Source organism: Pseudoalteromonas sp. T1lg21, assembly GCF_002964625.1.
GTDB lineage: Bacteria > Pseudomonadota > Gammaproteobacteria > Enterobacterales > Alteromonadaceae > Pseudoalteromonas > Pseudoalteromonas gelatinilytica.
Genome location: NZ_PQBX01000006.1, coordinates 1 through 204,434, shown reverse-complemented (window position 1 = coordinate 204,434; position 204,434 = coordinate 1). Strand labels below are relative to the sequence as shown.

Below are 204,434 nucleotides of genomic sequence, written 5' to 3'. Positions count from 1 at the left end.
ACTTCCCCCCACAAAAAAGCAGCCATAAGGCTGCTTTGAAGGGAAATCACATTTTAATGATGGGCATTAAATGTGGTTATTACACTTAAAGTGCTTTCCATACATCCGCGACACCTGGCTCGTCTCCTTGAGTCCACCATTTCGCTTCGTATTTATTACCTTGGTGAGTGACTTGGTCACCACCGTTATAGATACCCGCAGCTTGCCACACAACATCACCATTACCATCGGTTGGTTGTGAAGTTGCTTCCCATGGGCCACCTAAATCAGGGCGCTCACCTTGTGTCCACCACTTAGCTGTGTACTCTACGCCGTTATAAATCACCGTATCACCACCAACATAAGTCGCCGCTGCATCCCATGTGGTTTCACCATCTGGCGGAGTTGTTGTACCAGAATCTGTCACGGTGACATTAAAGCTCACTGCTGTTGCAGTTTGACCATCGCTTACTGAAACCGACACAACATAACTTGTATCTGCATCAACGCTGCCCGCTTGTAAACTCACATCAGCACCAGAGCCTACTAACGTTAAGCCTGCTGGCACTGTCCAGCTGTATGAAAGCGCATCGCCATCAGCATCAGATGCCGAAACCGCTACAGCCACACTCGCGTCTTCTGTCACTGTTTTATCAGCAATTGCCGTAACGACTGGTGCTTGGTTCTCGCCTGTCGTTGGTGCTACTACATTCACTGTAACGTTACGGCTTACAATTGCCTCGCCATCGCTCACACTGACAGTAACCGTGTATTGCGTATCAGCACTCACTGATGGCGCTGTGATAACAAGGGTATTTGAATTTTCGCCGCTTACTGTTAATGCGCTGTCAGCTGTCCAGCTAAAGCTTAGTGGATCGTTATCTGCGTCAGTTGCCGATGCACTAACAGATACACTTTCGCCAGAGTTTACAGATACTGTGCTTGATACAGAAAGTACGGGCGCTCTATTGCTAGGCTCAGTGACTGTGCCGCCAAGTGCCTCGTGCATGGCATTAAGAATATCGCCATTATCAGCATCAATTTCCCATGCAAATAGGCCACCTAGGTTATATTGATTAACATAAGCACCTTTTGCCAAAACTGAACGACGGTTATCGTATGTAATTAATTTACCGTTGCTACGATTCCATACATAAGCAGCTTCGGCTTGTTCGTCATAACCTGTTTCAAACCCATTGATGCCATTTTCAGCAGCGCCCAACATGTAAGTTTTGATGCCTTTATAATCAATAACACCGTCTTCCCATACGCCTTGCGCTGTAGTGCCTTTAAGTTTGCCATTACCAGGGGCTGTCATTGGGTTATCAGCGATAGTCGCGTTTTCTGGATAAACCCCTTCCCAGCCACGGCCATACATAGCAGTACCCACCACGATTTTCTTCGATGGTACGTTTTGCGCGAGTAGAGTTTGCACTGCATTATCAGTTGTATAAGCAGGGCCTTTATATGGAACGCCTTCTTCATCAACACCTGTGCCATCACACTGACCAACACGGAAATGCGATGAACAATAAAGCGCAGCCTGATGGCCTGTTACATTGCTCCATGCACCATAATAGTCGTAGCTCATTAAGAAAATGTAATCCATATATTGTTGAGCTTGTGAGTAGTCGACATCTTCAATTTTGTCGTAACCTGCACCAATCGCTGATGTTAACTCATACTCACGACCTGTCTCGGCTTCAAGCTTATCAAGCATCGCGCGCAGCTCTTGCATCAGCGCTACGTATGCTGGGCCGTCAGCAACTGGGTCGCCTAAGTTTGGATTAGCCCCCTGACCACCCGGGTATTCCCAGTCAATATCAACACCATCGTAGAACTTCCACGTTCTTAAAAACTCTTCCATTGATGCCACAAACGTGTCGCGGTTTGCTTTATCGGTAAAGTAAGCAAATGGGTCTGATAAAGTCCAACCACCCACTGATGGTAAGATTTTCAGATCAGGAAAACGCTGCTTTAACGCCATTAACTGCGAATACGTACCACGAATTGGGTCATTACTATCAACACCTGGTAGCGCTTTTTGAATCGCTGCCCATGGGTCGTGGATCACAACTTCAAAATCTTGCGAGCCTGCACACGCCGTATTTAGCGCGTTTTTAGGACCGCCTGTTAATGAGTCATTAGGTCCACAAATTGGAATAAATCCATATAAAATATGACTGAGGTTTTGCGCTGGAATATTAGTGACATCATAGTCACGGCCATAAATACCCCATTCTACAAAGTAGGCACCGGTTACAAGGCCATCTTTAGTGCCAATATCTTGGTTATTTGGATCATAATCCATCGGCAATGGCGCTAAGTGACCGCCATCTGTATCGGCAATAACAATTGGCTTACCTTCACTGCGCGCACAGGTGGTACCGCCTTCACATAGTTCTACATATAATGTGTGACGACCTGCTTTATCATACGGGAAGCTAATAACACCACTTTTAGTGCCTGCTGCCAGCGAGCCTTCATTAACCAACATATCATCGAAGTACACTTTATAGCTGTCGCCGCCGTCACCACTCCATGCGTTCCATTCAATGCTGATAGTGACTTCATCAACGCGGTTCACCAAGCTCTTGTATGAGCCTGTACCTTCAAGATCGACCTCAACAAATGAGTACTCTTGTGGTTCCCAAATAATGGTCGGTGTTGATGGTGCCGCATTCGCTGCACTTGCAAAGAGTGCAACACCAATGGCTGCGCTTAATTGTTTTATATTCATGATTCTCTCTTATCTGTTTTTATATAGCGTTACGCTGTTATTGATAAAGTTTGAACTACAAAACTTTAGATTTCTGTCCATACTTGGCTGGCACCCGGTACATCTCCTTGGGTCCACCACTGCGCTCGATAGCGCTGTCCTTGATAGGTTACTTCGTCGCCGCCTTGATAGGCTTTGCCGCTGTTCCACTCGATTGATGCACTGCCAGATTCAAGCTGCCATGCATCACTACTGTCTGGTTGTGCGCCTTGGTTCCACCATTTCGCGCTGTAAACGCCGCCGTTGAAACTCACTTTATCGCCCGTGTTGTATTGGCTTGTGCTATTCCAAGCAGGCACGCTCGGATCAACAGGGTCAGGGTCGACAACAGTGCTATTAAGCACAGTCACGGTAAAACTTACTTGGCTTGTGAGCTCGCCATCTGACACCGATACACTTACGGTGTAACTTGTATCAGCATCTACAGCGGGGGCGTTTAGCGTGATGTTGGCATCGCTACCCGTAAAACTCAGTGGTGCAGGTACATCCCAGCTATAAGTTAAGTTGCTTTGTTGATCATCAAAGGCGTGCAGGTGTATCGCGGTGCTGCTCTCTTCTTCGACTTGAAGGTCATCTGGTTGATGAATTATCGGCGCGGTATTGTCAGGTGCAGCTTGTACGCTTAGTGCAAAGCTGTAGTTTGCATTCGTTGTAAAGACCTGATTAGTCATTAAATCTGTAGCATCAAAGGCAATATCTCCAGCGCTATTTTGCACGCCAATATTAACTAAGTGCGCGTAATTAAGGTTTAACAGCGCTGCAAATTCAGCCTGCCAATTAGCTTGATTATCAGTTGTGATCTGCATTTGTTGAGTAAGTAACTCTTGACCATTTTCATCAAATAACCGAGCTGACACACTACCGCCAACCTCGCCGTTTTGCCCTTGACGAACAAAGTAGCTGATTGCTGTCCAATCGCTTGGCTCTGTCGGGGTCGCATCGTTGACGATATTAATATCGCTACAGTTGTAGAAGCCTTCGCCACCGGCATCATCTCGTTGCCAGCGCGTGTATAAAATGGCATCGCCACTGCGTCCTTGTGGAATCGACACGCTCATTTCATAGTAACGGTCATTGTTAGCATCAATGCTAAAATCAAGATTGCCGTACTCTTCAACAAGCTCTAGGTCATCCCACGTAAGCACTTGAGTCGCACTATCAAAGCCCGGTTTTGTTAAATAAAACTGCCAAAAACTCGGGTTATGCGGCGTACTCGCCAAAAAGCGCACTAAAATATCGCCATTTGCATTAGGAATAACCTCACTGCGTTGCCAATGCGCTGAAGGTAAATCCATACCGCGTTTTTCTGGGTCGCCTGCGGCACATAATCGGCCATCAGGTACACTTTGTTTTACTGCTTCAAGGTCAGTGTAGTTAACCGTATTTGCCGAGTATTCAATGTCTTGCACAAACTGCACATGTCCTGCTTCAACAAATGCTGCGCGGCAAGCAAGGTTAGGGATCCCTGTACCATCAGCAGGCCACCAGTACCCGCCATCGGCATTACAAAATGCTTGGCGTGCCTTCGGGCTTTCTAAGAATCCGTGGGCATTCACATGGCTTGATGCACAGGCAAGCAGCATGCTGGTTGCCACTGCCGATAAAGACAATGCCTTTGATTTCATTACTTTCATTGTTGTTCTCGCTGTAGAAATGCGGAGCAAAGTCCTTGCTCCGCTTAGTTGGTTAAAGCGTGCAACTCACCGTCCAGTCAGCAGATGTGCCTGGCTCTGTGCTCGTCCACCACTTTGCTTCGTAAATCACGTTGTTGTGATTCATTAGGTCGCCGCCAACAGCATGGCTTGGATTACCAGCCCAATCAGTTTGCGGCCAATTTGGATACACAGGGATGCTTGCTACATCAACACCATTACAGCTTCCCTCGCCACCCGTATCACCACCGGTGTCACCGCCAGTATCACCACTGCCAGCAGTGCCATCTGGTAGCATTGGGTATTCGTATTTGAAGGCGTAGGTTTTGCCATTTTTCTCAATCGTGAAGTTAGTTGGCCCCGTAATTGGCATGTAGTACATAACTTGTGCCTCAACGGTTTCACCTGTGTTAAATGACTTTTCGATACCGCCCCACTCATTCACTAAGGTGATTGAAAAACGATGGAACTCATTTTCAAAGCCGCCGATATTATCGCCAGCTGCATTCGAGCCATTCGCTTCAACAGCCATGCCGAGCTTTTCTTGTGCATTCCAATTTGATTTGAAAATTGCAGAGGTAGAAACAGGCACATCAAAGCTGATTTTCGCGCCGCTTAAGTCGATATCTGAGTTATTCGTGAATGCGAATGTAGGTGAAATTGGGTAGTTATCATCACCAATTGGGAAGTCTTTCACTGTAAAGCTTACGTCAACCGCTTCGCTTGGCAGGGTAAAATCGACATTGCCTTGATGAGTGTTGTAAGCCACACCACTTTGGTTAAATTTATCGTAAGCAAGTGTGGTTAAGCTTGAGCCCATGAAGTACTCACCTTTCGCTGAGTCATAATCATAGTCACCAGCAAGCTCCCAGAACATGATGCCACCAAGGCCATTGTTGATAACATAATCAACTTTGGTTGCCATTGATTGCTCATCTTCAATTGATAAGAATACCTTTTTCTCTGCATTCCAAAGCCATGGAGCAACTGCTACATCATCGTAAAAACGTGTATAAGTACCCGTTAACACATCATCTGCATCGGTTTCTGGCGTTAGACCATAGATTTCAAGGTAAGAAGGGTTAATGCCGTTTTCGAGATTTTTCGCATGCCATAGTGGGTTCGAACCTGCTGGCATTTCTTCACCCACATCGTTCTTATCGTGCCATAAGTTATCTATGCCAAGTGCACCATTACCGCATTGGTTTTTCTCACCAACCCCAGTCCCTTTCGCACATTTTGATTGATCTGGCAGCGCTGCTTGGCCCCATAAACCATTAGTACCACCCGATACATCTTTAAAGCCACGGGTGTAATATGGAATACCAATATTGATTCGACCCGCAGAAACCGCGCCGCGGAAATAACGCACAGCCCAATCCGTATTTAAGTAACCAATTCCTTCAAACTCAGCGGTGGTATAAACGCCCCATTGCGCTAATTCAGAATCAAGACCGGTATCAAACAAGGCTGCGTTGTGGCCTACATGTGAATTCCATGCACCATGTAAGTCATAAGACATAATGTTAACGTAATCGAGATACTTCACGCTTTGGAATGTTTCCATGCCACGTAATAAGTAACCTGAAGAGGGTGAAGCAATCGTTAACAAATAATGCTTACCAGCCTTTTCACCTGCAATATCAAGTTCTTCACGTAGTTTTTGCATCAATACACGATACGAGGCATTAAGACCTGCGCGACGTGCATTAGAGATAGGAAAATCATCAGGGTGGCCTGAGTCATTCATTGACGATGGGTATTCGTAATCAATATCGACACCATCAAAACCGTAAGTTTCAATAAATTCAACGGCGCTTTTCGCAAAAGCATCAATCCCCGCTTGGTTTACTGAGCCATCAGCATTGGTTGTCATCGTGTAGAAACCACCGCTGTTTACGCGAGTACCGTCTTCACCAAAATAACCACCGGTTTCAGCCCAGCCACCTACAGAAATTAAGGTTTTTACATCTGGGTGTTGTTTTTTGAATTTATTGAGTAAGTTAAAGTGACCTGTGTAACTAAAGCTTGGATCCATTTCAGCGCCTGTTACGCCCGGCCAAGTCATGTTTGTCGCTGGGTTGCCAGCAGCATTTGGATCACCAATCGAGACCTTGTTATTGCCATCAACATGCGCAAAGGCATAGTTAATATGGGTGATCTTGTCCCAAGGAATATCATTCACTAAGTAGCTTGGCTGACCATTGGCACCATTTCGCCAACTCGTAAAATAACCAATAACGCGGCGAGGATGATCAGCGCCCATTTTCTCGCGGCCATTTGTATCATACACGCTACAGTATGGGGTATTCACACCCGGTGTTTGGTATAAGCCTTGCGGTTTACAATCACTACCAGATTCTGTTGCTTCAACAACATTCACAACTTTGCTTTGTGTATCCGTCGCGCCTTCGTTATCGGTCACCGTTAAGGTAAATGAAAATTGCCCAAGTGCTGGAGCCTGCCACGTGTAACTTGAAGAAGCAGCACTTGCTTGATGTACTTCGGTGCTGTTTTCAGTTAACGATAACGCAGTCACTTGGCCATCGCTATCAGTGCCAGAAAGCGCAAACACCACACTGTCACCCACCGTAACTTGTGATGGCAGCGAGCTAAATTCAATGCTTGCCACTGGCGCTTGGTTAACCGGCTCAACGTCATCAGACACACTCACTGAATGTGCAACCGCTGTAGAGGTTAGCCCTAAATCATCCGTTGCGACCGCGCTTATCACATGGTTGCCTTGCGTTGCTTGCCAGCTCGCTGAATAAGGTGCGCTTGTCACTACACTCAGCGATGTACCATCAACAAAAAACTCTACACTTGCCACGCTACCATCAGGATCAGCAGCGACCGCATTTATGACAACGCTGTCACTAGTGGTAAATAAAGAACCCTCTGCGGGTGTTAAGCTGCTAATTTGAGGTGCTTGATTCTCATTGACAACGCTGTCACAAACACCCAATAAACGCCACTCTTGATCGACACCAGAAGTCTCCACAGGGTTGGTTTGCGTCCACCACTTCGCTTCATAAGCGCTACCTTGTGCCTGAACCTGATCACCACCAACATGAGTTTGCCCTTGTTGCCACACTTCTAAGTTGCTGCAATCAATCGCAGCCTGTGCTGTAAAGCCGTATAAACCTAGTGACAGCGCACTCAGTTTAAAGGCATTTTTTATTAATTTATGCGAGCTCATTCGCTCCCTCCGCCCAAAGTTTTAATAACATTTATTTTACAAACCCAACTTTAAAGTAACACAAAGCGCTATTACGTCAAGCTTGCATTTACCTATAAAGGGTAAAATAAACACACTTTTTGATGTTTGTTTCACTCAAAAACACTAAAAAAGAATTAATTATTTTTATCAAAAAGCAAAAACGAGAGTGATTCTACCGAGTAAAAATGAACATAAAATTAACAATATTTTAACCACGCAAAGCGCGGCGCTTCTGGTCTGTATAAAAAACAGCAGCAATTGTATGAGGGTAGACGATAATAATTATCGTATCGATTATGGGTATATAACGAATAAATTAGTTTTCAGGTAAAAATTTCTATAAAAATTGAGTGAAAATTATTCTTAACACGAATTTTAGTCATAAAAAAAGCAAACACTCAGTGTTTGCTTTTCACAAAAATCCTATTTGATCACAACTTAATTAAGCAGCGATTAAATAGGACTCTCGTCCTCCATGTTTTGCCTTACGTTGATATGCACCTTTACCTTTTTTAGGCTTCTCTACTTTTGCTGTGAACAGCTTAGATGTCACCATTGCGGCGTACACATTATCGTTAATGACACCGCGACCAGTATCAACTTGGCCTTGTGTGCGTTGTTTCTTTTTGCTCATTTTTTGCTCCTATTAAACGTGTTGCGAGTATATACCTAGCCTAGCGCTACGCAAGCGATTTTTAATAAAAAAACGATGATTTTTTACCCCTTATTTTGTCTTACTCGCTTTGACTAAACACCATGCCTTGTTGTCATTTTACTGACTAAATTCGTATTTTGATTGCATTCACTACCTAACTGCTGGCAAAACTAGCGAAAACAACCATAGTTAATTAAAAACAAACAGGATTACGATGACTGACTTTCTCTTAATCGCCTATATATTCCTCATTGCAGGCATTATCGCCGTGCCTATTGCCAGCAAATTTGGACTTGGCTCTGTGCTTGGCTACTTACTCGCAGGTATTGTTATTGGGCCGACACTGACATTTTTAAATGTTGATGTGATTGCTATCCAGCATTTTGCTGAGTTTGGTGTGGTAATGATGCTGTTTATTGTTGGCTTAGAACTTGAACCCAAAGCGCTTTGGTCAATGCGAAAACAGCTTATTGGCCTTGGTGGCGGACAGGTGGTTTTATCAGCTGCCGCGTTTACTGGGATTGGTTTAGCATTTGGTCATGCTTGGCAATCCGCACTCACAATAGGCTTAATTTTATCGCTTTCATCGACCGCGATTGTACTGCAAACGCTTTCAGAGCGCGGGCTATTAAAATCAGATGGTGGCCAAGCCTCATTTAGCGTATTACTCACTCAAGACATAGCCGTTATTCCTATGCTTGCGTTTATTCCCTTGCTTGCTTTACCTGAATTAGCACCCGCCATTGCAGATACAGCCCATGCAAGCGAAAACGGTCATGGTGGTTTGAGTTTGGTAGCAAACCTTGAGAGCTGGCAAGCAGCGCTAGTTACTTTAGGTATGATTGCGCTCGTCGTTTTTGGCGGTAACTACTTAACCGCCCCCATTTTTAGATTTGTCGCACAAGCACGGCTTCGTGAGCTCTTCACCGCAACTGCTTTATTCTTCGTGATTGGCATCGCTCTAATGATGTCATTAGTTGGCTTATCACCCGCGCTTGGCACCTTTTTAGCGGGTGTTGTGCTTGCAAATTCACCTTATAAACATGAGCTCGAAAGTAATATTGATCCCTTCAAAGGACTATTACTAGGATTATTCTTTATCACCGTTGGCGCGAGTATCAACTTTCAATTACTCGCAGATAACCTTGCTACCATCGTGCTATTAACCGGCGCACTGATTGTAACTAAAACAGTTGTGCTGTTAATTTTAGGTCGTATTTTTGGCCTTAGAGGCGCCTCACTCTGGTTGCTAGCACTGGGGCTGGCACAAGCTGGTGAGTTTGGTTTTGTACTACTTGCTTACAGTGTGTCTAATAATGTTTTAGCTGCTGCCGTTGCCGACCAACTATTACTGGTTGTGACCTTATCAATGCTGCTTTCGCCGGGGCTATTTATTCTCTATCAACGTGTGATAGCACCACGCTTTATTTGTGAGCAAGCCAAACGAGATGAAGAAGAGTTCCCTGATGATAGCCATGTGATCATCGCAGGCTCAGGCAGAATGGGTGGACTTGTTGACCGTATTTTACAAGCTGGCGGCTATAAAACCACCGTGATTGATTACAACTACAAACAACTTGAGGCCCTTGAGCGTGTTGGTATTCGTAACTTTTTTGGTGATGCCACTCGACCAGATCTACTCAGTGCTGCAGGCATTGAAGATGCAAAATTGCTGGTTGTTGCGCTTGATGATGCCGAACAAATCACTAAATTAGTTCGCTATGCGATGCAAAATTACCCGCATTTACATGTGGTTGCCCGCGCTGTAGACCGCCATCATGTATACGATTTATGGGCCTACGGTTGTCGAGATATTATTCGCGAAACTTACGACAGCACCATGCGTATGGGCCGTTCAGCCTTTGAAGCACTTGGTATTGAGCGAGAAAAAGCCCAAGAGATGGTCGATATTTTCAGTGAGTTTGATAAAGAAATGCTACGAGAAGCTGCCGATGTCTACGAAATCGGCGTGCCATTCGAAGAAAACCATGCCTATATCGAACGTATCACCAAATTATTCGATGAAAAAGAACCCGAAATAAAACAACAAATGCGCGAGATATGCGAGCGAGTTAAAAGTAACTAGGGGCGAGATACGAGGTTCTAGGTGCTAGGTGCTAGGTGCTAGGTTCTAGGTTCTAGGTTCTAGGTTCTAGGTTCTAGGTTCTAGGTTCTAGGTTCTAGGTTCTAGGTTCTAGGTTCGAGAATAAACGCGATATAAAATCGCTGCTACGAATTTGATGTCGTTTGTAGGAATGGCTTCAGCCATGAGCTCTTAAACACCACACAAATGTAAAACTAGTAGACGTAGGCGTGAAATTTATTTCGCGCGCCATGCAAGCATAACGCCTACGTAGCTAGGTTCGAGAGAAACGCGATATAAAATCGCTGCTACAGGCTCGTATCTCGCACCTCGAAACTCGCAAACTTTCCCCTTGCAACTTTACTCTCGTAACTTACCGAAATATAAAGGTATTAAATAATGTAATAAGGAGTATTACAGTATGGAAACGCTTAATAAAAAGGAAAAGCTGCTATCTATTTTGTTCGGATTGGCAGCAATTATTAATTTAACTGTCGGTATTTATTCGCTTATATTACAAGATCTAGACTGGATCGAATTCATTAGTTGTCTAGCAATTTCACTTATAATTTTAGCGGGTAGCTTAAACCCAAAGCTATTCTTTAAACCGGTAAAAAAATTATTTTCACCAAACTTCACTTTAGAGCCAATAATTAATTCAACTATCTATTTCACAATTATAGTTGCAGGTTGGATTTTGTTATTTGGGAGCATTCTACTAGACAGATTTTGGAGTGTTTAAATGAAGGTGGATATCCTAATACAAGATGCGAGGTGCGAGATACGAGAGTAAACGCGATATAAATTTGATGCGTTTGTAGGAATGGCTTCAGCCATGAACTCTCAAACACCACACAAATGTAAAACTACTCGACGTAGGCGTGAAATTTATTTCGCGCGCCATGCAAGCATAACGCCTACATGGCTAGGTTCGAGAGAAACGCGATATAAAATCGCTGCTACAGACTCGTGTCTCGTATCTCGAAACTCGCTAACTTTCCCCTTTCAACTCTCTAATTAAAGACAGCTGTCATTAATTAGAGCGACAAATGTCGGACACTACAATTAAGCAAAAAAATAGCGCCGTTAGGCGCTATTTAAGTTTCATATCAACTTAGGAATTAAAAACTAAAACTTAGTTTTGCGTAGTAGGTCATACCATCAAAACCATAAGGTAGTGCTCGAACAGGGTATTTGAATGCTTTATTCGTAATAAAATCAAGCGCTTCATCTTCGCCTAGCTCGTCTGGCGTTACATCAAAGATATTATCAATACCCGCCGATAGCATGAGTTCATCGGTTAGCTGATAGCCCACGTTAACATCCACTAATACCGCAGACTCTACCGTGCTTGTGTCTTTAAACTCACCGGTAGGTGATAACTCATCAGGCAAGCCAATGTGGTCATTACCAAAGTACTTAACGTCTGTTTCACCATAGTAGTTAAAGCGTAGCATGCTGTTGAAATCGCCACGATCGTATTCAAACGTTAGTGTTGCACGCTCACCTGGTTGACCGTCTGTTAAGAAACTACGCTGTAAGTCATCAAGGGCGATTGACTCAGGAATCCCCTCAGGTGCATTTACATCATCAATTTCAGTTTCGTTAATGTTACCCGCAAAGGTTGCTGAGAAATTACCTTCGTACAAATCAGTGCGGTACGAAGCAATAATATCAACCCCTTTGGTGGTTGAATCAACTGAGTTTGAGAAGTAGTTAGCTTGCTGTGCCCCTGTTGCATTAAGCGCAGCCACGGCCTCAGCACTAAATGCCACATCGTCCGCCGACATTAAGCTGCCAAGGGTAATTCTGTCTTTGATAGCAACATGATAAAAATCAACGGTTAGTGATAAATCGCTGGTTACGTTATAAACAAAACCTGCACTTAAGTTTTCTGAGCTTTCAAGGCCAAGGCTATCAACGCCAAGTGCTGATGGGAAATCAGAGCCGGCTGTTGCTGTGAATGATTGCAATAACACGCCACCAGCACCTAAGTTGGTGGTGTAAGCTGTATAGGCACTTTGTTGCAGTGATGGTGCTCTAAAGCCAGAAGAAATAGCACCACGCACGGCAAAGTCATCGGTAACTTCATAGCGAGTTGCGAGCTTACCAATGATGTCATCACCAGCATCAGAGAAGTCTTCATAACGAAGCGCTGTGCTTACTTGCCATGCGTCCGTGATCAGCGTTTCGGCATTTACATAAAATGCATAGCTGTGACGGCTCTCTTTGTTTGACGCTTCAGGGCGTAAACCGTTATAAGCTTGGAAACCGCACTCAGCAAATACGCTGCTGTCGTTTACCGCAGGGTATGAGCTATCTGAATTAGCTAAACCACACGCATAAGAAGCTTCTTCGCCCGGCACGATTTCATAATTTTCTTTACGGTATTCAGCCCCCACAGATACGTATAATGGCTCGCTGCGACCAATATCAACAATACCATTAAGGTCTGCATTAACGGTTGTTTGATCAAATCTAAAGCCACCTGAGTATCCGCCTGTAGGGCCTGCATTGGCAGCAATATCAGCATCGCTTGCATCTGGGTTGTTCGCTACATATTCAGCAGCATACGACGCATTTAGGGTGTTTTTTGACGTAAAGTCATAGCTATTTTCACCATATACGGCAGATACGTCATAGCTCCAATCTGGATTTAACTCTCCGCGCAAACCAAGTGTAAACGAAATATCTTCGGCTTCGTTATCGATACGAGGTAAAAAGCCATCGCCATATACTTGCACCACGTTCTTCGCTGCTTGGTCAAAGTTACGGTAAAAACCATTACCTAGCGCAGTACGGTTTGAGTATCCGCCAAATGAGTAAAGTTCGGTCTCACCAAATGGTAACGCCATGTTATAGAACACAGAGGTAAATTCGCTATCAGCATTACCCTGTCCCCAACGAACTTCGTCAGACAGCGTACCAGCGGGTACATCAACTGAGCCACCAGTATCACGTTGTGCGCGGTTGGTGCCATCAGCATCACGATATTCTAAAGAAAAGTTAATGAAGCCGCCTTCATCACCTAAATCAAAGCCACGGTTTAAACCCATTGAAATAGTGTCACCATCGCCTTCACCAGTGCTACCTGCTTGCACATAGCCCGTTGTAACACCGGTTGAATCGTTTAACGATAAGTTGATAACACCGGCTATCGCATCAGAACCATATTGCGCAGCAGCACCATCACGAAGTACTTCAACGCCTTTTAAAGCGGTAAGCGGAATCGCGTTCATATCGGTACCTGCAGCTCCGGCACCTACAGTACCATTTAAGCCAAAAATAGATTGGTTATGACGGCGTTTACCATTGATAAGTACTAATGTTTGGTCTGGCTGTAAACCACGAAGAGTCGCAGGTCTAAATAAGTCAGAGCCATCTGACACTTGCGTACGAGAAAAGTTAAATGAAGGAGCCGTCGCTTGCAGACTTTGGCCCAGTTCAGTGAAACCACCTTTGTTTAAGTCGTCAGCATCAATCAAATCAACCGGCGATGTTGATTCGGTAGCCGTACGATTGGCAACTCGTGAGCCTAATACTGAGATTTGTTCGATGTTTTTATCTGCTTTAGCAGCAGATGCTTGCTCTGCTGCCTGCACTGAAGTCGCAGAAACAGCCACACTAACCGCAACGGCCAGCATACTTAAAGAATGTGTTGTCATGTGTATCCTGTTGATATTCAGGCTTTCCTTAAAACAAAAAGACGCCCCTTTTGGAGAAATTAAGAAAAGCACTAAGCACGTGTTGTTGATTTTAGAAATCACGATTTTTGAAAGTTAACTCAAGCCTGCGAGTTAACTCTTGCAAAACATCCTATCAACAAATACACAAAATGAAAGAAAAATCAGGTACGACTTAGGTATAAATTTTTCCATTTGTAGTATTAATGGAATTTTTACGGTTGGAATTATTCGTTTTTCAGTAGAAACAAGCAAATTAATGCAACTATCAGCTTATCTCTACTGAGGAGGAAAATGTTTACTGATCTTGCTCAAGCATCGCCAGCTTTTCATCTTCAAGCATTAACGCCATAGTGGCAATCTCAGATAAGCTCTCGTCTAGCGCATTAAAGAAGGTGACAAACCCTTCGCCTAGTTTTTCTGGTTCAGGATGATTTGCCAGCGCCTGATCCCACATTGCAAACGTGGTTAGTAAATCGAGTGTTGCTTCAAAATTATCAATAAACAACTGACCATCTTCGCTTTCGTTTTCTTGCTGATCATCAGCCTTGAGTAAAAATTGTAAATCGCTGTGCCAAATATCTTGGTTCACGATATACGCCGCAATGTAACCGCTACAAAAGTCTTGCAATGCTTGACTTGGCTCATTGCTGTTAACTTCATTTGGGTATAATTCGGCTAAGATTTTCTTTTGTTCAACTTGTGCTTCGGTTACGTTATCGAGCAGTTCAATCATTGCATCGCGCGGCTCTGATTCAGTCATTAAGGTGTTGAATACCGCTTCATCATTATCGGCTATATAATTTGCTAACTCTGACTCACCAAAAAACTCTGAGCAGGCTAACAAACCAGACATATAGCCAATCACTTGATCTAAACTAACTTGATTAGTTTCGCTTTGACTAGCGAGGTAATTTTTAAATACATCCGAACTTTGTTGGTTAAGCATATTGAGCCTTTACATGTTGTTTTGGTAAGGGTGTATTTCCTACACTAGCGAATTCACAAATTTTTGCAACAACTGAAATGCTGTCAGCTAGTTACAGTTTTTCTGACCTGACTTTGTACCGGGAACACGCAGCTAATTCGTGTGCCCATTCCTTCTGTACTTTGAATATCAATCCGACCTTGGTGCTCATGCACTATGGCATACACCATGGTCATGCCCATACCGGTGCCTTCTCCCACGGGTTTAGTGGTGTAAAAGGGATCGTATATTTTTGCAATGGTTTCTTCTGACATACCGGCGCCATTGTCTTCAACATCGATATAAATATGCTGTTCAAGCTCATACACAGCAACGGATATTTCAGCTTTTGCGCTTAAATTATCACAAGCTTGTTTGGCATTAATTAAGATATTAACGATTACTTGGCTTATGGCGGGTAAGTTACACCAACTTTGTGATATCGGGCTGTATTGGGTATGTAAATGGCAATTACGAAGTTGATTGGCAAGTAGTTTAACGGCGCTTTTTACTGCCTCGGTCATATCGGCAAATTGCTTGTCGTGACTTTTAGGCCGCGAAAAATCCAGTAAATTAGCCACAATTTTGCTTATCCTTTGCAGCCCTTGCGACGTGTCGCTTATTAATTCAGGTAAATCATCAGCCACAAAGCGAAACGAGTGCACTTTATTAAGCTCTGTTAGCTCCCTACAAAACGCAGCCTTATCGGTATCACTACAGGCAAATTCATCACATACAGCAAGTAATTCGCTAAAGTAATTACAGTAGGTTTTTAAACAATCCACATTACTGATGCTATAAGCAAGCGGGTTATTTATTTCATGGGCAACCCCAGCGCAAAGTGTGCCTAACGTGGCCATTTTTTCGGCTTGAATGAACATAGCTTGATGATGCTCTAAGTCAGCAATTTTTTGTTCAAGCTCACTGTTTAATGCCACTAGAATACGGCTTTTATCAGCGAGCAATTGTTCAGCTTCTTCTCTGGCCGCTTTTTCTAACAAATAGGCTTGCTTAAAGTCATCCATTTTCGTCTCAAACATTGTTTGTCTCTTTTAAAACCTAGCACAAGGCTTGATTTAAGGCTATGTTATTGATTAACGATGATTCACTCTAAAACGGTATGGCAGAACAAGTTAGCAAACAACATATTCAGGTTTTATGCATCGATGATGACGAAATCGTGCTGCGCACATTGTTACGCTTATTAGCAGCAAACAACATCACGGCAAAAGCCTGCTCAGATCCACTCGAAGGGCTAAAAGTTTTGGCCACTTTTAGCTTCGATGTGATCATTTGCGACATGCGAATGCCAAACATGGATGGCGCCGACTTCTTTGCGCAAGCACTTAATATTGACCCAGAACCACACCGAATTTTGCTAACCGGTTACTCAGATATCGACAACACCATCGCTGCGGTCAATAAAGGTAAAATTCATGCCTATATTCAAAAGCCTTGGCAGAACGAGTTGCTGCTGCGCAACATTAGTGATGGCATAGAAAAAACCTCATTAAAGCGCCAAAACAAGCAGTTAGAGCAAAAAATAAAAGCGCAAAACAGCCAGTTAAAAGAGCTAAACAACAACCTTGAGCAAATGGTAGAAAAGCGCACTCTACAAATTCGAAAAGTGCTCAAACAACTTGAAGAAGTCAACGAGCGTGAAAAACACGAACACCGTGCCACGTTCGAAATTTTATATAACTTTATTAATGCCAACCCTTACCTGGATGGTATGCAAGCGCAAAACATCGCCGCTACCAGCAAGCAGATTGCAGAACAACTTGGCTTAGACAAACAACATATCGATATGGCTGAAATGGCAGGTTACCTTGCACAAATTGGCTTGCTCGCCATGGAGCCTGAGCTGTATAAAAAACCAACCAGGGAACTCACAGAAAATCAAAAAAAGATTTTTTACACCCACCCAAGTACCGCTCAGCTGATGCTCATGCCAGCGACCCATTTACATGATGTCTCTGAGGCTATTTATTACCAATTTGAACACTACAATGGCTCAGGCACGCCGAAGGGCTTAAAGGGCAAAGAAATACCAATTACGGCGATGATTTTAGCGGTAGCCCGCGATTTCTGGCAGGCAATTGCGCACATCACAGTGCAAGATAACAGCCGTTACGAAAGCGCACTTGATCAGCTACGGCTATACAGCGGCACTCACTATCACCCAAAAATTTTAGACGTATTAGATAGCATTAAAATAAGCTGTGCTAGCGATCAAAAAGTCGGCACCATGAAAATTATCTCGGCTCAAGATCTTAAAAACGGCATGGTACTTGGACATGCACTAAGAAGCTACGACGGTATTTTGTTATTACCTAAAGGACATGTATTTGGCGCAAAATCAATTGCAAAACTGCAGCAGCTTGAAGCAAGAAAACCGAATCCTTTCAGGATCATGATCAAAAATTAGCGAATAAAGTGATCACATAATCAGCTTACTTCGTTACAATGTGATTTATATTACGATTACTTCATATAGGAGCACTCAGTGTCGCGATTTTCCGCCATTACCGATAAGCCGCATGACGGCCGATTCAACAAAAAAACGGGCATTTTACTGACTAACTTAGGGAGCCCTGACGCCCCTACTACCGCGGCACTTAGAACTTATTTACGCGAGTTTTTATCAGACCCTCGAATTGTCGAGATCCCACGTTTTATTTGGATGATCATCCTTTATTGCTTTGTACTTACGTTACGCCCAAAACGCTCAGCAGCACTTTATAAAAGCATCTGGACTGAAAACGGCTCTCCACTTACGCATATTACCCGAGAGCAAAGCAAAAAATTGGCAGCCCTTCTAAAAGACAAAGGACACCATGACACTGAAGTGGTTATGGCCATGCGCTACGGTAATCCTTCGATTGAAGCAGGCCTTGAAGAGCTGCGCGAAAAAGGCATCACTCGCGTGATTGTGCTGCCAATGTACCCGCAATATTCAAGCACCACGATTGGTTCAACGTTCGATGCGGTATCGAATGTTCTTCGTAAGTGGCGCTGGGTGCCAGAGCTGCACTTTATTAATGGCTATCACGACAACCCGACATACATTGATGCCCTAGCTGCTAGCATTAGCGAAGATCTAAATGCCCATGGCATGCCGCAAAAGTTGGTGTTTTCGTACCATGGTACACCCAAATTGTTTTTAGATAACGGCGATCCATACTATTGTTTTTGTATGCAAACCACCCGTTTAGTGGCAGAGAAACTTGGCTTTGAGAAAGACTTTGCTGTAACAACCTTCCAAAGCCGTTTTGGTAAAGCTGAGTGGTTGAAGCCATACACAGATGCGACCCTTGAAAGCTACCCTGCTGAAGGAATTAAAGACGTTGCAATTCTAAGCCCTGCATTTAGTGCCGACTGTTTAGAAACGTTAGAAGAACTCGAAGGCGAAAACCGCGAAAACTTTGAACATGCTGGCGGTGAAAAGTACCGTTACATTCCTGCATTGAATACCCGCGATGACCATATCAATGCGATGTTTGAAGTGATAAAACCATTACTTAAATAACGAAAGGCCCTAGTTAGGGCCTTTTTTAATATTGAAGCGTGTCATTAATCCTTACGTGTCATAACCAAAGTCACCGTGCCAGCAACAATCCCCCAAAACGCAGAACCGACCGAGAATAAGGTTAGGTTAGAGGCTGTGACCAAAAAGGTCACGATCGCAGCTTCGGTATAATACGCCTCAGTTAATGCTTGTTGTAAGCTACTCGCAATGGTGGCGAAGAGTGCAATGCCTGCCAACGCCAAAATCAATGCCTGTGGCAAGCTTGCAACCAAGCCAACTAGCGTTGCCGCGAGGAGTGCCATAATAATGTAAAACACGCCACCAGCAATGCTTACCCAATAACGTTTGTTTGGATCTTTATCAGCCTCAGGGCTCATACAAATGGCAGCGGTGATAGCCGCTAGGTTAATGGCATAGCCACCAAAAGGCGCAATAAACACATTTAGTAGCCCGGTTACATTTAGCGCTGCAGACACCGGAGCTTTGTATTGGTGCGCTTTTAAAACAGCAATACCCGGTAAGTTTTGCGACGTCATGGTGACAATAAACAGCGGCAAACCAACACTTATCATGGCGTTTAAGTCAAACTCAGGCGCAATGTAAGCAAACTCGCTCATTTTCCACTGCCAGCTAGAGGTATCAATCTGCCCAGTCACACCAGCCATTAAAAAGCCCGCAACAACCACTGCAAGCATAGCAAAGCGAGGAAAATAGCGCTTTCCACATAAATAAACAGCCACCATTAAACCAATGACTAAAGGTAGCTCACTCATAAAGTTGAACACATCAATACCAAAATTCACCAGCACGCCTGCAAGCATGGCACAAGCCAATTGGCTTGGGATCTTGTTCATCATTTTTTCGAACACGCCGGTAATACCAGACAAAAACACCAGCGCCGCAGAGAATATAAACGCGCCAACAGCTTGGTTTAAGCTATACCCTTGGGCACTTGAAATAAGCAGTGCCGCTCCAGTTGTTGACCACGCGATAAGAATGGGAACTTTGTAATAATAAGACAACGCAATTGAGCTAACGCCCATCGCAAGACCAAGCATTAACACCCAGCTGGCAACTAAATCAGGTGTGCCACCTAACACCATAACAACCTGATAAATAAGCGCGATTGAACTAGTAAAGCCAATAATAACGGCCACTAACCCCGCAGTTGCTCGACTGATGAGCTGACTCATGTACACACACTCCTTGGCAATTAAAAATCTACCATATCCTATGATTTGCCAGATGGCACTGTACACTTTTGTAGTATTTTAAGATTTATTTACTATACAGATGACACAAAAAAGGCGAGTTATAAACACGCCTTTGTAAAGTTTAAACAGCCTCTAAACAAGGCTCCTCGGCCACTTCTGGCTTATCAAAAATGCCTAAACGAATGCGAATGAAGTGTAAAATTTCTTTAGCGACATCAATACCCAACGCACCTTCTAAGCCTTCAAAGCCTGGGCTTGAGTTTGCTTCACAAATTTTAAAGTGCTGCTCATCAAACAATAAATCAATGCCAGCCACATCAAGGTTAAGTACGTTTGCAGTTTGGGTTGCAAGCCATTCGATTTCTGGCGTGATAGGAAATGACTTACCTGTGCCACCTGCACTGACGTTGGCTTTAAAGTTTTTACCCTGTGAGTTACGCTCCATACATGCAACAGCACGGCCACCGATAGTAAGTACTCGCAAATCACGTCCATGACTCGACTTAACAAACTGCTGTAAAATGATGTTTGCTTGTGGGTTTGCCGCCTCTATCAGCTGCATTAAGTCATCAAACTCTTCTTTTGATTTTGATAAGAACACGCCACTGCCCTGCGAGCCCGATAACGTTTTAATAACCACAGGAAAGCCAATCTGCTTTTCAACCAAATCAATATTCACCGGAAACTTAACCAACATGGTATTCGGCGTTGGTAAATTACATTCAGCTAGAATTTGCTGTGCAAACAGTTTGTCTTTCACTGTTTCGATTGATTGCGAGCTATTAACACAGTAAACGCCTAAACGCTCAAGGTGGCGAATAATCGCCAGCGCAAAATAGGTTGTACTTGCACCCATGCGAGGAATAACAAAGTCTGGTAGCTCAACAGATTGGCCATCAATTAAAATACTTTTACCGTCTTCACGGGTAATAGTGAGATCAAATTGATCAGGCGAATAAACTTGTAAATCTATGCCCTCTTCTTTGGCTGCAGCAAGTAAGCGCTCAACTTCATAGGTTTCTTGCTTTAACAAGCCTTGGCTATCTTTATAAATGATCCACCCGCGCATAGTCGGTACCTCTAGTCTTGGAGTTTCGGTGACAAAAAAACGCGGATTATGCTCAGCATTCAGAGCTGAGTAAAACAAATTAATTTTATCGTGACGATGACAAAAACCACTACTTAGAGATTAACTATTGACCGAGTTGTTAACTTGAGGTAAAAAATAACAATGAGTTAACATAAAACCCCGTAAGAGAAACGTGTGAACAGGACGCTTGCATTAATCTTCATTCTGCCACTTACAGCATTTGCACTGAATGAATGGCACATTCAAAGTGATGGTTTTAAAACAAAACCCAGCACACAGCAGTTTGTTGCCTCTTACAAAGCAGAAGCCGACCAAATAGCCCCACAACCCATTGTGAACTTAACTGCGCCGCTTAATCAGTTATCTAACCGCGCCCACGATTATCTATATAAACAAGGTCGATTGCCTGACCAATTAGCAAACACCGCATTCAGCGAATTTGATTTAGACACCCTAAAAACCCTACAACCCGGCGATCACTTTATTTTAGTAATTGATGAATATCTCAGTTACACCGTCGAAATTAGTAACATTATCGAAGCCAGTAATGGCGATAGAAGTGTATTTGGCAAGGTCAATGATCATGCTAAAGCAGGCCATCAAGCCGTGATGACCCTCACAGAAAACACCCTACAAGGCCAATTTGACGCCGGTAAGCAAAGCTACAAGTTTCAAAGCCATGGTGAGTACGGGTGGGTAACGAAGTTGTAGGTGAGGAGGTACGAGTTGCTAGTTTCTAGGGGAAAGGGGAAAGTTAGCGAGTTATAGGATACAAGGGTAAAGTTACGAGTTTCGAGATGCGAGGTGCGAGTCTGTAGCAGATTTTATATCGCGTTTGATTGATTGGTTTATCTTTCAAAATAAAAAGGTTTACATGGATTATGTTGGGTATCGCTCCGCTCGACCCAACCTACCCTAAAAATGTGCAGTTCAAATGCAGAGAAAAGCACACGACCTAATCAACCCCACTGATCGACTGACATCTAATATCTGACCTCTAACGACTAAAAGCCAGCGATTTTACATCGCGTCCTAGCACCTAGAACCTAGTGCCTAGCGCCTTTCCCCTTTCTAACTTTCCCCTTCCCCTCACTAACTCACACCTACTCCTCAACCGCTGGCCATAAACTTGCGCCGTCGCTGTCAATTGGGCTTAAAATCTCAAGGCCTAGAATTTTGGCGATCAGCGGGTACACATCTAAATTACTAACTTCGTCTAAACGGAGGCCTTGTTTAAAGGCGGGGCCGGTGGCGATAAAGGTTGCAGCCATATCTTCGCTATAAGCGTAACCGTGAGTGCCTAAATAACCGGCCATTTTGCTGTCGGTAAACACCCGAGGGGCGTCGGTTTGTAAAATAATATCGCCAACGCGTGGGCCTTTATCGTAGTGATAATCACGCTTTTGCTGCTCGCTTAGCACGATATAACGACCATCAGCAGCATTAGCGAGCTTTTTACTGAATCCGCTGATGTCTGCTTTGCTATCTGGTTTTGCATAATATAAAACCCGAGGACCGGTGTTTTGCACCATGAAGTTTTCATCTTGCGGCAAGCTATCAATTTTAATGCTAAGGCTTGGATCAACAGAAGCCATACCGTGATCAGACACAATCACTAAGTTAATGTTTTCATCAAGCGCTTTTAAACGGCTCGATAAATCAGCCATTAAACTATCGAGCTTTTGCACTGCGTCATACGTCTCTTTGGCATCAGGGCCAAACTCGTGCCCCATGCTATCAACCAGCGAAAAGTAGCTAACCACTAAACGCGGGCGCTGCGCTTTTGGTAAGCTCAACCACTGAATAATTTGATCAACACGCTTTTGGTAGTCGCTGTGTTTTGAATAATGATAAAAGTAATCAGGCAGCATGCCATTAAAGCGCGCATCTGATTCAGGCCAAAAATAAGTGGCGGCTTTTAAGCCTTGCATTTGTGCAAGGTTCCAAAGCGGAATGCCATTCACCCAAGTGCTATCGTCTTTCCCTTTACCCATTTTGTAACAGTCGTTGCGCTCAGTATCGCAAAAGCGGTTCTCGACAATGCCATGATTAACTGGCAATAACCCGGTAATAATCGACAAATGATTCGGGAAGGTTTTGGTCGGATAAACAGGGCGCATTTTACTTGCTCTCACGCCCTGTTCACTGATTGCTTTTAAGTGTTTTGCATGGTGTTTTTCAATGTAATCCCAGCGAAATCCATCTATCGAAATAAGCACGACCGATTGCTCTTGCTCCGCTTTTACAAGAGAGCTGAATGCTAATAAACCCGCTAAAACTAATTGCCAAATACGCATGCGAAACCCTTTTTAGTTCAATTTGTTAATTTGCTCAGAAACTTTATCAAACTGTTTTGAAAATTTTGTGATCATGCTTTCTAGCTTTTTCACACTACGTTTTAAACGTGAGCCGTTTATTTGGCTATAAATAAAGCCCCAAACGCCCGTAACCACACTTAACACAATAAACACAGCAACGGGTAGGCCATCTAAGTGCTCAACCACTTGCGGGTAATTATTGAGTAAATCAATGCCAGCATCTGGCACAAGTGTATTTACTAATGGGTAAAAATCTTGAGCATCAAAGTACCACGCTAGCCCTACTGACGTTAGGCCAAGCAATACCATACGGTTAAAACCATGCACCATACCAAAGTTTCTGACAGAAGAGTTGTTGTACTTAATGTCTTTACTCACATTAACCGCATACTCACGGTAATACTCAGAATAGCGCTTTGTATCGACACTGCTGAAGGCGTAATACACCCAATCACCAATATCGACAGAGCCTAGTAAATCTTCACCCGCTTTAAAAATAAACGGCTCACCCGATGCGGTTTCGAGCATGATTTCACCTTTTAAAGTGGTGCTACGATTACGATAAACCTCAACGCGCTCTTTTACATCGCTACCAACATACATGCCACCTCGATAGGTGGTTGTGGTTTCTGTGGTGGTCACGGTTTGGCGGGTTTCATTAGCATGTGCGCTTTGCTCTTTTTCTAATACTTTGCCAAGCACTGCACGGTGATGAATAGTGCCTTTTTCGTTACGTGCCCAAACATTTTTATGCACATAATCGTTTTCATAAGCAAGGCTATACTCATCCATAATGGCATGCTCAAGCTGAGCAATACTGGTTGGTTTTGTTATGCTTGGCTCTAACGCTTTTTGAATGCTAATGGCTTGCTCATCATCTTTTGCAAGTGATTGTTCTTTTTCAGCAATCGCTTCAACGTGTTGCTTAGCGCCACAGCAATAACAATGCGCAGCATCTTGGCTAATACGCTGCTGGCAAGAGATACAAATAACATCTGACTTACTCGGCGTTCTTGCCAGCATGTTATAACCCAATTGATTTAGGGTGGTCGATAGCATCACATCTGTTGCTGCTAAAATCGCATCATACTTTGCTTCTTGTTTGGCTTTAGCTTTTTTATGGTAGTTGTGCTCTGCCATAAATACCCCTATTGCCACAGGCAATGACGCAAGTAGCGCAGGCAAAAACTCAAGCTTTGCAGCAAACAACATGATTAAGAATGTAATAACACTTAGCACCAGCCACAGTATGGTTCCGCCAGTGTAGTTTCGGCTAATGGTTTTGTCCCAGCTGCGATATTGTTGGTCAGCAAAATGCACAATCACAACTGGCATAAAGCGGTCATTTTTAACTACCCGCCTAGCATTGCCATCAGCAATGCGATAATTAAGCGTTAACGGTGTTTCTTGAAATGCGGTGATCACATTACCCTTTTGTAGGTTCGCAATCACATCTTTTTCTGCATCAACACTAAATTCATGAATAATGCCGTCTTTGTCTTCAACTTCTAACCACCAATAACCATATAGCATGTTGTCGTTATTGGTTTTATAGCGGCGCTTATAGTAATACATTGATTTCACAACGCCTGTGATCGTACTCGCTTGTGGCGCATAGTTTTTTACATCAACCAGCAAGTCAGGGCTGAGTTCTTCAACCGTGTGCATTTGTCTTTTTTGCTCAAGAGCTTCTCCACAATCACAACAGTGAAGATCGGTGGCATACACCGTAGTTTGGCAATGTTGCATTTTCATTCCTTGCTTAATTAATTGCTTAAATCAATGGTTAATGTTTGTTCGCCAGCATCTACTTGGTGCCAACGTCGATACGTTTTATACCCAGGCGCCGACACTTGAATATCATAAGCGCCAGTTTTTAATGTCATGCCGGGGCGATATTTAGGGCCGATATTCATAATGCGAATAGTGGCGTTCGCCGGGTTTGTAGTAATGGTAAGTTTAGTTTTTTGCTCAACCAGATATTGTCTACGCTGTTGTTGCTCTTCAGTTAAGTTGGCATCGCCGTGGCGCAAAATATCAACCTTAGCTAAAGCATGGCTCATAGGGCTAAAGTTCTCGTAAATATGCAGTTTCTCTTCAAACTTTAAACCAAGAGGATGCAGTAAAGGCTGGGCATGCAAAGTCCAACGAATCGCATAACTAAACACCGGATTGCTCGACTCATCGACCTTGTCTAAAAAGTAGTTAACAGGGCTTTGGTCGTTTTCGGTAAAGGTGTTATGCACAAACATTACTGGCACTATCAAAATCAGCGCTGGCATAATCAGCTTTTGCAAAACAGATACAGCAGTGGTTGGTTGCTTTTCTTGCTTAGGTTTAATCAATTGCCATAGTTTTAACGGCAGCTTGCTAAAGGTTAAGCAAATCAAAAACAGTGACAACGACATCGAAATAGGCGGAATAATCACCGAACGCAATGCTTGTTTACCGTATTCGGCATACTCGCCACCATCAGCAAATTTACCTTCTGAGCTATTGAGCATGGCAAGGTATTTGTCGGTGCGTTTTGCAATGTTTGGATCAAGCACCTTGTCCTTAAAGTTCTTTTTGTTCCAATCGGCGCGTATGTTTTTTACGTATAAGTCGCCCATTCTATCGGCAATTTTTGCTTGAATTTGCGGGTGTAACTGAAACGCAACCCAGCTTAAATTTGGCTCTAAACTCATGCCGCGCTTGCGCATTTCGCTTTGCCATTGCGCATTTGCTTCGTTGGTTACCTTTGTTGCTACAGCATTGGCAAATGCTTGGCGTTGATCCACATTCCAGTTGCTATCAAGCTCTAGCCCTTTGCTCGCAAAATGTGCTCTAAGCTTCTTTTGCGTTGTTTCGTGAGCACGAAACGCCATTAAGTTTTCGATTGTAAATGGGTAGCCCGTTTCACTCACAAACATCTTATGAAAGTTTGGATGTTGTAAAAAACGCAGCTGATAGTGATCAGGGTCATCGGTGTATTTGTAGCGCTTATCTTTAAAGCCGCCATCGCCACCGGTTGCTAAACTAGCAGCTTGTAGTGCGGTATAAACACCACCAGTGAGCACCCCCATCAAAATCGTGCCAGCAGCATTTTCAGCAACCGAAACATCTTCTTCAATAAGCCAGTAATCAGGCTCAATGTAGCCAATACCCGCTTTTAAAATAGTGCTTCGGTAGTCTGCTGCTTCGCGTTCATAACAACGATTGCGACGGTCTTTTTCACTGCTTTTGTCATAACGCTCACGGCATTTGGCAATGCTGTGGTGGTAATCATAAATCTTCGGGCCATACTTTTGTGCGCGCGCTGACGCTTTTGCAATATGGGCTTTTTGCGCTTGTTGGTATTTGCTCCAGCCACTATTGATCTCTTGTTCAACTTGCTGCCAATAACCTTGCTCGCGCTCACCGATACTTGCCAAAGTGCTGTTGTACTTTTTACTGCCATCAGCATAAGCTTTGTATTTAACCACCAGCTCATCATATAACTGGCTGTAGTTTTTATAATGTTTATCAAAATCTTGATACGCTTTTTTCTGTACAAACGCAGCAATAATCTTTCGCTTATCTTGCTCTAGGTTGTCTGAAAGGGCGGCATCGCTATACAGTAAACCACCAAACAGCGCCAAAAAGGTCAGGTTTTCTGAGCTATGTAATTGCTCAGTGTTGTAATCAAGATCATTCACTTTAATTGAGTTAATCGCCAGTGCATCTCTAAGTGCTGCACTGTAGGTAGCAAACTGGCGCTGCTCTGCGGTTGAAGGCTCAATTAAAGTTTTTTCAATGGCATACTTTTGACCAAAAAACACCACCGGCCAAACTAAGCACAATAAAGCGATAAACGAGATAATGCCACGGCCTACTTTGGCAACCATGGCTTTAGGTAAAAAGTCAGCTAACAGCAGTGCAACACCTACTCCAGATACAGCTCGGCCATAAATTTCGAGGTGTTCAAGGTCTTCAGCAGAAGGCGTTCCTAAACCGACTAAAGAGACTAACTGGGCATTAAAAATTGCCTCGGGTATTAAATATAAAGTAGCTAAAACAAGTAGCAAACAGCGCCACCAAAACGGCTTTATTAAATCAGTCATAGTCTTGTTCTTATTGTTTTTTACGCAGTTCTAGTTCAACAGCAGGATCTGTTTCTAGGCTAAAATCTTCATCGGCTTGGCGAGTCCCTATTTCTAAATTAGGTGCTGAAGGAGCCGATGTTACTTTGGGAATATAAGTCTGTGCTTGGGTTGACTTAAGTGTGCCGCCCACCGCTGGATAAAGCTGGTTCCCTTTATAAGCATACAGCTCATCTAGGCGTTCTAAATCAAGGTCTGCGGGCATGCTGGCAATTAACTTAGCGTCTGCTTCATCGCTAAAAAACGGCTGCATTTTTGGTAATTCGAATACAGAACAAAAGCCATAAACGGTGTCATCCATGATCACAGAATCAGGGCGAAGTGAACGTGACTGCGCTAATAAGCTGCGCTCATGGTAGTCGTGGCCGTTAATAGAATAAGTGGCAATCATAATACCGCGCGCTTTAGCGACTGGTTTTAAGCGTGCTGCACTTTGCTTGTAATGACGAATATCAAGCACATAACCAAAATTACGTTTGAGCTGCTTGGCTAATTTATCGAGCTTAACTGGGCTGTCGTAACGTTTTTCACGATGATGGCGATTACCTAGTGCTTGTAGGCTCTCAAGTTCTTCTTTGTTACGCTCGTAAATGGGGTCGCTACCGGCACCACGCTTAAGATCGCTTGCTAACTTATTCATCGAGGCTTTTGCCGGTGATTGAATAAATGCCAAGTAAATATCCGGATTAATGTCACGCATACGGGTCAGATTGCGCATTTCTAAACTGCTAAAAAAGTAGTTACCGCCGCCAACAAATTCATATGCTAAGTAATCAAGCATTTTTAAATCATTTACTGAGGCATTTGATTTTATTTCTATATTCAATTTTTGATGGGGTTTGCGATAGCGCGCAAACGTGGCAGCAAGCTCTCTGAATGAAGGTGGCATATCATCGGTAAGTAACCCGGTATCTTGGTTACGATGACGTAAATAACCCCACTCTTTTTTATAGCTCATCGACTCAATTTTGCGGCGCTGGTTATCAACGGTGCCAGTTTCTCGACCAGTACGGGCATCATGATGCACAACCCACACATCGTCACGGGTAATTCGCACATCAATTTCAACAACATCAAAGTTGTTGTCGATGGCATCTATCACCGCGTTAAGTGAGTTTTCGGCATAGCGAATTGAGCCGCGGTGGCTTTGCAAATTAAAGTTACTGCATTGCCTTGTCGAAAGGTAATTAATATTGCCGAGTTGGCTTTCATAAAAACCTCTTGCACGCAGTGCATCCTGTTTGGCCTTAATGGCATTTTTTTCGGCCACCATTAAGGTGTTTTCAGCGCTTGGCTCAGGGGTACTTTTACAAGCAGTTAAACCAATACAACACAGAAGAATACTGGCTAGTAGCCGTGGTTTTTGAGACAAAATTTGCATCATTGCTATACAGCCAAAAGGCTTTCCTTTCTAATTCAAGATAATGAAGAAGTGCGTAAAACTGAATAATATATGAATAAAGGTCTCGATTTAAAGTAATAACTTTAATAAAAATGAATATTTTAATTTAAGATACAAGCTGTTAGATTAAATTTAATAACTAGCAATGTTTTGCTAACAACATGCAAAAACCCGATTTTTACCGCTTTGTGGGAATGAAAAATGATCGATTTTGGTAAAAAAATTACGCCAGCGCGCGAAATGCGCTCTACCAATAATTTACACACTGCGCTTGAAAGTGATCGGGGACGCATTATTAACAGTGCTGCAATTCGCCGTTTGCAACAAAAAACCCAAGTTTTTCCGCTTGAACGCAATGCCGCAGTGCGATCAAGACTTACCCACTCTCTTGAAGTACAACAAGTGGGCCGGTTTATTGTGCAAACCATTTTTAATAAGCTCAGTGATGCAAAGCAAAAAGAATATGGCTTGGCAGGGCTTGAGCGACCGCTAGAGAGCCTAGTAGAAATGGCGTGCCTAATGCACGATATCGGCAACCCTCCATTTGGTCATTTTGGCGAGGCAGCCATCAACCAATGGTTTGAAAAACACTTAGACGCACTAACCCCTGAGCGCTGTAAAGGCATTGGTATTAGTGTGATCTTTAAACACCTTGCCCAAGATATAAAAAGCTTTGAAGGTAATGCCCAAGGTATTCGCATAATTCATTCATTACTTTCTCTAAACTTAACCTACAGCCAAAGTGCCGGAATTTTAAAATATACGCGCCCAGCCAGCATGGCGAAAAAAGACAGCCCGCAAGATAAAAACTACTTAATGAAAAAAGTGGGCTACTACTTCAGCGAAAAACCCTTTGTAGAAGCACTGCAAACTGAACTCGAAATTGAACAATACTGCCGCCACCCAGCAAGCTACATAATGGAAGCCGCTGATGATATTTCGTATTGTTTGGCCGATATAGAAGATGCGGTAGAAAAAGGCATAATTAGTGTTGAGTCACTATGTGAAAAGCTAAAAGAGCAATACACCCGCACACTCACAAACCTAACAATTGACGATACAAAACACAGCGACTTTGCCGAAAAAGCTATTGATTATGCGTTAAGTAAGGCTCAAGAGCAGCCTTACAATTTTAACAGCGAATTTTTTATCTACCTACGCGTGACCTTGCTACACCCGTTAGTAAGCTACGCAGCAGAGCGCTTTATCAGCAATATAGAAGCCATTTACCACGGTGATTTTAATCAGGCTTTATTAGAAGATCGAAGTCACCTGCACGCCGTTACGCTCACCTTAAAACAAGTGGCGTTAAAGCATGTATTTTGCCACAAAGAAGTAGAGCGTTTAGAGCTACAAGGTTATCGAATTATTAGTGGTTTACTTGATTGCTACAAGCCTTTGCTTGCCCTTGATGCTGATGCATTTAAACGCGTTTTAAAAGGCGATCAAAACTACTTAATTGAAACTCGTCTTGTTAAAAAACTTTCGAATAAACATTTGAATAGCTATCAAAAAGCCATTGATGCCCTAAAAGCCGAACCGGATCATTTTGCCGCCTACGAGTTCTATTATCGCTGCCGATTAATTCAAGATTACATAAGCGGAATGACCGACCAATTTGCTTACGACGAGTACCGCGCACTGATGGTAATAGACTAACCGCGATGAATACGCTTAATTTGTTAACCAAATGTGGATAAATTACCCGTCTCAGCTTAGAATTAATTAACTGTTGGGTCATCGATTAAACCTTACTGGTCTGGAACATATGCCAATTATAAAAACAACTTTTCTCTTATTACTCCTAAGCTTAAGCTTTACGAGTAAAGCGCAGTACAACGAAGCCATGTGTATTTTGTTAAAGCAGCAAATGCACGAGTATCGCTTTAACACCAGCAATAAAAATTATCGCTCAGCTGCCAGAAACTATGAGAAAAACTGCAAAAATCCAACGCCGGTAAATAATGCCGCTGCTTTTGAAAAACTAGAACAACAAACACAAGAAACAGCACCAGTAAATTCAGCCACTGCGGCTAATCCTGCTGTGCACTCTGGCGCAATTCCAGCAGAGCCAGAAGAAGTTATTGCACCTGTTGCTGAGCAAACGTCTGAACTTATCGAACAACCAATGCCGCAAATGGAGCCGGAAGTTCAGCAGCCAGAGCAAACTGAGATGCCTGGGAAAGTTGACAGAATTACGATTTCAGATGCACCAAAACCTCAGGCTGAACCGGCTTCAAGCCCTGCAGTTCAAGAGCAAGTTGTTGAGGTTGAAACCCAAAGTGCTGACGCTGAAATAGCTGTGGCTGAAAAACCAGCAGACCCAGCACCACAAGCAGAACCAGCACCGAAATCTTTGCCAACACCAGCACCTATTCCAGATCCTATACCAGAACCTATTCCGGCAAATAATGATGGCTCTTCAAGTTCATTACTCATGCCAAGCTTAATTGTGTTGTTGGTATTACTTGTTGCAGGCTTAGTGATTGTGCGTATTCGCCAAAGCAAAAAAGCTGACGCAAATTCAGAACTTGAACAAAGTTTATTACAAGCAAAAGCCCTTAAAGCTGCAGCAGAAGCGCAAGCTGCCGCAGAAAAAGAAGCTGATGAACTCAAAGCAGCAACAGCAGCAGTGCTTGCCGAAGAACAAGAGCACCCACATGAAGACAGCTACCCACTCGCCGATGAGACATTTACTGCAACCGAAACAGATAATAATGACGAGCTTTCTGAGCTTATGCATTTTAGTGCTCAGCGTGACAAAGAAGAGCAAGAATCTGAGAGTTCATCTGAACAAGCAGATGAAGAATTTGCTAACGCCCATCAATTTAATGATCTAGAACTTGGTTACGACGAAAAAAATACAATTGACGCTGATGACGACTTCTTAGATGAGCAACGCGGCCTTGAGCAAGAGCTCAAACTAGCAAGCCTTGCTTCATCCTATAGCATCAACGAAGACGCGGAGCCACAAGCCGAAGAGGTTGAGCTAGACGAACCTGAATTAGAAGAACCGAGTTATACCGCTTCTTCATCGTTTGGTTTTGATGAATACACAACGAAAGAGCTCGTTGCTGACGATGAGCCACCAATGACAGAGCCTGAGCCATTTGAGGCTGCTGAAATCGATGAGCTGGAGCAGCCAGAAATTGAAGAGCCAAGCTTTACGAGTTCATCATCATTCGGCTTTGATGAATACGCAACAAAAGAGCCAATCGCTGACGATGAGCCAGTGTTAGCTGAAATCGAAGAACTTGAAAAGCCGGAAATTGATGAGCTGGAGCAGCCAGAAATTGAAGAACCAAGCTTTATGAGTTCGTCATCATTCGGCTTTGATGAATACGCAACTAAAGAGCCTATTGCTGACGATGAGCCTGTTTTAGCTGAAATCGAAGAACTTGAAAAGCCTGAAATCGATGAGCTTGATAAACCTGACATAGATAAACTTGAGAAGCCTGAAATTGAAGAGCTAAGCTTCACGAGTTCGTCATCATTCGGCTTTGATGAATACACAACAAAAGAGCCTATTACTGAGGATGAACCGTATAAAGATGAAGTGCCTGAATATGACTTATCGTCATTGATGAGTGATGATTTATCGTTTGCTGATCATTTCGCTGAAGATAAACAAACAGTCACTGCTCCAAACCCAGCAGAAGAACACGACGACATTAACGATGATGATTTAGCTAAAGCCTTACAAGCACTAGAACAAGAACTACAAGATGAACCAGCTTCCATTAATGTAGAAGAGCCGTCACAGCCAGCGGTAGAAACTGTTGATTTGTCTGACGAACTGAGAAACGACGATAAGCTTGAAGAGATTGATAGCGACGCTGATAAAGAGTCTGAGCAACAAGATGATAAGCCGCATAATCCATTTGCGAACTTATCGCTTGATCCAAGCTGGGATCCAAACTCTGACGAAAAGCCTGTGATAGAAAGCAAAACCAAACAGCCAAAATCACAAGCCTTGATTGACGCAGAAGAGCGCGCCAAACAGTTTAAAACGGATGAGTGATTAAGTTACGAGGTACGAGGTACGAGTTTCGAGGGGAAAGGTGCGAGATTCGAGGTGCGAGTTTGTAGCAGCGATTTTACATCGCGTCCCAGCACTCAAGTCCCAGCGCCTAATGTTTCCCCCGTAGGACTGGCTTTAGCCGGGAATGGTTTGAGTAAGGTACGAGAAACGAGGTGCGAGTCTGTTGCAGCGATTTTACATCGCGTCCTAGAACCTAAACCCAGCGCCTGTGTTTCCCCGTAGGACTGGCTTTAGCCGGGAATGGTTTGAGTTAGCGAGTTACAAGGGTAAAGAAACGAGGTGCGAGTCTGTAGCAGCGATTTTACATCGCGTCCTAACGCCTAGCGCCCAAAACCTAGAGCCTAGCCCCTAATGTCTTCACCGTAGGCGTGAAACTTGTTTCGCGCGTCTGAATGAAAAGGTTTATATGGATTATGTTGGGTATCGCTCCGCTCGACCCAACCTACCCTAAAACGAGCAGTTCAAATGCAGAGAAGAACGCACGATCTAACCAACCCCACAGTTCGACTGATATCTAACATCTGACCTCTAACGACTAAAGCAGCGATTTTACATCGCGCCCTAGCGCCTAGAGCCTAGCGCCTAATACCCAGCACCTAGCTCCTTTCTAACTTCCCCCTCGCATCTCGTACCTCGAAACTCGCTAACTAAACACTCACTTAACCACTGGCCGTGGGCGCATTAACCAATGGAAAATAAATATCAAACCAAAAAACACCGACACGGCTAAAACACACAACACAATAATGTTGGTTGGTAAAAACGAATCGGTGCTGTAGCTGTAGCGCTTTAATTCTTGCTCGGCGGTTAACTTAGCTCGTTCGGCTTTGCTAGGTAAAACAAACTCATGAAACGAGTCTGTTGGTTTTGCTTCAGTTCGGGCAAGTTGCGCACTTTTTTGCTGCCATAACATATCAAATTGCTGAAACTGAACTTGCTTATTTTCAAGGCACGATTCAAGGTTTTGCAGCTGCAATGAACGAGCTGTACAACGTGGCGGCATCACATAAAAGCGGTCCCATGCAGCTTGTTTGCTGATGTAGGCTTGCTCTGTTAATGGCTTTGCCAAGCTGTTTTCGAGCTCTGCAATGTCAGGGTTATACAACGACGATTTAAGCTCAGCAATTTGCTCTTCACTAAAACAGGTTTCGGATATACGCGCCGACAAGCTTTGAATGCGCTGTTTATAGGCTTCAATTTTGTCGAGAAGATTGGTTTTACGCAGGGCTATTTGTAGCTCGATACGTTCGGCTTGCATGCTTTGACATGCTTCTGAAGGAGCACTTTGCTGCGCCCAAGCAAAAGCGGGCAACAACAAGGCTGTTGTCATTAAAATCCGTTTAATCATTAATTTACGTCACTGTAAAAGTTAGGGGTACAGATTAGCAGTTTCTAGTAAAACTGCAACAAATCTGCGCCAAATTCACTAAAAAGGCTGATCTATCATTACCCAAAAATTGGCCCCTTCTTTTGAATTAGCAAGCTCTGTTCGAACGACTAATCCCGACATCATAGCTCTTAACGAAACACCATAGTCATAATGGTAGTCTTGCCATAATGTACCCAAGGTTAAATGAGGCGACACACGACCCGCTTCTACAAAGCCAACTAACTGAAACCAATCCAGCTTCAAAAACTTTAACCAATTTACATCTGCTATTGGGTTATATTTAAGGGTATAGCGATATTCGAATGCCCCATAAATAGCGGCTTTGTCATGAAACCGATAAAAGTCATAACCCCGTAAACGCTTAAATCCTCCTAATGTAGCGCCTTCGTTATACGGTGCAGCATCAGAGATAAACTTAGTGCCATCAAGAGTGTGATTTACTTGCCAGCTGGGTGAATAAGCAGCCCAAAAATTAAATGCTAAAATACGCTGATGAGCAAACTCACTTGCCCCTAAAGAAATAAACTTACTGCCATTAAACTGCCACAAATCCCAATCATAAATATCGTCACTCCCTGGCATTGATTGGCTATAGGCAAGATACTGCCTGCTTCCGTAACTTGGGTTAGTTGCAAAATCGGTGTTGTCATAGAGCAGGCCAAATTCCATTGCTGAAATACTGCCATCTTGTGTACCCTCATTAAATTCAAAGCTTTGCGAGCGTCTAAAATAGCGTGCAGTTGCAACCATTACACCCGATTCCAACGGGTTCCACTGTGCCCCACCCGATGGTTCAGAAACCAACAAGCCGTTTTTTAGTTGGTAACGCACCATACCTGTTTGCGATGTTGCGCCAAACGGTAAAGCGTATTCGATGCGAGCATCAAACCAATTAGAGCTACCATCGGCTTCTAAATAAACCTCGTTTGAAGAGTCATTACTACCGGGGAACACGGCGTTGTCAGCAATGGGCACTTTATGGCCTCCGGTATAAGCGCGCTGATCAGGAAAATATGCAGCCATGCCACTGGCACTAAAATACCAGCGTTCTGAATCTAACACCTTATAGTTAAACAGGCCTGCCCACGCGCCTTCGCTCACATCACCTTTAAATGCAGTGGCGCCAACGGTCATTTGTGGTTGATGGTAACCTTTGATCATGCCACCCACACCAAAGTTAAGCCCCATGGTATCGGTGCTAAATAAGTAGGGAAGCACTAAAGACTCGTGCTTTTTATTCGCGCTCTCAACACGCTCAATACTTGCTTTTACACGGGAAATATCAGCATTGGCCGTTAGGCTTGCAGCCACACAAACGCCACAAAAAATAACTTTAAAGTTAAGCATTACTAGCTCCTTTAGTAAGCGACTTAAATAAGCATAGCTGGTGCTTAAAAACTTTAAAATGATTTAACGCAAATGTTACTGATGAAGTTGATAAAATTGCTGATCATCTAAAGCAAACTGAGCAAGCAACCAATCTTTAAACAGCTGCACTTTTTGCCATTTAAAATGTTCGGGCGGCGCAGCAAGGTAGTACTTATATTGGCAGTGATACTCATAGTTTGGATAAATCTCTAGCTGACCAAGTTGCAGTTGAGTTTCGATTAACCGCCGCCTTACCATTGCAATACCTTGCCCTGCTAACGTGGCTTGAATAACCAGTGCAGCGTTATCAATTTCAAGTGCGGGGAGCGCATCTGGGCTTACAGCTAATTGCTGAGCCAAAGTTAACCAACCGCGCTCTGCGTCTGGGCACACATCTTTAATTAGTTTTTGTGCCAGAATCTGCGGTTTAAGGGGTTTATTAACATCAATGGCACCGGGTTTATAAGCCAAAAATAGGCTGTCGTCGCTGATAAGCTCACTGTGCAAACCTGGGTAGTTTCCTTGACCAAACCGAATGCCTAAATCAACTTGCCCCGCTGAAAAGTCGGCAAGTTGATCGCTTGGTTCAATACGCACTTTGATATTGGGGTATTTGTTTTGAAAGTCGCTAATACGGCCCAGTAACCAGCCACTGGCGAACGAAGGCAGCACAGTTAAGTTTAACGTATTCGGGTGGCTATCTTGGCTAACAGCCTGCACACCTGCTTGTAAATGACTAAATCCCTTAAGTACATGGGGTAACAGCTGTTCGCCTTGGCGAGTCAGCTCAACATAACGGGTATGACGAGTAAACAAGCTGCAATCAAGCTGTTGTTCTAACAAGCGAATTTGTTGGCTAACCGCAGCTTGGCTAACAAACAACTGCTCTGCCGCAAGCTTAAAACTACCTAACTCTGCCGCGTGCTTAAAATACCAAAGGCTTTTTAATGGAGGTAACTGCATACGCTTTAATGGTTAATAAAAACTTAAGCATAGGCAATTTTTAATCGTTTGTCAGTAGTGGTGACACGAGTAATACTCATACTGCCAACCGCGACAAGACAAGGACAAACACCATGAAATACTTACTTATTTTATTACTTATAGTTGCCACAAGCTTTAGTTATGCCAACCAACCAGTAATTACTCAGCTTGATACCGATGAAGGCTACCCTTATAAAAACTTAATTAAAAAAGTAGAGCGAGTAGAAATTCGCTATGTAGAAAACAGCCATTCGGTGACCTGCAAAGTCAATGTGCAAACACTGCACAACCAATACATGGGCAAAGAACAAACAGTCTCAGCCAAGCTATTTGCAAAACGCCCAATGGCCGCGTGTTTAACCCGCGAAAAAGCTAAGCAAATCCTGCATATGCTGTAACCATTTCAACCTCGTGAAACTAGGCTACGAATAGCAGTACTTCCCCAGTAGCCTAGTTTTTTTTAGCTGGCGGCTGATCGCTCTTTTATGTTTCATTCGGCACTAAAGTACCTCCTACAATACCTCCTACAAGATTGTTATTGCACAGAAGAACGCTCGACCTTAACAACCCAACAGTTCGACTGACACCTAGTGCCTAGAGCCTAGCTCCTTTCCCCTCGTATCTCGCTAACTTTTTCAACACACCTCCACCTTCTCTACCTCAACCGGCTCTGCCAAGGCATTTTCATAAAACGCGAACACAGCTTTGGTATAAGGCTGAGCATAATGCTCATCAAGGGCGGCTTGCGATGCGAACTGCTCAACTAAAAATAAACAACGCTGCTCTTTGCTTGCAAACAACTCAAAACGATTACAACCAGGCTCTGCACGAGTGACTGCTAATATGCTCTGTAAACGCCCTTTACAGTCGTCAAATAATGCCGCCTTTGGGGTAATTTTTGCCACGATATTAATCATACTGACTCCTTACTAAATAACTTTAAAACCAATGCCCTAATTGGCGGGGCAACCGTAAAAGCCACCACAAACGCAGCAGGCCATGCATTGGCAAATGCCTTCATCCAACTTAGAAAAAATGTATCGCTCAGCCCTAAGTTGACATAAGTGACCCATGCCGAAAGTAAAAACGACATTAAAAACGAAAATGCCGCAGTAAAAGTAAAATGAATTTTCATATGTCCTCCTTGGCGTTACTATATTTGCACTGGCCAAGTGGCAACAGTCACGAAAATGCAAACTAAGATTGAGGGAGTCGTATGCTGGATGATCTGCATTTATTTATTGAAATAGCGCGCCGTAAAAGCATGAGCCAAACAGCAAAAGATTTAGGACTGAATCTATCGACCCTATCAAGGCGTATTCAGGCGTTAGAAGAAAAACTCGCTGAGCCATTACTGCAACGCACAGCCCGAGGTATTGTGTTAACCGCCAAAGGTGAATCACTGTATAACGAGTTAGGCGAGCAAGTGCTTGCTCTTAACAGCCAGCTTGAGCAACTAAATGACTCACCCGCCGCAAAAGAGTTTTACCTGTTGTGCCCACAAAACATCATTGCAGGCCCACTGATGGGGGCCGTTAATCAATTTGCGATGGCAAACCCTACGCTAAACCTCCACATTTACCCAAGTAATGCCAACAGCCAACTAAGCCAAAAACGTTTTGACTTAGCCATTCGCATCGGCGAACAACAAGATTCAAGTTATTTTCAAAAGCGCTTAGGCATGATTGCTATAAAACTAATTACAAAGAAAGATGCCCCAACATCAAGGCTGATACTGCCCTATTCAGAGTCACAACTCCCCAGCGGTTTGCTAAACAAATTAAAAACCGAGTATGAACATATAAGCTTTTGTTTTGATATTACAATCGCCAGAAAAATGGTTGAAGCAGGCTATGGCGTTGGCTTGCTACCCATGAGCGAAATTTGCTGTATAGACGACACCAGCGACTTTAGTTATATCGACTCCCCCCACAGTATTCCCGCAAGGCCAATTTACGCCCTCTGGCCACATTCACGCACACCATCAGCGAATGCCCAGTTGTTGTTAGAACAACTCCAAACCAGTATTGCAAACTCACCGAGTTTACAAGGAGAAGTGTTAAGGCTGTAGTTGCGAGTTGCGAGTTGCGAGTTGCGAGATGCGAGATGCGAGATGCGAGATGCGAGATGCGAGATGCGAGGCATTGTAGTTCGGGCTTTAGCCCGTCAAATAACTCAATCTTTAAACCAACGATAAAGGCCAAACACAAACAACATGGCCGCAATGCCAGCCAAGGCTAATTGCCAAATTTTAAGGTCATTCAACTTTGTTAATTGCGGAGCAACACTCTCATTTAAAGGAGTTGAAGCTTGTTTAACGGGTGCTTCGATTATCGAATTCTTTATCACGGCTTGGCTTGTAGTTTTATTTGCATTAATTTCTGTAATGGTTGGCTTTACTGTAATAACAATATCTTTATAGTCTGCTTTAGCTTTACCGCTCCAAGCCGATTCAAATAGCGCCTTTTGCTCAGCTTTATTTTCGCTACACCATACAAAATCAGCTTGCTCCATATCTTTCGCTCTACAACGATCAGGTAATTGATAAAATTGTCCCCAAGCATGGCGCTTTTTATCATCATTATATGAATTTGAATACACCGTAGAATTATGTACTTTGGTGTTTAAAAGTCCGGTAGGGTTCGAGCGATACGTATAATTACCGCCATTACCAGACCTTCTTTTTGGGTGTTTGCAGTGTCTCGCCAGCAGCGTAAAAAGCTCATCTAAACGTTGATTCCAACGTTCACCTTCCCTAGCCGTATAGCTACGATTCATTCTTTTACGAATGCTCTCGCGCTCAGCCTCAATGTTTTCGCAGCGGCTTTTTGAATATTGCTCTTCAGCAACCGTGTTGAAACTCGCTAGCAAAGTAGCGAGAAATAAAATCCATTTATTCATAACATTACATCTGTGTAATTTTGTAGGCGACATTGTACCAAATTTAGGGTAAGGAAAAAGTGGCCTTTTAACTATTTATTTAGTTATATCGCGTTGGTGATGGCAACCAAAGAGATGAGATTTATGCAGCAGATTGGTGTAAGCCGTTTGTCAGTATAATAAATTAAAACGGCTTAACTATGATGAGCTTATAAATGGCAGCCAACCAATAAACATAACTGAGAATTAATAAGCTCTATGCTAATCTAAATTTGGCATAGAAGTTATTTGGCGCTAGCTTATTTTAATAAATTCATCTTTCTAAACAGAGTTACAAGCCTTCAAAGCTTTTAATCTTATTCTTGTATAAGGATCTAATTTAGAAAAATTAATGCCATTATTTAAAAGCTCTAGCAATAATGCATATTTTCTCTCCGACTCTTCATCATCATATATTCTCCAGTAAATAGAGCTTTGTCTAAACAGAACATTTAACTTTTCCAAGTCATTCTTTGAGTAAAAGTGAAGCCATATAGCCTCATGTGCTTCTTTGAACATCACTTTCATTCTCTGACCGAAGCTATAAGAGTAAGCTTCAGATAACAAAATACCTTCAGACGACTTAAAGTCAATGGCCCCTTCTAAAAGAATAACTTTCTTAACAATTGCACGATATATATTATATCGATCTTTACTGCATCCATGCGAACTTATGACTCGATTTAGATACTTTAACTTCATTTTACTATCTTTAGTTTTGTAATAGATATCTAAGGCAACATTATTAGATACACCGATATTACCAGCATCTCTATTTTTCATTTCTGCTTTTTTTAAATCCGAAACCTTTGAACTACTTGATTCAATAATGAGTTGTGCCTGCTCATATTTGGGTTGCCCCTTAGAAGACAAATATTGGACTTCCCTCGCAAATTTTTCAGCCTCAACAATTTTTCTCTTTTTATTATAAATAAAAGCAATATTTAAATATAATGACAACCTATCAACTCTTTTAAGAACCGAGACTTTATCTTTTATAGAAGAATATATTAGTAATGCTTCATCAGGCCTAGATAACATTCTCAATGCCACAATCTCATTTTTAAAAAGGGTAATCATTTCTACACTGGAAACATTTCCATAATCATTAGTTATATTTTTTATTTCTCTAAAAAATGACAAATACTGTTTAAATCTATCCTCCTTCATCAATAAAGCACCAAAGGATAGGCAAAGTTTTAAACTTTCATTTAATAAACTTGAGTTATTAGAATTAGCAGAAATCTTAGTAATGAAACTGCAACATACTTAAGACTAAGTGCAAACTTACTAGATAAACCTAACAACTTTTTGTTTTGTGGGGATAACGATATGGATCCAAACTTCCAGTCAGAACCAAAATGAGAATCAGCTATGATCTTTAAAAATTTCTCGATCTCACGCTCTGTCATTTTCGTGAATAAATATTCCCGAACTAACTCTTTAACTTCGTGAATTTTATCTTCACTGGCACTTTTACTTTTTATCTCTATACTTGTGCCAATAGCACTTTTTTTAATCAACCCGAGTTTATCTAGTTCTTTTAGATGTGAAATTTTAAAGTTATAACCTTGACCCATTTTCTTTAAGTTTGAATAAACATCACCATATTTTAGTAAGCAAAGATTTTTAAGTAATGTATAGGCTCTTTGGCTATGTGAATCTTTTAAAGCCGCTAAACCTTCAACTCTTCTAATTATTTCTTTTGGTATATTATCTTCACTACACTCTATTATTTCAGCTGGTTTTGAATTATTCCTTATAACCTCTTCTATATTTCCATAATCTAAATCTTCAATTAGTTTTTTTAAGTATTGTGGAACACCTAAAGATAATTCCACTAATGAATCCTGTTCATCTTCTGAAATTGAATCACCTAAAAAGAAGTTAATATATTTAATGCAATCAAACTCTTCTAACCGACCAAGTTTAAAAAATTTAATAAAATTTTCGCCGATTACTACATCGCTACATACTATAATATTTGTAAACGGATTGTAGTCCATCATGGCTTGGGTTATGTCAATTACTTTCTTTATAACATAATCATTTTTCGATGAAAAATTATCTAATACAACAACATTTTTCCCTTTTGGAAGTTTTGTAATAAACTGTTGAACTTCAACACCAAAATTATCTTTGAATGTATCTAGGAAATCATCTACAGAATCCACACTTGATAGGTCTACTTTATAAAAGTTTATATCGTGTTCATTTTCTTTATTAAATGATGAAAATATAAACTCATCCTTTGAAACCCCCCAATCAGAAACTAAATTAATAATCCTATTTTTATCAATATATTCTTTTAGAAGCTCTCTTTCTGTAGTTCTTATTACATAATTTACAGGATCAACATTAACATACCACTTACTTAAACCATTATTAATGTTATCTTTAATAATTTCTACTTCATGATTTTCTATCTCGTTGTCAACTTCTAACCCATTCTTGCTTTCTAAAGTTTCGTTTAGTTTTGAGTTAAACTTTTTTAAGAAAGTATGACCATCTATTCCGCTGTATGCCCGAAACCTTCCTCTTGTGATAACAGGATTTATAATTTCTATCAATTTTTTATATTTCGAATTTATTGTAGTTTGGCAGTTTTCAAAGAATGCCCATATTATATTTAGATCTACATCGTCGTCTTCTGCGACTTCTTTTAAAGCATTAATAAAAACATCTTCCCAGCCCCCATAGCCAATAACGAAGAGAGTTTTATTTCTTAATATTTTTTTTAATGAGTTTATTAATTGTACTCTTTTAAAGTTCAACTGATTATATGTATGCAATGTATCTGACTCAAGCCAATGCCCATGAATATGGACTATTTTGAGTCTATCATCTATTTGCTTTTCAAGAGAACCATCATTATGAAAAACCAACAATGATGGCTCTTCATTAATTCTACCAAGTGCTACTCTTAATAATGGATCAAAATTAGTAGTTATTACTGGACCTGAAAACTTACTATTTAATTTTAAAATACTTGCTAAACTTTCAATAGCTGGAGGTATTTCCCAATTTAAAAAATCTTTCTCACATTCCCTTAGTATAGATTTACTTTTATAATCAGAAACTTCACCTTTGTACGCATTCAAAACGGCCTGTTTAATTATCTCATTCGGAATAACAGGATCTGTATATTGATGCAAAAACTCAAATGAACTTTGATATTTTTCTATATCATTAAAACCTTCAATTAAACATGTCTCTTTATATTTATCAAACAAATCAGGGTATTCTTTTTTTACAAAACTTTCTATTAAAGAAACTATCCCACTAACATTTTCCACCCCAACCGTTCCACTAGAACATTTATACGTAGATAAAGGAGAGCCATAAAGAACTGCCACATCCTTCTTTGAATATAATAAAGCCTCAGCCAACCCATCATCATATATGCTTAACATAAACCACCATGCTATTTCCAATATCTTATTTTAAGTATTTTAGCCTTACCTTAATAAAGCAATTTAAATGTTTCTCAAAAAACATAGCGAAATATTAAAAAAACCTATCCGTATAATCCTATTCCCCGTGATCACACCTGAAACTAAGTTAATGATGAGTAATTTACAGCATGGATGCTGTACAAAGCGTAGCTTGGCCATGGATGGCCTATCTACGCTGGTTACGTTCACATCATTAACGTAAGTTGAAGATCAAGTGTGATCCTCGGGTGCGCCGAGAGAGTCCAGAGAGAGGTCGGCGGCAGCCTCTCTTTGTTGCCATCGCCAACGCGATAAAACCTCAAATAGAGGTTTTTAATCCCTTAAAAATCCTGCACGCAAACTCTAGGTCTGTACGTTAAACTTCACTATCTACACGTTATAACTTGGCTTACTTTCCGCCACTAAACCAAGCTCATTATTTTGCTGTTGATAAACAGCACTTTCTGCAAACTCAAAACTATTGATGCCTACCCACAATTTGGCGCTGTTTGCCTGTGCAACCTGATATGCCCAGTCGCTCACTGAGCGAGACTTTTCAGCATCACAATTAAAATAATCGCTTAACTCATTTGTTATATGCTGATTATGAACAACTAGGTTTTGCTCTTGCCAACGCTCGCGGTGCTCTTGCGCGGCTAAAAAGTCACGTTTACTGTTATTGCATTTACTATGAGCTGCCACAAAGTTGTGGCCGAGATCATTGGCGTAACGCGTAAACGGAATAAAGTGATCAACCTCAGTTTTGCTGTTTAATGCCTTTTGACAATAAAAACAGTGACCACGTTGTAGTTCTATTAATACAGGTTTTGCTTTATTGAGTGCATTGCGATCAAAGCCAAATAAAAAGTCATGAAGTTGGCTCTGTGGGCCGATTAGCGCTTGGTTGTATTTAATGCTTTGAATTTTTTGTAGCCATGCATTTTTAGCTAAATAGACAACTAAATCGTAAAAGCGCCTAAAGCAACTAGCAATACCTGCATTTAAGGTGATGTATTGCAGCCCTTTAACATGAGGGTATAAGAAGCACTCTTCCTTGCCATTTAGCTTTTGTAATAACCATAGCGGTCCATCTTTAATGGTTTGTAACGTTGTTCTGCGTATGTTTTTCCAATCACTGCACTTTTTTAATTGGCTAACTGAATTAATGTTATTTAATTTTGCATCGTGCAGTGTGGTGATTATTTTGGCTTGTTTTTTGGAGTTGGTATTTTGTAAAAGTAGCTGGTCTCTATTATTACCAATGGCACCAAATGGAGATGCTTGATGCCAATACAACGTAATAAACTTTTCGACTAATTCGTCAAAAGTTATTTGTAATTGCGAATTCGGATCTAATTGCTGTTTCTCAATACTTATATCAGCTAACGCATGCAACAGGGCAAACTTATAAGTGGCACTGAAGTCCCCATCCACCAACATGCGTTGAATATATGCGATAAAGTCGAGCTGTAGTTGCATAGCCATATCCAAACTATACCTTTACTACAGACTTTGATAAAACGCTGAGGGCTTCTTTTAAGCGCATAAACTAAATCCTATTACTGCGGCTTAAAATGAATAAACCGCTCCATGGTTATTTCTTGATACTAAATGACGAGCCGTTAAGCCAGCATTAAGTTTAGGAACAATCTAGCATGAATAACCATGAAAAATATAGGTTTTTTCGATGATTGAAATAATAACTCTAATTTATCGAAGAGGATTTTAATGCAGAAATGCACTGCAACGGGTTACAATCAATTTTCAAGTTTTGTTTTATAAGACTAAAGAACTATCTAAAACTTTAACTCTTTTTATGATAACCAAGTGTTATTGAGCTTTTAAGGATATCAAGCTCTATGCAAATACCTAATATTGAATTTCATCTCCCGATTAGGCGGTTACTGGAAGCAGTAGCCACTTCCAACGTGGAGATAAAATATGAAAAAATCGCGCTCACTAAGGCGTCATCATTACGCTAGATTAAAAAATAAAGTTGTAAACCAAACTTACTTTGGTCATAGCAAAAACGATTGGCGTTGTGCACTTAAAAACAAAATTGGTTTTTATGCTAACACTGCAAAGTGCATTTCTTCGGCACTTAGCTCAAACCCAAGAAACAATAAATGGAATTCAAAAAAACATCAATTAACGCTGCAAGAACGCAGAAGTGAACTTGATACAAAAGAGTTTAATTACTAAAGCTAAAAGGTCGGCAATTGCCGACCTTTTTTGTTATTTGCGCTAGAGTTAAGCAGCCAAGCTACTTCATCGTTCTTCTGTGCAAAATGGCGTTTAGCCATGTTTCTGTGGCGCGCTCAGGGCGTTGGTCGGCGCTTTGCCATGACTTGAGGATAAATAGGTCGGTGCCTTTGATAATGCTTTCAAGGGCTTGTTCGTTTAGGTCGGTAAATTCGCGACCGTTGTGTTCGCGCTCGCCGTCGCCGTATTTAAACGATACATACACGATGCCTTGTGGCTTTAATGCGCGGGCAAGGTTATTGAATGCGTCGGTTAAGTCGTTTTTTGCTACGTGAATAAGGCTTGCGCAGCACCAAATGCCGTCGTATTTGGCAACGTCGTTTAGCTCTAGAAAGTTGCTTACTGCTACGTCTTGGTTTAAGTATTCTGACGCCAGCTTTGCCATAACTGGGCTGATATCGAATGCATCTACGCTATAACCACGCTCTTTAAAGATGAAAGCGTCGCGGCCAGAGCCACAACCGGCATCGAGTAAAGCGCCTTTTTTTGGGATCAGCGGTAAGAATTCGTCGTAAAGTTCATTGAGGTCTACATCGAGTGTGGCATCTACAAATGCTTGCGCATTTTGGTTGTAGTATTCGACGGTTTTGGATGCCATTTTACTTCCTTTATAGGGGCAAGATTGCTTGGCGCTAAAATACCATTAAAGCTAGGTAACGCAAAGGATGAAATGTGATTTTAGATGCTAAAAATCAACGGCTTTAGAGTAGGTATTAGAAGTTAGTTGGAGGGGGATTGGAGGGAGTAGTTACGAGGTGCGAGGGACGAGATGCGAGATGCGAAGGACGAGATGCGAGATTATATACTTTTAACTCAACAACATTGCACAATTGGCAATTTGCTAGCACTATTATGTATTAAGAAGACTTTAGTCTGAGGTAAGCATGAACGACAAGCAAACTCATTGCCAGCCAACAGGTTGCAAACAGTGTGAAGACCATTTGGCACTAGGCTTTGATTTTACAATGGCTTTTCAGCCAATCATTGATTGCACCGATAAACACATTTTTGGCTATGAGGCTTTGGTTAGAGGGCCTAATAACGAGTCGGCTTATTCTGTTATCTCACAAGTGAACGATGAGAACCGCTATACCTTCGACCAGCTTTGTCGTATTAAAGCTATTTCGCTTGCCGCTGAGCTGAAGCTTGATTCTGTGCTTAGTATCAATTTTTTACCTAATGCAATTTACAAGCCTGAGCGCTGTATTAAAACAACCCTTGAAGCTGCAAAGCAATATGGTTTTCCGGTAGAGCAGATTATGTTTGAGTTTACCGAGGTAGAACAGGTTGAAGACAGTACGCACATCAAACGTGTGATCGAATATTACCAATCACTCGGATTTATTACCGCAACCGACGACTTTGGCTCTGGGTATTCGGGATTAAATTTATTGGCTGATTTTCAGAGCAATATAATCAAGCTCGATATGGAGCTGATACGCGATATTCATTTAAATAAAGCCCGCCAAATCATAGTGAATCATTGCATTGCTATGTTTGAAGAGCTCAACATCACCGCCCTTGCCGAAGGCATTGAAACAGTTGAAGAGTATCAATGGTTACGCCAAGCCGGCGTAAGTTTAATGCAAGGGTATTTCTTCGCCCGCCCAGGGTTTGAGAGCCTGCCAGAGGTTGATTTTAGTAAGTTGGGGTAAGTACGAGTAACGAGAATCGAGTTGCGACAAAACAAGAGCTTTCAGCTGTAAGCCCTCAGACGCATGAAGACATTAGGTGCTAGGTGCTAGGTTCTGGGTTCTAGGACGCGATGTAAAATCGCTGCTACTTGTTCGGCGTTAAAACGCCCCCTACATCTCGCATCTCGTATCTCGTATCTCGCATCTCGTTCCTTTCCCCTTTACTCTTTCCCCTTGTAACTCGCTAACTTAAGACACTTCCTTGCTAAAGCCAGTCCTACACGGGAAACATTAGGTGCTAGGCTCTTGGACGCGATGTAAAATCGCTGCTACTTGTTCGGCGTTAAAACGCCTCCTACATCTCGCATCTCGCATCTCGCATCTCGCATCTCGCATCTCGTAACTTTACTCTTTCCCCTCGAAACTCATAACTCGCAACTTTCCCCACTTTTAGTACCGTTTTTGTGAAAAATAACAACTTATTCGTTGATGTAGTTACAATTTATCTGTAACTTGTGTCGCCCATTTCGCTACGCACGACTATAATATTAAGCGAAATCAACATTTTCATACTAAATACTAGGGATACACAATGAAAAAACTTCCTATTGCATTGGCTCTATGTGCTGCTTTTGTGTCTGCAAACACAATGGCAGAGGTTCGCATAAATGGCTTTGCTTCTATTGTTGGCGGTAAAGCCCTTGACGACGACGCAACCCTTTACGGTTACGATGACGATATTTCGTTTAAAAACGAAAGTATGTTCGCATTACAGCTTTCTGCAGATTTACAAGAAAAGCTAAGCGCTACGGCACAAATTGTGGCGCGTGGTAGTGATGATTTTGATGCTGAGTTTGAATGGGCTTATTTAACTTATGAGTTCAGTGATGAGCTACAAGTGAGTGCTGGTAAAATGCGCGTGCCTTTTTACCGTTATTCAGACTTCTTAGACGTTGGTTACACTTACCGTTGGGTTCGTCCACCGCAATCTGTTTATAACCTCCCGTTTTCAACGTATGAAGGCCTAAGCCTGTTACATAACACGCAATTAGGTGATTGGGATTCAACCGTTCAAGTTATTTACGGTAGCTTCGATGGCAACATTGCTGTGGTATCGGTTAATGGCGATACAGAGCTTAATGATATTGCTGGTATCAACTGGACGATGAGCTATGACTGGTTCAGCGCTCGTGCTGCGTACTTTGTAGCTGATACAACAATTGCAATTGAAAACGACACCGATGCAGGTGTTGCACTTAATGGTCTTGAGCAAACTCTTCGCGCTGCGGGATTTGTTGATCAAGCAGATGATATTGCTGTAAACGAAGATGACGGTTCTTTCTTCGCAGTGGGCTTTTCAATTGATTACAACGACATTCTATTTGATGCTGAATACACTGAGTTCGAAGTAGAAAACAGTGCTCTTGCTAAACAAACTCAATACTACACGTCTGTTGGTTACCGTATGGATGAGTGGATTGTGCACTTAACTTACGAAAATAACGACGACAAACACGATAGCAACCGCTACAACGCGCTACCTGCAGTACCAGCTTTAAACGCAGGTATTAATCAGGTGCTTGAAGGCGTTAGAGCAAAGAGCAACGTGTATACCATTGGTACGCGTTATGACTTCCACCCATCAGCTGCATTGAAAGTAGATTTCAGCCGCTTTAAAGATGACATTTCAGATACAGAAACCGACGTTGTTGCTGTTGCTGTTGATTTAGTTTTTTAATTGGAGTTCATAATGAAAAAATTATTAATCGCTACAGCAATGACTCTTTGCTCGCACGCTGCATTTGCTGATGTTGCTGTGATTGTGAACCCTGCAAATGGCAATGCTATTGATGAAGGGACAATCAAAAAGATTTACCTTGGTAAGGCCAAGTCGTTTGATGATGGCACAAAAGTAAACCCGGTAAACCAAGACGGCAACAGCGTAAGCGATGAGTTTAACGATAAGGTTGTTGGTAAGTCGAGCAGCCAGCTTAACGCTTATTGGTCGAAATTGGTATTTACTGGTAAAGGTACTCCGCCTGAGAAACTAGCAAACGATCAAGCTGTTATTGATTTTGTTGCAGCCAACGGCGACGCCATTGGTTATATCGATGCAGCAAAAGTAACTGATAAAGTTAAAGTAGTAGGTACTTTTTAAGTCATTACTACGGCTAATAAAAAACCAGGCAATGCCTGGTTTTTTTATGCGCTTAAATTACTCGACTTTAAATTTAGCTGTGGCGTCGAGTAACGAATCAGACAGGTAATGAAGGTTCTTCGCGACATCACGTACCGCCGACAATGAGTCCATTGTTTCTTCAAACGACATATGCATATTCGACACGTTATCAACCACCATACTGGCAACTGATGTTTGCTCTTCGGTAGCCGCGGCGATTTGCGAATTCATACCGTTAATTTCTAAAATCTGCTCAGAGATTTTATCAATCGACTGCCCTGTATTTTCTGCTGCTTCGGCATTGTTTGTGGCCATATCTCGGGCTGAGTTCATTGCATTTACCGCATGGCTTGCTGCGGTTGTCAACGTTGAAAGCAGCTCTCTGATTTCGTTGGTTGAGTGCGATGTTCTTGATGCAAGCTCACGTACTTCATCTGCTACAACCGCAAAGCCACGGCCTTGTTCACCTGCACGCGCAGCCTCAATAGCCGCGTTTAATGCCAGCAAATTGGTTTGCTCTGCAATCGAGGTAATGACGTTTAAGATCTGAGTCACATTTTTAGTGTCATTTGCCAGCTGGTTAATTGTTGATGCCGCTTGGTTTATTTCTTCACTTAATGTTTTTGACTCAGTAACAGAGCGCTGTATTTGCGTTCTGCTTTGCTCAACTTCGCGCTCAGCTGTTTGCGCAGCTTGCGATGCGTTTGCCGCTGAATGTGAAATATCAGCAACACTTTGACGCATTTCTTCCATCGACTGCTTAACGATTTCAGCATCGGATGTTTGTTTCGTTGTAGCACGCTCAGCACGTTCCATACCTTGCACAAGTCGCGTTGAGTTCTCCATTAATGGTTCACACACAGCTATTACCTCAAGTACCGAGCCTTTTAATAGCTGAATAAACGCATTGAAGTTAATTGATACCTGACCAATTTCGTCTTTAGCGTGTACTTCAAGTTGTGTGCTTAGTGAGCCTTTACCGTCGGCTAATAGACGTAAGTTATCTGCCGCAGCACTAGCTGATGAGCCAATTCCACGGGCAATCCAAATTGAGGTAACCACCAATAAAATAAGTGATACAACAGACACAATAAGCATTAAGTGTAGTGCGTTGTCTGAACGCGCTTTGGTTGCTTGTACAAGTTCAAAAAAGCGGTCGTCTGCGCGGGTTTGTGCACGTTTAAATCCCGCTAAAACAGCCTCGTATTGCTGTGTTTTTTGCTGTGCTTGCTGTTGAATTTTACTAAAGTCAGCGGTGCCGTCGATCATTGAGGTTGCAATACTCGACGAGGTTTGTGCATAAAGCTCTAATTGTTTTTTGGTATCGGCATGCACATAGCTGTCGTTGATACTGATGATATTTTGTAGATTTTCGTTAATTGTTTTATATGTTTGTGCAGCACTATCCACTAAGTCTGACTCACCAAATGTTACTGCTTGAGTGTATAACTCATCTAGTTTTTCGAGTAGCGCAACGTTTGCTGAAGTGAGTTTAACGACTTGATATGACGACTTTTCTAGCTCGTCGAGCGAGATCTTGTTGTCATTCATGGCTATAAAATTGGTTACTACTATGATCACGAATGCCGTTATGGCAATGCATGTTATGGCGTGTATTTTTTTTGTGATGCTCAAGTTATTGAATGAAATACTTGCAGACATTGAATCCACCTTTGCTGTCATATTACTTAGTATTATCGCCCGATTTCCCTAAAGTATTAACTATATTTATATATTTTCAGGTTTTTTTCTTATTTTGTGCCGTTTGTGGGAAGTCTAGTAGGAGGTACTTTAGTGCCGAATAGAATCAAACATAAATAAGAGCTTTCAGCTCTTAGACGCGCGAAACAAGTTTCACGCCTACGAATGAAACATAGGCGCTAGGACCTGGGTTCTGGGTTCTGGGTTCTGGGTTCTAGGCCCTAGGACGCGATGTAAAATCGCTGCTACAGACTCGCATCTCGCACCTTTCCCCTCGTAACTTGAAACTCGCTAACTTAAGACACTTCCCGGCTAAAGCCAGTCCTACGCGGGAAACATAGGCGCTAGGATCTAGGCGCTAGGACGCGATGTTAAATCGCTGCTACAGACTCGCATCTCGCACCTTTCCCCTCGTAACTTGAAACTCGCTAATTTAATACATTTCCCGGCTAAAGCCAGTCCTACGCGGGAAACATCAGGCGCTAGGTTCTGGGCGCTAGGACGCGATGTAAAATCGCTTACTCGCACCTTTCCCCTTTACTCTTTCTAACTCGCTAACTTTCCCCTTGAATCTTTCTCTTTTTTAATAGCGTTCTTTGGGGCTGATCTGTATAATCCGCGGCCTATTATTTACCCTATTGCTTGTTTATTTTCGCAGTTGCTGCGCCCATAACCCTGTCAGTATTTTTCTAGGAATAATTCGTTGATTTCAACCGCTAATATCACCATGCAGTTTGGTGCAGAGCCTCTGTTTGAGAACATTTCAGCTAAGTTTGGTAACGGTAACCGCTATGGTTTAATTGGCGCGAATGGCTGCGGCAAATCGACCTTTATGAAAATTCTAAGTGGTGCGCTTGTGCCAACGTCTGGCAATGTGTCGATTGCGCCGGGTTTAAAGCTAGGTACACTAAGCCAAGATCAGTTTGCGTTTGAGCAATACACTGTGGTTGATGCGGTGATCATGGGTGATGCAGAACTTTGGAAAGTTAAACAAGAGCGCGACCGTATCTACTCACTACCAGAAATGAGTGAAGAAGACGGCATGAAAGTCGCTGAGCTTGAAAGCATTTTTGCCGAAATGGATGGCTACACAGCAGAAAGCCGTGCGGAAGAAATTTTGATCCAAGCGGGTATTGAGCAAGAGTTTCATTACGGCTTAATGGCAAACGTTGCGCCGGGCTGGAAGCTTCGTGTGCTTTTAGCACAAGCGCTGTTTGCAAACCCTGATATTTTGCTGCTTGATGAGCCAACCAATAACCTTGATATTCACACCATTACTTGGCTAGCTAACGAGCTTAACCAGCGTAAGTGTACGATGATTATTATCTCTCACGACCGTCACTTCTTAAACTCGGTATGTACACACATGGCCGATATCGATTACGGTGAGCTACGAATTTACCCTGGTAACTACGAAAAGTGGATCGAAGCTTCAAGCTTGCAACGCGAACAGCTGCTTGCTGAAAACGCAAAGAAGAGCGCCGAAATTGACGAGCTACAAGAGTTCGTAAACCGCTTTGGTGCTAACGCATCAAAAGCAAAACTAGCGAGCTCTCGTGCTAAGCGCATGGATAAAATTAAGCTTGATGAAGTAAAAGCATCGAGCCGTATAAGCCCATCACTTCGTTTTGAGGAGGGCAAAAAGATGTATCGCCAAGCATTAGAGCTTACCAAGCTAGGTCATGGCTTTGAGGGTGAAACCCTGTTTAGCGGTGGTGACTTATTACTAGAAGCCGGCGCTAAGCTTGCGGTTATTGGTGAAAACGGTGTTGGTAAAACCACCCTATTACGCTGCCTAGTGAATGAATTACAAAGCAACGAAGGTGTGGTTAAGTGGTCTGAAAATGCCAGTATTGGTTATTGCCCGCAAGACAGCAGCAAAGAGTTTGATAACGACTTAACTCTATTTGATTGGATGTCGCAGTGGCGCACCGCTAAGCACAACGATTTAATGGTTCGTGCTATGTTAGGCCGTTTATTATTCACCGCAGATGACGCTAACAAAAAAGCACGTAACTGCTCGGGTGGTGAAAAGAACCGCCTATTGTTTGGTAAGCTCATGATGCAAGACATCAACGTGCTTATTATGGACGAGCCAACCAACCACATGGATATGGAAGCCATTGAAGCACTCAATAATGCATTAAAAGATTACCAAGGCACACTGATTTTTGTGAGCCACGACCGTGAGTTTGTATCGTCATTGGCGACTCGTATCATCGATATTAAAGATCAACAGCTTATCGATTTTCAGGGCACGTTTGACGAATATATGGACCATGTTGCGCAACAAGCGCAGTAACCCCTTCTTCGAAAAGGTGAGCAAGTTAGCTCACCTTTTTTGTTTACGTTCAGTTACATAATACCTTTGACTGACTTACCCAATTTAGGTAATTTGCATCTCTTTTACAAAGAAAAATAAACTTTAAAGGATGTAAATGAAAAAGCTTCTTAGCATATCGGCATTAACACTGGCATTAACAGCGTGTGGTGGCGGTTCATCAACAGACAAAAAACCAGATGTAAAAGTTGAGCAAAATACTGCGCCTACCCTCTCAGGCTCACTGGCCCTTTCTATTAAAGCGCTTGAATCAGCTAATTTAGTTGTTGATTTAAAAGATGAGCAAAACGACAGTGTGACAACAACGATTATTGATAAGCCAGAATGGCTGACTGTAACCACCAGCAGTAATCAAGTAACTTTTAGTGCTGAGCCAAGCCTATTCGACGTTGCTAACCACGCTTTTACTGTGGAAGTCTCTGATGGTAAAGCAAGTAACCAATATACCCTAACCGTTAATGTCGCTGAAAACCGTGCCGCATGGCAACCAATTGAGCTTAGCAACAGCGAAGTGATGGGGAATTGGCAGTCAAGCGATAGCAGCGTGCAGCTTTCGTTTGCCTCTGAAGACACCGGTGTGATTGCTCAAAACGGTGAGTTAAGCCGTTTTAGATGGTCAAATCCTGATGTTATTGCGTTAAATACCCAAGCAATTGATTGTTTGCATGAGTGTAATCAACAAGCCCTTCTTGAAATGGAAGTGTTAGCTAAGCGCAATGACGCTATTCGTGTTGAGCTTTTTAATGTATCAACCGATAAAGGCGAAGTAGTTACCCTTTATAAATCAAATACAGAGCTTAGCTCTGCGTATTATGTTGATATGGATGACAATACTTTTCACATGGTGAATCATGTAAACACCGAAGGTGAAGAAAGCTATTTTGAAGTATCGATAGCAAGCTATATTCCAACAGCTTCAGGCAGTACCACATCATTCCCTTATGCAGAGTTTTCGGCGACCTTAGAAGGTAAATCGTTAGCGATTAATGGCGACAAATTTATTACGAACAGCTATGCAAATCAGCTAAATAAAGAAGGCTACGAGGTGAATGTAGAGTTTGACCTTAACCTCGTTAATGCCGAAGTAGTTGCGCAGTTCGATGATTTTGCGGTTCTAAAACTGCAACATGTTCTTAGCTATCATGATGAAGCTGACGCTGCGAATATTGTTGAGTCAGAAGAGCTAACTGAAGCTATGAAAGTGCAAACATCGGTTGTTGCATTACAAAAACTGACACCGATTGCGGTTCCTGAGCTTAAAGTGGGTAAAACGTATACTGGCCGCTTAAATAATAAAAATTCAGATACAGGTGAAGGATTAACGCTTCGCTATTTACCATCATTTTTCACTATCACTGCCGCCGACACTGCAACGGTAACATTCAATACGCCAATAAGTACCGACTCGTTCAAGTGGCATTACAACTTAGACAATAATGGCGACACCGTTAAGGTAACCGGCAATGGCCTAGATACCAGCTTACAATTTTTCACTCAACCTGATGGTAAAACTCTCATGGTGCGCGAGCGAAATAAAGAAGAGCGTCAGGCTCGCTTAGGGTATGAATTTTTGGAAGTGATTGATGATTCAACCATCACTCTTGATGACTATAAGCATCTATTTAGCTACTTACGTCAAGACTACACCAGCGGCAACCTGAAAACATACTGGTTTATAAATGATGATGGTAAAGGCAGCTTCTATTATGCTGATCAATATGGCCTTGAAAACAGAGCTAACTTTACGCCAAATACCTATTGGCAATTTGAAGCTGATAATAGTATTAGTTTTGCAATGATGTCTCAGTGCCCAGGCGCAGTTGATTATGCTAGCTGTAAGGATGAAGTGTTAGGCGATGATGAAATTTTATATGCCTCTTTAATTAATTTTAAAATTATTCATAAAGAAGCAGATAAATTCATTTTCGACCGCCTGTTTTGGCAGCGTATCTATAACTACAGCGATAAAGAAGTTGAAGAAAACATATACCAAAACAGTTATTGGTTAGGGATTGAAAAGTAAAGGAGCTTGCAGCGGTCAGACTACGTGTAGCAGCGGGTTTATCCCGCGTCCTTGGCGAGGTTCTTGGCGCTGGGATTTAGGTTCTAGGCGCTAGGCTCTAGGATTTAGGTTCTAGGCGCTAGGTCCTAGGCTCTGGGCGCTGGGACGCGATGTAAAATCGCTGGTTTCTAGTCGTTAGAGGTCAGATGTTAGATGTCAGTCGAGCTGTGGGGTTGGTTAGTTCGAGAGTTTTTCGCAACAAAAATGCCTCTTATGCAACATTGTAGGAGGTACTTTAGTGCCGAATCGGACGTCGAAAAGAGCGGTTAGTCAGACGCGCGAAACAAGTTTCACGCCTACGTGTAGCAGCGGGTTTATCCCGCGTCCTTGGCGCTAGGCTTTAGGTTCTAGGCGCTAGGACGCGATGTAAAATCGCTGCTACCTCGTATCTCGTATCTCGTATTTCGCATCTCGTATTTCGCATCTCGTATTTCGTATCTCGTATTTCGTATCTCGTATTTCGCATCTCGTAACTTTCCCCTTTCCCCTCGTAACTTTCCCCTTTCCCCTCGTAACTTTCCCCTTTCCCCTTTCCCCTTTCCCCTTTCCCCTTTCCCCTTTCCCCTTGAAACTCGCTAACTTCTTTAAATAAAAAAGGCCACACAGTTTAACTGTGTGGCCTTTGTACTTAACGGAATTTTAAGTTAAATATCGAAACGGTCGGCGTTCATTACTTTCACCCATGCGTCGACAAAGTCTTTTACAAAACGTTCGTTGTTGTCGTCTTGTGCGTAAAACTCTGCGTATGAGCGTAGGATTGAGTTTGAACCAAACACTAAATCAACGCGTGTTGCTGTCCATTTAGTTGCACCTGTGCTGCGCTCAACAATATCGTAAAGACCATTGCTTGTTGGCTTCCATGTGTAAGCCATGTCAGTTAGGTTTACAAAAAAGTCTGTGCTAAGTGTGCCTACATTATCTGTAAACACGCCATGCTTAGAGCCGCCGTGGTTAGTGCCAAGTACACGCATACCACCAACAAGAGCGGTCATTTCTGGTGCTGTTAAGCCCATTAATTGCGTACGCTCTAGCATTAGCTCTTCTGCTGAAACCACGTAATCTTTCTTCAACCAGTTACGGAAACCATCGTGAATTGGCTCAAGTACGTCGAACGAGTCTGCATCTGTCATCTCGTCTGTGGCATCACCACGACCCGGCGCAAATGGTACGGTGACGTCAACACCCGCTGCTTTTGCAGCTTGTTCAACCGCAGCAGAGCCACCAAGTACAATTAAATCAGCGAAGCTTACTGGTTTGCTTAAACCCGCTTGTACTGATTCAAGTGCGCTTAATACTTTAGCTAAACGCTCAGGCTCGTTACCTTGCCAATCTTTTTGCGGTGCTAGGCGAATACGTGCACCATTTGCACCACCGCGATGGTCTGAACCACGGTAAGTACGGGCGCTGTCCCATGCTGTTGCAATTAAGTCTGCTTGACTTACACCACAGTTAAGTAGCTTGCTTTTAAGCTCGCTAATTTCGCTGTCTGATAAGGTGTAATCCACCGCTGGGATCGGATCTTGCCAGATCAGATCTTCGCTTGGTACATCGGCACCTAAATAACGTGATTTAGGGCCTAAGTCACGGTGCGTTAGTTTGAACCATGCACGTGCAAACACATCACTAAAGTATTCAAAATCATCGTTAAAACGTTCGATAATCTTACGATAGGTTGGGTCCATCTTCATCGCCATATCGGCGTCGGTCATAATAGGATTTAAACGAATTGATGGATCTTCTACATCAACTGGTTTGTCTTCTTCTTTAATATCGATTGGTTCCCACTGCCACGCACCTGCTGGGCTCTTCTTAAGTTCCCACTCGTAGTTAAGCAGTAAGTAGCAATAACCGTTATCCCATTTAGTTGGGTGAGTGGTCCACGCGCCTTCGATGCCTGATGTCATGGTATCGCGGCCAATACCGCGTGAGTTATGGTTGTTCCAGCCAAGGCCTTGCTCAAACACATCAGCCGCTTCTGGCTCAGGGCCAACGTTTTCTTCGCTACCATTACCATGGGTTTTACCCACAGTGTGGCCACCGACTGTAAGCGCTGCAGTTTCTTCGTCATCCATTGCCATACGGGCAAAGGTTTCGCGAACTTGTTCAGCCGTTTTAAGTGGATCAGGATTACCATTCACCCCTTCTGGGTTAACATAAATTAAGCCCATTTGTACCGCTGCTAATGGGTTTTCCATGGTGTCTGGTTTAGCTACATTTGTATAACGCTCATCACTAGGTGCTAACCACTCTTTTTCAGCGCCCCAGTAAACGTCTTTTTCTGGATGCCAAATATCTTCGCGGCCACCTGCAAAACCAAAAGTTTTTAAACCCATTGATTCGTATGCCATATTACCGGCTAAGATCATTAAATCAGCCCAAGAAAGTTTGTTACCGTATTTCTTTTTAATTGGCCAAAGTAAACGGCGTGCTTTATCTAAGTTAGCGTTATCTGGCCATGAGTTTAATGGCGCAAAGCGTTGATTACCCGTACCACCGCCACCGCGGCCATCTTCTAAACGGTATGAACCTGCTGAGTGCCACGCCATACGGATCATTAAACCACCGTAATGGCCCCAGTCAGCTGGCCACCATTCTTGGCTTTCGGTCATTAAGTTTTTTAAATCGGTTTTAACGGCTTCAAGGTCAAGAGATTTGAATGCTTCTGCATAATTAAAGTCTTTGCCGTAAGGATTCGTTTTGCTGTCGTGTTGATGAAGAATGTCGAAATTGAGTGCGTTTGGCCACCAGTCGGTATTTGATTGAGCGGTGACAGTGTTACTACCATGCATTACCGGGCACTGGCCCGTTTTTCCATTACTCATTATATGCTCCTCATAAGCTAAAAATATGACGAAACGCTAAAAAGTCGCTTTTATCCCTTTCGTCATAAAGAGAGATTTTCTAATAGTTATGAATAACTAATAGCAAATAAGTTCCTGTTGTTTAAAACTATAGGAGTTGTATATAAATAAAGCTAGATCTAGATCATGGTTTTAAATCGATTGCACCGATAGAAAAATCTGATTTGATTCATTTTGTAAAACCGTCCATTTTATAAGGGTATTTTTTAACAGCGAGTAGCCCTTATGAAAACTATTAATCCTGATGTTGCTAGACAACTAAGCATTAACTTTTTTATCGCCAATTTACCTATTTTGATGTTAACGGGGCTGGTAGTTGCTTCGCTTGTCGGGCTAACCTTTAGAAGCTCAGTATTGTTTTGGCTGGCGTTGTTAATCACACCTTTAAGCATTAATTATTTATATTCTAAAAAACGCATAAAACAGTTTTGCAAAGACAACAAATGCTCAGATATTTCTTGTCTTGCCAAGCAAACTGATTAATTTTTAATTTTATTACCCAGTCACCAGATTATTTAGCCTGCAACTTGTTTAAAAATTAATTAGTTATGCGAGTTTCATAGGTAGTTTGAAGGTGACAGTAACACCGTTATCGGGTTTACTATCGATGCTCACTTCACCTTGCAGCGCTTGCGTTGCAAGGTTATAAACGATCGACATACCCAACCCACTGCCGCCACTCCCTCGTTTGGTGGTAAAAAATGGCTCAAACACCTTGTACATCACATCTTCAGTCATGCCATGACCATTATCTTTGTAGGTGACAGTGTAGCTGTGATTGTCATTATCTATGCTCACAGCAATATCTATGCGGTTTTGCTCTCGGCCAATAAAGCCATGCACGCAGCTGTTATTAACTAAGTTTAGAATTATTTGGCTAAGCGCCCCTGGTACGGTGATCAACGAAAAGTCTTCGACGCAGTCGATGTTTACTTCGACACTATGGCTTCGCGTTAGCGGCATAAGACTGTGCAATATATTTTCAAGATAATCTTTAATATTGGTATCTAGTAAATTAAGCGATGACTGATCAACTGCGGTTTGCTTAAAGTCGCTAATCAGTTTTGCAGCCCGCTCAAGGTTGGTAAATGATATTTTGATGCACTCGTTTAAGTGATTCATACCTTCGAGTAAGGCCGTTTTTGTTAAGGTATTTGCCTCTATATGTTTGTTAAGGGCACTGAGTTTATCTTTTGCCGAACTATTCGCGGTTACTGCAATGCCAATAGGCGTGTTGACTTCATGTGCAATGCCCGCAACAAGATTACCCAGTGAAGCCATTTTCTCGGCTTCTATGAGTTTTTCTTGCATTGCGGTGAGTTCTGATAAGGTTTTTTCAAGTGTACGCGTACGTTCAGCTACACGTTGCTCTAGATGCTGATTGGCGCGCTCAAGTTCTGCATTGATACGTTCATTCTCTTGTGCAGACAGGGCTCTGCCATAAAGATCTGCCAATGCACCAATAAATGAACATTCATCTTCTGTCCAATGCCGCTTGCCACCAATATGCTCACAGCAAAAAATCCCGATCATTTTTCCTTTATAGCGAATTGGTGCATCAAGCATTGCACCGATATTAAGAGGGGTTAAATAACTTTCGCTAAATTCATAGGTGGCAGGGTCGGTATGAGCATCTACTGCGGTAATCGTACGTTGGGTGTCGAGCGCTTTGAAGTAGGCTGGGTATGCATCACGAGGGAGCACTAACATTTGAATTTCTTTGCCGTTTTCTCTATCAAGTAACAAACGACACTCAATCGCCGTGTTTTCGGCATTTAAAAGCCAAATCCCAGCTCGGCCAATTTCAAGGCCATCAAGAACAGCATTTAGAATTAAGCGTTCAGCTAATTCAACATTGCCACTATCAAGATCGGAAGAAATTGATACTCCATACAGCAGTTGGACTAGTTGTTGGCGCATACTCTCACCTTTTAGTTTTACGACTCCTTAAGTCTAGACGAACATTATGATTCTGACAGAACGAATATAAGTTTTTAAAAACTCATTTAGTATTAAGTAGTTGTTCAGATAAACAGGGGTATATTGTACCTAACTCCTGTTGATACCCCTTACGACTTTATGTTGTTTAAGCAGTTTGGCCAGCTCTCCCCCGAGCTGGTTTTTTTTTGCCTAGTCCACAGTGCTCACGCATGTTACAGTTACTCTAGAACTCACTAAAAATGAAAAGATCATGCGTTATACCTTAATTTTAATTACTTTTTTAATGAGCTTTAGCACGTTTGCAGCAGCTCAAAATGAACCTGAAAACCGCCCTGCACTGAATGAAGCAGAACAACAACAAGCACTCGATAAACTTCAAGAACCTATGTATAAGCCATTGTTAGAGCGTTATATTCTTGATGAATTAAAAGCAGTGCGCCAAGACCAACAGAAACTGCGTGAAGATGTGACCAAACAAGTTGCTCACACACAACTTGATACTGCCGACCGCGCATTAACTTATACAACCGACACCATTAATAATGTGTTTTTTATTATTACCATTACCGCTTCAATTTTAGTTCTAGTTGGCTGGAATTCGCTGCGTGATGTTAAAAACAAAGTAGAAGACATTGTTAATACACGCGTGAGTGCAATCACCAAAGAATACGAAGAGCGCTTAAAAGTACTAGAAGAAAAACTACGTGAGCGATCTGAAGAGATCTTAACGAATCAGAAAAAGATCTCAATTACGAATGAGGTTCACTCTTTATGGATGCGTGCCAATTTAGAAAGCGATGTTGCCAATAAGATTGAAATTTTCGATGAGATCTTAAAACGTAAGCCAGAAGATGTAGAAGCGATTGCCTATAAAGCCGATGCGTTACTTGAAAAGAATCAAACCACAGAAGCTATTGCACTTTGTAATCAAGCATTAGAAATCGATAGCGATTACGGCTATGCATACTGGCAACGTGCTTGTGCGTATGCATTACTGCACAAACACGCCGATGCTATGGCTGATATTCGCATGGCCCTTGAGTATTCTCCTAACTTGCGTAACGAGCTATTACACGAGAGCGCGTTTGCCAGCCTGCACGACAACGACAGCTTTAATTCGTTGTTAAACGAAACGGTTTAAACCCATGTAGCAGCGGGTTTATCCCGCGTCATAGGCGTTAGGATTTAGGTCCTAGGCACTAGGATTTAGGTTCTAGGCTCTAGGATTTAGGCTCTAGGTCCTAGAGCCTAGGACGCGATGTGAAATCGCTGACTTTTAGCCGTTAGAGGTCAGATATTAGATATCAGCCGAACTGCGGGGTTGGTTAGTTCGAGTGTTTTTCTCTGCAATGAAAACCTTGTTCGAGGCATTGTAGGAGGTACTTTAGTGCCGAATTGAACTTAGAAAAGAGTGGTCAGTCAGACGCGCGAAACAAGTTTCACGCCTACATGTAGCAGCGGGTTTATCCCGCGTAATAAGCGTTAGGCTCTGGGTTCTAGGTCCTAGGCGCTAGGACGCGATGTAAAATCGCTGCTACCTCATATCTCGCATCTCATATCTCGCATCTCGTTACTCGTACCTTTACTCTCGCTAACTTTACTCTCGCTAACTTTACTCTCGCTAACTTTACTCTCGCTAACTTTACTCTCGCTAACTTTACTCTCGCTAACTTTACTCTTGCTAACTTTACTCTCGCTAACTTTACTCTTGCTAACTTAATCCCCCTCTATTGCAAAAACACCAAATACCGCTAAACTAATCATTAAATACCTAATGATTATAAAAGCAATCAATATGCGTTCTGAACAGGCAGCAAAAATGGCACAAAAGCTGGGCGATTTGATACGCCAGCACCGAACACTTCATTATACGCAAAGTACATTTGCGAAAATGATTGGGGTATCACGTTCAACTGTACAAAAGTTGGAGCAAGGTGATGTTGTGAAAAGTGACATTCTTTTTGAAGCGCTGGTTGTACTAAACTTACAAGGAGCACTGCTTGACGAAATAAATGAATTAGCTGCAGACGTAGGTGGCTACAATACGCGCCAACGCAAACGAAATTCACCACAGGAAATTAATGATGACTTCTGAGTGCTATGTCTTTATAGATGGTTTAGAAGAAAAACCCGTTATTTGTGGTTACTTTAAATTAGATAATCAATCAGGTCGCGGTGAGTTCAACTATGGTAAGAGCTATTTAGCCCGAAGCGATGCCTTTGCTCTAGATCCAGTACATCTGCCATTAAAATCGGGGATTTTCAGTTACAGCGCAAACAGAGGTCTATTTGGCGTATTGAGTGATGCAGGAGCTGACTCGTGGGGGCGCAAGTTAATTCTTTCGCTTCATACTACAAAACCCAAAAACGAGTTAGAATTTTTATTAGCTGGGTCTGGGTATGGCGTAGGAGCTCTTGTTTTTAGTCTCTCGCGAAGTGCCTCAAAGCATAAAACTAACAAAAACACCTTGTCTGATTTAGCCTTGCTAGACCAAGCTAAAGATGACTTGCTGGCGAATAAAACAATTTCTGATGAAGCTAAGAAAGCATTTGAGTTTGGCCAAAGCATGGGGGGAGCTAGACCAAAGACCTCTATACAAATTGACAACAAACTCTACTTAGCAAAATTCAATCGCCAAGATGATTTATTCAATCTAGTCAGAGCTGAACATGCTGCAATGAAAATGGCGGAACAGCTTGGTATTCGAACGGCTCCTACCTTTATTCATAAAACACATACCGGTGATGTGCTACTTGTTGAGCGGTTTGATGTTAGTAATGGGTTACCAACACACCACTTTTTAAGTGCGAATAGCTTACTTCAAAAACCTAAAGTTGCTATGAGTGATCTTTCAAGTGACTACTCATATGGTCAATTAGCTGAATTTATAAGGCATCAAACAATGCAAAATGCAGGTGATGCTGAAGAGTTGTTTAAGCGAATGGTGTTCAATGCGTATATTGGTAATACAGATGATCACACTCGCAATCATGCATTCCTATATTCATTTTCACAAAAAAATTGGCGATTAAGTCCAGCTTATGACATCACTCCAATCAACAACTCAAAACAACATGGTCTTGGCTTTGGCGATGATGGTCGTTATGCAAGTAAAAGCAATTTTTTATCTCAGGCTAAGCGATTTGGATTAGCAAATTCTGCAGCAAAAAACATCATCAAAGAGATTGAAGAATATTGCAAAGATTGGCCGACTCACTTTAAACATTTTGCCGACGTTAGTGATGAAGATATCACTCGCTTAAAAGGTGTAATTCCTGAAATAAATGAAGAGTAATAGTGCGAAACAAGTTTCACGCCTACGTTTTATCCCGCGTCATAGGCGCTAGGGTTTAGGTTCTAGGCTCTAAGACGCGATGTAAAATCCCTGGCTTTTAGCCGTTAGAGGTCAGATATTAGATATCAGCCGAACTGCGGGGGTGGTTAGTTCGAGTGTTTATCTCTGCAATGAAAGCCTTGTTCGAGGCATTGTAGGAGGTACTTTAGTACCGAATTGAACGTAGAAAAACGCGGTCAGTCAGACGAGCGAAACAAGTTTCACGCCTACGTGTAGCAGCGGGTTTATCCCGCGTTATAGGCGCTAGGATTTAGGTTCTAGAACGCGATGTAAAATCGCTGCTACCTCGCATCTCGTTTCTCGCACCTTTCCCTTGTAACTCGCTAACTTTACTCTTGCTAACTTTACTCTTGCTAACTTTACTCTTGCTAACTTTACTCTTGCTAACTTGAACCCACTAACTTTCACCCATAAAAAAAGAGCAGCTAAGCTGCTCTTTTTTCTATCGGAAGAATAACACTTTGGTTATTTTGCCATTCTCTATTTTGTAGCTGGTGACGAACTCTGAGCGCTTGTCGACGACTTTTGGGTCTTGTGTACAAGTTTCAGAGAGTTCATGATCAATCACGATGTTGCCAAGTACGATGCGTTTAATTGGCGATGACTTAATGCACTTTAACTTTTTGAACATGATACCGTATCGTGCAATAAGCTTTTCTTTACCAGTGAACATAAGCTCATTCGGGAATGTATAAAACTCAACGTTTTCATCATACATCTTAATAAAAGCATCAATGTTGCGAGCGTTGTACGCAGCGATAACTTGTTCAATCACTGCCATTGATTCACGTGACTGGCGCGCTTTTTCTTGCTGCTTAGCTGTTAGTGCTTCTTTAGCTTGGTTGACGGCTTTTTCTGCTTCTGCGACTGCTTGCTGTTTTTCGGCAACTGTTTTTGGTTGCTCAGCAGGTGCTGGGGTTTGTGTACCGAGTACTTTACTGTCATCGACTTCTGCAACCGCTTTTAACGCTTCGGCAGTGGCTTTTTGTTCATCACTGCTTGTTGTGGTATCAGTCGTTGTTTTAGCTGCTTCTTCAGCTTTCGCTTTTTCTTCTGCTGTGGTTTTTTCAGCTTCCGCCGCTGATTTTTGCTCTGTTGCTGGCTTTTCTTCAATAAACTCTAAACTTGGTACGTCCTTCTTTTCAGCTTTTTGTTCATTGCTCGTTTGAGGCTCGGTTTGTTCGGTGGTTTCGTCACTTGCAATTGACTGCCAAGAGAATAATAAACTGATTGCAAAAAATAACGGTTTCATACTTTTCCTAAATGCATCATTCCTGATTTGAGGCGCTAAGGTAGCAAATTCTAGCTGTTTGGCATAGTTTTTTACCAATATTGCTCTACTGTGATCTGCCCAGGTTCGCGGCGTCTGTTGCGGCTAAAACCAAGCTCTAACAAAATAGCCGTGGTATCTTTTACCATTTGTGGGTTACCGCAAATCATAAATTGTGCGGTATCAGGTACAGTCGGGCGCCCAATTACATCAAATAAACGATGGTCTTTAATTACGTCTGTGATCCGGCCATTAAAACCGATTGTGGCTGACTCTCGGCTGACTACAGGCGAATAGTAAAGATTTGGGTACTGCTGCTGTAGCGCTTTAATGCGCTCCTGATAACTTAAGTCCTCATTAAGACGAACTCCATGCACTAAATGAACATGCTCAAACTTTTGCCACACTTCGCCCTGCTCTAATATTGATATAAAAGGCCCAAGCGCAGTGCCTGTACTCAGCATATAGAGCTGCTCACTGCTTGGCACTTCATCAAGGGTAAAAAAGCCAGTCGCGCGGCGCTCTATAGTCACTGAGTCACCCGGCTTTAATTGCGCAAGTTGTTGAGAAAGTTGCCCGTCTTTCACATTGATAAGATAAAACTCGAGATCGGGATTATTCGGCGCATTCACATAAGAATATGCACGTGCGACACGTTTATCACCCACTTGCATTGCAAGCTTTGTAAACTGTCCAGCCGTGAATGGTTCGACATCAGCATTAACGATTAAGCTAAATAATGACTCAGTCCACCATTTAATATCTTTAACCTTAGCTTCAACCCAATTAGACATACACATCCTCAATTGTTGTTCCTCTATTAAAGGTGGCAACAATTGCTTGAATTTTCAAGTTTTAAGGGTCGGATGCGAGATGCGAGATGCGAGATGCGGGCAGGATTTTACGCGAGGTAAATAAGTAGTCATAAAAAAAGCCGCATAAATGCGGCTTTGAGGTTAGTCTCACTTCACTTTGGGCGTGTTTCCAAATTTCAGTGAATACGTTACCAAGGAACTTATTTAAATTGATTCTAAAGCAATTTTAACCATTTCGTTAAAAGTGCTTTGGCGCTCTTCACTTGGTGTTGCTTCACCAGTGATTACGTGGTCACTCACTGTAAATAGTGCCATCGCTTTTGCGCCGTATTCAGCGGCTACGCCGTACATGCCAGCTGTTTCCATATCAACAGCAAGTACGCCTAGCTTGTCTAATTCTTGATAGAATGTGTTATCTGCTTGGTAGAATGTATCTGTTGTAAATACATTACCTACTTTCGCTTCAATGCCTAATTCTTTTGCTGCGTTTACGCCGTTAAGTAGTAAACCAAAATCAGCAATTGCGGCAAAGTCGTAACCACGTACGCGCGCACGGTTTACGTTTGAATCTGTGCTTGCACCTTGTGCAAAGATTACGTCACGGATTTTGATATCGCTACCAATACCGCCACAGGTACCAATACGAATTAGATTTTTAACGCCGTAACTAACGATCAATTCACGGGCATAAATTGACATTGATGGAATACCCATCCCAGAACCCATAATACTAACTGGCTTACCTTTGTAGGTACCGGTAAAACCATACATATTACGAACGCCTGTTACTTGTTTTGCGTCATCTAAAAAGTTTTCAGCAATGTATTGAGCGCGAAGCGGATCACCCGGCATTAATACCGTTTCTGCAAATTCGCCTACATTGGCGCTGATATGAGGAGTACTCATTATTGGTTTCCTTTTTTGTTCGCTAATAGCTTGTCGTTAAAGCTATCACCGTATTCAAGTGCAGGAAGATTAAACCACTGGGCAAGGGTTTGACCTATGTCTGCAAAACTAGCTCGTTCTCCAAGCGGGGTGTTTGTCATTCCCGGTTGGTATGCAAGTACTGGCACGTATTCACGTGTATGGTCAGTGCCTGCTGCTGTTGGATCACATCCGTGATCGGCCGTGATAATTAACACATCATCACTATTTAGCTGATTTAAGATGGTCGGTAGGTAATCATCAAACTCTTTTAATGCTTTAGCATAGCCAACTGCATTACGGCGATGACCGTACTTTTCATCAAAATCAACTAAGTTTGTAAAAATCAAACTATGGTCAGGTGCGCTTGCAATCACTTCTGAGGTTTTCTCAAGCAAGTTCATTAGCCCTGGCGCTTTGTGTTTTTGGGTGATGCCTTGGTGCGCATAGATATCGGCAATTTTACCAATACTGATCACTTCACCGCCGTCTTGCGATAATTTATCAAGCAAGGTTGGCGACGGTGGCAACACCGAATAGTCACGACGATTACCTGTACGGGCAAAATCGTCACGGCTCGAACCCAAAAATGGCCGCGCAATCACTCTTCCTATGTTCATTTCATCAAGCAGCGCCCGTGCGATTTCGCAAACCTGATAAAGTTTCTCCAGTCCAAATGATTCTTCGTGCGCGGCTATTTGAAACACGCTATCAACTGAGGTGTAGCAAATCGGCATGCCGGTTTGCATATGTTCTTCACCTAGCTGTTCTAAAATAGTAGTTCCTGAGGCATAACAGTTACCTAAAATGCCAGGAATCTCAGCGCGAGCAATTAGCTCGTCAACAAATTCTTGGGGAAAACACGGCTGTGTATTAGGGAAGTAACCCCAATCAAATAACACAGGTACACCGGCCATTTCCCAGTGCCCTGAAGGCGTGTCTTTACCACTTGATAACTCTTTAGCGTAACCCCATGCGCCAATAGGTGCTTGGCGGTCACTGACTAAACAAGGTTTTTTACCTGCGGCTTCGCATGCATCAGCTAAACCTAAACGGGTAAGATTAGGTAGCGATAAGTGCTCACCTGTTTCTTCTGCATAGGCTTTAAGTAAATGAGCAAAGGTATTTGCGCCTACATCACCAAACTGCTCTGCGTCAGGTGCTGCGCCAATTCCTAGGCTATCTGCCATTAAGATGAGTGCTCTTGCCATGGGTACCTCGTTATCAATATGTGAATACTTTATATGCTCTTCGAATTTTTGGTACAGGACATAAGTCCTGTTTCATAAAACAGAAACATTATAAATTTGCATCTCTAAGCGAAGCAAAAGAGATTAATCGTGTCTTTTTTGCTATTGTGATCTACCTAACAATGTTTCCTTCTGTGTGGGCGAGAACTTTAGTGACACGAACAATTATAGCTATTGCTGGCGCATCTGCGTCGGGCAAGTCTCTTTTTAGCAAGACGATTTATAACGAATTAGTCAATGAGCTTGAACCGGGCGCGATCGCAGTGATCGAAGAAGATGCTTATTACAAAGACCAGTCGCATTTGCCGTTTGACCATCGAACGCAAACCAATTACGACCATCCTGATGCTTTCGAGCATGAGCTTTTGCATGAGCACTTACTTCAATTGCGCGCTGGAAAATCAGTAGACGTACCAACTTATGACTATGCAATGCATACCCGTAGCGATGAAACGCGTCGAGTGGCACCTGCAAAAGTACTTATCGTTGAGGGTATTTTGCTATTGAGTGATCCGGCACTTCGAAAAGAATTTGATATTAAGGTGTTCATTGATACACCGTTAGATATCTGCCTTATGCGCCGTATGCAACGAGATATGGAGCAGCGTGGCAGAACATTACAGTCCGTTGTTGATCAATATCAAGCGACAGTGCGACCTATGTTTTATCAGTTTATTGAGCCATCAAAGCACAAAGCTGATCTCGTAGTCACACGCGGCGGTATGAATCGCGTTGCCATTGATATAATTAAAAGTAAAATAAAATATTTACTGCAACAATAACAACGGGAAATAGTCAGTATGACAACATTTATGAGCTTAGTAGGCATTGTTGTGCTACTAGGCATTGCTTTTGCGGCTTCAACGAACCGTAAAGCAATTAATTTAAGAACTGTGGGCATCGCCTTTTTACTTCAAGTGTTAATTGGTGGCTTTGTCTTGTTCTTTGAAGTGGGCAAAAACGTACTGGCAAGTATGTCTCGAGGAGTCTCATCAGTTATCGGTTATGCCAATGACGGGATTAGCTTCTTATTTGGCTCACTGGCATCGCAAGATACTTTAGGGTTTATTTTTGCGATACAAGTATTGCCCGTTATCGTGTTCTTCTCAGCACTCGTTGCTGTGTTGTATCACATCGGGGTAATGGATTGGATAATCAAGATTCTAGGCGGTGGCTTACAAAAGCTATTGAAAACCTCTCGCCCTGAATCGCTTTCTGCAACCGCCAATATTTTCGTTGGCCAAACAGAAGCACCATTGATTGTTAAACCATTTATCGCCAGCATGACTAAGTCAGAGCTATTTGCGGTAATGGTAGGTGGCCTTGCTACCGTAGCCGGTTCTGTTATGGCAGGTTACGTAACAATTGGTGTAGAGCTAAAATACTTAATTGCAGCCAGCTTTATGGCGGCACCAGGTGGTTTCTTAATGGCAAAAATGATTGTGCCAGAGACCGAAACACCAAAAGAAGATTTAGCTGATTTAGACGTACAAGAAGAAAAACCGGTTAACGTAATTGATGCAGCCGCATCAGGTGCCGCAAACGGTATGCAACTAGCACTGAACGTAGGTGCGATGTTACTGGCTTTCGTAGCACTTATTGCACTTCTAAATGGGTTATTAGGCGGTATTGGTGGTTGGTTTGATCACCCAACATTAACGCTACAAGAAATTTTAGGTTATGTATTCGCACCGGTTGCATGGTTGTTAGGTGTACCGTGGAGCGAGGCAGTAATCGCAGGCAGTTTTATAGGTCAGAAGGTAGTCGTTAACGAATTTGTTGCTTACCTCGACTTTATTAATTATCGCGATACGTTAAGTGCGCACACACAAGCGATTGTCACATTCGCGTTATGTGGGTTTGCTAACTTATCATCGATAGCAATTTTACTAGGTGGATTAGGCGGTATGGCGCCTAGTCGGCGAAAGGATATCGCACGCTTAGGGCTCAGAGCAGTGTTAGCAGGATCTATGGCTAACCTCATGAGTGCAGCAATTGCAGGTTTTTTCCTCTCGCTAGCTTAGAAACTTAATGAGATGAGCCGTAGTTGCAAAACAATAGGATAGGACTTTAAGGGGTTAAAGGTCTATCTGACTTGAACGATACTTCACCAAGGGCCGCAAGGCCCTTTTATCGTTTTATGTGCTAAGATTTAATTACTAAGTCCTTTTAAGTACATAAATGAACTATTTACGACTTTATTTACTAATCATTTTCTTTAGTTGGCCAGCACTGTGCACGCCGACTCTAACCGTTGTGACTGAACTGTCGCCACCCAATCAGACCTTAATCAATAACCAAGTTGCCGGTGAGAGCACCGAATTAGTAAAAGCGATTTTTGCCAAAGCTAATTTGAACGCGAATATAGAGCTCTACCCTTGGGCCCGTGCCTACAATATGGCACTGAAGAAACCGAACATTTTCATTTACAGTATGGCGAAAACCGCTGAGCGCGAGCAGCACTTTCATTGGATTGGTGAAGTGGCAACCTATCAAATGGGCTTTGTAAAATTAGCCACTCGCAGCGATATAAACATCACTACAAACGAGCAAGCTAAGCAATATAAGATTGCGGTTCAGCGTCATGACCTAGCGGCACAACGCTTAACTGAGCGTGGTTATACGCTGGTTTATACCTCTGATATCAATAAGTCGTATCAGTTGTTGATGTCGGGCAAGGTTGATTTAATTATTGATGATAAAAATTATATAGCGGCGATGGCTGAGCAGTTAGCACTGGATGAAGCTCGTTTCAGCTTTGCCCATGCAATCGACTTTTTAACCATGAAAGGCTATCTTGCCGCAAATATTAATACCGACCAACGTTACGTCGATGCTTTAAAAGCAGCGTTTAATGAGGTGGTCATGACACCAAGATACAATGCGGTGATGATGCTCGCACAGCGACCTTAATTCGCTTTGTATTGCTCAATATAAGTCTCTAATAACCCTTGCTTACTGAGCTTGTCATAACTTGCCTGTAATCGGCTTACAAGCTCTTCGGGTAAAGCCTTATTTAAGGCTAGAAAGTTACCTATCGTGCCATTTAGTGGCAACTCAACCAACTTAACCACTTCTCGCCCTTGGTGACCGTACTGCATTAATTGGTAATTAAACGACAGCTCCGAGCCAATAATGAGCTCTATTTTATTTTTGAAAAATAAATTAATGCACTCGTAATAGTGACTCACTTTGAGAAGATTTTTTTCACTGCGAAAACCAATACTCTCAACAAATTTTTCGTAAATACTGTCTCTTACCACGCACAGACTATGATCTTTCACTTGCGATAAATCGATGGGATTAATACGGTCATTTGATTGTAAGCGATAAAAGAAGTTACTTGATGAAGCCAGTGGACCAACCCAGTTAAACAGCGCTTCACGATCGGGTATACGAGCCGTAGAAACAAGACCTGATTGCGGCTTTTGCTGGGCTAAGTGATATGCCCGAGACCAAGGCAAGAGCTCGAATTGACATTCAATGTCTGCATCAACACACATCGCTTTGACAAACTCGAGGTTTATGCCCTCTAAGTGCCCTTTGTTCGAAAAATTATATGGCGGGAATTGCTCGGTGTAGATGATGACACTGTCTTTTGCCAGTACTACAGGTGCAAAGCTTAGGCACGCTAACAACAAATATTTTAAAATAATTAATACACTCTAATGACACAGCTGAATTAAATATAGAAATATTCATTAACTCAGTCAATTTTTAGGCATAAAAAAAGCAAGCCGTAGCTTGCTTCTTCTCAACTTTACTTTTCAGTAAAATTATAGCGGCTTGATGTTGTCCGCTTGAGGGCCTTTTTGACCTTGTGAAAGAGTGAACTCTACACGTTGGCCTTCAGCTAAGGTTTTGAAACCTTCAGATTGGATAGCGCTGAAGTGAGCGAAAACGTCTGGACCATTTTCTTGCTCGATGAAACCAAAACCTTTAGATTCGTTAAACCACTTAACTGTACCTGATACGATGTTAGACATAGTATTATTCCTGATATAAAAAATTAAACATGCCCTAGTGGGCGGGTGTAGCAAAAAATGAGATGGTACTTAAAAACTTCAGGACGGTACTACAAGTATTACTTATACAACAACGAAATAAAGATTTATTAATTACACGCTTTCTTTCTAGCTGGTGCCCACTATATAGAGTTAGTTTGATAAGTCAAACACTATCGACATTAAAATTCAAACTCTAAAGCCAAGCGAAAGCTATGATCTTTGCCTGATTGGCTAAGCTCACTAATAAAACCTGCTTCCCATTTTAACTGGCGTTTAGGGCTAAATCTGTGTAGCCCAATAAAGCCTGGACCAACCCCAAAAAAGTCCTCTCCCGCATAGATTTCTATCGATGGTTGAAAGGCCGAACGATAGCGATAACGGTATTGTAAGCGAAACTCGCTCTCCCACTCGTTTGCAATATCAGCGCCCCATTCATACACTAAAAATGCGTTCATAGTCAGGCTTGTACGGCCAAACTCTTTTTCCCATAAAAACCCAGTTGTTGCTTCGTATGCATCGATATTATGCTGTTTTTCAAGCTCAAATAACGCTCCCCAATCGGCCCATAAACGGCCTTGCTCAACTAGCTGCCAACGTAACTCAAGCTCATACGAAGATAAGCCAAAATCACCGTTATCATCTCGTTCGCCAACTAAGTAGCCCTCAAGACTCATGGTGTCGTTAATTGCGCCACCAAAGCCTCCTCGCTGCGCCAGTACATTACCGTTATCGGTTTGCCGAGACACTAAACGCCACTCAACCTCACGTTCAAACGGCATCACATAAGGGTGATATACTTTATCAACCACCATGCCATCTGCCTGCGCGACTTGGCTGACACTTGCTAACAACAAGCAACTTAAGCTAATTATTAAGAACCGCATACTGGCTCCTCTGTCTTTTTAATTTTTAAAACGCGCGCTAAGGCAATAAATACTACAGCAGCAATAACATACACCCAGAGCGCTGTTTTACTCGGCGTGGCTTCGTAGCCCACTAAGGCTTTTAATACGCGCCCAAGCTCTGAGTTTTCAACTAAAAACCCACGCCAATCTAAATAATTTGAGGTCACGTCAAGTAAGTCGACCTGGCTTGCTAAATCAAGAAATATCAATAACTTTGCTGTTGCATTAAAGGCAAGCAGCACGACTAAAGGCTGCACACCTGCACGTCTGACAATACTTTCCAGTAAAAAGAACAATAACACACCAAAACTAATACAAATGCCCACACCTAAACATGAACCGAGTATCAATGGCTCAGCGGTATCTTTACTGTGCCAAAAGCTGACCAAATAAATCATGTAATGGCTTAAATACAAGGTCATGGTTGCAATCAAGGCCAGTGCAGCCGCCATTTTTCGTTGCTGACAACTCATCAGTGCAGCGACAAAAATCATTATACACAGCAGCATTTGTATGAACTCTAAGCCTCGGTGATCAAATAACTGACTCACCCAAGCAGCGGCTTGTACAAATACTAAGCTCATCAGGGTACCAATAACGGCATAAATACTCAGCTGGCGCTGACTTAAAGGCACGATCAAACTCAAAAGCACAGCTAAAATAACCACAGGTAAAAGCTGATTAATGCTCATTAATAAACTAGTTATCAGCATCATTCACCTCCGTAGCCACGACAGTACCTCGCGCCGTATTAGGCGAAAATTCTCCAAAAAAGTCATAACGTCCAGGGCTGAGCGGTCCGATATAAATGACACTCGTACGACCAGGGTAGAGCACTTTTTCACGGTTTAAGTCAAAGCTATCGAACTCTTCTGGGGTGTCATCTTGGTTTTCGATAACTAATCGCAACTTTTTATTGGCAGGTACGTTTATTTCAGCGGGGTAAAACAAATGATCTTTTAAAATCAGCTTGTACTCTTTGGCATAGGCAAGCCAAGACGACATACATAGTAGCAGCATAGAAAGCGCTAAAATCCATTTATTCACTGACATCTCCTTGCTAAAAGAGACACTCACTCGCAAGCCACCAAGGTGACTATCTGCTAAAGCAATATCAGCGTTATAAATCGAGACTATGTGTTCAACAATGGCCATACCAAGCCCGGCTCCTTGTTCACCTGATGGATGTTTATCACCACCCACACGGTAAAAACGGTTAAAAATGCGCTGTTTTTGAGCTTCATCAATACCTGGGCCCGAGTCATCTATTTGCCAAATAAAACGATTATTTTCGGTTTTCAGCGTAATACAAATTTCTCCCACAGCTGGGGTATATTTTATGGCGTTACTCAGTAAATTGCCAAACAAAGTAACTAAGGTGAATTCGTCACCGGCAATGATAAAATCATCGCCATCAATGCTAATGGTATGCTCTTTTTCGTCAATACGATCATAAAGTTGTGCAACAACTTGTTGGCTAATTTCTAACACCGACACGGGGCTAAATTGCGCTTGCCATTGCTCTGGATAAGTACGCCCCAAAATCAGCATTTGCTCAACGATATTACTCAGTTTATCAACGCCTTTTTCCATCGCATCAAGCTCAACACTCTCAACACCTTGAGCCACTAAATTATGCACATTGATTTTTAAACTACTGAGCGGGGTACGCAGTTCGTGGGCCGCATCAGAAGCAAAAAAGCGCTCTCGTAAATAGGCACTTTCAACCCGTTTGAATAGATCGTTTAAGCGGCTAATTACGGGTTTTATTTCTTGCTCTGGGGTTTGCCAAGGGATTGCAGTAAAGTCATTTGCTTGACGATGTTTAAGTTGATTTGATAACCGAGTTAGTGGCGCAAGCCCTTGTTTTACAAACACACTAATAAGGAGAGCAAGGATAGGCACACTCCATAACAGCGGCGTCATGGCCGATAGAATCACGGTTTCGGTTAGCGCCACACGTTTACTCAAAGGCTCAGCAATAAGCACGCGCTTATTACCTTCGCTTAAGCGATACACTTTGACGCGTTGCCCAGCCAAGTTCTCAACACTAAACCCGGTTTGCCACTGACTTTGATTGCTAGAGTTATGCTGCAATGATTTTGAGCTTGAGGCCAAGCTGTCATCAACCCAAACTTGAAATAATAACTGCGGTAGATCACTCGTATAGGCCGGAGCTTCTTTATTGAGTGGCTGCTCGAGTAACACATGCGCCAGCGTTACCAGCTCGTTATCAAGCAGTGCTTCAGCCTGATTCATACTTTCACGGTAACCTTTAGTAAATGCCAAAAAGCAGGTTAAGATCACCATAGACAATATAAGTAGAGTCAGCCTCTTACGAATTGACACTAGCGTTTACCCACCACATAACCAATGCCGCGTAAGGTTTTAATAAACTCTTTTGGGAATTTTTTACGCAAGTGATGAATGTGCACTTCGATGGTATTTGACCCCACCTCTTCGCCCCATTCATAGAGTTTATTCTCTAACTGCTGCTTTGATTGCACGCGGCCTTGGTTTTCTAGCAAGGCTTTAAGGAGCATAAACTCTTTACGTGGCAAGTTTACTGGCTCACCTTGAAAACTCACGGTAAAAGCGGCGGTGTCCATTTCAACATCACCGACTTTTAAAGTGCTGGTCTGAGCTTGGGTCACACGCCTGCTGGCAACCCGAAGACGGGCAAATAACTCTGCGGGATCAAAAGGCTTTGCAAGGTAATCATCAGCACCTAAATCTAGCCCCATGACTTTATCATCAATACTGCCCCGAGCCGTTAAAATCACCACGGGCAGGTTTTTACGATGCTTTTTGATGTGTTTTAAAATGTCGATGCCATCACCGTCTGGTAGTCCTAAATCAAGGACTACCAGCTCAATTTCATCATTTTGCAGCCATTGCATCGCTGACTTAACGGTCGAACTATGTTCAACACTGTATCCTTGTTGACGTAAAGAACGACACAGGCCTTCTGCCACTAAATGGTCGTCTTCAACGAGCAATAAATGCATAGTTTATCTCTTTATTTTTTTCTCTACCTTAGCCAATAGTTTAGTAATTTCTTGTTGGCGGTAAAGATCTGCTTTTGGTCTATCAGGGCGCGCTGGCGCTTGCTGTGCAACCAATAAAAACTCTCTAGCTGATTTATACTTGCGCTCGTCATACAGGAATGACGCATATAAATAGTTGCTATCGATACCACGCGGGTTTAGCTCAAGCGCTTGCTTAAACAATTTTTTCGCTTCATCGTCATCACCAAAACCAATTGGCCAACCAGGTACTTTACCGTATAAGGTTGCAAGGCTCGTGTATGCTGAGCCATCAAGCGCTTTTGGATCTAGGCTTAGCGCTTTTTCAAATTGTGCTTTCGCATCTTTTGCAAGACCTAGCGCACCTAAACCCCCCTTTGCACCTGCATAGCTCGATAACACAATACCGTACCAAATATGGCTAGCTGCTTGCTGGTCGTTGGCTTTGGTAAACTCTGCGGTTTCGCTCGCTAACTTTTCGAATGCATCTAACTGCGCATCTTCAACTAATTCGTAATTCACCACTGCCCACTGTTTTTGCACCGAACTTAAATCGCTATTAAAGTCGGCTTTTGCAGGCGCAGCCATGATAACACCTAACATCATTAGGGCTTTAAAATTTAGTTTAGTCATAATCATTCACCTTAATCAATTTAGTTGGCAAAAAAACTTTTAATTTTAGGAAGTTGTTTTGCTATTGCGTTATCAACGAGTGATGGAAATGCACCGTTAATACGGGCAAATAATGTTTCTGGAAAACCAATAAAACGACGACGTTTTTTTGATTTAATTAAATCTATTAATGCATCAGCCACTTTTTCTGGCGGATCCATGGTGTTACCTAGTTCTTTGTTCATCGCGCGTACTTGCGGCGAATTAATCGCGGTATCGGTGGCACGAGGCGCTAAATACAATACTTTGACATCGCTATGGCTGAGCTCTCTGGCAAGGGCTTCGGTCATCCCTCTTAGGCCAAACTTGCTTGCGCAGTACAAGGTTTGATACGGATAACCAATGCTGCCAAACGATGAACCAATATTGACAATCGTGCCTTTATTGCGGGTCACTTGAGGTAAAAACAGCTGACACAATTTAATAGGCACATGCAGATTAATATTTAACAGGTGATCAATTTGCTGTTCGCTAATTTCACTAAACCCCTGCATTACATTAACGCCTGCGTTATTGATTAGTAACGTTGCCCCGCCAATTTGCTGAGCAAACTTAGCAAGATCGTCGCGAGATTCGCTGTTACTTAGGTCAGCCTGAAAATACTCAGCATCATTGCCACATTCCAATTGCAGTGCAGCAAGTTGCTTCACATTTCGACCAACAAGTAATAAACGCCAACCTTCTTTTGCAAGGCGAAGGGCAATAGCACGGCCAATCCCCCCTGTTGCACCGGTTAGCACACAAACTGGGCTACTCATGCGCTTTGCTCCAAGTCAGCCTCGCTAAAGAAAGGTTCTGAATCGAGGTCACGGAAAATATTGCCGTACAGTTTATAAAAACATTTTGCGGCGTGAATGATGGCTTGCTGGTCGTCCTCGTTATCAATTTTGTTCATAAGATTTTCGAAAAACTTCACATGTTCAATATCAAGTGCACCGTGCGAAGTAAGGTAGGTAAACGCCTTTTTAGGTAAACCTACAACCTCACGGATTTGCCCTGCTGCATTATCGGCTAATGCAATCGAAGTGCCTTCAAGCACATGAACCATGCCAAAGAATGCTAATGGGTTACCGCGATTAATTGCATCGTAGGCGTACGACACCATTAATTCGGTCGAAAACTGTGGACGAGAATGACGTACTAGCTCTTTATCAAAACCGCATGCTGCAATATCGTTTAGCACCCATTCTTGGTGGCCTAACTCTTCTTCGATATATTCTGCAACAGCTTCGCGCAGCCACTCTTGTTTATCGCTCAGCTTTGCACCGACTGCCATCAGCAGTGGTACTGTATGCTTAACATGGTGATAAGCTTGCGTTAAGAACGATGCATATTCACTTAGGCTTACTTCACCTTTAAAAACGCGGCCGATAATCGGCGCAGCTAAAAGGTAGTCACGTTCTTTCTGTGTTTCGGCTTGTAATGTATTGAAAAATTGACTCATGCTCGTCGCCTCTTGATAAAGTGCTGAAATCTCTGTAGCAAAAAATTGATTAATAACATCGCGTTTAGGGCGATTATTGCTGGTTAATAAACCTTGCGTGTGGCTCATAGGCTCTGCCATTCGATGCCATTTTCTGATCTGTGCGTATTCGGGTAGTTGCGCGTTTTGTGCCGTAATATGGGCAGCAAGTTCAGCGTCACTCATCGCTTGGTTTGCATAGATAAGCGCGGCTAAAAATGCCTGGCCTTCGCCAATCACCACAGCTTGTTGTACTTGGCTGTGGCTAAGCAATAACGATTCTGGCCACTCGGCACTGATATTGCGCCCAAAGCTGGTGATAAGCTGATTTTTCAAGCGGCCTTGTATAATCAAGCGACCTGCTTGCTCAGTAACGAGATCGCCGGTTGCATACCAATCGTCAGCATTTTGCGCTGCTTGACCTAAGTACCCCAAAAACAATGAGCCTTTGATATAAAGCTGGCCATTTTCAATTTTGTATTGAATGTGCTTTAGCACTCGCCCTGCGGTGTCAATGTCATCATCAGTCTGTGTATTTAGGCTCACCACCGATGAAGATTCAGATAAACCATAGCCTTGATAAACGGGTAAACCGAGCTCACGAGCTTGCTTAATAAGCGCTTGGCTTACAACCGCGCCACCTACAGCAATAAACTTTAAGCTTGTAGGTACTTGCCAGCCTTGCTTTGCAAAAGCCACTAAACAAGTCAGTAACTCAGGCACTAAAATAAGGGTATTTGGCTCAGTGCGTTCAATTGCTGCTATCAATTTGCGTGGTTCAAGTAACTGTGCACCAGAAAAGCCAAGTTCCGCTAAAGGCACTAAGTTAACTGTGCCACCTGCTAATAGCGGCGCATAAACACCCGCTAAATTCTCAAGTAAAACCGGTAGCGGCAGTAAACATAAATGGTTTGGTTTTTCTAAACCAATGCTTTGATAAAGTGATGTCGCTACCTGCATTTGACTCTCAAGCGATAAACACACCCCTTTAGGTGTGCCCGTTGAGCCCGACGTAAAGGTAATCTTTTGCGTGTTTGCAAAATAAGGTACAGACTGTGTATTACTCAATTGATAAACATATAAAGGGTAATGCTTACATACATCCACTAGCGCCACTAATTTTGCATGCTCACCTTCATAAGCGCGGTCACATACAAATAACCCTGCCCCACTGTTTTGCAAACCAAACGCAATTTGCTGGGCAGTAAAAAACGTTGGTAGTGGAATCGCCACTCTTTGAAGCTCGCTAAGCGCAGCTTCTAATACACACCAAGCGGGTGTGTTATCTAATTGGTAAGCAACACCTTGGGCATCAAATTCAGCCAAGGTAGGAAGCAAACGAGCCACTTGTTCTGTAAATTCTTGTTTAGTTAGTGAGCGCACACCTTCACTTTGATGGCAAACTATCAAGGTGTCGCTATCCTTATGCGGTAACTGTGTTAACCAGCTCATAACGCCTCCAAATAGACAGCCAATTCAAGGGATGACTGTAAACACTGCTGTTTGATATTGAATAAAACGGGGGTATTTAATACACGTTGATGTGCTTCGTTTAGGTCAACCACACAAATGGTTGGTTGATTATCGTAATAGCTCCCCCAGCTTGCTGGATCTTGTAGTGCTTGTGCATTGGCAACACCGATTTCTTTGCAATTTACACCCAGCATTTTTAATAGCGCTCTCACTTTACGGGTTGCACAAAACACTAAATATTTTGCCCCTGCTTGATAGAGTGCTTCGTTCATTAAAACAAAATGTGCCAAGGTGGCTTTTCGATGCGTTGAGCATAAATTACCTAGCTCAAAAATGTGCTCACGCTTGGCACCGACAAAGTGCTCAATAGACGCAGGGAGGTATTGTTCAATAAACAAAGGTTGTGATGCAGAGCGAAGACCTAACGTACATACTTCATCATCAACATTAAGCTCACACAGTAGCGGCATGAACTGCGAAATTTTCGCATCATAAGCTGCAGCAAAACCTTGCTTGATATTACTCTCGAGACGGTCACGGAATTGACCTCCTTCACGAGTGCAAACAAAGGCCGGCTCTTGAACTTGAGTTTGATGTGATTGTTGAACTGAAAGCATAATTGTTCGCTCCACTTAGGTTATGTGTAAAATTTATCGAGCGAAACTTAAATAAAACTTAAGAAAAATTAATTTTTATAAATATTTTTCAACCTCATGAAATTTAATGCTTTTATTTTATTAAAAACAAAAATGCCAGTCTGTTAGACTGGCATTTTAATGCTTAAATTAACGTTAAACTTAGATTACTTAACGATAGTCATCTCTTTAAGTAGGTTTTGAGCATTATCAACTTTATCCATCACCCACAACATGTATCGTGAATCAACGTGAATTGAGCGATTTAAGTTTTCATCATAATCCCAATCACCAATAATGCTTTCGTACACACCATCAAATAACAAACCAACGAGCTCAGCATTACCGTTTAATGTTGGAGAGCCTGAGTTACCACCTGTGGTATCTACGTTCGATAAGAAGTTAACCGGAACAGTATTCATACCGCCTGTGTAATCGCCATAAAGCTTTTGCTTAATTAACTGATTTTGCTTTTCTGGTGAGTTGAATGGTTCAACACCAGTATTTTTAGCAAGCAGGCCTTCTAACGATGTAAAGGGGGTTGCCACTAAGCCATCTTGCGGTGAATAGCCGCCTACCGTACCGTAAGTTACACGTAAGGTGCTATTAGCATCTGCATAAACAGGTTTATTAAGTGCCTTGTTATAAGCGATGATTGCTTCCATTAATGCAGGGCGAGCAGCTTGCTGTTTACCAGCAAGTTCTTTTTTCGCATCTTCAATATCTTTTGTGACTGCAAAGATTGCATGAGCATACTGAATGAATGGATCGCTACTTTGCTTTAACTGTGCAAGGTCAAGTTCTGTCATCCATAAACGTTTGCTTTCATCTGCAAGAACCGATTTAGCATACATATCATCAAGCAAGGCTTGCTGTTTTTGTTTATCAAAACCGTTTGTTAGGCCAAGTGCTTTATCAACCTCAGCAACGCGCTCATCGCTTGGTAAGGCTGCATACTGCTCAATAAAGTACAGTAAAATGGCTTTATCAACGGTTTCATCATAACGACGACTCATGCTTTCTAAACGTGATTTAATGCGTGGCATATCACGCTCTTGATAACCGCTTTCGCGCTCAGCGTCTGGCTTTTGTTTTTCATAAGCTAAACGATATAGCATGCGTGCCGATGACATCATTTGTGAACGGTGTACATACCCTAACATACGGTCGCGCTGGTTATGCTTTTGTGACTGTGTAACTAACGCCGTTAAATCAGCAAGTACTTGTCCGTATTTAGCTTTGCGGTTGCTATCTTGATTGATCCAAGCAGTAAGATCTCTTTCGAATTGTTGCTTACGGCTATACATTGACCCTTTATTGAAGCTCTCAATCATTGAGCCGTAGTTTTTAATGTAGTTGTTGTAACCCGCAATAGTGCTTTCATAAGCGATACGTGCCTCTGAACCATCCGGGGCATTTTCTTCAATTAACGAGACATATTTAGAGTTATATTTACGCGCTAATGGATAGGCTGTATTAAACACATAGTCAACTTCAGGCGAAATGCGGTAACGGTTTGTGCTGCCCGGATAACCGGTAACCATCACAAAATCGCCTTCTTGTACGCCTTTAGCACTTACTTTTAAAAACGCATCACTTTGGTACGGCACGTTGTCTTCTGAATATTCAGCTGGCTTGCCATCTTTGCCAACATACGCGCGATAGAACGAGAAATCACCTGTGTGGCGCGGCCACATCCAGTTGTCGATATCACCGCCGTATTTACCGACGCCCATCGCTGGGGCATAGGCTAAACGTACATCTTTTATTTCAAGCGATTTAATAAGGTAGTACTCAAGACCACCGTGGAAAGTATACACATTACAGCGATAGCTCTTGTCTTGCTCACACTCACTAACAAGTGCTTTTTCATTTGCTGCAATAGCATCAAAGCGTGCTTTTCCGGTTAGCTGTTCAGTCCCTTTATTTACTTTTGCTGTAACGTCGGTCACTTGCTCTGTTACATAAACGCGAGAACCTGGGGATGCAGGCACTTCTTCGCCCGTTGTTTTAGCTAAAAAGCCATTTTCTAAAATATTGTTCTCGGTCGTTGAGTTATATTGAATCGAACCATAGGCACAGTGATGGTTTGTTACAACTAAGCCTTTTGGTGAAACAAACGAAGCGGTACAGCCACCAAGGCTAATTACCGCATTCATCGGAAACTCAGTCAGTTTTGAAATTGACTCTACATCAATGCTCAAGCCTTTCGCTTTTAGGATAGATTCAAGTTCTGGTAACTGGTGAGGTTGCCACATGCCTTCGTCGGCAACAGCAACATTTGCTACAGCGAGACCCACTGCAGCAGCAATAAATTTAAATCGCATAGTCGTCCTTTATATTTGTTATGTTTATCTTTTTAGCGCTCGTATCATTGTCATTATGCTAGCCAATAGCAATAATTTGCGACCGCAAATGTCAAAGTTTGTAAACCACTTAAGGTTCATGAACCTAATATTTAGACTCATAAACGACCGCATTGTGGCCATGTAAGCTTTCTTGGTGCTCAACCTTAAATTGGTAATCAGCAATACCCGGCATGGTTTCGAAACACAGCTTTAATCGCCTTGCTGCATCTTCGCAAAACAGTAAGTTTTTTGCGTTAAGGGCAGCAAATGCTTGTTCATCTTCACGCTTCACGGCGGTTTGCACTGGGGTGCCAATGGCTTGCTCGCATACTGAGATAAAGCCGCTAATATCAGGTAGCTTTTCACTACTAAAAGTGACATTGACATACGCATAAGAGCGCTGGCTATGGGGAGTTGCAATTGAGCCCTGTTCACTTGCAAGCCAATTGAGTAAAGAGGCTTTATCTATATGCTGATCACTAAATTGCTTATTGACTGCCTCGCTCAAAAGCTGCCTCGATAATGCCGCTGAACATGGGCAGGTGCTACTGTAGGCAATATCGGCTTTTAAGTTAATGGTGAGTGATTGCTGCTTTGTAATCGTTAAAACGACAGGGTAAGCATTGTAACCTGCGTTGTCGCTAAGCAGCGCTGGTTTTAGCTGTGGTAAATCAAAATGCAGCACCAATTTTGCGCCTTTACTTAAGCCTTTTTGTGATCTTAAAACGGCCTCCATAAACTCACTAACACGTTGACTCGTTAAGCTTTGTTTAGCCAACTGCTGATTAAGTAATAAATAAAGACGTGACATATGAATGCCTTTTGCATCGCTATCAAGGCTAACGAACACATCAGCTTTGGTATTCAAGTGCACATCAACATGAGTTTGTGCAAGCTTCAAAGGCAATGCTATTTTTTCCATGCCGACCCATTTTAAAGGTGACTGAAAATCTACATTTGAGTGTGAGGTAATATCGGGTAATTGCATATCCACTTCTTTTAACGATTGAATGTTAAGGCCTTAGCGGCCTGTTTGTGCGGGGTCACTTGTTGCCCATCAAAGACACACTCACCATTTACAAAGGTATGTGTTATTCGGTGTGAAAAAGTGGTGCCATTGAAAGGAGTCCATTGGCATAAGTAATGTGTGTTTGTATGCTCAACGTGCTTTTCTGCATTTGGGTCAACCAGGACTAAATCAGCAAAATAACCTTCTCTGATAAACCCCCGCTCTTCGATAGCAAATCGCTTTGCCACGTTATGCGCTGTTTTTTCAACGACTTGCTCAAGGCTCAACGCACCACGTTTTACCTGCTCAAGTAACGACAGTAGTGCATGCTCGACTAATGGGAGCCCAGCAGGTGCAGCGCTGTATTGTTGCTGTTTTTCTTGCCAAGTATGAGGGGCATGATCGGTAGCAATAATATCAATGCGACCATCGCGTACTGCTGCGAGTAGCGCTTGGCGGTCTTGCTCTGATTTTATGGCAGGGTTACATTTAATTTGATTGCCATAGTTTGCGTAATCATCTTGGTTAAACCATAAATGATGCACGCAAGCTTCGGCAGTTATGTGCTTTTGCTCTATGGGTGCGTTACTAAATAGCTCTAGCTCTTTTGCTGTTGTAAGGTGTAAAACATGTAACTGTGAGCCATAGCGTTTTGCCAGCGATACGGCATACGATGATGATGCATAACACGCTAACTCATCGCGAATAAATGGGTGATGTTCGATACGTAACTCACCATAGCGCTTTGCTAAACGGCGCTGATTTTGTTGAATAACTTCGCCTTGCTCACAATGGGTGGCAATGAGTACTGGGCTTTCCCGAAAAATGGCCTCTAGAGCATGAGGGTGCTCAACCAGTAAATCGCCTGTTGATGCCCCCATAAACACTTTAACACCACATACACTTTTGGCATCAAGGGCTTTAATTTCATTGAGGTTGTCTGGGGTTGCGCCAAAATAAAACGCATAATTCGCAGCGCTCGTTTGCGCCGCTATCGCGTATTTATCTGCAAGTGCTTTTGCCGTGGTAGTCGATGGTGAAACATTGGGCATTTCCATAAAACTTGTAATGCCACCAGCCACTGCGGCGGCGGATTCACTGGCGATCGTACCTTTGTGGGTTAAACCTGGCTCTCTAAAATGTACTTGATCGTCGATCATGCCTGGTAATAGCAACAGGCCGCTTGCATCAATTACCTTATCATTGGCCTTAGCGCTGATATCTGCAGCAATTTCAGCGATTCGATCACCAACAATTCTTACATCATTTAATGCGCGCTGCCCTTCATTAACAACGCAGGCGTGTTTGATTATGATAGCCATATGACTCCTTGCTTATTCAGCAACATTTGCAACTTATCGTAAAAAAATGCACTCCATGGCAAGATTGATTGCAGACTAAATTGTTACAATATAACATACCATAAAGTTTTTATTTGGACACTGTTATGAGTCAAAAAGATCAATTGGGTCGGGCTATTTAAGCTGTAAAGTTATAAGTGGCTTTCCGATCTTAGAGAATTTTAACGGCTTATCGCAGCCAATAATCACCTTATCGCAACGTATGAGGTCAATTGTAATAAGACACAGTATGCTGGGCTCATTGATCACATGGTGATACCTGCCTCATATAAGTGCTTTTTTAGCATCTTTTTGTAATCCGTTTTAACCGCTATGCAAATCAAGAGCTTATAAAACGTATGTGCAAGGTTATATCGACACAATTTAATTTTAAAAATGACAAGAGAAAAACTATGAAACACCTAATCGCAACCGCGATCAGTTCTGCGCTGTTACTTACAGCCTGTTCAGAACCGCAAACAACAACATCAACGCCTAAATCAGAGCAATCAGCCCCTGTTGCTGCAAATGAGCAAGCTAACCCACTGTTTGTGAAAAGCGTATTACAATACGAGACGCCTGATTTCAGTGCGATTAAAGATGAACATTTCATGCCGGCATTTAATAAAGGCATGTCTGAGCAAATGGCTGAAGTGCAAGCTATTATCAACAATCCAGCAAAGCCTGATTTTGCCAATACGATTGTTGCGCTCGAGAAAAGTGGTGAGCTATTAACACGCACGCGCAGTATTTTTTATAACTTAGCGGGTACGGATTCAAATCCGGCACGTCGTGAATTACAAAAAGAGTTAGCACCAAAACTAGCGGCTCATAGCGACAACATTTTCTTAAATAAAGCACTTTTTGAGAAAGTAGCGGCTATTCACAGCGAAGCTGACAGCCTTGCCTTAACTGCTGAAGAAAAGCGTTTATTAGACGTTTACTACAAACGTTTTGTGCGTGCTGGTGCAAAATTAAGTGCAGAGCAAAAACAACAAATTCGTGATATCAATACAAAGCACTCGAGCTTAACAACTCAGTTCTCACAAAACTTATTAGCGCTGACTAAAACAAATGTTGTTTTAGTGGATGACAAAGCAGAGCTTGAGGGCTTACCTGCAGGTCAAATTGAGCAGCTTGCCAATGCCGCTGCAGAAGCTGGCCATCCAGGCAAATACCTAATTAAGATCACAAACACCACGCGTCAGCCTATTCTGGCAACACTGAAAAACCGCGATTTACGTGAAAAAGTATGGCGTGCATCGGCTGAGCGTGCATTATCGGGCGAAAATAGTAACCGTGATATCGTGGCAGAACTTGCTCACTTACGTGCTCAAAAAGCGAAACTATTAGGTTACGACAGCTGGGCTGATTTTGGTTTAGAGTCGCAAATGGCGAAAAAACCACAAGCTGTATTTGATATGTTTGCAAGCATGATCCCTGCATTAATGCAGAACGTAAACGCAGAAGCGGCGGCTATTCAAGCTAAGATTGATGAGTCAGGTGAGCAATTCAAATTACAGCCATGGGATTGGTTATTCTACGCAGAGCAAGTGCGTAAAGATAAATATAACCTTGATGAAAATGCAGTGAAAGAATATTTCGAGTTCAACCGTGTTCTTGAAGACGGCGTATTCTTCACCATGAACCGTTTATACGGCATCACCTTTAAACCACGTAACGATATTCCGGTTTACCACCCTGATGTCAAAGCCTATGAGTTGTTTGATGAAAATGGTAAAAGCTTAGCCATTTTCTTTGCTGACTACTTCGCTCGTGAAGGTAAGCGTGGCGGTGCATGGATGAGCTCATTCGTTAAACAATCTGGCCTTAAAGAACAAAAGCCAGTTGTCGTAAACGTTATGAACATTCAAAAAGGCGCGAATGGCGAACCTACGCTTATCAGCTATGATGAAGCAACAACGATTTTCCACGAGCTAGGTCATGGCTTACACGGCATGTTCTCAAACGTGAAGTACCCGACTCTATCTGGCACCTCAGTATCACGTGACTTCGTTGAGTTCCCATCAACTTTTGAAGAAGATTGGGCAATGTACCCTGAAGTTATCGCTAACTATGCAAAACACCATAAAACTGGCGAGCCAATTCCTGATGAGCTACTGAAAAAAGTAATTCAATCACGTAGCTTCAACCAAGGTTTTGATACTCTAGAATACGTTGCAGCTGCATTACTTGATATGGAGTGGCATTCACTTTCTGCTGATGCACCATTACAAGACATTGAAAAGTTTGAGCAACAAGCGCTTGCAAAACATGGTGTTGATGTACCATTTGTACCACCTCGCTATAAATCAGCCTTCTTCTCGCACTCAATGGGCGGCGGTTACTCAGCGGGTTACTATGCTTACATGTGGAGTGAAATCTTAGCGGCAGACGCCTTTGCATATGTTCAAGAGCAAGGTGGTTTAACCCGCGAAATGGGTGAAAAATACCGTAAAGAAATTTTAGAAGTGGGTAACTCACGTGACTTAATGGAATCGTTCAAAGCATTCCGAGGTCAAGAGCCAGACACGTCAGCGTTATTAAAACGCCGCGGCCTTAAAGCAACGGTTCAATAGCTTACCTTAAGCTTTAAGCTTTAAGTTCTGAGCTCTAAGCTGTAAGTCAGAAATGTGGGGTTATCGAGTGTTGATAACCCCACAACAATAGCAAAGGAGCTGTCAGCCTTCAGCTATCAGCCGTCAGACGCGCGAAACACGTTTCACGCGGCGCTAGGTACTAGGCTCTAGGACGCGATATAAAATCGCTGCTACCTCGCATCTCGCATCTCGTACCTCGCATCTCGCATCTCGTACCTCGCATCTCGAAACTCGCTAACTTAAGCCATTCCCGGCTAAAGCCAGTCCTACGCGGGAAACATCAGGCGCTAGGTACTAGGCTCTAGGACGCGATGTAAAATCGCTGCTACCTCCTATNCCCTTTCCCCTTTCCCCTTTCCCCTTTCCCCTTGCTAACTTTCCCTCGCTAACTTTCCCTCGCTAACTTAAAAACAAAAAAGCCCTTGCAGCGAGCTGCAAGGGCTTTGTTATCACTATTTAAAAGTCTTATTTACGTTTACGGCGACGGCCGATAAGCGCTAGTGGTGCAAGTAGTAGTGTTAAGAAACCAAAGCTACCGTTGCTAGATTTAGTTACTTTCTTCTCTTCTACTGGCTCAGCTTCGTTAGTTACGGCAACAGTGAACTGCTCTGATACAGAGTCTGTACCATCGCTTACTGTTACTTCAAATACTAACTCGTCATCGCTTGAGATAGCACCTGGCGTGAAGCCTAGAGTTGCAGTGTCAGCACCTGTAAGTGTTGCTGTTGTGCCGCTTAGTTGCGTCCAGGTGTAGCTTAGCATGTCATCACTGTTACGGTCTGACGCTGTTGCCGTTAATGTGCCTGAAGCAGACTCAGAAACAGACGCATCACCCGATACAGACACTAATGGAAGTGCGTTATCACATGCTAATGCATCACCTGCAATTACATTTGAGAAGATTGGTGATGTTACATTGCTAACAGTTACGTTATCAATCCACCAGCCGAACTCACGTACTGCACTATCTGATGACATACGGAAACGTAATTTTGCACGGTTACCGTTTAGTTCAGTACCGAAACGAATTGTTTCGTAGTTACCGTAAGCACCGCTGCCATCCACATTGTTACCTGTGAAAGTATCGCGATCTTGTAGTGCTTGCGCGTCGTTTTCGATTAACGGGCCATCGTAACCAACATCAAATGTACCGCCCATTTCAGTAACATCAACCCAGTTACCGCCGTTTACGCTGATCTCTACAACACCACCATCCCATTCGTTTTCGATTAGGTAGAAGTGCCAGAATGAAACTTCAAAGTCACCCGCAAAACCGATATCAAACTCTCTTGACTCAACTGCAACATCAGACTGGAAGTCATTGTTGTTTAGGTACATTGTTTGCTCGCCAAGACCAAAGCCAAAGCTGTTAAAGAAGTTGATATTACCGCCCGTTGCCATGCTTTGTGTGCCAACTGCTAAGTCGTCACCTGTCATTACGTTTTCTTTCCAATCACGTAATGATGCACCTGCTACTTCCATATCGTCAGCAGTTTGTGAGCTCACTGGTGCTTTATCTTCAAAGTCCATGTTCACAAGGTAAGATACTGTATCGCTTGTAGCTTCAACAATTTCATCATCTGCAGACAGCTCTGGGAATGACACTTCAATTTCAAGTGTATCAGCAGTGCCTGCATCATTTAGTGTAAACGTGATAGGCGCGCTTGTTTGCGAAGCATACGGATTTGTATCGTCGAATGTGATTAAACCATCATTTTCGAATGTTACATCGTGACCGCTAACAACTGTTAACTGTGCTTGTGTACCCGTTAGTACTTCACTACCGGTGTTCATGATGCTAACAGTTAATGTACCTGTTTCGCCTTTATCTAGCACGTTATCGTTTGAACAATAACCTAATTCAGCACCGTTGTAGTTTGCATTCATTGCCACATCTTTGAATGTGAAGCTAGCAAGTTTCATTTTGTCTGATTCAACAACGCCTGTTAAATCTTCACTGAAACGCTCTGGCGCTTTAGCACCTAAGCCCATACCACGCTTAGCGAATGCACCTAAGATTAGTTTGTAATCTTCAGGGTCAACTGCGTACGCTGCAGCTAAGATAGCATCACGTGCTTCAGTATATAGCGGAGCAACAGGAGTTAGCTTGTAACCAGCAACTAAGTAGTTAGCCATGCGGTTTTGCGCATCTTCAAAGCCGTGCTCGTTAATAAGTGCTACATAGCTTTCCCAAAGCATAGTTGCCCAAATTTCACCTGCTGCGTGTGGTGAAGCAACACTTGTTGGTGCAATACCTACATCAGCACCTGCATCTTCGGTAATATGACGGAAAGACAGCGGGTTTACTTCCATATTTGTTGAATATGGAACACGACGAATACCATAGTAGAAATCTTCTACGAAAGTACCGCTACCGTATGCTTTTTGGAACTTGTCGTTACCTGCGATGTTGATGTCATCAGCTTTAGCAATAAACATAAGAGAGTGGAAATCACCCCAACCTTCGCCCATCGCACGGCCTTGGAAGTTGATAAGACCTGATGAGTTACCCACTAAACGGTTACTGATATAGTGACCCCATTCGTGAGCAATAATACCGTTATCTAGCGTACCGTCTTTTAACGTTGCTTTATTGAACATGTTCACAGTTACAGTGTCGCCTGCAGCGATACCATCGTAAAGTGCGTGGCCGTCAGCATAGTTCAGACCCATGTTAGGAATGATAACTGCATCGTCTTCACCGCCCATTGGCGCTGGTTCATCTGTATCAGGGTTGTTGTTTACAACGATAGCACCAATTGCACCCGCTTCTTGAGCGTGTAGTACTTTTGCTGTGAAGTTACAAGAACCACGATCGACTAGCGCAATTTTGCCAGCCAGTTCTGCTGCATTTGTTGCAGGTTCACAACCGTCTGTTACGCTACCAGAATCAACGTTATTACCATCAACTAAACGAACAACTTCGCCTGCGATATCAGCAAATTGCATTTGACCAAAGCCAGATACTTTTGATGATTCAAGAAGACCAATCGTTGCGTCAGATGTAACAACCACACCGTAATCAACGCCAACTTTTGCGTCTTTTGAGTTGTATAGATACATTTGCATGCGAGGGCTTGCACCGTCAGCAGGCGTAGACATGTTTGCGTTGTTTAAACCACTATTATCTTGCGCTTGCGCTTCGATTGGGTCGCCTTCTACACCACCACGACCGTAGTTAGATACCTGCGCAACATTTGATGTTTCATCAAAACCATGGTCATAGAAGAAATCGTGTAAGAAGTTGTTCATATAGAACAAGTTTACGATTGCAGCTTTACGGTTATCGTAGCTGTTTGCTACTTGATCAACTTGGTAAGGATAATCGAATGTGAAATCTGATGTAGTTTCAGCAGTGAAGTCACCTTCTGTGTAACCTTGAGGTGCAATTACATCAGCATAAGCAAATACGTTGTTACCTGATGTTGTTGTTGCATCGTCTGCAAGCCACGGATCCATCGTGCTTAATTTTTTGTAGTAAGACAGGCTTACAAGTGGCGCATCTAGGATTTCAGTTTCATCAACTTGATCTGGGCCATCAGCTGGGATCACATCGCCGTGTGGACCTTCCCACGGGTAACCATCTTCGTCAGCCCATACACGGTAGTTAAAGTCTGCCGCGTGTGCTTTTAAGTCTTTCTTGAAATAAACTTTGCTATTTTGCGCGCCGATAACGTAGCTGAAGTAATCGCTTTCTAAGCTGTTTTTATCAGCAACTTCTACTTCAACATAGTATGCAGATTGCAGCTCGCCCGCTACTTCAAAGAACACTTTCTTAGCACGAGGCTGACCTAATACAACTTTGTCACCGTTTTGGTTAGACACAGTGTATTTAACATAGTCACCTTGTTCTGTTGACTTAGTTAGTGACACGTCGATATCAGCAAGTTCTTTAATTGCACGTTTAATGCTTTGCTCTGCACCTACAAATTCAGCAAGCGGTGCGAACGACTGCGTTGCATTTGAACTTGTGTTAGCAAAATAGCCAGAACCTGCAACTAGGTTATATTCTTTGTCCATGATCAGGTTGTATTCACGGTTGAATACTTCAATGTCATGTACTTTTTGCTTATATTTAGCTGTGATTGAACCAAGCTTTTGCTCAGATAAATCCGTTAATACTGCGTTTGAGACGCCTTTTTTAGCAGTGCTAACACCCGTTAAGGCATTTAAATAAAAATCTGCAGCATAGGCATTGCGTTGCTCAGGAAGCACCATCGCCATATCAGGTTTAGCTTGACCAACTGCATTCCATAAGAACGTAGCTTTACCTAACTGCTCATCGAAAATTGATTTGTGACCCGATACAGTTCTGCGCTCAGCTAATGCACGTTGCTGAGATACTTGAGGGTTGAATTGCACTTGAGAGCTAACGCTTGAGGCATTATAGAAGCGAGTTTGTTCACTAGCTTGCACTTGAGATGATGCCAAGATAGCCGTTACCATAGTAGCAACAGCTGTTACTTTGAATTGAGACATTCCTTACGTTCCCTATTGTTATATTTTTATTTTCGGTTAACAATCATAACCAAGTCCAATGTACCCAATACAGCAATTAAAAAATAGAATTAATTGTAAACAAAAGTAACAGACAAACAGGATTAAAATGAAGCAAACAATTAAGATACAAGCACTTACACTAGCATTGGTACTAGTATCAGGCTGTCAAAAAAATGAAATAAGCGAGCAAGATACAGTACAACAGCCAACAACCAGTTCACAAAAAGAACAAATTTCAATTAAAGATGTTAAAAAAGCAGTCGAAATCAACAAACAAAAATCGACGAATGCTTTTAGTAATAATGGTGAAAAAATTACCTTTGATGCACCTACTTTAACCAAAGGCACAGAAGTCTTTAATCACGCAATGCAAGAGCGCGGCATCGCCACTGGGGCAATTTACTTAACGCTAAAAGAAAACAGCTTACCAGTAGAGCTTAGCAGCCAATATACGCTGAAAAAAATGACCAACAAAAGCTATCGCTACCTTGCTGAAAAAGACACTGATTTATTAAAAGTACAAAACGCTTTTAAACAAAATACCAACGTCGATGTTGTTGAAATTAAAGTTGATTATTCACCGATAAAAGAGGTGATGTAGATTGGGTAGAGCGCAGCGAAACCCAACGTAAAGAAGCTGTCAGCCTGTAGCAGGAGCTGTCAGCCTTCAGCTATCAGCCGTCAGACGCGCGAAACAAGTTTCACGCCTACTTGTAGCAGCGGGTTTATCCCGCGTCTTCAGGTTCTGGGGGCTAGGCCCTAGGTTCTAGGACGCGATGTAAAATCGCTGCTACCTCGCTAACTTTACTCTCGCTAACTTTACTCTTTCCCCTTGTAACTCGCTAACTTACTACTCCACCACAAAATCAAAATAGGTGGCGGGGTATGCTTGCGGTTGGTAGGTAAAATGCCACCATTCCATTGAATAAGGGGCGAAACCGGCCTCTGTCATCAGGCTTTTAAGTTTATATCGATTGGCTTTTTGCTCTGCACTAATGCGCGGGTCGTCGGTGTTAGAAAGAGTGTCGAACATATCAAACGGTGAGCCCATATCGAGCTCTTTGCCTTTTGCATCAACTAACGTTAAATCAATCGTTGAGCCACGGCTGTGACCCGACTTAGCGGCGATGTAATCACCAAGCAGCTTGTCTTTGCCTAAGTTTGGATAAAACTCAGCTTTGGTGCGGGTATCTTCTAAATCGTTAACCCAACGCACAAAGTGATCAACGGCGCGCTGCGGGCGATAACAATCAAATATTTTTAAGCTCAAACCTTGGGTTTGCGCTGCTACTTGCACATTTTTAAGAGCCGCAGCAGCAGTGCTATGCAATAAACATTTAGGTGCGTTGTAACCATCAACTGGTTTGCCAACAAAGTTGTGATGACCAAAATAACGGATATCTAACACAGCATTCGGTAGCAAAGCACCTACATCCACAAATTCGCTACGTTTATCATCGCTTGGGTTGGCATAAGCAGTACTTGCACTCATAAGCGCAATACCTAACAAAGAAGTGGATTTAGTTAAACGAGCCAACAAAGTGAATGCCATTTTGATTTTCCATAAATAACTTAATAGCATCCACTATTGCACATTAAATAACTTATTCCAAGATTGAAGGCTCAGAAACTGGAGCAAGGTCTTGGCTGTATGTGGCATCGACAACTGAGCGGTTACGACCGGTTTTTTTAGCTTGATATAAAGCTTGGTCAGCAAGCTTAAATACTTCATCAATGCTTAATTGCTCAATTGGCCAGCCCGAAATACCAATTGATACATTAATGCAGCCAACCGGGTCAATGTAGCTTTCTGACACCCGCATACGCAAACGCTCAGCCAGCTGATACGCACGTTTTGCTTCCACTCTTGGCATAATCACAATGAATTCTTCACCACCAGTACGAGCAACCACATCACTATCACGAGTAACATCTAACAAAATTTTAGCTAACGACTGTAGAACCACATCACCAATGTCATGACCGAACTCGTCGTTAACCCGTTTAAAGTGATCGATGTCGATAGCCAATACAGCAAAAGGGCAACGTTGAGCTATCAAATGGCTAATTTGCATATCGAGGCTACGGCGATTATGCAGGCAAGTGAGGGGATCAGTTTGCGCTTCTTGGCGCAATAGCCCTATTTTACTTTGTAATAGCCCGACCCCTTTTAACATGGCTTTTCTGAGCTCATTACTTTCAAAGTACCATGAGCGAATTTGTGTCAGCTCAAGTGACGTTGAAGGGCGATCTAACGTATTTGCAGTTTCGGCTAACTGCCTTAAAGGCTGAGCAATTAAACGTGCTAACACCCAAATCAATATAAATGTGAGTACACCTATTGGGGCGGTTTTGATAAACACTTGCCACATTAAATTATCAAGCGGTGCAAGCGTGCTTTCTAGAGGGCGCTGAGTGACGACTCCCCATGGAGCAACTGTCATAGGAGCGTAGCCTGCAAGCATCTCAACGCCTTTGCTGTTGGTAACAAGCTGGGTGCCGGCGTTTCCTTTTAGTACTTCTTCAATTACTTGGTTATCAAACACTTGCTCACCAATACGGCTTTTATCTGGGTGATAGAGTAAGCGATGGTTTTCATCAACCACATACAGATAAGAGCCATCTTGATAATAATGAACTTGCAGCAATTCATTTAAAATACTGGCACGTTTTAAGTACAAAGTGCCGCCAATATAACCAATGAAGTTACTTTGTTTATCGAATAAAGGCTGCGATATAAAGATCAGTAAATTGCCCGCCATCGAGATATAAGGTTCGCTGATCATTGGAGTACGATACGACAAAGCGGCTTTAGTGCCAAAGCTATCTACTTTACGGTTTTGTAGCTTCAATGACTTTGGTGATACCCCTAAAATATCGCCCTGCGCATTAACAATAATGGTCGAATTAAAACTATTGGTTTGTAGCCTTAGGCGGTCTGCCTCAGAATTAATTAAGCCTTGATTATTAAAATCGTCTTCTAGAATTTTACCTACATAGGCAAGCTGTTGCTGAGCAGTCAGTAAAAAGTTATCGGTCGCCGACACCAACTTAGCGGCGTATGCTTTATGGTTATTTAGGGTTTTATCTATTAGTTGTTGCTTCTGAACTTGATAGCTCGAGTAATAACTATTTAGAAAGGTAATAAGCGTTGTAGAAAACGCTAACACTAAAATTAAGCGGCGTAGGTTTAAACCATGGCTAAGACTATTAAGCACGATATTTCTCACATACAGGCCCAAAGTCCATATCGGGTACATCTAATACCTTTATACTAGCAAGATGTTCTATGTACCTCTATAGAACTTTTGTCATAATTTGATTTAGCGCAAACAAATGAGTGCAATTACTCTAATTAATTAAAGTAACTCTGTTTAAAACTTCAGCTACCAAGCGCTCGTTGAATATGAACAACATCAAAGTCACTTACCAACAACCTTCGCGGTTTAACATATTGAATTTAATGAACTATAAACTTAAGACAGTTAAAAGAACGGCTAATACGTACGATTTATATTGTTCGAAAAGCAGCTTGCTTTGATGTAATAATTTATTACACTATAAAAACAAAATAACAATAAAGTTTTCCTATGCGTCACCACTGTGCTGAAATCATCAATAAACTCCCTTCACATCGCCTCATGGCGTTAGATGTAATGCGGGGCTTGACTATTACCGCCATGATATTAGTGAATAACCCAGGTAGTTGGGGAGCGATGTATTGGCCCTTGAAACATGCACAGTGGCATGGTTGGACGCCCACCGACTTAATTTTTCCGTTTTTTATTTTTATTGTCGGCATGTCTATCACGCTTTCAGTAAATAGCTTGCGTGCTAAAAGGGTCAGTGATCAGAAAATACTAAAAGCGGGGGTTATTCGCACCATTAAACTCATTGCCCTCGGTTGGTTTTTAGCCTTGTTTTATTACAACTTTCGAGACCCTTCTTTTAGCTGGCTTGATGACAAGTTATTGCAGTTGCGTGTGTTGGGCGTGCTGCAACGTATCGGTTTGGTGTATTTAGTTGCTCTGTGTTGTTATCTCTATTTATCGCCTAAGAAAATAGCCATTACTTGCATCGCTCTTTTATTATTTTATGGCGCCGCCATGCTTTATATTCCGTATACCTTGCCAAACGGCGAGGTAGTCAGTGGCTTATGGTTACATGGCAATAACTTAAGTGCCTTCATAGACAATGCCGTACTTGGTAGCCATCACCTGTATTATGCCAATGCTAAGCCACTGCCATTTGACCCTGAAGGGCTATTCTCAACACTGCCTGCCATTGCAAGTGCGCTTAGCGGCATGTTGACTGCGGTTTATTTAACTAAGCAACCCGACCTTAATAAACAAGCCCGTACACTTATCTTACTGGGCACATTTGCCGTTATTGCCAGCTATGCGATTGCACCAATAACGCCTATCAATAAAGCGTTATGGACGCCGAGCTATGTGCTACTAAGTTCAGGGCTTGCAGCGATTTTCTATGCTCTGTGCAGTGCTATTTTAGATATTTATAAGCTGCGTAGCTGGAGCGCTCCGTTTATTGTATTTGGTGCGAATGCGATATTATTTTTTATGTTTGCAGGCGTGTTTGCACGGCTACTAATTATGATCCCGCTTGGCGATAGCAGTTTAAAAGGCAGTATTTATGGCCTAATACAATTAGTGATCAGCAATGATCACCTCGCTTCTTTTAGCTTTTCACTGCTGTTTTTAGTGGTGTCTTATGGTGTGATGTACAGCTGCTACCGGAAAGGCATTTTTTGGAAAGTGTAGGCTTTGAAATAGATGAGCCAGTAACTGGCTCATCAAATTAGCAATTAAGCTCTGTTATATTGCATGGCTTTGTTTATCGAGCAGATACAAAATTGATTGATAACTAATGCCACTGTGTTCAGTTAAACCAATTTCGCAACTGCGGCTATTAGACACGCCGCGATTACAGTTTTTTGGTACTTGTTGTTTAAGGGTTTTTAACGCGTTGCTATTGAGTTCTGGTAAGTTAAAGCCCTTATCACCGGCAAAACCACAGCACTCAATATCAGCTGGAATAATCACCTCATTACTACATGCCTTGGCAAGTGATACTAGGCTTTGCTCTTTACCTAATCGCTTAGAACTACAAGTAACATGGAGCATCACAGGCTCATTCACGGGGCTTACCTGCAAATTAGGCAGTAAATGCAGAGCTGCAAAATCAGCACTTTCATAAATTTTGAGTGCCGTATTTTGCGCGGCATTAAGAGTAGTAAGTGCACAGGGGCTGGCATCAAAAACAATGGGGTATTGGCCATTATTTGAAAGCGCCTCGAGCTCGGTAAGTAACTGCTCACTTTTATTTTTAGACTCTTTATTAAAGCCTTTGCTAGCAAATGGCATACCGCAACAAAGTGAATCTGCCTGTTTAGGAAGTAGCACTTCATAGCCAGCTTTGGCAGCGAGTGAATAAATAACATCTAACAGTGGGCGCTTATCATCGGCAAGTTTATCAGCCGCAAAAATCCGGCTTGCGCAGCTTGGCATATACACCAACTTTTTCGCTTGTTGGGGTTGTTGAAGCTTTCTATTAATTGGTTGCTCAGCTCTTGGCCATGCCGAGTAATACAGTGGTGTACCAAGCAACTTATTAGCAGGTTTACTCAGGCTTCTTAGGTTACTGCTGCCGATTGCTTTTTCGAGCACCTGCATCACGGTTAAACCAAACCGTGCACCCGTAGCAACAACCGCAAAATGCTTGCTAGCAAAGCGTGATAATGACCGCGCAACCTTGCTTGATGAGGCTTGCTTTGCTCTGAGCGATTTTATAAATTCGCCCGTGTTAATCCCCACCGGGCATTTAAGACCGCAAAGACCCGTTGCCGCGCACGTATCAATTCCAAGGTATTTAAAGTCGGCCTCGATAACACTGAGCTTTTGATTTAACTTCTGTTTGCTTGCTACATCATCGGTTGTTAGCAATTGATTGTGTAGCTCTGTGCGGTGTCGCCATAAAGTAATACGCTGCCTCGGTGTTAAGCTAAGTCCTTTTGATGGGCAAACAACTTCGCAAAAGCCACATTCAATACAAGTATCGATAATATCATCACTTTTTGGCATGACTTTTAAATGCTGAGTGTGAGCATTTTTGTCGTGATTAATAATAACCCCAGGGTTAAGAATATTTTGTTTATCGAATAAAGCTTTAAGCGCAACCATCACCGCAAAGCCGTCGTCTCCCCATTCGGTGGCAACAAACGGCGCCATGTTACGCCCTGTACCATGCTCAGCTTTTAATGACCCTTTTAGTTCAACCGCCACTAAGTTCGCCACATCAGCCATAAATTGCTCGTATCGGCTTACTTGCTCTGGTGTATCAAAAGCTTGGGTGAATACAAAGTGTAAATTTCCGGCAAGGGCATGGCCAAAAATAATGGCTTCATCATAAGCATATTTAATAAATAATTGATGCAGCGCATTCACGCCCTCAGCTAATTTATCAAGAGCAAAGGCAACATCCTCAATTATCACAGTAGTGCCAGTTTCGCGCACTGCGCCAACCGCAGGAAACGTACCTTTACGGATATTCCAAAGTGCCGCATTACGGGCGCTGTCTGCTGAAAACTCAATCGCTGCCAGTTGACTTTGCTTAAACTCGGCAAGAAGTTGCTCAGTGCTCTTTGTGAGCGCATCGAGAGCCTGTGCATTTTCAGCTCTTAACTCAATTAGCAGTGCCGCTGATTGCTCAGGGTAGCTGGCCACTTCTTTTGGCATGATGGCATGCTCGGACACCGACATCAGAGCACGTTTATCTAGTAGCTCAACAGCAGCAACATCAAGCTCACTCAGCCTTTGTACCAACTCACACACCTTGCTGATATCGTCAAAAATAAAGAAACCTGTGTGTTTGTACTTATGCTCAACCACAGTGTGGTAGGTGATATCGGCGATAAAAGCTAACGTACCTTCAGAGCCAATAATGAGGTGCTTAATGATTTCGATTGGATCAGAAAAATCCAGCAGCGCGTTTAGACCATAGCCTGTGGTATTTTTTAAACGATATTTATGGGCGATGCGCTCACTCAAATCAGGGTTTTGCTTTATGCTATCAACTAGGCTCATTAGCTCATCAACCCAAGGGCTATGGCTTTGCAAAAAGGCATTACAGCTTTGGCTATCAGCCGTATTAAGCACTGTGCCATCGGCAAAAATGAGGGTCATATCTTTTACTGTGTGGTAGCTGTTTTGCGCCACTCCACAACACATGCCTGATGAATTATTTGCCGCCATCCCCGCTATTTTGCAGCTATTAATTGAAGCGGGATCTGGGCCAATCTTTTTACCAAACGGGGCTAATACTTGATTTACTCGAGCACCAATGATCGCCGGTTGTAAGCGTATTGCCTCAGCGTCATCAAGGATTTCAAACTTGCTCCAACTATCGCAAAGTAAAACCAATACAGAGTCGGTAATTGCTTGCCCAGATAAACTCGTTCCGGCGGCGCGAAATGTGATGGGTACCTGTTGCTCGTTGGCAGCAATGATCACTTGTCGTGCTTGATTTTGATTGCTCACTAATACAATTAACTCAGGGATTAATCGATAAAAGCTGGCGTCTGTTCCGTACGCATAACGGCGCGAGTAATCTTCTATTAATGCTGACTCTGGTAAAAAAGGTTTAATTTGCTGTTTAAATGCGTGTAATCGAGTTAAAGCCATCTCGCCCCCAGGCTTGTCATATTTACGCTGATGATTATGGAATATATTATTACTTTAAATTGTACTAAAAAGCGACCCATTAAATTGATAAATTATCAACTTGCCACGCTTTTCATAAGTATAAAGGTTTGGTTATCTAAGCCTATTAGCCCTATTTGGTGATCTAACTTAGCTTTTTGCAGTCGGACTCAAAAACCGCTAGGGTAGCAAAAAAATACTGTATTTATATTTAAAAACCCATTAATATCAAGAATAATTTATTCTAAAAACTAAATAAGCGTTTTGCTTTGGAGCTTGCTGTGTTAAATAAGTTTGCACTATCGTCACTGGTTATCGGATTAGGATGTTTCATGCCATTACAATCATCATTTGCTGAGTCTGCATTAACTTTAAAACAACAGTTAGGGCAAAAGCTCATGCTTGACCTACGTTATTACTGCGAGCAAGACCCAGGTGAGCAAAAATGCCGTAAACCGGTGACAGAGCTGCCGGCCGATTTGGCGAATATCATCACTAAACATAATATTGGTGGGGTGATTTTATTTGCAGAAAATATCGATACCGTGCCGCAAGTGATCAAACTTAATAATGACCTACAAAAAGCCGCTGCTAAGTCAGAGTTAGGCTTACCGCTGTTTATTTCGATAGACCAAGAAGGTGGCCGAGTTGCCCGTATTCCTCGTGATGTAGGTACGTCGTTTACCGGTAACATGTCGATTGGCGCGACCTATAAAGAACATGGTACCCACTTCGCAACTGAATCTGCACGCATCATTGCCGACGAGCTATTGGCACTGGGTGTTAATGTTAACTATGCACCCACGGTCGATGTAAACATGAACCCAGATAACCCAGTTATTAACGTGCGCTCTTACGGTGAAGATCCGCAATTGGTTGCAAAACTAGGTGGTGCCCAAGTGGCAGGGTTTGAAAACAACGGCGTTATTTCATCATTGAAGCACTTTCCGGGGCATGGTGATACGAACGTAGATAGCCACACTGGCCTGCCAAAAGTAATGCATGATAAAGAAACCATTTGGCAGCAAGATCTCCCCCCTTTTAAAGAAATTATTAAAAACCAACAACCGGGTATGATCATGACTGCACATATTCAATACCCTGCCCTAGACGACAGCACGTTTGTCAGTAAAGAAGGCAAAACCATGATCAAACCTGCAACGATGTCGCGCAAAATCATCACCGACTTATTACGTGATGAACTTGGTTATCAAGGTGTGGTGATCACAGATGCCCTCGATATGGCGGGGATCAGCCACTTTTTTGAACCAATCGAAGCGGTAGTAAATACCTTTGCAGCGGGTGTTGATATTGCCCTGATGCCAATCGAAATCAGAAGCCCTAAAGACTTAGCAGTACTTGAAGCCCTGATTGAGCGATTAGAGCAAGAAGTACAACGTGGCACGTTAAATGCCAACGAAATGAGTGCTTCTGCAACACGTATTTTAAAACTTAAAGAAAAGTTTAAACTTACCTCTTCACTTGATGACGAAGCAGCCATCAAAAAAGCGCAGCTTCTACTGGGTGATCAAAGCCATAGAAAAGTAGAAGCTGAATTAGCATTAGCTGCTATCACCGAAGTGAAAAACGAGAAAAACACCCTACCGCTTAGCATTAAATCGGGCAGCAAAGTGCATATTATTATGCCAGACACCCGCAAATGCTATGCTCTGCAGCAGGCGTTAATTGATAACACCGATAAGCTAATCAGCTTTAGCTGTACGAGTTTGCAAGGTTATGAGCCGCTTGCAACATTAAAAGAAATTAACGAAGCAGATATAATTATTGCCGCAAATGCGTCACCAAAACAAAGTGCTGTTGAAGTCGGCGGGATGGATGATTTAGCTGATAACCCTGAGTTTGCAATTGCTAAAGCAGATCAATCAGCGGCATTAGAGTCATTGTTAAAACAAGCAAAATTAGCCCATAAAAAGACCGTATTTGTCAGCTTACGAGCCCCTTACGATATTGCCCAATTTGGAAAATTTGGCGATGCTGTACTTGCCACCTATGCTTACAATATAGATGTAGATACAGATGAAAAGATTGCTGGCCCTGCTTTTACAGCGCTGGCAAACGTTTTACTAGGGAAAGCCCCTGCTAAAGGGCAGCTGCCCGTTACTATTAATGACCTGAACTGAGTGTTATTGTAGCAACAATGGGCAAGTGTTAATTTCAAGGAGAGTCACATGCAAAAAAATGCATCTTTAACCACTCCAGCGGCTATTCGTAAAATGGTACGCGAGGGTGACTACACTGGCAATACATCGGGCTTTGCACCGGGCTTTGTGCAAGCTAATTTAGTGATTTTACCTAAACAATACGCGTTTGATTTTTTGCAGTTTAGCCAAGCAAACCCGAAAGCTTGCCCAATCATTGCAACTAGCCGTATACCGGGCGTTACCGATATGCCAACTGTTGGTGAAGACATTGATATTCGTAGCGACTTACCCCGTTACCGCGTCTTTAAACATGGCCAAATGGTTGAAGAAGTGACCGATATTTCTAATCACTGGCGCGACGATTTAGTCACCTTTTTAATTGGTTGCTCGTTCTCATTTGAAGAAGCGCTGATTGCCGCTGGTCTTGAGATCCGAAACATCAGCGAGCAAAAAAATGTGCCTATGTATGTGACCAATATGGCTTGCCAAAGTGCAGGGATTTTTCACGCCAATATGGTTGTAAGCATGCGCCCAATGAAACCTGCCGATGCCATTCGCGCGATCCAAATTTGCAGCCGTTTTCCAAGTGTACATGGTGCGCCAGTGCATTTTGGCGACCCTGCAGCAATTGGCATTAAAGATATCAACAAACCTGAGTTTGGTGATGCGGTAACCATTAAAGAAGGCGAAGTACCAGTATTTTGGGCCTGTGGTGTTACTCCACAAGTTGCGATTGCCAACGCGGCACCTGATTTTTGTATCACGCATAGCCCAGGGCATATGCTGATCACCGATATTCCAAATAGTAAAATGGCAGCGTTATAAATGACGATGAAACTCAACTGTGACCTTGGCGAAAGCTTTGGCATGTGGAAAATGGGCTTAGACGAGCAAGTTATGCCACATATTGATATGGCAAATATTGCTTGTGGCTTTCATGCTGGCGATGCCGATGTGATGGCAAACACCCTAGCCCTCGCCAAGCAGCATAAAGTAATGGTTGGCGCGCACCCAAGTTACCCTGATAAGCAAGGCTTTGGTCGCCGCTCAATGGCTATGAGCGAAAAAGAGCTGACCAATTGCCTGCATTATCAAATTGCTGCAATTGATGGTATGGCTGCAGTACATGGTTTAACGCTTGAATACGTTAAGCCACATGGTGCATTGTATAACGATATGATGAGTGACGAGCAAACGCTGAATATCGTTATGCGTGCAGTTGCAAGTTATGCAAAGCCATTAAAATTAATGATTTTAGCTACCAACCAAGCAGCCAAACACAAAGTACAAGCAAACGATCTTCAACTAGAACTCATTTTAGAAGCATTTGCCGACCGTCAATACACAGACGAAGGTAAGCTTGTTGCACGTTCTTTAGCGGGCAGCGTACACGACAAAGCGGCACTAATGGCGCAAGTTAAACAGTTAGTTGCACATGGCACAGTCACTACACGAAGTGGTGAGCAGCTGGCACTTAATGCCGATAGCCTGTGTGTACATGGCGATAATGAAGCGGGTATTGCGCTCATTCAAGAGATCAAAGCACTATGTCAGCAAGCCTAAGCGACGCTGCGCTCAGCCAACAAATTGAAACCATGATGGTTGAACAAAACCCGCGTGGAATGCAGCATTTATACGCAAAACAACTTACGGGTACATATTTACGCGCAGCAAAACACCTTCATCAAGCACAAGGTACTGTGTTGATAGGTACGGGCTTTGCGGTTAACAATACTTTCGAAACCGACGGCCCAGTTGGTGCAATTGCACTTTACAAGGTACTCGAAAGACTTGATAAACAGCCCATTTTGGTTACTGGCAACCCCCTTTACAGTGCCTTGAAAAATGACTTTAACTGTTTTGAGCTGCCAATTAATAGCATTGATAATGCGCACTCTTTTAGCATTAAAGCCCTTGAGCAGCTAAAACCTGATTGTGTTTTATCAATAGAACGCCCGGGGCTTAACGAGCATCAGCGTTATTATAATATGCGCGGTATTGATATTTCGGAGCATTGCGGCTGCTTTGATTTTTTTGTAACAGAAGCACCTTGCCCCACCATAGCGATTGGTGATGGCGGTAACGAAATAGGCATGGGTAACCTTGCACAGCATATGCAAGCGCTAAACATCACTCCTTGTTTAACTCCTTGCGATGAGCTGTTACTCGCCGATGTATCTAACTGGGCAGCATACGGACTTATTGCCTTTTTAAGTCGCTGGCATAACAGCGATTTGCTGGCTGATATTGAGCCACTCAACATTTTGCATTACCTAAGTGAGCGCGGTAGTGTCGATGGCGTCACCCATAAAAATGAGCTCACCGAAGACGGCCTGCATGCAATACATGGTCAACAATTAATAACTCGGCTTCGCCAACTTGGCGGCTTTACGACAGAGAATGAGGTTTAACAATGGGCACGGTATACCTAAACGGTGAATACCTTGGCGCTGATGAAGCAAAGATTTCACCAATGGATCGCGGCTTCTTATTTGGCGATGGCATCTACGAAGTGATCCCATCATACCAAGGCAAAATGCTTGGCTTTGACGCACATATTGAACGTATGAATAACGGTTTAAACGAGCTTGAAATTAAGCTCGATTACAGTGCCGATACGTGGCGTAAAATCTGTAATGATTTATGCGAAAAAAACCAAGGTGATAACCTAGGGATATATTTACACGTGAGCCGCGGCGCTGATACTAAACGTGCCCACGGTTACCCAACTAATATTACCCCGACCGTATTTGCGTTTGCGTTTGAAATTCCAGCAGAGCCAAAAAGCGACATAGATAGCGCAACAACTTACACCGTATCGCTTGAACAAGACCGTCGCTGGCAACGTTGCCATATTAAATCAACGGCACTGCTTGGCAACGTTATCCATTACCAGCACGGTGCAGCAGCGGGTAACAAAGAAACCATTTTATTTAACCGCTTAGGAGAAATTACCGAAGCCAGTTCAAGTAATGTGTTTATTGTAAAAGAGGGTGTGATCAGCACGCCTCCACTTGATAACCAAATTTTACCGGGGATCACCCGCTGGTTAATCCTCAATATTCTTCACAGTTACAGTGACTTTAACGTGCAAGAACGCATTATTAGTAAAGAAGAATTACTTGATGCCGACGAAGTATGGATCACCAGCGCCACTAAAGAAGTTGGGCCAGTTGTAAAAGTAAATGGCAAGTTAGTTGGCGATGGCAAACCTGGTGCAGTATGGCAACAAGTACAAAGCTTGTTTACCAAGCATAAGTTTGATTACTAATTTAATTGCAGTTTAAAACAAACGCCTACTTAAAGTAGGCGTTTGTTTTCGCTGTTATTTAGTGCTTATTTTATCAAATGGCCAAGCCTGTAATAGGCCATCACTGGTTTCTGAATATAGCTGCTTACCATCGTACGCCACACTCAGAACCGACGTTCGCTGCCGCTGTTGTTTAGCTTCGTATTCTGCGATTAGTTCACCATCTGCAACGCGATATAAACGCATCTTCATTTTTGGTGAGCCCGTTAATAGCCATTTATCTTGATTAATAAATTGCGATGCAGTGAATTCAATAAAGTTAGAGTATGAGGCCACTTCTGATAGCTCTTTTTGATTGGCTAAATCAAAGAATACACGATCATCAACCGAATCAATTGCAAAGCCCAAGCTTGCTGTTTTATTTAAAGTAACGTGATTCACTCTGGTCGCTAAACGCTCTTCAAAACGAGTGCTGCCATCGCTCGTTGACCAAAGCTTTACGTACTTGTCGCTTGAACCAGTAAACGCCCACTGACCATCAGCCGATAACGCCACGCTATTAATATCTAAACGATGAATATCAAAACGCTTAGTATCGCCTGTGCGGGTATTTATTACCTCAGCCTTGCCGCTACGATAAGCAATAACCAACGTATCGCCTACGGCTGAAATAGCGATGTCTCTAGCGATTTCTTGCCCGGTAAGCCAAGTACCAATACTACGCCCAGTGCGAGTATCGTATAAAGTCACCGATAATCGATTTGAAATGAAAAAACGAGATTTGTTAGCGCTAAAGCCTGCAAGCTCAACATGTTCAGCGCCCTGCCCTGTTATACAATCGTATAGACGCGCTTTTAACTGATTATCCCAAACGCACACCTCAGATTGGGTTGCCACTAACGCGTGACTCGCATCTTCGGTTAGCGCCGTAGCACTTAGTAGCTCATTGCCATGGGCAAATTCACTACTAGCAGGGGCAGTAAACACCTCACCTCCACCACAGCCCACAAGGCTTAGTGCAAATACACAGCACAGAGGTTTAAACAGTTTCGACGTCATGATCATTCTCAATTTTTATAATTATTTTTGTATTGGAGCAGTGTAATGAAAATAAGCGGAAGTTGGTAGAGAATCTAGCTGTCAGCTTTCAGCCGTCGGCCATCAGGTTGAGATGCGAGGTGCGAGATGCGAGGAGAGAAGTAGGAGGTGCTTTAGCGCCGAATTTGCAAAAGGTGCGTACGAGTTAAAAAACTAGACGTGAAATTTATTTCGCGTGAAGCGCTGGCAGTTGCGCTATGCAGCGGCGCGCCATGCGAGCATGGCGCCTACTCAAAACGATTATTGGTCTGTTCTGCTCACGATTTCGTAGCCTTCAGCTTCATAATCATTGATGCATTTTTGAAATTTATTTTGAAGTTTTATTTCATCAAAAAAGCCTAGTGAGTATGCATCACACTTTACTTTCATATGTTCACTGTTTTCCAAAACCGCATTTAGTTTGAGCTCAGCAAAACCAAATTTATAGGCTAATTCTGTGAACTGTGAATACAGAACCAAAAGCAGTACAGCAAGAAGGGTAAGCGTTAGCGTATTTTTCATTTTTATTTCCTTTAAAAGTGTTGGTAAAAGACTGGAGCAATTATCGAACCAACAATATAACCTCATATAAATCAATACAATAAAGTATTCACGCAAAAGCATAGTTGATATTTCCACCAATAAATAGTGAAAAAGACAACTATTTCCTAAAATAAATACAACTTTGGAGTGATGAGTGTTTTTTAGGTGCGAGGGCCGAGATGCGAAGTACGAGATTCGAGGTGCGAAATGCGAGGGACGAGATACGAAGTACGAGATTCGAGGTGCGAAATGCGAGGAGCAAGGAACGAAGTGCGAGGAAGGAGGTGCTTTAGCGCCGAACAACAGCTGCCTCATCACTGCTTACGATAACCCCACAATTTTTGTAGGCGTGAAATTTATTTCGCGCGAAGAGCCGGTAGTTATGCGATGTTACTGGCATGCCATGTAAGCGTAGCGCAAAGTAAAGTTAAGAGTTACGCGGCATAAAGCTACATAAGCTAGACCCTGTTTCCGAGAGCCTAGCGCCTGTTAACTTTACTCTTTCTAACTTTCCCCTTGCTAACTTTCTTTACCCATGCGTAAAACAAAACACATTAAGTTTGTTACCGTCTAAGTCTCTAAAGTATCCCGCATAAAAGCCGGGCATTTCACGTGGACCGGGGGCGCCTTCGTCTGTGCCACCTAATTCTATGGCTTTTTTATAAAAGGCGTCTACTTGAGCTGGGGTTTCGACTGCCAGAGCAATCATGGTGCCGTTACCTACAGTGGCTTTTTCATCGTTATAAGGTTTGGTAACCGCAAAACCGGGCTTATCTTGGCCTGTGCTCCATGCGACAAAGCGGTCAGTTTCTAAAAAGCGCTCGGCGTTTAGAGTAGCGAACAATTCATCGTAATACTTTACTGCTTTAGCTAGGTTGTTAGTGCCTAACATGATGTAACCTATCATTGTGTGCTCCTTACGTTTAAAAGTGTCTGTACTCAACATAAAAGGGAAATGACCATCTGTCTATTGATTTCTCCATTCATCGCAATGGACTATATTTCTGATGGTTGTTACTTTATAACAGGTCAACACGCCCTAATTTCTGCTCACTAACAAGGAAATATAATGAAGTTTAAAACGTCTTTAGCACTGCTTGCAGCAGCCAGCTTTTACAGCCATGCAGGAGCTAGCAATACCTTTCAACTTGAAAATGTTTTTGATCTTGAATACGCCAACCAAATAGAAATGACAAAAAATGGCGATACAATTTACTTTGTGCGTAATCGCATGGATATCAAAAGCGACCGTAAAGTCAGTAATATTTGGTCAGTAAACCCAGATGGTAAAACCATGCTACCGCTAACGTCTGGCGTGCATATGGATTACTCTCCGGTGTTGTCACCCGATGAAACTCGTTTAGCGTTTATTTCTACCCGAGATGGTAGCAGCCAAATCTATGTAAAATGGTTAAAAACCGGTAACGTAGCAAAAATTAGTAACCTTACGCAAAGCCCTGGCGGATTAACTTGGACACCAGATGGCAAACAATTGGTGTTTAGCCAGTTTGTGCCAGCAAAATCAGCAAGCCCAGTGTCTTTACCGGGTAAGCCAGAAGGCGCTAAGTGGGCAGAGCCAGCTAAATATATTGACGATACCTATTATCGTGCCGATGGCGGTGGCTACTCTGAAAAAGGCTATCATCACTTTTTTATCATCAGTGCAACGGGCGGCAATGCACGTCAATTAAGCGCTGGTGATTTTGATCATGGTGGTGCTATTAGCTTTAACGAACAAGGCGATGCGTTTTATTTCTCGGCTAATCGTCATGAAGACAATGAATTACACCCAACTGAATCTGAAATCTATAAACTTAGCTTAGCGGATCGTTCAATTACCCAAATAACAGACCGTAAAGGCCCAGATTCACGCCCTAAAGTCTCGCCAAATGGTCGTTATCTGGCATACACAGGCTACGACGACAAAAAGACTAACTATGAAAATAACGACATTTATTTACTTGATTTGAAATCAGGAAAAACCTCAGTGCTCACTGCTGATTTAGACCGTAGTGTCGAAGATATAAAATGGGATGATAGTGGTAGCGGCCTTTATTTTAGCTACGATAGCGAAGGTAAAACACACCTAGCTTACCAGCCGCGTAGTGGTAAACATAAGGTAATTACCTCAGAGATTGGGAGCGTCGCCTTTGGTCGCCCATATTCAGGTGGTGACTTTGATGTGAGCGAAGATGGTGAAGTTGCATTCACACTTGCAGATACCCAGCGTCCAGCTGATGTAGCATTAATTAAACGTGGTAAAACGGCGCGTTTAACACAATTAAACGAAGATGCGCTGGGCGACAAAGAACTGGCTAAGGTTGAAGAAATTTGGGTTAAATCAAGCCACGACGGCTTGGCGATTCAAGGTTGGATTGCTTACCCGCCGGGCTTTGATAAAAACAAAAAGTACCCACTTGTTTTAGAAATCCACGGCGGTCCTGTTGCAAACTACGGCCCTCACTTTAGCCCTGAAGTTCAATTATACGCAGCTAAAGGGAATGTTGTGCTGTATATGAACCCACGCGGCAGTGACTCGTACGGCAAAGAATTTGCGCAAACAATTCATCATAACTACCCAAGTAATGACTTTGATGACTTAATGACAGGTGTTGATGCTGTCATCAATAAGGGCTTTATTGATGAGAGTAAGTTGTTTGTTACCGGCGGTTCAGGTGGCGGTGTTTTAACTGCATGGATTGTGGGTCATACAGACCGCTTTGCAGCCGCTGTTGTTGCTAAACCTGTCATCAATTGGATCAGCTTTGTACTAACTGCTGATTTCTATCCTTTCTTTGCTGACTATTGGTTCCCAGGTAAGCCATGGGACAATATTGAGCATTATATGAAGCGCTCTCCAATTAGCTATGTGGGCAATGTAAAAACACCCACTATGCTGTTAACCGGCGAATCAGACTATCGCACCCCAATTTCTGAAACCGAGCAATTTTACCAAGCGTTAAAGCTACAAGGTGTTGATACAGCGATGGTGCGTATTCCTAATGCCTCACATGGTATTACCGCTCGCCCATCAAACCTGATGACCAAAGTCGCCTATATTCAATGGTGGTTTGATAAGCATAGTAAGTAGTTGCGAGTTGCAAGTTAGCAAGTTAGCAAGTTAGCAAGTTAGCAAGTTAGCAAGTTAGCAAGTTAGCAAGTTAGCAAAGCATTGTAGGCGCGATTTTATATCGCGCCATATCCGAACCATAACGCGGGGTAAACCCGCTGCTACTTTCTAACTTTCCCCTTTCCAACTTTCCCCTTTCTAACTTTCCCCTTTCTAACTTTCCCCTCGCTAACTTTACTCTCGCTAACTCCTCCCCTGTAAACCCCCTTTACAGTCAAAATGTGAGTAACTCCTTACATACACTTTTCAAATATCGGACATTAATCCAAAAGCAGTTAGTAAAAAATCGGTTTATAGCCAAAATCAGTAACTTGAGTTAGTAAAAAATCGGTTTGTGCCGCTAAAAACCTAGCTTCAGTTAGTAAAATTTTGGTTTGTAAGGGTGTTGAGTTGGTAAAAAATCGGTTTATGGCTTGAGTGAGTTAATAAAAAATCGGTTTATAAATCGCTAGATTCTACAAAACAGCATTAAATTGCCGTTTATATGAGCCAATTTTAACCATTCTAGAGGCTGTAATCGGGCAATAAGCCCCAAATTAAGGCTTATAAGGCAGAGGTAGTTAAATCCTGATCTAAAATTCTTAGGCTGGTAAATGTGTGATCTGTATTTTTATAAAGCTAGTTAATGGCTGATCCAAGACTTGGTTAAAGAGTGATCCGAGATACGAGACGCGAGACGCGAGATGCGAGGTGCGAGATGCGAGGTGCGAGGTGCGAGATACAAGGTGCGAGATGCGAAATACGAGAAGTGAGATACGAGATACGAGGTAGCAGATTATACATCACGTCCTAGAATCTAGAGCCTAGCGCCTGATGACGCGGGGTAAACCCGCTGCTACAAATAGGTGTGAAACGAGTCTGATGGCTGACGGCTGAAAGCTGATGGCTACAAATGAAAAAGGGCCCGAAGGCCCCTAACAACATTATTGAATAGCTATAAAGGAATATTACATTTTACAACTTGGTTAGAACTGGTTCATGGTATTTGCTTCACCACCGGCTTTAAGCGCATTTTCACCAGAGAAGTACTCTTTATGAGTATCACCAATGTTTGAACCTGCTAGGTCTTGGTGTTTCACTGATGCTTGCTCACGGCGAATTTCTTGACGTTGTACGTCGCGAACATACGCTAGCATACCTAGGTCGCCGAAATAGCCTTCTGATAGAATATCAGTGCTTAGGGCCGCTGTATGGTAAGTTGGTAGCGTGATTAGGTGGTGGAAGATACCCGCTTCACGTGCACCATCTCTTTGGAAGTTTTGTACAAGTACGTCTGCTGCCGCTGCAAGCTCTGTGTCATCCATTTCTGGCGCCATTAATGCCTTATTGTCATCGATGCTTGGGTAAGCTGATAGGTCTTTACCTTGCTCTTGCCACTCAGCAAATACTTGCTGACGGAATTTAAGTGTCCAGTTGAAAGACGGTGAGTTGTTGTATACCAGCTTAGCATTGGGTACTTGCTCTTTAACGCGGTTAACAAGCTCAGCGATTTGTTTTACGTTTGGTTTTTCTGTTTCAATCCACAGTAAGTCTGCACCTGATTGTAAGCTAGTTACACAGTCTAGAACTACGCGGTCTTTCTCTGTGCCTTCACGGAACTGGTATAAACCATTATCTAAACGTGTTGGTTTGCACAGCTGACCATTCAGCTTCATTGCTGTGTCGCCTTCGTTTAAGTCATCCACACTGTTTACTGGTGTTGTTTCAAGGAACGACGTGTATTGGCTAGCAAGGTCGCCAGGTGTTTTAGATACAGGCACTTTTTGAGTAAGGCTTGCACCTAATGAGTCAGTACGAGCAACGATAATACCGTTATCAATGCCAAGCTCTAAGAATGCGTAACGAACAGCGTTAATTTTTGCTAGGAAATCTTCATGCGGTACAGTTACTTTACCAGCTTGGTGACCACATTGTTTTGCGTCAGATACTTGGTTCTCGATTTGGATAGCACATGCACCTGCTTCAATCATCTTTTTAGCCAGTAGGTAAGTTGCTTCTTCGTTACCGAAACCCGCATCGATATCAGCAATAATTGGCACAACATGGCTTTCGAAGTTATCGATTTTATTTAGTACTGCTTGAACATCACCGCCGTTTGCTTTCGCTTCGTCTAGGTCTTTGTAAAGGTGGTCAAGTTCACGTGCATCAGCTTGCTTTAAGAAAGTGTAGATTTCTTCGATTAGCGCTGGAACAGATGTTTTTTCATGCATACTTTGGTCAGGTAATGGACCAAACTCAGAGCGAAGTGCCGCAACCATCCAGCCACTTAGGTATACATAGCTGCGTTTGGTTGTTTTGTTATGACGTTTAATTGCCATCATCATTTGCTGTGCAGTGAAACCATGCCAACAACCTAATGATTGTGTGTATTGGCTGTGGTCAGCATCGTAAGCTGCCATGTCTGCACGCATAATGTCTGCAGTGTATTGAGCAATGTCTAGACCCGTACGAAAACGGTTTTGTAAGCGCATACGGCTTGCGTATTCTGGGTTGATTGACTGCCACGTTTTGCCTTGTGTTTGACATAAAGTAGCTAGGTTATCTGTTTCGCGTTGATATGTTGTCATAATAAAAATCCTTCGAACGGGTTATCTATTTTTTGTTAGTGAGAGTGGCTACTTGGCGTTTGCTTCGTAGCGCTTAATTCAACATTAGGCGGATTTTTTGGATTTAGTAAATTTATAGTTGTTATTGCCACTATATTTTTAGTGAATGGTAAATAGCCTGCTTATTAGCCTTTTTTACGATATGGTTGAACCATGAATGATCAAATTAAGCTCGTTTAAAGGACATTATTATGACCACTCTCTCACTTAACGGTTTAAGCGTTGATCAACAACTTGCACAGTTTGTTGAACAGCAACTTTTACCTGGAACAGGCATTAGCACAGACACCTTTTGGCAAGGTTTTGCTGATATCGTCAATGAACTAACGCCAATCAATCGTGCACTTTTAGAAAAACGCGAACAACTACAAGCTAAGATTGATGACTATCACAAGCAGCAGCCGGTATGGGATGCAACTAACTATCAAGCATTCCTTGAAGAGATTGGCTACCTCGTTCCTGAACCCGCTAGCTTCAGTATAGAAACAGAGCAAGTAGAGCCTGAAATCGCAAGCACTGCAGGGCCGCAGCTCGTGGTGCCAGTAAGCAATGCTCGCTTTGCCTTAAATGCAGCAAATGCTCGCTGGGGCTCACTGTATGATGCGCTATACGGCACAGACGTATTAAGCGATGATGACGGCGCTGAGAAAGGCTCGACGTACAACCCTGTGCGTGGCTTTAAAGTTATGGCTTATGCTCGCCAGTTCCTTGATAAAGCCCTGCCTTTAGCAAACGGCTCACACATTGAAAGCACTAGCTATGCAGTGGTTAATAATGAGCTTTTAATCACATTACGTGATAGTAGTCAGGTTCGCCTAGCAGACCCTGAACAACTGATTGGTTACCAAGGTGAAGCGCAAAATCCAAGCGCTATCTTATTGAAAAATAATGGTTTACATATTGAGCTGCAAATAGACCATCACCACCCAATAGGCCAAGCAGATAAAGCAGGTCTTAAAGATGTACTACTAGAAGCAGCTCTGACAACGATTATGGACTGCGAAGATTCCGTTGCTGCCGTTGATGCCGAAGACAAAGTAAACGTCTATCAAAACTGGCTTGGTTTAATGCAAGGAAACCTTGTAGAAGCATTTAACAAAGAAGGTAAAACCATTGAGCGTCGTTTAGCAGAAGATCGCCAATATCAAGGTGTAAATGGCGAAACAATCACACTAAAAGGCCGCAGCATGATGTTTGTGCGTAATGTTGGCCACTTAATGACTAACCCTGCAATCCAAGATAGTGAAGGCAATGACGTGTTTGAAGGCATTATGGACGCCATTATCACTAGCACCGCAGCACTTCATGACTTAAAAGGCACAGGCAGCCTTAAAAATTCAACGGCCAATAGCATTAATATTGTTAAGCCCAAAATGCATGGCCCTGAAGAAGTGGCATTCACTAATACCCTATTTACCCGCATTGAGCAGCTGCTAGGCTTGCCTGCAAACACCATTAAAATGGGTATTATGGATGAAGAACGCCGCACTTCAGCTAACTTAAAAGCCTGTATTTTCGAGGCTAAAAACCGTGTTGTATTCATCAATACCGGTTTCTTAGACCGTACTGGTGACGAAATTCATACTTCAATGCAAGCAGGTGTGGTATTGCCAAAAGGCGCTATTAAACTTGAGCCTTGGATCAGCGCATACGAAGACCGCAACGTTGATATTGGCTTAGCTACAGGCCTCAGTGGTAAAGCACAAATTGGTAAAGGTATGTGGCCAATGCCAGATAAAATGGCGTTAATGATGGAACAAAAAAGTGGTCATCCGAAAAGTGGGGCAAATACCGCGTGGGTGCCCTCTCCTACCGCTGCAACGCTGCATGCAATGCATTATCACGATATTGATGTATTTGCCTGTCAAAAAGCGCTTATGGACCGCAAAGAAGCAAGCCTTACCAGCTTACTCACTCCACCGCTTATGAAAGATGCCAGCAGCTTAAGCAAAGAAGATATTCAAGCCGAACTTGATAACAACGCACAGGGTATTTTGGGCTATGTTGTACGTTGGATTGACCAAGGTATTGGTTGCTCAAAAGTACCAGACATCAACCATGTTGGCTTAATGGAAGACCGCGCCACACTGCGTATTTCAAGCCAACACATGGCCAATTGGCTGTATCATGGCGTTTGCTCTGAAGAGCAAATTCAAAAAACCATGGCACGCATGGCGAAAGTTGTTGATGGACAAAATGAAGGTGATCCGGCTTACAAAAATATGGCTGATTCAGCCGAGACCTTAGCACAAAGTGTTGCTTATCAAGCTGCATTAGCCCTTGTATTAGAGGGAGTTAAACAACCTAGTGGCTATACTGAACCATTGTTGCATGCGTTCCGTATAAAGTATAAATCGCTTAATTAGCCACTCGGTTTGAACTCCCCTTCGAGTTTCATGTGTCGTTCATAGCAGCCTAAGGGCTGCTTTTTTTTGACTAATATCAATTGAACTCATAACGACAGTGAATACTCATCATTCACGGCATAATGAAAATCTATTAAAAAAGGGGCATTTGTTACCAAATGCCCCTTTTTACGTACTAATTTTTTAAAAATTAGTTTTTGACAATCGCATTGTGATAAACGTTTTGCACGTCATCACAGTCATCAAGCATAGAAATAAACTTTTCAAAGTTTGCGATATCATCAGGATCAGTGATGTCAGTATGAACTTGTGGAACAAACGTAATTTCGTCTACTTCAAAGTTAATACCTTCAAATGCTTCTTCAAGGGCTGTTTTTGCTTTGTAGTACTCAGTATGTGGAGCGAATACAGACACTTTGCCGTCTTCTACTTCTACATCTGTTACGTCTACATCAGCCATCATTAGCGCTTCAAGTACAACTTCGTCGTCATCACCGGCAAAGCCTAAAACAGCTAAGTGGTCGAACATATGCGCTACACAACCCGGTGTACCAATTTTTGAATCTGTTTTAGTGAACGGTAAACGTACATCTTTGATAGTACGGTTAGGGTTATCAGTTAAACAGTCAACAATAACCATACAGTTACCTGGGCCGTAGCCTTCGTAACGTGCTGGAGAATAATCTTCCCCTGCTCCACCGGCCGCTTTTTTAATCGCATTGTCGATTACGTGTGCTGGAACTTGATCTCTTTTCGCACGCTCAATAATACGCTTTAGCGCTTGGTTTACTTCTGGATCTGGTTCGCCATTTTTAGCAACAACGTAGATTTCTTTACCGTACTTAGAATTTACTTTAGTTTTTGCATTGGCTGTTTTAGCCATGGCGTTTTTGCGGACTTCAAATGCTCTGCCCATCTTATGCCTCTATGAATACATTTGATAATTGCCGATATTTTAGCAACTCATGACCGCTTGGGCTAGTACTAGGACATTTTGAAAAATAAAAAACTAACAATAAATCTCAGGAAAAATAAAAAACAAAGCTATTTAACATAACGCCTTATTTTCTTGAAAAGAGCCAACTAAAGTAGGCAGTTCTGAAAAATGGTGCAACACATAATCAGCTTGATTCGCATATTCAGGAATTTGATCTGGTGCATATAAGCAAGCTCGCATATTGGCATTATGCGCAGCCTGAATATCAAATAGGTAATCGCCGACATAAAGTAACTCTGATTGGTCAAGCTCCCATAATGTTGCAATTGCATTCAGGGCACTTGGATCAGGCTTAGCTGGCGCATCAGAGCGAGTCAGTACAGTTTCTATTGGTAAGGGGTTATTTTTTAATTTAATCGCCGCTGCACGGTCGTAGTTGCGAGTAACAATCGCCATCGGAATGTTATTTTCTTTCAGTCTGGTAATCGCCTCTGCAACGCCTGGCAATAAATGAGCGTGCTGTGCATCAATAAGCTCATGCTGATGAACGATATTCATCGCTTCTTCGCGCATGTAAGGCGAAGGTAACGAAGCAATATGCGCCAGTAAATCGCTCTCAAGAGGACAGCCGACCTGCGCTTTGATGAGTGAAAAGTCTAACTCCGATGAAACCAAAGTACCATCTAAGTCAAAGATTACGCCACGAATATTGTTGTCATGGATAGTCATATAAATCCCTGTATATGAGAATTGGGAAAATGTTGATGCCCATTAATAAGATAGTTTACGAAATGGGTTAATTAAAGGATCAAAGGATTAAAAAAGTGACTTTTTTAATCCTTTTGGATTGGTATTACTCTGGATTTACCGACTCAAATCTAGCTTCAAGCCAGGTATCATCTTGGCTAAAGGTCAGTGTTTTTACCTTACCTTTACCTTCAATATTAACCATATTCACTTGTGTTGGCCAAAGGTCACGTAGTGCTCCGTTGCTCATTCGAATGCCATGAATTCCCTCAGGGATCGTGACCTCTTGATAAACCCAAAAGAATTTACCATCAACTTGTGCACCGACTTCTTTCAACTCAAGAGGCTTGCCATCTAAAGTTTGCAAAGCAATATGTGACTCAACATAATCAGCAAAACGCTTTTGGTCTTCTTTATTACTTAAGATATCAGCGTTGCCGTCAAACAAATGGTCGACGGCGTGCTCTGTATCGTGTAAATAAAAACGATGCATCAGCTCTATGTTGTTGGTGCGTTTATTAAACAGCACCGTTGTCACAGATGCTTTTAACTGGTGCGCCATGGTTGGCGCACTCAGTAACAAAGCAAAAATAATCGCTGCAAAGCGCATTATTTTTGCTCCTGGGCATCTTTATCGTCGTCATTTTTCAGTTCAGTTTTAATATCTTGCATGATATCTCGGCTGACTTTCGCTTTACTCTTCTCACGTTTGTACACTTCGATACGCGATGGAATAATACGACGCGGGTAGTTGTTGTTTTCTACATCAACATCCGCTGTTTCCCAGCGTGGATCGACGGTTACAGACACCAAGTTTTTACCTTTTTCTGTAACAATTAGCTTTTGTACATGCTTGTGATTACGACGCCAGATTTCAGCAGGAATGTACTGCTCTTCTTTCGTGCCATCTTCATAAGTAAGCTCAAGTAAGATAGGCATGACTAAGCCACCTAAGTTTGAGAACTCAAGTACGTAGTAGTTTTTATCTTCTTTAATTGCACGCTCAAACGTTTTACGCTCCCAAGGCTCTAAACCTTTAAGGAATTTGTTATACGCGTTGCGCTCTTTATTAGTTACCGTAAAGCGGTCGTTTTCGTCATAGAAGTCAGTTACATCTGGGTTTTCTTCAACCCACAGTTTTTTACCTTCTTCTTTATTACGTTTTACGAATAACGGCATTGGCTTGTCAGCTTCGATATCACGTAAACGATTAAAGTCGATATCAGGGTTTTTAGTATCTAAACGCAGTTGGTAAACCTTGTCTAGCGAGATATCAACGTGATCTGTGGTGTAGAACCAACCACGCCAGAACCAATCTAGGTCAACACCTGACGCTTCTTCCATAGTACGGAAGAAATCTGCAGGAGTAGGGCGTTTATACTTCCAACGCTGTGCATATTCTTTGAATGCAAAGTCGAATAATTCACGGCCAAGGATCACTTCACGTAAAATGTTAAGTGCAGCAGCTGGCTTAGTATAAGCATTCGGACCTAAACGTAATACGCTGTCTGACTGTGTCATAACTGGCACTTGGTTTTCAGACTTCATGTAATCAACAACATCGCGAGGCTCAACACCCCAAGGAATTGTGTGGTCCCATTCACGACCAGCAACACCATCTAAGAAGCTGTTTAGACCTTCATCCATCCACGTCCATTGACGTTCATCAGAGTTAACCACCATAGGGAAGTAAATGTGACCTACTTCGTGGATAACAACGCCGATTAAGAAGCGTTTTTCTGCTTGAGAATAAGTTCGAGTACCATCGTCTTGTAGGTCAGTACGCGGACCATTGAAGGTGATCATTGGGTATTCCATACCACCTACAGGGCCATTTACAGACTGAGCCACAGGGTAAGGGTAGTCAAACGAGAAGCGCGAATACACTTGCATTGTATGAACAACAGCTTCGGTCGAATATTTCTTCCAAAGGTCGCCACCTTCTTTCGGGTAGAAAGACATCGCCATTACTAACGGCTGATCTTTACCACCTTGATGATAGCCTTTTGCATCCCACATAAATTTACGTGAAGACGCCCACGCAAAGTCACGTACGTTTTCAGCTTTAAAGTGCCATGTTTTTGTTTTGTCTGTGCCTTCTTTCTCGTTTTCTAACGCTTCTTCTTCAGTCACGATGAAAACAGGACGTTTAGCATCTTCAGCTTGCTCAAGGCGCTTACGCTGTGTGCTCGTCAAAACGCTGCTTGGGTTATCAAGTTTACCCGTTGCCGATACGATGTGGTCAGCAGGTACGGTTAACTCAACATCATAGTTACCAAATTCAAGCGTAAACTCACCACTGCCTAAGAAGGCTTTGTTCGTCCATGCTTCATAATCTGTGTATGCAGCAAGACGTGGGAACCACTGTGCTAATAAGAAGATATCGTTGCCATCTTCTTCAAAGTGTTCATAACCTGAACGTGCACCAACGGCATCTTCTTCAACAATGTTAAAGGCGAAGTCCATGCTGAACTCAACGTCTTTACCCGGTTTAAGTGGCTTGTTAAGGTCAATACGCATTAAGGTATCAACGACTGTAACTTTAAGCTCTTTTCCGTCTTCGTCTTTAACATTGGCGATTTGATAACCCAGCTCGTTGTCGGCCATGAATTGCTGACGACGTAACTGACCTAAGCTCAATTTAGTTTCTTTAGGCTGAGGGTCACCTTGCAATGTTTTACCATTGAAAGTAGATGTCATTTCAGCAATTGAGTCAGATTTAAAGATATTTTGGTCTAGTTGTAACCAAAGGTACTTTAACGTGTGCGGCGAGTTATTTTTGTATTCGATAGTTTGGCTTGCTGTTAAGCGGCGTTTCTTTTCATCAAGCTTTGCATCAATGTCGTAGTTTACTTGCTGTTGCCAGTAATGTTCAGCAGGCTCACCGGCTGCACTACGATATACGTTTGGAGTTGGAAGTGCTTCATCTAGCTGACGGAACTTGTCAACGAATGAGCCTTTAGTTTGCTCAACAGATGACGCCATGACAGCTGAAGATACTGCTAAAGGCAATACCAAAGCACTCAACTTAAGAACTGCTTTTTTCATTGTTAATCCTGTAATTAATTTGCCAGCGTACCATCGCAAACTGCTAACAAAGTTGCAATAAAATAACGATAAAGTGCGGGATTTTTCAGGTAGTATTCAGCACATCTAAGCGAGCCAATTTTTTTCAGTGAATTCGCCTTAAATAAAGTCCTGTAAAGGGGGTTTACAAAACACTGGTTAATTTTAGTTCAGCACTAATTCATCCCAAAGTATTACAGTTAATAAGTATAGACTCTGCTTAAATTCTAGTTAATGATGAAAGGGTGATTAGATGAAGTTTTATATTGTAAAAAAAGACTCTCGTTTAGCAGCCATTCCTGCTCAAGAATCAATTCTAAACGAGTACAAAGAACGCGGATTTGAATTTGTCGAGGTCATTGCAGCCTGCGATGAGTCAGATGCATTATCTCGTACATCTCCTGGTGTAAATGGGTCTAAAAAATGGCTAATTTACCCGACTACACTGGTAATTTTATCCTTAATTGCCATTATTTTTGCAATAAATTAAATTTTGCGACATTTGCTATTGAAATTTACTGCCATTTGTATTTAAAATCGCCCACTTTTTTGATTTTGGGGTCTGCGAAGCATGAATTTAAACCCCAAAATGTTTGGTAATCAGCATAGAATTCGGTGAGCGTATGGATTTCTATATCCTAAAAAAACAACAAGAACTAATTGCAATTCCAGCGGACGAACAAAATTGTAAACAGTACCTAGATTCAGGGTATTTTTATATCGACAAAGTAGCGGCATGTAATGAAACAAATGCCCTTAAGATTTTACAAGCTAAGCAAACGAAAGCGCTTAAAGTACCTATGATAATGGCATTGTTAGCTTTGCCAATGGTGGTTTTTGCTTGGTATAGCTTAAGTTAACAAACCAGGCTGGGCATCTTGGCTCAGCTTAGGTATATTGACGCTCTTAATAAATAATAAGAGCGTTTAATGAAAGTCCTTCATACATCTGATTGGCATTTAGGCCAACAATTCTACGAGCATTCCCGATTCGATGAGCATCAAGCATTTCTAGCTTGGTTAACCGATACGCTTGTGTCAGAGAAGATTGACTTACTACTGGTTGCGGGTGACATTTATCATACGGCAACACCTCCTGCCAGCGCAGAAAACCAACTCTACCAATTTATTAAAACCACTAAGCAGCATTGCCCTGACTTACACATAGTGATTATTGCTGGCAACCATGATTCAGCAAATCGTATTATGGCGGCAAAGCCTTTATTGGCTCAGTTTGATACCTATGTTGTTGGCCGCTTTGATAGCAATGCTCCTCATGAAGTGGTACTGCCAATCAGCACAAAAAACGGCGATGCGAATGTTGTTGCCATGCCATTTTTACGTAGCAGCGATTTAAGCAGCTATAACCGCCAACAAGAGCAACCGTTAAGTTACAACCAAGCCGTTGCCCTTGCTTACAAAGATGCATTACAAGCAGCAAACGAATTACCTAACGCGCCATTAATTGCTATGGGCCACCTGCATGCAAAAGGCGGAGACATCTCATCTGATTCTGAACGTAACTTAGTTATTGGTGGTGAAGATGCGATATCGGCAAGCATATTTACTGATCAACCTGATTATGTCGCGCTAGGGCATCTTCATAAGGCTCAAACCGTCGCGAAGAAAGAGACCATTCGCTACAGTGGCACGCCTATGCCGATGTCATTTTCTGAAAGACGCTATCAGCATCAAGTTGTGCTAGTCGAGCTTAGTGACTCAGGTACTTCTGTAAACCCCCTTTACATTCCTAGCTTTTGTAAAGTTATGTTGCTACCAGAAAAAGACTGCGTACCACTGAACGAACTCTGTGAGCTTATAAAACAGCTCGATTTAACGGATGAAGATTTAGCGCCATACCTGCGGGTTAAATTGAGCGCCCATGACACTGACACCACTTTTAGAGAGCAAATAGAACAAGCCCTTGAAGGTAAGCAGGTTAAGTTTTGTGGTATTGAAAGGGTGCGTCAGCAGAGCAGCCAGCAAGACGATGAACAAACCCTATTTGAAGATGTCTCGCAAATTGAAGCGCTAAACCCACACTCACTTTTAGAGCAAGCATTTGCAAACAATAAAGATATGGCAGGGCAGGCGGTGCCAAAAGAGCTAGAAGGTTTACTAAGCCAAGTGATCGATGAATTGAATGCAGAGGACCTACTATGAAAATTTTAGCGATTCGTGTTCATCAACTCGCCTCTATCTTAGACGCCGAAGTCGACTTTAGCGCTTCGCCTTTAAAAGAAGCAGGGCTGTTTGCCATTACGGGTGATACTGGCGCGGGTAAAAGCACATTACTCGATGCCATTTGCTTAGCGCTTTATAACAAAACAGCAAGATTACGCGGCGATACTGGCAATAAAATTGACTTTAACGGCGACAATATCAAACTCAATGACTCGCGTAATTTATTACGCCGCGGGGCAGGGCAGGGCTTTGCTGAAGTTGACTTCATTGGCCAAGATAAACAGCAGTACCGAGCAAGGTTAAGTTTTAGCCGAGCGCGTAATAAAGCCGATGGCAAATTACAGCCTGCGCAACATAGCCTGTACTCATTACCCGATGAAACCTTAATCGCCGATCGGAGTGCTGCAAGTAAAGAAATCGAGCGTATTATCGGTTTAAGCTTTGAACAGTTCTCACGCGCTGTGCTGCTTGCGCAACATGAATTTGCTGCGTTTTTAAAAGCAACTGGGGATGAGCGTGCGCAATTACTTGAGTGTTTAACAGGCACCGATAAATTTAGCCGTATTGGTCAGCGAATTTTTGAACGCCATCGTGAACAGCTGCAAGCATTAGAGCAGTTAAAGTTAAGTTTAAGTAACTATCAGGTTTTAAGTCCTGAACAGGTCGAAACGAAACAAACAGAACAAAAAGCGCTTGAGGCTAAACTTGCTGACTCACAAAAACAAATAAAACAATTTGAACAGTACCAAGCGTGGTACAAGCAAGCATCTCAGCAGCAGCAACAGCTGAACCAAGCTGAGCAAGCAAAGCAAGAGTTACAGCAGCAAATGCACGCGCTTGCTGAAAAAGCCACTGAAGCGAAACAAGCTCAGCAATGCCTAGAAATAAAAGATAACCGTGAACGCGTCACTACGATTACTGCTCAACATGGGCAACTTATCAAAAACCGTGAGCAGCTTTTAAACGTTGACCATAAAACACTAATCAAAGACGCTGAGCAAACGCTTGAAAAGCAAACCGCGCAACTAAACCAAGCAAAGCAAGCACAAAAAGACGCGCAACCTATTATTAACCAAGCCCGTGAGTTAGATAAGCAACTTGCCGTATTAAACCAGCAAGCAGCGGCGCAAAAAGTACAAGCTGATAAAGCGAAACACCATCATCAAGAGCTGACTAATACACTAAATAGCCATAAAGCCGAGCAGCAAAAACAGCTAGAGCAACAAGCGCAAATCAATGGCTATTTTGAAACACACGCACAATGGCAACCATTAGCGAAAGATTGGTCATTCTATAAAAGTGAGTTAAGCCGCTTTAGCCAGCAACAGCACACAATTAGCAAATCACAGCAAAACGTAAAGTCTCTTCAGCCTAAGATTGATGAGCAGCAAGCAGCTGCGCAGCAGTGTAAAACTCAATACCAAGCCCTTGAGCAAGAAATTAAGCGCCTAAATAAGCAAGATACTGCCTTTAAATCGAGTTTAAACACCCAATCAATGGCGGATATTGATGCGGGGCTTGAGGCGATTAAACACCTGATTGAAAAGCGCCAAGTATGGCAAACTAATCATCAGCAGTTAAAAAATTGGCAAACCCAGCTAAACACATTAAGCCAAACTGAGCAGCAACTACAAACAGCATTAAAAGATGCGCAGCAAGGGGCAGAGCAAGCACAGCAGCAGGTTTCGTTTTGTGAGCAAAACTTACAGCAAGTGCAGCTTAGAGCCAGTGAAGGGGTCAGCCAGTTACGCGCCACTTTAAAGGCAGGAGAGCCGTGTGCAGTATGTGGCTCAAAAGAGCACCCGTTTATGCATGAAGAAATGGTAAACGAGCAATTTAGTCAACTTATTAACGACTTTACCAACCAGTTAACTAACGCAAAACAGCACTTAAAAGCTCAGCAAGCATTACAGCAAGCTAAAAGTAATGAGCTGGCGGCATGCAGCCAACAGATAAGCTCGTTAACTGGGCAAATCTCAGAGCTAAGCGCGCAACAACAAAGCCTCAAAGAAACCATGGCAGCTAATCGTACTGAGCTAAATGATTTAACCGAAGATCAGTTAAACGAGCGTCAGCAACAGCTCAGCCAGCAAAAACAGCAATACTACAAAACCCTCGAGCAGCAACAGCAGCTGCAAAACACGCTTGCGGCTAAGCAAGCTGAGTATAATCAGCAAGGGCAAGCGCTACATAGCAAAGAGCAGCAGTTAAACGAATTACAACAACAGCTGAATAATCAGCAAACACGTTTAAACGAGCTCAATGATGAGCATCAGCAGCTTTATACGACACTGAATCAACAGTTCGCCAGTGCACCTTGGTGGCTGGCACTCAATACACAAAGCATTTCTTTAGAGAACATTGCAGAGCACGTTGAGGCTTATCAAGCTTCGCTGCAAACGGCGGATGAGCTTAAAACTAGCTTAAAAGCCATTGAGCAGCACCTTGCACATGTAACGCCGCAGCTTAACGAAGCACATGCCTCTTTAACTCAGTACAACGAGCAACTAAGCCAAACTGAAAACGAATTAACGCAGATACAATCAAAGCGCGAGGGCTTATTTAGTAACGCGGCGATATCGGTAGATGAGTTTATAGCAGAGCTTGAAAAGGCGATAGATTCAGCGCAGCAGGCACTGCAACTTGCCCAGACAAACCATAGTAATGCAGTGAAGGCGCGTGACGAACAAGCCATTCAAATCGCCAATTTTGACGAGCGTGAAAAAGAACTCACCGCAGAGCAAGCAGCACTTAATGAGCGCTTTAGTCTGTGGTTTAACGATTTTAAAGCGCAGCACCCAAGTTTGGATGAGCAAGCAGTTAGTCAGCTATTAACGATAAGCCACGCTGAAATTAAACAAACTCTGGCAGATTACCACACCAGCGAAAGTAGCTTAAAAGACGCAGAGGCGCTTTTAAAACAACGACAACAGGCATTGGCTCAGCACCAAAAAGAAAAGCCAGCTCTCGGTGAAGATGAGCTGCAATTACAGCTTAATCAAGCCACAGAGCAACAAGTACAAGCGAATAACGCATTATTGCAAGTTGCAACGGAGCTTAAAACCCATCAACAAAATAGCCAAGCGCTTGAAGATAAACAAAAGCAATTGGTTGATCAGCAAAAAAGCTATGAGCACTGGCATCTACTCAATAAGGTGCTCGGGGATGCCAGCGGTAAAACCATGCGTAACTTAGCGCAAACACAAACCTTAAAAATACTGCTACATTACGCGAATAGTCACTTACAAACCCTAAATAAACGCTACAAATTAACAGCAATAGGGCAAACGCTCGATATCGCAATTATCGATAAAGACATGGCCGATGAGCAGCGCTCTGTTAATACATTATCGGGCGGTGAGTCATTTTTAGTGTCGTTAGCACTGGCATTAGGGCTTGCCTCGTTGTCGTCGAATAAAGTACAAATAAACTCTTTGTTTATCGACGAAGGGTTTGGTACGTTGGACAGTGAAACGTTAAGCATCGCGATGGATGCTCTTGATTCTCTGCAAGCACAAGGCCGCAAAGTCGGGGTTATTTCTCACGTATCTGAAATGACCGAACGCGTTGCCACCCAAGTGCATGTAGCGAAAAAACCAGGTGGTTATTCGACCATCTCAGTTATTTAAAGGATTAGCATGCCAACTTTTAATCACGAAGAAGCAAGTCACTACGACGAACGTATTTTGCGCCTAGTTCCAGGTTATGAGCTATTACATCAAGCAACCGCAGCCCAATTAGCAACCACGCTGAGCGATGATGCGCGCATTTTAGTTGTTGGTGCCGGAACAGGTAAAGAAATCATCGAATTAGCGGCGCTAAAACCAAGCTGGCAATTTATTGCTCAAGATATTTCACAAGACATGCTCGATATTGCCGAGCAACAGTTTGGCCAGCATAACATCAGCGACCGCGTGACAGTGCACTGCGGTGATATCAACGACATCGACACTCAATGTGACGCTGCACTGTGTTTACTAGTAATGCACTTTGTTGAAGATAACGGCGATAAAAAAGCGCTGTTAAAAGCGATTCACAGCAAGCTTAAAAAATCGAGCAACTTATACATTGCCGATTTAATGCGCCCAGAAACCGCTTTTGAGCGCGAATCTCAACTACAGCTGTGTACGCAGTTAGGTTTAACCGAAATCGGCGTAGAACGCATGCGCCACAACCTTGAGCACGAGTTTTACCCATTAGACCGCATTCGTTTTTCAGAGTTAATGAATGAAACCCGCTTCAGCACCCCAAAACAGTATTTTAAAGTGCTTGGTTTTGCTGGGTATGTGATTGGGAGTTAGCTACGTTCTAGAGCTGTCAACTCGTAGGTTGGGTAGAGCGCAGCGAAACCCAACAAACTTAGGTAAAGTTAGCGAGCTACGAGGGGAAAGAGTAAAGTTAAAACACGTAGGCGTGAAATTTATTTCGCGCGATGGCTTGTAGGTTGGGTAGAGCGCAGCGAAACCCAACAAGTTAGCGAGTCTCAAGGGGAAAGAGTAAAGCTACAACACGTAGGCGTGAAATTTATTTCGCGCGATGGCTCTAACTTTACTCTTTGAATTTACAAACTTTATCTTGCCTTGATTCAAGCAACTCAATTCTGAATATGTACGTTTTAAGAAGTCGGTTGTATTAGGTGAGTTTCGAGTCAAGTTTATTTCGAGATAACGCAGCATAGCGGGCAGATTATGCTTGGCTAAAATGCGGAGAGAAGTGGCACTCCCCATATGTTACTGCCCCAACGAACCCGCAAGCGGTTTAAGTAGTTTGCTATATGACTATGCCTAAAGCTGCCTAGTTAAATAAAAAACTAGAAGTATTTCTAAGCCCATAAACACGACACTCATAATAATGTCAAAAACCTTCCATACTGCGCCACGCTTTGAATACTCAATGAAAACTCTTTGCTGATATGAAGACGATAGAAAATATAGCCAGCCACGGTAGACCCACTTAAAACTGCTCCCAATTTCAGAAATAAACTCTAACAATCAACAACTCCTGACACATAAACAGCAAAAGTAAAATTGGGAAACTATTCTTCATGACATATAACGCCGTATTAAGCGGCACAAAATCCTTGGCTAAAATTAGCGGTGAAGGAGCGCAAGCCAAGCGCTCGTACCCATTTCAAGCTTCTTGTTAGGCGCTACTTTGAAAACACACCTTTTAGTAACTTACCATCAGCTAGATCTATTGTGCATGTATAGCCTGCAAAATTATTTACGACAACCTGATTACCGTTTAGATCTATACTTGTGAAGTTAACATAAGCATCTGAACTCTGAGTTGTAGGGTTTTCTGCTACCCATAAAACAGAGCCATCTAGATTTATACATTGGAAATTTCGTGCTACGGAATTTTGAGAAAACTCCATGTAGTCGAAAATAACTAAAATGCTCTGGTCTAATTCCTTGGCTTCCAAAATTGAGTATGGCAATTCAATAATATTTCCATTTATCTCGATTCTATTTTTATTAACCTGCATCATAGAGTATGTCTACTCCCCCATAAAGGGAGAAGGTGCTGCGCTATAATTGCGAGGCAGCGCCGTGTTTTTGTCCGAGTGGCCGAAGGTAACGAATTCATACGTTTGTTATAAGTCACTTAATCCTGATCAGATTTCCATCATCAAACCCGACAGTAACAACAGGAACATGATTAAGAATGTTATCAGCGTTGTCAGCAATAATTTCAGAAATGGACTTTGAAACTAAATCTAATAAAGTTTCCCAACCAAGTTCACTTGTACCGGGTAGCTCAAGATACCTATATTCTGGTACATAATCTTCACTACATGCCCAATCATCATCTTCTGGATCGTATTCAAAAGAACCGATCAAATATGCTTGATAAACACTTCCAGCTTGAAACAATCCTATGTTTATTGCCTTAACCTCGGGACGATCACTTATATGCTTAATCCATGCTTCAATTTCAGACTTCACTGCGATTCCTATGTGACTTTAATAGCGCGCGCATCGCACATCTTTCTTCCGGTATCACGCTCATATATTTAATAATTCTATTATTAACAAATAACGTAATGCATTGCTAACTATAAATTTTTTATCGGTACTAAAGATATTCAGAAAGAAAAATGGCTCTACGCTGATTCTGATCATATTTGCAGGGTATATGGTTGGGAGTTAGCGAGCCATGAAGCATCGCGCGAAATAAATTTCACGCCTACGCGATGTAACTTTACTCTTTACTCTTGAAACTCATTAGCTAATGGTTTTGAGTCTGAGAGCTGACGGCTGATAGCTGACAACTCCCTTAACTCGCTAACTTTCCCCTTGAAACTCGCTAACTTCCGAGAGCCTAATACCCCGCGGCCTGACCGTCTTTACGGGTTTCAGATGCGCCGTAATAAACGCCGGTTTTCGGGTCTTTCAATATTGCTTGATAACCACCATATGGGCCAACCGCGTCTTGTAAGGTGTGGCCTTTTTTCATTAACTCGCGGCGGGTTTCCATTGAAAAACCTGACTCTAAGCTAACAAAACCACCGTCTTCCATGATCTCACCGGTTGGTTGCGATGAACCTGTGTGCAGAATACGCGGTGCATCACCGGCTTCTTGGAGATTCATGCCAAAATCAATCATATTGATCAGTATTTGAGCATGCATTTGTGGCTGTGTGGCACCGCCCATTACACCATAACTCATATATGGCTTGCCATCTTTGGTGACAAACGCAGGAATGATTGTATGAAATGGTCGTTTGCCTGGCTCATATTGGTTCATGTGGCCTTTTTTAAGCGCGAACATTTCGCCACGGTTTTGCAATACAAAACCTAATTTTGCTGGTGTCATACCTGAGCCCATGCCTCGGTAATTACTTTGAATAAGTGAAACCATGTTGCCGTCTTTATCGGCGGTCGTCATATAAATGGTATCGCCTTCTACTGGGCCTGCATGGTCGCGTTTTGCGGCTTTATTAGGGTCTATCAGTTTGCGTCTTTCATCAGCATATTGCTGCGAAATCAGTGTTTGTACGGGAATGGTGTTAAATGCTGGATCGGCGTAGTACTTAGCACGATCTGCAAACGCGAGCTTTTTCGCTTCAACAAAGGTATGTACGTATTCTGGGCTATCAAAGCCCATTGCTTTGATATCGTAACCTTCAAGAATATTGAGAATTTGCTGTGCAGCAATACCTTGCCCATTTGGTGGTAATTCCCAAAGCGTATACCCTCTATAATCGGCGCTCACAGGCTTAACCCATTCACTATGATGGGCAGCTAAATCTTCATAGGATAAGTAGCCGCCGTTTTCTTTCATGTAGCGAGCAATTTCTTTAGCAATATCGCCTTTGTAAAAGGCATCGCGGCCGCCTTTGGCAATTTTACGATAGGTGTTTGCAAGGGCAGGGTTCTTAAAGATTTCCCCTTTTTCTGGCATTGCCCCATCAGGCATATATACATCTTTGAAGCCTGGGTATTTACCACGAGCAGCCACACTTTTTTGCATATAATAGGCAATCAGTTCAGACACAGGGAAGCCATTTTCAGCGTAGTCGATTGCAGGTTGAAGTAAGGCTTTCATTGGTGTTTTGCCAAACTTTTTATGTAACTCAAACCAACCATCTACCGCACCAGGTACCGACACAGGCAAGGGCCCATAAGCAGGAATATAATCACCTTGCGCTTTTAAAGTATCAAAAGACAAGCTTTGTGGTGAACGGCCTGAAGCATTTAAACCGTAGAGTTGCTTACTTTTGTTATCCCAAACAATGGCAAATAAATCGCCACCAATTCCACACCCGGTCGGTTCAACCAAACCAAGTACTGCATTTGCCGCAATAGCAGCATCAATGGCATTACCACCGTCTTTTAATACTTGTAAGCCTACTTGCGTAGCTAACGGCTGTGATGTTGCAACCATCCCTGATTGTGCGATGACTTCAGAACGACTAGCAAAGTTATGGCCAGTGATGCGATCGTAAGCTTGAGTGGCGCCTGTTGTGCCTAAGCATACTGCTAGCACTAAGCTTTTAAAGAGTGGAGTTGGTTTCATATTTATTGCCCTTTTTATTTATCACTATAAAAAGCAATTAAAGATCAGGCAATGGCTTTGCGTTCGAGCGCGAAAAATCGCGATTGACTTCTAAAATAAGAAAAATAGCGGCTAACTTACCTAAAATCACTCCAATTTAATAAATTGCAGAACCATTTAAGCACTGCTGTGCAACTGTCGATGCTTCGCCGTGAGAGTGCCTATCCTCTTCTACAAACTGATCAACAAGAGGATCAATCAGGTTTTCTTGCTTTATGGTATCGAGGGCGTGTTGCAGCTTAGTGACCACCTCTGGCGATGTGTTTTTGTTAAGTGCCAAGTAATTACCCACTAAAGCAGGGTGCTTTAACTCAAATACAGGCGTTACTTGATCTGGGCTCATACCTACATTCATCAATTGTGATGACAGAGTGAGAGAGGAGCCAATAAGCAAATCATGCTTGCCTTGCTTAAACATTTTAAGCTCTTCGAACTTTTTTGAGTAAGTTAAAAATTGCTGGCCTTCAGTAAGGTTAAAATCAGCAAGAACGGTTTGATATACATCACCACGAGATACGCCAATGGTGTAGTTTTGCAACGACTGTGTACTCGTTACTTTAATGTCGTTGCGATTATTTAAACGGTATAAACATGAATGCCCAGATACCAAAGGACCAACCCAGTAAAATTGAGTTTCTCGCTTTGCGGTACGTGAAGTAGAGAAAATTCCTGCATTCGGTTGGGCGAGGGTTAGTGACATTGCACGCTTCCAAGGCAATACACTAAACGTACAGCTCAACTTGGCTCTTTCGCACAAAGATTCCATGATTTTGGTGTTAATACCGGTGAGCTGATTGTGCTCCACAAAGTTATAGGGAGGGAACACTTCAGTATACAAAGTCAATTGTTCAGCACTCGCCATTGCAGTGCTGGCAGTGAATAAACTTACTATTGTTAAATGCTTAAACATCGCTCTTAACTCCAGTTTTTAACAGGTTATTCTGGTTTAACAATTCGACTTAACTGTTTTTGCAGTGTATTTAAACAAAATGGTTTGATAATAAAGCCGTTCACTTTTGCTGTAATCATCTCATTGACTGTTTGCTTGCTGTCTTCGCAGGTCACCATTAGTACGGGTAAATCGCTTAGTTCAGGTGTTTCGCGAATATGATTAAGCAAACATTTGCCATCCATTTTCGGCATGTGCAAATCAGTGATAACGAGATCAAATTTATGTTTTTCTAGTAAATCAAACGCTTGAGCGCCATCTGTCGCCTCCGTTATATCCTTATATTCAAGCCTACGCAACATGTTTATCAACACGTGGCGCATAAGTGGCATATCGTCAACGACCAGTATTTTCATCTAGAGTACTATTAAGTTTTACAGTATTTAAAGCTTAGTTTGCTAACTCAATAACGCAATAAACCAGAAACTAAGAAAAAATATCGGCAACAAGCTGGCTAAGTCGTGCAATTTTAATATTGCTTAGCTGGCGGTAGTCAAAATAGGGGCAGACAATCACTTTATCTGATTTACTAATGGCAAATTCATCATCAAGCCAAGTTAATTGGCAATGCAAAAGCCCGTCATTTATAAGTTGTTTAGCATGAGTTCGCCCTGCAATTATATGTAACTGCTCTGGTTTGCCTAATATCGGTGGGCTAAACAGTAATGCGGTTTGGCTATGTGCTTGCAGCAGTTGATCATCGCGATAGCTCTGCCAGTCAGCTGCTTTTTTAGCGAAATCATAATATTCACTTGGTAGTGCAAACAGCACTTTGCCATACACGTTAAAAACTTTGCGCCAACCATTTCCACATGCTTGGTTTATTTCGTTTATCTGGCCGGGTTGCATTGCATGCAAATGGTCAAGCTGTTGCCAAGCAGGCATCGGCGGGCGCTTTTCAATATAAACAGCGACTTTAAACGCCTCATCACCAAACCCCTGTAGTGATGCACTATTAACGACATTCATGGCTTTTTAGCTAGGATCCGATCTAGGTTATTTGCAAAGTTTTGACGGTCAGCTTGGCTTAATGGCGGCGGGCCACCGGCCATTTCAACACCACTCGAACGCATTGTTTCCATAAAGTCGCGAACATTCAAACGGGAGCGAATATTTTCGGTTGTATATAATTCACCGCGAGGGTTAAGCGCTTGTGCGCCTTTTTCAATAACTTCAGCAGCTAGAGGAATATCACCAGTAATTACCAAATCATTCGGCTCGATACGTTTAACGATTTCGTTGTCAGCAATATCAAAACCCGAAGAAACTTGTAAACGGCTAATATACTTTGAAGGGGGTACTCGCATCGCATGGTTCGCCACTAATGTGGTAAACGTTTGCGTACGCTCAGCGGCACGAAACAATATTTCTTTAATAACGACGGGGCAGGCGTCTGCATCAACCCAAATCTTCATGCTGTTCTCAATCTTTAATTTTAGACATTAATAGTTTACCGTAATTGAACTAAATTAGTGCTATTAACGTATTAATTTGTTTAATTTTTAAAGGGAGTAAAAACGTGCAAACATCATTAAAGTTAATCGTGGTTTTATGTATCACAGCCTTTTTAACTGCGTGTACAGGCGTGCCAGACAACATCAAACCCGTCGATAATTTTGAGTTAAACAAATACACAGGGACTTGGTACGAAATTGCACGTTTAGATCATTCATTTGAACGCGGCCTTGAGGGCATTACCGCCGAATACTCAATTAACCCTGATGGCAGTGTAAAAGTTATCAATAAAGGTTACAGCGCTGAAGAGCAAGAATGGCAGCAAGCTGAAGGTAAAGCGAAGTTTGCAGAGCAACAAGACATAGGCCACTTAGAAGTCTCATTCTTTGGGCCATTCTATAGCTCATATGTAGTATTTGAATTAGATAAGCAAGACTATCAATACGCTTATATCACAGGTTATAACAAAGAGTATTTATGGTTTTTGTCGCGCACACCGACCGTGACAAAACAGCAAATGCAGGACTTTATAAACACAGCAAAAGAATATGGTTTTAAAACAGACGAGCTTATTTATGTTGACCATAGTCGCTTGTAAAGGGGCTTTACAACTGTCTTTAAACTATCACTAATGTGCAACACAACTGTAATGGATGCTAGGCAAACTTAGCGTCGTTAAATTGAAGCAACATGTGATCCCCCAATTTAATCCCCTGCTTGGGTAGGCATTGCCTACCCATTTTTTTTTTAAACAATTTGCTCCATTAAGCATTATTGCAAATTGGCATGAGATCAGTTTTTTACTAACTAAGCTAGAAAATCATCACCGAAAAGCCACACAATAGCAAAACAGACATAGTTAATACGCTAACATGCTTTACCCATGAAACAGTAAAACTGTATAAAATCATGAGCATAAGTACACTTAAAGCCATATAACCGCAAAACAGCAATGCGCCGTACCCAGCATCTGACAGCACGCAAAGCACTAAACTTAGTAAAATACTGATCCAGCCGCTTAATAAAAAGCTATTTCGCTGTTTTTCGGTTAATTTCTTTTTGAATACATCACGGAAATGATTGAATTTTGCAAGTGCAAAACAATTAAACCCTAAAAAGCAGAGACTAAATTGCAGTAACTCCATCATCCTTGTTGCTCCTTTAACAGCCTGTTTTTATTTAATTTAGTCTTATTTGTAGCGGTTTTATGGCTAGGTATTTTTTTGCTTTGTAGTAAAAACAGCAGCCCAGCACAAATAAACACACTATCAATACCGAATAAGGCCCACTGCTGAGTTAGTAAATACGTGATCCAATTACCATCTGTTGTCAGCGCATTTACCACAGGTACTATTAAGCAAGCAGCCGCGTTAAGCCAAGCACTATAGCGCCAGTGGCGTTTTTCTCGGCCGATCACAGCGATAACTAACATCGCCAGCCAAGCTAAGAAAAACACGAGTATTTCTTTATCGGCACGCCCAGCTAACTCTAAAGGTAATAAACGATTGGCAATGAAGAACGCTGCGGTTGCAAGGGGTAAGCCCATCAGTGTGGCTAAATTTAGTGTCTCAACGAGCTTAAGCCCAAAGCTTGGTTTTTGGCCTGCTTTGAGTCTCTCGCGTAAGCGCTTAGCCCACATCATGCAGCCTGTAGCTATCATGGCACAGCCTGCAACACCACAGAAGAAATACAACCAACGCAGTAAAGGCTCCGCTAAGCGACCGCTATGTAATGCTGTCATTGAGTCATAAAACTGCGCCGAAGCGCTCCAATCTTCGCCTGAACTCGCTTCAAGCTCACCTGTTACACCATTGAATAAGTAGCGTGGTCCGTTATCTACAACCTCTTTGCCGGTTGCCAAATAAACCACAATTTGTGAGGTCGCTGTATTGGCATTTCTTACAAACACATAGCTAATGTCAGCATTCGGTGACTTAGTATAAATCTGATCTAATACATCTTTGATTGCCACCATAGGGCGCTGCTCTTCACTAGGCTTGGCACGTTTGTTAATAGGCAATGCCTCATCAAACATTTGCCTTAAGCCATTTTCATATACGGTTTCGGCAGGGTAGGGGAACAGCATAAATATCAACGTGATAATTCCCGTATAGGTGATCATGATATGAAATGGTAATGCCAGCACCGACGAAACATTGTGTGCATCAAGCCAACTTCGGCTACCTTTGTTTGCTCTAAAGCTAAACATATCTTTAAAAATACGTTTGTGGATCACGATGCCAGTTATAAGCGCAACCAACATAAATAATGAAGCTAAACAAACAATTATCCGCGCAGTAAATACATCTATGTAATGTAAATCAAAGTGCAAACGATAGAAAAAATTCCCCCCCTTAGTATCCCGAGGCTCAGGCAATTGTTCTAAGGTATTAGGGTCTAGATACGTATAGTTGAAAGGCGCACGGCGCTGACCAGGCTGTTTAGGCTCAGCAAACCCATAGCTTAAAATAGGGTTACGCGGCTCAGGTATGTTTATTCGCCAAGATAATGAATTGGGTGCCTGTTGCTGTAATTGCGCAAACACATAATTAATTTGATCGGCTTGAGACTGAACCCGTTGCGCCTGATGCTGCACATGGTGTGTTTCGGGCTTGGCCCAAATAGTGATTTCATCTTTAAAAAAGCTGATGGTGCCAGCAAAAAATATTAAGAACAGTAACCAGCACACCAGTAGGCCAACCCAGGTATGAAGCCAAGTCATTGAGCGGAAAAAGCTCTCTTTCATAGCCATCCCTTAATCAATGAAAGGGCCAGTAATTGCCCACCAGTAGTTAGTAAAATAGTGATCCAAATGGTCTTTAAAGACTTAACGGCAAATACCCAAATAAACACACAACAGTAAAAAAATACCGATAGAGTCGTGGTTAACAGCACGCTGTCGAGTTTATTAAGTGGTAATAACACAGCGAGTAATGAAATAAGCACACTGGTAAAGGCGTAACCACCAATAATGGCCGCAACGAAACGCAAAAACACAGCAACACGATAAGATAGGCTCACAGAGCGCTTTTTAGCTGTATTTTTAGGGCGATTGGTTGTCACTGCATCTAATGATTGAGAATGCATGATAATCCCTTAAAAAATAACACGAGAAGAAAACCCCGTATTATATCGCCGACAAACGGAAAAGATAGTAGTTATCATTTGCATACACGTATTAAATAGTGAAACAGAACCAACTAGGTCGAACTGTTAGTAAAATAATGATCTGCTAGCTTTGTTTTGTGCAATATCATATGGTGTTAAGTAAATAAAAAGGGAGTTGTAATGAAAACAATAGGCTTAATCGGTGGCATGAGTTGGGAGTCTACACAAAGTTACTACCAGCTTTTAAATCAAGGTGTTAAAAACAAACTTGGGGGTCTGCACAGTGCCAAGATAGTACTCGTCAGTCTCGATTTTGCAGAAATAGCAGTGCTACAACAGCAACAAGATTGGCCACAGATGGCCGAGATACTCATTAAAGCCGCTAAGCAAGTTGAAGCTGCGGGCGCGGATTATTTATTAATTTGTACCAACACCATGCATAAACTAGCTAAGCAAGTACAAGATGCGGTTGCAATTCCTTTGTTACACATTGCAGATGCAGTTGGTGAAAACCTGATCCAACATAACTTCAAAAAAGTGGCTTTGTTGGGTACCCAGTTCACTATGGAACAAGACTTTTACAAGCAACGCCTAGCAGATAAATTCGCCATAGAGGTGTTAATTCCTGATGCTCAGGGGCGTGAAACAGTGCATCGAGTGATTTATGATGAACTATGTAAAGGCATCATCAGCCCAGAATCTAAAGCCGAGTATTTAACCATTATTGATAATCTAACTCAGCAAGGTGCTGAAGCCATTATTCTTGGTTGCACCGAAATAGCCTTGTTAGTTCAACAAGCAGATACATCGATTCCACTACTTGATAGTACAGCACTTCATTGCGCTATGGCGCTTGAGAATAGTTTAAATTAGGAGCACACCATGTCGAACCACCATAGCCTAAATTATGTTGAATTTGCTGCTAAAGATTTAGCCGCAACAAAAGCATTTTTTCATCAGGTTTTTAAATGGCAATTTACCGATTATGGCCCTGAATACACGGCCTTTAGCGCTGAATCAGCGGGCCTTGATGGCGGTTTTTATCAAGCCCCATTAACTAGCTTAACCAATAATGGCGGCGCGCTACTGGTGCTTTATTCAAATAATATTAAAGAGACACAAGCGCAGGTAGAAAAACACGGTGGCACAATTATTAAGCCTTTGTTTGATTTTCCTGGAGGCTGTCGTTTTCACTTCACAGAGCCAAGTGGTAACGAGTTAGCAGTTTGGTCAAAACAAGCATAGATCATATTTTTACTAACTCATGATTACTCAAACACTAATAGAACAAGTTAGTAAATGCGTGATCTGCGAGCCTCATTTAGCTCTTGGGGCGCGGCCCGTTATTCAATTTAATCCTCGAGCTCGTATTTTAATTGCCGGTCAAGCGCCAGGAATTAAAGTACATGAAAGTGGCAAACCTTTTAATGATGCAAGCGGGCAAAGGCTTCGCTCTTGGCTTGGTGTAACAAGCGATGAGTTTTACGATGAGCACAATTTTGCTATCTTGCCGATGGGTTTTTGTTACCCTGGCAAAGGAAAATCAGGTGATTTACCGCCAAGAAAAGAGTGCGCGATTGCATGGCGTGAAAAGCTCTTAGCGCAACTAAATAATATTGAGCTCACCATTATCTTAGGAAAGTATGCGCAGGCATATCATTTACCCGACACTAAGCAGCTGCCCTTAACTGAGTTAGTAAAATCGTGGCGTGAATATTGGCCAAATTACTTGCCACTGCCTCACCCAAGCCCTCGCAATAATATCTGGCTAAAGAAAAATCCGTGGTTTGAGCAACAAGTATTGCCTGAGCTTAGTAGTAAAATACGTGCAATTTTAGCAAGGTAAAAAATGGAAAATAACTTTTTTGCTGAAAATGGCTACTACCATGTAAAGGGCCTTTACACAGAGAGTGAGCTTAGCAAGGTAAGGCCAATTCTCGATAAATTTCATCATCACTGGTTGCAAGAAAACCAACCTTTTTACCAATCCAGAGGGATTAATAGCTCAGGTTTGACTGGCGCTGCATGTTTAAGTGTTGAGGAAAAGTTTGCTCTTTTTGAGTTTGTCAGCGCTAACACTCTATTGGAACAGGTTAAAGGTATTGTTGCTGATCCTCAGTTTATGAATACTCAACTATTCTTTAACCCTTACAACTCTAAACAAGCAAATTATTGGCATCGCGATATGCAGTATCACTTAGAGCTTGATGCGCAAAAGGCCGCTCTTAGCGGCCCTGAAGTATTACATTGCCGCGTTGCTTTTGAAGATGAACCGGGAATAGAACTAATACCGGGTAGTCATAAAAACTGGGATTCAGATGAAGAGTTAGCAGTTAGATTAGAACAACAGGGCGCTCGCAATAGTGACTCACTGACTCGCGGTAAAAGTGTGGCACTCAAAAAAGGTGACTTACTCATATTTTCGGCAAATATGATCCATCGGGGCTTGTACGGCATGAATCGTTTTGCCCTTGATATTCTTTACTTTGAACGTCACTCAAGCCTTAATGAGTTTGTACAAACTGGATTTTTACCAACTGCAGAACAAAAGCAGCAGCTAAACAACGCGATGGTATTTGAGTAAGCACAAAAAAAGCGGCTTCTTAGCCGCTTTCTTTATTTTATTGTGCTGTTACTGCAACATTGCGAACAATTCTTTTAACTGCGGCATATACTGCTTAACTAAGTTAACGTTACTTTCGCTAACATCTGCTGTTGCAGTACTTGCTTTAACACCTTCTAAAGCACCTGCCATTGAGCGAGTACCCGCATCAGATGATGATGCCGTAAGGCTTTGTAAACCACTCATTGCTTGATTTACACGTTGCTTGTTCTCTTCTGACATACCCGCTTTAAGGTTTTCTAAATACGCCATTGATACCTCTGAGCCAACAGTAACTAACTGCTCAGGTGTGAAACCATATTGCTTGGTCAGGGCTTCAAACTCTGTGTAAAGCTCGTGATCTTTAATGTGGCCTAATGCATCCATTACTGACGAACTGTCAACACCATCAGAACTACCTAGCATACCACCGAGATTTACAGTATCTAATTCAGACTGATTTTGTGACCAATTGACCACAGCAGGTAAGGCTTTTATATAACGCTGTAGCTGGCTTTCAGTAATATCTTCTGCGAAACTAGAAAAGCTCATCGCCAGTAGACTAATAGAAATAAGTAGTGCTTTCATCGTGATCTCCTTTCTTTCAAAATGGTTAGCAATTGGCTCACATGATAGAGCGATTATGTTTGGCCAATTACAAATGTTACAATACCTTTTTTACCACAGTTAACTGAACCTGATGTTAATTATTTCTAATACCGTCACAATTGATGAATGGGAGCTCGACTTTAGTGCGATCCGCTCGCAAGGTGCAGGCGGCCAAAACGTCAATAAAGTAGCCACTGCAATTCATCTTCGTTTTGATATTAAGCGCTCAAAACTACCTGACTTTTACAAACAGCGTTTACTTAATTTAAATGATTCTCGAATTACCAAAGAAGGCGTTATTGTCATTAAGTCGCAAAGTCATCGCACGCAAGAGATGAACAAAGAAGACGCGCTTAATCGTTTGAAAGAATTAATCGTTAATGCCACACAAGTACAAAAGGCGCGCAGAGCGACAAAACCAAGCAAAAGTTCTCAGAGAAAACGCATGGATAGCAAAACCAAAAGGGGACAAACAAAAGTATTAAGAAAAAATGTAAAATTCTAACTTTCACATCAGAAGATCGTGTCAAAAATAAGCAGAACTGTAAAGAAGTGTAACTTGTTAACAAAGTTAATTGATGGTTAATCCTACCGCGACTATAATAGTCATACAAACTCACCACTAATGAAGGAGCCGCGTATGGGCCAGAAATCACGCATTGTTGCCGCTGCAATGATAACGCTGTCAGCTTTGCCTATGTCGGGCTTTGCTGTAGATTCATGGCAAGCCGGAAACGCGTATCCGCAAGGTAGTGAAACCTGTTATAACGAAATTCTTTATAAAGCCAGATGGTGGGCAACTCCAGGTGAAGAACCTGGTAGTTCACAATGGGGCGCTTGGGTTGCAGATGTCGCCTCAAAAACCTGCGTACAGAGTGTTGTAAAAAAACAAGACGATTTACTTAAGTCTTTACCCACCATTTTCGAACCAAATAATAAAAAAGGGAGTCTGATTAACTCCCTTTTTTGTGCATTTTGATTTTTAATCAAACGTATGATGCCTTGTTATTTCAAAGCGATTTAAGATGTGATGCATTATATACACCGCACATAAGCTCAATAGTATCGCCACAGACACTGACGAAAAACGATACAGCGCGCTGTATACGAGATCTTGTCCCGGCCCTAATGACTGACCAAACAAAATACCAAATGTGGTGATAATACCAAAGCCTACACCCGGAATACCGCCACCAATTATGTGATAACGACTAAAGATAAAAGTCAAAATCCACAGAATTAACGCCGGAAATATCAAAATATCGGTGTGGTTATACAAAAATAACTGTGCCACTAACGCTAAGTTACACCCAATTAGGGTGCCTATTGCACGTTGCCACGCGGCCATACCAGCTGCTTTCCAGCACAACGAAAACAATATCAGTACCGAGGCTGCTTGAGCTGAAATTGAATCCTGTAAATCAAAGACCTGAAATACAACAAATGACAAGGTTGCTACGGTTGAACAAAGTAATACTTCGTGGCGCACACTTTCTTTTGCTTTTTCTGGCATTACCCGACCTTGGCGTGGTGCAACATCAGGGAATAAACCATGCATTAGCATCGAGAACACCACTGTAACAACAACGGCAACAGCGTTACTAATGATTAACGGATAAATACTCACACCACCGCCGGTGTAAGTCGAAAAATGCAATTGAATCGACAAACTCACTACCGTTGTGGCGCCAAATAAAAAGTTAGCACCACGGCTCATTTGATAGAACAAAAAGGCAAAAGCGATAAAGCTCATCATCGTCATTACCACAGGCAGGTGTGCAAACAACCCTTGCACAACCAGCACAAACAGCGCACTGAACACCGCGCCTGCGTAGAACTGACGAATAATATGCATGTTAAGCACAGGCACTAAGCCAAGCAATAGCATAGGGTAAACAGTAAAAAAGATGCCATTCGGCCAGTTCATCAATTTTGCCAGTGCAAACCCTAGTGCTGAGCCCGTGGCAATGCGTAGCGCTTGGCGTAAGCCATTGCCATCGAGTTGCAATACTGACATAACTCACCCTGCCTTAGTAAATAAAGTGCAGAACACTAATGAAGCGAATTTGCATGCTTGCAAACCAGCTACCGATGCTAGAGTCAGGCAGAAGTTGCACAGTTGCACGCGCACCACTTGGAAATTTAGCCAGCATCTGGTGTTCATCTAGTTGAATATGGATACGTTGACGCTGTGCATCTCGTACCCAACGGTTGCTGCTTTCAGTAGCACTGAGTAAACCGTTCGCGTTAAGCTGACCATCACTGACACCCGCTTCAAAACTAATAATTTTGCCAGTAAACACTTTGCCCGGTAGCGCATCAAAGCTGACTTTTGCAGTACTACCAATTTGCACGTGAACTAAAGACTTTTCACGAAAATCAGCAACTAAATCAGCCTTATTAGCAACAATCGCCATTAACGGCTGGCCCTTATTAGCATAAGTACCTGGTGTTACTTGTAAGTTTGCTGTTTTACCGTCGGTATCGGCTGTCACTGTGGTGTACGACAGGTTTAGTTTCGCTTGTTCAAGCTGGTTTTGAGCATGACGAAGCGCTAAATTATCATCCCCCATTTTACCACGCGCTAATTTAGCCTCGCTAAGCTGAGCTTCAATTGCAGCTACATTGGCTTTGCTTGATTGATAGTTCGCATTAATAGTTTCGTACTCTTGCTCTGAAATAGAGCGTTTTTTCAATAACGACTCACCGCGTTCGAACAATAATGTTTGTTCATGCAGCTTTGCTTGAGCAGCTGCAAGCTGTGCTTCTATAGCCTTCACACTGCTATCTAAACGTTGGTTTTGTAGTTTTGCATCATCATATGCAAGTTCAGCTTGTTGCACGGCAAGCTCAAAAGGCTCGTCGTTAATCTTAAACAAGGCTTGCTGTTTTTCGACGGCTTGATTATTGGTCACTAACACGTCGGTTACGCGACCACTTACCTGCGGGGTCACTTGTACGACAGGGTGATACACACGAGCCTGCGGTGTGACAGGCATATACAAATCGGCAATCACAAAATATAAAAATAAAACAATAAAACCCGCTAAAGAGATTTTTACGTAACGGGCAAATTTTTGATCTGGTGTCATAACGTTACTTATCTCCTGAATAATGACGGATACACTGACGGGCGTTTTGCTCCATTTGAATTAAACCATGCGCCATGGTATCGAGTTGCTCAGTGGTTAGATCGGCATAAAGATGCTGTTTCACATCGGCAATAATCACCTGCAATGTGTCTAACAATTGTAGACCTTGCTCAGTGAAGTACAGACGTTTACTGCGTTTATCTTCAGCGTCAGCTTTGCGAGCAATAATCTCTTGTTGCTCAAGCTGCTTAATCGTGCGAGTTAGTGAAGGCATTTCAATGCCTAAGCTATTTGCCAACTCTTGCTGCGTGCAACCTTGGTTTAAATGAAACAGGTGCATCATCGCGGTCCAGCGAGATTGGGTAAGACCCAAAGGCTCTACCGCCAAAGTGACAGCATCGCGACATAAACGATGCACACGGCCCATACTGCCGCATAATGTTAAATCAAGAGTTTCGTGAAAAGGGGGAGTGGAAGACATGATGCGCTCCATTTACTTAGCATGCTAACTATCTTAATGTAGTTAGCATGCTAAGTAAATATTAGTGCAATTAATAAAATAGATAGCTGTGTTCGATAAAAGCGAACAACAGCAAAAGTTATCTACCTAATCACACTACTTAGCAATTAACTCTTTGATATGGCTTTCATAGAGGTCTAATTTATCAGCAACAAATCCTGTGTGCTGGAACCGTACTATGCCTTCTTTATCGATTAAAAAGCTGCTCGGCATCCCTTTAAGTTGGTATTGCCTGCCAATAACAGCGTCTGGGTCATAAATAATATTAAAGTTCACTGCAAACTCAGTTAAAAAAGCATCGGCATCACTGCGCTCAACATCAATGTTTACAGCAATAACTTTGAGTCCTTGCTGTTGATACTTGCTCTGCATAGCTATAAACCAAGGAAACGAGCGTCGACACGGACTACACCAAGACGCCCAGAAATCGAGTAACACAACTTGCCCTTTGTATTGATTCAATAGTTGAGACAGCTGCTGCTGACTTGCAGCTAAAGGAGGGAGAGAAGGATGCTCTGCCATAGCAGCAGAGCTGGTAAATAAAAGACATGCAATTAAGGCGTATTTGATCATTGATAATTTAACAAGTTCGCTGGTGAATATTGGTCAGTGAGCACCTTGGTATCCGCTGGCCAATCTTGATTACCCTTAGTATAAAACAAATGCTCGCTGAGTAACTGCAAATCAACATCGTAAGGGGTTAACTTATTTGCTAACTTGTTGGCGCGCTCAGTTAACTGTTGCTGGCTAGGCATAGTCTCGAAGCCAGCTAAAATAATGCGATTAGAATTTTCATCGGTCACAACATTCACAAAGTCACCAAACACATCGAAGTAAGTTGCTGACTCATGCTGGTATAACTTGCTTGATGAAAAGGTATTTGCAGCGACAATTCCGCCATCAGCTAAAACACTTTTTACTTCTGCAAAAAATTCCTTAGTGAGTAGGTGTTCAGGTATATAATCGCCATTAAAGGCATCAAGAATAATCCAATCGTACTTTTGTTTTTTAAGTGCGGCGCGTTTAATGAAAATACGGCCATCTTGCACTTTTGACGTCACGTTATCGGTTTCTACAAAGCTAAAATAATCACGGGCAACTTTTATTACCGCAGGGTCAATTTCGACATTTTCGATATGAGCGCTAGGGTAAAGCTCATGAATGGTATTAGAGAGTGAACCTCCTCCTAAACCTATGATCAGTACATTTTTAGGATCATCAATAAATAGTAAGCTTGCAAACGTCATTTTGGTGTAATTAAACACCAGCTTTTTAGGCTTACTTTTATACATACAGCTTTGCGTACTTTTACGGGTTTTTTCGTTAAATTTTAAACACAGTAAATCGCCAGTCTTCTCCACTAAAATATTGCGATAAAGCGAGCGCTCTTTATGTATTACTTCGGCTAAGCTGCTAAAAGGCAATGTCATGATCAAACAAAGCATTAAGATTCTAAACATACAGCACGCTCCTTCGTTTTTAATTGACTAACAGCAATTGCAAGCAAACCAAGCGCGCCTAATACCGCTGCAAAGGTTTTAATGATGTCGTTAACATCAAACGCTAACACCATATAAAAAGAGGTAATAATCGTACCAAGCGCACTACCTAGGGTGCTCACAAAATACAAACCACCGGCAACCTGACCACTTTTTTCATGATCGGTAACCAATAATCGCACTGAGTAAGGTGAGATCATGCCGAGTATTGTTGTAGGGATAAAAAACAACGCCGTTGATGCCAGCAACGAGCCGTAACGACTGTCTTCAATATGGGTGAAAATAAAGGTCATAATTGGCTCTGCAAACAATACAATTGGCACCACCATAATGCTTGCCACAAAGAAAATGAGTCCATATTTAGTTAACGAAGGATTGCGGGTTGAGAGCTTGCCGCCAAGTAAATAGCCGATAGATAAGCTCAACATAAATACAGTGATAATACTGCCCCAAATATGCACACTGCTACCAAAATACGGCGCTAAAATTCGCCCGCCTAAAAGCTCAATTCCCATAATACAAAAACCGCTACTAAAGGCTAGAAAGTAGATAAGCGCATTGATTTTATTCATTAAACACCCGCTGATTTTGTTGTTATTTTACCCATCTTAACCTGATGCAGATAAGGATGCCATGACTGTTTTTTAAGCTGTAAAGGCCGTTGACAAAATATAGTCTTTTTAAAATAAATAATTAAAAAGGCTAGGTTAAAGTACATGTGCTCTGGTATTTTACTGGGAACAAATTAAGCAAGGATAAATGCAATGGATCAGCAAGTAACACACATCAATATCGACAACCCGACAACTTTATTTGGCCTCAAAGTTCGCACCTGCAATATGAATGAAATGAGTGGCGAAGGTGCCAAAATAGCTGGCTTATGGCAGCAGTTTTACACAGACATAGCGCCAAAATTAACCCCATCTAGCCAAGTTTATGGCGTGTACACTCATTATGAATCTGATGTCACAGGGGAGTTTGATGTCTTTGCGTGTACTGATCTGCAAGTCACATCATCAGAGATAGAACAAACGACACTCGCCACAGGTAACTACCTTCGCTTTAGTGGCAAAGGTGCAATGCCACAAACCGTTATCGATGTTTGGGGTCAAGTTTGGCAGTACTTTAGTAATGAACAGTGCCCGCATATTCGAGCATATAAAACTGACTTTGAGTTTTATAAAAGCAGTGAAGAAGTTGAAGTATTCATTTCGGTTGAATAACGCCAAACCCTAATTTTAGTGTAAAGCCCCATTACAGATAAAGCCGCTTATTGCGGCTTTTTATTTGCTAAAAGGTATATTAATCCTTGTTGTTATCTTCAAGAATAAGATTCTTTAAAATGGGTCGTACAACGACCAAGATTAAAGTAATAAGTACTATCGCGGCCATTATTATGCGAACTAATCGGAGAAACCATTCAGTTTGATGAATAGGCCTATTTTCCTTTGCTTCTTGTGATTCAAGTAAGGCACATGCTTGTGGTATTGAACTAAATGTATCTTTATTTGGATAATCAAAGACGAAACCTACTTTAGCAAGTGCTAGCCTTGCTTGGTCTGAATGAAGAACATCGACGTACAAAATATGATTTTTAATATCAGCCTTGTAAGGGATCTCTTCAACGTCCAGTACATCGACTATCTTGACGGCATTGACTAAGCGCATATCTTGTACCAAAGGCCGGTATTCAGGAGCTCGAGACCATATAATTACAAATATAGCGAACCCCAAGGATAAACATAATAACCCCCACAAGGTGTAACGCTTAGGTAGTAACTCTAATATATGCGGCGGTTTATTGCTCATTATGACTTCCAATTCAATAAGTTAACTTTCAAAATATAAAAGTTTTGATACGTAAAAAAGTAGTTATATACAAATAACCATCATTTAAGTTACTGTGGATTCGTAACTTTTAGTCACCAATAAGGATGTTGTTGTGTATAAATTACTACTCTTTGCCAGTCTATCTCTCGCTGTTTTTTCTACCAGCGCAGCGAAAATTATCGATGATGAACACGTCACAAAAGAAACAGACTGCTTCACAGGCATCTTTGCTGACTATGATTCGTGGCACCAATTTATTGCGCAAAAGAATAAACGCAAAGCTAAAAACGAAGAAGCCTACTTAAAGCGCATTAAAGCCTTTGAAGAAATCTTTCCACAAGAAATGTTCGATAACTTTAAAGCTAATTTAACCTGCCATAATTTTAAATATCAGGTCGATAATGTTGAGGTGCTTGGTTATATCATCAAACCTAAAGTCATCAAGAATAAGCTTCCAGTATTAATTTATAACCGCGGCGGTAACGGTAATTTTGGCAGTGTTTATTTTGCTGCAATGATGCGCAATTTATTTCCTTTAGCAGAGCAAGGCTTTGTGGTTATCGGCAGCCAATACCGCGGTACATCAACTAAAAATGATGATTTAGATGAGTTTGGTGGCAGAGACGTTAACGACGTACTTGCGCTTATTGATTTTATTCCGCACATAGCAAGTGCAGATGAAAACCGTATTGGTATGTTAGGAGTAAGTAGAGGCGGCATGCAAACCCACCTTGCAATGCAACACACAAACAAGGTTAAAGCCATTGCAACCATTGCGGGAGCGACCGATTTAGTCAAAGAGCTTACGTTTAGACCTAATATGGAAAAAAACGTGTATGTGCGTCGTATTCCCAATTATAAAGAGAACAAACAAGCAGAGCTTGAAGCACGCTCTGTTATGAACTGGGTTGATAAGCTATCGCCTAAAGTGCCCATATTACTTATTCATGGCAGTGACGATAAACGAGTATCGGTCGAGAACTCAATTCAATTTGCCAAAGCACTAGATAAGCATCATATACCCCATAAACTTGTGGTGTATGACGGTGACAATCACTTTTTAATGAACCATAAAGAACAACTAGAATCAGAACTAGTTAATTGGTTTAACACCTATTTGTAACTTTGTTTTAAAAGTAAGAAGGGCCAAATAAGGCCCTGTTTTGCCATTACTTAGCCATATTGAAATGATTAAAAGCCCCATCTAGTGCACTGCGAACGGATTTTTTTGCGTTTTGTTCATGGTCAGCTCCTTTGTTGATGTGGTGCTGCCAGGTAAGGTCGTTTGGTGCATGCTTTTGAAGAGCATTCACTAAGCCATTAAAAGCACCGGTTATGATTGGATTCTCATCACCACCTAATGTGACATAAAAATAGTGAATATTGCCTGCTGTATTAGGTAAGCTTTTACTGAACTGTTTTACGACAACATTATCGTCATACCAAGCCGCAGGGCTAAAAGCAAAGTATGCATTAAATAACTCTGGTTTAGTAACCATGGTATATAACACAAAGCTCCCTCCCGCCGAAAAACCTGTTAGCGTGCGCTGCCCGCTAATACGGTACTCTCCCTCTAAATAGGGGATTAGCTCTGTTTCAATAAACTTTAAAAACACATCAGCTTTACCAAATATTTCTCGTTGATTTTGATTGATTGGGCGCGCTTCTATCGCCACATCCTTACGGGCGTAAGGTGGCACTAAATCACGATTTCGTGTGTCATGCCAAAACAGGTTCGGGATGGCCACGAGAATAACCTCATGCTTGTCATCGGTGCTTTCAAGAAAACTTAAAGCGTCATCCCAAGTATCAAGGTTAAAATTGCCGTCAGTTTTAATTATGAGCGGATAAGCTTTGTTAGGGTTGTAGTTTTTGGGCAAGCGAATGAAAACTCGGCGCATTTCTGAAAGCGCATTCGACTTGATATCTATATCAATAAAGCGTGAACTATAGTGCTGTTGGTATTTCATCGCGATATACAAGCCTGTAGCTAACAAGACAAATGTAATAAGCCAAGCTAGATACTGAAATCTAAATTTTAGTAATGCCATTTTATATCCTTAATCAATAACTTAATGACACTACTTCAATTATAAATATTAGTTAATAAGACAATTGTAACAGGGTATTAGTTAGCCTCTTTCACCGACTTAACTGTGATACAAGATATTCATTACACACTTCGCTCAATAATCCAATAGCTCGCAGCCGCCATTGCCAGCACTGATAATGTAATTCGAATAGCATTATAAAAATAAGTTCTGGCAAGCATTGCTAGCACGGGTACAACGCAAATAACGATTAACAACTGCACAGTTTCAATACCCAGATTAAATGCAACCAATGCAACGATAATAGCCTGAGTATCAAACCCCATATGGCTCATTTCTATCGCGAATGCTTGACCATGGATAAGCCCAAAAATAAATGCTATCCACATAGCTGACTGCGAAAAGATCGGCCTGATTGCATTCAACGCCGAAACTAAAATAGAGGCCGCAACCAAAATCTCAATTGGCTTTGCAGGAAATGAAATATAACCAAGCGTCGTCAGGGCTAGCGTTAATGAGTGTCCGAGTGTAAAGAAGGTGACAATTTTAGCTACCGACATAACACATTGGCGCACAGGTGCCACTGATTGCCAGCGCTTATTGGCACTAACTAGAGGGGCGGGCAAAATTAAACAAAGTAAAAATAGCAAATGATCTATACCCGCTGCAATATGGCTCATACCATTTACAAACATCAGCTTAAACTGAGACCATGCAGTGATTTTTTCAGGCTCTATAAATAAGGTTTCGCGCTGATAGCGGATCAACCCTATGGTTGCTATGTCTTGACTTGCTTTAAGTACTTCATGCATATCGTTGCGATACGAAACATAAATTTTGTGAGTAACAACTCGGTGTAAAATGGCATTGTAATGCAAAGAAAAACCACTGGTATCAAAATTATCTGGTTTGATAAATTGCATCTTCATTACCATAAACAGTACGTTATCAAATTCATGGATAGCAAAATCATCAACCTTTTGTGCTGTTAACGACTGAGAATTTTGTGTTGTGATACTTACATGTGTTTGCATGTAGTCTTGTAAAGCCGAGAAATTAACCTGCTTTAGATCATCACTTTGTGAAGGAAATAAACTTTCATCAGCTAAACGTAATTGATCGAGGGGTATATAAATTTCGAGTTCAATCTGTGGTTTATGCGTATCAATAAACACAGAACTCGTTGAAGCAGAATGGGCAAAGGCTTTGGTACAAAAGAGGCTGACCAAAAAGGTCAGCCCAAATAGGAGATTAATTACTGCTTTCATGGCTTATAAATTATTACCATAATCCCAGCTCTTATCCCTGAACATTGTATGGTAGTGAGTTTCATCACTGATAATCACCCCATTTTGACACGCCACCTCAATCCAAAGGTTAGGGCCATCAATACGCATATAAGTCCCGGCAACATCCACATCAACACCAGCCGATTCAGTGCCAGCCCAGGCAATGTAGGTATCTGCATAAGCAGAACTCGTTACATAGCTTAGCGTTAAGTTTTCAACCACTTCTTCAGGGTAGTCGTTGATCCACTGCTCGATTGCTGCTGTAACCAGTGCTTGTTGATCCTGCGTTAAACTTGAAACAAGGATCCCTTTGCGATTATCACCTGTAGGGTAATCAGTTGGTAACGTACCACTTCCGTTATCTGGGCCCATTAATACATCTGAATAGCTTTCACCGCTTAAGTAAGCCTCAGCAAGCTCAGACTCACTTAACGAGTCAAACATAGCAACGAGGGCATCACCTTCATCCGCAAGCGGGGCATAGCTTGCCGAGTCTAGTTCAAAGCTGACTTTAGGTTCAGTACCAATATGGTTTGGCACAGGGTAACCATCGCCATTTAAGTAAGTAATGTTATAAGCTAAGTGGTGACCACCTAACTGCAACATCCAGTCGCCGCTCACATCTGGGTCGCCAAAAAACGCCAGATAATATTTACCAGATGAGTAAGCAGAACCACCACCTAGCTCATTTAAATAATCATCCGCAGCAATAACACCTAAGAAATCTTGATAGCCATCATCACTCAGCGCCGCTTTCGCAACCATCATCGCCGCTTCAAGTGATTCATCGTCTAATGCCCCAAGTTCAATACCATTACGACTTACATTGCCCGTCGGTAAGTTTGACCACACAGTTCTTGCTTCAGAGTCTGAATAATCAAGTTGTAAATCAGCAAGTTCATCTTCATCTAACGTGTCGATTAATGCATTTGCAGCACACACGAGTGACTCTAGGCTGGTATCGAGCTCACAGTCACCTAGACTGATATCACTGAAGTCACTGACACTAATTGAACCTGAGCTACTTGAAGAGCCACTGTTGTCACTACCACTGTTGTCAGTACCGCTGTTATCAGTACCACTGCTATCGCTAGTCGATGTATCTGTATCTGATGACGACGATGAGTCACTGCCACCACAAGCCGCTAAGTTTGCCAATAAGGCAACTACTGCCAGTGATTGCCACACCTTTTTACCTAATTTCATAACCAAATTCCCTACATGAATTATTGCTTAAAAAATTACCACAGAGGCAAGGTTGAAAAGTGTAGAAAATATGTAGATCACCAAATGAATTATGGAATTTTATTCACGAAACAAGCCTATTTAGTGAAGGTCAAAAAGTAACTTCGCACTTTAAAATTAGGTATACGTCATCAGCAACTTCGGTTATCTGCTTAGCTTTATCACTCAGAGCTGCTCACCCAATTTATAATTAATAACAGCGCTAAAACAGCAGAAACAAGTTGCCAAAAGAGCACCGGGTTACGCTCAATGAGCGGTAACAATCTATTATAAGCAGGGTTTGGATTATGCATATCAAACAAAAACTCAGATAAACTTAGATAGCGTTTTTGCATATCAGGTTTACAGGCTTTGTTGATTGCGGCATCAACCCATACTGGGATCTGTAAATTATTATGTAGCAAAGATTTATATTGGAGTCGATGTAGCTCTTTCAGATTAGACACTTTAGCGACTGAAGTATCATAAGGATAGGTTCCGCTGAGTGCATGATAAGTCATCACAGCTAATGCAAACATATCACTGCTCAGTTCGGGCCAATACCCCAAAAAGTATTCTGGTGCGCTATATAACATGTCGCCCGGTATGTGCAAAACATCATCACTTTTACTAAATTGCTGACCATGTAAACTGGCTGAGCCTAAATCCAATAAAACGAGATTATCGTATTGATCAATCATGATATTTTCAGGTCGAATATCTTGATGCAAAATACCTTTGCTATGCAATGCGCCTAACGCTGAGACAAGTTGTGTTAGCCATGCTCTTACTTGCTGTAAATTTGCATGACCATTATCGTTTAACCATTGCCTTAACGTTATTCCTTGCACTCGCTCTGTCAGCGTGTAAAAGGCATGCCGTGTAGTCTCACAGTGCCCTCTATTAACAACGTGTGGGTGGTCAACTTTGGCAATTAACCACTCTTCTTTTGCTAGCTCATCTAAGTAATACAGCTCAGCTTGCAAGGATAAAGAGGGCACTTTCATCACCGCAGTGGCCCCAGTGATCGTGTTGTGAACTTCAAATAAAGAACTTCTGTCGCTTTTGTGAAGCTGATTAATAAGTTTAAAATTATCAACGATATCACCGACACTCAAGGCATCAGGCAAAGGTAAAAAACCATCAGAAGTGTACTCAACCGTTTCTCTGGGATCAGCGGCACGTTGTTTAATCGCGACAATACTGAGGTTGTCATCGCTTGCGTTAGCCAAAGCAAGTTCAGCAGCCTTTTGACATGCATGTTGCAATTGCTGTTCACTCTCACAATTGGCAAATAAGCCCAATAATTGCTCAGCTGAAATAAACTCAGTAATACCATCCGTAGCCAAAATAAAGCAATCACCTATGGCTAGGTCGATTTGCTGAACATCTAACTGTAAGTTTGAACGTATACCCAATGCATTACTTAAATATTGCTGCCCATATTCATCAGCTACGCGATGCTGTTGGCTAAAATGGCTGATTTTACTGTTTCTAATTCTGAATATACTTGAATCGCCACAATTAAATAAATTGGCTTTCTTATTGGCTAAAATTACCCCTGCGAAAGTGCAAACAAACCCTTGATCAAAGTTATCTTGATATTGGCTATGTTGGGTTTTTGCTAGTAATTGAAGGTTAATCACTTCAAGTACTTTTGTGCCAGCTCTGGCTGCAGACCATACATCACTGGTACGTAAATATTCATCACAGAAAAGCATCACAGCCAAGTCACTTGCATGCTGACTGACTTGGCTGCTACTTATGCCGTCTGCAACAGCAGCTACAGCCCCTTTTGAGCGAGACTCTGTTAATACGGGGATAGTGCATTTAACACTATCCTGATTAACCGCTTTGTTCCCGCGAGATGTATAAAACCCTGCTATTACATCGGCTGTCATAGTTAATGCGTCTTTGTTGTTTTTGTACATTGATTGCATTAATTACTTAGCAATTACATTGTCACCAATAGGAGCTGCAGTTGTCGCTAACTTGCGCTTTGGTTTTGTACGATAGTGCGTTGTGTACAAAGTCAGTCCTGTAAATGCTAGACCACCTACCAAGTTTCCAAGCGCAGTTGGAATTTCATTCCAAATTAAATAATCAACAACAGAGAAATCACCACCCATGATCAAGCTAAATGGGAACAAAAACATGTTTACAACCGAATGTTCAAACGCCATAAAAAAGAACAGCATAATAGGCATCCACATGGCAATCACTTTACCGCTAACATGTGTTGACACCATAGCACCCACAACACCCATAGATACCATCCAGTTACATAGCATGCCACGGATAAAAATGGTCATCCATCCTTCAAAACCGTATTTAGCATAACCTAATGTACGCGCTTCACCGATACTAGCGACCTTAGCTGCAATAGCCCCACCATCGGTATTGAAGCCCATGGTAAATACAAACGCCATCATGACAGCAACGGTCAGAGCGCCAGCAAAGTTGCCAACAAAAACCAATCCCCAGTTTCGCAAAATTTGTGGCCAAGTAACGCCTGGCCGACGAGCAAGCCAAGCTAATGGTGTTAACATGAACACACCGGTTAATAGATCAAACCCCATTAAATAAAGCATACAAAAGCCTACAGGGAACAGTACCGCACCGAGCAGAAATACACCGGTTTGCACTGCAACTGTAATCGCAAATACAGCAGCTAACGCTAAAATAGCACCTGCCATATATGCACGAATAATAGTGTCACGCGTGGACATATATATTTTTGATTCGCCCGCATCCACCATTTTTGTAACGAAGTCACTTGGTAATAAATAAGCCATGTTATTCACCTTTCATTGTTAATCTCTAATCTGTTTCACAGTTAAAATGACCATTTTTCAGGCAAAAAAAAACGCCCGCACCGACTCTTACTTTTAAGAGCAGGTTGCGGACGCCATTGTCCTTTGCATTTCCAATTGTCACAGCCTATTCAACTGTTCACAATTTATTAAACAAGTTATATGCCAAAAGTGATAAAAAAATAAAAACTCTTATATTCAATAAGTTGTGAAATTTAATTTTATTCTTAGAATATTAAAAATTAACATTTGCTTTACTTTGGCGCATTGCACGCATCACTTTGGGGCGAAACGCTGAACTAATTAAAAAGGACTGAACTAATTTGAGCAATAAATCATGAGTTCACTTTTGTTAAAAATTTCTGTAAACCCCATTTACAGTGGCACAACGCAAATAATATTCGAGCAAAACTGATTTTACCTTGCTTAAAAATGACTATTAATTTTTAGGGAATAATAATTGCTTAGTGGCATCTATGAAATATTAGTAATTAAAAATCTATGCCGACAACCTCAACGAGTACCAAACGCTTCTTACTTGCTGCAAAGCATGCCGAGCTGAATAGCTTACATTCGCTATCGTCAAACTGTAAAATTGTCATGGCAGCAACACAGATGATCCATCAGCTACAAAAAGAGCGTGGTACAACGAATGTTTATCTAGGCTCAAAAGGCGTTGCCTATAAAACAAATTTACCAGTGCAATTTAAGCATACCTCAGAGGCGGAAGAGCAACTTCGTGCTTTATTAAAATCAAAATTCTTAAATAACGACGCTATCCACACGCAAGCACGATTATTAACATCAATCACTTTAGCTTCTCAAGGTCTTGAACAGCTACCAAAGTTAAGAAAGCAAATTCAAAAACTACAGATTACACCTTTAAAATCTACCGATGCGTATTGCCGATTAATTAGTAAAATCATAAACCTAATATTTGAAGCAGCGGATGTATCAAGTGATGCATCGATAACAAAAATGTTAGTTGCACTGTTTAATTTCATTCAAGGTAAAGAGCTTGCAGGGCAGGAGCGTGCTTTAGGAGCCATTGGGTTTTCGCAACAAAAACATGAGCCAAAAATATTATCGAAAATGCATGAACTTGAAAGCGCACAACACGACGTATTTGAGCGGTTTTTAGAGTTTTCGGTTAGCCAAGAACAAACAGCCTGGCAAGCAATACAGCTCTCTGAGCTAACTAAAGATATTAATAAACTCAGAGCGATGTTCAATGCACTATCAGCATCAAATAGCTACACACCTGAGCTTGGTGAAGTCTGGTATGAAGTTGCAACTAAACGAATAGATGCCCTTCAAAATATCGAAACTATGCTGACTACTAGGCTAATGGAGCAAGTTCAAGTAAGGATTAAAGAAGCTGATGCTGAAATTTCGAATCACAGCCTATTGATGGAAAAAATCAGCGATGACAATGCAACTGACCCGGGTTTTAACATGCTCTTTGATCGTCGCTTCTCAGGGCTGCATAGTGAAGAAGGATCAGCAGCTGAACAACATCATGATGTTCAATCTGGGCATAAATCGTTTTATGATTTAATTTGTGAACAAGCAAACCATATTAACCAAATGAGTGCAGAATTAGAAAATGTAAAACGCGCATTGCACGAGCAAAAGGTAATAGGCAGAGCAAAAATATTATTAATGCAAAGCTCTAATGTGGGTGAGCATCAAGCACATCAACTGCTCCAAAAAGCGGCAATGTCACAAAACCAATCATTAATAGACGTTGCAAACAGCATTGTTGCCAAAGTTTCAAAAGCTTAGCAACAAATAGTCGCACCAAAAAGATAGCAAGCGTTTGATTAACCTCAGATGCTATTAGTTAACTTAACCATATAGATTAAGCAAATTAACTAAAGCCAAAGAACGAACAAAGGGGTAGTTCAAACTCGTTTTTGGACAAAAATAAGTCAGAGTATTTATTCGGTAACGCTTTGCTAAGCGGCAATTAAATAGCTGGCTAAAATCAGCGAGGAACGAGTAAAAGCCAGCTATTTTGCCCGTTTAAGCAATTTGTTATACAGCTTTCGATAATTTCTTATTTGCTTTTACTGGAAAAAGCCTCTTAGTGAACTCATCTACTACACTTTCTGTTCTAATAAAATCTCGGATTTTTTCACGACTAGTTATACCTGAATCCGAAATTATATTTTCAAGATGTGTTGCAGTCTCCTCTATTTGTGACGCGAACTCGTCATTATTTTTTAAGACTGCGATGATGGCAGTTGTTACCTTTTTCTGTGATTTTATCGGAGCATCCAATATGTCTGGGGTTTTCCAATATTTTCTCACTAGCGCATACAAAGCATAAAAACGGAAAATAACCCTTGTTCTATCAATTTTTCCTGAGCGTACCAAGTAATCAAACTTATATAATGCTAATGCAGCAACATGATAAAGCTCTACATTATGATTATCCGAAAAGATACGTTCAGCAAATTCTTTCCGTATACCTCTATGATCACGTGCAGCACGATGGGGTTGGTAAAAAAACATCGCTGCGGCAACCTTCATCAGATCTGATGGTCGATGAATACGTGTGCGCTCAATTCCTACATCCCTATACTGATTATCACGCCTTTCAATGTAAATCCGAACTTCACTATTTTGAGATGCACAATACTCTTCTAAGTCTTTCATAAATGGGCGCAATGCCCAAAATTGATCTTCCCTAACTTCATTTTGACGATTAGTACCAATGATAACACTAGAGACAAACTCAGTATCACCGCAACCTATTAGGCGAAACGGAACAAAAATGTTTTCAACTTGATCACGAACGTGAGCGAGTATGTTGGTAGTTTGGCATCCATTTACTATCTGGTAATCTTCTAGATTAAATGTATCTCCTTTACGCTCTATGTTTTTTGAAACAACTGTAATTCCGTTATTTTTAAAAACAAAAGAAGAATCATCCCCTGACTCTAATTCAGAAATTATGGACTTATTTATTTCTGATTCTGGATTAAAGTCCCTGACATTATCATAAAATAAAGATCTGTTAATATGAGTAACACCATCTTGATCTGGCTCACCAAGTGCAATCGCTAATACTTCTGATGCAGAAACATATCCAATATATGCCTCATCCACTTTATCATGAGCTGGCATCGTGACGGCTTTTGGAAAGCTTAGCTTTGCAGATGAAGAATTTGTTGCTGCACGGAAGCCATTTTGAATCACTTTAGCTCCAACACATTCAATATGTATTTCATCAAATATATTTAATTCAGCTAAGCGTGCCTTATTCGTTGTAATCAATTGAGTAATTAAATCCGAAACTTCACCAGAACCAGTTGTACAGTAGTAACACCTCAATGTAGGGCTTGTTTTAGCTGCTGTAGAATAGATAGCGTCTTTTACTTCTATCAAACTCTCTATTTGCTCACCTGTGACTAATGATTGGCTTGTGAAAAAATCATAAACCCCATCTAAAAATTTAGAAATATTGCCATAATCCAATTTGTCTGATGTTTTGGATTGAAAGAAATGAAACTCAGAATTATGATTTTTACCAATAGCCAGAACTTCAGCGGCTTCATCGACGTCTGTACAAAGCGCACCTTGTATAGAAATTGCTACTCCATCAATGCCAAACTCATCACCTTTGAGGTGAGCTCTAAAAGGATCTAAATTTTCTCCAAGAATACCATTCTCTATAGAAAATATAGACATAACCTCAAATAAGCTAGGCTCATCCAAATTTTCATTAGGGTTCATTTTTTTAAAAGTATTTAGCTGCGCCTTAACTATTGGATTTATAGCCATTTATCTATTCCTTTACTTTATTTTTCCAATTTAAATACAACTGGCGATTGGTGGATTGCTGTATAACATTTTAGTATTTATGCGACACGCGGTCTGTGTTGCATAATCGCTTGTTGGACTGAGCCTCTACCTGCTCGATGTGTCAGAGTTGGTGTTGTTTATGCTATGGGAATTTGCTTTTTGTGGTTTTCACTTTCCTAGCTAATTTAATCAGCTTAGCTACTGTTATGTAAGCTTTCCCTGCATTGCTCAGCGCTAATTATGTACTCATTACACCTAAATTTTCCTTAAAAAGCAATTATTAAACATATAGAGGCCACTAGCCTTAGCAATTAACAATTGATTTTAAGCACTTTTGTTAACTCATCTTGGGGCAAAGTCGAGTTATATTTATAACCCGTCAATGGACAGGAACGTTTTAGACCTAGAGATCTAACAGCGTTTATATCGCTTTAGGAAAGGTATATTGATCCCTTGATTTTTCGTTAAGAGGCGCAGCAACGTAATGAATTGCTTTTCGCACAATACCTTAACACTAAACCCAATGCATACTAAAAATACCACGCGTCACAAGTCCCTCTTTAACAATTTTTATGAGAGTTTATCACCCTCCTACAATAACACCGCATTGAACGATATTACGACTCACCATAGTAAATCTCGATAGCATTCACGAAATCTTTTGCCATATCAATCATTATCGACCCTTACAGACTCAAGATACTGATTCAAAGCCTCCGTTGTAGGGAAAAACCGTTCTTTACCAATTAGGTACTCTGTAGTAGTCCGTCCAAACAACTCAAACAACCTCTCTCTGGTGAAACGCAGACAGTGTTGTTTTTTATAATGATGAGTAACAACCTGAATCATCTCCTCTCGTGTAGGCATCCGCTTTTTGGTGGAATGATTCCCGGCGGTAACCGTCACGCAGTGGTTGCGAATGGCTTCTGCCTGCATATCGATTTTGTGTACTTTAATGTATGAGGTGAGGCCACCATACCCACTTTTCTCCAATTCTCGGTGTGATACGAACGCACCTATAAATTTGGTTCGACGGCTCATCACATCCTGATAGGCTTCATCGCGATTTTCTATACTATACCAATAGCCTCGGGGTTTATCAGTAGAGACGTGAAATTCATGCTGATTTGAATAACACATATCTCCAGTTAAGTGCTGCTCAATCTCATTGAAATGAGATTTTAATGCATCAAAGTCTTGGAGGCACCAGGGTTCTAATTCTAAATAGTAATAACCGTAATCATCATAGGCCTCACGGCGTCGCTGCAGCTTTTCCATATACGAAAATTTATCTTCATTATTGAGTTGCTCATAATTAAGCATAAGCAGCTCAATGAAAATTCTTGAGTTATTAGCGCAATTTTCGATTAAAAAGTCGCTTTTATAACCGTCAGGCTTAGGGCCAATAATTGGATGCTTGACTACTCTCCACTTCAAATTCTGCCGTCTAATAAATCTTTGCATTTCCTCGTAATAGGCCACTTCATTCCATGAGTCGAGTTCGGTGCCATCGGTTGTAATTCGAGAGTTAATCTGATATTTCCATGTGCTAAATCGAGTATCTTCATCCACTAGCTCTAAAAACAGGTCTATAACCGATGGCCAGTGCTCTTTAATGTAGATTTGAAAGGTTTTCCCGGCAATTTCGCCATTGCCTTCGAGATAGACTCGGGCGTAATTACGCAGGTAGCTATCCGATATAAAGCCACCACGCTCTAAACACAATTGTTGATAACCAGCCTTAAGCTCAGCTTTGGTCGGCTTTTGCTCGCGTTTTAGGTTAATCAACTTTAGTCCGTGTCTTTTGGCGAATGCTGCTCGCGCTCCTGCTGGACTAATATGCTCAGGTAAACCACGCAGTTCGGGCATTTTCTTCTTATGTAATTCCACACAAGACAGCAGCCCACCAAATTTCCGTCGGCAGATATCAGCCACTTTACGTTCACGCTGCTCCGTCCACTTTGCCTGTGAAGTCTGATTTATCGTAGTCTGAGTACGACTATAATCATAATCCAAACCTTTGAGTCCGTATCGCTGCAGGGCATTGATGATTTGCAGAGGTGAGCTACACAAAAACTCTTCAAATGCATCGGCATTATCAATCGTTTTCATCTTACTCCTGTACGTCGCATTTACTCTTTTTGTTACTTCTGAAGTGAATGGAACACCTCGCTCTAGAGCTGCTATCGCCGAATCTCGGTCTTTCGGTGTACGACCGCAATTTAAAAATCTAAGTTGATGGGCCTTTTTTATGACCGACTGCATGTTATGTGGTAATGCATTGATGCGGCAATCCAGACCGGGCAATGCTAACCAATCATTGGTGCGAGTTTTAGCTGGCATATATTTCCCTAAACTCTAGTCGAGTTTCAAAAATTTGCTCTAATGTCAGAATTTCCCAATGTAAATGGCGGTCGGCATTGTCGAACTCGCAACCGCCATCTGAGGTGGTGGTTAAATTGCGACTCTAGTAAGCTATCTCTAGAGTAAATTGTGTGAACGAGTGTTTATTTAGCATTTGATGTAGTGTACTAATAAGAGCAGACTTTTAATTAAGGGATAATCCATAAATCTAGTTTAAGTATACTTAAAAACCAATCATATACAAAAGAGCTCAGATAAAGTGTCGTCATTCTAGTTGTTGAACAATGCGAATTACATTAAATGGTTAGGCTAGCAAGCAAGAATCGCAAAGTGAATAATGTTTAGTATTGCATGACAAAAGTATATGGGCATCCACTCTAACTCATTTTGGGGCATAAACGAGTTCACCCTTAATGAATGATAAACTCGTAGATACAAAGGTCAGGTTCGTTTTCTATTTAACTCTAATGTGAACCTCACAGAAGACGCTAACATCACTATGAATGAGCCTATTAACCCTGTTATAAAAGGCTTACGCGCCTTTTATTTTTAAACAGCTGGGTGATTGTGTTTCTTCGACAAAGTAATTCGCTTGTAACAATGTTAAATCTACACGCTGACGGTAGTTAACAACATCACCCACAATCACTAAAGCTGGGCCAACAAAGTCCTTTAAGTCTCGCTCAGCATCAATACTTGCTAAGGTTCGGCAACAGAGTTGTTGATCAGTTAAGCTACCTTTATCTACCACAGCAATTGGCATATCAGGGCTCATTTTATGTTTAATCAATTGTTTAGCAATACTATCAACACGGGTTAAGCCCATATAAAATACTAATGTTTGTTTTGATGCGACTAGCTGTGACCAATTTGCTTGTTGCGCGTCATCTTTACAATGCGCAGTCACGAATTGCACAGCTTGTGAACATCGTCTGTCGGTCAGTGGGATCCCCGTATAAGCAGCGCAAGTACTCGCGGCTGTCACGCCTGGGACTATTGCAAAGGGAATATCATGCTCTGCTAATGCGTGAGTTTCTTCCGACAATCGACCAAAAAGAGATGGGTCGCCCCCTTTTAAGCGAACAACTGTTTTATTTTCAAGTGCTTTAGCCACCAAAAGTTGGCAAATTTGCGCTTGTGACATGCTATGGCAGCCTTGTCTCTTGCCAACAAAAATAACCTCTACATGAGCAGGAAAATACTGCTGAATTTCGCTATTTACTAACCAATCAACTAATACCACATCTGCGTGTTGCAGAATTCTATGCGCCTTAAGTGTCAGTAGTTCAGGGTCGCCAGAACCTGCACCTATTAAATAAACTTGACCATTTTTCGAAGCACTGCGTTTAAATGGTTTGGTGTGCGTATTTGAAATAGCTAATTTCAATTTATGCAGCCATTCATTTTGTACATTTAATACAGTTTTAAATGCAGTATTGGTGAAGGTAACCATTTGAGAAACCATCATTATTCTCCTAGATGCATCGAAACGTTGATTACAACAACACTTCAATTTTACTGCCATTAATACGTGCGTCGTAAACAGGTAAGGTGATCGTGTCATCGTCTAAACAACGACCATCATTCAGCACATATCGCTGTTTATAGAGAGGCGATGCAACAAAAATTTGCTCATCTGCGCAGCCAATTAAGCCCCGATACAACACATTAGCTTTTCCTATTGGATCAAAGTTTCCTAGCGCATAGACCTGCTTTTTCTCGTTTGCTTCTTGAACGTAGAACAGTGCGATTTGTTGCTCTTGTTTGTGCGTATCACTCACCAATGCACACACACCAGAATCCAATACAAGGTCAGTTACTTCACAGATAGTTTGCCAATTTTGATTACTATTACTCATATCGTTCTCCTATACCGTTTCAAGTTTTTCTTCAGCTCGCGCAGGGCGGATCTGACCCCGTTCTTCAACAAATTGAATGTTGATATCCTGTTTGTCACTATTCACAAATTGACGGAAGCGTTTTAAAGATTCAGGATTCTCGAGGGTTGTTTTCCACTCACATTGATACGTATCAACAACGCGTGCCATCTGCTCTTCTAGCTCATCAGCAATGGCTAACTCATCCGCTATGACCACTTTTTTAAGGTAGTCTAAGCCACCTTCCATATTTTCCATCCACACTGAGGTACGTTGCAGACGATCTGCTGTTTTAACGTAAAACATTAATATGCGATCGATGTATTTAACCAAAGTCGTACTGTCTAAATCGGTAGCAAACAAATCAGCATGACGAGGCTTCATCCCTCCATTACCACAAACATAAAGATTCCAGCCCTTTTCTGTTGCGATAACACCGATGTCTTTACTTTGTGCTTCAGCACATTCGCGGGTACAGCCTGAAACGGCAAACTTGATTTTATGCGGGGCTCGAAGGCCTTTATAGCGATTTTCTAAGTCGATAGCCATGGTGACACTATCTTGTTGACCATAACGACACCAGGTGCTGCCAACACACGATTTAACGGTTCTGAGGGATTTACCATAGGCATGCCCAGTTTCAAGGCCCGCATCGATAAGTTGCTGCCAAATGAGTGGTAGCTGATCAACACGCGCGCCAAATAAATCAATGCGTTGACCACCTGTTATCTTTGTATATAGACCAAATTGTTTAGCGACTTGACCAATCGCAATAAGCTTATCAGCGGTAATTTCACCTCCTGGAACCCTTGGAACAACAGAGTAAGTGCCGTCTTTTTGCATATTTGCAAGGTAGGTGTCATTGGTGTCTTGAAGCGCGACATGCTGCGGGTTAAGCACATATTCGTTCCAAACTGAGGCCAAAATAGAACCGACAGCTGGCTTACAAATTTCACAGCCTTTCCCTTTTCCGTACTGCGCTAATAACTCAGTAAAGCTTTTAATTTCTTGAACCTTAATAATATCGAAAAGCGCTTGGCGGCTATAAGCAAAGTGTTCGCAAATATCCGTGTTGATTACCACTCCACGCGCAGCAAGCTCACTATCTACAACATTCTTTAATAAGCTTGCGCAGCCACCACAACCAGAAGCTGCTTTAGTGCATGATTTAACAGCTGACACAGTTGTTGAACCGGTGTCGATTGCGGCAATAATATCGCCCTTGGTCACATTCAAGCATGAGCAAATAGTTGCGGTTTCGGGAAGGGCATCAGCGCCTAAACTCGGTTTCTCTCCTGCAGAAGGAAGAATAAGTGATTCAGGGCTTTTTGGCAGCTCAATGCCATTGAGCATATATTGCAACAAGCTATCGTAGTCAGATGTATCGCCAATGAGTACAGCGCCCAACAATTTAGATTCATCATGACTAACCACCATTTTTTTATACACACCAAGCGGCTGATTTTCATATGTGTAAGTTAAACAGCCAGAAGTTCGACCATGGGCATCACCAATAGACCCCACATCCACTCCCATTAACTTCAACTTTGTGCTCATATCTGCGCCAGTGAATCGCTCTGAAGACTCATCGCCCGCAATTATATGGTTCGCCACAACCCGAGCCATAGTGTAACCAGGCGCAACAAGACCGAAGATGAAATTGTTCCAAAGTGCGCACTCACCAATTGCATAGATATTTTCACCGCTTGTTTGGCATAGGTCATTAACAACAATGCCTCCGCGTTCACCAACCTCTAAGCCAAACTCTTTGGCTAAATTATCGTATGGCCGAATACCTGCGGAGAATAGAATAAGATCGGTTTCAAGCACTTCGCCATCACTAAAACAAAGCTGATATCGACACTCTTTTCCCGCTTTGATTTCTTGTGTTGCTTTTGATGTATGAACCTGAACCCCAAGCTGTTCAATTTTATCTTTCAGTAATTTTCCGCCGCCAGCATCAATTTGTACCGCCATCAACTGAGGGGCAAACTCAACCACATGCGTTTCTAAGCCAAGCTGCTTTAAGGCATTAGCAGCTTCGAGACCAAGTAACCCGCCACCAATTACAACCCCCACTTTACTCACCTTCGCCGAGGCTGAAATGGCATCTAAGTCATCGATGGTACGATAAACAAGACTATGCTCTTGATCTTTACCCGGAATAGGGGGAACAAAAGGATATGAGCCTGTTGCCAGCACTAATTTGTCATAGTTATAAACAACACCGGCGGCAGTTGTAACGGTTTGCAGTTCGCGATTAATATGAGTGACTTTTGCATCTAAAAAGAAATTAATCCCCCATTGCTGATAAACCATTTCGCTGGTCATGGCTAAATCATCTGCAGTTTTTCCTGCAAAATACTCAGATAAATGGACACGGTCATAAGCAAGTCGGCTTTCACCACTAAGAACGGTTATTTCAACGGCCTTAGCTTCACTATTTAGGTTGTGTAATTGCTCAACAAAGTGATGCCCAACCATCCCGTTACCAACAACAACTATTTTTTTCGGTGTAGACATAAAATTTTCCTCAATTATTTAGCGTGCAAAACGTTAAAATTTTGCTCCCACCCATACCCAAAGCTTATTTGTATCGACTTTCGCAAACGCCTCATCACCAGCCATATAAGCGGCATACTTCACTCCAAGGCTGTATTGTTTATTAAATGATTTGCTATATACGACATCGAATTCAGAGCCTAAATCATCATCTCCTGCGAGTGATTCATCCGCAGAGTATGTGTGGTAAACAAGGCTCCATTTACCGCTGAATGCGTTACCCGATAGGCTGGCATAAAGATCTTGCAAACCCGCAGCGGGTGTCGTTAAAAACTGATCGGCCCAGCCATTAAATTTGTGTAAGGTTGCCAGAGGAGTTTGAAAGGCTTGCTCACCCTTATCAGAGCCTAGCGATTCGTAACCAAGCTTGTAGGTGATATCACGATAAGTAACACCGCTCTCAAGGAGTAAATACTGGGTATCGTAGCTATTTGCACCACTGTCATTACTTTGTAGCGCATACTCTGCAGAATACGAAACGGGCAGCTCAGCAACGTTTTTTTTGCCAACTAAGCGAACACCATAGGTATCTAAGGAGTTATCAGTGTTATTGTCGACCTCGAGTAAGTAGCCATAAGCTATTAACTTACCGAAATCTGTTTTTAATGATGCATTAAACAGATGATCTTTAGAGTCGAGATCTTTTTCATCTGCGAAGATTCTATTGCGTTTGTTTATATATGCATAACTGGCATTAATAGCGTCTTTTTCATAGCGCGCACTAAAGGCATCAAAGGTTTGTTTATCTTGACGCCAGCCAACATGCCCAACAAAACGATGGTTGTCGAGAGTAATGACTTGTCGGCCTAACTTGGCTGAAAATTGCTCGGTATTATAAGCAAGGTAAAGTTGGTCAATTTCAGTCGATTCAGGATCGGCTACTACAGAATACTCTGTGCCATCACCAATTCCATTATTATAATCATCGATAACAGCCAGCGTATTCTCAAGTTCAATGAAAGCAGAAACCCCTGCAAACGTTTTAGTTTTGAAATTCCCTAAACTGCGTAGTGTTAGTGCTGATGCATCTTTCAATGCATTGTCTTGAACAACCGACTCATAGCGTAAGCGAAAGTCAGCATTCAAAGTACCTAACTCAGTTTCAACAGCTGCAAAAGATTGATTTGCAGCGATAAGGGTTAAAATTGACAACGTAACTCTAGTTAATTTCATGGTTTATTACTCTTATTATTCCTAGTTGATTTGCAAGCCGTCACATCAGACGCCACCTTAAATTTCCCAAACAATATTGAATTGCTCGCCATTCATGCCATGCAGAAATTTCGAGCAAAAAAAAACCCACTCGATAACAGAATGCACGTTCTGTCATCGAGTGGGCTTCTTTGCCGTAGTGCTATTTAGGTAAAACTAAACAGCCGGATTTTGTAGTTGCAGTTATCTAATACACATTATGTGCCAAAAATTTTCCTCATTAAAAATCAGCAACATAAAAAATATCAGCTTTTTATTAGCCACTTTTTTCACCATAACAGTGCATACAGCTCACAAAAATAGGGCGCAACCGATTTCTTGTATCAGGCTGTATTTTACTTGTAACGGGGGTTTACAGTTTGCATAAAAAAACCGCAGCTTAACATCTAAGCTGCGGTATTTTTTAATAAAGCATATTTACTTATTTAGTAGATGCTTTTCGAAGAAGTTAGCCATCATAGTGTGATAGTGTAGGGTAGTGCCTTCACCTTCACGGAGGCTGTGAGAACGGTTCGGGTAAGAGAAAAACTCGAACTGTTTATTGTGCTTAACTAATTCGTTAATTAAACGCTCTGAACCTTGGTAGTGTACATTATCATCTCCGGTACCGTGGATCAGTAGCAACTTACCTTGCAGGTCTTTTGCAAAGGTGATCGGAGACGTGTTGTCGTAACTTTCAGGATCGGTATTTGGGTTACCCGCATAGCGCTCTTGGTAGATAGTATCGTACAAGCGAATATCTGGCACTGGGGCAGAGGCAATACCCACTTTATATTTATCACCATGGCGGAATAACAAATTAAGCGTTGAACTACCGCCACCTGAGTGACCCCAAACACCAACACGGTCGGAATCAATGACATCCCAACGTTTTGCCATTGCATCAAGGGCGTCAACTTGGTCACGCACAGTAATAGAGCCTATTTTTTTGTAGATAGATTTACGCCAATCTCTGCCTTTTGGTGCGCGTGTGCCGCGGTTATCAACAGAGGCAACAATAAAGCCTTGCTGAGTTAGATACGACTTGTATAAGTAACTGTCGCCTTCCCAACGGTCTTGTACTGTTGATCCCCATGGCTCACCATAGACATAGAAAACGATTGGGTAATTTTTGCTTTTATCCATATTCGCAGGGAACATGATGTAGCCATCAAGCTCAACACCATCGCGCGCATTAACCGTAAAGAACTCGTGAGTCGGTAATTGCTCAGTCGCTAATTTCTCTTTTAATGCTGTGTTCTCAACTAAGGTTTTCACATTGCTGTGATCGCTTACTTTGATGATCTCTTTCATTGGTGGCGTGCCAAACTTAGAGAAGGTATGCATTGCCCAAGAGGTATCTTTAGACATGTAATAGCTGTTTGAACCATCGAAAGACGCTGGCGTTACACGCATTGGCTTAGAGCTGCCATCAAGCGAGGTACGGAATAAATAACGCTGGCCAGGATCATCCGGTGATGCAGTAAAGTACATAACGTTTTTATCTTCGTTGAGCGCTAGCATATCAATGATGTCGTACTCGCCCGGTGTTAAATCAACAACCGTTTTACCATCGCGAGATACACGGTATAGATGACGCCAACCATCACGCTCACTGTGCCAAATAAAGAACTTACCGTCTTTTGACCAGTTTGCTTTATAAAACCACTCAATAAAGGCATCGTCTTTATCTTCAAGAATTTTAGTCAGCTGCTGTTTTTGCCAGTCGAATAACCAAACCTTGTTGTGGCTTTGCGGACGGTTAAGATCTTGGATCATCAAAGATTCACCAGTACCTGCCCAGCTAATACGTGGAATATAACGATCGCGATTATCGCCACCTAGTTCAGCCCAGCGAGTTTTCTTGTCGCTAAGACTTACCACACCGACTTTAACCGCAGAGTTCATCTCGCCGGCTTTTGGATACGGAAATTCTTTAAGGGTAGGGTAGAGATCATCGGTGTTATTGATCATGGTGAAGTATTTCACGCCACTGGTATCAAGCTGCCAATAGGCAATTGATTTGTTGTCTGGACTCCAGCGGAAACCATCACGAATGGTAAATTCTTCTTCGTATACCCAGTCAAAATTACCATTAACAATGGTGTCGTTACCATCAGTGGTTAAGGCAGTCACAGCCTTGCTACCCACTTTTTCCATGTAGATATTGTTATCACGCACGTAAGCTACTTTTGAGCTATCAGGTGAGAACTTAGCAAACATCAGCTTTTTCGCTTCGATGTTTTCGCCACCTAACTGATATAGCGAATCAGTTTCGAGGTTTAAAAGCCAAAAATCACCACGGCTACGTGAGCGCCACACTTGCTCGCCATTGGTAAAAACCATCAGCCATTTACCATCTTTAGACCATTGGTAGCTTTCAACGGTGAGTGGCTCTTTATCACCTTTGGGAATTAATTTTTCGTAGCTAACAAGTACCTTACGACCCGTGCCATCGGCGTTATAAAACACAATATCATTGCCTTTTACGCCGTGCTCATCGTCTTTAGCTTTGTCGTCTTGGTTGTTTTTATCGCTTTCGCGCTCTTCAAGTACCGTATAACCAGTACCATCATCGAGCCACGTAAAATAGGTGCTACGCTCAGCTTTAAAGTCTTTTTCTTTATAAATTTGTTCAAGCGAGAGCGGATTAGCCGTTGCGTTCACTGTTGCTGATGGCGTGCTCGCTTGCTCTGTACTTGAGCATGCTTGCAAACCTAAACCCGCAACCACAGCAAACGCAAGGGTTGATGTTTTTATTAAGTTCATTTTGTTGTTCCTAGGTTTTAACTTACCTAGCGTACCAAAATAAACTTATAAAATCTGAGCTTTTATCGTGTTATCAGGGGGGTTGAACTTAAACTCAATCGTCCCACAAGAACATACTGGCTTGCTTGTTGGCAATACGTAGTTCGTAGATATCACTACAAGGGCGCATCGCCGCACCATAGCAAACATGTAACGGCAATAAGTGCTCTTCGCGAGGGTGACTAAAACGCGCCGCAGGGGCCATTTGCCACTCTAAGAACTTAGCTTGTCGCTGCTGCTCACTCAGCTCAGTATTGCCACATACATCGACTAACCATTGCTCAAAAGCGATATTTTGCGCTTTAATTTCAGCAGTTTCAGGCGTGAAAAATGCGCGCATATTATGAAAAGTAAAGCCAGAACCAATGATCAATAAATTATCGTAATCAAGCTGTTGTAAAGCCTCACCTATCGCTAGGTGTAAGCTTGGCTCAAGGCTTGGATGTAACGACAATTGCACACAAGGTATATCTGCCTCTGGATACATAATCTTCAAAGGCACATACATACCGTGATCAAAGCCACGAGATGGGTTTAATGTGCTATCGATATTAGCCTTTGCCAATGCTTGATGTACTTTTTCGGCAAGGGCTGGTTCGCCAGGGCTTGGGTACTCAATACTGTAAGCAGGCTCAGGAAAACCATAGTAATCATAAATTAGCTCTGGAGCAGCGCTCGAAGTGATGCTAATTGGGTTCGCTTCCCAGTGTGCACTCACCATCAAAATAGCTGACGGCTTTTGAATTTTTGTAGCAATAGACTGCAAACAAGTAACCATATCAGCATGACTTGGATCGCCAAATAAAGGCATAGGACCGCCGCCATGTGAAACAAAGAAAACGCGTGGCTTTTGCATAAATGTGCTCCTTAAATACGCTTATCTCTATAGTGCACGCACAGAGGTACAATAACTAGCCACAAAAACGCACAACAAGAGTGTGAATTTACACATTACGAGTTTGTAAGTACTAACTTAAATACCAAGCAACGTTCATGGCGGGCACTTGCCCTCTCAAGCCACCTTCGAGAGGCTCTTTACACAGTAATGTTAGTTGATAAAAAGCATCGTAGTGCTGATGTAGCTCATCGGCGACTACACTAAACGGCGGACCCGAAAACTCATTTTGCTGATACTCAAAGACCACCACTAATTGTTTAGCTCTATTGGTCAACTCTAGTAAATGCTGGGTATAGCGAATGCGCATGGGCTTTGGCAGCGCAACTAAAGCGGCACGGTCATAAACTGCGTTGATAGGGCCAAGATCAGCTGCAGTAAGTGCAAAAATATCACCCACCCAAACGGTTAGATTTGCGCCTTGGTAACGTAATAGTTCGCCGTGTTGGCTAATTTCGGGTTCTAGCTTTAACTCATCAAATAACTGCTTAATGGCTATCTCACTAAGTTCTGCCCCAACAACACGCATACCTTGCGCTAGCAAATAATGAATGTCGTGAGTTTTTCCGCACAGTGGTACAAAAACAGTATCGCCTTGCTGCAAATTCAAGTTAGTAAAATAGTGATCTAGGTAACGGTTAACGTCTCCTTCATGAAAACCTATTTCGTTATTTTCCCAACGTTGATGCCAATGCTTTGCGTCCATTACTTACTCCTAAATAAATTGAATGAATTGAGCTGATAAATTTAATCCGACACCAAAAAGTAGGTGAGTTACAGCACTTTTTAAGCGGGCTTGAAGTGGGTTTGCTGTTTTCGTAGCCATTATCCCCATCCCTAAAGCGGGCTGCATAACAAAAAATGGCATAGATACGCTAGCTAATCCAAATATACATGCAGCGATTAAGGTGGGCTGTTCAAGCCAAGCAATACCGACCAGTAATATAAATAAAAACGAAAATAAAACACCAATAAAGTAGTGGACGAACCAGCCAAACACGCACTCAAAATGCTTAACAGGGCTAGCTGCTATATTCTGGTGCATAAACTTTCCATCTAATAACCCCAAGCCCCAACGGCCAACTAAACAAAAGTTTAATGAAGGGATCTTAAACACTTTAGCCAGCAAAAAAGCATAAAGATCAATGAACAAAGTCGCCGCTATGCCTACAAAAGTTATCACATAAATATCATTAACACTCATTATTAGATGCTCTTAAATGATTTAATAAAAGGCATGATATCTAATTGCAAAAGTGCTAAAAATAGTAAGATAAACAAACTATGATTGCATAAATGAGATCATGATTGACGATATCGCTCTATTCATACAGATTGTTAAGCAAGGCGGCCTAAGTAATGCGGCTAAGAACTTGTCGCTGCCTACCGCAACAGTGTCGAGACGCTTACAACGACTTGAGCAACGCTTAGGTGAGCAGCTATTAAATCGCTCAGCAAGGCAATGCACGTTAACGCAAGCAGGGGAGGTGTATTTTCAAAGTTATGTTGAATTAATTGAGCAATTTGAACAAACTCACCGCCAGCTTAATGAGCAAAAAGCACAATTGTCAGGAAAGCTTAAAGTTTTAGCACCTCTGAATATTAGTCATGGTTTCTTAAAGCCGATGTGGCTCGCATTCACTAAACAGTACCCTGATATTCAACTTGAGCTACTGCTTAATAACCAACTTGAAGATCTCAGTAAAAGCCAAGCTGATATAGCAATAAGAGTAGGGCCGCAGGCTGATTCTATGCTCCATCAGAAAAAGTTAGGCAGTGTTGATACCTTATTTGTAAGCACTAAAGCATACCTTAATTCGGCATCTGCCATAGAAGAGCCTAGTGATTTAAAACAACATAGGTTAATTGGTACCACGTTGAGAAATAAGTGGCAGCTAACCAATACTCAAACGAATGCAACTTATACTCACATGTGCCGATTTGCTAGTACTTTTAACGATACTGGATTTGTAAAATACTTAGTTTGTGATGAGCAAGGTATCGCTTTGTTACCTCGGTTTGAGGTTATAGATGAATTAAAATCTCAGCAGCTAGTTCAAGTACTGCCACACTGGCGAGGAGAAAACCGCGACATTTATGCAATCTGGCCAAGCGCACGTTTACTGAGTAAAAAGGCTGCCTGTCTAAAGCAGTTTATAACCGACTATATTGCTGAACAATTATAAAGTCTGCCATTGATATTCCATCTGTTTGGCAGTCAGTAGGGCGTGTTCGTAACTAATAAACTCAGCGACTAACGCTAGGCTCATATCAATGCCAGCAGAAATCCCCCCTGAGCTGGTAAACTTACCGTCGGTGACCCAACGAGTATCTGCAATCACGTTAAGATCAGAAAACATAGCAGCCAGCTCAGGTTGATCTTGCCAATGAGTCGTGACATTTTTACCGTTTAAAAGCCCAGTTTTAGCAAGCAAAAACGCCCCCGTACAAACACTCGCAACACGCTTGGTGTTAGTGGCTGTGTGTTTTAACCAAGTAATAACCTCTGCTTTTTCGAGCTCTCGTGTATGGTCGCCACCAACCACAACAAGGAGATCAAGCAAAGGGCAATCAGCAAAGCTGTAATGGGGGTTTACACTATAACCACCACGGGCAAGTACAGGCCTATCATTTTCGGCAATTAAACTCACTTGCCAGTCATTATTCGCTAGGCGCTTGGCAGTACTAAACACCTCAAACGGACCTGAGAAATCGAGCACTTCGGCATCATCATAGATGTAAATTCCAATATTCATACAATTGTTCCTATTATGTGGATTTATTTCTCAAGTAAAAAAACGTACTATGCCATTTTTGCAGTTCGTTAATGACATATTATTAAATTGCGCACTGTATACAAACAAAACTTCAAGGCATTGTTAATGCGTTTTTTATTATTATTGAGCGTGCTGCTGGTTGGTTGTAAAACAACACAGCAAAGCGTTGCTGAAATTAGTGAGGTATCGCCGGGCACTATTTATTTTCAGGGCGAAACATCAAAGCAAAATGTTGAAAAGTTTGAACAATTATTAGTAAATAGCGATCAGCAAATCAACACCTTAATTATTAATAGCGAAGGTGGTGATGTGATGGCAGGTCTCCATTTCGGAGGCTTAGTTCATGAATATCAACTCAATGTTGTGGTACGCGAGCTTTGTGCATCGTCTTGCGCCAATTATGTCGTTACCGCAAGTCCACATGTCTTCGTTGAAGAGCAAGCCGTTATAGGCTGGCATGGCGGCTCATTACAGCCACTATACGTGCCAATGGAGCAGCCGCCCGAGGTCGCTAGCTATATAGCAAAATGGCAAACCGCCGAGCGACAATTTTTCGATATCATCAATGTTGAACAAGCGGTTACTATCATAGGGATGATGCCAGGTATTACCGAGAAACGTGATGCTGCTATTTATAGTTACGATACCCAAACCCTGAAACGTTTAGGGTTACATATCGAGTTTGCAGGTGCGCAAACGGGGATGTCAGCAAGTGGTGAAAAAATCGCGCAAGTATTCGAGCTTGAAGAGTCTGTACTTAACCACTTTTTGATGCTCAACGATATCGTGTCAGCTGAACTTGTTAACTAATACCAATCCGCAATAATACTTAATTAAGCGAATTGGTATAACAAAAAAGCCAACATGACGTTGGCTTTTTTGTATCGCATTTAATCTAACTCTAATTGGGCTTTTTCAACACTTTCCACGGGTAACTCTTTTTGAACAGAAACCCCCAATTCTTTGAACTCAGAGGCCTGCTTAATCAAGTTTCCTTTACCACGATACAGCTGAGAAAATGCTTTATCATAGCTTTCTTTGGCGCGGTCTAATTGCTTACCAACCCCTTCCATACTGGTTAGGAAACCATTGAGTTTGTTGTAAAACGCTCTGCACGAGCGGCAAGCTCTTTTGAGTATTTAGTTTGCTCTTCAAAACGCCACAGTTGTTTTACGATATTCAAACTAGTCAATAAGGTCGTTGGAGTAGCAACTAAAATGTTCTTTTCGATTGCTTGCTGATAAATATCACTTTGGTACTTAAGCGCTTCAACAAAAGCCGACTCTATAGGTACAAACATGATCACCACTTCTGGTGAGTTAATACCCGGTAGTCTGTCGTAGGCTTTGCTTGCTAACTCGTTTATACGCGATTGCACCGCCATAACATGCTCTTTAAGCGCTTGCTGAGCCTCAAGCTCTGTATCGGCATTTACATAGCGTGTATACGCGTTTAAAGAGGTTTTAGCATCAATAACTAAATGACGTTGTTGAGGTAAATACACTACAACATCTGGGCGTAAGCGGCCATCTTCGGTGTTAAACGACACTTCACGCTGATAATCTACTCCAGCACGCAGCCCTGCGCTGTCTAGTACATTTTCAAGCATTAACTCTCCCCAATTACCTTGGGTTTTCTTTTGCCCTTGTAATGCGGTGCTCAGCCTATCAGCTTGTTCGGTGATGGCTTGGCTTTTAGCCTGTAAATGCAATAACTCAGTTTTTAGTGCTGCACGTTGCTTTAGATCTTCAACGTGGATCAATTCCATTTTATCGCGAAAGCCTTTTAGTTCACCCTGAACCGGTTTTAATAATTGCTCAATACTTTCTTGGTTTAAGGTTTTAAAACGCTGCGATTTTTCTTCAAGGATTTGATTAGCGAGATTTTCAAACTCTTTTTTGAGTTGCTCTTTGCTTTCTTTGATATGACTAAGCTGCTCTTTAAAATGCAGTTCTTTTTGCTCTACTGTGCTTCGTAAGGTACTTAAATCAACATCCCGCTGATTAAGTGCAGCTTTTGTATCAGCAAGCTCAGCTTCAACTTGACGCCAAAATTGGTTGTATTGTTGTGCTTGTTTTTCTTGTTCTACGAAACGGGTTTTAAAGTGTTGAGACTCATCACGTTGTTCAGCGTAATCTTGCTGTAGCTGCGAAAGGGTAAGCTGGGTTTCTTGCAATTGCAGCTGCTTTTGTTCTAAATGATTTTGCAGGATTTGCTGGCTATTTTGCAGATCAGTTAACTGATTTTTTAAGCGACTTTTTTGTAGGGCAAAAATGACACCACTAGTAACAGCACCTACAGCAGCACCAAGCACTACACTTTGCCAATTAATCTGTGTAATTAGCTCTGTAATCATAACGAAAACTCAATAACTTAAAGACACATCATCATAACGAATTAGCGCACAGCAGAGTAGGGGGTTTAGGCATAAAAAAAGCCAGCTCAAGGTGAGCTGGCTCTAACATTACTAAAATTTAGTAACCAAATGGGAAATCAACATAATGCTTATGTAAACTGCAATTTAACAACAAGCATAATAATAGACGCCCCAAAATTTGATTAGTTCAAAAAAACTTTAAAAAAATTTAATTTTTTATCAGTGCGAGCATTTGCTTTTCATCAAACTGAGTGAAACTCATTGATTTTTCAGTAAATAAAGCATCAACAAGGGCTTGCTTATGCTGCTGCATTTTAAATACTTTTTGTTCAATTGAGTTAGCCATAATCAATTTATAAACAAACACTGGGTTCGTTTGGCCAATTCGATAGGCACGATCTGTCGCTTGTTTCTCAACAGCAGGGTTCCACCAAGGATCAAAATGAATCACAGTATCAGCTTGAGTTAGGTTTAGCCCTGTACCGCCGGCTTTAAGGCTAATTAAAAACACGGATGTATCACCTTGAGTAAACTCTTCGATAACACGGTCGCGGTGTCGCGTTTGCCCTGTGAGCATACTAAAGCTGATGCCTAATTCATTTAATCGCTCTGCTATCACATCAAGTGCCATGGTGAATTGACTAAATATAATCACCTTTCGACCTTCGCTAAGCATGATAGGCAAATGCTTAGATAACCACTCAAGCTTAGCGCTGCCAGCCTGTGAACTAGGATCGATCAATTTTGGATGACAGCAGATTTGTCTTAGCTTTAACAATGCATCTAAAAAGGCTAGCTTACTTTTTTGCACACCTTGCTGCGCAAATAGATCGACTAATTTCTGTTCTAAAGATTCAGTGATACCAGTGTAGATTTCTTTTTGTTTGCTTTCAAATTCAAACTCTTTAACTAGCTCAGTCTTCTCTGGTAGCTCTTGCGTTACCTGAGCTTTAGTACGACGCAAGATAAATGGCATGATCAACGATTTAAGTTCATCTGCACGGGCAACATCGTTATCACGCTCAATAGGCGTTTGAAAATAACTCTTAAAATGTGTTTGCGAACCAAGCAAAGAGGGCATTGCAAAGTCGAGCAAAGATTTAAGCTCAAATAAGTTATTTTCAATAGGCGTGCCGCTTAAGCAGAGCTTAAAGTCAGCATTAAGGCGCTTAACTAACCGCGATACCTGCGCGGCATCGTTTTTGATATATTGCGCTTCATCAAGAATGATGTTTTCAAAATACAGCGGCGAATAAAAGGCAATGTCACGTTTCAACAGTGGGTACGTTGTTAAGATACAATCTGCTTGCGACAACTGTTGTAATTGGTCGCTGCGCGCAGCACCAAATACGGTGGTGATTTTTAAGTTGCTCGCAAACTTATTGATTTCGCTTTGCCAATTACCGACCAAGCTGGTTGGGCAAACAATTAACGTAGGGCCTGCTTGTGGTGATTGCTTGGCATTAGCTAAAAAGGCAATAACTTGTAAGGTTTTACCTAGCCCCATGTCATCTGCCAAAATACCACCAAGTTGATGACGTTTTAAAAAGTTAAGCCAATCAACACCGTGCTGTTGGTACTCACGTAATTGCACACCTTGGTTTAAGCCTTGAATATCGGACTTTTTAATAAGTTGTTGTGAGCTATTTAGTTCAGATAAGTACGCATCGAGTGCATCGTCGACAATATTAACCTTAATTGCTTTTTGCTCGATAAGCTTAGGCAAAAACGATAAAGGCATTAAAATTTCGTCACGGGTTTTAATATGCTCAAAACGTTCACGATAATCATTAAGTTGCATCATCGCGGCCTTTTCTACCACCGCAAAGCGTTTCCCTACTGTAAAGTAATAAAAGCGTTCACTTTGTCTGTTAAGTGACTGATAAGTATTATTATCTGTAACAAATAGTTGCTGACTTTTGACACCAGAGATCACGATTTTACCAACTATCTGATGGCCTTTACCACGCTCAACTTGCAGTGAAAGTTGTTTTAGAACTTTGCCGACGTCTAACTCATCATTAATTTTCCAACCACGTTTTAATAAGTTTGGAATTATTTCGAACTTTAACCAGTGCTCATGAATAACTGATTGTTTATTAAAGACAAACTCTGATTGTAAAGCCCCTTTACATAATTCAAAGCCAAGGTTAGTTAACTCATTTACAACGGTGTTTTCTAATGACTGATTTAGTATATCCGCTGGCGCTTGGCTTAAATCATACAAAGAGTTTTGATAATTAAACTGCAATGATAAACGAATTGTTCCCTCATCATTATTAATACTGATGACTGGGAATACCGTTCTAGCTAGGCTTTTTTTACTTTGCTTAAATGCATGAGGGATCACACCTTCGCCAAAATTATCATTGAGTTGTTGATAAACGCGGTCAAAGTTCTCTGTGTGAATAGCTGGCATATTGGCAAGTAAAGCAATCTCATCTGCCGTTAACGGAGTACGAATACGACCTACCTTTAGTTTTTCAGGGTCAAGATAAGTAGGGGGGGTTGTTTTAAGCAATAACCAATTATCTTGGCCAGCAAGCGTCATGCTCAACGATGTTAAGTCTTTGTTTTGTTTCCAATCAAACTCTAATGCTTGCATGCTATCAGCTTTAATTGCTTGGCGAGAGCGACCTAAAAACAAACGCTGGGTAGCAATTAATTGCTGCAGTGCTGCAAAACCCCATTGGCCTTTAAGCTCTAATTTACCAAGGGCATTTTGAGAACGGATCCAGCTATATAAACGAAAATCAGTTTCTAATAAATCAGTGGGGGTTACAAAACTATTTAACTGCTGCTCGGTTAGGTTTCGTCCGAGAGTATAATTATGCTCAGCATCATAATTAGCAATTTTAGGGGTAAGGGTGACAACAGATTTCTCTACATCAAGGACGAATAATAAAACGTGTTTGGCATTATCGTTGGCAATTTGCTTAAGGGTTTTAAGCTCACTAAACCAGTCGTTAATGATGTAGTCTTCCCCATAATCGCCAGAATGTTCTATTTTGAGCTTAAGGAGCACAGCCGCGATATGACGGCACTTGGTTTTAGAACCACAAGTACAATGTGAATCGACCGAAAAGCCACTTGGTAATTTACTGATCTCAATATGCTGAGTGAAGGTATTTCCTTCGTTACCAAACATAGATGCATCGATAACACTAAAATCACTGTTATGTTCTAACCAATTGATTTGGCCGTTCTGGTGATACTCTTTCGCTTTACTTAACACATGTGGCTTAAACAGCTGTTTAATGAAGCGCTCAGACAGAGGAAACTGAGTTTCTTGCTCTTGTTTGATTTCTTCAAAGATAGCTAATAAGTCATTTTTGGATAAGTTAGCAGACATAACGCTTTTGGCAGTATAAACAAAAAATAATTCTGCCAGTATATGATCGATCGGCCCAGAGCTAAAGCACTATTGAGCAATATTAGACTGGTTGGAGCTGATAACTTGGTAAAAAACTGTATTTAGATAAAGCAAAAGCTAAAAAGTGATAGGCTGAGCATTTAACAAACAACAATCGCACAAGATATAAACAGGTTAATAACAAGGTGGGGGCTTTACAGATCGTTTTTTTACTAACCAAGCAGGGTAAAGTGCAAAAAAGCCTGTAAAGGGGCGATAAGTTAGTAAAAAATTGATCTGACAACCCAAAAAGAGCTGTATTTTGCTTTTTCAGATCATCATTTTACTAACAAAAAGGAAGAGTAGATCACGCTTTTACTAACTGTAAAAGCGCGATAGATCATTATTTTACTAACTAGTTAAAGCTATTTAAAAGTTTAGTTAGCTGCTCTAAGCGTTTGTCTGTCATCACTTTATTATCGATTTTGACAGATAAATCACCGCTTTTAATATTGCGTTGTACGCTAACAAACTCACTGTCGATAAGCGCTTCACGACGGCTAGGGGCTGCTGGTTCAGCGGTTAATAGCTTAGTTATTGCAAGAGCACGTTTATCATCGCTAGTCATTTGCGCAATTTCGGCATCACTACTTACGTCATTAACTAGCTTGGTGAACAGTTGCTCATCACGCTCTTTAGCGCTAATAAGCTTTTTAGCCACTTCACGGCCAACATGGTTCGCCGTAGGGTAGAGACTTAAAACCGACGCTGGTAGGTTCTCGTAGGCTTTGATAGCGTCAGCAATGGCAGTGTGTGATACCCCCTCAATTGCAGCAATCTCACGATAAGAGCCTTTTTTACCTTCAGCAATAAGCTCATCACGGGTCTGTTGATAAGCTTGACCAAGCTCCCATAGACTTGGCGCAATGTATTGATCTGATGATACAGCAAGAATTTTAGCATCTTGATCAGTAAAATCTTCAGAGCTTAGAACTAAATAATCAGAGTTACTTAAGATACATGCTTTACGACGACGAGAGCCTGCTAATACAAGCATTTCATCACCTTTATCCCAACATAGGGCAGGGTGCTGGTTACGGCCGTCTTCGGCAATTGCAGGTAGAATATCAGCAACTGACTTTTCATTTAGTAATGATTGTACTCGGCGATTTTTACCATATACCTTTGTTTTAGCTTCGATTTCTGAGCTTGGAATGACCTTACACACTAAAGTTATTTGGCGATTAGGATCGCTTGGAGCAGGCATACTGATAACATCACCAGCAGAAGCTTGCTCTAGTAAAGCATCTAAACTGCTGCTTTCGATAGACGTTGAAAAAGGGTCTAAGCTGGTATCGTTTTTACGTTTTTTAGCCATTTTTATTAATTACCTTACTTAGCTGGATTGAGAGTCGATTGAGTTGATTGCCAATTCGAACGGATCAGCATTTCAAGTTCATCAACCACATCTTTGATATTTTCTTGAGCGCGGAGTAATGACTCACGACTCGCCAGGCTATCTGACGTTTTTTGATCAAAAATGGTATTAAAAGATGATGAGCTGGCAGTAATTGCCGAACTATGATTAATTGGATAGCTCATGACTTGGCGTCCAAAGGCACTACGTACATCTTTAACGATGTCGCGCTGTGAATGGTTACCTTTAACATAGTTAGTCACTAAGAATTGCATAAAATCCCAGCCTTCGTGACCAAGGGCTGCAACTGTATGGTAAATCTCACCTAAACGTTTTAAATATTTGTTGTTTGCATCAAAATCAACAGCCTCTGGATGAACAGGAATAAGCATCGATGTTGAAGCCATTAATGCGTTATAAAACATAAAGTTAAGAGATGGAGCTGTATCAATTAAAATTATATCAAATTGGTCTTTAACCGGCTCAATAACTTTTTCTAGCAGTTTATGATAATGACGTGTTTTATCGTAACTAGAGCTATCTTTTAATAAAGTTGCTGTTTCATGTTCAAAATAAAAGTCGTCCATACCAGATGGTAAAATACGAATATTTGGAATATGAGTAGGTAGGAAAGAGTTGCTCACTAACTCATCCCAGGTTTCATTTTCTTCAAGCTCAATGCAATCACGCATTAAATCACCAACTGTAATTGGATCAGGCTCACTTGGAGGGAAGAAACTTGATGAAGAACCTTGTGGATCAAGATCAATAATACCAATTCTGTAACGTTTAATATTGGTCGTTGCTAGGGCAGCTGCAATATTCACCATACTAGTCGTTTTACCACAACCACCTTTAAGTGAATTGATCACAATTACTTGCAATTTATCATCAGCAGTACGGTGATCAGGCTTAATATCCATGATATCAGCCATAGCAAAAATATTTACTAATGTGTAAGCATAGTGGCCATTTGCACCACGTTTGATATTAAGTTCGTCAAAATCACCATTATCATGGCGTCTTTTTAAAGTACGATTATTACAGCCTAATAAATCAGCAGCTGCTTTTTGGGTGTAAGTACGAAGTTCTTTTTCTTCAGACTTAAGGTGGGCACGATAATGTTGAATACGTCCTTCTAGCGATTTTTCAGCAACTTCTGCTGTCGCTTTTAGTAACCTATAAGTGGCTAGCGCATTATTATTGATAGACATACTTTCTTCCTCAAAGTTATGCTTTAAGTATAATGTCCATTCAAATTGCTGTAAACAAGTATTTAAGACGACATGCCTTTTATTAATAAGACATTTAATAAAAATTTGTAACTTTACTGATGCTAAGTATAAATAAGTAAGTTTAATATCGGTTAAGTATATAGGTATATAAGGTTAAGATGCTAAAATAGAATAATATCTAGCTGATTTAATTGAATATTTTATAAAATAGCAGATCATAGTTTTACTTGGTTAAGATCAGATCTCTTATTACTCACAGATCAGCTTATTACTAAGTAAAAAACAGGCTTTTGAGTTATGCACAGTTTAATCACTAAATTACTCACAAATATGCCTGAGTAGATCATAATTTTACTAACTAAATTAGAAAGTTATGCACTGAGAACTCGGTAAACTAATGCATTTAGTTAGTATGGATCTGATCTATAGTTGGTACAGATCAGATCTATGCTAACTTGAACTTGATTTATCCACATGCAATTTCAAAAAAGGAGATTTATGTCGTGTTAATTAGCCTTAACAAGGCGATTCACAGGACATAATTTGAACTGAGTTAGTAAAATCACGACCTATCAACTATAACTTAGTAAAAATCTGATCTGAAAATTAGCTTTTACGAATGAGTTAGTATAAAACTGATCCTAAGAAATTAATTAAGATCGGATCAAGTTTTTACTAACTTAAACATTTAACTTTTGAAGTTTTATGTGTTGTTATTAACTGTCGAAGAAAAATTGGAAATAAGAACAATGAGCCGAAAGGTCAACATCTCGGTAGATAACTTACCCGATACATTACGCGGGCAGATCCACGGGGTGGAAAGTGCAATAGATAATGAAAGTCTTGCACTATTTACAGACAACAAAGATGTGCGCGTTTCAATTGAAAATGCTGCACATGGTTTGAGAGCTTACTCAAATACTTTTAATCATTATGATTTATGGGGACGTTTTGTCCGTTCTGGTCATAAGAAGCTTCCGGTTGAAGAAGCACCAAAGAAAACCATCGTAACACGAAGAATCTCTGAAAAAGTTGACGGCATTCTTTATGATGGCGAAATCAAAATTACGCCAGCGGTAGTAAGCACAAGAAAAGATGGCGAAGATGTTGAATATCTTGTTTGGCCATCTGATCGTGAAGAAAAGGTCGAGCGTGCCTTAATTCGTTTAGCCTCTAAAGGTAAAATTGTAAAAATTAATTTTAAATCGGGTATTCAATACGCGGTTGTTTTTTCAATGAATGAATTAGCGCAAGAGCTGAAAGCGGTTGGCCAGTCAATGCCGTATCCGCAAATCAAAGAATCATTAGAAGCTTTGCAAGGTTCTAAACTTTCTTTTAGATACTCAGCAACCGACACTCGCAATTCTGATATTGATGATTCATTTTACGAATCGAATATGAACTTTTTGTCGTCACTTCACTTTAGCGGTAAAAAAGGACAAGGCGGAAACGTAAAGTGTGTTGCATGTTTAAATGCCTTCGTTCATAACATGATCGATAACCTTGAATATAAAGGTTATTACTTTAATAGTGCGCAAGAATTAAAACGCGGTTTGTCACGTTGGATGATGCTTCGTTTATATCATTTATGGCGTTACGCGGCACCGGGTAAGACCTACCATTTCCGACTATTATCAATCATGGAAAAATACGGTTCTATCTATTCGACAGATGAAATTACAGAAAATAAATTAAAAGCTTTGCGTCGTGATATGACGACAACAATGAAAGATTTAATAGAGAAAGGTGCAATCTCTGAATATAACATTACCAATGTTAAAGATGACAAGACAGGTAATATTATTGATTACACTTACGAGATGCATCCGTCTGACCAATTTTGTGATGAGATCCTTACGCTTAATAAGCATAACAAACGAATCGAAATTCAAGGTGGAAAACGTATCGTTGAGAATGCGGTATTAATCGATGAAGACAAAATTGAAGAAATAGTCGAAGACTAATTTCTTTAATACTCTCTACTATATAGAAAAGGCCACTGATGTGGCCTTTTTAACATAATCAATCTGTTACTTGTTCTAAGTAAAGTCTATCTACTAAGAAATCATATTCTCTTTTACGAGGGTGGCTTTCAGGTTTTTGATAATCAGTTAATGTACCAAGTTTTACATCAGGTTCTGGATTGATCAAAATAAAAGGTAAAGCAGCACTAACATGATATCGGTTTTGAGCGGTATATCTTACATTAACTTGTGGGCTAACTCTTGTTGGCCTGCGAATTCGTAATTTTTCTTTATCACCTAAACTTGCAACACGACTTTGTTCTTGTGCAACTAGCGCTTGCCAAGAGTGTTGGTCGATCATTCTTGGATTTGAATAACTTGCCGATTTATCCAACATTGCTAAAGCCATTTTTTTTGTTAGCGTTTTAGTTGCATGTTTGTGCATCCAAGTAAAACGAACAGAGTAGGGCGATTCAGTTTCAAAATGAATCTTACGATATGCAGCAAGTGTAATGAGATTAGGAACTGCATTGTGCACCGCTTCAAACCGCGCATCATTATTATCGATAGCTATTACGCTATTTTTAAAATCAGCTTTTGCTTTATTCAACTGATTTATCCGTGCAATGAAATGTTGCTTATCGACATCTTTTAAAACTAATAAGCCTGGATGTCTTTTTAAAACTCGACTACTTAATCCTGTCTTTTTATAAAAATCACCAAAGGAATTTAGAATTAGTTTATGAGCATCATCGCCTTCAATTTTATGTACACTAATTGAAGAAGGAACTTTCTTTTCGTCGTTTATATCGATATCTGGCAGTTTATAATATGATGCCTTATGAAAACCCACTTCCTTTAATTCTTCACAAAATAAATGAGTTAATTCACTTACTAAATCAAACTGACTACGTATTTCTAACTTGGAACTCATAGGAACACATCTTACTTAAATTTAATTCAATTCTAACCTTATCACTTGATTATTCAAAGTTAATTTTTTTTCACTGCTGACCTAATTCCAAATTCAATATAGTATGATGTGTTCTTTACCGTATTTGCTAGTACAACTTTTTAATTTGATCAATGTAGACTTAAAAAAGGATGTTTTATACATGTAAAGCTGAGGTTACACTATGGCTTGATTAAAGTAAGATGTGTTCTTTTATAGGGCATCAACGAAAAACATCGTGAAACAGCTGTAACTTACTGGTATAGAACAATATAATCATGGAGTTCTAATTGTTAATATCGAAACTGTTTATCAAATAACGAAATAATCATAAATAGCTGAATATTGTCCTTGAACTTAGTACGTGCAATAAGTTAGTTTTCGTTAACGGTCTATGTTAGGAATGAGGAAAGAACATGCAATCGTGGAACCCAGACAGCTGGAGAAAACTGCCGATACTTCAGCAGCCAGAGTACCCAGATCAAGAAGCCCTAAAATCAGTTGAAGGGCAATTAAAAAGCGCACCACCTTTAGTATTTGCTGAAGAGACGCGTAGCTTATACAAACAATTAGAAGCTGTATGTGAAGGCAGAGCCTTTTTATTACAGGGTGGTGATTGTGCAGAGTCATTCAGTGACTTTAATGCTGCAAATATCCGCGATACATTTAAAACGCTTTTACAAATGGCCGTTGTTTTAACTTATGGCGGTAAATGCCCTGTCGTTAAAATTGCGCGTATGGCTGGTCAGTATGCAAAGCCACGTTCATCAGATTATGAAACAATTGACGGTGTATCTCTGCCTTCGTACCGTGGTGATATCATCAATAACTTTGAATTTACTGAGCAAGCGCGAGTACCGGATCCACAGCGTTTAATGACGGCATATCATCACAGTGCAGCAACGTTAAATTTATTACGCGCATTCGCGCAAGGTGGTTTAGCCGATTTACATCAAGTAAACCGTTGGAACATGGGTTTTGTTGCTGCAAATCCACTTAAAGAGAAATATCAACAGCTAGCAGACAGAATTCAAGATGCGCTTGAATTTATGGAAGTGTGTGGTATCGACTCAACCGTTGCTCCAAGCTTAAAAGAAACTGACTTATTTACATCACACGAAGCATTATTATTAGGTTACGAAGAAGCACTAACACGTCGTGACCATTTATCGGGTGACTGGTACGATTGTTCTGCACACTTTGTTTGGATTGGTGAGCGTACACGTCAGCTTGATCATGCCCACATCGAATTCTTCAAAGGGATTAAAAACCCTATCGGTGTGAAAGTTGGCCCGGGTATGGACCCAGATGAGCTAATCAAACTTATCGATGCCGTTAACCCAGATAACATTCCAGGTCGCTTAACGTTAATTACACGAATGGGCGCTGATGTTCTGCCAGAGAAACTACCGGCACTAGTACGTAAAGTACAACAAGAAGGCCGTAAAGTTATTTGGAGCTCAGATCCAATGCATGGCAATACTGAGAAAGCGAGCTCAGGTTATAAAACACGAAGCTTTAATAATATTCTTCGTGAAATTAGTCAGTTCTTTGCAGTTCACAAAGCTGAAGGTTCATACCCAGGTGGTGTTCACCTAGAAATGACTGGCCAGCACGTGACTGAATGTACGGGTGGTGCTTATGGTTTATCAGATGAAGATTTAGCGCAACGCTACCGCACACAGTGCGACCCGCGTTTAAATGCAGATCAAGTTTTAGAACTTGGTTTCTTAGTTGCTGATTTATTAAAAGACGCACGTAAGTAACATTTAAGTTATCCAAAAAAGGCTGCACATTGCAGCCTTTTTTAATGTCCGATACTAGAATTAGTTAGTACTTACGTCGTTCAAGGCCTGTATCAGATATAATTTTTGCTGAAATTTCTTCTACTGAATGATGCGTAGAATTCAGATATTGTATTTTTTGTTTTTTATAAAGCATTTCTACTTCACGCACTTCAATACGACACTGTTTTAGAGACGCATATTTAGAATTAGCCATACGACGCTGGCGGATATCAGCAAGGCGAATAGGGTCAATCGTTAACCCAAATAGTTTATGCTTGTAAGCTTTTAAACATTCAGGCAGGGTGCCTCTTTCTAAATCATCTTCAGTAAGCGGATAATTAGCCGCTTTAATGCCATATTGTAATGCCAAGTATAAACTTGTTGGTGTTTTACCGCTTCTGCTAACACCCACTAAGATAATGTCAGCTTCAGAGTAGTTCTTAATATTAGCGCCGTCATCATTAGTTAACGCATAGTTCACCGCATCAATTCGAAAATCATAACTTTTTTCATGCATTGAGTGTGTTCTATGAACCTTAGGTACAGGTGCAACTTTTAACTCTTCGCCAATTTTATCACTGTATTGTGATAAGAAGTCATAACACACCGCACACGACGATTTTATGATTCCACTTAGTTCATGATTTACAAATGTAAAGAACACAAGTGGCTGTTCACCATCACGTTGTGCTGTTGAATTAATCAAGTTCTTAACTTCATTTGCTTTTTTTTCTGTTTCAACAAAAGGAATTGTTTTGTGATTAAATTCCACAGGAAACATTGATAAGGTCGCGTGACCAAAGACTTCTGAGGTGATTGCTGTTCCATCAGAGATATAAAATGCAGTTCTCATAATTAACCTTTTTATTACCTTTATCTGCAAAATAGGGGCTTCACGGTTTACGTGAGGTCTGTTGCCAGTGTAGAATGACTACGACCTTTTTAGAAGGTTTTCTTTCTTAACTCTCACAGTTAGTACTACAATTTGTTTATGGAGAAAGATCCGTGCAAGAATACGTTCTCTGGTATCAAGAGCTTGGTATGCAAGATGTTCCACGTGTTGGCGGTAAAAACGCTTCACTGGGTGAAATGATCTCAAACCTAGCTAACGCTGGTGTTCAAGTGCCAGGTGGTTTCGCTACAACCGCTGATGCATTCAACGAGTTCCTAGAGCAATCTGGGTTAAACTCAAAAATCCACGATATTTTAGACACATTGGATGTGGATGATGTAAATACACTCGCTAAAGTCGGTGCCGAAATCCGCCAATGGATTATCGACACACCATTCCAACCAAACCTAGACCAAGCCATTCGCGACGCATATAGCCAATTACATGGCGACGCATCACAAGATGTTTCATTTGCGGTTCGCTCATCTGCTACAGCAGAAGACATGCCAGACGCTTCATTCGCAGGACAACAAGAAACGTTTTTAAACGTACGTGGTATTGATGCAGTAATGACTGCTATTAAACACGTGTTTGCCTCACTATTTAATGACCGCGCTATTTCTTACCGTGTTCACCAAGGTTATGACCACCGCGGTGTTGCATTATCAGCTGGTATCCAACGCATGGTTCGTTCAGATAAAGCAGCTTCAGGTGTTATGTTCAGTATTGATACTGAATCTGGCTTTGAAGATGTTGTATTTGTCACTTCAAGCTATGGTCTTGGTGAAATGGTTGTACAGGGTGCTGTAAACCCAGATGAATTTTATGTTCACAAGCCGACACTTGCTAACGGTAAACCTTCAGTAGTTCGCCGTAACATTGGTTCAAAAGCAATCCAAATGATTTACTCTGCGGATGAATCACACGGTAAGCAAGTTGAAATTGTTGATGTAGATTCTTCACTTTCAAACAAATTCTCAATCACAGATGCAGAAGTTCAAGAACTTGCTAAGCAAGCTGTGATTATCGAAAAACATTATGGTCGTCCAATGGATATTGAATGGGCGAAAGACGGTAACGACGGTAAACTTTATATCGTTCAAGCGCGTCCAGAAACAGTTCGTTCAAATGAAGACGCAAACGTAATGGAACGTTTCCAACTAAACGGCACAAGTGCTGTAGTTGTTGAAGGTCGTGCAATCGGTCACAAAATTGGTTCAGGTACTGTTCGTGTACTTAATTCAATCGATGAGATGGATAAAGTACAACAAGGTGACATCCTAGTTACTGACATGACTGACCCTGATTGGGAACCAATCATGAAACGTGCAGCCGCGATTGTAACAAACCGTGGTGGCCGTACTTGTCACGCAGCAATCATTGCACGTGAACTAGGTATTCCTGCTGTTGTTGGTTGTGGTAACGCAACTGATTTAATTAAAGCAGGTCAAGATGTAACTGTTTCGTGTGCCGAAGGTGACACAGGTTACATCTACGAAGGCATTTTAGATTACGAAGTACTTACTTCACGTGTTGATGAAATGCCAGAATTACCGATGAAAATCATGATGAACGTGGGTAACCCTGATCGTGCATTTGACTTTGCTCGCTTACCACATGCAGGTGTTGGTCTAGCGCGTGTTGAATTCGTTATCAACCGTATGATTGGTGTTCACCCTAAAGCGCTTCTTAATTTTGATGCGCAATCTGATGAGCTTAAAGCTGAAATTTCAGAAATGATGGCCGGTTATGAATCGCCAGTTGAATTCTATATTTCTAAGCTTGTTGAAGGTATTGCAACACTAGGTTGTGCGTTTGCACCTGAGCGTGTAATTGTTCGTATGTCTGACTTCAAGTCGAATGAATATGCAAACCTTGTTGGCGGTCAGCAATATGAGCCAGAAGAAGAAAACCCAATGATTGGTTTCCGTGGTGCAGCACGTTATATCTCTGAAGATTTCCGTGACTGTTTCGCGCTAGAGTGTGAAGCAATTAAACGCGTTCGCAACGAAATGGGTATGACTAATATTGAAATCATGATCCCATTTGTTCGTACACTTGAAGAAGGTAAACGCGTTATTGAATTACTAGAAGAGCACGGCCTTAAACGTGGCGAAAATGGTCTTAAAGTAATCATGATGTGTGAATTACCATCAAACGCTTTACTAGCAGATGAGTTCTTAGAGTATTTCGATGGTTTCTCTATCGGTTCAAACGACTTAACTCAGTTAACATTAGGTCTTGACCGTGATTCTGGTTTAATTGCCCATCTATTTGATGAGCGTAACCCTGCAATCAAGAAACTATTATCAATGGCTATTCAAACAGCTAAAGCAAAAGGCAAATACGTAGGTATTTGTGGTCAAGGTCCTTCAGATCACGAAGACTTTGCAGCTTGGTTAGTTGAGCAGGGCATTGATTCTGTTTCTTTAAACCCAGATACAGTATTAGAAACTTGGTTATATCTTGCTAAAAAATTAGCCGACTAACTACTTTATTTAACTAAAATAAAGATTCTAATATAAAAAATGCCAGCACTTAGCTGGCATTTTTGTTACTTCGAAGGGCGTGTTGTCCTTTTATGATTGATTTTGCAGCAGTGTGTTTGGTATTTTGGCAATGCAGAGCCTGTGTAGTGTGGTTGTTCCACATAAATAGGTGATAACGCAGCATCAATGCCAAACACGCGCTGCCCTTCGGGTTCTTTCTAGGGGCGATTAACTCTTTGTTACCTACATGGATGTAGGTAAGGGGCGTGAGCAGGACGCGGTAGCTTTGCTCGATTTTTACTTAGCCCACTAGGTTACAAATCTCGCGCCGCGATAAAATCGCCCCTAGAGTGAACAAAGTCTAATCTACAAAGGACAACACGCCCTTTAAATCAGCGAGCAAGTTTTTTATCAATATATGCACATGACTTAGTGAGTGCTTTTTGACACAAGGTTAAATAATCACGCGCTTTAGGATAGTAAAAAGATAAACAGAAGAGACCTGCAATAAAAAAGATCAACGACGGTCCGGGAATAATGACAAAAACTAATCCCAATAACATGGACAAGGCACCTAAACTGATTAATGCAATTTTTTTCATCTGATTATCTCCATTTGCTGCTTTATTACACAGTATAAAAGTATTGCACCCTAAATCGATAAAAAGAGTGTTACAAACTGTAAAATCTTCAATTTATCTTAGCTATTAGCATGATATAATTTGCAAAATGCCTTAATTTATCACCGTCATGATAGCAACAATAAGCCAACAACAAGCTGCCACAGAACTCGTATCTAATTACTTAGAAACAATTAAAAAACAAGGTTTTAGTGGTGATACCGATGCAAGCTTTTCTACACGTTTAAGTTTATCGACCGATAACAGCGTTTACCAACAAGTACCTCAAGGTGTCATCTTTCCAAAGTCTGCAAAAGACATACAACTTGCTATGCAAATTGCTTCACGTGATCCGTTTTTATCACTGACCTTTGGTCCACGCGGTGGCGGTACGGGTACTAATGGCCAATCGCTAACACCCGGTATAGTTGTTGATTTATCACGTTATATGCGTGAAATCTTAGAAATCAATGTCGAAGAAAACTGGGTACGCGTGCAGACAGGTGTAATCAAAGATCAATTAAATGACTTTTTACGCCCTTATGGTTTTTTCTTTGCCCCCGATTTATCAACAAGTAACCGAGCAACAATCGGTGGCATGATAAATACAGATGCCTCTGGTCAAGGCTCTTTGGTTTATGGCAAAACCAGTGATCACGTTTTAGGCCTTACTACTTATCTTGTTGATGGCACTGAAATGTCAACAACCCCTATGCCTATTGAAAAAGCAAAAGTAATTGCTGAACAAAACACGACTGTAGGTAAATTATATAAAACAGTTATCGATATTGGCCTTGAAAACCGTGATGCTATTTTAGAAAAATTCCCACGTTTAAACCGTTTTCTTACCGGTTACGATTTAGAACATATTTTTTCTGATGATTTACAAACCTTTGATATGAGCCGATTAATTACTGGCTCCGAAGGTTCTTTAGGTATTGTTACAGAAGCGAAACTTAACATTACGCCCATTGCAGAATTTAAGACTTTAATTAACATTAAATACGATAGCTTTGATTCTGCACTTCGTCATTCACCCTTTCTAGTCGCAGCAAATGCAACTTCGGTAGAAACAGTCGACAGTAAAGTGCTTAACCTTGCTCGTGAAGATATCATTTGGCATTCAGTATCGGACTTAATAACCGATGTTGAAAACAAAGATATGCAAGGGCTCAACATGGTTGAGTTTAATGCGGTTTCACCAGAAGACATAAAAGACAAAGTAGACACTCTTTGTAAGTTACTTGATGAATGTGTTGCAAAGCAAACTAATGGCGTGATCGGTTATCAGTTAACGAATGACAAGGCTGATATTTTAAAAATTTATGCAATGCGTAAAAAGTCAGTGGGTCTTTTAGGGAATGTAAAAGGCAATCAAAAACCATTAGCTTTTGCTGAAGATACAGCTGTACCTCCAGAAAACTTAGCAGATTTCATTGTTGAGTTTCGCGAACTTCTCGATAACCACAATCTTCAATATGGTATGTTTGGTCATGTTGATGCTGGCGTATTACACGTAAGACCTGCTTTAGATATGTGTGACCCTGAGCAAGAAAAATTACTTCGTCATATTTCAGATGAAGTCGTTAAATTGACTGCCAAATATGGCGGCTTAATGTGGGGTGAGCACGGCAAAGGATATCGAAGTGAATATGGCCCTGAATTTTTTGGCGAGCATTTATTTACACAACTTCGAAAAATTAAAGCGGCATTTGATCCAAATAACAGAGTAAACCCTGGCAAAATCTGTACGCCAATTGAAAGTAAAGACTCACTCGTTTCTGTTGACGATCAAAAGCGAGCCTGGTTCGACAAAGAAATTTCTATCGATGTTAAAACAGAATTTAATAACGCGATGACCTGTAATGGTAATGGTCTGTGTTTTAACTACGATGAAAAATCACCAATGTGTCCGTCTTATAAAGTAACAGGTGACCGCCGATATTCACCAAAAGGTCGCGCGAGTTTAATGCGCGAATGGTTACGACTTCAAGAGTCTGAAAATATTGATTTACTCAATGTTGAAAAAGAATTGATCAATGGTGAAGTAATCACTTGGTGGGAGCGCTATCAACATAGTCGCGATAAGAAAAAAGGCGTTTATGATTTCTCTCATGAAGTGAAAGAATCAATGGACGAATGTTTAGCTTGTAAAGCATGTACAACTGCATGCCCAATTAAAGTTGACGTACCAACATTCCGTTCACGCTTTTTAAATTTCTACCATAGTTATTATGCACGCCCAGCAAAAGATTACTTAGTAGCAGGCATCGAACAAACTGCGCCGGTGATGGCAAAATTTGCTAAAGTGGTAAATCCAATAGTAAATACAAAACTTGTTTCAGGTTTAATTAAAAATACTATTGGTTATGTTGATACACCAAGTTTAAGCGTACCGCAACTTTCAAAACGTATTTCTAAAGATCAACAATTCAATTTTGAATTACTAAATTCACTTTCCAAAGAACAACAAGCTGAATATGTATTGATAGTTCAAGATCCATTTACGAGTTTTTACGAAGCCGAATTAGTCGAAAGCTTTATTAAAGTCATTAAAGCGTTAGGCAAAAAAGCAATGTTATTACCATTTAAACCTAATGGTAAAGCACAGCATGTAAAAGGGTTTTTAAATGAATTTAAAACAACAGCAAAAAATGCAGCTGAGTTTTTAAATTCACTCAGTGAAATCAATGCACCTTTAGTTGGGCTCGATGCATCTTTGGTTATGTGTTACCGAGATGAATATGTGTCAATTTTAAAAGAGAACCGTGGAGATTTTAAAGTTGAACTTGCGCATGAATGGCTTCAAACGCAAGACTTCAAACAGGTTACTCTTGCCACAAAATCGAATTCGCCATTTAAATTGTTAAGTCATTGTACTGAAACAACAGCTATGCCAAATGCATCTAAAGTTTGGCAAACTATTTTTGCTGATTTAAATTTACAACTAGATACGACTAGTACAGGTTGTTGTGGTATGGCCGGAACCTATGGCCATGAAAAACAAAACCAAGAAAATTCACGCGCACTTTATGAAATGAGTTGGCAACCAATTATTTCTAATAATGAGCCTGAAACTATTTTAGCAACTGGGTTTTCTTGTCGTAGCCAAGTGAAACGCTATGAAAAATTTAAGCCAAAGCATCCACTGCAATTAATTGCAGAGCTACTGTAAGTTTTAAAAAATAAAAAGGCGCTTAACGCGCCTTTTTTATTGGTAACTTTTTGCGATGGGCTTGGTACTCATGCCATGAATAAACACACTAAATAAAATGGTTGTTAATGTTACGGTGGCAATTTGCTCTTTGTTTGTAATTGCTGTATCCATCACCATTAATGTGAAAACAATAGACGCCAAACCTCGTGGACCAAACCAAGCAAATGTAAATTTGTCTTTGAAATTTAGATTAGTAAACATGAGTGAAAGTAGTACCGGCACAATTCTAAAAATCGTCACACTTAATACCGCATAAAAAACAATTGGCCAGGTAATATCATTCACAATTAAGTGACCACATACAAAACCGAATAAACACCAAATCAGTAGCGCAACGAATTCAGCGATATGTTCAGAATCTTTAACTAATGTAGAACGAATTTTTTTAGGTGCTAAGTAATCAAATAAAAGTCCAGCTACAAAAACAGCAATAAAACCACTGCCATGAAAATTTTGTGTTAAAGAGAAAATGGCCATGACTAAACCAATCAATAAAAATGGACTGCTATTATTTGCAAAGTAATGGCGTGCTAATGCAATTTTTAAAAGTGGAATAAAGACGGCCATCGACACGCCTGCAATAACAAGTGCTACTCCTAACTCTCTTGCAAAAACAAGTAGAGTATCAACGGTAGTTACAGCACTTTCTGGATTTTGAGCTAATAAAAGTAAAACTAAAAAAATCGGTACGCAAAGGCCATCGTTCAAACCACTTTCTGTATTTATTCCTTCGCGAACTTTTTCTGGAACCGATGTGCATTCTAAAATTCCCTTACTAAGCGCGGCATCAGTTGGCGTTAAGATCACCGCAATCAAAGCAGATTGAAAAAGTGACAATTCAGAAAAGAAAAATAAAGCACCGGCCACACCTAACAATAATGTCATTGGTAAAGCGACAAAAAGTAATAGGCTAGGGTACTGATAACTATGTTTTAATACAGGAAGTTTTGATTTTGCTGCATCGGTGAATAAAAAAATACTGAGTGTGAGTTCAACCAAAGGTAAAATGTCGCTGAGTCCGGCTTCGCCTAATTTGAACTCACTTGGTAAAAAGTAAGACATTGCAATTCCGACCAACACAAAAAACATTGGCCCGGTAATTTCAGTTCTCTCTAATTGCCGAATCGTCAGTGAGTAAAACAATAAAGCTAAACCGACTAATGCAAGTATTGTATATTCCATTAGATTTTCCTTTTTATTCCAGACTTTGCGCGTTCTTTTATATTAGTTTGAATATAAATTTGATCTGTCGTAGCAATTTTTGCATGACCTAAATCTTCAGATAAATGCTTAAGAGGTCTTGTTTGCGCATCGTGTGTTGCACCGGTATGTCTTAGCCAGTGAGCAGTGGCTGCTTCAAGTTGTTCCGCATCATCTTTAAAGCCGTCATCTAATAATGATTGTTTTGCTAAATCAAAACTTTGCTGTACTAAACGGCGAATTTGTCGAACAGTCATTCCCCCTTTACCACGAATTTTGTGAACAAGCGGTTCAGCTTCATCAACGCGGGGCAGGGCAGGTAGACCACGGTAAAGTCTGTAACGTTTTAGATACGTGATAAAATCTTCGCTTAAAGTAACATCACGTAATTTATTACCTTTCCCCATTATTCTTAAAAACCAAAAGCCATCATTATCTTGCCAAAAATGTGACATAACGGGTGACCACTGAGGTCGTTCTGATAACTCAGATATTCGTAAGTACAACCCTTTTAAGCAAGCAAGAGTGAATAAATTTCTTTCTAAATCAGGTTGTTGTTCACATAAATCCCGAGTAACACCAAAAACATATTCCCATTGAATATCACTGAGTGTATCGGGGATTTTGATTTGCGATTGCACCACTAAGTAAGGGCTATTCTTTTTAACAACGGGTACAAAGTTAGCAAATGTTTTTTCTTCTAAAATTGCGAACTTATAAAAAACATTGAGTGCTGTAAACATAGCAGCGAGTGTTTGTTGGCTAGCAATATTTTCTTTATTAATGAAAGGGCGCCAATTTGTATTTAGTCGTCTTATCCCTTGTTCATCTTTATAACGCCATTGCACTGAATTTGATAACCAGGCTGAATCTGGTTCAACCATAAAATCAACATAAGCTTCAATATCGTCACGTTTTAGATCAAATACCGATTTTTCAGCAACCAACCACGACCATAAACAAAAACGCTCAAGCTCATTTCGAAAACGATTAAATGTGGCTTCTGATTTTCGGCCATACACATACAAAAACTGATAAAGAAAAACTAAGTCATTTTTTGATTCAGCAACAGTCAATCCAACGTGATGTATAAAGTTATCAAGTTCTGGATATTCTGTTACAAGAGTATCATCTTCAAGATGGGCAATTTGGTAACGCAGTTGTTTTAGTGTATCGACGAGAGCAACGAGCATAATGATGTAATTTCTTGTAAAATAACTAGTTATAAGATTACCATAAAGTCCGATACTGTCTAGTATTGGACTTAAGATATCTTTAGTATTTGCAACATTTACTAGATTGCCATACTAATATTCAAGGAATATGTATGAAAAAGTATATCGCTATTAGTTTAGTTTTGATCACGACAATTTTAACCGGTTGCGCTACTACAGGTAGTGCATCACCCGATGAAAAACGTGCTTTAGTGCAAAGCATGAAAAATAATACATTAAGTAAGCTTTATGCACAAAAACCAGATGTTAAACAACAAATAGCAAACTCTGCCGGTTACGCGGTTTTTGATAATGCCAACGTCAATGTTGTTTTAGCCAGTTTTGGTGGTGGTTATGGTGTAGTAAAAAATAACTTAACCGGTAAATCAACTTATATGAATATGGGTGAAGCAGGTTTGGGCCTAGGTTTAGGTGTTAAAGACTTTAATGTTGTGATGGTTTTTCATAATCAAGCGGCAGTAAATCGCTTTATTGAACACGGATGGGCATTCGGTGGAAACGCTGATGCAGCGGCAAAATATGAAGATAAAGGTGGTGCTTTAGTTGCTGAAGCAATTGCCGACCAAGTAACCGTTTATTCTTTAACCGAAAATGGCCTTGCACTACAAGCCGTACTCAAAGGCACCAAGTTTTGGGTCGATTCTGAGCTAAATTAAGCAATTTAAAACCCTTCTAAAAGTGGGCTAGTTAGCAACCTAACTCCCACTTTTAATTATTTTACATGATTTAACATAACATTTCTGGTAGGTAATGAGCGTCTATCTAGGTCTTGTGACTTAAGGGTTTGTATATTTTTTCCCCGCCAATATGACGGGGGTACAAATGACTTAGGCGACATATTGGCGCCATAATTTAGCTCTTTCTTCGTCACCTGCTTTTTCAGCCTTTGCGACCTCAATAGCGGCCACAACTTTAAAGGGGTCGGGATGTTTACCGATTGTTGCGATCATCAATGCGTTATCCTCGCTAAATTCACGGTTTCCAACTCTAATTTTAGATACAGCTTGTTTTGATATGCCTAGTAGCTTGGCCGTCATATAGTCAGACTCAATATCCACAGTGGCTTTAAACCAATCTAGTAGTTCGATTGAATTGCGTATTTTCATAACTTTTCTCATTCAGGCCGCAGATGCAGAAGCATAAAATAATCTAATTACAGCGTATTTCAAGGTAGTCACGATGTTGACTTAGTCGACATTGCGGATACTATAAAAATACCTCGAGAGAGGTGTCATTCAGGTCAGCGGGGCGGCTGAGGGGGTCGCATTCTTTAGTTTAGCCCCGTTCTCTTAATTTGACATGAATGGCTAACTTAAACGTCCCTGAATGGATTAGAAGCGATGACAGACATATCAAAAAATTTAAGCTTAGAAACGGCTTTTGGCACAAAAATTTTCCTTAACCTAAATACAGGCATTATTTCTTCACATGGCGGTGCTGCTGTGTATTTTGAAAAGCTTCACTTTGTAGATGACGTCGAATTAATTTATGGGATACGCAATGGTGAATATTGCGGCTCGTTTCAAGTCTTGCCCCAGGAGTATCTAAAGCTAAAATCAGAAGCTAAAGCCCTTAACCTATTACATAAACCAGCCTAGTGCTGGTTTTTGTGTTTATAGCTAAAGCTATTACGGTAGCTTTAGCTATAAACACACTCGTTAAATAAACGGTTACGGGGCTTTAGCGCTTAAATTGGATCATAGTGTTTTGTGGTTTAAGTGTGCCGTAGTCGTGGGGCCTGAGTGTCCCAATAGGGTTACCACGGGAACAATACCAACAACCCTACCTGTACGAAGCGATAGCGGCAACGGCTAGGACAGGCGCCCAACTGGGGTAATACAAGGCTCGCAACCTTGCGCATAATCACCGTTAGGAATACGGCCAACGCTATGAGAGTGAGCAGGGGTATCAGGGGCGCATAGGTTGAAAGCGCTTGAATAGTCACTCTTGCGGTTTGTTTACCAGGGCAAACCGCCATCCGAAGCAACGGCTTACCAGTGCGCACTGAGCCAGTGTGTACTGATAAGCCCCTAAAGCGGCTTTGGGTGTGGCGCCTACATTGCAATTAGCATAAGTACCGATTGAGTTCGGTTAATCTTATAGCGGTTTGCAAGGGGCTTGCTGCACCCGAAGCGCAGCGAGGTGCAGCAAGTGGGTAAAGAGTCCTCAGCCCTTTTAGGGCGCGCATTTTCCCCAGGTGAAAAGCCCCGCAGGGGCCATCATTTTCCTGGGCTGCAATGGCTCTTTATTGCGGCCCATACAACCGCGGGGCGTAAGTGAGGAGCAAGGCCCTGCAAGGGCAACATTACCCGCGCCCTTTAGGGCGCAAAAAAAAACTGGCCTGATTTGATAAAAAAGCAAAGAAAACTTTATTGGGCGGTGCGGTATGTGCGTCAACAAGACGCGGAGCGGCTTTTGTCCACATATCCACGGCTTATTGTATTGTGCGGTAAGTTGGCAACAAGGCGCGAAGCGGCTTTTGTCCACTTATCCACAAATTTCGTTTTTTTCGTTAAAAAACAGGTGGTTAAAGTTAAATGTCTGAATCTATTAGTAAAATACATTCCCAAGTTGAACAAGTTGTATTGCTTGAAAAAGAAGTCGAAGCCGCTAGCGCGTTAAGTGTTAAACCTAAAGCCCTGGCATTGGCTAAAGCACAGCGTAAGTTATCCGTATTGCTTATCAAGGAAGTAATCGCCCTGCGTCATGATGTTGATCAGCTACAGAGGGAGCGCTCACATGGGTAAAGCAGTTCTAGGCAAAATCACATGCCCTCATTGCGGCAGTACCGAAGCAACCGTACACGAGCAAGCAAGCCGTTCAGCCCGTTTATATTACCGCTGCATGGATGGCCCACATGGCCCTTGCGGCACAATTCAATGCACACTCCCGGGAGGGCAAAAATTCATTCGTGACAACATGCGCCCACTTAATGGCGTAGAAATTGACGAAGCCGCACACGAAGCTGCTGAGGTTGCCCGGGAAGAACAAACCAAAGTTGCAGAAAAGCAAAGCAAGCGTAAATCAGGTTTATTAGATGCCATTTTTGGAGATGACGATGAGTAGCAACGACGAATTAGAAAACGAGGTGCCAGAGCAGCAAATTGATGATATTGCCAATCGCTTAGGTACGCCTAACTTTGATGTTTTTGGGGATGATGACAGCCCAGATATTACCAAACAGATCCTTGCAGAGGATGGCTCGAAGGAAAAGCCGAAAATTAACCCTGGTGATCTCCTTTCTACCATGATTGTGTTTGGCACTAACTACCTTGCAGCAAGGCGTGGTCCACACTGGGAATTGCGCGAAGATGAAGCGCGAGAACTAAGCCATTGTATTGATGAAGCCATGCCTGATGTTGAAATGTCACCACTTTGGGCATTAGGCGCTGTATCTGTTGGGATATTTGCCCCACGCATTATGACCGATATTAGTATAAGCCAGGAACTAGAGGAGCAAAGCGACAATGAAGAAACCGCCGAAGCAACAACTGCTAAAACGCCATGATGCCAGTTTACCTAACCGAAATATGCTGATAGTGGGCGCCAGTGGTAGCGGTAAATCAGCGTTTTTACGTAAAACGGTGGACTTTAAACAGCCTCGTATTGTTGCTTGGGACCCTGATGAAGATTACAAACTCCCCCGGGTGCGCTCGATGGCCGCATTCGAAAAGCTGGTAAAAAAATCAGGATTTGGGCCAATTCGTTGTGCGTTAACGGTTAGGCCAACAGAAGAAAACTTTGAGAAATGGGCCGCCCTGGTATTTGCTATTTGTCACCAAGCGGCGCCAATGGATATTTTAGCCGATGAAATAGCCGATGTTACCCGCATTGGTAAAGCGCCGCCTAATTGGGGTGAGCTATGCCGTAAAGTACGTAAGTATGGGGCTAGGCTTTGCGCCATTACACAGCGGCCACAGGAGTCAGATAAAACCATACTTAACCAAGTTGAGTTTACCTGGTGCGGGGCGCTTAAAACGTCCGCCAGTTATAACTATATGGCTAAGGAAATGGATGTATCAGTGCAAGAACTTAAATCAATTGTGAATATTGATCGTAAACAAATTCAGTATTGGATACGCAAAGGAACCGAAGCGGCCAAGCTGGAAACGATTAAATTTTAGCTAAAGCTACCAACCAAAAAAAATTTACAGGCCGTATTCGCTATAAGTAAAGCTAATACGGCCTTTTTTATTCCCCTTTAGGTTACAGACTCCATTCCGTGCAACTACATTTGGAGCCGCACATGTTAACTAAAAATCGTTTGATCACCGTTGGTATCACGTTAGCCGCTTTTGCTGTTATCAACAAAGTTCGCGTACTGCGTCCTGTTAAAAACTTAATTAACTAGGAGACGTCAATGCGCAATATTTCAAAACTACCAAGTATTACAGGCGTTGAAGCTGGTAACACTGTTTCATTAGACGTTCCCGTTGGCCTGACATACGACAAAATTCACCTTAAGTATTCAGGTGTGACAGCTGCACAGCTTAAAAATATTCGTATTGAGCTAAACGGCAAGCTGTTAACCGAGTACAAAACGTTGCAAGCGCTGCTTAATGAAAACAACATGTTTAAACGTGAAACGTTAAACGACTATGCAACATTCCACTTTGTACGTGACGAGTTAAAGAGTGCGCAAGGCCCTCAACTTGTTGAGCAACGATTCTTTGCGTTGGGTACCGCAGGTTTATCAACTGTTCAAATCAAATTTGATATTGATGCCGCTGCGGAAGCTCCAGCGTTAGAAGCTTATGCAGAAAAATCAGATGCCGCTATGCCTGGTTGGTTGTTCAAACGCCGTTCGTTCTTTAAGAACCTGGTTGTTGGTACGACTGAAATGGAAAACATTCCACGTCCAGTTGGTGCGCACATTGCGCAAATTATCATTAAGGCGCCAGGTGTTACAGGTGCGGAGTTCTTAGTTGATAACGTTAAGTGGCGTGAAAACATTCCGCTGGCATTACACAACCACATCTTACAACAGCATGGCCGTAGCCCGCGTGTTGACGAGTATTTGATTGATTTCATGCTTGAGGGCGATATGTACGGCACGTTGAAGATTGACCAGGCTATTCGTGATATGCGTTTACGTATTGACTCAGACACTGAGGGCCAAGCGGAAGTTATCGTGTATTACTTTGCAGATTACGCAAAATCAAACTTCTAATAAGGGGGCTATATGTTACCTAACATGATAGGCGCCACAGGTGCAGCAATAGGCAGTAACATTTTGCCTGTTGGTGCGGCACAACCAACTAGCTCTATTTGGGGTGATATGGGCGGGTTTTTGTCTGATGCTGTTGCCAGCTACGGTCAATATGAAGCCATTAAAGCCGCTAAAAACAGCACAGGTCAAGGCCGTATGGAGTACAGCAGTACGCCAGAGCTTAAGAACGGTGCAGCGCGTTTAGTGGATCAACAAATTCCCCAGGCGAACAGTAACCAGCAAACTGAAACCATGGTGTTTGGCTTCCCACAAAAAAACGTGATCATGGCGTTTGGTGGCTTGCTGGTACTTGGGCTAATCCTTAAGGGGCGTAGCTAATGCAGAATCCAAAAAGCTTTAAGTACTTTGCGTATGGCGTGGCTGTGGCCGCTGTTGGTGCGTTAGTGGCCGAGGTTGGCCGTTCACTTTACCGTAAGCACTTCGGGGGTGAGTAATGGGGCCATTAACAAGTGGCGGCGGTATGAGCAATTCCAGTGCGGCAAGCTCCGGCACTGGAGACCAGGCCGCGAGTGTTGGCTTTCAAGGTGGCAATATTAACTTTGGCTCTAGCAACAATAATCAATTGCTGATTATCGGCGCCGTGGCCTTAGTGGCCTTGTTCTTACTTAAGAAATAACAATGCGTATCGCACACAGTAGCGAACTGGAAAACATCAAAACAGCAGCTGGAAACCTCAATGATTACGCTGAAATTAAGCGACAAATAGACCTAAGCCAGGCTTTACTTGTTGAGTTCCAAAACTGCTACTGTGTGCTTCGCCTGGATGATGACGGCTTATGTGTTGTGTGCGCTGAGGGTCAAAACTTACTTAAAATAGCCCCTCACATTGTCCGTATAGCAAAGACGCTAAACGCCCCATCAATTGTATTTCATACCAAACGAAAAGCCCTACAGCGCTATTTACGCGCTTTCAATTTTAACTATGAAATGACCGACACCAGCGGCCATTTTGTTTATAGGATGGTTTTATAATGGGTAGTAAATCCAGTTCAGACAGCCGCCAACAAACCAATAACACCAGCACGTCTTTGGGCGTTCAAGGTGATAATACGGGTTATATGACGGTAGGCAATGGGAACACCTACAACATACAGCAAACAGACCACGGGTTAATAGATGGTTTAGTGACTATTGGCGGTAACTTGGCCGATAACGTCACTCAGGCGTTTAATGCTGCCAACGATATGACGTATCAAAACAACATCATGACCGAGAATGTCACCAGTGATGCGTTTAATTATGCCCGTGATGTAAACAGCGACAGCTTAGGCTTTGCTGAGGAAGTGACAGGCCAATACGGTGATATCGTGCGTGCTGGCTTCGGTTTTGGTCAAGATGCGTTAGACAGCGTGACATCAATGGGCAGTGATGCCCTGGCATTTGGTTCAGATGCGTTAGCGCTAAATAGCAATCTGGCATCAGATAGCATTATGGCCCAAAACTATTTGGCTGAAACCTCTATCGAAGCAAACAGCGAGTTGGCCCGTGACGTCGCTGGCCTGTCTGAGTCTATGCACCAAACAAACACCGCATTTGCAAATAATGCACTGTTAAGTTCGCTTGATGCCATTGGCGATAGTAATGACCGGGTATCTGAATTGGCCTATTTTACAGCCAATAACAGCAGCGACTTAGCCCGTGATTTTGCCACAGGCACAGCCCAAGCATATGCCGATGCAAGCAAACAAACCTTACTTGCCAGTGAGCAAGCGCTCCAGTTTGTAGACGATATGAGCCGAAGCGATGACAGCCAACTAGCTAAAGATACTAACAAAACCATGATATGGGTTGTTGCGGGTATGGCGGGTATTTTTGCCCTGGCGATCACAATGGGGAAACGATAATGCTTTTACGTAAAACCTTAAAACCAAACTGGCCCGTTGAAATTAACCAGGTCGGCCAATTTATTAAACTTATGAGTTGCGAGGATACGTTGCGTTTAACAGCGACACGCAGCGGCAGCGAAGTTGTAACGACAGATGCTAAAGCAGGGTTTGAGCTTGCAGCCGTTGAGCAGTTCGACAAGTTAACACTAACCTCAGACATAGAGCAGAAAATTGAAATCTGGGTATCTAAACACAAGCTCAATTATGATGCGCTTAGTACTAAAGCAAGTCGATCACAGTCGTTTTTAACAGAGCACTATGGCGAGTCTCAGCAGATATTACCTTATGACCCAAGCCAATCTAAAGTTACGATTTTATCCGAATCTGAGTTTTGGGTAGGCGGAGAGGGTGTTGATAATTTTAACGGGATACGCGTGTTACCTGATACTCCGTATGTGCATGATAGCGCTTCGCCATTGAGCGCTTTTATCAATCAACCAAAATCATTTAAAGCCCTTGTTGAGAATCCAACTGTTATAGAGCAAACAGGGATTGCTTATAGCAACAATTCAGCGAGAAAAATTAATGAATCCCTTATTTATATACATGGTGGATACACACAAAATTCAAACACAGGTATTTACAACCTCGTTAATGGCCAGCTAAACAAAATTTACTTTAGTGGTGTTGCGGGTAACTTTATTGGTGCGCCTTTCATGTATAACGGCGATATGTATGCAGTTATGAAAACCAATGTTACAGGCGGGTATATTCGCATTGCTAAGATTGATTCCAGCGGCAATGTGCTTAGTATGGCCGAATACTCAGCACCTGACGGCTTATCCCAGCGTTGTAGTATGTTTGATGGTGTAAAGCTGTATATTTCTGGCTCACAAGACAGTGGTACGGGTCGGGCTGACGTGACAGTTATAAATATGCTCACAAACGAAGTGAATCAATATCCAGTTTCAATTAACGCGGGCAGCTCGTCACTGCGAATTGATGAAATGTTTCACGACCAAGTTACAGGCGAGTTCTGGTTGGTTATTGGTAAAGCTCTTTATCGCGGTGATATTCTCACCGATACATATGAGCATATTATTACAACAGACCAGCCAATTAAGAACATTGACCCGATTTATCATAACGAGTATGTGGTTTTTCATTCAGGTAATGATGAGTCCAGCAAAGCGCATTTAATAGAGCGCGACACAAAAACCGACCTAGCAAGCACCTTGTACGCATCAATGATGTACTTGGATGACAACACGCTGATTTACATGAAAAGTGATGGTATATACCAGTCAACTGACATGCTTGCATCGGCAACACTTGAATTTCCATTTAACAGTGAAGTGCTTGACCCTAAAACATCACAATCAATAGCAAGTGGCTTGGGGTTGTTTGTGTTTACGGAAAACCAAGACGGTAACCGCTCGATGTTGCGCTTTGAAATGGTAGCAGATACAAGCACACCGAAAGCGGTATTCCGTGTGTTTAAGGAGTCATTCTAATGTCTCAAAACACGATGATCACCTTAACGTTCGTTACTATTATTTTGCTATCTGGAGTGCTGTATATGGCTAAATCTAAAGGCTTACGCAATAACAATCCCCTTAACATTGAAGAAAACGGCACTGCCTGGGAAGGCAAAGCGGGGGATGATGGCCGCTTTGTTATCTTTGAAAGCGTTGAACATGGCTTAAGAGCAGCAGGGCGCATACTGCGCACTTACGCCACGAAATACCAGCTAACCACCATTGCCGGCATTATTTCACGCTGGGCGCCACCGTCTGAAAACGACACACAAAACTACATCAATTTTGTGAGTAACAAAACAGGCATACAAGCGAATCAGCATTTAACTAGGTCAGACTACCCGCAAGTATTAGCGGCCATGATACACATGGAAAATGGTTCACAACCGTTTAGCCTGGATAAAATACGCCAGGGCTTTGAGTGGGGGTTTTATGGGTAAATTCCTAAACACCAACTTTAAGTGGTTATTGCTGGCCGCAGCTGCGATGTATTTCTACCGTAAAACAGACGAAGCTGTAAGCAAAGTGACAAGGCCGGTAGCCGCTGCATTGGCCGAAATACAGTTTGCAGTCAATGGCAGTAATTACATCAAATACCCGAACCCTGGTTTTTATTTAAACCCTGATAAGTTAGATCACAATCACCGAGTGAAAAATAAGACCTGGCTTAAGGGAATGTATTTGGCCCACGATGACCACGAAGAATACATCGAACAGATATTCGATAGCACATTGCAACTCAAGGCGCCTTACATCCCCTTAATTGGCGGCATCGTTAACGCTGGCAGCATAGCAACCGCGCTTAAGGGGTAACACATGGATACAAACACACTTATCGTTATAGGCGTACAAGTAGGGGGCTTTATTGCCACTGTAGCCACGTTAAAAAATGACATTAACTGGCTGAAAGTCATCATCAACAAACAAGACGAGCGTATTAAAAAGCTGGAGGAAAAACTATGTTAGCAACCGTCGGTAAATACTTAGCCGTAAAACTACTCACAGAAGCGTTTTTAAAGCGTGTTTGCCTTGCAACGGCCAAACACCTAGCAAGTAAAACAGAAAACGACTTAGACAATGAACTTGTCAGCGCCTTAAGTGATGCGCTAAAGTAATCGGACTCCTAAAGGAAAAAGCCCTGGCATAAATCACCAGGGCTTTTTTTATTGTGCTTTTCTAAGTGGGGTTACTTGCTCTAGTTCCTTGGCTTCCTCGTTCATTTGTTTTTGTAAATGCTTAACTACAATATCATTCCAGTTTGAGGATATATCAATTAATTCTTCGCCCATCTCTTTTATACGCTCTCGAGAGTTAACCAGGCTTTTCAAATGGTCAATTTCAGCACGTAGGTTAACGATGGTTGAATCTTTAAAGCGGGTGCTTTGCTGGAGGATCCAAACGCGCTCTAAATAATTAGGCTCAAAACGGCGTCCTGCAGGTGTCCATAAATAACCGTTAGGGCAAATGTAAAAGCCTTTCCAGCGGCCAGCCTGGATAATGCCACCTGCAATTTTTTGTTCTAATAATTTCAGGGCACGTTTACACGGGTTATTGGTTTTGATCCAACGCTCCAGCGTTCGCTCAGATGCGTCTAAATACTCAATTGCGGCTTTTCTATCTAACATACCATTGCCATTTACGAAGCCAGCTTTACGCAGTGTAGTTTTAAAATCGGTCATTTTTACTCCTTTGAATGTTCGATTTTGTTAATCCAACATTCATTTTTTCAGGAAAAAACGCCCATAACGGGGAACAGAAAAATAAAATTTGAAAAAAAGATCCTTTTTTTTGAAAAAAGATCGAAAAAAATGAAAAGTTATAAAAACAAGGCTTTGAGGGGTTATTTTGCCTGAACTGTAATAGTGGCCTGAAAAGCGACAAAATAACGGTATTTAACATAACGTAATTTATGGGCTATCTACGATACCGCAAATGCGGGGTCACTACTTGACCAGTTAGACTCGCAGCTGCAAGGATTCCCGCAATACACGCAGCGCTAATCTTTTTTACAATATCAGACCAAATTTTACCTTCTTCCTTCGATTTTGATTTTTCGATAGCAAGTTTTAGTAAAGCTTCTTTTTGATCCATACCTACGATATTAGCAAGGTTAATACATTGGTTAGCGGTTAAATGGCGCTTGCCTTGTTTTATCTGAGTTAGGTTTCCAGAGTTGAATTCAGAAAAATCTGAAACAACTTGTTTGTCCTGAGTATAACCTTTAAAAATTTTATACTTTTCAATTAGTTCGTAACTAAAGTTCATAGCGTTCTCCTCACTTTTTTCATTATAACTTTAAATCCTGATAAATAAAAAGTTGACAATTGTCAAAGATGACAATTACACTGCGTCAAATTGTCAATTTTGACAAATAGTATTTTTAACAAGGATTCCGGTTTGAAATTCTACCTCCAATACATAGCTGGCATTGAAGAATACGCGCTAGGTTTCAATAAAATTGAACACCCGCTTATGTATTCGTCACGCGCTGAAGCTATGGCTTTTTGCATAGACTATGCAAGTGGAGAACCTT

The 204,434-nt window shown here is 41.7% G+C and carries 170 protein-coding genes and 3 pseudogenes; 70 read left to right on the top strand and 103 right to left on the bottom strand.

The genetic code is table 11. The features are described from left to right. Positions 1-85: 85 nt before the first annotated feature. From C2M25_RS05465 to arfA, 4 genes are all read right to left on the bottom strand, one after another. Positions 86-2,719 carry a glycosyl hydrolase family 18 protein gene (locus C2M25_RS05465; protein WP_105180634.1) on the bottom strand — a complete coding sequence of 878 codons (2,634 nt, stop codon included), beginning with the start codon at positions 2,717-2,719 and terminating at the stop codon, positions 86-88. Positions 2,720-2,784: 65 nt separating this feature from the next. After that, complete coding sequence (locus C2M25_RS05460; RefSeq protein ID WP_105180633.1) at positions 2,785-4,392, bottom strand: lytic polysaccharide monooxygenase; 1,608 nt, start codon at positions 4,390-4,392, stop codon at positions 2,785-2,787. A 52-nt stretch (positions 4,393-4,444) separates the two neighbouring features. Then, positions 4,445-7,609 carry a glycosyl hydrolase family 18 protein gene (locus tag C2M25_RS05455; RefSeq protein WP_105180632.1) on the bottom strand — a complete coding sequence of 1,055 codons (3,165 nt, stop codon included), beginning with the start codon at positions 7,607-7,609 and terminating at the stop codon, positions 4,445-4,447. A 463-nt stretch (positions 7,610-8,072) separates the two neighbouring features. Continuing rightward, positions 8,073-8,264: an alternative ribosome rescue factor ArfA gene (arfA, locus tag C2M25_RS05450; RefSeq protein WP_105180631.1), complete on the bottom strand. Its 192-nt coding sequence runs from the start codon at positions 8,262-8,264 to the stop codon at positions 8,073-8,075. Positions 8,265-8,499: 235 nt separating this feature from the next. On the opposite strand from arfA, the gene C2M25_RS05445 reads away from it, so the two are divergent. Then, positions 8,500-10,371 carry a monovalent cation:proton antiporter-2 (CPA2) family protein gene (locus C2M25_RS05445; protein WP_105180630.1) on the top strand — a complete coding sequence of 624 codons (1,872 nt, stop codon included), beginning with the start codon at positions 8,500-8,502 and terminating at the stop codon, positions 10,369-10,371. Between the two features lie 418 nt (positions 10,372-10,789). Then, positions 10,790-11,110 (top strand): hypothetical protein, encoded by a 321-nt coding sequence (locus tag C2M25_RS05440; protein WP_105180629.1) that lies wholly within the window; start codon positions 10,790-10,792, stop codon positions 11,108-11,110. Between the two features lie 379 nt (positions 11,111-11,489). On the opposite strand, the gene C2M25_RS05435 is transcribed toward C2M25_RS05440, so the two are convergent. The 3 genes from C2M25_RS05435 to C2M25_RS05425 all read right to left on the bottom strand — a co-directional run bounded on the left by C2M25_RS05435 (position 11,490) and on the right by C2M25_RS05425 (position 16,058). Further along, complete coding sequence (locus tag C2M25_RS05435) at positions 11,490-14,033, bottom strand: TonB-dependent receptor plug domain-containing protein (RefSeq protein WP_105180628.1); 2,544 nt, start codon at positions 14,031-14,033, stop codon at positions 11,490-11,492. 316 nt (positions 14,034-14,349) lie between these two features. After that, on the bottom strand, positions 14,350-15,000 hold the full coding sequence (locus tag C2M25_RS05430) for a UPF0149 family protein (protein ID WP_105180627.1): 651 nt from the start codon (positions 14,998-15,000) through the stop codon (positions 14,350-14,352). A gap of 83 nt (positions 15,001-15,083) precedes the next feature. Further along, the gene (locus C2M25_RS05425; RefSeq protein WP_105180626.1) at positions 15,084-16,058 is read right to left on the bottom strand and encodes a sensor histidine kinase; all 975 of its coding nucleotides are present in this window, start codon (positions 16,056-16,058) and stop codon (positions 15,084-15,086) included. Positions 16,059-16,138: 80 nt separating this feature from the next. Between C2M25_RS05425 and C2M25_RS05420 the strand changes: the two genes are divergently transcribed. Both C2M25_RS05420 and hemH read left to right on the top strand, forming a co-directional pair. Continuing rightward, positions 16,139-17,446, top strand: a complete 1,308-nt coding sequence (locus C2M25_RS05420) for an HD domain-containing phosphohydrolase (protein ID WP_105180625.1) — start codon at positions 16,139-16,141, stop codon at positions 17,444-17,446. A gap of 78 nt (positions 17,447-17,524) precedes the next feature. Continuing rightward, complete coding sequence (gene hemH, locus C2M25_RS05415) at positions 17,525-18,547, top strand: ferrochelatase (RefSeq protein ID WP_063704003.1); 1,023 nt, start codon at positions 17,525-17,527, stop codon at positions 18,545-18,547. Positions 18,548-18,591: 44 nt separating this feature from the next. Here hemH and C2M25_RS05410 read toward each other — a convergent pair whose 3' ends face one another. Beyond that, positions 18,592-19,740, bottom strand: coding sequence for a benzoate/H(+) symporter BenE family transporter (locus C2M25_RS05410; protein ID WP_105180624.1), 1,149 nt, complete (start codon positions 19,738-19,740; stop codon positions 18,592-18,594). A gap of 142 nt (positions 19,741-19,882) precedes the next feature. After that, positions 19,883-20,830: an ATP-grasp domain-containing protein gene (locus tag C2M25_RS05405; protein WP_063703998.1), complete on the bottom strand. Its 948-nt coding sequence runs from the start codon at positions 20,828-20,830 to the stop codon at positions 19,883-19,885. Between the two features lie 195 nt (positions 20,831-21,025). Between C2M25_RS05405 and C2M25_RS05400 the strand changes: the two genes are divergently transcribed. After that, a complete protein-coding gene (locus C2M25_RS05400) occupies positions 21,026-21,562 on the top strand; it encodes a hypothetical protein (protein ID WP_063703995.1) in 537 nt (178 codons plus the stop codon). A 392-nt stretch (positions 21,563-21,954) separates the two neighbouring features. On the opposite strand, the gene C2M25_RS05395 is transcribed toward C2M25_RS05400, so the two are convergent. The 4 genes from C2M25_RS05395 to C2M25_RS05380 are packed head-to-tail and all read right to left on the bottom strand — an operon-like array spanning position 21,955 to position 28,674. Beyond that, positions 21,955-23,148 carry an alkaline phosphatase family protein gene (locus C2M25_RS05395; protein WP_105180623.1) on the bottom strand — a complete coding sequence of 398 codons (1,194 nt, stop codon included), beginning with the start codon at positions 23,146-23,148 and terminating at the stop codon, positions 21,955-21,957. Between the two features lie 12 nt (positions 23,149-23,160). Continuing rightward, positions 23,161-24,918 carry a hypothetical protein gene (locus C2M25_RS05390; protein WP_105173747.1) on the bottom strand — a complete coding sequence of 586 codons (1,758 nt, stop codon included), beginning with the start codon at positions 24,916-24,918 and terminating at the stop codon, positions 23,161-23,163. Between the two features lie 17 nt (positions 24,919-24,935). Beyond that, positions 24,936-27,251 carry a PEGA domain-containing protein gene (locus C2M25_RS05385; protein ID WP_105180622.1) on the bottom strand — a complete coding sequence of 772 codons (2,316 nt, stop codon included), beginning with the start codon at positions 27,249-27,251 and terminating at the stop codon, positions 24,936-24,938. Positions 27,252-27,261: 10 nt separating this feature from the next. Then, positions 27,262-28,674, bottom strand: a complete 1,413-nt coding sequence (locus tag C2M25_RS05380; protein ID WP_105180621.1) for a glycerophosphodiester phosphodiesterase — start codon at positions 28,672-28,674, stop codon at positions 27,262-27,264. A gap of 219 nt (positions 28,675-28,893) precedes the next feature. Here C2M25_RS05380 and dgt point away from each other — a divergent pair, with 219 nt between their 5' ends. Then, positions 28,894-30,351, top strand: coding sequence for a dGTPase (dgt, locus tag C2M25_RS05375; protein WP_105173750.1), 1,458 nt, complete (start codon positions 28,894-28,896; stop codon positions 30,349-30,351). 187 nt (positions 30,352-30,538) lie between these two features. After that, a complete protein-coding gene (locus C2M25_RS05370; protein WP_167350240.1) occupies positions 30,539-32,713 on the top strand; it encodes a hypothetical protein in 2,175 nt (724 codons plus the stop codon). Between the two features lie 676 nt (positions 32,714-33,389). Here C2M25_RS05370 and C2M25_RS05365 read toward each other — a convergent pair. The 3 genes from C2M25_RS05365 to C2M25_RS05355 form a co-directional block, all read right to left on the bottom strand. Next, positions 33,390-34,082 (bottom strand): hypothetical protein, encoded by a 693-nt coding sequence (locus tag C2M25_RS05365; protein ID WP_158679680.1) that lies wholly within the window; start codon positions 34,080-34,082, stop codon positions 33,390-33,392. 78 nt (positions 34,083-34,160) lie between these two features. Next, entirely contained in the window at positions 34,161-35,471 is a 1,311-nt protein-coding gene (locus C2M25_RS05360) for a BamA/TamA family outer membrane protein (RefSeq protein WP_156503627.1), read from the bottom strand. Positions 35,472-35,546: 75 nt separating this feature from the next. Beyond that, on the bottom strand, positions 35,547-36,455 hold the full coding sequence (locus C2M25_RS05355) for a LysR substrate-binding domain-containing protein (protein ID WP_062565916.1): 909 nt from the start codon (positions 36,453-36,455) through the stop codon (positions 35,547-35,549). Between the two features lie 113 nt (positions 36,456-36,568). Here C2M25_RS05355 and C2M25_RS05350 point away from each other — a divergent pair, with 113 nt between their 5' ends. Beyond that, positions 36,569-36,874 (top strand): hypothetical protein, encoded by a 306-nt coding sequence (locus C2M25_RS05350; RefSeq protein ID WP_063703979.1) that lies wholly within the window; start codon positions 36,569-36,571, stop codon positions 36,872-36,874. Positions 36,875-37,111: 237 nt separating this feature from the next. On the opposite strand, the gene C2M25_RS05345 is transcribed toward C2M25_RS05350, so the two are convergent. Beyond that, positions 37,112-37,393, bottom strand: coding sequence for a putative quinol monooxygenase (locus C2M25_RS05345; protein ID WP_105180619.1), 282 nt, complete (start codon positions 37,391-37,393; stop codon positions 37,112-37,114). Beyond that, positions 37,390-37,611 (bottom strand): DUF2798 domain-containing protein, encoded by a 222-nt coding sequence (locus tag C2M25_RS05340; RefSeq protein WP_058584444.1) that lies wholly within the window; start codon positions 37,609-37,611, stop codon positions 37,390-37,392. The genes C2M25_RS05345 and C2M25_RS05340 overlap by 4 nt, the downstream gene beginning before the upstream one ends. Positions 37,612-37,692: 81 nt before the next feature. Between C2M25_RS05340 and C2M25_RS05335 the strand changes: the two genes are divergently transcribed. Then, positions 37,693-38,547 carry a LysR family transcriptional regulator gene (locus C2M25_RS05335; protein ID WP_105180618.1) on the top strand — a complete coding sequence of 285 codons (855 nt, stop codon included), beginning with the start codon at positions 37,693-37,695 and terminating at the stop codon, positions 38,545-38,547. Between the two features lie 104 nt (positions 38,548-38,651). Here the strand turns inward: C2M25_RS05335 and C2M25_RS05330 are convergent, their stop codons facing one another. The 4 genes from C2M25_RS05330 to C2M25_RS05315 form a co-directional block, all read right to left on the bottom strand. Then, entirely contained in the window at positions 38,652-39,377 is a 726-nt protein-coding gene (locus C2M25_RS05330; RefSeq protein WP_105180617.1) for a hypothetical protein, read from the bottom strand. Between the two features lie 300 nt (positions 39,378-39,677). Continuing rightward, a complete protein-coding gene (locus C2M25_RS05325; RefSeq protein WP_105180616.1) occupies positions 39,678-40,565 on the bottom strand; it encodes a hypothetical protein in 888 nt (295 codons plus the stop codon). A gap of 41 nt (positions 40,566-40,606) precedes the next feature. Then, entirely contained in the window at positions 40,607-42,808 is a 2,202-nt protein-coding gene (locus C2M25_RS05320) for an SIR2 family protein (protein WP_105180615.1), read from the bottom strand. Positions 42,809-43,219: 411 nt separating this feature from the next. Beyond that, entirely contained in the window at positions 43,220-44,308 is a 1,089-nt protein-coding gene (locus C2M25_RS05315; RefSeq protein ID WP_199775153.1) for an HNH endonuclease signature motif containing protein, read from the bottom strand. A gap of 462 nt (positions 44,309-44,770) precedes the next feature. Between C2M25_RS05315 and C2M25_RS05310 the strand changes: the two genes are divergently transcribed. After that, a complete protein-coding gene (locus C2M25_RS05310; RefSeq protein ID WP_105173759.1) occupies positions 44,771-45,031 on the top strand; it encodes a hypothetical protein in 261 nt (86 codons plus the stop codon). A 61-nt stretch (positions 45,032-45,092) separates the two neighbouring features. Here C2M25_RS05310 and C2M25_RS05305 read toward each other — a convergent pair whose 3' ends face one another. Further along, the gene (locus C2M25_RS05305; RefSeq protein ID WP_105180614.1) at positions 45,093-45,689 is read right to left on the bottom strand and encodes a class I SAM-dependent DNA methyltransferase; all 597 of its coding nucleotides are present in this window, start codon (positions 45,687-45,689) and stop codon (positions 45,093-45,095) included. A gap of 286 nt (positions 45,690-45,975) precedes the next feature. Here C2M25_RS05305 and C2M25_RS05300 point away from each other — a divergent pair, with 286 nt between their 5' ends. From C2M25_RS05300 to C2M25_RS05290, 3 genes are all read left to right on the top strand, one after another. Next, positions 45,976-46,746, top strand: coding sequence for an EAL domain-containing protein (locus C2M25_RS05300; RefSeq protein ID WP_063703958.1), 771 nt, complete (start codon positions 45,976-45,978; stop codon positions 46,744-46,746). A gap of 571 nt (positions 46,747-47,317) precedes the next feature. After that, positions 47,318-48,463 carry a porin gene (locus C2M25_RS05295; RefSeq protein WP_063703955.1) on the top strand — a complete coding sequence of 382 codons (1,146 nt, stop codon included), beginning with the start codon at positions 47,318-47,320 and terminating at the stop codon, positions 48,461-48,463. 12 nt (positions 48,464-48,475) lie between these two features. Then, positions 48,476-48,883, top strand: coding sequence for a hypothetical protein (locus C2M25_RS05290; RefSeq protein WP_063703953.1), 408 nt, complete (start codon positions 48,476-48,478; stop codon positions 48,881-48,883). A gap of 57 nt (positions 48,884-48,940) precedes the next feature. On the opposite strand, the gene C2M25_RS05285 is transcribed toward C2M25_RS05290, so the two are convergent. Continuing rightward, on the bottom strand, positions 48,941-50,566 hold the full coding sequence (locus C2M25_RS05285; protein WP_063703950.1) for a methyl-accepting chemotaxis protein: 1,626 nt from the start codon (positions 50,564-50,566) through the stop codon (positions 48,941-48,943). 742 nt (positions 50,567-51,308) lie between these two features. Between C2M25_RS05285 and C2M25_RS05280 the strand changes: the two genes are divergently transcribed. Continuing rightward, on the top strand, positions 51,309-52,907 hold the full coding sequence (locus C2M25_RS05280; RefSeq protein ID WP_105180613.1) for an ABC-F family ATPase: 1,599 nt from the start codon (positions 51,309-51,311) through the stop codon (positions 52,905-52,907). A 136-nt stretch (positions 52,908-53,043) separates the two neighbouring features. Next, complete coding sequence (locus C2M25_RS05275) at positions 53,044-54,969, top strand: hypothetical protein (protein ID WP_105180612.1); 1,926 nt, start codon at positions 53,044-53,046, stop codon at positions 54,967-54,969. Positions 54,970-55,652: 683 nt separating this feature from the next. On the opposite strand, the gene katG is transcribed toward C2M25_RS05275, so the two are convergent. Next, the gene (gene katG / locus C2M25_RS05265; RefSeq protein ID WP_105180610.1) at positions 55,653-57,830 is read right to left on the bottom strand and encodes a catalase/peroxidase HPI; all 2,178 of its coding nucleotides are present in this window, start codon (positions 57,828-57,830) and stop codon (positions 55,653-55,655) included. Positions 57,831-58,094: 264 nt separating this feature from the next. Here katG and C2M25_RS05260 point away from each other — a divergent pair, with 264 nt between their 5' ends. Continuing rightward, positions 58,095-58,352 (top strand): hypothetical protein, encoded by a 258-nt coding sequence (locus tag C2M25_RS05260; RefSeq protein WP_063703943.1) that lies wholly within the window; start codon positions 58,095-58,097, stop codon positions 58,350-58,352. Between the two features lie 63 nt (positions 58,353-58,415). On the opposite strand, the gene C2M25_RS05255 is transcribed toward C2M25_RS05260, so the two are convergent. Further along, entirely contained in the window at positions 58,416-59,789 is a 1,374-nt protein-coding gene (locus tag C2M25_RS05255) for a GAF domain-containing sensor histidine kinase (protein ID WP_063703941.1), read from the bottom strand. A 271-nt stretch (positions 59,790-60,060) separates the two neighbouring features. Between C2M25_RS05255 and C2M25_RS05250 the strand changes: the two genes are divergently transcribed. The 4 genes from C2M25_RS05250 (at position 60,061) to C2M25_RS05240 (ending at position 63,106) form a co-directional block, all read left to right on the top strand. Next, positions 60,061-60,951, top strand: a complete 891-nt coding sequence (locus tag C2M25_RS05250) for a tetratricopeptide repeat protein (RefSeq protein ID WP_063703939.1) — start codon at positions 60,061-60,063, stop codon at positions 60,949-60,951. Positions 60,952-61,337: 386 nt separating this feature from the next. Next, the gene (locus tag C2M25_RS22290) at positions 61,338-61,565 is read left to right on the top strand and encodes a pentapeptide repeat-containing protein (RefSeq protein ID WP_158679681.1); all 228 of its coding nucleotides are present in this window, start codon (positions 61,338-61,340) and stop codon (positions 61,563-61,565) included. Between the two features lie 40 nt (positions 61,566-61,605). Further along, complete coding sequence (locus C2M25_RS05245) at positions 61,606-61,905, top strand: helix-turn-helix transcriptional regulator (RefSeq protein WP_105180609.1); 300 nt, start codon at positions 61,606-61,608, stop codon at positions 61,903-61,905. Further along, entirely contained in the window at positions 61,895-63,106 is a 1,212-nt protein-coding gene (locus C2M25_RS05240; protein ID WP_063703934.1) for a type II toxin-antitoxin system HipA family toxin, read from the top strand. Before C2M25_RS05245 ends, C2M25_RS05240 begins: the two co-directional genes overlap by 11 nt. A 502-nt stretch (positions 63,107-63,608) precedes the next feature. Here C2M25_RS05240 and C2M25_RS05235 read toward each other — a convergent pair. The 4 genes from C2M25_RS05235 to C2M25_RS05220 all read right to left on the bottom strand — a co-directional run bounded on the left by C2M25_RS05235 (position 63,609) and on the right by C2M25_RS05220 (position 67,386). Then, the gene (locus tag C2M25_RS05235) at positions 63,609-64,418 is read right to left on the bottom strand and encodes a nuclear transport factor 2 family protein (protein WP_105173764.1); all 810 of its coding nucleotides are present in this window, start codon (positions 64,416-64,418) and stop codon (positions 63,609-63,611) included. Positions 64,419-64,489: 71 nt separating this feature from the next. Next, on the bottom strand, positions 64,490-65,230 hold the full coding sequence (locus C2M25_RS05230) for a ferredoxin--NADP reductase (protein ID WP_105173765.1): 741 nt from the start codon (positions 65,228-65,230) through the stop codon (positions 64,490-64,492). Positions 65,231-65,455: 225 nt separating this feature from the next. Further along, positions 65,456-66,157, bottom strand: coding sequence for a purine-nucleoside phosphorylase (deoD, locus tag C2M25_RS05225; protein ID WP_036972525.1), 702 nt, complete (start codon positions 66,155-66,157; stop codon positions 65,456-65,458). Then, entirely contained in the window at positions 66,157-67,386 is a 1,230-nt protein-coding gene (locus C2M25_RS05220) for a phosphopentomutase (RefSeq protein ID WP_105180608.1), read from the bottom strand. Before C2M25_RS05220 ends, deoD begins: the two co-directional genes overlap by 1 nt. 191 nt (positions 67,387-67,577) lie before the next feature. Here C2M25_RS05220 and udk point away from each other — a divergent pair, with 191 nt between their 5' ends. From udk to C2M25_RS05205, 3 genes are all read left to right on the top strand, one after another. Next, positions 67,578-68,207, top strand: coding sequence for a uridine kinase (gene udk / locus C2M25_RS05215; protein WP_054553619.1), 630 nt, complete (start codon positions 67,578-67,580; stop codon positions 68,205-68,207). A gap of 18 nt (positions 68,208-68,225) precedes the next feature. Beyond that, a complete protein-coding gene (locus C2M25_RS05210) occupies positions 68,226-69,449 on the top strand; it encodes a NupC/NupG family nucleoside CNT transporter (RefSeq protein ID WP_063703924.1) in 1,224 nt (407 codons plus the stop codon). 157 nt (positions 69,450-69,606) lie between these two features. Beyond that, positions 69,607-70,338 (top strand): substrate-binding periplasmic protein, encoded by a 732-nt coding sequence (locus C2M25_RS05205; RefSeq protein WP_105173766.1) that lies wholly within the window; start codon positions 69,607-69,609, stop codon positions 70,336-70,338. On the opposite strand, the gene C2M25_RS05200 is transcribed toward C2M25_RS05205, so the two are convergent. From C2M25_RS05200 to C2M25_RS05140, 15 genes and pseudogenes are all read right to left on the bottom strand, one after another. Next, positions 70,335-71,063, bottom strand: a complete 729-nt coding sequence (locus C2M25_RS05200) for a substrate-binding periplasmic protein (protein WP_105173767.1) — start codon at positions 71,061-71,063, stop codon at positions 70,335-70,337. The genes C2M25_RS05205 and C2M25_RS05200 overlap by 4 nt on opposite strands. Positions 71,064-71,201: 138 nt before the next feature. After that, positions 71,202-71,411 carry a cold-shock protein gene (locus tag C2M25_RS05195; RefSeq protein ID WP_054553399.1) on the bottom strand — a complete coding sequence of 70 codons (210 nt, stop codon included), beginning with the start codon at positions 71,409-71,411 and terminating at the stop codon, positions 71,202-71,204. A gap of 200 nt (positions 71,412-71,611) precedes the next feature. Further along, a complete protein-coding gene (locus tag C2M25_RS05190) occupies positions 71,612-72,316 on the bottom strand; it encodes a hypothetical protein (RefSeq protein ID WP_063703917.1) in 705 nt (234 codons plus the stop codon). Continuing rightward, positions 72,304-73,053: an iron transporter gene (locus C2M25_RS05185; protein WP_234003536.1), complete on the bottom strand. Its 750-nt coding sequence runs from the start codon at positions 73,051-73,053 to the stop codon at positions 72,304-72,306. The genes C2M25_RS05190 and C2M25_RS05185 overlap by 13 nt, the downstream gene beginning before the upstream one ends. Further along, a complete protein-coding gene (locus C2M25_RS21820; protein WP_199775152.1) occupies positions 73,037-73,357 on the bottom strand; it encodes a cupredoxin domain-containing protein in 321 nt (106 codons plus the stop codon). The genes C2M25_RS05185 and C2M25_RS21820 overlap by 17 nt, the downstream gene beginning before the upstream one ends. Positions 73,358-73,456: 99 nt before the next feature. Next, positions 73,457-74,263, bottom strand: a pseudogene (locus C2M25_RS21945) (ATP-binding protein); the annotation flags it as partial. Between the two features lie 422 nt (positions 74,264-74,685). Next, positions 74,686-75,345, bottom strand: coding sequence for a response regulator transcription factor (locus tag C2M25_RS05175; RefSeq protein WP_063703908.1), 660 nt, complete (start codon positions 75,343-75,345; stop codon positions 74,686-74,688). Positions 75,346-75,348: 3 nt separating this feature from the next. Then, positions 75,349-75,996, bottom strand: coding sequence for a tetratricopeptide repeat protein (locus tag C2M25_RS05170; protein WP_063703906.1), 648 nt, complete (start codon positions 75,994-75,996; stop codon positions 75,349-75,351). 20 nt (positions 75,997-76,016) lie between these two features. Next, positions 76,017-76,793, bottom strand: a complete 777-nt coding sequence (locus C2M25_RS05165; RefSeq protein ID WP_054563176.1) for an SDR family oxidoreductase — start codon at positions 76,791-76,793, stop codon at positions 76,017-76,019. Then, entirely contained in the window at positions 76,790-77,479 is a 690-nt protein-coding gene (locus C2M25_RS21815; RefSeq protein ID WP_105173768.1) for a TenA family transcriptional regulator, read from the bottom strand. Before C2M25_RS21815 ends, C2M25_RS05165 begins: the two co-directional genes overlap by 4 nt. Positions 77,480-77,491: 12 nt before the next feature. Further along, a pseudogene (locus C2M25_RS05160) lies at positions 77,492-78,949 on the bottom strand (AMP-binding protein); the annotation flags it as partial. Continuing rightward, entirely contained in the window at positions 78,946-79,587 is a 642-nt protein-coding gene (locus C2M25_RS05155; protein ID WP_063703902.1) for a thermostable hemolysin, read from the bottom strand. The gene C2M25_RS05155 and the pseudogene C2M25_RS05160, both read right to left, overlap by 4 nt. Positions 79,588-79,772: 185 nt before the next feature. Beyond that, a complete protein-coding gene (locus tag C2M25_RS05150; RefSeq protein ID WP_105180606.1) occupies positions 79,773-81,932 on the bottom strand; it encodes a S46 family peptidase in 2,160 nt (719 codons plus the stop codon). A 124-nt stretch (positions 81,933-82,056) separates the two neighbouring features. Continuing rightward, positions 82,057-82,941 carry a GTP cyclohydrolase FolE2 gene (folE2, locus tag C2M25_RS05145; protein ID WP_105180605.1) on the bottom strand — a complete coding sequence of 295 codons (885 nt, stop codon included), beginning with the start codon at positions 82,939-82,941 and terminating at the stop codon, positions 82,057-82,059. 11 nt (positions 82,942-82,952) lie between these two features. After that, on the bottom strand, positions 82,953-84,284 hold the full coding sequence (locus tag C2M25_RS05140) for a dihydroorotase (RefSeq protein ID WP_105180604.1): 1,332 nt from the start codon (positions 84,282-84,284) through the stop codon (positions 82,953-82,955). Between the two features lie 431 nt (positions 84,285-84,715). On the opposite strand from C2M25_RS05140, the gene C2M25_RS05135 reads away from it, so the two are divergent. Beyond that, the gene (locus C2M25_RS05135) at positions 84,716-86,881 is read left to right on the top strand and encodes a M3 family metallopeptidase (protein ID WP_063703891.1); all 2,166 of its coding nucleotides are present in this window, start codon (positions 84,716-84,718) and stop codon (positions 86,879-86,881) included. Positions 86,882-87,367: 486 nt separating this feature from the next. Here C2M25_RS05135 and C2M25_RS05130 read toward each other — a convergent pair whose 3' ends face one another. Then, positions 87,368-91,381, bottom strand: coding sequence for a rhombosortase-dependent M36 family metallopeptidase (locus C2M25_RS05130; RefSeq protein ID WP_105180603.1), 4,014 nt, complete (start codon positions 91,379-91,381; stop codon positions 87,368-87,370). A gap of 127 nt (positions 91,382-91,508) precedes the next feature. On the opposite strand from C2M25_RS05130, the gene C2M25_RS05125 reads away from it, so the two are divergent. Further along, a complete protein-coding gene (locus tag C2M25_RS05125) occupies positions 91,509-92,003 on the top strand; it encodes a hypothetical protein (RefSeq protein ID WP_105180602.1) in 495 nt (164 codons plus the stop codon). A gap of 249 nt (positions 92,004-92,252) precedes the next feature. Here the strand turns inward: C2M25_RS05125 and C2M25_RS05120 are convergent, their stop codons facing one another. Beyond that, positions 92,253-92,954 (bottom strand): M15 family metallopeptidase, encoded by a 702-nt coding sequence (locus C2M25_RS05120; protein WP_105180601.1) that lies wholly within the window; start codon positions 92,952-92,954, stop codon positions 92,253-92,255. Between the two features lie 52 nt (positions 92,955-93,006). Next, a complete protein-coding gene (locus C2M25_RS05115) occupies positions 93,007-94,620 on the bottom strand; it encodes a sensor domain-containing diguanylate cyclase (protein WP_234003535.1) in 1,614 nt (537 codons plus the stop codon). Between the two features lie 372 nt (positions 94,621-94,992). On the opposite strand from C2M25_RS05115, the gene C2M25_RS05110 reads away from it, so the two are divergent. After that, a complete protein-coding gene (locus C2M25_RS05110) occupies positions 94,993-96,180 on the top strand; it encodes an acyltransferase family protein (protein WP_105180599.1) in 1,188 nt (395 codons plus the stop codon). Positions 96,181-96,234: 54 nt separating this feature from the next. Here C2M25_RS05110 and C2M25_RS05105 read toward each other — a convergent pair whose 3' ends face one another. Continuing rightward, positions 96,235-99,099: an FAD-binding and (Fe-S)-binding domain-containing protein gene (locus C2M25_RS05105; protein WP_105180598.1), complete on the bottom strand. Its 2,865-nt coding sequence runs from the start codon at positions 99,097-99,099 to the stop codon at positions 96,235-96,237. A gap of 350 nt (positions 99,100-99,449) precedes the next feature. Between C2M25_RS05105 and C2M25_RS05100 the strand changes: the two genes are divergently transcribed. From C2M25_RS05100 to C2M25_RS05080, 5 genes are read left to right on the top strand one after another with little or no spacing between them, the layout of a single operon-like run. Further along, positions 99,450-101,258 carry a glycoside hydrolase family 3 protein gene (locus C2M25_RS05100; RefSeq protein WP_105180597.1) on the top strand — a complete coding sequence of 603 codons (1,809 nt, stop codon included), beginning with the start codon at positions 99,450-99,452 and terminating at the stop codon, positions 101,256-101,258. Between the two features lie 48 nt (positions 101,259-101,306). Further along, entirely contained in the window at positions 101,307-102,104 is a 798-nt protein-coding gene (locus tag C2M25_RS05095) for a putative hydro-lyase (protein WP_105180596.1), read from the top strand. Positions 102,105-102,110: 6 nt separating this feature from the next. Then, on the top strand, positions 102,111-102,842 hold the full coding sequence (locus tag C2M25_RS05090; protein ID WP_105173808.1) for a 5-oxoprolinase subunit PxpA: 732 nt from the start codon (positions 102,111-102,113) through the stop codon (positions 102,840-102,842). Then, positions 102,827-103,690, top strand: coding sequence for a glutamate cyclase domain-containing protein (locus tag C2M25_RS05085; protein ID WP_063703875.1), 864 nt, complete (start codon positions 102,827-102,829; stop codon positions 103,688-103,690). The genes C2M25_RS05090 and C2M25_RS05085 overlap by 16 nt, the downstream gene beginning before the upstream one ends. 2 nt (positions 103,691-103,692) lie before the next feature. Beyond that, positions 103,693-104,550: an aminotransferase class IV gene (locus C2M25_RS05080; RefSeq protein WP_105180595.1), complete on the top strand. Its 858-nt coding sequence runs from the start codon at positions 103,693-103,695 to the stop codon at positions 104,548-104,550. Positions 104,551-104,604: 54 nt separating this feature from the next. On the opposite strand, the gene C2M25_RS05075 is transcribed toward C2M25_RS05080, so the two are convergent. From C2M25_RS05075 to C2M25_RS05060, 3 genes are all read right to left on the bottom strand, one after another. Then, positions 104,605-105,588 carry a WD40 repeat domain-containing protein gene (locus C2M25_RS05075; RefSeq protein ID WP_063703870.1) on the bottom strand — a complete coding sequence of 328 codons (984 nt, stop codon included), beginning with the start codon at positions 105,586-105,588 and terminating at the stop codon, positions 104,605-104,607. A gap of 279 nt (positions 105,589-105,867) precedes the next feature. After that, the gene (locus tag C2M25_RS05070) at positions 105,868-106,128 is read right to left on the bottom strand and encodes a hypothetical protein (RefSeq protein WP_054553385.1); all 261 of its coding nucleotides are present in this window, start codon (positions 106,126-106,128) and stop codon (positions 105,868-105,870) included. Positions 106,129-106,678: 550 nt separating this feature from the next. After that, entirely contained in the window at positions 106,679-107,056 is a 378-nt protein-coding gene (locus tag C2M25_RS05060) for a VOC family protein (RefSeq protein ID WP_054563159.1), read from the bottom strand. Between the two features lie 162 nt (positions 107,057-107,218). Between C2M25_RS05060 and C2M25_RS05055 the strand changes: the two genes are divergently transcribed. Beyond that, positions 107,219-109,240: a S9 family peptidase gene (locus C2M25_RS05055; protein WP_105180593.1), complete on the top strand. Its 2,022-nt coding sequence runs from the start codon at positions 107,219-107,221 to the stop codon at positions 109,238-109,240. 1,004 nt (positions 109,241-110,244) lie between these two features. Here C2M25_RS05055 and C2M25_RS05050 read toward each other — a convergent pair. Further along, positions 110,245-111,846 (bottom strand): isocitrate lyase, encoded by a 1,602-nt coding sequence (locus C2M25_RS05050; protein ID WP_105180592.1) that lies wholly within the window; start codon positions 111,844-111,846, stop codon positions 110,245-110,247. Between the two features lie 230 nt (positions 111,847-112,076). On the opposite strand from C2M25_RS05050, the gene C2M25_RS05045 reads away from it, so the two are divergent. Further along, a complete protein-coding gene (locus C2M25_RS05045; protein WP_442792943.1) occupies positions 112,077-114,251 on the top strand; it encodes a malate synthase G in 2,175 nt (724 codons plus the stop codon). Positions 114,252-114,441: 190 nt separating this feature from the next. On the opposite strand, the gene C2M25_RS05040 is transcribed toward C2M25_RS05045, so the two are convergent. The 4 genes from C2M25_RS05040 to C2M25_RS05025 all read right to left on the bottom strand — a co-directional run bounded on the left by C2M25_RS05040 (position 114,442) and on the right by C2M25_RS05025 (position 118,983). Then, positions 114,442-115,167 (bottom strand): YebC/PmpR family DNA-binding transcriptional regulator, encoded by a 726-nt coding sequence (locus C2M25_RS05040; RefSeq protein ID WP_105180590.1) that lies wholly within the window; start codon positions 115,165-115,167, stop codon positions 114,442-114,444. A 132-nt stretch (positions 115,168-115,299) separates the two neighbouring features. Then, on the bottom strand, positions 115,300-115,917 hold the full coding sequence (locus C2M25_RS05035) for an HAD family hydrolase (RefSeq protein ID WP_105180589.1): 618 nt from the start codon (positions 115,915-115,917) through the stop codon (positions 115,300-115,302). 124 nt (positions 115,918-116,041) lie between these two features. Then, entirely contained in the window at positions 116,042-116,545 is a 504-nt protein-coding gene (locus tag C2M25_RS05030; RefSeq protein ID WP_063703858.1) for a DUF6702 family protein, read from the bottom strand. Further along, positions 116,545-118,983 (bottom strand): M1 family metallopeptidase, encoded by a 2,439-nt coding sequence (locus tag C2M25_RS05025; protein WP_063703856.1) that lies wholly within the window; start codon positions 118,981-118,983, stop codon positions 116,545-116,547. Before C2M25_RS05025 ends, C2M25_RS05030 begins: the two co-directional genes overlap by 1 nt. 271 nt (positions 118,984-119,254) lie before the next feature. On the opposite strand from C2M25_RS05025, the gene C2M25_RS05020 reads away from it, so the two are divergent. The 5 genes from C2M25_RS05020 (at position 119,255) to C2M25_RS05000 (ending at position 125,485) form a co-directional block, all read left to right on the top strand. Beyond that, positions 119,255-119,491, top strand: a complete 237-nt coding sequence (locus C2M25_RS05020; RefSeq protein ID WP_063703853.1) for a hypothetical protein — start codon at positions 119,255-119,257, stop codon at positions 119,489-119,491. Between the two features lie 133 nt (positions 119,492-119,624). Continuing rightward, complete coding sequence (locus C2M25_RS05015) at positions 119,625-119,861, top strand: hypothetical protein (protein WP_054553375.1); 237 nt, start codon at positions 119,625-119,627, stop codon at positions 119,859-119,861. A gap of 69 nt (positions 119,862-119,930) precedes the next feature. Further along, positions 119,931-121,163 carry an exonuclease SbcCD subunit D C-terminal domain-containing protein gene (locus C2M25_RS05010; RefSeq protein ID WP_105180588.1) on the top strand — a complete coding sequence of 411 codons (1,233 nt, stop codon included), beginning with the start codon at positions 119,931-119,933 and terminating at the stop codon, positions 121,161-121,163. Beyond that, positions 121,160-124,813, top strand: coding sequence for an SbcC/MukB-like Walker B domain-containing protein (locus C2M25_RS05005; protein ID WP_105180587.1), 3,654 nt, complete (start codon positions 121,160-121,162; stop codon positions 124,811-124,813). Before C2M25_RS05010 ends, C2M25_RS05005 begins: the two co-directional genes overlap by 4 nt. Positions 124,814-124,822: 9 nt before the next feature. After that, on the top strand, positions 124,823-125,485 hold the full coding sequence (locus C2M25_RS05000) for a class I SAM-dependent methyltransferase (protein WP_105180586.1): 663 nt from the start codon (positions 124,823-124,825) through the stop codon (positions 125,483-125,485). Positions 125,486-126,333: 848 nt separating this feature from the next. Here the strand turns inward: C2M25_RS05000 and C2M25_RS04995 are convergent. From C2M25_RS04995 to C2M25_RS04965, 7 genes are all read right to left on the bottom strand, one after another. Further along, a complete protein-coding gene (locus C2M25_RS04995; RefSeq protein ID WP_105180585.1) occupies positions 126,334-126,675 on the bottom strand; it encodes a hypothetical protein in 342 nt (113 codons plus the stop codon). Positions 126,676-126,787: 112 nt separating this feature from the next. After that, positions 126,788-127,132, bottom strand: coding sequence for a hypothetical protein (locus C2M25_RS04990; protein WP_105180584.1), 345 nt, complete (start codon positions 127,130-127,132; stop codon positions 126,788-126,790). A 376-nt stretch (positions 127,133-127,508) separates the two neighbouring features. Continuing rightward, on the bottom strand, positions 127,509-129,206 hold the full coding sequence (ggt, locus tag C2M25_RS04985; protein WP_105180583.1) for a gamma-glutamyltransferase: 1,698 nt from the start codon (positions 129,204-129,206) through the stop codon (positions 127,509-127,511). Positions 129,207-129,342: 136 nt separating this feature from the next. After that, positions 129,343-130,155, bottom strand: coding sequence for a substrate-binding periplasmic protein (locus C2M25_RS04980; protein WP_105180582.1), 813 nt, complete (start codon positions 130,153-130,155; stop codon positions 129,343-129,345). A 26-nt stretch (positions 130,156-130,181) separates the two neighbouring features. Then, a complete protein-coding gene (locus C2M25_RS04975) occupies positions 130,182-130,550 on the bottom strand; it encodes a response regulator (RefSeq protein WP_063703837.1) in 369 nt (122 codons plus the stop codon). A gap of 70 nt (positions 130,551-130,620) precedes the next feature. Next, positions 130,621-131,163 (bottom strand): DUF6942 family protein, encoded by a 543-nt coding sequence (locus C2M25_RS04970; RefSeq protein ID WP_105180581.1) that lies wholly within the window; start codon positions 131,161-131,163, stop codon positions 130,621-130,623. After that, entirely contained in the window at positions 131,160-131,609 is a 450-nt protein-coding gene (locus C2M25_RS04965) for a YaiI/YqxD family protein (RefSeq protein ID WP_105180580.1), read from the bottom strand. Before C2M25_RS04965 ends, C2M25_RS04970 begins: the two co-directional genes overlap by 4 nt. 104 nt (positions 131,610-131,713) lie before the next feature. Here C2M25_RS04965 and C2M25_RS04960 point away from each other — a divergent pair, with 104 nt between their 5' ends. Then, positions 131,714-132,247, top strand: a complete 534-nt coding sequence (locus C2M25_RS04960; RefSeq protein ID WP_105180579.1) for a lipocalin family protein — start codon at positions 131,714-131,716, stop codon at positions 132,245-132,247. A 214-nt stretch (positions 132,248-132,461) separates the two neighbouring features. Here C2M25_RS04960 and C2M25_RS04955 read toward each other — a convergent pair whose 3' ends face one another. From C2M25_RS04955 to C2M25_RS04945, 3 genes are read right to left on the bottom strand one after another with little or no spacing between them, the layout of a single operon-like run. Then, entirely contained in the window at positions 132,462-132,797 is a 336-nt protein-coding gene (locus C2M25_RS04955) for a DUF3325 domain-containing protein (protein WP_063703831.1), read from the bottom strand. After that, entirely contained in the window at positions 132,794-134,395 is a 1,602-nt protein-coding gene (locus tag C2M25_RS04950) for a PepSY-associated TM helix domain-containing protein (RefSeq protein ID WP_105180578.1), read from the bottom strand. Before C2M25_RS04950 ends, C2M25_RS04955 begins: the two co-directional genes overlap by 4 nt. Further along, positions 134,392-134,736, bottom strand: coding sequence for a hypothetical protein (locus C2M25_RS04945; RefSeq protein ID WP_234003534.1), 345 nt, complete (start codon positions 134,734-134,736; stop codon positions 134,392-134,394). Before C2M25_RS04945 ends, C2M25_RS04950 begins: the two co-directional genes overlap by 4 nt. Before the next feature lie 201 nt (positions 134,737-134,937). On the opposite strand from C2M25_RS04945, the gene C2M25_RS04940 reads away from it, so the two are divergent. Genes C2M25_RS04940 through C2M25_RS04925 form a run of 4 tightly spaced genes read left to right on the top strand, consistent with a single transcriptional unit; the run spans position 134,938 to position 137,341 of the window. Continuing rightward, positions 134,938-135,630, top strand: coding sequence for an aspartate/glutamate racemase family protein (locus C2M25_RS04940; protein WP_105173349.1), 693 nt, complete (start codon positions 134,938-134,940; stop codon positions 135,628-135,630). A gap of 9 nt (positions 135,631-135,639) precedes the next feature. Beyond that, on the top strand, positions 135,640-136,002 hold the full coding sequence (locus tag C2M25_RS04935; RefSeq protein WP_062565443.1) for a VOC family protein: 363 nt from the start codon (positions 135,640-135,642) through the stop codon (positions 136,000-136,002). A 19-nt stretch (positions 136,003-136,021) separates the two neighbouring features. Continuing rightward, positions 136,022-136,603, top strand: a complete 582-nt coding sequence (locus C2M25_RS04930; protein WP_105180577.1) for a uracil-DNA glycosylase family protein — start codon at positions 136,022-136,024, stop codon at positions 136,601-136,603. Positions 136,604-136,606: 3 nt separating this feature from the next. Next, entirely contained in the window at positions 136,607-137,341 is a 735-nt protein-coding gene (locus C2M25_RS04925; protein WP_105180576.1) for a phytanoyl-CoA dioxygenase family protein, read from the top strand. A gap of 48 nt (positions 137,342-137,389) precedes the next feature. Here C2M25_RS04925 and C2M25_RS04920 read toward each other — a convergent pair whose 3' ends face one another. After that, positions 137,390-137,947, bottom strand: coding sequence for a hypothetical protein (locus C2M25_RS04920; RefSeq protein ID WP_063703820.1), 558 nt, complete (start codon positions 137,945-137,947; stop codon positions 137,390-137,392). A gap of 112 nt (positions 137,948-138,059) precedes the next feature. Between C2M25_RS04920 and arfB the strand changes: the two genes are divergently transcribed. Then, a complete protein-coding gene (gene arfB / locus C2M25_RS04915) occupies positions 138,060-138,473 on the top strand; it encodes an alternative ribosome rescue aminoacyl-tRNA hydrolase ArfB (RefSeq protein ID WP_063703818.1) in 414 nt (137 codons plus the stop codon). A 135-nt stretch (positions 138,474-138,608) separates the two neighbouring features. Next, positions 138,609-138,947 carry a hypothetical protein gene (locus C2M25_RS04910; RefSeq protein WP_105180575.1) on the top strand — a complete coding sequence of 113 codons (339 nt, stop codon included), beginning with the start codon at positions 138,609-138,611 and terminating at the stop codon, positions 138,945-138,947. 3 nt (positions 138,948-138,950) lie between these two features. Here C2M25_RS04910 and C2M25_RS04905 read toward each other — a convergent pair whose 3' ends face one another. From C2M25_RS04905 to C2M25_RS04880, 6 genes are all read right to left on the bottom strand, one after another. Next, positions 138,951-139,985: a DUF2955 domain-containing protein gene (locus C2M25_RS04905; RefSeq protein WP_105180574.1), complete on the bottom strand. Its 1,035-nt coding sequence runs from the start codon at positions 139,983-139,985 to the stop codon at positions 138,951-138,953. Positions 139,986-139,998: 13 nt separating this feature from the next. Then, on the bottom strand, positions 139,999-141,060 hold the full coding sequence (locus tag C2M25_RS04900; RefSeq protein ID WP_054553356.1) for an HlyD family secretion protein: 1,062 nt from the start codon (positions 141,058-141,060) through the stop codon (positions 139,999-140,001). A gap of 4 nt (positions 141,061-141,064) precedes the next feature. Beyond that, a complete protein-coding gene (locus C2M25_RS04895) occupies positions 141,065-141,541 on the bottom strand; it encodes a MarR family winged helix-turn-helix transcriptional regulator (RefSeq protein WP_054553355.1) in 477 nt (158 codons plus the stop codon). A 135-nt stretch (positions 141,542-141,676) separates the two neighbouring features. Further along, a complete protein-coding gene (locus C2M25_RS04890; RefSeq protein ID WP_105180573.1) occupies positions 141,677-142,153 on the bottom strand; it encodes a TlpA disulfide reductase family protein in 477 nt (158 codons plus the stop codon). Further along, the gene (locus tag C2M25_RS04885) at positions 142,150-143,040 is read right to left on the bottom strand and encodes a spermidine synthase (protein ID WP_105180572.1); all 891 of its coding nucleotides are present in this window, start codon (positions 143,038-143,040) and stop codon (positions 142,150-142,152) included. Before C2M25_RS04885 ends, C2M25_RS04890 begins: the two co-directional genes overlap by 4 nt. After that, the gene (locus C2M25_RS04880) at positions 143,025-143,651 is read right to left on the bottom strand and encodes a fused MFS/spermidine synthase (RefSeq protein WP_063703804.1); all 627 of its coding nucleotides are present in this window, start codon (positions 143,649-143,651) and stop codon (positions 143,025-143,027) included. Before C2M25_RS04880 ends, C2M25_RS04885 begins: the two co-directional genes overlap by 16 nt. Before the next feature lie 192 nt (positions 143,652-143,843). Here C2M25_RS04880 and C2M25_RS04875 point away from each other — a divergent pair, with 192 nt between their 5' ends. Further along, a complete protein-coding gene (locus C2M25_RS04875) occupies positions 143,844-144,302 on the top strand; it encodes a GyrI-like domain-containing protein (RefSeq protein ID WP_063703802.1) in 459 nt (152 codons plus the stop codon). A gap of 79 nt (positions 144,303-144,381) precedes the next feature. On the opposite strand, the gene C2M25_RS04870 is transcribed toward C2M25_RS04875, so the two are convergent. Further along, the gene (locus C2M25_RS04870) at positions 144,382-144,888 is read right to left on the bottom strand and encodes a hypothetical protein (protein ID WP_063703800.1); all 507 of its coding nucleotides are present in this window, start codon (positions 144,886-144,888) and stop codon (positions 144,382-144,384) included. 133 nt (positions 144,889-145,021) lie between these two features. Between C2M25_RS04870 and C2M25_RS04865 the strand changes: the two genes are divergently transcribed. Continuing rightward, positions 145,022-146,032: an alpha/beta hydrolase family protein gene (locus tag C2M25_RS04865; RefSeq protein ID WP_105180571.1), complete on the top strand. Its 1,011-nt coding sequence runs from the start codon at positions 145,022-145,024 to the stop codon at positions 146,030-146,032. A 46-nt stretch (positions 146,033-146,078) separates the two neighbouring features. On the opposite strand, the gene C2M25_RS04860 is transcribed toward C2M25_RS04865, so the two are convergent. From C2M25_RS04860 to C2M25_RS04840, 5 genes are all read right to left on the bottom strand, one after another. After that, positions 146,079-146,960 carry an alpha/beta hydrolase gene (locus C2M25_RS04860; protein WP_105180570.1) on the bottom strand — a complete coding sequence of 294 codons (882 nt, stop codon included), beginning with the start codon at positions 146,958-146,960 and terminating at the stop codon, positions 146,079-146,081. Positions 146,961-147,082: 122 nt separating this feature from the next. Further along, complete coding sequence (locus C2M25_RS04855) at positions 147,083-148,135, bottom strand: HupE/UreJ family protein (RefSeq protein ID WP_158679677.1); 1,053 nt, start codon at positions 148,133-148,135, stop codon at positions 147,083-147,085. Positions 148,136-148,231: 96 nt separating this feature from the next. Continuing rightward, positions 148,232-149,455: a DUF3500 domain-containing protein gene (locus C2M25_RS04850; RefSeq protein WP_063703793.1), complete on the bottom strand. Its 1,224-nt coding sequence runs from the start codon at positions 149,453-149,455 to the stop codon at positions 148,232-148,234. 200 nt (positions 149,456-149,655) lie between these two features. Beyond that, the gene (locus C2M25_RS04845; protein ID WP_105180568.1) at positions 149,656-151,413 is read right to left on the bottom strand and encodes a bifunctional protein-serine/threonine kinase/phosphatase; all 1,758 of its coding nucleotides are present in this window, start codon (positions 151,411-151,413) and stop codon (positions 149,656-149,658) included. Positions 151,414-151,416: 3 nt separating this feature from the next. After that, positions 151,417-152,268: a formate/nitrite transporter family protein gene (locus C2M25_RS04840; RefSeq protein ID WP_105180567.1), complete on the bottom strand. Its 852-nt coding sequence runs from the start codon at positions 152,266-152,268 to the stop codon at positions 151,417-151,419. Between the two features lie 519 nt (positions 152,269-152,787). On the opposite strand from C2M25_RS04840, the gene C2M25_RS04835 reads away from it, so the two are divergent. Further along, positions 152,788-154,071: a nitrate regulatory protein gene (locus C2M25_RS04835; protein WP_105180566.1), complete on the top strand. Its 1,284-nt coding sequence runs from the start codon at positions 152,788-152,790 to the stop codon at positions 154,069-154,071. A gap of 252 nt (positions 154,072-154,323) precedes the next feature. Here the strand turns inward: C2M25_RS04835 and C2M25_RS04830 are convergent, their stop codons facing one another. The 10 genes from C2M25_RS04830 to C2M25_RS04785 all read right to left on the bottom strand — a co-directional run bounded on the left by C2M25_RS04830 (position 154,324) and on the right by C2M25_RS04785 (position 168,997). Continuing rightward, positions 154,324-156,075, bottom strand: coding sequence for an AIPR family protein (locus C2M25_RS04830; protein WP_105180565.1), 1,752 nt, complete (start codon positions 156,073-156,075; stop codon positions 154,324-154,326). A 690-nt stretch (positions 156,076-156,765) separates the two neighbouring features. After that, positions 156,766-158,439: a hypothetical protein gene (locus C2M25_RS04825; protein WP_105180564.1), complete on the bottom strand. Its 1,674-nt coding sequence runs from the start codon at positions 158,437-158,439 to the stop codon at positions 156,766-156,768. A gap of 553 nt (positions 158,440-158,992) precedes the next feature. After that, the gene (gene cobA / locus C2M25_RS04820) at positions 158,993-159,928 is read right to left on the bottom strand and encodes a uroporphyrinogen-III C-methyltransferase (protein ID WP_199775150.1); all 936 of its coding nucleotides are present in this window, start codon (positions 159,926-159,928) and stop codon (positions 158,993-158,995) included. Between the two features lie 28 nt (positions 159,929-159,956). After that, positions 159,957-160,319: a nitrite reductase small subunit NirD gene (nirD, locus tag C2M25_RS04815; protein WP_105180563.1), complete on the bottom strand. Its 363-nt coding sequence runs from the start codon at positions 160,317-160,319 to the stop codon at positions 159,957-159,959. Between the two features lie 9 nt (positions 160,320-160,328). Beyond that, positions 160,329-162,860: a nitrite reductase large subunit NirB gene (gene nirB / locus C2M25_RS04810; protein ID WP_105180562.1), complete on the bottom strand. Its 2,532-nt coding sequence runs from the start codon at positions 162,858-162,860 to the stop codon at positions 160,329-160,331. 33 nt (positions 162,861-162,893) lie between these two features. Then, positions 162,894-164,072, bottom strand: a complete 1,179-nt coding sequence (locus C2M25_RS04805; RefSeq protein ID WP_105180561.1) for an alginate export family protein — start codon at positions 164,070-164,072, stop codon at positions 162,894-162,896. Between the two features lie 456 nt (positions 164,073-164,528). Then, positions 164,529-166,859, bottom strand: a complete 2,331-nt coding sequence (locus C2M25_RS04800) for a S9 family peptidase (protein ID WP_105180560.1) — start codon at positions 166,857-166,859, stop codon at positions 164,529-164,531. 94 nt (positions 166,860-166,953) lie between these two features. Then, positions 166,954-167,754 (bottom strand): DODA-type extradiol aromatic ring-opening family dioxygenase, encoded by an 801-nt coding sequence (locus C2M25_RS04795; protein WP_105173354.1) that lies wholly within the window; start codon positions 167,752-167,754, stop codon positions 166,954-166,956. A gap of 112 nt (positions 167,755-167,866) precedes the next feature. Then, the gene (gene tmpT, locus C2M25_RS04790; protein ID WP_105180559.1) at positions 167,867-168,499 is read right to left on the bottom strand and encodes a thiopurine S-methyltransferase; all 633 of its coding nucleotides are present in this window, start codon (positions 168,497-168,499) and stop codon (positions 167,867-167,869) included. 9 nt (positions 168,500-168,508) lie between these two features. Continuing rightward, positions 168,509-168,997, bottom strand: coding sequence for a DUF2938 domain-containing protein (locus C2M25_RS04785; RefSeq protein ID WP_063703782.1), 489 nt, complete (start codon positions 168,995-168,997; stop codon positions 168,509-168,511). A gap of 100 nt (positions 168,998-169,097) precedes the next feature. Between C2M25_RS04785 and C2M25_RS04780 the strand changes: the two genes are divergently transcribed. Continuing rightward, the gene (locus tag C2M25_RS04780) at positions 169,098-169,979 is read left to right on the top strand and encodes a LysR family transcriptional regulator (RefSeq protein WP_063703779.1); all 882 of its coding nucleotides are present in this window, start codon (positions 169,098-169,100) and stop codon (positions 169,977-169,979) included. Here the strand turns inward: C2M25_RS04780 and C2M25_RS04775 are convergent. Next, positions 169,974-170,549, bottom strand: a complete 576-nt coding sequence (locus C2M25_RS04775) for a DJ-1/PfpI family protein (RefSeq protein ID WP_063703777.1) — start codon at positions 170,547-170,549, stop codon at positions 169,974-169,976. The genes C2M25_RS04780 and C2M25_RS04775 overlap by 6 nt on opposite strands. Positions 170,550-170,675: 126 nt before the next feature. Here C2M25_RS04775 and C2M25_RS04770 point away from each other — a divergent pair, with 126 nt between their 5' ends. Beyond that, positions 170,676-171,380, top strand: a complete 705-nt coding sequence (locus C2M25_RS04770; protein ID WP_063703775.1) for a hypothetical protein — start codon at positions 170,676-170,678, stop codon at positions 171,378-171,380. A gap of 80 nt (positions 171,381-171,460) precedes the next feature. On the opposite strand, the pseudogene rmuC reads toward C2M25_RS04770, so the two are convergent. From rmuC to C2M25_RS04750, 4 genes and pseudogenes are all read right to left on the bottom strand, one after another. Continuing rightward, positions 171,461-172,926 (bottom strand): annotated as a pseudogene (rmuC, locus tag C2M25_RS04765) (DNA recombination protein RmuC). A 229-nt stretch (positions 172,927-173,155) separates the two neighbouring features. Next, on the bottom strand, positions 173,156-176,299 hold the full coding sequence (locus C2M25_RS04760) for a DEAD/DEAH box helicase (protein WP_105180558.1): 3,144 nt from the start codon (positions 176,297-176,299) through the stop codon (positions 173,156-173,158). Between the two features lie 415 nt (positions 176,300-176,714). Then, positions 176,715-177,677: a transcriptional regulator gene (locus C2M25_RS04755; protein ID WP_105173357.1), complete on the bottom strand. Its 963-nt coding sequence runs from the start codon at positions 177,675-177,677 to the stop codon at positions 176,715-176,717. A gap of 14 nt (positions 177,678-177,691) precedes the next feature. Then, positions 177,692-178,930 carry an AAA family ATPase gene (locus C2M25_RS04750; RefSeq protein ID WP_105173358.1) on the bottom strand — a complete coding sequence of 413 codons (1,239 nt, stop codon included), beginning with the start codon at positions 178,928-178,930 and terminating at the stop codon, positions 177,692-177,694. Between the two features lie 770 nt (positions 178,931-179,700). Between C2M25_RS04750 and C2M25_RS04745 the strand changes: the two genes are divergently transcribed. Then, complete coding sequence (locus tag C2M25_RS04745) at positions 179,701-180,915, top strand: hypothetical protein (RefSeq protein ID WP_063703764.1); 1,215 nt, start codon at positions 179,701-179,703, stop codon at positions 180,913-180,915. 58 nt (positions 180,916-180,973) lie between these two features. Here the strand turns inward: C2M25_RS04745 and C2M25_RS04740 are convergent, their stop codons facing one another. After that, complete coding sequence (locus tag C2M25_RS04740) at positions 180,974-181,849, bottom strand: DNA replication terminus site-binding protein (RefSeq protein ID WP_105180557.1); 876 nt, start codon at positions 181,847-181,849, stop codon at positions 180,974-180,976. Between the two features lie 434 nt (positions 181,850-182,283). Between C2M25_RS04740 and C2M25_RS04735 the strand changes: the two genes are divergently transcribed. After that, positions 182,284-183,633, top strand: a complete 1,350-nt coding sequence (locus C2M25_RS04735; RefSeq protein ID WP_054563102.1) for a class II 3-deoxy-7-phosphoheptulonate synthase — start codon at positions 182,284-182,286, stop codon at positions 183,631-183,633. Positions 183,634-183,697: 64 nt separating this feature from the next. On the opposite strand, the gene ppsR is transcribed toward C2M25_RS04735, so the two are convergent. Continuing rightward, the gene (gene ppsR / locus C2M25_RS04730) at positions 183,698-184,507 is read right to left on the bottom strand and encodes a posphoenolpyruvate synthetase regulatory kinase/phosphorylase PpsR (RefSeq protein WP_063703760.1); all 810 of its coding nucleotides are present in this window, start codon (positions 184,505-184,507) and stop codon (positions 183,698-183,700) included. Positions 184,508-184,659: 152 nt separating this feature from the next. On the opposite strand from ppsR, the gene ppsA reads away from it, so the two are divergent. Continuing rightward, positions 184,660-187,035, top strand: coding sequence for a phosphoenolpyruvate synthase (ppsA, locus tag C2M25_RS04725; protein ID WP_063703758.1), 2,376 nt, complete (start codon positions 184,660-184,662; stop codon positions 187,033-187,035). A 392-nt stretch (positions 187,036-187,427) separates the two neighbouring features. Here ppsA and C2M25_RS04715 read toward each other — a convergent pair whose 3' ends face one another. Next, a complete protein-coding gene (locus C2M25_RS04715) occupies positions 187,428-187,637 on the bottom strand; it encodes a PGPGW domain-containing protein (protein WP_063703756.1) in 210 nt (69 codons plus the stop codon). 148 nt (positions 187,638-187,785) lie between these two features. Here C2M25_RS04715 and ydiJ point away from each other — a divergent pair, with 148 nt between their 5' ends. Next, entirely contained in the window at positions 187,786-190,830 is a 3,045-nt protein-coding gene (gene ydiJ / locus C2M25_RS04710; RefSeq protein ID WP_105180556.1) for a D-2-hydroxyglutarate dehydrogenase YdiJ, read from the top strand. 36 nt (positions 190,831-190,866) lie between these two features. On the opposite strand, the gene C2M25_RS04705 is transcribed toward ydiJ, so the two are convergent. Together C2M25_RS04705 and C2M25_RS04700 are read right to left on the bottom strand one after the other, a co-directional pair. Then, positions 190,867-192,054 (bottom strand): cation:proton antiporter, encoded by a 1,188-nt coding sequence (locus tag C2M25_RS04705; protein WP_105180555.1) that lies wholly within the window; start codon positions 192,052-192,054, stop codon positions 190,867-190,869. Further along, positions 192,054-193,265: a tyrosine-type recombinase/integrase gene (locus C2M25_RS04700; protein ID WP_105180554.1), complete on the bottom strand. Its 1,212-nt coding sequence runs from the start codon at positions 193,263-193,265 to the stop codon at positions 192,054-192,056. The genes C2M25_RS04705 and C2M25_RS04700 overlap by 1 nt, the downstream gene beginning before the upstream one ends. Positions 193,266-193,399: 134 nt before the next feature. Between C2M25_RS04700 and C2M25_RS04695 the strand changes: the two genes are divergently transcribed. Then, entirely contained in the window at positions 193,400-193,963 is a 564-nt protein-coding gene (locus C2M25_RS04695; RefSeq protein ID WP_105173362.1) for a YSC84-related protein, read from the top strand. 171 nt (positions 193,964-194,134) lie between these two features. On the opposite strand, the gene C2M25_RS04690 is transcribed toward C2M25_RS04695, so the two are convergent. Then, positions 194,135-194,413 carry a hypothetical protein gene (locus C2M25_RS04690; protein ID WP_105180553.1) on the bottom strand — a complete coding sequence of 93 codons (279 nt, stop codon included), beginning with the start codon at positions 194,411-194,413 and terminating at the stop codon, positions 194,135-194,137. Positions 194,414-194,647: 234 nt separating this feature from the next. On the opposite strand from C2M25_RS04690, the gene C2M25_RS04685 reads away from it, so the two are divergent. The 15 genes from C2M25_RS04685 to C2M25_RS21805 all read left to right on the top strand — a co-directional run bounded on the left by C2M25_RS04685 (position 194,648) and on the right by C2M25_RS21805 (position 203,016). Beyond that, positions 194,648-194,905: a hypothetical protein gene (locus tag C2M25_RS04685; RefSeq protein WP_105180552.1), complete on the top strand. Its 258-nt coding sequence runs from the start codon at positions 194,648-194,650 to the stop codon at positions 194,903-194,905. 939 nt (positions 194,906-195,844) lie between these two features. Beyond that, positions 195,845-196,054 carry a hypothetical protein gene (locus tag C2M25_RS04680; RefSeq protein ID WP_105180551.1) on the top strand — a complete coding sequence of 70 codons (210 nt, stop codon included), beginning with the start codon at positions 195,845-195,847 and terminating at the stop codon, positions 196,052-196,054. After that, a complete protein-coding gene (locus C2M25_RS04675) occupies positions 196,047-196,373 on the top strand; it encodes a hypothetical protein (protein ID WP_105180550.1) in 327 nt (108 codons plus the stop codon). Before C2M25_RS04680 ends, C2M25_RS04675 begins: the two co-directional genes overlap by 8 nt. Further along, the gene (locus C2M25_RS04670) at positions 196,366-196,815 is read left to right on the top strand and encodes a hypothetical protein (protein ID WP_105180549.1); all 450 of its coding nucleotides are present in this window, start codon (positions 196,366-196,368) and stop codon (positions 196,813-196,815) included. Before C2M25_RS04675 ends, C2M25_RS04670 begins: the two co-directional genes overlap by 8 nt. After that, positions 196,775-197,431 (top strand): ATP-binding protein, encoded by a 657-nt coding sequence (locus C2M25_RS04665; RefSeq protein WP_105180548.1) that lies wholly within the window; start codon positions 196,775-196,777, stop codon positions 197,429-197,431. The genes C2M25_RS04670 and C2M25_RS04665 overlap by 41 nt, the downstream gene beginning before the upstream one ends. Before the next feature lie 236 nt (positions 197,432-197,667). Next, on the top strand, positions 197,668-198,477 hold the full coding sequence (locus tag C2M25_RS04660) for a major capsid protein P2 (RefSeq protein ID WP_105180547.1): 810 nt from the start codon (positions 197,668-197,670) through the stop codon (positions 198,475-198,477). Between the two features lie 12 nt (positions 198,478-198,489). Continuing rightward, a complete protein-coding gene (locus C2M25_RS04655) occupies positions 198,490-198,855 on the top strand; it encodes a hypothetical protein (RefSeq protein WP_234003533.1) in 366 nt (121 codons plus the stop codon). A 115-nt stretch (positions 198,856-198,970) separates the two neighbouring features. Then, entirely contained in the window at positions 198,971-199,153 is a 183-nt protein-coding gene (locus tag C2M25_RS04650; RefSeq protein WP_105180546.1) for a hypothetical protein, read from the top strand. 2 nt (positions 199,154-199,155) lie between these two features. Then, positions 199,156-199,509 (top strand): hypothetical protein, encoded by a 354-nt coding sequence (locus C2M25_RS04645; RefSeq protein WP_105180545.1) that lies wholly within the window; start codon positions 199,156-199,158, stop codon positions 199,507-199,509. Beyond that, entirely contained in the window at positions 199,509-200,381 is an 873-nt protein-coding gene (locus C2M25_RS04640; RefSeq protein WP_105180544.1) for a hypothetical protein, read from the top strand. The genes C2M25_RS04645 and C2M25_RS04640 overlap by 1 nt, the downstream gene beginning before the upstream one ends. Next, positions 200,381-201,877, top strand: a complete 1,497-nt coding sequence (locus C2M25_RS04635) for a hypothetical protein (RefSeq protein WP_105180543.1) — start codon at positions 200,381-200,383, stop codon at positions 201,875-201,877. Before C2M25_RS04640 ends, C2M25_RS04635 begins: the two co-directional genes overlap by 1 nt. Further along, positions 201,877-202,341 carry a virion protein gene (locus C2M25_RS04630; protein ID WP_105180542.1) on the top strand — a complete coding sequence of 155 codons (465 nt, stop codon included), beginning with the start codon at positions 201,877-201,879 and terminating at the stop codon, positions 202,339-202,341. The genes C2M25_RS04635 and C2M25_RS04630 overlap by 1 nt, the downstream gene beginning before the upstream one ends. Beyond that, the gene (locus C2M25_RS04625) at positions 202,334-202,714 is read left to right on the top strand and encodes a hypothetical protein (protein ID WP_105180541.1); all 381 of its coding nucleotides are present in this window, start codon (positions 202,334-202,336) and stop codon (positions 202,712-202,714) included. Before C2M25_RS04630 ends, C2M25_RS04625 begins: the two co-directional genes overlap by 8 nt. Positions 202,715-202,717: 3 nt before the next feature. Further along, complete coding sequence (locus C2M25_RS21810) at positions 202,718-202,867, top strand: hypothetical protein (protein ID WP_199775149.1); 150 nt, start codon at positions 202,718-202,720, stop codon at positions 202,865-202,867. Then, positions 202,861-203,016, top strand: a complete 156-nt coding sequence (locus C2M25_RS21805; RefSeq protein ID WP_199775148.1) for a hypothetical protein — start codon at positions 202,861-202,863, stop codon at positions 203,014-203,016. Before C2M25_RS21810 ends, C2M25_RS21805 begins: the two co-directional genes overlap by 7 nt. 48 nt (positions 203,017-203,064) lie before the next feature. Here C2M25_RS21805 and C2M25_RS04620 read toward each other — a convergent pair whose 3' ends face one another. Beyond that, positions 203,065-203,580: a DUF3653 domain-containing protein gene (locus tag C2M25_RS04620; RefSeq protein WP_105180540.1), complete on the bottom strand. Its 516-nt coding sequence runs from the start codon at positions 203,578-203,580 to the stop codon at positions 203,065-203,067. 235 nt (positions 203,581-203,815) lie between these two features. Then, positions 203,816-204,166: a DUF3693 domain-containing protein gene (locus tag C2M25_RS04615; protein WP_105180539.1), complete on the bottom strand. Its 351-nt coding sequence runs from the start codon at positions 204,164-204,166 to the stop codon at positions 203,816-203,818. Positions 204,167-204,434: the final 268 nt, after the last annotated feature.

What these genes read in the sequence shown, in the direction of transcription:
- arfA (WP_105180631.1), bottom strand. Translation starts at nt 8,264, where the DNA reads ATGAGCAAAAAGAAACAACGCACACAAGGCCAAGTTGATACTGGTCGC.
- C2M25_RS05070 (WP_054553385.1), bottom strand. Translation starts at nt 106,128, where the DNA reads ATGAAAAATACGCTAACGCTTACCCTTCTTGCTGTACTGCTTTTGGTT.
- C2M25_RS04880 (WP_063703804.1), bottom strand. Translation starts at nt 143,651, where the DNA reads ATGAATAAAATCAATGCGCTTATCTACTTTCTAGCCTTTAGTAGCGGT.
- C2M25_RS05350 (WP_063703979.1), top strand. Translation starts at nt 36,569, where the DNA reads ATGAAATACTTACTTATTTTATTACTTATAGTTGCCACAAGCTTTAGT.
- C2M25_RS04695 (WP_105173362.1), top strand. Translation starts at nt 193,400, where the DNA reads ATGAAAAAGTATATCGCTATTAGTTTAGTTTTGATCACGACAATTTTA.
- C2M25_RS05185 (WP_234003536.1), bottom strand. Translation starts at nt 73,053, where the DNA reads ATGATGCTGATAACTAGTTTATTAATGAGCATTAATCAGCTTTTACCT.
- C2M25_RS21820 (WP_199775152.1), bottom strand. Translation starts at nt 73,357, where the DNA reads ATGCTGCTACTATGTATGTCGTCTTGGCTTGCCTATGCCAAAGAGTAC.
- C2M25_RS05245 (WP_105180609.1), top strand. Translation starts at nt 61,606, where the DNA reads ATGCGTTCTGAACAGGCAGCAAAAATGGCACAAAAGCTGGGCGATTTG.
- C2M25_RS05100 (WP_105180597.1), top strand. Translation starts at nt 99,450, where the DNA reads ATGCCATTACAATCATCATTTGCTGAGTCTGCATTAACTTTAAAACAA.
- C2M25_RS04875 (WP_063703802.1), top strand. Translation starts at nt 143,844, where the DNA reads ATGGATCAGCAAGTAACACACATCAATATCGACAACCCGACAACTTTA.
- C2M25_RS04980 (WP_105180582.1), bottom strand. Translation starts at nt 130,155, where the DNA reads ATGTTTAAGCATTTAACAATAGTAAGTTTATTCACTGCCAGCACTGCA.
- C2M25_RS04655 (WP_234003533.1), top strand. Translation starts at nt 198,490, where the DNA reads ATGTTACCTAACATGATAGGCGCCACAGGTGCAGCAATAGGCAGTAAC.
- C2M25_RS05410 (WP_105180624.1), bottom strand. Translation starts at nt 19,740, where the DNA reads ATGAGTCAGCTCATCAGTCGAGCAACTGCGGGGTTAGTGGCCGTTATT.
- C2M25_RS04690 (WP_105180553.1), bottom strand. Translation starts at nt 194,413, where the DNA reads ATGAAAATACGCAATTCAATCGAACTACTAGATTGGTTTAAAGCCACT.
- C2M25_RS04910 (WP_105180575.1), top strand. Translation starts at nt 138,609, where the DNA reads ATGGGCCAGAAATCACGCATTGTTGCCGCTGCAATGATAACGCTGTCA.
- C2M25_RS05435 (WP_105180628.1), bottom strand. Translation starts at nt 14,033, where the DNA reads ATGACAACACATTCTTTAAGTATGCTGGCCGTTGCGGTTAGTGTGGCT.
- C2M25_RS21810 (WP_199775149.1), top strand. Translation starts at nt 202,718, where the DNA reads ATGGATACAAACACACTTATCGTTATAGGCGTACAAGTAGGGGGCTTT.
- C2M25_RS04780 (WP_063703779.1), top strand. Translation starts at nt 169,098, where the DNA reads ATGATTGACGATATCGCTCTATTCATACAGATTGTTAAGCAAGGCGGC.
- C2M25_RS21805 (WP_199775148.1), top strand. Translation starts at nt 202,861, where the DNA reads ATGTTAGCAACCGTCGGTAAATACTTAGCCGTAAAACTACTCACAGAA.
- C2M25_RS05465 (WP_105180634.1), bottom strand. Translation starts at nt 2,719, where the DNA reads ATGAATATAAAACAATTAAGCGCAGCCATTGGTGTTGCACTCTTTGCA.
- C2M25_RS05190 (WP_063703917.1), bottom strand. Translation starts at nt 72,316, where the DNA reads ATGCGGTTCTTAATAATTAGCTTAAGTTGCTTGTTGTTAGCAAGTGTC.
- C2M25_RS04905 (WP_105180574.1), bottom strand. Translation starts at nt 139,985, where the DNA reads ATGTCAGTATTGCAACTCGATGGCAATGGCTTACGCCAAGCGCTACGC.
- C2M25_RS05325 (WP_105180616.1), bottom strand. Translation starts at nt 40,565, where the DNA reads ATGAAGGAGGATAGATTTAAACAGTATTTGTCATTTTTTAGAGAAATA.
- C2M25_RS05420 (WP_105180625.1), top strand. Translation starts at nt 16,139, where the DNA reads ATGGCAGAACAAGTTAGCAAACAACATATTCAGGTTTTATGCATCGAT.
- C2M25_RS05035 (WP_105180589.1), bottom strand. Translation starts at nt 115,917, where the DNA reads ATGACTATCCATGACAACAATATTCGTGGCGTAATCTTTGACTTAGAT.
- C2M25_RS05315 (WP_199775153.1), bottom strand. Translation starts at nt 44,308, where the DNA reads ATGCAACTACAGCTCGACTTTATCGCATATATTCAACGCATGTTGGTG.
- C2M25_RS05445 (WP_105180630.1), top strand. Translation starts at nt 8,500, where the DNA reads ATGACTGACTTTCTCTTAATCGCCTATATATTCCTCATTGCAGGCATT.
- C2M25_RS04870 (WP_063703800.1), bottom strand. Translation starts at nt 144,888, where the DNA reads ATGAGCAATAAACCGCCGCATATATTAGAGTTACTACCTAAGCGTTAC.
- C2M25_RS04950 (WP_105180578.1), bottom strand. Translation starts at nt 134,395, where the DNA reads ATGAAAGAGAGCTTTTTCCGCTCAATGACTTGGCTTCATACCTGGGTT.
- ggt (WP_105180583.1), bottom strand. Translation starts at nt 129,206, where the DNA reads ATGAAACCAACTCCACTCTTTAAAAGCTTAGTGCTAGCAGTATGCTTA.
- C2M25_RS04860 (WP_105180570.1), bottom strand. Translation starts at nt 146,960, where the DNA reads ATGGCATTACTAAAATTTAGATTTCAGTATCTAGCTTGGCTTATTACA.
- C2M25_RS05440 (WP_105180629.1), top strand. Translation starts at nt 10,790, where the DNA reads ATGGAAACGCTTAATAAAAAGGAAAAGCTGCTATCTATTTTGTTCGGA.
- C2M25_RS05290 (WP_063703953.1), top strand. Translation starts at nt 48,476, where the DNA reads ATGAAAAAATTATTAATCGCTACAGCAATGACTCTTTGCTCGCACGCT.
- C2M25_RS05080 (WP_105180595.1), top strand. Translation starts at nt 103,693, where the DNA reads ATGGGCACGGTATACCTAAACGGTGAATACCTTGGCGCTGATGAAGCA.
- C2M25_RS05455 (WP_105180632.1), bottom strand. Translation starts at nt 7,609, where the DNA reads ATGAGCTCGCATAAATTAATAAAAAATGCCTTTAAACTGAGTGCGCTG.
- C2M25_RS04930 (WP_105180577.1), top strand. Translation starts at nt 136,022, where the DNA reads ATGATTACTCAAACACTAATAGAACAAGTTAGTAAATGCGTGATCTGC.
- C2M25_RS04965 (WP_105180580.1), bottom strand. Translation starts at nt 131,609, where the DNA reads ATGAAGATTTGGGTTGATGCAGACGCCTGCCCCGTCGTTATTAAAGAA.
- C2M25_RS05255 (WP_063703941.1), bottom strand. Translation starts at nt 59,789, where the DNA reads ATGCGCCAACAACTAGTCCAACTGCTGTATGGAGTATCAATTTCTTCC.
- C2M25_RS05405 (WP_063703998.1), bottom strand. Translation starts at nt 20,830, where the DNA reads ATGCGCGGGTGGATCATTTATAAAGATAGCCAAGGCTTGTTAAAGCAA.
- C2M25_RS05000 (WP_105180586.1), top strand. Translation starts at nt 124,823, where the DNA reads ATGCCAACTTTTAATCACGAAGAAGCAAGTCACTACGACGAACGTATT.
- C2M25_RS05285 (WP_063703950.1), bottom strand. Translation starts at nt 50,566, where the DNA reads ATGTCTGCAAGTATTTCATTCAATAACTTGAGCATCACAAAAAAAATA.
- C2M25_RS04995 (WP_105180585.1), bottom strand. Translation starts at nt 126,675, where the DNA reads ATGATGCAGGTTAATAAAAATAGAATCGAGATAAATGGAAATATTATT.
- C2M25_RS05230 (WP_105173765.1), bottom strand. Translation starts at nt 65,230, where the DNA reads ATGTCTAATTGGGTTGAAGCTAAGGTTAAAGATATTAAATGGTGGACT.
- C2M25_RS04620 (WP_105180540.1), bottom strand. Translation starts at nt 203,580, where the DNA reads ATGACCGATTTTAAAACTACACTGCGTAAAGCTGGCTTCGTAAATGGC.
- C2M25_RS04630 (WP_105180542.1), top strand. Translation starts at nt 201,877, where the DNA reads ATGTCTCAAAACACGATGATCACCTTAACGTTCGTTACTATTATTTTG.
- C2M25_RS04850 (WP_063703793.1), bottom strand. Translation starts at nt 149,455, where the DNA reads ATGAAATTAGGTAAAAAGGTGTGGCAATCACTGGCAGTAGTTGCCTTA.
- C2M25_RS05030 (WP_063703858.1), bottom strand. Translation starts at nt 116,545, where the DNA reads ATGCGCTTTGCAGCGATTATTTTTGCTTTGTTACTGAGTGCGCCAACC.
- C2M25_RS05295 (WP_063703955.1), top strand. Translation starts at nt 47,318, where the DNA reads ATGAAAAAACTTCCTATTGCATTGGCTCTATGTGCTGCTTTTGTGTCT.
- C2M25_RS04830 (WP_105180565.1), bottom strand. Translation starts at nt 156,075, where the DNA reads ATGGCTATAAATCCAATAGTTAAGGCGCAGCTAAATACTTTTAAAAAA.
- C2M25_RS04775 (WP_063703777.1), bottom strand. Translation starts at nt 170,549, where the DNA reads ATGAATATTGGAATTTACATCTATGATGATGCCGAAGTGCTCGATTTC.
- C2M25_RS05120 (WP_105180601.1), bottom strand. Translation starts at nt 92,954, where the DNA reads ATGGCATTCACTTTGTTGGCTCGTTTAACTAAATCCACTTCTTTGTTA.
- C2M25_RS05085 (WP_063703875.1), top strand. Translation starts at nt 102,827, where the DNA reads ATGTCAGCAAGCCTAAGCGACGCTGCGCTCAGCCAACAAATTGAAACC.
- C2M25_RS04745 (WP_063703764.1), top strand. Translation starts at nt 179,701, where the DNA reads ATGAGCCGAAAGGTCAACATCTCGGTAGATAACTTACCCGATACATTA.
- C2M25_RS05075 (WP_063703870.1), bottom strand. Translation starts at nt 105,588, where the DNA reads ATGACGTCGAAACTGTTTAAACCTCTGTGCTGTGTATTTGCACTAAGC.
- C2M25_RS05345 (WP_105180619.1), bottom strand. Translation starts at nt 37,393, where the DNA reads ATGATTAATATCGTGGCAAAAATTACCCCAAAGGCGGCATTATTTGAC.
- C2M25_RS05015 (WP_054553375.1), top strand. Translation starts at nt 119,625, where the DNA reads ATGGATTTCTATATCCTAAAAAAACAACAAGAACTAATTGCAATTCCA.
- C2M25_RS04785 (WP_063703782.1), bottom strand. Translation starts at nt 168,997, where the DNA reads ATGAGTGTTAATGATATTTATGTGATAACTTTTGTAGGCATAGCGGCG.
- C2M25_RS05370 (WP_167350240.1), top strand. Translation starts at nt 30,539, where the DNA reads ATGTGTATTTTGTTAAAGCAGCAAATGCACGAGTATCGCTTTAACACC.
- C2M25_RS04975 (WP_063703837.1), bottom strand. Translation starts at nt 130,550, where the DNA reads ATGAAAATACTGGTCGTTGACGATATGCCACTTATGCGCCACGTGTTG.
- C2M25_RS04645 (WP_105180545.1), top strand. Translation starts at nt 199,156, where the DNA reads ATGCGTATCGCACACAGTAGCGAACTGGAAAACATCAAAACAGCAGCT.
- C2M25_RS04805 (WP_105180561.1), bottom strand. Translation starts at nt 164,072, where the DNA reads ATGAAATTAACTAGAGTTACGTTGTCAATTTTAACCCTTATCGCTGCA.
- C2M25_RS04675 (WP_105180550.1), top strand. Translation starts at nt 196,047, where the DNA reads ATGGGTAAAGCAGTTCTAGGCAAAATCACATGCCCTCATTGCGGCAGT.
- C2M25_RS04795 (WP_105173354.1), bottom strand. Translation starts at nt 167,754, where the DNA reads ATGCAAAAGCCACGCGTTTTCTTTGTTTCACATGGCGGCGGTCCTATG.
- C2M25_RS05360 (WP_156503627.1), bottom strand. Translation starts at nt 35,471, where the DNA reads ATGCTTAACTTTAAAGTTATTTTTTGTGGCGTTTGTGTGGCTGCAAGC.
- C2M25_RS05365 (WP_158679680.1), bottom strand. Translation starts at nt 34,082, where the DNA reads ATGATTAAACGGATTTTAATGACAACAGCCTTGTTGTTGCCCGCTTTT.
- nirD (WP_105180563.1), bottom strand. Translation starts at nt 160,319, where the DNA reads ATGAGTAATAGTAATCAAAATTGGCAAACTATCTGTGAAGTAACTGAC.
- C2M25_RS05385 (WP_105180622.1), bottom strand. Translation starts at nt 27,251, where the DNA reads ATGACTGATTTAATAAAGCCGTTTTGGTGGCGCTGTTTGCTACTTGTT.
- C2M25_RS04935 (WP_062565443.1), top strand. Translation starts at nt 135,640, where the DNA reads ATGTCGAACCACCATAGCCTAAATTATGTTGAATTTGCTGCTAAAGAT.
- C2M25_RS04700 (WP_105180554.1), bottom strand. Translation starts at nt 193,265, where the DNA reads ATGCTCGTTGCTCTCGTCGATACACTAAAACAACTGCGTTACCAAATT.
- C2M25_RS05040 (WP_105180590.1), bottom strand. Translation starts at nt 115,167, where the DNA reads ATGGGCAGAGCATTTGAAGTCCGCAAAAACGCCATGGCTAAAACAGCC.
- deoD (WP_036972525.1), bottom strand. Translation starts at nt 66,157, where the DNA reads ATGAGTACTCCTCATATCAGCGCCAATGTAGGCGAATTTGCAGAAACG.
- C2M25_RS05335 (WP_105180618.1), top strand. Translation starts at nt 37,693, where the DNA reads ATGCTGGATGATCTGCATTTATTTATTGAAATAGCGCGCCGTAAAAGC.
- C2M25_RS05355 (WP_062565916.1), bottom strand. Translation starts at nt 36,455, where the DNA reads ATGCAGTTACCTCCATTAAAAAGCCTTTGGTATTTTAAGCACGCGGCA.
- C2M25_RS05195 (WP_054553399.1), bottom strand. Translation starts at nt 71,411, where the DNA reads ATGTCTAACATCGTATCAGGTACAGTTAAGTGGTTTAACGAATCTAAA.
- C2M25_RS05165 (WP_054563176.1), bottom strand. Translation starts at nt 76,793, where the DNA reads ATGAGTAGCCCAGTTTGTGTGCTAACCGGTGCAACAGGGGGGATTGGC.
- dgt (WP_105173750.1), top strand. Translation starts at nt 28,894, where the DNA reads ATGATCGATTTTGGTAAAAAAATTACGCCAGCGCGCGAAATGCGCTCT.
- C2M25_RS05095 (WP_105180596.1), top strand. Translation starts at nt 101,307, where the DNA reads ATGCAAAAAAATGCATCTTTAACCACTCCAGCGGCTATTCGTAAAATG.
- C2M25_RS05205 (WP_105173766.1), top strand. Translation starts at nt 69,607, where the DNA reads ATGAACTATTTACGACTTTATTTACTAATCATTTTCTTTAGTTGGCCA.
- C2M25_RS04740 (WP_105180557.1), bottom strand. Translation starts at nt 181,849, where the DNA reads ATGAGTTCCAAGTTAGAAATACGTAGTCAGTTTGATTTAGTAAGTGAA.
- C2M25_RS04800 (WP_105180560.1), bottom strand. Translation starts at nt 166,859, where the DNA reads ATGAACTTAATAAAAACATCAACCCTTGCGTTTGCTGTGGTTGCGGGT.
- C2M25_RS04750 (WP_105173358.1), bottom strand. Translation starts at nt 178,930, where the DNA reads ATGTCTATCAATAATAATGCGCTAGCCACTTATAGGTTACTAAAAGCG.
- C2M25_RS04890 (WP_105180573.1), bottom strand. Translation starts at nt 142,153, where the DNA reads ATGATCAAATACGCCTTAATTGCATGTCTTTTATTTACCAGCTCTGCT.
- C2M25_RS05045 (WP_442792943.1), top strand. Translation starts at nt 112,077, where the DNA reads ATGACCACTCTCTCACTTAACGGTTTAAGCGTTGATCAACAACTTGCA.
- C2M25_RS05390 (WP_105173747.1), bottom strand. Translation starts at nt 24,918, where the DNA reads ATGCAACATTGCCAAACTACGGTGTATGCCACCGATCTTCACTGTTGT.
- C2M25_RS04770 (WP_063703775.1), top strand. Translation starts at nt 170,676, where the DNA reads ATGCGTTTTTTATTATTATTGAGCGTGCTGCTGGTTGGTTGTAAAACA.
- C2M25_RS05170 (WP_063703906.1), bottom strand. Translation starts at nt 75,996, where the DNA reads ATGACTAAACTAAATTTTAAAGCCCTAATGATGTTAGGTGTTATCATG.
- C2M25_RS05005 (WP_105180587.1), top strand. Translation starts at nt 121,160, where the DNA reads ATGAAAATTTTAGCGATTCGTGTTCATCAACTCGCCTCTATCTTAGAC.
- C2M25_RS04705 (WP_105180555.1), bottom strand. Translation starts at nt 192,054, where the DNA reads ATGGAATATACAATACTTGCATTAGTCGGTTTAGCTTTATTGTTTTAC.
- C2M25_RS05235 (WP_105173764.1), bottom strand. Translation starts at nt 64,418, where the DNA reads ATGAAACCGTTATTTTTTGCAATCAGTTTATTATTCTCTTGGCAGTCA.
- C2M25_RS05220 (WP_105180608.1), bottom strand. Translation starts at nt 67,386, where the DNA reads ATGGCAAGAGCACTCATCTTAATGGCAGATAGCCTAGGAATTGGCGCA.
- C2M25_RS05090 (WP_105173808.1), top strand. Translation starts at nt 102,111, where the DNA reads ATGAAACTCAACTGTGACCTTGGCGAAAGCTTTGGCATGTGGAAAATG.
- C2M25_RS05395 (WP_105180623.1), bottom strand. Translation starts at nt 23,148, where the DNA reads ATGCGTATTTGGCAATTAGTTTTAGCGGGTTTATTAGCATTCAGCTCT.
- C2M25_RS04670 (WP_105180549.1), top strand. Translation starts at nt 196,366, where the DNA reads ATGAGTAGCAACGACGAATTAGAAAACGAGGTGCCAGAGCAGCAAATT.
- ppsR (WP_063703760.1), bottom strand. Translation starts at nt 184,507, where the DNA reads ATGAGAACTGCATTTTATATCTCTGATGGAACAGCAATCACCTCAGAA.
- C2M25_RS21815 (WP_105173768.1), bottom strand. Translation starts at nt 77,479, where the DNA reads ATGAGTCAATTTTTCAATACATTACAAGCCGAAACACAGAAAGAACGT.
- C2M25_RS04680 (WP_105180551.1), top strand. Translation starts at nt 195,845, where the DNA reads ATGTCTGAATCTATTAGTAAAATACATTCCCAAGTTGAACAAGTTGTA.
- C2M25_RS05175 (WP_063703908.1), bottom strand. Translation starts at nt 75,345, where the DNA reads ATGCATTTATTGCTCGTTGAAGACGACCATTTAGTGGCAGAAGGCCTG.
- C2M25_RS05150 (WP_105180606.1), bottom strand. Translation starts at nt 81,932, where the DNA reads ATGCGATTTAAATTTATTGCTGCTGCAGTGGGTCTCGCTGTAGCAAAT.
- C2M25_RS05110 (WP_105180599.1), top strand. Translation starts at nt 94,993, where the DNA reads ATGCGTCACCACTGTGCTGAAATCATCAATAAACTCCCTTCACATCGC.
- C2M25_RS04735 (WP_054563102.1), top strand. Translation starts at nt 182,284, where the DNA reads ATGCAATCGTGGAACCCAGACAGCTGGAGAAAACTGCCGATACTTCAG.
- C2M25_RS05130 (WP_105180603.1), bottom strand. Translation starts at nt 91,381, where the DNA reads ATGTCTCAATTCAAAGTAACAGCTGTTGCTACTATGGTAACGGCTATC.
- katG (WP_105180610.1), bottom strand. Translation starts at nt 57,830, where the DNA reads ATGAGTAATGGAAAAACGGGCCAGTGCCCGGTAATGCATGGTAGTAAC.
- C2M25_RS05250 (WP_063703939.1), top strand. Translation starts at nt 60,061, where the DNA reads ATGCGTTATACCTTAATTTTAATTACTTTTTTAATGAGCTTTAGCACG.
- nirB (WP_105180562.1), bottom strand. Translation starts at nt 162,860, where the DNA reads ATGTCTACACCGAAAAAAATAGTTGTTGTTGGTAACGGGATGGTTGGG.
- C2M25_RS05025 (WP_063703856.1), bottom strand. Translation starts at nt 118,983, where the DNA reads ATGAAAAAAGCAGTTCTTAAGTTGAGTGCTTTGGTATTGCCTTTAGCA.
- C2M25_RS04955 (WP_063703831.1), bottom strand. Translation starts at nt 132,797, where the DNA reads ATGATGGAGTTACTGCAATTTAGTCTCTGCTTTTTAGGGTTTAATTGT.
- C2M25_RS05430 (WP_105180627.1), bottom strand. Translation starts at nt 15,000, where the DNA reads ATGCTTAACCAACAAAGTTCGGATGTATTTAAAAATTACCTCGCTAGT.
- C2M25_RS04940 (WP_105173349.1), top strand. Translation starts at nt 134,938, where the DNA reads ATGAAAACAATAGGCTTAATCGGTGGCATGAGTTGGGAGTCTACACAA.
- C2M25_RS04885 (WP_105180572.1), bottom strand. Translation starts at nt 143,040, where the DNA reads ATGTTTAGAATCTTAATGCTTTGTTTGATCATGACATTGCCTTTTAGC.
- C2M25_RS04640 (WP_105180544.1), top strand. Translation starts at nt 199,509, where the DNA reads ATGGGTAGTAAATCCAGTTCAGACAGCCGCCAACAAACCAATAACACC.
- C2M25_RS04625 (WP_105180541.1), top strand. Translation starts at nt 202,334, where the DNA reads ATGGGTAAATTCCTAAACACCAACTTTAAGTGGTTATTGCTGGCCGCA.
- C2M25_RS05155 (WP_063703902.1), bottom strand. Translation starts at nt 79,587, where the DNA reads ATGCTTTCAGTTCAACAATCACATCAAACTCAAGTTCAAGAGCCGGCC.
- C2M25_RS05105 (WP_105180598.1), bottom strand. Translation starts at nt 99,099, where the DNA reads ATGGCTTTAACTCGATTACACGCATTTAAACAGCAAATTAAACCTTTT.
- C2M25_RS05050 (WP_105180592.1), bottom strand. Translation starts at nt 111,846, where the DNA reads ATGACAACATATCAACGCGAAACAGATAACCTAGCTACTTTATGTCAA.
- C2M25_RS04660 (WP_105180547.1), top strand. Translation starts at nt 197,668, where the DNA reads ATGCGCAATATTTCAAAACTACCAAGTATTACAGGCGTTGAAGCTGGT.
- arfB (WP_063703818.1), top strand. Translation starts at nt 138,060, where the DNA reads ATGTTAATTATTTCTAATACCGTCACAATTGATGAATGGGAGCTCGAC.
- C2M25_RS05010 (WP_105180588.1), top strand. Translation starts at nt 119,931, where the DNA reads ATGAAAGTCCTTCATACATCTGATTGGCATTTAGGCCAACAATTCTAC.
- C2M25_RS05260 (WP_063703943.1), top strand. Translation starts at nt 58,095, where the DNA reads ATGAAAACTATTAATCCTGATGTTGCTAGACAACTAAGCATTAACTTT.
- C2M25_RS04665 (WP_105180548.1), top strand. Translation starts at nt 196,775, where the DNA reads ATGAAGAAACCGCCGAAGCAACAACTGCTAAAACGCCATGATGCCAGT.
- C2M25_RS04650 (WP_105180546.1), top strand. Translation starts at nt 198,971, where the DNA reads ATGGGGCCATTAACAAGTGGCGGCGGTATGAGCAATTCCAGTGCGGCA.
- C2M25_RS05330 (WP_105180617.1), bottom strand. Translation starts at nt 39,377, where the DNA reads ATGAATAAATGGATTTTATTTCTCGCTACTTTGCTAGCGAGTTTCAAC.
- C2M25_RS04825 (WP_105180564.1), bottom strand. Translation starts at nt 158,439, where the DNA reads ATGCCAGCTAAAACTCGCACCAATGATTGGTTAGCATTGCCCGGTCTG.
- C2M25_RS05140 (WP_105180604.1), bottom strand. Translation starts at nt 84,284, where the DNA reads ATGGCTATCATAATCAAACACGCCTGCGTTGTTAATGAAGGGCAGCGC.
- C2M25_RS05125 (WP_105180602.1), top strand. Translation starts at nt 91,509, where the DNA reads ATGAAGCAAACAATTAAGATACAAGCACTTACACTAGCATTGGTACTA.
- C2M25_RS05300 (WP_063703958.1), top strand. Translation starts at nt 45,976, where the DNA reads ATGAACGACAAGCAAACTCATTGCCAGCCAACAGGTTGCAAACAGTGT.
- C2M25_RS04760 (WP_105180558.1), bottom strand. Translation starts at nt 176,299, where the DNA reads ATGTCTGCTAACTTATCCAAAAATGACTTATTAGCTATCTTTGAAGAA.
- C2M25_RS04715 (WP_063703756.1), bottom strand. Translation starts at nt 187,637, where the DNA reads ATGAAAAAAATTGCATTAATCAGTTTAGGTGCCTTGTCCATGTTATTG.
- C2M25_RS04920 (WP_063703820.1), bottom strand. Translation starts at nt 137,947, where the DNA reads ATGAAAGCACTACTTATTTCTATTAGTCTACTGGCGATGAGCTTTTCT.
- C2M25_RS04925 (WP_105180576.1), top strand. Translation starts at nt 136,607, where the DNA reads ATGGAAAATAACTTTTTTGCTGAAAATGGCTACTACCATGTAAAGGGC.
- C2M25_RS05340 (WP_058584444.1), bottom strand. Translation starts at nt 37,611, where the DNA reads ATGAAAATTCATTTTACTTTTACTGCGGCATTTTCGTTTTTAATGTCG.
- C2M25_RS04900 (WP_054553356.1), bottom strand. Translation starts at nt 141,060, where the DNA reads ATGACACCAGATCAAAAATTTGCCCGTTACGTAAAAATCTCTTTAGCG.
- C2M25_RS05275 (WP_105180612.1), top strand. Translation starts at nt 53,044, where the DNA reads ATGAAAAAGCTTCTTAGCATATCGGCATTAACACTGGCATTAACAGCG.
- C2M25_RS05240 (WP_063703934.1), top strand. Translation starts at nt 61,895, where the DNA reads ATGACTTCTGAGTGCTATGTCTTTATAGATGGTTTAGAAGAAAAACCC.
- tmpT (WP_105180559.1), bottom strand. Translation starts at nt 168,499, where the DNA reads ATGGACGCAAAGCATTGGCATCAACGTTGGGAAAATAACGAAATAGGT.
- C2M25_RS05320 (WP_105180615.1), bottom strand. Translation starts at nt 42,808, where the DNA reads ATGTTAAGCATATATGATGATGGGTTGGCTGAGGCTTTATTATATTCA.
- folE2 (WP_105180605.1), bottom strand. Translation starts at nt 82,941, where the DNA reads ATGCAATTACCCGATATTACCTCACACTCAAATGTAGATTTTCAGTCA.
- C2M25_RS05060 (WP_054563159.1), bottom strand. Translation starts at nt 107,056, where the DNA reads ATGATAGGTTACATCATGTTAGGCACTAACAACCTAGCTAAAGCAGTA.
- cobA (WP_199775150.1), bottom strand. Translation starts at nt 159,928, where the DNA reads ATGATGGTTTCTCAAATGGTTACCTTCACCAATACTGCATTTAAAACT.
- C2M25_RS05305 (WP_105180614.1), bottom strand. Translation starts at nt 45,689, where the DNA reads ATGGCATCCAAAACCGTCGAATACTACAACCAAAATGCGCAAGCATTT.
- C2M25_RS05380 (WP_105180621.1), bottom strand. Translation starts at nt 28,674, where the DNA reads ATGATGCAAATTTTGTCTCAAAAACCACGGCTACTAGCCAGTATTCTT.
- C2M25_RS04835 (WP_105180566.1), top strand. Translation starts at nt 152,788, where the DNA reads ATGCCGACAACCTCAACGAGTACCAAACGCTTCTTACTTGCTGCAAAG.
- C2M25_RS05425 (WP_105180626.1), bottom strand. Translation starts at nt 16,058, where the DNA reads ATGTTTGAGACGAAAATGGATGACTTTAAGCAAGCCTATTTGTTAGAA.
- C2M25_RS05310 (WP_105173759.1), top strand. Translation starts at nt 44,771, where the DNA reads ATGAAAAAATCGCGCTCACTAAGGCGTCATCATTACGCTAGATTAAAA.
- C2M25_RS04755 (WP_105173357.1), bottom strand. Translation starts at nt 177,677, where the DNA reads ATGGCTAAAAAACGTAAAAACGATACCAGCTTAGACCCTTTTTCAACG.
- C2M25_RS04840 (WP_105180567.1), bottom strand. Translation starts at nt 152,268, where the DNA reads ATGGCTTATTTATTACCAAGTGACTTCGTTACAAAAATGGTGGATGCG.
- C2M25_RS04685 (WP_105180552.1), top strand. Translation starts at nt 194,648, where the DNA reads ATGACAGACATATCAAAAAATTTAAGCTTAGAAACGGCTTTTGGCACA.
- C2M25_RS05210 (WP_063703924.1), top strand. Translation starts at nt 68,226, where the DNA reads ATGACAACATTTATGAGCTTAGTAGGCATTGTTGTGCTACTAGGCATT.
- C2M25_RS05020 (WP_063703853.1), top strand. Translation starts at nt 119,255, where the DNA reads ATGAAGTTTTATATTGTAAAAAAAGACTCTCGTTTAGCAGCCATTCCT.
- C2M25_RS04970 (WP_105180581.1), bottom strand. Translation starts at nt 131,163, where the DNA reads ATGAATGTCGTTAATAGTGCATCACTACAGGGGTTTGGTGATGAGGCG.
- C2M25_RS04895 (WP_054553355.1), bottom strand. Translation starts at nt 141,541, where the DNA reads ATGTCTTCCACTCCCCCTTTTCACGAAACTCTTGATTTAACATTATGC.
- C2M25_RS05055 (WP_105180593.1), top strand. Translation starts at nt 107,219, where the DNA reads ATGAAGTTTAAAACGTCTTTAGCACTGCTTGCAGCAGCCAGCTTTTAC.
- C2M25_RS04845 (WP_105180568.1), bottom strand. Translation starts at nt 151,413, where the DNA reads ATGCAATCAATGTACAAAAACAACAAAGACGCATTAACTATGACAGCC.
- C2M25_RS05460 (WP_105180633.1), bottom strand. Translation starts at nt 4,392, where the DNA reads ATGAAAGTAATGAAATCAAAGGCATTGTCTTTATCGGCAGTGGCAACC.
- C2M25_RS04615 (WP_105180539.1), bottom strand. Translation starts at nt 204,166, where the DNA reads ATGAACTTTAGTTACGAACTAATTGAAAAGTATAAAATTTTTAAAGGT.
- C2M25_RS04945 (WP_234003534.1), bottom strand. Translation starts at nt 134,736, where the DNA reads ATGCATTCTCAATCATTAGATGCAGTGACAACCAATCGCCCTAAAAAT.
- C2M25_RS05135 (WP_063703891.1), top strand. Translation starts at nt 84,716, where the DNA reads ATGAAACACCTAATCGCAACCGCGATCAGTTCTGCGCTGTTACTTACA.
- ydiJ (WP_105180556.1), top strand. Translation starts at nt 187,786, where the DNA reads ATGATAGCAACAATAAGCCAACAACAAGCTGCCACAGAACTCGTATCT.
- C2M25_RS04635 (WP_105180543.1), top strand. Translation starts at nt 200,381, where the DNA reads ATGCTTTTACGTAAAACCTTAAAACCAAACTGGCCCGTTGAAATTAAC.